Annotated in this window: 213 protein-coding genes, 11 tRNA genes and 1 pseudogene (1 of these 225 running past the window's edge); 123 read left to right on the top strand and 102 right to left on the bottom strand. The window is 32.6% G+C overall.

Going from position 1 to position 230,686, the window contains the following annotated elements:
* The first annotated feature begins 81 nt into the window (after positions 1-81).
* The 3 genes from IEW40_RS09035 (at position 82) to murI (ending at position 3,174) form a co-directional block, all read left to right on the top strand.
* A complete protein-coding gene (locus IEW40_RS09035) occupies positions 82-1,035 on the top strand; it encodes a PorP/SprF family type IX secretion system membrane protein (RefSeq protein ID WP_188617762.1) in 954 nt (317 codons plus the stop codon).
* A gap of 78 nt (positions 1,036-1,113) precedes the next feature.
* Positions 1,114-2,238, top strand: a complete 1,125-nt coding sequence (gene hemW, locus IEW40_RS09030) for a radical SAM family heme chaperone HemW (protein ID WP_188617761.1) — start codon at positions 1,114-1,116, stop codon at positions 2,236-2,238.
* Positions 2,239-2,352: 114 nt separating this feature from the next.
* Positions 2,353-3,174: a glutamate racemase gene (murI, locus tag IEW40_RS09025; RefSeq protein ID WP_188617760.1), complete on the top strand. Its 822-nt coding sequence runs from the start codon at positions 2,353-2,355 to the stop codon at positions 3,172-3,174.
* 30 nt (positions 3,175-3,204) lie between these two features.
* On the opposite strand, the gene rsmD is transcribed toward murI, so the two are convergent.
* A complete protein-coding gene (gene rsmD / locus IEW40_RS09020; RefSeq protein ID WP_262891250.1) occupies positions 3,205-3,801 on the bottom strand; it encodes a 16S rRNA (guanine(966)-N(2))-methyltransferase RsmD in 597 nt (198 codons plus the stop codon).
* A gap of 2 nt (positions 3,802-3,803) precedes the next feature.
* Positions 3,804-4,523 carry a DUF3822 family protein gene (locus IEW40_RS09015; protein ID WP_188617758.1) on the bottom strand — a complete coding sequence of 240 codons (720 nt, stop codon included), beginning with the start codon at positions 4,521-4,523 and terminating at the stop codon, positions 3,804-3,806.
* A gap of 64 nt (positions 4,524-4,587) precedes the next feature.
* Here IEW40_RS09015 and IEW40_RS09010 point away from each other — a divergent pair, with 64 nt between their 5' ends.
* A complete protein-coding gene (locus IEW40_RS09010) occupies positions 4,588-4,905 on the top strand; it encodes a DUF6370 family protein (protein WP_188617757.1) in 318 nt (105 codons plus the stop codon).
* Here the strand turns inward: IEW40_RS09010 and IEW40_RS09005 are convergent.
* The gene (locus IEW40_RS09005) at positions 4,892-5,386 is read right to left on the bottom strand and encodes a DUF8465 domain-containing protein (protein WP_188617756.1); all 495 of its coding nucleotides are present in this window, start codon (positions 5,384-5,386) and stop codon (positions 4,892-4,894) included. The two genes, IEW40_RS09010 and IEW40_RS09005, sit on opposite strands and share 14 nt — an antisense overlap.
* 143 nt (positions 5,387-5,529) lie before the next feature.
* On the bottom strand, positions 5,530-6,021 hold the full coding sequence (locus IEW40_RS09000; protein ID WP_188617755.1) for a metallophosphoesterase family protein: 492 nt from the start codon (positions 6,019-6,021) through the stop codon (positions 5,530-5,532).
* Positions 6,022-6,417: 396 nt separating this feature from the next.
* Here IEW40_RS09000 and truA point away from each other — a divergent pair, with 396 nt between their 5' ends.
* The 23 genes from truA to IEW40_RS08885 all read left to right on the top strand — a co-directional run bounded on the left by truA (position 6,418) and on the right by IEW40_RS08885 (position 27,344).
* The gene (gene truA, locus IEW40_RS08995) at positions 6,418-7,149 is read left to right on the top strand and encodes a tRNA pseudouridine(38-40) synthase TruA (protein ID WP_188617820.1); all 732 of its coding nucleotides are present in this window, start codon (positions 6,418-6,420) and stop codon (positions 7,147-7,149) included.
* A 15-nt stretch (positions 7,150-7,164) separates the two neighbouring features.
* Positions 7,165-7,515: a hypothetical protein gene (locus tag IEW40_RS08990; RefSeq protein WP_188617754.1), complete on the top strand. Its 351-nt coding sequence runs from the start codon at positions 7,165-7,167 to the stop codon at positions 7,513-7,515.
* Complete coding sequence (locus IEW40_RS08985) at positions 7,508-9,262, top strand: ABC transporter ATP-binding protein (protein ID WP_188617753.1); 1,755 nt, start codon at positions 7,508-7,510, stop codon at positions 9,260-9,262. Before IEW40_RS08990 ends, IEW40_RS08985 begins: the two co-directional genes overlap by 8 nt.
* 313 nt (positions 9,263-9,575) lie before the next feature.
* Positions 9,576-9,773, top strand: coding sequence for a 30S ribosomal protein S21 (gene rpsU, locus IEW40_RS08980; RefSeq protein WP_188617752.1), 198 nt, complete (start codon positions 9,576-9,578; stop codon positions 9,771-9,773).
* A 91-nt stretch (positions 9,774-9,864) separates the two neighbouring features.
* Complete coding sequence (locus IEW40_RS08975) at positions 9,865-10,746, top strand: phage lytic cycle repressor MrpR family protein (protein WP_188617751.1); 882 nt, start codon at positions 9,865-9,867, stop codon at positions 10,744-10,746.
* A gap of 43 nt (positions 10,747-10,789) precedes the next feature.
* On the top strand, positions 10,790-11,080 hold the full coding sequence (locus tag IEW40_RS08970; RefSeq protein WP_188617750.1) for an HPF/RaiA family ribosome-associated protein: 291 nt from the start codon (positions 10,790-10,792) through the stop codon (positions 11,078-11,080).
* A 104-nt stretch (positions 11,081-11,184) separates the two neighbouring features.
* Positions 11,185-11,258: transfer RNA gene (locus tag IEW40_RS08965), tRNA-Thr, on the top strand.
* A gap of 22 nt (positions 11,259-11,280) precedes the next feature.
* Positions 11,281-11,363, top strand: a tRNA-Tyr gene (locus IEW40_RS08960).
* A gap of 83 nt (positions 11,364-11,446) precedes the next feature.
* A tRNA-Gly gene (locus IEW40_RS08955) sits at positions 11,447-11,519 on the top strand.
* 49 nt (positions 11,520-11,568) lie between these two features.
* A tRNA-Thr gene (locus tag IEW40_RS08950) sits at positions 11,569-11,640 on the top strand.
* A 215-nt stretch (positions 11,641-11,855) separates the two neighbouring features.
* Positions 11,856-13,043 carry an elongation factor Tu gene (gene tuf, locus IEW40_RS08945; RefSeq protein ID WP_188617749.1) on the top strand — a complete coding sequence of 396 codons (1,188 nt, stop codon included), beginning with the start codon at positions 11,856-11,858 and terminating at the stop codon, positions 13,041-13,043.
* Between the two features lie 53 nt (positions 13,044-13,096).
* Positions 13,097-13,167, top strand: a tRNA-Trp gene (locus IEW40_RS08940).
* Between the two features lie 12 nt (positions 13,168-13,179).
* The gene (gene secE, locus IEW40_RS08935; RefSeq protein WP_188617748.1) at positions 13,180-13,386 is read left to right on the top strand and encodes a preprotein translocase subunit SecE; all 207 of its coding nucleotides are present in this window, start codon (positions 13,180-13,182) and stop codon (positions 13,384-13,386) included.
* A gap of 11 nt (positions 13,387-13,397) precedes the next feature.
* Positions 13,398-13,940 (top strand): transcription termination/antitermination protein NusG, encoded by a 543-nt coding sequence (nusG, locus tag IEW40_RS08930; protein WP_188617747.1) that lies wholly within the window; start codon positions 13,398-13,400, stop codon positions 13,938-13,940.
* Positions 13,941-14,293: 353 nt separating this feature from the next.
* Positions 14,294-14,713, top strand: a complete 420-nt coding sequence (locus IEW40_RS08925) for a hypothetical protein (protein ID WP_188617746.1) — start codon at positions 14,294-14,296, stop codon at positions 14,711-14,713.
* 211 nt (positions 14,714-14,924) lie between these two features.
* Entirely contained in the window at positions 14,925-15,368 is a 444-nt protein-coding gene (rplK, locus tag IEW40_RS08920; RefSeq protein ID WP_069799571.1) for a 50S ribosomal protein L11, read from the top strand.
* A gap of 11 nt (positions 15,369-15,379) precedes the next feature.
* Positions 15,380-16,072, top strand: coding sequence for a 50S ribosomal protein L1 (rplA, locus tag IEW40_RS08915; RefSeq protein ID WP_188617745.1), 693 nt, complete (start codon positions 15,380-15,382; stop codon positions 16,070-16,072).
* A gap of 13 nt (positions 16,073-16,085) precedes the next feature.
* A complete protein-coding gene (rplJ, locus tag IEW40_RS08910) occupies positions 16,086-16,694 on the top strand; it encodes a 50S ribosomal protein L10 (RefSeq protein WP_188617744.1) in 609 nt (202 codons plus the stop codon).
* 68 nt (positions 16,695-16,762) lie between these two features.
* Entirely contained in the window at positions 16,763-17,131 is a 369-nt protein-coding gene (gene rplL / locus IEW40_RS08905; protein ID WP_104794381.1) for a 50S ribosomal protein L7/L12, read from the top strand.
* Positions 17,132-17,438: 307 nt separating this feature from the next.
* The gene (gene rpoB / locus IEW40_RS08900) at positions 17,439-21,266 is read left to right on the top strand and encodes a DNA-directed RNA polymerase subunit beta (protein WP_188617743.1); all 3,828 of its coding nucleotides are present in this window, start codon (positions 17,439-17,441) and stop codon (positions 21,264-21,266) included.
* Positions 21,267-21,295: 29 nt separating this feature from the next.
* The gene (gene rpoC / locus IEW40_RS08895; RefSeq protein ID WP_188617819.1) at positions 21,296-25,564 is read left to right on the top strand and encodes a DNA-directed RNA polymerase subunit beta'; all 4,269 of its coding nucleotides are present in this window, start codon (positions 21,296-21,298) and stop codon (positions 25,562-25,564) included.
* 89 nt (positions 25,565-25,653) lie between these two features.
* Positions 25,654-25,956 (top strand): DUF3467 domain-containing protein, encoded by a 303-nt coding sequence (locus IEW40_RS08890; RefSeq protein ID WP_188617742.1) that lies wholly within the window; start codon positions 25,654-25,656, stop codon positions 25,954-25,956.
* A 113-nt stretch (positions 25,957-26,069) separates the two neighbouring features.
* Positions 26,070-27,344: an alkaline phosphatase family protein gene (locus IEW40_RS08885; RefSeq protein ID WP_188617741.1), complete on the top strand. Its 1,275-nt coding sequence runs from the start codon at positions 26,070-26,072 to the stop codon at positions 27,342-27,344.
* A gap of 4 nt (positions 27,345-27,348) precedes the next feature.
* Here IEW40_RS08885 and dinB read toward each other — a convergent pair whose 3' ends face one another.
* From dinB to lpxK, 3 genes are all read right to left on the bottom strand, one after another.
* On the bottom strand, positions 27,349-28,434 hold the full coding sequence (dinB, locus tag IEW40_RS08880; protein ID WP_188617740.1) for a DNA polymerase IV: 1,086 nt from the start codon (positions 28,432-28,434) through the stop codon (positions 27,349-27,351).
* 96 nt (positions 28,435-28,530) lie between these two features.
* Entirely contained in the window at positions 28,531-29,346 is an 816-nt protein-coding gene (locus IEW40_RS08875; protein ID WP_188617739.1) for a purine-nucleoside phosphorylase, read from the bottom strand.
* Positions 29,330-30,355, bottom strand: a complete 1,026-nt coding sequence (gene lpxK / locus IEW40_RS08870; RefSeq protein ID WP_188617738.1) for a tetraacyldisaccharide 4'-kinase — start codon at positions 30,353-30,355, stop codon at positions 29,330-29,332. The genes IEW40_RS08875 and lpxK overlap by 17 nt, the downstream gene beginning before the upstream one ends.
* Positions 30,356-30,490: 135 nt before the next feature.
* Between lpxK and IEW40_RS08865 the strand changes: the two genes are divergently transcribed.
* The 15 genes from IEW40_RS08865 (at position 30,491) to miaA (ending at position 45,084) form a co-directional block, all read left to right on the top strand.
* Positions 30,491-31,348: a YicC/YloC family endoribonuclease gene (locus IEW40_RS08865; protein ID WP_229663416.1), complete on the top strand. Its 858-nt coding sequence runs from the start codon at positions 30,491-30,493 to the stop codon at positions 31,346-31,348.
* A 95-nt stretch (positions 31,349-31,443) separates the two neighbouring features.
* Positions 31,444-32,010: a guanylate kinase gene (gene gmk / locus IEW40_RS08860; RefSeq protein ID WP_188617817.1), complete on the top strand. Its 567-nt coding sequence runs from the start codon at positions 31,444-31,446 to the stop codon at positions 32,008-32,010.
* Positions 32,011-32,063: 53 nt separating this feature from the next.
* On the top strand, positions 32,064-33,080 hold the full coding sequence (gene nadA / locus IEW40_RS08855; RefSeq protein WP_188617737.1) for a quinolinate synthase NadA: 1,017 nt from the start codon (positions 32,064-32,066) through the stop codon (positions 33,078-33,080).
* Between the two features lie 361 nt (positions 33,081-33,441).
* Positions 33,442-35,883, top strand: a complete 2,442-nt coding sequence (gene thrA, locus IEW40_RS08850; protein WP_188617736.1) for a bifunctional aspartate kinase/homoserine dehydrogenase I — start codon at positions 33,442-33,444, stop codon at positions 35,881-35,883.
* Between the two features lie 188 nt (positions 35,884-36,071).
* Positions 36,072-36,998 (top strand): homoserine kinase, encoded by a 927-nt coding sequence (locus tag IEW40_RS08845; RefSeq protein ID WP_188617735.1) that lies wholly within the window; start codon positions 36,072-36,074, stop codon positions 36,996-36,998.
* A gap of 85 nt (positions 36,999-37,083) precedes the next feature.
* Positions 37,084-38,382, top strand: a complete 1,299-nt coding sequence (gene thrC / locus IEW40_RS08840) for a threonine synthase (RefSeq protein ID WP_188617734.1) — start codon at positions 37,084-37,086, stop codon at positions 38,380-38,382.
* Positions 38,383-38,457: 75 nt separating this feature from the next.
* On the top strand, positions 38,458-38,817 hold the full coding sequence (gene folB, locus IEW40_RS08835) for a dihydroneopterin aldolase (protein ID WP_188617733.1): 360 nt from the start codon (positions 38,458-38,460) through the stop codon (positions 38,815-38,817).
* A gap of 62 nt (positions 38,818-38,879) precedes the next feature.
* Positions 38,880-38,950, top strand: a tRNA-Cys gene (locus IEW40_RS08830).
* Between the two features lie 52 nt (positions 38,951-39,002).
* Entirely contained in the window at positions 39,003-40,649 is a 1,647-nt protein-coding gene (locus tag IEW40_RS08825) for an LIC_10190 family membrane protein (RefSeq protein WP_188617732.1), read from the top strand.
* Positions 40,650-40,804: 155 nt separating this feature from the next.
* The gene (aroC, locus tag IEW40_RS08820) at positions 40,805-41,866 is read left to right on the top strand and encodes a chorismate synthase (RefSeq protein WP_188617731.1); all 1,062 of its coding nucleotides are present in this window, start codon (positions 40,805-40,807) and stop codon (positions 41,864-41,866) included.
* 4 nt (positions 41,867-41,870) lie between these two features.
* Positions 41,871-42,206 carry a hypothetical protein gene (locus tag IEW40_RS08815; RefSeq protein WP_188617730.1) on the top strand — a complete coding sequence of 112 codons (336 nt, stop codon included), beginning with the start codon at positions 41,871-41,873 and terminating at the stop codon, positions 42,204-42,206.
* A gap of 6 nt (positions 42,207-42,212) precedes the next feature.
* Complete coding sequence (locus tag IEW40_RS08810) at positions 42,213-42,773, top strand: thioredoxin family protein (RefSeq protein ID WP_188617729.1); 561 nt, start codon at positions 42,213-42,215, stop codon at positions 42,771-42,773.
* Positions 42,774-42,864: 91 nt separating this feature from the next.
* A complete protein-coding gene (locus IEW40_RS08805; protein ID WP_188617728.1) occupies positions 42,865-43,422 on the top strand; it encodes a TlpA family protein disulfide reductase in 558 nt (185 codons plus the stop codon).
* 94 nt (positions 43,423-43,516) lie between these two features.
* Positions 43,517-43,840, top strand: coding sequence for a YkvA family protein (locus IEW40_RS08800; RefSeq protein WP_188617727.1), 324 nt, complete (start codon positions 43,517-43,519; stop codon positions 43,838-43,840).
* Positions 43,841-44,187: 347 nt separating this feature from the next.
* The gene (miaA, locus tag IEW40_RS08795; RefSeq protein ID WP_188617726.1) at positions 44,188-45,084 is read left to right on the top strand and encodes a tRNA (adenosine(37)-N6)-dimethylallyltransferase MiaA; all 897 of its coding nucleotides are present in this window, start codon (positions 44,188-44,190) and stop codon (positions 45,082-45,084) included.
* An 85-nt stretch (positions 45,085-45,169) separates the two neighbouring features.
* Here the strand turns inward: miaA and IEW40_RS08790 are convergent, their stop codons facing one another.
* From IEW40_RS08790 to IEW40_RS08780, 3 genes are all read right to left on the bottom strand, one after another.
* Entirely contained in the window at positions 45,170-45,406 is a 237-nt protein-coding gene (locus IEW40_RS08790; RefSeq protein WP_188617725.1) for a hypothetical protein, read from the bottom strand.
* Between the two features lie 246 nt (positions 45,407-45,652).
* Complete coding sequence (locus tag IEW40_RS08785; protein WP_188617724.1) at positions 45,653-46,015, bottom strand: hypothetical protein; 363 nt, start codon at positions 46,013-46,015, stop codon at positions 45,653-45,655.
* 5 nt (positions 46,016-46,020) lie between these two features.
* A complete protein-coding gene (locus IEW40_RS08780) occupies positions 46,021-46,596 on the bottom strand; it encodes an RNA polymerase sigma factor (protein ID WP_188617723.1) in 576 nt (191 codons plus the stop codon).
* A 128-nt stretch (positions 46,597-46,724) separates the two neighbouring features.
* Between IEW40_RS08780 and IEW40_RS08775 the strand changes: the two genes are divergently transcribed.
* On the top strand, positions 46,725-47,285 hold the full coding sequence (locus tag IEW40_RS08775) for a thioredoxin family protein (RefSeq protein ID WP_188617722.1): 561 nt from the start codon (positions 46,725-46,727) through the stop codon (positions 47,283-47,285).
* Positions 47,286-47,340: 55 nt separating this feature from the next.
* Here IEW40_RS08775 and IEW40_RS08770 read toward each other — a convergent pair whose 3' ends face one another.
* Positions 47,341-47,976 carry an MBL fold metallo-hydrolase gene (locus IEW40_RS08770; protein WP_188617721.1) on the bottom strand — a complete coding sequence of 212 codons (636 nt, stop codon included), beginning with the start codon at positions 47,974-47,976 and terminating at the stop codon, positions 47,341-47,343.
* 109 nt (positions 47,977-48,085) lie between these two features.
* Here IEW40_RS08770 and IEW40_RS08765 point away from each other — a divergent pair, with 109 nt between their 5' ends.
* Positions 48,086-49,297 (top strand): type IX secretion system plug protein, encoded by a 1,212-nt coding sequence (locus IEW40_RS08765; protein ID WP_188617720.1) that lies wholly within the window; start codon positions 48,086-48,088, stop codon positions 49,295-49,297.
* A 46-nt stretch (positions 49,298-49,343) separates the two neighbouring features.
* Here the strand turns inward: IEW40_RS08765 and hemH are convergent, their stop codons facing one another.
* Positions 49,344-50,399 (bottom strand): ferrochelatase, encoded by a 1,056-nt coding sequence (gene hemH / locus IEW40_RS08760; RefSeq protein ID WP_229663415.1) that lies wholly within the window; start codon positions 50,397-50,399, stop codon positions 49,344-49,346.
* A 60-nt stretch (positions 50,400-50,459) separates the two neighbouring features.
* The gene (locus IEW40_RS08755; protein WP_188617718.1) at positions 50,460-51,338 is read right to left on the bottom strand and encodes a NifU family protein; all 879 of its coding nucleotides are present in this window, start codon (positions 51,336-51,338) and stop codon (positions 50,460-50,462) included.
* A 148-nt stretch (positions 51,339-51,486) separates the two neighbouring features.
* Between IEW40_RS08755 and IEW40_RS08750 the strand changes: the two genes are divergently transcribed.
* The 5 genes from IEW40_RS08750 (at position 51,487) to proC (ending at position 56,598) form a co-directional block, all read left to right on the top strand.
* Positions 51,487-52,008 (top strand): gamma carbonic anhydrase family protein, encoded by a 522-nt coding sequence (locus IEW40_RS08750; RefSeq protein ID WP_188617717.1) that lies wholly within the window; start codon positions 51,487-51,489, stop codon positions 52,006-52,008.
* Positions 52,001-52,543, top strand: coding sequence for a GNAT family N-acetyltransferase (locus tag IEW40_RS08745; RefSeq protein ID WP_188617716.1), 543 nt, complete (start codon positions 52,001-52,003; stop codon positions 52,541-52,543). The genes IEW40_RS08750 and IEW40_RS08745 overlap by 8 nt, the downstream gene beginning before the upstream one ends.
* Before the next feature lie 106 nt (positions 52,544-52,649).
* Complete coding sequence (locus IEW40_RS08740) at positions 52,650-53,501, top strand: hypothetical protein (protein ID WP_188617715.1); 852 nt, start codon at positions 52,650-52,652, stop codon at positions 53,499-53,501.
* Positions 53,502-53,600: 99 nt separating this feature from the next.
* Positions 53,601-55,733, top strand: a complete 2,133-nt coding sequence (locus IEW40_RS08735; RefSeq protein ID WP_188617714.1) for a helix-turn-helix domain-containing protein — start codon at positions 53,601-53,603, stop codon at positions 55,731-55,733.
* A gap of 61 nt (positions 55,734-55,794) precedes the next feature.
* On the top strand, positions 55,795-56,598 hold the full coding sequence (proC, locus tag IEW40_RS08730) for a pyrroline-5-carboxylate reductase (protein ID WP_188617713.1): 804 nt from the start codon (positions 55,795-55,797) through the stop codon (positions 56,596-56,598).
* 103 nt (positions 56,599-56,701) lie between these two features.
* Here the strand turns inward: proC and IEW40_RS08725 are convergent, their stop codons facing one another.
* The 5 genes from IEW40_RS08725 to IEW40_RS08705 form a co-directional block, all read right to left on the bottom strand.
* Positions 56,702-57,130: a VanZ family protein gene (locus IEW40_RS08725; RefSeq protein WP_188617712.1), complete on the bottom strand. Its 429-nt coding sequence runs from the start codon at positions 57,128-57,130 to the stop codon at positions 56,702-56,704.
* Between the two features lies 1 nt (position 57,131).
* The gene (locus IEW40_RS08720) at positions 57,132-59,024 is read right to left on the bottom strand and encodes an ABC-F family ATP-binding cassette domain-containing protein (RefSeq protein ID WP_188617711.1); all 1,893 of its coding nucleotides are present in this window, start codon (positions 59,022-59,024) and stop codon (positions 57,132-57,134) included.
* Between the two features lie 184 nt (positions 59,025-59,208).
* Positions 59,209-59,730, bottom strand: coding sequence for a hypothetical protein (locus IEW40_RS08715; RefSeq protein ID WP_188617710.1), 522 nt, complete (start codon positions 59,728-59,730; stop codon positions 59,209-59,211).
* Between the two features lie 37 nt (positions 59,731-59,767).
* A complete protein-coding gene (locus tag IEW40_RS08710) occupies positions 59,768-60,646 on the bottom strand; it encodes a polyphosphate kinase 2 family protein (RefSeq protein WP_188617709.1) in 879 nt (292 codons plus the stop codon).
* 78 nt (positions 60,647-60,724) lie between these two features.
* The gene (locus IEW40_RS08705; protein ID WP_188617708.1) at positions 60,725-61,093 is read right to left on the bottom strand and encodes a DUF1573 domain-containing protein; all 369 of its coding nucleotides are present in this window, start codon (positions 61,091-61,093) and stop codon (positions 60,725-60,727) included.
* Positions 61,094-61,278: 185 nt separating this feature from the next.
* On the opposite strand from IEW40_RS08705, the gene IEW40_RS08700 reads away from it, so the two are divergent.
* The 5 genes from IEW40_RS08700 to IEW40_RS08680 all read left to right on the top strand — a co-directional run bounded on the left by IEW40_RS08700 (position 61,279) and on the right by IEW40_RS08680 (position 67,336).
* Positions 61,279-63,894 (top strand): valine--tRNA ligase, encoded by a 2,616-nt coding sequence (locus IEW40_RS08700; RefSeq protein WP_188617707.1) that lies wholly within the window; start codon positions 61,279-61,281, stop codon positions 63,892-63,894.
* Positions 63,895-63,972: 78 nt separating this feature from the next.
* Positions 63,973-64,614 (top strand): DUF4241 domain-containing protein, encoded by a 642-nt coding sequence (locus IEW40_RS08695; RefSeq protein ID WP_188617706.1) that lies wholly within the window; start codon positions 63,973-63,975, stop codon positions 64,612-64,614.
* A gap of 42 nt (positions 64,615-64,656) precedes the next feature.
* Complete coding sequence (locus IEW40_RS08690; RefSeq protein WP_188617705.1) at positions 64,657-65,547, top strand: ribokinase; 891 nt, start codon at positions 64,657-64,659, stop codon at positions 65,545-65,547.
* A gap of 292 nt (positions 65,548-65,839) precedes the next feature.
* A complete protein-coding gene (locus tag IEW40_RS08685; RefSeq protein ID WP_188617704.1) occupies positions 65,840-66,679 on the top strand; it encodes an alpha/beta hydrolase family protein in 840 nt (279 codons plus the stop codon).
* Between the two features lie 9 nt (positions 66,680-66,688).
* Positions 66,689-67,336 (top strand): HD domain-containing protein, encoded by a 648-nt coding sequence (locus IEW40_RS08680; protein WP_188617703.1) that lies wholly within the window; start codon positions 66,689-66,691, stop codon positions 67,334-67,336.
* Here the strand turns inward: IEW40_RS08680 and IEW40_RS08675 are convergent.
* Positions 67,333-68,547, bottom strand: a complete 1,215-nt coding sequence (locus IEW40_RS08675) for a hypothetical protein (protein WP_188617702.1) — start codon at positions 68,545-68,547, stop codon at positions 67,333-67,335. The genes IEW40_RS08680 and IEW40_RS08675 overlap by 4 nt on opposite strands.
* Before the next feature lie 121 nt (positions 68,548-68,668).
* On the opposite strand from IEW40_RS08675, the gene IEW40_RS08670 reads away from it, so the two are divergent.
* The 4 genes from IEW40_RS08670 to IEW40_RS08655 all read left to right on the top strand — a co-directional run bounded on the left by IEW40_RS08670 (position 68,669) and on the right by IEW40_RS08655 (position 72,263).
* On the top strand, positions 68,669-69,268 hold the full coding sequence (locus IEW40_RS08670; RefSeq protein WP_188617701.1) for a hypothetical protein: 600 nt from the start codon (positions 68,669-68,671) through the stop codon (positions 69,266-69,268).
* Positions 69,269-69,673: 405 nt separating this feature from the next.
* The gene (locus IEW40_RS08665; RefSeq protein ID WP_188617700.1) at positions 69,674-71,065 is read left to right on the top strand and encodes an RtcB family protein; all 1,392 of its coding nucleotides are present in this window, start codon (positions 69,674-69,676) and stop codon (positions 71,063-71,065) included.
* A gap of 80 nt (positions 71,066-71,145) precedes the next feature.
* Entirely contained in the window at positions 71,146-71,742 is a 597-nt protein-coding gene (gene prfH, locus IEW40_RS08660) for a peptide chain release factor H (RefSeq protein WP_188617699.1), read from the top strand.
* Between the two features lie 5 nt (positions 71,743-71,747).
* The gene (locus IEW40_RS08655; RefSeq protein WP_188617698.1) at positions 71,748-72,263 is read left to right on the top strand and encodes a tetratricopeptide repeat protein; all 516 of its coding nucleotides are present in this window, start codon (positions 71,748-71,750) and stop codon (positions 72,261-72,263) included.
* Positions 72,264-72,284: 21 nt separating this feature from the next.
* Here IEW40_RS08655 and IEW40_RS08650 read toward each other — a convergent pair whose 3' ends face one another.
* Entirely contained in the window at positions 72,285-73,556 is a 1,272-nt protein-coding gene (locus tag IEW40_RS08650; protein ID WP_188617697.1) for a Y-family DNA polymerase, read from the bottom strand.
* 235 nt (positions 73,557-73,791) lie between these two features.
* On the opposite strand from IEW40_RS08650, the gene IEW40_RS08645 reads away from it, so the two are divergent.
* Together IEW40_RS08645 and IEW40_RS08640 are read left to right on the top strand one after the other, a co-directional pair.
* On the top strand, positions 73,792-74,895 hold the full coding sequence (locus IEW40_RS08645) for an Mrp/NBP35 family ATP-binding protein (protein ID WP_188617696.1): 1,104 nt from the start codon (positions 73,792-73,794) through the stop codon (positions 74,893-74,895).
* A gap of 81 nt (positions 74,896-74,976) precedes the next feature.
* A complete protein-coding gene (locus IEW40_RS08640; RefSeq protein ID WP_188617695.1) occupies positions 74,977-75,228 on the top strand; it encodes a NifU family protein in 252 nt (83 codons plus the stop codon).
* A gap of 63 nt (positions 75,229-75,291) precedes the next feature.
* Here IEW40_RS08640 and IEW40_RS08635 read toward each other — a convergent pair whose 3' ends face one another.
* From IEW40_RS08635 to IEW40_RS08625, 3 genes are read right to left on the bottom strand one after another with little or no spacing between them, the layout of a single operon-like run.
* Positions 75,292-76,023, bottom strand: coding sequence for a hypothetical protein (locus IEW40_RS08635; protein ID WP_188617694.1), 732 nt, complete (start codon positions 76,021-76,023; stop codon positions 75,292-75,294).
* A gap of 9 nt (positions 76,024-76,032) precedes the next feature.
* Positions 76,033-76,914 carry a Ppx/GppA phosphatase family protein gene (locus IEW40_RS08630; RefSeq protein WP_188617693.1) on the bottom strand — a complete coding sequence of 294 codons (882 nt, stop codon included), beginning with the start codon at positions 76,912-76,914 and terminating at the stop codon, positions 76,033-76,035.
* 3 nt (positions 76,915-76,917) lie between these two features.
* Positions 76,918-77,400, bottom strand: coding sequence for a SixA phosphatase family protein (locus IEW40_RS08625; RefSeq protein ID WP_188617692.1), 483 nt, complete (start codon positions 77,398-77,400; stop codon positions 76,918-76,920).
* A gap of 78 nt (positions 77,401-77,478) precedes the next feature.
* Here IEW40_RS08625 and ruvX point away from each other — a divergent pair, with 78 nt between their 5' ends.
* From ruvX to mazG, 4 genes are all read left to right on the top strand, one after another.
* Positions 77,479-77,895 (top strand): Holliday junction resolvase RuvX, encoded by a 417-nt coding sequence (ruvX, locus tag IEW40_RS08620; RefSeq protein ID WP_188617691.1) that lies wholly within the window; start codon positions 77,479-77,481, stop codon positions 77,893-77,895.
* Complete coding sequence (gene def / locus IEW40_RS08615; protein WP_188617690.1) at positions 77,892-78,464, top strand: peptide deformylase; 573 nt, start codon at positions 77,892-77,894, stop codon at positions 78,462-78,464. Before ruvX ends, def begins: the two co-directional genes overlap by 4 nt.
* A gap of 131 nt (positions 78,465-78,595) precedes the next feature.
* Positions 78,596-79,162, top strand: a complete 567-nt coding sequence (locus IEW40_RS08610) for a DUF5606 family protein (protein WP_188617689.1) — start codon at positions 78,596-78,598, stop codon at positions 79,160-79,162.
* A gap of 244 nt (positions 79,163-79,406) precedes the next feature.
* Positions 79,407-80,177 carry a nucleoside triphosphate pyrophosphohydrolase gene (mazG, locus tag IEW40_RS08605; protein WP_188617688.1) on the top strand — a complete coding sequence of 257 codons (771 nt, stop codon included), beginning with the start codon at positions 79,407-79,409 and terminating at the stop codon, positions 80,175-80,177.
* A 71-nt stretch (positions 80,178-80,248) separates the two neighbouring features.
* On the opposite strand, the gene IEW40_RS08600 is transcribed toward mazG, so the two are convergent.
* From IEW40_RS08600 to IEW40_RS08470, 27 genes are all read right to left on the bottom strand, one after another.
* Positions 80,249-82,108 carry a CocE/NonD family hydrolase gene (locus IEW40_RS08600; protein ID WP_188617687.1) on the bottom strand — a complete coding sequence of 620 codons (1,860 nt, stop codon included), beginning with the start codon at positions 82,106-82,108 and terminating at the stop codon, positions 80,249-80,251.
* Positions 82,109-82,194: 86 nt separating this feature from the next.
* Positions 82,195-82,590 carry a hypothetical protein gene (locus IEW40_RS08595; protein WP_188617686.1) on the bottom strand — a complete coding sequence of 132 codons (396 nt, stop codon included), beginning with the start codon at positions 82,588-82,590 and terminating at the stop codon, positions 82,195-82,197.
* A 119-nt stretch (positions 82,591-82,709) separates the two neighbouring features.
* Entirely contained in the window at positions 82,710-83,831 is a 1,122-nt protein-coding gene (locus tag IEW40_RS08590) for an ABC transporter permease (protein ID WP_188617685.1), read from the bottom strand.
* Between the two features lie 174 nt (positions 83,832-84,005).
* Positions 84,006-85,112, bottom strand: a complete 1,107-nt coding sequence (locus tag IEW40_RS08585) for an ABC transporter permease (RefSeq protein WP_188617684.1) — start codon at positions 85,110-85,112, stop codon at positions 84,006-84,008.
* Positions 85,113-85,199: 87 nt separating this feature from the next.
* Entirely contained in the window at positions 85,200-85,946 is a 747-nt protein-coding gene (locus IEW40_RS08580; protein ID WP_188617683.1) for an ABC transporter ATP-binding protein, read from the bottom strand.
* 9 nt (positions 85,947-85,955) lie between these two features.
* Positions 85,956-86,897 (bottom strand): ABC transporter ATP-binding protein, encoded by a 942-nt coding sequence (locus IEW40_RS08575; protein ID WP_188617682.1) that lies wholly within the window; start codon positions 86,895-86,897, stop codon positions 85,956-85,958.
* Positions 86,898-87,044: 147 nt separating this feature from the next.
* A complete protein-coding gene (locus IEW40_RS08570) occupies positions 87,045-88,013 on the bottom strand; it encodes an HlyD family secretion protein (RefSeq protein ID WP_188617681.1) in 969 nt (322 codons plus the stop codon).
* A 71-nt stretch (positions 88,014-88,084) separates the two neighbouring features.
* Entirely contained in the window at positions 88,085-89,335 is a 1,251-nt protein-coding gene (locus tag IEW40_RS08565) for a TolC family protein (RefSeq protein WP_188617680.1), read from the bottom strand.
* A 45-nt stretch (positions 89,336-89,380) separates the two neighbouring features.
* Complete coding sequence (locus IEW40_RS08560; RefSeq protein WP_229663414.1) at positions 89,381-89,989, bottom strand: TetR/AcrR family transcriptional regulator; 609 nt, start codon at positions 89,987-89,989, stop codon at positions 89,381-89,383.
* Positions 89,990-90,140: 151 nt separating this feature from the next.
* On the bottom strand, positions 90,141-91,238 hold the full coding sequence (locus tag IEW40_RS08555; RefSeq protein ID WP_229663413.1) for an MBL fold metallo-hydrolase: 1,098 nt from the start codon (positions 91,236-91,238) through the stop codon (positions 90,141-90,143).
* A 310-nt stretch (positions 91,239-91,548) separates the two neighbouring features.
* On the bottom strand, positions 91,549-92,928 hold the full coding sequence (locus IEW40_RS08550; protein WP_188617678.1) for an NADH-quinone oxidoreductase subunit N: 1,380 nt from the start codon (positions 92,926-92,928) through the stop codon (positions 91,549-91,551).
* Between the two features lie 15 nt (positions 92,929-92,943).
* Complete coding sequence (locus IEW40_RS08545; protein ID WP_188617677.1) at positions 92,944-94,428, bottom strand: complex I subunit 4 family protein; 1,485 nt, start codon at positions 94,426-94,428, stop codon at positions 92,944-92,946.
* Positions 94,429-94,431: 3 nt separating this feature from the next.
* The gene (nuoL, locus tag IEW40_RS08540) at positions 94,432-96,324 is read right to left on the bottom strand and encodes an NADH-quinone oxidoreductase subunit L (protein ID WP_188617676.1); all 1,893 of its coding nucleotides are present in this window, start codon (positions 96,322-96,324) and stop codon (positions 94,432-94,434) included.
* A 5-nt stretch (positions 96,325-96,329) separates the two neighbouring features.
* Entirely contained in the window at positions 96,330-96,656 is a 327-nt protein-coding gene (gene nuoK / locus IEW40_RS08535) for an NADH-quinone oxidoreductase subunit NuoK (RefSeq protein ID WP_188617675.1), read from the bottom strand.
* A 3-nt stretch (positions 96,657-96,659) separates the two neighbouring features.
* Positions 96,660-97,154 (bottom strand): NADH-quinone oxidoreductase subunit J family protein, encoded by a 495-nt coding sequence (locus IEW40_RS08530; protein ID WP_188617674.1) that lies wholly within the window; start codon positions 97,152-97,154, stop codon positions 96,660-96,662.
* Positions 97,155-97,709 carry a NuoI/complex I 23 kDa subunit family protein gene (locus IEW40_RS08525; RefSeq protein WP_188617673.1) on the bottom strand — a complete coding sequence of 185 codons (555 nt, stop codon included), beginning with the start codon at positions 97,707-97,709 and terminating at the stop codon, positions 97,155-97,157.
* Between the two features lie 72 nt (positions 97,710-97,781).
* A complete protein-coding gene (gene nuoH, locus IEW40_RS08520) occupies positions 97,782-98,831 on the bottom strand; it encodes an NADH-quinone oxidoreductase subunit NuoH (RefSeq protein ID WP_188617672.1) in 1,050 nt (349 codons plus the stop codon).
* A 73-nt stretch (positions 98,832-98,904) separates the two neighbouring features.
* Complete coding sequence (locus IEW40_RS08515; RefSeq protein WP_188617671.1) at positions 98,905-99,909, bottom strand: NADH-quinone oxidoreductase subunit G; 1,005 nt, start codon at positions 99,907-99,909, stop codon at positions 98,905-98,907.
* A gap of 43 nt (positions 99,910-99,952) precedes the next feature.
* On the bottom strand, positions 99,953-100,789 hold the full coding sequence (locus tag IEW40_RS08510) for a hypothetical protein (protein WP_188617670.1): 837 nt from the start codon (positions 100,787-100,789) through the stop codon (positions 99,953-99,955).
* 1 nt (position 100,790) lies between these two features.
* Positions 100,791-102,143, bottom strand: a complete 1,353-nt coding sequence (nuoF, locus tag IEW40_RS08505; protein ID WP_188617669.1) for an NADH-quinone oxidoreductase subunit NuoF — start codon at positions 102,141-102,143, stop codon at positions 100,791-100,793.
* 11 nt (positions 102,144-102,154) lie between these two features.
* Positions 102,155-102,661, bottom strand: coding sequence for an NADH-quinone oxidoreductase subunit NuoE family protein (locus IEW40_RS08500; protein ID WP_188617668.1), 507 nt, complete (start codon positions 102,659-102,661; stop codon positions 102,155-102,157).
* Positions 102,662-102,769: 108 nt separating this feature from the next.
* On the bottom strand, positions 102,770-103,993 hold the full coding sequence (locus IEW40_RS08495; protein ID WP_188617667.1) for an NADH-quinone oxidoreductase subunit D: 1,224 nt from the start codon (positions 103,991-103,993) through the stop codon (positions 102,770-102,772).
* 51 nt (positions 103,994-104,044) lie between these two features.
* Entirely contained in the window at positions 104,045-104,539 is a 495-nt protein-coding gene (locus tag IEW40_RS08490) for an NADH-quinone oxidoreductase subunit C (RefSeq protein ID WP_188617666.1), read from the bottom strand.
* A gap of 63 nt (positions 104,540-104,602) precedes the next feature.
* Positions 104,603-105,160, bottom strand: a complete 558-nt coding sequence (locus tag IEW40_RS08485) for an NADH-quinone oxidoreductase subunit B (protein ID WP_188617665.1) — start codon at positions 105,158-105,160, stop codon at positions 104,603-104,605.
* Between the two features lie 60 nt (positions 105,161-105,220).
* Positions 105,221-105,592, bottom strand: a complete 372-nt coding sequence (locus IEW40_RS08480) for an NADH-quinone oxidoreductase subunit A (RefSeq protein WP_188617664.1) — start codon at positions 105,590-105,592, stop codon at positions 105,221-105,223.
* A gap of 121 nt (positions 105,593-105,713) precedes the next feature.
* Positions 105,714-105,890, bottom strand: a complete 177-nt coding sequence (locus IEW40_RS08475; protein WP_188617663.1) for a hypothetical protein — start codon at positions 105,888-105,890, stop codon at positions 105,714-105,716.
* 27 nt (positions 105,891-105,917) lie between these two features.
* Positions 105,918-107,045 carry a GNAT family N-acetyltransferase gene (locus tag IEW40_RS08470; RefSeq protein WP_188617662.1) on the bottom strand — a complete coding sequence of 376 codons (1,128 nt, stop codon included), beginning with the start codon at positions 107,043-107,045 and terminating at the stop codon, positions 105,918-105,920.
* A gap of 108 nt (positions 107,046-107,153) precedes the next feature.
* Here IEW40_RS08470 and IEW40_RS08465 point away from each other — a divergent pair, with 108 nt between their 5' ends.
* Positions 107,154-107,861 (top strand): zinc metallopeptidase, encoded by a 708-nt coding sequence (locus IEW40_RS08465; protein ID WP_188617661.1) that lies wholly within the window; start codon positions 107,154-107,156, stop codon positions 107,859-107,861.
* 4 nt (positions 107,862-107,865) lie between these two features.
* Here the strand turns inward: IEW40_RS08465 and IEW40_RS08460 are convergent, their stop codons facing one another.
* The 8 genes from IEW40_RS08460 to rbfA form a co-directional block, all read right to left on the bottom strand.
* Entirely contained in the window at positions 107,866-108,474 is a 609-nt protein-coding gene (locus tag IEW40_RS08460; RefSeq protein WP_188617660.1) for an IMPACT family protein, read from the bottom strand.
* Positions 108,474-109,496, bottom strand: coding sequence for a bifunctional diaminohydroxyphosphoribosylaminopyrimidine deaminase/5-amino-6-(5-phosphoribosylamino)uracil reductase RibD (gene ribD, locus IEW40_RS08455; protein ID WP_188617659.1), 1,023 nt, complete (start codon positions 109,494-109,496; stop codon positions 108,474-108,476). The genes IEW40_RS08460 and ribD overlap by 1 nt, the downstream gene beginning before the upstream one ends.
* A gap of 42 nt (positions 109,497-109,538) precedes the next feature.
* Positions 109,539-110,141 (bottom strand): HI_0983 family protein, encoded by a 603-nt coding sequence (locus IEW40_RS08450; protein ID WP_188617658.1) that lies wholly within the window; start codon positions 110,139-110,141, stop codon positions 109,539-109,541.
* Between the two features lies 1 nt (position 110,142).
* On the bottom strand, positions 110,143-111,954 hold the full coding sequence (locus IEW40_RS08445; protein ID WP_188617657.1) for a DUF349 domain-containing protein: 1,812 nt from the start codon (positions 111,952-111,954) through the stop codon (positions 110,143-110,145).
* Positions 111,955-112,135: 181 nt separating this feature from the next.
* On the bottom strand, positions 112,136-112,864 hold the full coding sequence (locus IEW40_RS08440) for a shikimate dehydrogenase family protein (RefSeq protein ID WP_188617656.1): 729 nt from the start codon (positions 112,862-112,864) through the stop codon (positions 112,136-112,138).
* A 61-nt stretch (positions 112,865-112,925) separates the two neighbouring features.
* Positions 112,926-114,731, bottom strand: a complete 1,806-nt coding sequence (locus IEW40_RS08435) for an endonuclease (RefSeq protein WP_188617655.1) — start codon at positions 114,729-114,731, stop codon at positions 112,926-112,928.
* A gap of 53 nt (positions 114,732-114,784) precedes the next feature.
* Positions 114,785-115,996, bottom strand: a complete 1,212-nt coding sequence (locus tag IEW40_RS08430) for an ABC transporter permease (RefSeq protein WP_188617654.1) — start codon at positions 115,994-115,996, stop codon at positions 114,785-114,787.
* A 15-nt stretch (positions 115,997-116,011) separates the two neighbouring features.
* Positions 116,012-116,374, bottom strand: a complete 363-nt coding sequence (rbfA, locus tag IEW40_RS08425; RefSeq protein ID WP_188617653.1) for a 30S ribosome-binding factor RbfA — start codon at positions 116,372-116,374, stop codon at positions 116,012-116,014.
* Positions 116,375-116,439: 65 nt separating this feature from the next.
* Between rbfA and IEW40_RS08420 the strand changes: the two genes are divergently transcribed.
* The 8 genes from IEW40_RS08420 (at position 116,440) to IEW40_RS08385 (ending at position 124,180) form a co-directional block, all read left to right on the top strand.
* Complete coding sequence (locus IEW40_RS08420; protein WP_188617652.1) at positions 116,440-117,333, top strand: tetratricopeptide repeat protein; 894 nt, start codon at positions 116,440-116,442, stop codon at positions 117,331-117,333.
* Positions 117,330-117,728: a methylmalonyl-CoA epimerase gene (gene mce / locus IEW40_RS08415; RefSeq protein WP_188617651.1), complete on the top strand. Its 399-nt coding sequence runs from the start codon at positions 117,330-117,332 to the stop codon at positions 117,726-117,728. Before IEW40_RS08420 ends, mce begins: the two co-directional genes overlap by 4 nt.
* Positions 117,729-117,804: 76 nt before the next feature.
* Positions 117,805-117,878, top strand: a tRNA-Ile gene (locus IEW40_RS08410).
* 352 nt (positions 117,879-118,230) lie between these two features.
* Positions 118,231-119,385 carry a site-specific integrase gene (locus tag IEW40_RS08405; protein ID WP_188617650.1) on the top strand — a complete coding sequence of 385 codons (1,155 nt, stop codon included), beginning with the start codon at positions 118,231-118,233 and terminating at the stop codon, positions 119,383-119,385.
* Between the two features lie 233 nt (positions 119,386-119,618).
* The gene (locus tag IEW40_RS08400; protein ID WP_229663412.1) at positions 119,619-120,665 is read left to right on the top strand and encodes a TM2 domain-containing protein; all 1,047 of its coding nucleotides are present in this window, start codon (positions 119,619-119,621) and stop codon (positions 120,663-120,665) included.
* A gap of 644 nt (positions 120,666-121,309) precedes the next feature.
* Positions 121,310-122,572: a hypothetical protein gene (locus IEW40_RS08395; RefSeq protein WP_188617649.1), complete on the top strand. Its 1,263-nt coding sequence runs from the start codon at positions 121,310-121,312 to the stop codon at positions 122,570-122,572.
* 189 nt (positions 122,573-122,761) lie between these two features.
* Positions 122,762-123,028, top strand: coding sequence for a hypothetical protein (locus IEW40_RS08390; RefSeq protein WP_188617648.1), 267 nt, complete (start codon positions 122,762-122,764; stop codon positions 123,026-123,028).
* Positions 123,029-124,180, top strand: coding sequence for a hypothetical protein (locus IEW40_RS08385; protein WP_188617647.1), 1,152 nt, complete (start codon positions 123,029-123,031; stop codon positions 124,178-124,180).
* Positions 124,181-124,684: 504 nt separating this feature from the next.
* Here the strand turns inward: IEW40_RS08385 and IEW40_RS08380 are convergent.
* On the bottom strand, positions 124,685-125,434 hold the full coding sequence (locus IEW40_RS08380; RefSeq protein ID WP_188617646.1) for an NUDIX hydrolase: 750 nt from the start codon (positions 125,432-125,434) through the stop codon (positions 124,685-124,687).
* A 145-nt stretch (positions 125,435-125,579) separates the two neighbouring features.
* On the opposite strand from IEW40_RS08380, the gene IEW40_RS08375 reads away from it, so the two are divergent.
* Positions 125,580-126,752: an esterase gene (locus IEW40_RS08375; RefSeq protein ID WP_188617645.1), complete on the top strand. Its 1,173-nt coding sequence runs from the start codon at positions 125,580-125,582 to the stop codon at positions 126,750-126,752.
* 18 nt (positions 126,753-126,770) lie between these two features.
* On the top strand, positions 126,771-129,191 hold the full coding sequence (locus tag IEW40_RS08370) for a beta-glucosidase (RefSeq protein ID WP_188617644.1): 2,421 nt from the start codon (positions 126,771-126,773) through the stop codon (positions 129,189-129,191).
* A 64-nt stretch (positions 129,192-129,255) separates the two neighbouring features.
* On the opposite strand, the gene IEW40_RS08365 is transcribed toward IEW40_RS08370, so the two are convergent.
* Both IEW40_RS08365 and IEW40_RS08360 read right to left on the bottom strand, forming a co-directional pair.
* Positions 129,256-130,428 (bottom strand): thioredoxin family protein, encoded by a 1,173-nt coding sequence (locus IEW40_RS08365; RefSeq protein ID WP_188617643.1) that lies wholly within the window; start codon positions 130,426-130,428, stop codon positions 129,256-129,258.
* Between the two features lie 89 nt (positions 130,429-130,517).
* Positions 130,518-131,402, bottom strand: a complete 885-nt coding sequence (locus tag IEW40_RS08360; RefSeq protein WP_188617642.1) for a M23 family metallopeptidase — start codon at positions 131,400-131,402, stop codon at positions 130,518-130,520.
* Between the two features lie 303 nt (positions 131,403-131,705).
* Between IEW40_RS08360 and IEW40_RS08355 the strand changes: the two genes are divergently transcribed.
* The 3 genes from IEW40_RS08355 (at position 131,706) to IEW40_RS08345 (ending at position 133,928) form a co-directional block, all read left to right on the top strand.
* A complete protein-coding gene (locus tag IEW40_RS08355) occupies positions 131,706-132,716 on the top strand; it encodes an NAD(P)H-dependent glycerol-3-phosphate dehydrogenase (RefSeq protein WP_188617641.1) in 1,011 nt (336 codons plus the stop codon).
* Between the two features lie 152 nt (positions 132,717-132,868).
* On the top strand, positions 132,869-133,258 hold the full coding sequence (locus IEW40_RS08350) for a hypothetical protein (RefSeq protein ID WP_188617640.1): 390 nt from the start codon (positions 132,869-132,871) through the stop codon (positions 133,256-133,258).
* A 1-nt stretch (position 133,259) separates the two neighbouring features.
* A complete protein-coding gene (locus IEW40_RS08345) occupies positions 133,260-133,928 on the top strand; it encodes a DUF1684 domain-containing protein (protein WP_188617639.1) in 669 nt (222 codons plus the stop codon).
* Between the two features lie 84 nt (positions 133,929-134,012).
* On the opposite strand, the gene IEW40_RS08340 is transcribed toward IEW40_RS08345, so the two are convergent.
* The 7 genes from IEW40_RS08340 to IEW40_RS08310 all read right to left on the bottom strand — a co-directional run bounded on the left by IEW40_RS08340 (position 134,013) and on the right by IEW40_RS08310 (position 139,475).
* Entirely contained in the window at positions 134,013-135,086 is a 1,074-nt protein-coding gene (locus IEW40_RS08340) for a serine hydrolase domain-containing protein (protein WP_188617638.1), read from the bottom strand.
* A 271-nt stretch (positions 135,087-135,357) separates the two neighbouring features.
* Entirely contained in the window at positions 135,358-135,771 is a 414-nt protein-coding gene (locus IEW40_RS08335) for a hypothetical protein (protein ID WP_188617637.1), read from the bottom strand.
* A 100-nt stretch (positions 135,772-135,871) separates the two neighbouring features.
* The gene (locus IEW40_RS08330) at positions 135,872-136,261 is read right to left on the bottom strand and encodes a hypothetical protein (RefSeq protein WP_188617636.1); all 390 of its coding nucleotides are present in this window, start codon (positions 136,259-136,261) and stop codon (positions 135,872-135,874) included.
* Positions 136,262-136,390: 129 nt separating this feature from the next.
* Positions 136,391-136,948 carry a hypothetical protein gene (locus IEW40_RS08325; protein ID WP_188617635.1) on the bottom strand — a complete coding sequence of 186 codons (558 nt, stop codon included), beginning with the start codon at positions 136,946-136,948 and terminating at the stop codon, positions 136,391-136,393.
* Between the two features lie 21 nt (positions 136,949-136,969).
* Positions 136,970-137,119, bottom strand: a complete 150-nt coding sequence (locus IEW40_RS08320; RefSeq protein ID WP_188617634.1) for a hypothetical protein — start codon at positions 137,117-137,119, stop codon at positions 136,970-136,972.
* A 77-nt stretch (positions 137,120-137,196) separates the two neighbouring features.
* Positions 137,197-138,546 carry a tRNA (N(6)-L-threonylcarbamoyladenosine(37)-C(2))-methylthiotransferase MtaB gene (gene mtaB / locus IEW40_RS08315; protein ID WP_188617633.1) on the bottom strand — a complete coding sequence of 450 codons (1,350 nt, stop codon included), beginning with the start codon at positions 138,544-138,546 and terminating at the stop codon, positions 137,197-137,199.
* A 353-nt stretch (positions 138,547-138,899) separates the two neighbouring features.
* Positions 138,900-139,475: a cysteine dioxygenase gene (locus IEW40_RS08310; protein ID WP_188617632.1), complete on the bottom strand. Its 576-nt coding sequence runs from the start codon at positions 139,473-139,475 to the stop codon at positions 138,900-138,902.
* Positions 139,476-139,729: 254 nt separating this feature from the next.
* Between IEW40_RS08310 and glgP the strand changes: the two genes are divergently transcribed.
* Complete coding sequence (gene glgP, locus IEW40_RS08305) at positions 139,730-141,382, top strand: alpha-glucan family phosphorylase (RefSeq protein ID WP_188617631.1); 1,653 nt, start codon at positions 139,730-139,732, stop codon at positions 141,380-141,382.
* Positions 141,383-141,431: 49 nt separating this feature from the next.
* On the opposite strand, the gene IEW40_RS08300 is transcribed toward glgP, so the two are convergent.
* Positions 141,432-144,224: a GH92 family glycosyl hydrolase gene (locus tag IEW40_RS08300; RefSeq protein ID WP_188617630.1), complete on the bottom strand. Its 2,793-nt coding sequence runs from the start codon at positions 144,222-144,224 to the stop codon at positions 141,432-141,434.
* Between the two features lie 48 nt (positions 144,225-144,272).
* Here IEW40_RS08300 and IEW40_RS08295 point away from each other — a divergent pair, with 48 nt between their 5' ends.
* The 6 genes from IEW40_RS08295 to IEW40_RS08270 all read left to right on the top strand — a co-directional run bounded on the left by IEW40_RS08295 (position 144,273) and on the right by IEW40_RS08270 (position 151,445).
* Positions 144,273-145,856, top strand: a complete 1,584-nt coding sequence (locus IEW40_RS08295) for a beta-N-acetylhexosaminidase (RefSeq protein WP_308421296.1) — start codon at positions 144,273-144,275, stop codon at positions 145,854-145,856.
* Positions 145,856-146,842: an isoaspartyl peptidase/L-asparaginase family protein gene (locus IEW40_RS08290; RefSeq protein WP_188617629.1), complete on the top strand. Its 987-nt coding sequence runs from the start codon at positions 145,856-145,858 to the stop codon at positions 146,840-146,842. Before IEW40_RS08295 ends, IEW40_RS08290 begins: the two co-directional genes overlap by 1 nt.
* Before the next feature lie 220 nt (positions 146,843-147,062).
* On the top strand, positions 147,063-147,440 hold the full coding sequence (locus IEW40_RS08285) for a GxxExxY protein (RefSeq protein ID WP_188617628.1): 378 nt from the start codon (positions 147,063-147,065) through the stop codon (positions 147,438-147,440).
* A gap of 2 nt (positions 147,441-147,442) precedes the next feature.
* Positions 147,443-148,099, top strand: a complete 657-nt coding sequence (locus tag IEW40_RS08280; protein WP_308421295.1) for a copper homeostasis protein CutC — start codon at positions 147,443-147,445, stop codon at positions 148,097-148,099.
* A 141-nt stretch (positions 148,100-148,240) separates the two neighbouring features.
* Positions 148,241-149,281 (top strand): glucokinase, encoded by a 1,041-nt coding sequence (locus tag IEW40_RS08275; RefSeq protein WP_188617627.1) that lies wholly within the window; start codon positions 148,241-148,243, stop codon positions 149,279-149,281.
* Positions 149,282-149,315: 34 nt separating this feature from the next.
* Positions 149,316-151,445 carry a S9 family peptidase gene (locus IEW40_RS08270; RefSeq protein ID WP_188617626.1) on the top strand — a complete coding sequence of 710 codons (2,130 nt, stop codon included), beginning with the start codon at positions 149,316-149,318 and terminating at the stop codon, positions 151,443-151,445.
* A gap of 61 nt (positions 151,446-151,506) precedes the next feature.
* Here the strand turns inward: IEW40_RS08270 and IEW40_RS08265 are convergent, their stop codons facing one another.
* Both IEW40_RS08265 and IEW40_RS08260 read right to left on the bottom strand, forming a co-directional pair.
* On the bottom strand, positions 151,507-151,800 hold the full coding sequence (locus tag IEW40_RS08265) for a type II toxin-antitoxin system RelE/ParE family toxin (protein WP_188617625.1): 294 nt from the start codon (positions 151,798-151,800) through the stop codon (positions 151,507-151,509).
* Positions 151,790-152,056 (bottom strand): DUF2281 domain-containing protein, encoded by a 267-nt coding sequence (locus IEW40_RS08260; RefSeq protein ID WP_188617624.1) that lies wholly within the window; start codon positions 152,054-152,056, stop codon positions 151,790-151,792. The genes IEW40_RS08265 and IEW40_RS08260 overlap by 11 nt, the downstream gene beginning before the upstream one ends.
* 113 nt (positions 152,057-152,169) lie before the next feature.
* Between IEW40_RS08260 and IEW40_RS08255 the strand changes: the two genes are divergently transcribed.
* The 6 genes and pseudogenes from IEW40_RS08255 to recG all read left to right on the top strand — a co-directional run.
* Positions 152,170-153,873, top strand: a complete 1,704-nt coding sequence (locus IEW40_RS08255; protein ID WP_188617623.1) for a peptide MFS transporter — start codon at positions 152,170-152,172, stop codon at positions 153,871-153,873.
* A 122-nt stretch (positions 153,874-153,995) separates the two neighbouring features.
* The gene (locus IEW40_RS08250; protein WP_188617622.1) at positions 153,996-155,714 is read left to right on the top strand and encodes a peptide MFS transporter; all 1,719 of its coding nucleotides are present in this window, start codon (positions 153,996-153,998) and stop codon (positions 155,712-155,714) included.
* Positions 155,715-155,797: 83 nt separating this feature from the next.
* The gene (locus IEW40_RS08245) at positions 155,798-157,276 is read left to right on the top strand and encodes a peptide MFS transporter (protein WP_188617621.1); all 1,479 of its coding nucleotides are present in this window, start codon (positions 155,798-155,800) and stop codon (positions 157,274-157,276) included.
* A 90-nt stretch (positions 157,277-157,366) separates the two neighbouring features.
* On the top strand, positions 157,367-157,903 hold the full coding sequence (locus IEW40_RS08240; RefSeq protein ID WP_188617620.1) for a thioredoxin family protein: 537 nt from the start codon (positions 157,367-157,369) through the stop codon (positions 157,901-157,903).
* Between the two features lie 225 nt (positions 157,904-158,128).
* Positions 158,129-158,674 carry a hypothetical protein gene (locus IEW40_RS08235; protein ID WP_188617619.1) on the top strand — a complete coding sequence of 182 codons (546 nt, stop codon included), beginning with the start codon at positions 158,129-158,131 and terminating at the stop codon, positions 158,672-158,674.
* Between the two features lie 54 nt (positions 158,675-158,728).
* Positions 158,729-160,843: pseudogene (gene recG, locus IEW40_RS08230) on the top strand (ATP-dependent DNA helicase RecG); the annotation flags it as partial.
* A 67-nt stretch (positions 160,844-160,910) separates the two neighbouring features.
* Here the strand turns inward: recG and IEW40_RS08225 are convergent.
* The 8 genes from IEW40_RS08225 to dapA form a co-directional block, all read right to left on the bottom strand.
* Positions 160,911-161,639 (bottom strand): VIT1/CCC1 transporter family protein, encoded by a 729-nt coding sequence (locus tag IEW40_RS08225; protein ID WP_188617617.1) that lies wholly within the window; start codon positions 161,637-161,639, stop codon positions 160,911-160,913.
* Positions 161,640-161,657: 18 nt separating this feature from the next.
* On the bottom strand, positions 161,658-162,788 hold the full coding sequence (locus tag IEW40_RS08220; protein ID WP_188617616.1) for an efflux RND transporter periplasmic adaptor subunit: 1,131 nt from the start codon (positions 162,786-162,788) through the stop codon (positions 161,658-161,660).
* 55 nt (positions 162,789-162,843) lie between these two features.
* Positions 162,844-163,410, bottom strand: coding sequence for a cytochrome b/b6 domain-containing protein (locus IEW40_RS08215; RefSeq protein ID WP_188617615.1), 567 nt, complete (start codon positions 163,408-163,410; stop codon positions 162,844-162,846).
* Between the two features lie 10 nt (positions 163,411-163,420).
* On the bottom strand, positions 163,421-164,641 hold the full coding sequence (locus IEW40_RS08210; protein ID WP_188617614.1) for a TolC family protein: 1,221 nt from the start codon (positions 164,639-164,641) through the stop codon (positions 163,421-163,423).
* A 91-nt stretch (positions 164,642-164,732) separates the two neighbouring features.
* The gene (locus tag IEW40_RS08205) at positions 164,733-167,903 is read right to left on the bottom strand and encodes an efflux RND transporter permease subunit (RefSeq protein WP_188617613.1); all 3,171 of its coding nucleotides are present in this window, start codon (positions 167,901-167,903) and stop codon (positions 164,733-164,735) included.
* Positions 167,904-167,972: 69 nt separating this feature from the next.
* Positions 167,973-168,359 carry a hypothetical protein gene (locus IEW40_RS08200; RefSeq protein WP_188617612.1) on the bottom strand — a complete coding sequence of 129 codons (387 nt, stop codon included), beginning with the start codon at positions 168,357-168,359 and terminating at the stop codon, positions 167,973-167,975.
* Between the two features lie 62 nt (positions 168,360-168,421).
* A complete protein-coding gene (locus tag IEW40_RS08195; RefSeq protein WP_308421294.1) occupies positions 168,422-168,916 on the bottom strand; it encodes a GNAT family N-acetyltransferase in 495 nt (164 codons plus the stop codon).
* 58 nt (positions 168,917-168,974) lie between these two features.
* Positions 168,975-169,847, bottom strand: a complete 873-nt coding sequence (dapA, locus tag IEW40_RS08190; RefSeq protein WP_188617611.1) for a 4-hydroxy-tetrahydrodipicolinate synthase — start codon at positions 169,845-169,847, stop codon at positions 168,975-168,977.
* A gap of 167 nt (positions 169,848-170,014) precedes the next feature.
* Here dapA and IEW40_RS08185 point away from each other — a divergent pair, with 167 nt between their 5' ends.
* The 5 genes from IEW40_RS08185 to recO all read left to right on the top strand — a co-directional run bounded on the left by IEW40_RS08185 (position 170,015) and on the right by recO (position 175,826).
* Positions 170,015-171,019, top strand: a complete 1,005-nt coding sequence (locus tag IEW40_RS08185; RefSeq protein ID WP_229663410.1) for an adenosine deaminase — start codon at positions 170,015-170,017, stop codon at positions 171,017-171,019.
* Positions 171,020-171,088: 69 nt separating this feature from the next.
* Positions 171,089-171,847 carry a 5'-nucleotidase C-terminal domain-containing protein gene (locus IEW40_RS08180; RefSeq protein WP_188617610.1) on the top strand — a complete coding sequence of 253 codons (759 nt, stop codon included), beginning with the start codon at positions 171,089-171,091 and terminating at the stop codon, positions 171,845-171,847.
* A complete protein-coding gene (locus IEW40_RS08175) occupies positions 171,840-172,790 on the top strand; it encodes a bifunctional metallophosphatase/5'-nucleotidase (protein WP_188617609.1) in 951 nt (316 codons plus the stop codon). Before IEW40_RS08180 ends, IEW40_RS08175 begins: the two co-directional genes overlap by 8 nt.
* 93 nt (positions 172,791-172,883) lie before the next feature.
* On the top strand, positions 172,884-175,139 hold the full coding sequence (gene porZ / locus IEW40_RS08170) for a type IX secretion system anionic LPS delivery protein PorZ (protein ID WP_188617608.1): 2,256 nt from the start codon (positions 172,884-172,886) through the stop codon (positions 175,137-175,139).
* Positions 175,140-175,826: a DNA repair protein RecO gene (gene recO, locus IEW40_RS08165; RefSeq protein ID WP_188617607.1), complete on the top strand. Its 687-nt coding sequence runs from the start codon at positions 175,140-175,142 to the stop codon at positions 175,824-175,826.
* A gap of 12 nt (positions 175,827-175,838) precedes the next feature.
* On the opposite strand, the gene IEW40_RS08160 is transcribed toward recO, so the two are convergent.
* A complete protein-coding gene (locus tag IEW40_RS08160) occupies positions 175,839-176,567 on the bottom strand; it encodes a hypothetical protein (protein ID WP_188617606.1) in 729 nt (242 codons plus the stop codon).
* Between the two features lie 76 nt (positions 176,568-176,643).
* Here IEW40_RS08160 and IEW40_RS08155 point away from each other — a divergent pair, with 76 nt between their 5' ends.
* A complete protein-coding gene (locus tag IEW40_RS08155) occupies positions 176,644-177,078 on the top strand; it encodes an RNA-binding S4 domain-containing protein (protein WP_188617605.1) in 435 nt (144 codons plus the stop codon).
* Here IEW40_RS08155 and IEW40_RS08150 read toward each other — a convergent pair.
* Positions 177,050-177,571, bottom strand: a complete 522-nt coding sequence (locus tag IEW40_RS08150) for a shikimate kinase (protein WP_188617604.1) — start codon at positions 177,569-177,571, stop codon at positions 177,050-177,052. The two genes, IEW40_RS08155 and IEW40_RS08150, sit on opposite strands and share 29 nt — an antisense overlap.
* A gap of 88 nt (positions 177,572-177,659) precedes the next feature.
* Between IEW40_RS08150 and IEW40_RS08145 the strand changes: the two genes are divergently transcribed.
* From IEW40_RS08145 to IEW40_RS08135, 3 genes are all read left to right on the top strand, one after another.
* Positions 177,660-177,732: transfer RNA gene (locus IEW40_RS08145), tRNA-Lys, on the top strand.
* 33 nt (positions 177,733-177,765) lie between these two features.
* Positions 177,766-177,848: transfer RNA gene (locus IEW40_RS08140), tRNA-Leu, on the top strand.
* A gap of 39 nt (positions 177,849-177,887) precedes the next feature.
* Positions 177,888-177,960, top strand: a tRNA-Lys gene (locus tag IEW40_RS08135).
* 109 nt (positions 177,961-178,069) lie between these two features.
* Here the strand turns inward: IEW40_RS08135 and panC are convergent.
* The gene (gene panC / locus IEW40_RS08130; RefSeq protein ID WP_188617603.1) at positions 178,070-178,912 is read right to left on the bottom strand and encodes a pantoate--beta-alanine ligase; all 843 of its coding nucleotides are present in this window, start codon (positions 178,910-178,912) and stop codon (positions 178,070-178,072) included.
* A gap of 113 nt (positions 178,913-179,025) precedes the next feature.
* Here panC and IEW40_RS08125 point away from each other — a divergent pair, with 113 nt between their 5' ends.
* From IEW40_RS08125 to IEW40_RS08090, 8 genes are all read left to right on the top strand, one after another.
* The gene (locus IEW40_RS08125; protein WP_188617602.1) at positions 179,026-179,796 is read left to right on the top strand and encodes a glycogen/starch synthase; all 771 of its coding nucleotides are present in this window, start codon (positions 179,026-179,028) and stop codon (positions 179,794-179,796) included.
* 30 nt (positions 179,797-179,826) lie between these two features.
* A complete protein-coding gene (locus tag IEW40_RS08120) occupies positions 179,827-181,395 on the top strand; it encodes a DUF4270 domain-containing protein (RefSeq protein WP_188617601.1) in 1,569 nt (522 codons plus the stop codon).
* A gap of 10 nt (positions 181,396-181,405) precedes the next feature.
* A complete protein-coding gene (gene glmS / locus IEW40_RS08115) occupies positions 181,406-183,259 on the top strand; it encodes a glutamine--fructose-6-phosphate transaminase (isomerizing) (RefSeq protein WP_188617600.1) in 1,854 nt (617 codons plus the stop codon).
* A 107-nt stretch (positions 183,260-183,366) separates the two neighbouring features.
* A complete protein-coding gene (gene porK / locus IEW40_RS08110) occupies positions 183,367-184,770 on the top strand; it encodes a T9SS ring complex lipoprotein PorK/GldK (RefSeq protein WP_188617599.1) in 1,404 nt (467 codons plus the stop codon).
* Between the two features lie 48 nt (positions 184,771-184,818).
* The gene (gene porL, locus IEW40_RS08105; protein WP_188617598.1) at positions 184,819-185,493 is read left to right on the top strand and encodes a type IX secretion system motor protein PorL/GldL; all 675 of its coding nucleotides are present in this window, start codon (positions 184,819-184,821) and stop codon (positions 185,491-185,493) included.
* A gap of 53 nt (positions 185,494-185,546) precedes the next feature.
* Positions 185,547-187,109 (top strand): type IX secretion system motor protein PorM/GldM, encoded by a 1,563-nt coding sequence (gene porM, locus IEW40_RS08100; protein ID WP_188617597.1) that lies wholly within the window; start codon positions 185,547-185,549, stop codon positions 187,107-187,109.
* Between the two features lie 33 nt (positions 187,110-187,142).
* The gene (porN, locus tag IEW40_RS08095; protein ID WP_188617596.1) at positions 187,143-188,240 is read left to right on the top strand and encodes a type IX secretion system ring subunit PorN/GldN; all 1,098 of its coding nucleotides are present in this window, start codon (positions 187,143-187,145) and stop codon (positions 188,238-188,240) included.
* 69 nt (positions 188,241-188,309) lie between these two features.
* Positions 188,310-189,335 (top strand): NAD(P)/FAD-dependent oxidoreductase, encoded by a 1,026-nt coding sequence (locus IEW40_RS08090; protein WP_188617595.1) that lies wholly within the window; start codon positions 188,310-188,312, stop codon positions 189,333-189,335.
* Positions 189,336-189,372: 37 nt separating this feature from the next.
* On the opposite strand, the gene IEW40_RS08085 is transcribed toward IEW40_RS08090, so the two are convergent.
* Positions 189,373-189,459 (bottom strand) — tRNA-Ser (locus IEW40_RS08085).
* A 26-nt stretch (positions 189,460-189,485) separates the two neighbouring features.
* On the bottom strand, positions 189,486-190,508 hold the full coding sequence (locus IEW40_RS08080; RefSeq protein ID WP_188617594.1) for an asparaginase: 1,023 nt from the start codon (positions 190,506-190,508) through the stop codon (positions 189,486-189,488).
* Between the two features lie 86 nt (positions 190,509-190,594).
* Here IEW40_RS08080 and IEW40_RS08075 point away from each other — a divergent pair, with 86 nt between their 5' ends.
* Positions 190,595-191,260, top strand: coding sequence for a TrmH family RNA methyltransferase (locus IEW40_RS08075; RefSeq protein WP_188617593.1), 666 nt, complete (start codon positions 190,595-190,597; stop codon positions 191,258-191,260).
* A gap of 66 nt (positions 191,261-191,326) precedes the next feature.
* Here IEW40_RS08075 and IEW40_RS08070 read toward each other — a convergent pair whose 3' ends face one another.
* The 4 genes from IEW40_RS08070 to tsaD all read right to left on the bottom strand — a co-directional run bounded on the left by IEW40_RS08070 (position 191,327) and on the right by tsaD (position 194,619).
* Positions 191,327-192,019, bottom strand: coding sequence for an RsmE family RNA methyltransferase (locus tag IEW40_RS08070; RefSeq protein ID WP_188617592.1), 693 nt, complete (start codon positions 192,017-192,019; stop codon positions 191,327-191,329).
* A 50-nt stretch (positions 192,020-192,069) separates the two neighbouring features.
* Positions 192,070-192,444 carry a GxxExxY protein gene (locus tag IEW40_RS08065; protein WP_188617591.1) on the bottom strand — a complete coding sequence of 125 codons (375 nt, stop codon included), beginning with the start codon at positions 192,442-192,444 and terminating at the stop codon, positions 192,070-192,072.
* A gap of 105 nt (positions 192,445-192,549) precedes the next feature.
* Positions 192,550-193,431, bottom strand: a complete 882-nt coding sequence (locus IEW40_RS08060) for a DUF808 family protein (RefSeq protein ID WP_188617590.1) — start codon at positions 193,429-193,431, stop codon at positions 192,550-192,552.
* Positions 193,432-193,602: 171 nt separating this feature from the next.
* On the bottom strand, positions 193,603-194,619 hold the full coding sequence (tsaD, locus tag IEW40_RS08055; RefSeq protein WP_188617589.1) for a tRNA (adenosine(37)-N6)-threonylcarbamoyltransferase complex transferase subunit TsaD: 1,017 nt from the start codon (positions 194,617-194,619) through the stop codon (positions 193,603-193,605).
* Positions 194,620-194,624: 5 nt separating this feature from the next.
* On the opposite strand from tsaD, the gene IEW40_RS08050 reads away from it, so the two are divergent.
* The 4 genes from IEW40_RS08050 to IEW40_RS08035 all read left to right on the top strand — a co-directional run bounded on the left by IEW40_RS08050 (position 194,625) and on the right by IEW40_RS08035 (position 200,943).
* The gene (locus IEW40_RS08050; protein ID WP_188617588.1) at positions 194,625-199,400 is read left to right on the top strand and encodes a translocation/assembly module TamB domain-containing protein; all 4,776 of its coding nucleotides are present in this window, start codon (positions 194,625-194,627) and stop codon (positions 199,398-199,400) included.
* Between the two features lie 131 nt (positions 199,401-199,531).
* The gene (locus IEW40_RS08045; RefSeq protein WP_188617587.1) at positions 199,532-200,002 is read left to right on the top strand and encodes an Lrp/AsnC family transcriptional regulator; all 471 of its coding nucleotides are present in this window, start codon (positions 199,532-199,534) and stop codon (positions 200,000-200,002) included.
* Between the two features lie 70 nt (positions 200,003-200,072).
* On the top strand, positions 200,073-200,447 hold the full coding sequence (locus tag IEW40_RS08040; protein WP_188617586.1) for a hypothetical protein: 375 nt from the start codon (positions 200,073-200,075) through the stop codon (positions 200,445-200,447).
* Between the two features lie 61 nt (positions 200,448-200,508).
* Entirely contained in the window at positions 200,509-200,943 is a 435-nt protein-coding gene (locus tag IEW40_RS08035; protein WP_188617585.1) for an RrF2 family transcriptional regulator, read from the top strand.
* Here the strand turns inward: IEW40_RS08035 and IEW40_RS08030 are convergent, their stop codons facing one another.
* The 4 genes from IEW40_RS08030 to IEW40_RS08015 form a co-directional block, all read right to left on the bottom strand.
* Positions 200,944-201,702: an exodeoxyribonuclease III gene (locus tag IEW40_RS08030; protein ID WP_188617584.1), complete on the bottom strand. Its 759-nt coding sequence runs from the start codon at positions 201,700-201,702 to the stop codon at positions 200,944-200,946.
* Between the two features lie 149 nt (positions 201,703-201,851).
* Positions 201,852-202,844: a tRNA dihydrouridine synthase DusB gene (dusB, locus tag IEW40_RS08025; protein WP_188617583.1), complete on the bottom strand. Its 993-nt coding sequence runs from the start codon at positions 202,842-202,844 to the stop codon at positions 201,852-201,854.
* A gap of 218 nt (positions 202,845-203,062) precedes the next feature.
* Positions 203,063-203,419 (bottom strand): four helix bundle protein, encoded by a 357-nt coding sequence (locus IEW40_RS08020; RefSeq protein WP_188617582.1) that lies wholly within the window; start codon positions 203,417-203,419, stop codon positions 203,063-203,065.
* 134 nt (positions 203,420-203,553) lie between these two features.
* Positions 203,554-206,787, bottom strand: a complete 3,234-nt coding sequence (locus tag IEW40_RS08015; protein ID WP_188617581.1) for a DUF8818 domain-containing protein — start codon at positions 206,785-206,787, stop codon at positions 203,554-203,556.
* Positions 206,788-206,943: 156 nt separating this feature from the next.
* Between IEW40_RS08015 and IEW40_RS08010 the strand changes: the two genes are divergently transcribed.
* The gene (locus IEW40_RS08010) at positions 206,944-207,861 is read left to right on the top strand and encodes a T9SS type A sorting domain-containing protein (RefSeq protein WP_188617580.1); all 918 of its coding nucleotides are present in this window, start codon (positions 206,944-206,946) and stop codon (positions 207,859-207,861) included.
* Positions 207,862-207,945: 84 nt separating this feature from the next.
* On the opposite strand, the gene IEW40_RS08005 is transcribed toward IEW40_RS08010, so the two are convergent.
* Positions 207,946-210,744 carry a gluzincin family metallopeptidase gene (locus IEW40_RS08005; protein ID WP_188617579.1) on the bottom strand — a complete coding sequence of 933 codons (2,799 nt, stop codon included), beginning with the start codon at positions 210,742-210,744 and terminating at the stop codon, positions 207,946-207,948.
* Between the two features lie 157 nt (positions 210,745-210,901).
* On the opposite strand from IEW40_RS08005, the gene IEW40_RS08000 reads away from it, so the two are divergent.
* Complete coding sequence (locus IEW40_RS08000) at positions 210,902-211,750, top strand: DUF4846 domain-containing protein (protein WP_229663409.1); 849 nt, start codon at positions 210,902-210,904, stop codon at positions 211,748-211,750.
* Positions 211,751-211,766: 16 nt separating this feature from the next.
* Here the strand turns inward: IEW40_RS08000 and IEW40_RS07995 are convergent, their stop codons facing one another.
* From IEW40_RS07995 to pyrF, 3 genes are read right to left on the bottom strand one after another with little or no spacing between them, the layout of a single operon-like run.
* Entirely contained in the window at positions 211,767-212,678 is a 912-nt protein-coding gene (locus tag IEW40_RS07995; protein ID WP_188617577.1) for an AEC family transporter, read from the bottom strand.
* A gap of 9 nt (positions 212,679-212,687) precedes the next feature.
* Complete coding sequence (trhA, locus tag IEW40_RS07990) at positions 212,688-213,335, bottom strand: PAQR family membrane homeostasis protein TrhA (RefSeq protein WP_188617576.1); 648 nt, start codon at positions 213,333-213,335, stop codon at positions 212,688-212,690.
* Between the two features lie 2 nt (positions 213,336-213,337).
* Entirely contained in the window at positions 213,338-214,696 is a 1,359-nt protein-coding gene (pyrF, locus tag IEW40_RS07985; RefSeq protein ID WP_188617575.1) for an orotidine-5'-phosphate decarboxylase, read from the bottom strand.
* A gap of 227 nt (positions 214,697-214,923) precedes the next feature.
* On the opposite strand from pyrF, the gene IEW40_RS07980 reads away from it, so the two are divergent.
* A complete protein-coding gene (locus IEW40_RS07980; RefSeq protein WP_188617574.1) occupies positions 214,924-215,679 on the top strand; it encodes a superoxide dismutase in 756 nt (251 codons plus the stop codon).
* 258 nt (positions 215,680-215,937) lie between these two features.
* Here IEW40_RS07980 and IEW40_RS07975 read toward each other — a convergent pair whose 3' ends face one another.
* Entirely contained in the window at positions 215,938-216,222 is a 285-nt protein-coding gene (locus tag IEW40_RS07975; RefSeq protein WP_188617573.1) for a hypothetical protein, read from the bottom strand.
* Between the two features lie 169 nt (positions 216,223-216,391).
* Here IEW40_RS07975 and IEW40_RS07970 point away from each other — a divergent pair, with 169 nt between their 5' ends.
* On the top strand, positions 216,392-217,936 hold the full coding sequence (locus tag IEW40_RS07970) for a serine hydrolase (protein ID WP_188617572.1): 1,545 nt from the start codon (positions 216,392-216,394) through the stop codon (positions 217,934-217,936).
* An 84-nt stretch (positions 217,937-218,020) separates the two neighbouring features.
* Here IEW40_RS07970 and IEW40_RS07965 read toward each other — a convergent pair whose 3' ends face one another.
* From IEW40_RS07965 to ppk1, 3 genes are all read right to left on the bottom strand, one after another.
* Entirely contained in the window at positions 218,021-218,863 is an 843-nt protein-coding gene (locus IEW40_RS07965; RefSeq protein WP_188617571.1) for an archaemetzincin, read from the bottom strand.
* Between the two features lie 48 nt (positions 218,864-218,911).
* Positions 218,912-219,595, bottom strand: a complete 684-nt coding sequence (locus tag IEW40_RS07960; protein WP_188617570.1) for a phosphatase PAP2 family protein — start codon at positions 219,593-219,595, stop codon at positions 218,912-218,914.
* A gap of 115 nt (positions 219,596-219,710) precedes the next feature.
* Positions 219,711-221,780 carry a polyphosphate kinase 1 gene (gene ppk1 / locus IEW40_RS07955; protein ID WP_188617569.1) on the bottom strand — a complete coding sequence of 690 codons (2,070 nt, stop codon included), beginning with the start codon at positions 221,778-221,780 and terminating at the stop codon, positions 219,711-219,713.
* A 116-nt stretch (positions 221,781-221,896) separates the two neighbouring features.
* Here ppk1 and IEW40_RS07950 point away from each other — a divergent pair, with 116 nt between their 5' ends.
* The 3 genes from IEW40_RS07950 to IEW40_RS07940 all read left to right on the top strand — a co-directional run bounded on the left by IEW40_RS07950 (position 221,897) and on the right by IEW40_RS07940 (position 226,361).
* The gene (locus tag IEW40_RS07950) at positions 221,897-223,135 is read left to right on the top strand and encodes a M43 family zinc metalloprotease (RefSeq protein ID WP_188617568.1); all 1,239 of its coding nucleotides are present in this window, start codon (positions 221,897-221,899) and stop codon (positions 223,133-223,135) included.
* A gap of 176 nt (positions 223,136-223,311) precedes the next feature.
* Entirely contained in the window at positions 223,312-225,210 is a 1,899-nt protein-coding gene (gene dnaK / locus IEW40_RS07945; RefSeq protein WP_188617567.1) for a molecular chaperone DnaK, read from the top strand.
* 116 nt (positions 225,211-225,326) lie between these two features.
* The gene (locus IEW40_RS07940) at positions 225,327-226,361 is read left to right on the top strand and encodes a nucleoid-associated protein (protein WP_188617566.1); all 1,035 of its coding nucleotides are present in this window, start codon (positions 225,327-225,329) and stop codon (positions 226,359-226,361) included.
* Positions 226,362-226,414: 53 nt separating this feature from the next.
* Here the strand turns inward: IEW40_RS07940 and epsC are convergent, their stop codons facing one another.
* A complete protein-coding gene (gene epsC / locus IEW40_RS07935; protein WP_188617565.1) occupies positions 226,415-227,242 on the bottom strand; it encodes a serine O-acetyltransferase EpsC in 828 nt (275 codons plus the stop codon).
* A 223-nt stretch (positions 227,243-227,465) separates the two neighbouring features.
* Here epsC and IEW40_RS07930 point away from each other — a divergent pair, with 223 nt between their 5' ends.
* Together IEW40_RS07930 and pafA are read left to right on the top strand one after the other, a co-directional pair.
* Positions 227,466-228,392, top strand: coding sequence for a malate dehydrogenase (locus tag IEW40_RS07930; protein ID WP_188617564.1), 927 nt, complete (start codon positions 227,466-227,468; stop codon positions 228,390-228,392).
* Positions 228,393-228,533: 141 nt separating this feature from the next.
* Positions 228,534-230,204 carry an alkaline phosphatase PafA gene (gene pafA, locus IEW40_RS07925; RefSeq protein ID WP_188617563.1) on the top strand — a complete coding sequence of 557 codons (1,671 nt, stop codon included), beginning with the start codon at positions 228,534-228,536 and terminating at the stop codon, positions 230,202-230,204.
* Between the two features lie 37 nt (positions 230,205-230,241).
* On the opposite strand, the gene IEW40_RS07920 is transcribed toward pafA, so the two are convergent.
* A complete protein-coding gene (locus IEW40_RS07920; protein WP_188617562.1) occupies positions 230,242-230,571 on the bottom strand; it encodes a hypothetical protein in 330 nt (109 codons plus the stop codon).
* Positions 230,572-230,641: 70 nt separating this feature from the next.
* Here IEW40_RS07920 and IEW40_RS07915 point away from each other — a divergent pair, with 70 nt between their 5' ends.
* Positions 230,642-230,686, top strand: partial view of a C1orf53 family protein gene (locus IEW40_RS07915; RefSeq protein ID WP_188617561.1) — the beginning only. 153 nt of this gene lie beyond the right edge of the window; 45 of the gene's 198 nt are visible here — the first part of the coding sequence; it begins with the start codon at positions 230,642-230,644; its stop codon lies off the right edge, out of view.

The following is a 230,686-nucleotide window of genomic DNA, read 5'->3' as shown; positions in this document are numbered from 1 at the left end:
TTTAAACCTTCGATTTTAAGTAAAAGAAAATTCCTTATTACATACTTTTTACTTAAATTTGACGTTCAGAAATTCACAATTATGAAAAAAATAATATTATCACTAATTATTGCTGCATTTTCAGGACTTGCATCTGCGCAAGAAACTATTCCCATGTATCAGCAATATTTATTGGATAGTGAATTTTTATTTAACCCAGCTTTTTTGGGGAAAAATGATGATTTCGTTTTTAGAGCTACTTATCAAAAACAATTTTCAAAATTTGATGAATCGCCTAATGTACAATCTATTGGTATGCACGCCAATGTTTTTGATAGAGTAGGAGCTGGAGCATATTTCTTCAGAGATCAAAATGGTCCAATTTCGGCGAACGGAATTGCAGTAGGTGCTTCTTATTTTGTTCCGTTAAGTGATGACGATGAGAGAAAAGACCAATTTTCATTTGGTACTGCGGTTAATTTTTACAACGAAAGTTTCGATGTTTCTAAAGTAAACGCTACTGATCCAAATGATCCACTTTTATATGAAAATAACAACAGTATTTTTATAGCTTATGCCAATATTGGCCTACAGGCAACTTACAAAGGAGCTTTTGCAGGAATTGCTGTGGCAGATATTCCTTTGAGTAATAGTACACCAGTGGTTAACGGAATAGAACCATCGCCTACAAGATATTATTTCAATGGTGGTTATGATATTAATCTATCCGAAGGATTCGCCATTCAACCTTCATTTATGCTCAATCTAAATACCAATTCTTCTAGACTTTTTGATGTTAATTTATTGGCGAAATTGTATAACGAAACCAATTATTTTGCAGCTGGAGTAAGCTACAGAATGGCAAACAGTAATTTCGGAAGAGAACAATTGAGCATTTCTCCTATTTTAAAGTTTAAAACCAATTGGCTAAGTGTAGGAGCAACTTACAACTTAGGATTGTCTGACATTCAAGAATATGCAGGGAATTCTTTTATGATTAGCCTTGGTTTTGATATTCCTAATTTTATCAACTCTAGAGGTTTTAGATATCGTTAACCTATTTTAGAATGACGATTTTAGAACTACGATTTTTTATAGTAAATCGTAAATTAGACATTGTAAATCATCAAACAAATGCTCTATCTCCACATTCCTTTCTGTAAACAAAAATGCAGTTACTGCAACTTTCATTTTTCTACTTCGCTTAAGTTGAAAGACGAGATGATTTCTGCCATAAAAAAGGAAATTTTTCTACGAAAAGATGAATTAGAAAACAAAACTCTTTCATCGTTATATTTTGGTGGAGGAACTCCGTCAATTCTTTCTGTTGACGAAATTAAATCTTTAATTGATGAAGTTTTAAAGTATTTCGACTTTGAAAAAAATATAGAAATAACGCTCGAAGCCAATCCCGATGATTTAGACAAAAACTTCTTGAAAAATTTAGCCAAAACTGAAATCAACCGACTTTCCATTGGCACACAATCTTTTTTTGAAGAAGATTTAAAGTTGATGAACAGAGCTCACAATGCTTCTGAAGCCGAAAGTTCCATCAAAAGAGCGCAAGATTTTGGCTTTGAAAATTTAAGTATTGATTTAATTTATGGTTCGCCAACTTCTAATTTTGAAATTTGGAAACAAAATCTCCAAAAAACCATAGAATTGCAAGTTCCGCACGTTTCTTCTTATGCTTTAACCATCGAACCAAAAACTGCACTCAACGCTTGGATTAAGAAAAATAAAATCTCAAAACCAGAAGAATCTACACAGAATAAAGAATTTTATTATCTATCAGATTTCTTGAAAGACCACGGTTTTATACATTATGAAATATCCAATTTTGCAAAAAAAGATTTTGAATCAAAACATAATTCTGCTTACTGGAAATATAAGGAATATTTAGGAATCGGACCTTCTGCTCATTCTTACAATGGCAGAAATCAGCGCAGTTGGAACGTTGCCAACAATACAAAATACATCAAAAATTTAGCGGAAAACACTCTCCCAAATGAAACCGAAATCCTCACCGAAAAAGACCAATACAACGAAATGCTCATGATTGGTTTACGAACCATTTGGGGAGTTGATTTAGAAAAATTAAAAGATAAATTTTCTATGGAAATTCTAGAAATTTTCAAAAAATCTATCCAACCAAAATTAGAAGAAGGAATTTTAATCACTGAAGAAAATCACTTGAAAATACCTGAAAAACATTGGTTTTTGGCAGACGGAATCGCCTCTGATTTGTTTATTGTATAGAAAAAGATAGAAAATTAAAATTGGAAGTGATAAAATACATACTTAAAATAAACTTCCTGCATCCTGCTTCTGACTTCCAGCAAAAATTAGTATTTTTGTAAAAATTTCAAGCCTTTGAAACCAAAATTCACTCATCTTTCTGCCTCTCAACCTATTGGGATTTTTGATTCTGGGGTTGGCGGACTTACCGTTGCCAAAGAGATTAAAAGACTAATGCCTCACGAAGATTTCATCTATTTCGGAGATACAAAGAATCTTCCTTACGGCGAAAAATCTAGAGAAGCTATTATAGGTTATTCTCAAAATATCACCAATTTTTTGTTAGAAAATAATTGCAAAGCGGTGGTTATTGCGTGTAATTCTGCTACGGCAAATGCATTGCAAGAAGTGAAAGAATTGGTTGCAGGTAGAGTTCCTGTGATAGATGTAATAAATCCTGTGGCAGAAAAAGTGGCTTTCGAAATTCATCAAAATGTAGGAGTAATTGCAACTAAAGCGACTGTAAATTCTGGACTTTATAGAAAATCTATCAGAAAACTAAATAAATTTATCAACGTTTCAGAATTAGCGACTCCATTGTTAGTTCCTGCTATTGAGGAAGGTTTTATAAATCATCCGATTACCCACGCGATTATTTATAATTATTTGAGTGATAGAAAGTTGAAGGATATTGAAACCTTAATTTTAGGTTGTACCCATTATCCTTTGGTAATTGATGAAATCAAAAAATATTACGGAAGCAGAGTTCGTGTAATAGATTCTCCGAAAATTGTAGCAAGCTATTTAAGAGATATTTTGAGCAAAAATAATCTTCTCAATTCTCAAAACTCTGAAGGAAGTACTCAATTTTATCTTTCGGATATTACTAAAAATTTCGAAAAAATTTCGAAAAAATTCTTTGGAAAAACGATTAGCCTGGAGCATAAAGTATTGTAAAACTACAAATTGAATTTTTGAATTTCGATTTTATAACTCGGAACTCGCATCTGGCATCTCGGAACTAAAAAAAGAAAAACTAACATTTCCATATTTTCTAGTTTCTGTAAGATTGGGGTGTTCTAGTTTCATTTTAGATTGATGTTCCAAAACAAAAGTTCCGTTTTCTTTCAAAAAATCGTTATTTAAAACTAAAGAAATCAGTTCGTTGTATTTTTTTTCTTCCAATTCAAAAGGTGGGTCAGCAAAAACAATGTCGTATAATTTTTTGGTTCTGTTTTTCTTTAACCATTCAAAAACATCACCTCTTTGTACATTAATTTGAAGTGCCATTTCTAATTCTGATGCAGTAGAATTGATGAAAGCAGCGTGTTTTGGGTTCATTTCTACCGCAGTAATGTCTTGGCAATCACGTGAAGCCAATTCTAAAGTGATAGAACCAATTCCTGCAAAAAGATCCAAAACCGAACAAAATTCCACATCATAACGATTCGCCAAAATACTGAAAAGAGCTTCTTTAGCGAAATCTGTAGTCGGTCTTACATCGAAATTTTTAGGAGCCGAAATTCTTTTCGCTTTCCATTTGCCACTTATAATTCTGTACATAATTGATTTTTGATGATTGATAATTAATAAGAAAGAACAAAATTCTTTTTACTTGAATTTTCTGAAACAAGTTTCAGGTTCTTCACAAATTTCTTCAACTCCGAAATAAATGTCTCATTTTCAGAAGTTTCGCCGTAAATGTAAAAATAAGTTTCGGTAGTGCTAAAATTAATTTTACTCAAAGAAAACATAATAAAATACAAGAAATCTACCTCAGAATCTGCATCTAGATTGTTGTAAAGTGCTACTTTTCTGTTATCAAAAGCGAAAAATTCTACTTGATGATGATAAAGATTGATGTGTATTTCTTTGCTATTTCTTACCTGAATCGAATTTAGAAACTTCTCTCCCGAAAAATTAAATTTTGTTGGCAGTTTTTTTGATTTAATTTTTTGATAAAACTTTTTGGGAAAAGTATAGTAAAACTGCACGCCAAACTTTTTATTCACCGAAAGCATCAATTCTTCTTTTTCTTCATTTACTGGCGCATTATAAGAAATGAGTTTGTAGCCCAGTTCGTGTTCCGCAAAAGTATCTGGAGTCAGAGAAAAATGGTTAAGTGCCGAAATAACCGAAATTTCTTGATAGTCATTTTTTTGTAGAATTTCATCTAATTTTTCTTCTACCAAGTTGGGAGAAGTTTCTTCAGTTACAAAAAAAGACGCTTCCTGCAACACACTTTTTCCTTTAGAAATGTGCCATTGTAAACCATCTTTGGTGAAAAGTAGAGAAAGCTTTTGCATAAGTTTTTTCAATAATTGCAAAGATATTGATTTTTAAGCTATTTTTGACGGAAGTTTTTTATCTATGAAATATCTGTTTTTATTTGTAGCGATTTTAGGGTTTCAATTGGGTTTTTCTCAAGTGAAAAAGAAGCAAACTGTAGAGGTCGCTTGTGGCCAATGTCAGTTCAAAATGAAGCAAAAGAAAGGTTGTGATTTAGCGGTAAGAATTGATGGGAAAAGTTATTTTGTAGAAGGAACTAAAATTGATGACCATGGAGATGCACACGCAAACGACGGATTTTGTAATGCCATAAGAAAAGCTGAAGTGATAGGCGAGGTGAAAGGTGATAAATTTGTGGTGAGTTATTTTAAATTATTGCCAGAAACTACAAAAAAGTAACTTCTACATTCCCCGAACTGTGGTAGAAAAATTCGTGGTTTTCATATTCTATTCCTGCGAAACCTTGCAACACTTCGTGCACCATATTTTGTAAAACACCATCGCCAATTCCGTGAATGATGTTGAGCTTTTTCAAATGATTATTTCTGCAATATTCTAGTTTTTCGATGAGTTTTTCACGCTGAATCATCAGTCTTTCCCAAGGTTCATATTCTTGAGGGTTTTTTACCAAATTTTCGAAATGCAAATCAATAGATTGTGGTTGAGTTTGATTTTTTTTAGAAATTTTAGCCGAAGTTTCTTTTTTTGAAATTACCGAAATATCATCGTAAATATTATGATTTTGAGGGACAATTTTAGATTTTTCAATTTCGTAGTGAAAGCCATGTTCGTCTTCTAATTGCACCATATTTCCTTTGAAAGCTGAAATTTTCCCTTTCAAATCATCATCTATCACCGAAACCAAATCACCTATTTTCATTTTATTATTTTTTAACCACAAAAGAGGCAAAAGAAATAATTACATTTTAAAGAAATTCAAAAGAGCAAAAAGCATTTTTTTCTTCTTTTTTTACTTTTGAAAAACTTATTTTCAAAAAATCTTTTGTCTTTTTTGTGGTTTAATTATTTTAAACCTAATTCTATTACTTCTAAATTTTCAATTTTTTCACCATTGATTTCAAATCTCAACATGGTTCTCATTTTATGCCAACCGTGTTTTCCTGCAGAACCTGGATTGAGATGTAATATTTCTAACTCTTTATCATACATCACTTTCAAAATATGTGAATGCCCCGAAATAAAAAGTTGAGGTTTTTCTTCTTTTAATAATTGCTTCACTCTTGGCGCATATTTAGTAGGATATCCACCAATGTGAATCATTAAAACCTTTACTTTTTCACATTCAAAAATAGCAATTTCAGAAAATTCTGCTCTTATTTTAGCGTCATCTATATTCCCGAAAACGCCACGCAATTTCCCTGCTTTTTTCAGTTTATCGATTACTTCTAAATTTCCAAAATCTCCGGCATGCCAAATTTCATCAGCATTTTTGGCGTATTCTAGAATTCTATCATCAATATAAGAATGCGTGTCTGAAAGCAGTAAAATTTTCATTGGGCTAATTTCTTTATTTTTTATGAATTTTCCGAATTTTTATTTCCACATGAGTTCCGTAAGTAAGAAAGATTTGTAAAAGGAATTTTACGAGATTTTTGTGAGCTCCGTAAGAACGATAGATTCTTTGGCGCGAGCGAAGCGAGCGTCGATTGTTTTCAAAAATTTTCAAATGTGAAAAGAGAAATGTAACGTCTTTCTAGCCCCGATTGCAATGGAAATCCTGACATTGCAAGTGAAATTTGTAATGCTAAGCAATCTGTTTCAATGGACAATCTGTTTCAAATGTTTTACAAACCTTTTTGCAATGGCAGATTGCAATGGAAAGCGGGACTGGTGGTGAAAAGAAACAAAATCTTCTTGCTGCTAAAAATTTCATTAAATTTGCCGACAATTATGCGCTACTTTATAGAGTTTTCTTACAATGGTTCTACCTTTTTTGGCTATCAAATTCAGCCAAACCAGATTTCTGTGCAAGAAGAATTAGAAAAAGCGCTTTCTACTATCTTGAGAACTGAGACTAAAACGACTGGTGCTGGAAGAACAGACACAGGAGTTCACGCTAAGAAAATGTTTGCCCATTTTGATTTTGAAGGCGAAATTTCTGAAAAATTGGTGCATCAGCTCAATTCTTTTCTTCCAGCGAGTATAGCAGTGAAGCAGATTTTTAAGGTGAATGATGATTTTCATGCAAGATTTGATGCCACGCACAGAACTTATGAATATTACATTTCTCTAGAAAAAAATCCTTTTTCTGAAAAATTTGCTTGGCAACATTGGAGAAAATCTCTAGACATTGAAAAAATGAATGAAGCCTGCAAAATCCTTTTTGAATATGATGATTTTGAGAGTTTTGCTAAAGTAGGTGCTGATAATAAAACCAATATATGCAAAATCTATCACGCAAATTGGGTACAAAACGGAAATGAACTTAAATTTACCATTTCTGCCGATAGATTTCTTAGAAATATGGTGAGAGCAATTGTAGGAACCATGGTAGAAATAGGCAGTGGAAAACTAAATCCTGAAGATTTGCGAAAGGTAATTGAAGCTAAAAATAGAAATTCTGCTGGAACTTCGGCACCCGCTCATGCGCTGTTTTTGGTAGATGTAGGTTATAAATTTTAAAAAACTAATAATACGATGTTATCATTTTTACTTATTTACTTTGTTTACAAATATTTTAGAGACTTAGCTAGAAAATATAAAGTAAAGAAAGTGTGGAAATACTCCTTAACTGGAGTAGTGTCTTATTTTGGCTTTCAATTTCTATTTATTTTTGCATGGGCAATAATAGCTTTGGTTATAGACCCCAATTATGATTTTGAAAATGATAGATCAATGAATTCTGGCGTAGGTTTTTTGGCATTATTATTTAGTATGTTAATGCTTTATTTACTCCATAAATATTTAGAAAAAAGATTAAAACACCAACAGATAACTTCTTCGGTGAATGAAATAGATGAAATAGGATTGAATTTTAATAATGAATAAAAAACAAAATACAGGAAATATCATAAAGCGTCTGTTTTTCATTGGAATGAAATTCAAGACTAGGTTTATTTGGGCACTTATTGTGTCAGTCATTTTAGCTTCGGTGTCTGTTTACCGACCTATTTTCACGCAGCATATTGTAGATACAGATATCATTAAACTAAAACAAATGGATGTTTTGGTGAAAGATATTTATTTGCTTATTTTGTTGGTGGTTGCAGAGACTTTCTTCAATTTTTTATTGGTTTTTTTATCCAATTTTATTGCTCAAAACGTGATTAGAGACATCAGAGAAAGGCTTTATCATAAATTAATTTATTTTAAAACCTCATTTTTTGATAAAACTGCCATTGGAAATTTGGTGACCAGAGCGGTAGGAGATGTGGAAACCATTGCCACAGTTTACACCGACGGGTTTTTAATGGTTTTTGGTGATGTTCTGAAAGTGGTTTTCGTTTTGGTGGCTATGTTTCAGGTCAATGTACAATTGAGCTACATTGGTTTGGCTATACTACCGATAATGCTTGTGATTACTAGATTTTTTCAAAAAAAGTTAAAAAAAGCATTTGGTGATGAGAGAGCTTGGACTTCTACCCAAAATAGTTTCGTGCAAGAAAGATTGTCTGGAATGTCTTTAATTCAGGTATTTAATAGACAAGAAGCAGAATTCAAAAAATTTGATAGCATCAACATCAGTTTAAAAGCAGCTTTACTGAAAACTGTTTTTTACTTTTCACTCTTTTTTCCTGTGGTGGAGCTTATTTCTTCGGTTTTTATTGGGCTCATTCTTTTTATGGCGGGGTTTAATGCCTTGTACGGAAGCAATGCAACTCCGGGAGCTATTTTGGCGTTTATTCAGTTTATCAACATGCTTATTCGTCCGCTTCGTCAGATAGCTGATAGATTTAATAATATTCAGCGTGGTTTGGTAGGAGCAGAAAGAGTTTTGGGAATTATGGACGAAGATAATGCGATGCCGAATCTCGGAACCATTAAAAAAGACCACATCGAAGGAAAAATAGAATTTAAAGATGTTCATTTTTCATATGACGAAAAACAAGAAGTCTTAAAAGGGGTGAATTTCAAAGTCAATCCCGGCGAAACGGTAGCTATTGTTGGTGCAACTGGTGCTGGAAAATCTACCATTATTCAATTAATGACAAGGTTTTATGACATCAATTCTGGGAAAATTTTGCTAGATGATGTAGAACTTAGAGATTATGAACTATTTAATCTTAGAAGTAAAATTGGCGTAGTTTTACAAGATGTTTTCCTTTTCCATGGAAGTATATATGAGAATCTAACTCTTGGAGATGATATTCCTTTAGAAAAAATAAAAGAAATAGCAGGCGAAATAGAAGTAGATGATTTCATAGAAAGATTGCCTGGTGGTTATGATTTTGTAGTAAGTGAGCGTGGAAGCAGCATTTCTCTCGGTCAGCGTCAGTTGTTGTCGTTCCTTAGAGCTTATCTTTCTAATCCTAAAATTTTGATTTTAGACGAAGCAACTTCTTCCATAGACCCAGAAAGTGAAAAACTCATCCAAAAAGCTACCGAAAAAATCACCAAAAACAGAACTTCTATCATCATTGCGCACAGACTTTCTACCATCGTAAATGCAGATAAAATTTTGGTGATGGATAGCGGAAAAATTGTAGAAGAAGGCAAACACGCAGAACTTTTAGAAAAAGGCGGTTATTATTCTAATTTATATAAAGCACAGCTTAGCCACGAAATTATAGGGTAGAATAAGAAGCAACAAGCTTTTGCTTCTTTTCACCACCAGTCCCGCTTTTCATTGCAATCTGCCATTGCATTGATGCTTTCGGAGCTATTGAAAGAATCAGTTAATTGGAGAGAGTTGCTTCATTTTACCAATTTTGCAAGCAATGTCAGGATTTCCATTTCAAACCTAACGCAGTGGTTCGACGACCGAAGAGAGTCAATCGGGGCTATAAAGATGGTTCTGTTTATTTTTTGATTGATAGAAATTTTTTCGCAAATTTTTTGTCATGTAAAAAAAAATCCATACTTTTGCAATCCAAAATGAGATGTAATATATGTTAATAATTCCAGTAAAAGACGGAGAGTCTATCGACAGAGCACTTAAAAAGTACAAAAGAAAATTTGATAAAACAGGTGTTGTAAGAGCATTAAGATCTAGACAACAATTTATCAAGCCTTCAGTAACTCTTAGACAAGCTAAGTTAAAAGCAGCTCATAAGCAAAGAGAAGCGAGCAAGGAAGAACAAGCATAAGATTTTTCCTTATAAAATATTGTAATCACTTTTCAAATTCTTATATTTGAGAAGTGATTTTTTTGTTTTATACATGACCAAAATTAGCGTGATGATTGAAAAATTTTTAGACTATATTGCCGTAGAGAAGCGCTATTCAGAGCATACACTTACTAGTTATAAAAAAGACTTACAAGATTTTTTGTTGTTTGTTTCAAGTACAGAAAGTACAGTTGACCTTACTAAAGTAGATAAAAAGGTAATTCGTAATTTTTTAGTCCATCTCACAGAAAATCAATTCCAAAAACGAAGCATCAATAGAAAACTGTCTTCTCTCCGCAGTTTTTATCTTTTTTTGTTAAAAATAGGTGAGATAGAAGTGTCTCCTTTAGAATCTGTTTCGTCCCTCAAATTTTATGCAGAAAAGCAAATCCCAATATCTGAAGAAGAAATGAAGGAATTGTCAGGGATTTTAGATGGAGATGAAGAAAATTATTTAGAAAAAGCAATTGTAGAAACACTCTACCAAACCGGAATGAGGAAATCAGAACTTTGTAATTTGCTTTTTGATAATGTAGATTTTTCTTCTAACGAAATCAAAATCAAAGGAAAAGGAAATAAAGAAAGAATAGTCCCGATTTCGTCTATTTTGGCAGAAATTTTGTATAAGTTTATAGACATTAGAAAGCCGTTGCCAGAGAATGAGATTTATTTTTTCATTCGTGAAAATGGAAAAAAACTATCCGAAAAATTTGTGTACTCAGTTGTAAATCGCTACCTTAGTATGGTAACTTCTAAAAAGAAGAAGAGTCCACATATTTTAAGACATAGTTTTGCTACTCACGTTTTGAATAATGGGGCAGAGATTTCTAAAGTTAAAAAGTTACTCGGTCATTCTAGTTTAGCTTCTACACAAGTTTATACGAATGGCAATATTGAACAATTAAAAAAAGTGTTTAACCAGGCTCACCCAAGAGCTAATGGAGAAGATTAAATGTGAATTTGTCTTTTCTGTGTTTAAAAAAAATGTTTGCGTTATGAAAATTACAGTTCAATCTATGGGATTAACCCCTCATGCACCACTAGAAGAGTATTTAGAAAAAAAATTAATAAAATTAGACACTTTTTATGACAAGATACACGATTGTCAGGTCTTCCTAAAAGTAGAGAATACATCTTCAAAAGAAAATAAAACTGCCGAAATAAAATTAGCAGTTCCGGGAGATGATATTGTGGTAAAGAAGACTTCTGCTAGTTTTGAAGAAAGTCTAGACCTGTGTTATGATACTGCTAAGAAACTGTTAATCAAGAAAAAAGAATTGGCGTAAAAAAATATTTGATTTTTTTTTCAAAATAATTTGTAGATTTCAAAAAAACTGTCTTATATTTGCACTCGCAAAAAGGGAATAGCAGTTCTTTTGAAATCTATTTTGCCTCCATAGCTCAGTTGGCCAGAGCACGTGATTTGTAATCTCGGGGTCGTGGGTTCGAATCCCTCTGGAGGCTCATTAATTTATAAAAAACAAGCGGGGAGATTCCAGAGTGGCCAAATGGATCAGACTGTAACTCTGCTGTCTTACGACTTCGCAGGTTCGAATCCTGCTCTCCCCACTTTTTATAAATTAAAATTTGCAAGTTTTAAAAATTTTTATAAATTTGCACACCGTTTACCAACAAATTTGTAAACACAAATTGCGGAAGTAGCTCAGTTGGTAGAGCGTCAGCCTTCCAAGCTGAATGTCGCGGGTTCGACCCCCGTCTTCCGCTCAAATTAAAATCACATTCCAATTAGGCGGTATGTGATTTTTTTTTCCAAGCCGACTTAGCTCAGGGGTAGAGCGCTTCCTTGGTAAGGAAGAGGTCGTGAGTTCAAATCTCATAGTTGGCTCTAAAAAAGTCTCTCAAAATTTTCGAGAGACTTTTTTATTTAATGGAAATAAATTCATAAATTTGTACCCTCAAAAAAACGAATAATATCATAGTGTCAAATATATAGAAACTGAATATTGAAACTTTTTTTAATAAAAAGATTTTGGTATTCAAAAAATCACTATATTTGCGCACTGAAAATTTCAATAGTTAATAAATTTAAATATTAAAATCATGGCAAAGGAAACGTTTAATCGTAACAAACCACACTTAAACATTGGTACTATTGGTCACGTTGACCATGGTAAAACTACCCTTACAGCTGCTATTACTAAAGTATTAGCTGAGAAAGGATTAGCTGAAATGAAAGACTTCTCTTCTATTGACTCTGCTCCAGAAGAAAAAGAAAGAGGTATCACAATTAATACTGCTCACGTAGAGTACGAAACTGTAAACAGACACTATGCTCACGTTGACTGTCCTGGTCACGCCGACTATGTAAAAAACATGGTTACTGGTGCTGCTCAAATGGATGGAGCTATCTTAGTAGTTGCTGCTACTGATGGTCCTATGCCTCAAACTAGAGAGCACATCTTACTTTGCCGTCAGGTAAACGTACCTAGAATCGTTGTTTTCATGAACAAAGTGGATATGGTAGATGATGCTGAGTTATTAGAATTAGTAGAACTAGAAGTAAGAGATTTATTATCTTCTTATGAATATGATGGAGATAACTCTCCAGTTATTCAAGGTTCAGCTCTAGGTGCACTTAACGGTGAACCAAAATGGGTTGAAACTGTAGAAGCTCTTATGGATGCTGTAGATACTTGGATTGAATTACCAGTGAGAGATCAAGATAAACCATTCCTTATGCCAATCGAAGACGTATTCTCTATTACAGGTAGAGGTACTGTAGCAACTGGTAGAATCGAATCTGGTGTTATCAACACTGGTGATCCAGTAGATATCGTAGGTATGGGTGATGAGAAATTAACTTCTACTATCACTGGTGTAGAGATGTTCAGAAAAATCTTAGATAGAGGTGAAGCTGGTGATAACGTAGGTTTATTACTTAGAGGTATCGAGAAAACTGACATCAAGAGAGGTATGGTAATTGCTAAGAAAGATTCTGTGAAGCCACACAAAAAATTCAAAGCTGAGGTTTATGTACTTTCTAAAGAAGAAGGTGGTAGACACACTCCATTCCACAACAAATATCGTCCTCAGTTCTATGTAAGAACTACAGACGTTACAGGTGAAATCTTCTTACCAGAAGGTGTAGAGATGGTAATGCCTGGTGATAACTTAACTATCACTGTAGAATTGTTACAACCAATCGCTCTAAACGTAGGTCTTAGATTTGCAATCAGAGAAGGTGGTAGAACAGTAGGTGCTGGTCAGGTTACTGAAATCTTAGATTAATTATCTTAAATATTAAAAGCTTCCGTAAGGAAACTTACGGAGCTTTTTTAACTACGGGCATCGTCCAATGGTAGGATACCGGTCTCCAAAACCGTTGATCAGGGTTCGAATCCTTGTGCCCGTGCAAATAAAAATTATGAACTCACTAATCAATTTTATTAAAGATTCTTACTCAGAATTTAGATACAAAGTAGAATGGCCTAAATGGGCTGATCTGCAATCATCTACTATTGTGGTAGCTGTAGGGACTATTATTTTAGCGCTTTTTACTTTCGGTGTTGATTCATTATTTAGTACAGCTATTAAGAATGTTTTAGCATTATTTATCGGTTTTTTTAACTAAAATTTTTTTCCATGAGCGATTTAAAGTGGTATGTGTTGAAAGCTGTAAGTGGCCAGGAAAATAAAGTAAAGGCCTACATAGAAAGCGAAATCAAAAGATTAAACTATGATGCTTACGTAACTCAGGTGGTAATTCCTATGGAAAAAGTTATCCAAATGAGAAACGGTAAAAAAGTACCAAAAGAAAAGCCTTTTTATCCTGGTTATCTAATGGTAGAAGCTAATCTAATGGGCGAAGTACCTCACGTTATTAAAAATATTCCTGGTGTAATTTCATTTTTGAGTTTAACCAAAGGTGGTGAGCCTGTACCTATGCGTAAATCTGAAGTCAACAGAATGCTAGGTAAAATGGATGAACTTTCTGAATTTGCAGTAGAAACCAATATACCTTATGTAGTAGGAGAAAGTGTGAAAGTAATAGATGGTCCTTTCAACGGATTTAATGGAACAATCGAAAAAATTCATGAGGATAAAAAGAAAATCGAAGTTTCTGTTATGATTTTCGGAAGAAAAACACCTATGGAACTTTCTTACATGCAAGTAGAAAAATTGTAATCATTCAATTTTAAAATATAATATCAACCACTCAATTTTTGAGTGGTTTTTTATTTATAATACATAAATTTGAAAGGCAAAATGCGAATTACCTTACAAAACGGAAGGCCTACCTACGAAAGAAAATTATTATCAAAAGAATACGAAGAATTTCTAAAACACAATACTTTGCCCGAAGCTAATTTTAGGTTTCATTAAAAATTGGTATTTTTATGGAATAATTATCATGGATTGTAAATTCGTGACATCGAGAGCAAATTAATTAACAAATGAGCTTTTTTAAAAGATGACTCAAAGACCAAAAAGGTGGGTGAAGTAATTGTAGATGAAAAAACAAAAGATAAAATTTAACAATGATTATTTCAAAATTATATAATAAGAACCATTTATTCTTTATACTATTTATTTTTATTGGATTTATTTATTCATTATATAATTATTTTAATTATCAAAAAATCATTAATGAATATCTTCCTATTGAAAAAGTTGTTATTGGGCAGAGTTGCAGAGCTTACACCAAACTTGCTTCGGGTGTATATATAAAGAATGGAAATAAGGTATATAATGTAAAATTAGATTATGGCAATTGTATAAAATATCCACCCAATAGCAAGATTTATGTTATATATGACAAACAAAATGATTCTTATATTTATCCAGTTGAAGAATATAACACAGGTAGGATATACTTTTTAGGAATTATTCTATTAATCTCTATAATTCCTTGGACATATTTATTGGAATTTAAAAATTCTAACAAAGGAAAAAAGTAATTTGAAATATCTCGATGTTGTAGATTTGCAATCTTGACTAATAATATTTTTTAAAAATTCTTTCTAAAAATCAACGCACTAACTATTGCAGATTCAAAAAAAAATCTTAATTTTGCACCCTGAAAAGTGAGTTAGAAAAGTGAGATAATCTAACTTACTGATTTATAAATGCTTCCACATTCATAAATTAAAAATTTTTAAAAATTAAACAATGGCTAAAAAAGTCTTTAAAATGGTGAAACTCCAAGTGAAAGGTGGCGCTGCCAATCCTTCACCTCCAGTTGGTCCTGCATTAGGTTCTGCTGGGGTAAACATTATGGAGTTTTGTAAACAATTTAATGGAAGAACACAAGACAAGCCAGGGCAAGTTTTACCTGTTCTAATTACTGTTTACGAAGATAAGTCTTTCGAATTCGTAATTAAAACTCCACCAGCTGCAATCCAATTAATGGAAGCTGCTAAGGTAAAAGGAGGTTCTGGAGAACCAAACAGAGTAAAAGTAGGTTCTGTAACTTGGGAACAAGTGAAAAAAATCGCCGAAGATAAAATGGCTGATTTGAACTGTTTTACTATGGATTCTGCATTATCAATGGTTGCAGGTACTGCTCGTTCTATGGGATTGAGAGTAACTGGAACAAAACCGTCTAACGCTTAATACTTATTGAAATGGCAAAATTAACGAAAAAGCAAAAAGAAGTTGCAAGCAAAGTAGAGAAAAACAAGGTGTATAGCCTAGAAGAAGCTTCTGCATTAGTAAAAGAATTGAACTATGCTAAGTTTGATGCTTCTGTTGACCTCGCGGTTAGATTAGGGGTAGATCCTAGAAAAGCAAACCAAATGGTAAGAGGTGTAGTATCTCTTCCTCACGGTACAGGTAAAGATGTGAAAGTATTAGCATTAGTAACTCCAGATAAAGAAGCAGAAGCTAAAGAAGCAGGTGCAGATTATGTAGGATTAGATGAATACTTACAAAAAATAAAAGAAGGTTGGACAGATGTAGACGTAATCGTTACTATGCCTGCAGTTATGGGTAAACTAGGTCCATTAGGAAGAATCTTAGGTCCTAGAGGTCTTATGCCAAACCCAAAATCTGGTACTGTAACTATGGAAGTTGGTAAAGCTGTTGCAGAAGTAAAAGCTGGTAAAATTGATTTTAAAGTAGATAAATACGGTATTATCCACGCGGGTATTGGTAAAGTATCTTTCGATGCTGCTAAATTAAAAGAAAACGCTGCTGAATTAATTCACACGTTAATTAAATTAAAACCAACTGCGGCTAAAGGTACTTACGTAAAATCTATCTACCTTTCTTCTACAATGAGTCCGGGGATTGCAATTGATACTAAATCTGTTAACTAAAATCTGAAAGACAATGACAAAAGAAGAAAAAGTATTAGTAATACAAGAAGTTAAAGATATGTTACAAGACGCTAAAGTAGTGTATGTAGCAAATCTTGAAGGATTGAATGCTGCTCAAACTTCAGATTTTAGAAGACAAGCATTTAAAAATAACATCAAGCTTAAAGTAGTAAAAAATACTTTACTACAAAAAGCAATGGAGCAAATAGAAGGTGTAGATTATTCAGAAATGTTCCCTTCATTTAAAGGTAACACTGCTGTAATGATTGCAGAAACTGCTAATGCTCCTGCTAAATTGATCCAAGGTTTCAGAAAAAAAGATGCTATACCAGCTCTTAAATCTGCTTACTTACAAGAAACTTTCTATGTAGGTGATGAAAACCTAGATACATTAGCAAACATTAAGTCTAGAGAAGAAATGATTGGTGAAATCATCGGATTACTTCAATCTCCAATCCAAAGATTGATTTCTGCTTTAGAAAACAAAGAAGAAGCTAAAGGTGCAAAAACTGAGGAGGCTCCAGCTGTAGAAGCTGCTCCAGAAGTAGTAGCTGAAGCTCCTGCAACAGAAGAAACTCCAGAAGCTCCTGCGGCTGAAGGTGAAGCTCCTGCTGCGGAATAATTAAAATGTCTCAAATAGACACTCAAAAAAAATAACATAAATCGTTCAACAATTTAAACATTAATACAATGTCAGATTTAAAAAATTTAGCTGAAACGCTAGTAAACCTAACTGTAAAAGACGTAAACGAACTTGCTGCTATCCTTAAGGATGAGTACGGAATTGAGCCTGCTGCTGCTGCTGTAGTTGTAGCTGCTGGTGGAGCTGCTGATGCTGCTGAAGAAAAAACTGAATTCGACGTAATCCTTAAATCAGCTGGTGCTTCTAAATTAGCTATCGTTAAATTAGTAAAAGATTTAACAGGTGCAGGTCTTAAAGAAGCTAAAGATATGGTAGATGGTGCTCCAACTGCTATTAAAGAAGGTGCTTCTAAAGACGAAGCTGAAGCTCTTAAGAAACAATTAGAAGAAGCTGGTGCAGAAGTAGAATTAAAATAATCTATTTACACCAAATAAGACTTAGACCTTCCCAATTATGGGTAGGTCTATGTCTATTTTAAGAGTTAAATTTTTCATTAAACTTAACTTGTTGATTTTCAATATTTTGAAAATTTTTAAATTCAAGAAAAAAATATTTTGCACTACGCTGTGAAAAGATATACCAGTGTTGCAGTTAGAAATGTAGAAAGCTAGATGCAGGAAGCAGGATGTTAAACATCTGGCATCTAACATCAAACACTCTGCATTTTTGATATTTTTTAAAATAAAGTAAAATATTTTTTAACCCAACTTTTCTTACCATTTTATGAGTAAATCAAAAGCTATCTCAAGCACTCAGGAAAATCAAAGAATTAACTTTTCTTCTGCGAAAGGAAATGTTGTAACACCGGATTTCTTAGATATCCAGTTACAATCTTTCAAAGAATTTTTCCAGTTAGATACCCTTCCTGAGGACAGAGTGAATGAAGGTCTTTACAAGACTTTCCAAGAAAATTTTCCTATCACAGACTCTAGAAACCAGTTCGTTTTAGAATTTCTAGATTATTTGGTAGATTCACCTCGTTATTCTATTGATGAATGCGTGGAAAGAGGATTGACCTATTCAGTTCCTCTAAAAGCAAGACTTAAATTATACTGTACAGACCCAGAACACGAAGATTTCCAAACTGTAATTCAAGATGTATATTTAGGTCCAGTTCCTTACATGACACCTTCTGGTTCTTTCATCATCAATGGTGCCGAAAGAGTAGTGGTAACACAGTTACACAGATCTCCGGGGGTATTCTTCGGGCAGACTTATCATGCTAACGGAACTAAACTTTACTATTCAAGAATTATCCCTTTCAAAGGATCTTGGATGGAATTTACTACGGATATCAATAACGTAATGTATGCGTATATTGACCGTAAAAAGAAATTACCACTTACTACTCTTTTAAGAGCTATTGGTTATGAATCTGATAAAGAAATTCTTCAGATTTTTGACTTGGCAGAAGAAGTAAAAGTGTCTAAAGCAAATCTTAAAAAAGTTCAAGGTAGAACTTTAGCAGCTAGAGTATTGAATACTTGGTTCGAAGATTTCGTAGACGAAGATACTGGTGAGGTAGTTTCTATCGAAAGAAATGAAATTATCCTTGATAGAGAAACTATTTTAGAAAAAGAACATCTAGACCTTATTTTGGATGCTGGTGTTAAGTCTATCTTAATCCACAACGAAAATAGTGGTGAGTTCTCTATCATTCAAAATACTTTACAAAAAGACCCTACCAACTCAGAAAAAGAAGCGGTAGAGTACATTTATCGTCAGTTACGTAACGCAGATCCACCAGATGAAGAAACTGCAAGAGGAATTATCGAAAAATTATTCTTCTCTGAACAAAGATATTCTCTAGGTGAAGTAGGACGTTATAGATTGAACAAAAAATTAGGTCTTAATATTCCTACTACTACAGAAGTTCTTACCAAAGAAGATATTATCTCTATCGTAAGACACTTGATAGAATTGGCTAATTCTAAAACTGAAGTAGATGATATCGACCACTTATCAAACAGAAGAATAAAAACTGTTGGTGAGCAATTGGCAGGTCAATTTGGTGTAGGTCTTTCTAGAATTGCAAGAACAATTAAAGAAAGAATGAACGTAAGAGATAACGAAATCTTTACGCCATTAGACTTAGTAAATGCTAAAACATTAACTTCAGTAATCAATTCATTCTTTGGTACCAACCAGCTTTCTCAGTTTATGGACCAAACCAACCCATTGTCTGAAATCACTCACAAGAGAAGATTATCAGCATTAGGACCTGGTGGTTTATCAAGAGAAAGAGCAGGTTTTGAGGTTCGAGACGTTCACCATACTCACTATGGTAGAATTTGTCCGATCGAAACTCCTGAAGGACCAAACATCGGTTTGATTTCTTCATTAGGATGTTATGCAAAAATCAATACTTTAGGTTTCATAGAAACACCTTATAGAAAAGTAGAAAATGGTAAAGTAGATTTCTCTGCTGCTCCTATTTTCTTAAATGCAGAAGACGAAGAAGGTAAAGTGATTGCTCAGGCAAACGTAGATTTAGCAGAAGATGGTACATTTAATACAGAGAGAGTTATTGCTCGTCTAGATGGTGACTATCCTGTGGTAACTCCTACAGAAGTAGAATTATTAGATATTGCACCTAACCAGATTGCTGGTATTTCTGCATCTTTAATTCCTTTCTTAGAGCATGATGATGCGAACCGTGCTTTGATGGGATCTAACATGATGCGTCAGGCTGTTCCTTTATTAAAACCAGAAGCACCTGTAGTTGGTACTGGTTTAGAAAAACAAGTAGCTGCTGATTCTAGAATTCTAATCAATGCAGACGGAAATGGTGTTGTAGAATACGTAGATGCTGATAAAATTGTAATTAAATACGAAAGAAGCGAAGACGAAGATTTAGTACAATTCGAATCTGCTACTAAAACTTATAACCTTACTAAGTTTAGAAAAACAAACCAATCTACTACCATTACTCTTAGACCAAACGTGAGAGTAGGTGATACCGTAGTAAAAGGACAAGTGCTTTGTGATGGTTATGCTACCGAAAAAGGAGAATTAGCTCTTGGTAGAAACCTTACTGTAGCCTTCATGCCTTGGAAAGGGTATAACTTCGAGGATGCAATTGTAATCAACGAAAAAGTAGTAAGAGAAGACTGGTTTACTTCTATTCACGTAGATGAATATTCACTAGAAGTAAGAGATACCAAACTAGGTATGGAAGAACTGACAGCTGATATACCAAACGTTTCTGAAGAGGCTACTAAAGATCTTGACGAAAACGGTATGATTAGAATTGGTGCAGAAGTGAAACCTGGTGATATCCTTATTGGTAAAATCACTCCAAAAGGTGAATCTGACCCTACTCCAGAAGAAAAACTATTGAGAGCAATCTTCGGTGACAAAGCTGGTGATGTAAAAGATGCTTCTTTGAAAGCAGATTCTTCATTAAGAGGGGTAGTTATCGACAAAAAATTATTCTCAAGAAATATTAAAGATAAGAAGAAGAGAACAGAAGAAAAGTTAAAACTTGAAGAAATCGAAAATAGATACAAAGCTCAGTTCGATCAATTAAGAAATACTCTTCTAGAAAAACTCAATACTCTAGTTAATGGTAAAACTTCTCAAGGTGTTAATAACGACTTAGAAGAAGAAATCATTCCTAAAGGGGCTAAGTTTACGCTGAAACTTCTTCAATCTGTAGAAGATTATGTAAACGTAAGCGGTTCTGATTGGACAGTAGATGCAGACAAAAATGATTTAATTAAACAATTAATTCATAACTATAAAATTAAGTATAATGATATTCAAGGGGTTAAAAACCGTGAGAAATATGCTATTTCTATCGGAGATGAGCTACCTGCAGGTATCATAAAACTAGCAAAAGTTTACATCGCTAAAAAACGTAAATTAAATGTAGGTGATAAAATGGCAGGTCGTCACGGTAACAAAGGTATTGTGTCTAGAATCGTAAGAGAAGAAGATATGCCATTCTTAGAAGACGGAACTCCAGTAGATATCGTATTGAATCCACTAGGGGTACCTTCTCGTATGAACATCGGGCAGATTTACGAAACCGTTTTAGGATGGGCTGGTAAAAAATTAGGCTTAAAATTTGCTACCCCAATCTTTGATGGTGCAAGCTTAGACCAAATTACTGAATATACAGAAAAAGCTGGTTTACCAATCTACGGAAGTACTTATTTATATGATGGTGGTACCGGTGAGAGATTTACTCAGCCTGCTACAGTAGGGGTAATTTATATGTTGAAACTAGGTCACATGGTAGATGACAAGATGCACGCACGTTCTATTGGTCCTTATTCATTAATTACTCAGCAACCTCTAGGTGGTAAAGCACAATTCGGAGGTCAGAGATTCGGAGAGATGGAGGTTTGGGCACTAGAAGCATTCGGTGCATCTAACATCTTGAGAGAAATCTTAACTGTGAAATCAGACGACGTAATCGGTAGAGCGAAAACGTATGAAGCAATCGCAAAAGGGGAGGCTATGCCAGAACCTGGTATTCCAGAATCTTTCAACGTATTGTTACACGAATTACAAGGTCTAGGTCTTGATATAAGATTGGAAGAGTAATCCTCAATTTTTAATTTTTATTTGAACAAATTATGTCAAAAAATAAATCAAGTAGATTTAATAAAATCACCATCGGTTTAGCTTCGCCAGAAATTATTCTTCAAGAATCTAAAGGAGAAGTTTTAAAACCTGAAACGATTAATTATAGAACGCACAAACCTGAAAGAGACGGTTTGTTCTGCGAGAAAATCTTCGGACCTGTAAAGGATTACGAATGTGCTTGTGGAAAATATAAGAGAATTCGTTACAAAGGTATCGTTTGCGACCGTTGTGGTGTAGAAGTAACCGAGAAAAAAGTACGTAGAGAGAGAATTGGGCATATCAATTTGGTAGTTCCTGTTGCTCACATCTGGTATTTCCGTTCACTTCCAAACAAAATTGGTTACCTTTTAGGATTACCTTCTAAAAAATTAGATATGATTATTTACTACGAAAGATACGTAGTAATCCAACAAGGTATTGCCAAAAAAGCAGATGGTTCTGATTTCGAAGATAAAGAATTCCTTACAGAAGAAGAATACCTTGATATCTTAGAAACTCTTCCTATTGAAAATCAATATTTAGATGATTCAGACCCAAATAAGTTTGTTGCTAAAATGGGTGCTGAAGCGGTAGAAGAATTATTAAAAAGAATAGACTTAGATGCGCTTTCTTTTGATCTTCGTCACAAAGCTCACAACGAATCTTCTAAACAAAGAAGAACTGAAGCATTAAAAAGATTAAATGTAGTAGAAGCACTTAGAGGAGCTAATACTAGAATGATCAATAAGCCAGAATGGATGATTATGCGTGTGCTTCCTGTAATACCACCAGAACTAAGACCTTTAGTTCCATTGGATGGAGGACGTTTCGCAACATCAGATTTAAATGACCTTTACAGAAGAGTAATCATTAGAAATAACCGTCTAAAGAGACTTCTTGAGATTAAAGCTCCAGAAGTAATCCTTAGAAATGAGAAGCGTATGCTTCAGGAAGCGGTAGATTCTTTATTTGATAACACTAGAAAATCTTCAGCTGTAAAATCAGAATCTAACAGACCTTTGAAATCACTTTCAGATTCATTGAAAGGAAAACAAGGTCGTTTCCGTCAAAACTTATTAGGGAAAAGGGTAGATTACTCTGCACGTTCGGTAATTGTTGTAGGTCCAAATCTTCAACTTCACGAGTGTGGTATCCCGAAAGATATGGCAGCGGAACTTTACAAACCATTCATTATCAGAAAACTGATTGAAAGAGGTATTGTAAAAACAGTAAAATCTGCAAAAAGAATTATCGATAGAAAAGAACCTGTAGTTTATGATATTCTAGAAAACGTGATGAAAGGTCACCCTGTTCTTCTAAACAGAGCACCTACGCTTCACAGATTGGGTATCCAAGCGTTCCAGCCTAAAATGATTGAAGGTAAAGCAATCCAACTTCACCCATTGGTAACAACGGCTTTCAACGCCGACTTCGATGGTGACCAGATGGCGGTACACTTACCTCTAGGGCCAGAAGCTATTCTAGAAGCTCAATTGTTAATGCTAGGTTCTCAGAATATCTTGAACCCTGCTAATGGTTCTCCTATCACTGTACCTTCTCAGGACATGGTTTTGGGTCTTTATTTCATGACCAAAGAATTAAGTTCTACTGAAGATATGAAAGTGAAAGGTGAAGGTTTAGTATTCTACTCTCCAGAAGAAACAGAAATTGCGTATGCTGAAGGTAGAGTTTCTCTTAATGCTAAAGTTAGATGTAGATTACCATTCAAAACTGAAGAAGGAGAAATTGTAACTAAACTTCAAGAAACTACGGTAGGTAGAATTTTATTTAACCAAATTGTACCTAAACAAGTAGGATACATCAATGAATTATTGACTAAAAAATCATTAAGAAACGTTATTGGTAAAATCTTAGCAGATACAGATTTCCCAACTACGGTTAAGTTCCTTGATGATATGAAGAACCTAGGTTATATGAACGCTTTCAAAGGCGGTCTTTCATTCTCACTGGCTGATATTGTAGTACCAGCAGAAAAGAAAACCATGATTGCTCAAGCAATTGAAACGGTAGATGAGATTAAAGGAAACTATAACATGGGTCTTATCACAGATACAGAACGTTATAACCAAGTTATTGACGTTTGGACAAATACCAATGCTGGTCTTACAGAAATGATTATGAGCAGAATGAAATCTGACCAAGGTGGTTTCAACTCTGTATATATGATGCTAGATTCTGGGGCAAGGGGTTCTAAAGAACAGATTCGTCAGTTATCTGGTATGAGAGGTTTGATGGCAAAACCACAAAAAGCTGGTGCTGTAGGTGCTGAGATTATCGAAAACCCGATTATTGCAAACTTTAAAGAAGGTTTATCAATCTTGGAATACTTTATCTCTACCCACGGTGCTCGTAAAGGTCTTGCAGATACCGCTCTTAAAACTGCAGATGCTGGTTACCTTACAAGAAGATTGGTAGACGTAGCTCAAGACGTTATCATAACAGAAGATGATTGTGGTACATTGAGAGGTACAGAAGTTTCTGCATTGAAAAAGAATGACGAAATCGTAGAAAAACTTTCTGAAAGAATCTTAGGTAGAGTTTCTCTTCACAATGTTTACGATCCAGAATCAGATGAAATTTTAGTTAATGCAGATGAAATCATCAACGAAGAATTAGCTAAAAAAATAGAAGCAGCAGGTATAGAAACTGTTGAAGTACGTTCGCCACTTACTTGTGAAGCTAAAAAAGGTATCTGTGCTAAATGTTACGGTAGAAACCTAGCTACTGGAAAACCAATTCACATGGGTGAAGCAGTAGGTGTAATTGCTGCACAATCTATCGGTGAACCAGGTACTCAGTTAACCTTGAGAACCTTCCACCAAGGGGGTACAGCAGGTAACGTTTCAGAAAATCCTACTATCGTTGCTAAGAGAGATGGTATCGTAGAAATGGACGAATTGAGAACTATTACTTCTGAAGATGAAAACGGAAATGAAGCTGAAATTGTAATCTCTCGTTCTACCGAATTTAGATTAGTAGCAGATAATGCAGCTAGAACTCCATTGATGGTAGCTAACGTACCTTATGGTTCCGCACTTTCTGTAAAACCTGGTGATAAAGTGAAAAAAGGTGATCTTATCGCAAGATGGGATCCGTATAACGCGGTTATCATTGCTGAAACAGCTGGTAAAGTAGAATACGAAGACATCATCCAAGGTATTTCTTTCCAATTAGAAATTGACGAACAAACTGGTTTCGAAGAAAAAGTAATCTCTGAATCTAGAAATAAAAAAGCAATTCCTACATTGAAAGTAGTAGACTCTAAAGGAGTAGAGCAAAAAGCTTACAACTTACCAGTAGGTGCCCACTTAATGGTTAACGATGGTGAAAAAATTAAGGCAGGTAAAGTCTTAATCAAAATCCCAAGAAAATCTGCAAAAGCAGGGGATATCACCGGAGGTCTTCCGAGAGTTACCGAATTATTCGAAGCGAGAAATCCTTCTAACCCTGCAGTAGTTACAGAGATAGACGGTGTAGTTTCTTATGGTAAAATTAAGAGAGGTAACCGTGAGTTGGTAGTAGAATCTAAAACAGGTGAGGTGAAGAAATATTTAGTAAAACTTTCTAACCAAATCTTAGTTCAGGAAAATGACTTCGTGAGAGCTGGTTCACCACTTTCTGATGGTTCTGTAACTCCTGATGATATCCTAAAAATCAAAGGGCCTACTGCCGTACAAGAATACTTAGTAAACGAAATTCAAGAAGTTTACCGTTTACAAGGGGTAAAAATTGATGACAAACATTTTGAAATCATCGTAAGACAGATGATGACAAAAGTTGAAATTGTAGATGGTGGTGATACCCAATTCTTAGAAGGTGCTTTAGAACACAAATACGACTTCTTAGAAGAAAACAACAGAGTTTTCGGATTAAAAGTAGTAACTGAACCAGGTGATTCTAAAATCTTCAAAGCAGGTCAAATGATTACTGCTAGAGAATTGAGAGACGAAAACTCTAAACTGAAGAGAGAAGACCTTCAGTTAGTAGAAGTTCGTGAAGCCCTTACGGCTACTGCAACTCCTGTACTACAAGGTATTACAAGAGCAGCACTACAGACCAAGTCATTTATGTCTGCGGCATCTTTCCAAGAAACTACTAAAGTTCTAAACGAAGCAGCGGTGTCTGGTAAAGTTGATGAACTTAACGGTCTTAAAGAAAACGTAATTGTAGGTCACAGAATTCCTGCAGGTACAGGTCTTAAAGTTTACCAAAATGTAATTGTAGGTTCTAACAAAGAATTCGAAGAATTAAATTAAAAAATATAGGTTTAAAGAATGATTTTTGTTCTTTAAACCTTATTTTTGTAAAAGAATAAATTAATATTTAACAATTAAATCTTATAACAATGGATAATAACCAAAACCAAGATCAAAACATCAATATCCAATTAAACGAAATGGTAGCTGCTGGTGCATATTGCAACTTAGCATTAGTAAACCACTCTCCATCTGAATTCGTTTTAGATTTCATCCAATTAATGCCAGGTGTACAACAAGCTCACGTAAGAAGTAGAGTAATCCTAGCTCCACTTCACGCTAAGAGAGTTTTAGCTGCATTAGAGCAAAATATCCAAAACTATGAAGCTCAATTTGGAGAAATCAAAGAAGTTGAACCTTTCGTACTAGGAGGAGGAAACGCTCAAGCTTAATAATAATTATTACTATTAGCATATACAATCCCGGCATTTTTGTCGGGATTTTTTTATTAAGAAATACCTTCACTTTTGATGAAAAGTCTTTAATTTTGTAGTAAATATTCACAATGAGAAATCTTACCTACATACTATTTATTTTTGTCTTTTCTTTTTCTTTTTCTCAAAATAAATCTGCAGATACTGCACAAGTAGTAGTCCCAAATAGAACAAATTCTGCATTAGCCAAAGAAAAACCCTATTTAATTTTAATTTCTGCAGATGGTTTCAGGTATGATTACGCCAAAAAATACAACGCCGAAAATCTCTTAAATCTTTCTAAACAAGGTGTAAGTGCAAAGGCTATGTTGCCAACTTTTCCCAGTATAACTTTCCCAAACCATTGGTCTTTAATCACAGGTTTGTATCCTTCTCATCACGGGTTGGTAGATAATTTTTTCTATGATTATTCTAGAAAAGAATTTTATGCCATGAGCAAAAAAGAAAATGCAGAAGACGGTTCTTGGTACGGTGGTACTCCGCTTTGGAGTTTGGCTGAAAAGCAAGGTGTAGTTTCTGCATCTTTACATTGGGTTGGTTCTGCAAGTGAAGCAGGTGGTGCTAGACCAACGTATTATTACCATTACCACGAAAAATTCACTCCTGAAGAAAAAATTTCTAAAGTGATTAATTGGTTGAAATTACCAGAAGACGTTCGCCCGCACTTTATTTCACTATATTTTCCAGAGGTAGATGCTGCTGGTCATCATTATGGTCCAGAATCAGAAGAAGCTAAAAATTCTGTAAAATTGGTAGACTCAGCCGTTGGAAATTTAGTGAAAAAAGTAAACGAACTGGGTCTTAAAAATGTAAATTTTATTTTCGTTTCAGACCACGGAATGATAAAAGTTGATAAAGAAAATCCGCTCTATATACCAGAAATATTACTTGATAAAGAACGTTTTGATATTTTTAATTCTCAAACTTTATTGAGAGTAATAGTTAAAAATCCTAATGAAATAGAAACTATTTATCATCAATTAAAAGATGCTAAATCAGATGATTATAAAGTAATTTTAACCAAAAGATTTCCTAGGAAATTACATTATGGGACCAAAGATGACAAGTATAATAGGATTGGTCAGATTCTTTTAGTACCGAACGCTCCTAAGATATTTTTAGAAAAAGGAAAATCTACTTCTGTAGGAAAGCACGGCTATAATCCTAGAAAAACTCCTGAAATGAAGGCAGTTTTTTACGCTTGGGGTGATGTTTTTAAAAATAATCTTGAGATTAATGAATTCTCAAACGTAAATGTTTATCCATTGGTGGCAGAAATTCTAGGTCTCAAAATTACAGAACCAATAGACGGTAAAGTTTCTGTTTTACAAAAAACTTTGAAATAAGTATTCATTCAAACTCCTCAAAAGGAATTTTAAGTTGTACCGAAATTTGTTTTTTTTCTTCTGTGTTGAGGTTAGAAAGTGATAAACCAAGCAATCTGATGGCTTTGTTGTAGGGTCTCAGTTCCCAAAGTTTTTTAGAAGTCTCGTAGAAATCTTGTGCATTTTCAAAATAAATTTCTTGAGTTTTACTTCTTGTGAACTGAGAAAAATCTTTGTATTTGATTTTCAGTGTCAGGGTTTTCCCTTTGATTTCTTTTTTAGAAAGTCTGGCTTCTAGTTCTTCACTCAGCGATTTTAATTTTTGGTCAACTTGTTCATCTTCATTGATGTCATCCCAAAAAGTATGTTCTACCGCTACACTTTTTTGTATTCTGTTGGGTTTTACTTCACCGTTGTGTATTCCTCTTACTACATTGTAATAATAAGCGCCAGATTTTCCGAAAAGTCTCATCAGTTCTTCTAATGTCTTTGCCTTCAAATCTTTTCCTTTAAAGATTTGCAAACTGTACATTTTATTAGCAGTAACTTTTCCAATCCCGTAGAATTTTTCTATGGGAAGTTCTTCTAAAAATTCTAAAATTTGACTTGGATGAATGGTTTTTTGACCATTTGGTTTATTAATATCAGAAGCTACTTTTGCCAAAAATTTATTAACAGAAATTCCAGCTGAGGCGGTAAGTCCAGTTTCCTCAAAAATTCTTTTTCTAATTTCTCTGGCGATTAGATTGGCAGATTCTATTCCCTTTTTGTTTTCGGTTACATCTAGGTAAGCTTCATCTAGAGAAAGTGGTTCTACCAAATCTGTGTATTCGTGGAAAATAGCACGTATTTTTTGTGAAATTTCTTTGTATCTGGCAAATCTGTGTGGAACAAAGATTAAATGTGGGCATTTTTCTTTGGCAATTTTGCTGGGCATGGCAGAGCGTACCCCAAATTTTCTTGCTTCATAGCTAGCTGCCGAAACCACACCTCGGTGTCCGCCTCCTACTGCTATTGGTTTTCCTTTTAGTTCAGGATTGTCATGCTGCTCTACGGATGCATAAAATGCATCCATATCTACATGTATGATTTTCCTTTTTGGGATTTCCATACACAAAGATAATGATTTAGTAAATTTTTATTTAGAAATAAAAAAACGCTTCAAAAAACTTGAAACGTTCTATTTTTTACTTTAATCTTCCAACTTTTATGGGTAATTCTTCACCAATCCTTTTACTACTTTTATCACATTTGGCATGGCTTTGTTGGCTGCTTCTAGCACTTCTTCGTGCGAAACGGTGAAGGCAATTTCTGGTCCTCCAACATCAGTAATGATAGAAATTCCGAAGCAGTCCATTCCCATATGTTTTGCTACAATTACTTCTGGTACGGTACTCATTCCTACAGCATCGCCTCCTATTGCTCTTACCATTCCGTATTCAGCAGGTGTTTCAAAAGTAGGGCCTTGCAGTGCTAAATAAACACCTTTGTGAACAGAAATTCCTTCATTTTTTGCAACTTCTTCGGCTACAGCAATCATTTTTCTGTTGTATGGCTCGCTCATGTCTACAAATCGAGGGCCTAGTTCATCAATGTTTTTACCACGAAGCGGATGTTCAGGCATCATATTGATATGATCATCAATAATCATAATATCTGCCACTCTAAAATTAGGATTTACACCTCCAGATGCATTAGAAACAATTAAATTTTGAATTCCTAACAGCTTAAAAACCCTAAAAGGAAAAGTCACAGTTTCCATACTATGCCCTTCATAATAGTGAAATCTACCGCTCATCATCAGCACTTTTTTGCCTTCTAAGATTCCGTAGATTAATTTACCACCATGTCCAGCAACTGTAGTTTGTGGGAAGTTAGGAATTTCGTGATATTCTAAGGTATGTATAGCTTCTACTTCATTTTGTAATTTGCCAAGCCCTGAGCCAAGAACAATAGCGAAATCTGGAACATCATTTATGATATTCTTGATGAATTCTGCTGTTTGTTTAATTTTTTGTAACATAGTTTTCTATAATTTGGTTGAATTCATCCATGCGGTCTATTTCTACATTGATGGGCCAATAGTAGATTTTTTCTCTCATAAAATCAAAATATTTTAAGCGTACAAAATCTTTTTCAGTAGTCAAAATAATTTTGTATTCGCCTAATTTTTGATATTCTTTTTTGATGTTTTCTATGTCTGCTATGGTAAAAGAATGATGGTCACCATATTTCAGGTGCTTTATTTTTTGAGTATATTTTTGTAGTTCTTTTAAGACAAGACTAGGATTTGCAATTCCTGTAACCAAAAGGATGTCATAATAATTAAGGTTCTGAACCGGAATTTGTTGGCGTTTATTCACCACATTTTCATCATAATTAATGCTAGAAAAAAAAACTTTTTGGTAATGTTTTGGCTTTATTTTATTGATGAAAAATTGCTTTTTTTCCTCAGTCAGAATTTCGGGACATTTAGTCACTACTATTACATCTGCACGCTTTGCACCTCTTCTGCTTTCTCTTAAATTACCTGCTGGTAAAAGAAAATCTTTAAAATAAGGATCGTTATAATCAGTTAATAAAATATTGAAACCTGGTTTTATTCTTCTGTGCTGATAGCTGTCATCTAGCAAAAGAACATCCAAATCCATATCTTCAATAATTTTTTTTGCTCCGAAAACTCGGTCTTCGCAAACTCCAATTACAAATCTATTTCTGAAACGTTCAAACAACTGCATAGCTTCGTCACCTACCATTTTGTAAGTGCTGTCATAATTCACAATTCCGTAGCCTTTTGTTTTTCTTCCGTAGCCTCTAGATAAAACACCTGTTCTGAAATTTTTTGACAATAAATCTGCCAAATACATCACCATTGGCGATTTTCCACTTCCGCCAACAGATAAATTTCCGACGCCAATCATCGGAGTTTTAAATTTCGTAGAAGATAAAATTCCCCAATTGTACATTTTGTTTCTAACAGATGTCACAAAATGATAAATTAAGGAAAAAGGGTAGAGATACCATCTTTTCATAGATTGCAAAATTACAATTTTTTTTAAGGATTTTACAATGCTAAAGTCTCTAACTTTTCAACAATCGTCTTTGAGATTAGATTTTCTTTTGATAGCGCATCTTTTTCTTATATTTGTACGTAGATACATATACTTATGATTTTATCAATGACAGGCTTTGGGAGAGCCGAAGGGATTTTTGAAGGAAAAAAAATTACGATAGAACTAAAATCTCTCAACAGTAAATCTTTTGATTTAAACATCAGAATTCCGCTTAGATACAAAGAAAAAGAATTCGAAGTAAGAAAATATTTAAACGATACCATTTTCAGAGGAAAAGTAGATTGCTATATCAATTGCGAAAATATAGAAGACGTAAATGATGTGAAAATCAACCAAGACATTGTAAAAGCATATATCAATCAATTAAGAGAAATATCACCCAACGCCGAAGAATGGGAATACCTGAAAATGGCCATCAGAATGCCAGAAGCCATCAACGGAAAACCAGCAGAACTGAATGATGATGAATGGCAATTTCTGCTAAGTTTGGTAAAAGAAGCCGTAGCAAAATTTGTAGATTTCAGAAAAACCGAAGGCGCTAATCTACACGAAGAACTTTCTAAAAATCTTAAAAATATTGAAGAAAATCTAGCCAAAGTCATTCCTTATGAAGAAGAAAGAATGATTGCGGTGAAAGAGCGTTACCAAAATACTTTGAAGGAATTCGAAAATGTAGATGAAACCAGATTTTATCAAGAAATGGCTTACTACACCGAAAAATTAGATATTTCCGAAGAAAAAGTAAGGCTAGCGCAACACTTGAAATACTATAATGAAGTAATGAAAAATGAAGAGTTGAACGGTAAAAAACTAGGTTTTATTTCGCAAGAAATTGGCAGGGAAATCAATACTTTGGGTTCAAAAGCCAATCATCACGAAATCCAAAAATTGGTAGTGATGATGAAAGACGATTTAGAAAAAATAAAAGAACAAACGCTTAATGTATTATAATTGATGAATGATAAATGATAATTGATATAAAATTTACTTTCAAATTATATTGATTTTCAAAAATGGCATCATTCATCACTCATCACTTATCATTTATGAATAACAAAGTTATCATATTTTCAGCGCCTTCAGGAAGTGGAAAAACCACTTTAGTAAAACACTGTTTACAGATTTTTCCGCAATTGCAATTTTCTGTTTCAGCAACCACTAGAGCTTTGAGAGGCGAAGAAATTCACGGAAAAGATTATTTTTTCCTTTCGGTAGAAGAATTTAAAAAACTGATTTCAGAAGACGCTTTTGTAGAATTTGAGGAAGTTTATACTGATAAATTCTACGGAACTTTAAAATCAGAAGTAGAAAGAACTTGGAGCGAAGGAAAAGTCGTAATTTTTGATGTAGATGTAGTGGGTGGAGTAAATTTGAAGAAAAAATTTGGTGAAAAAGCATTGTCTATTTTCATTGCGCCACCTTCTATTGATGAATTGGAACGAAGATTGATATCTAGAGCTACAGATGATTTAGAAACCATCAAAACCAGAGTTGCCAAAGCCAAACACGAAATGTCTTACGCAGAAGAATTTGATGAAATTGTAATCAATGACGATTTAAAAACTTCCAAAAAAGAAATCGAACGTTTGGTAGAGAAATTTATTGAGAATTAATTCTTAATCAAACAACATCAAACAATTCAAACAACATCAAACAAAATAAACAAATGAAACATACATTAGACACTGCCATTTCAAATATGCCTGTAAAAGGATTTTTAGATTTAAAAGAATTCCAAATTCCTCAAGGTGAAGAATTGGTGAAAGCCATTTTAGAGCTTAAAAAAGAAAAAAATGCGGTGATTTTGGCGCATTATTATCAGCCAGGCGAAATTCAAGATATTGCAGATTATCTCGGAGATTCTCTTCAATTAGCTAGAGCGGCAAAAGATACCGATGCAGATATGATTGCGTTTTGCGGTGTTCATTTTATGGCAGAAGCGGCAAAAATTTTGAACCCAACTAAAAAAGTGGTTTTACCAGATTTATTGGCGGGTTGTAGTTTAGCAGATGGTTGTAGTGGTGAAGGTTTACGAGAGATGCGTGAAAAACATCCTAATGCTCTTATCGCAACTTACATCAATTGTAATGCAGAAACCAAGGCAGAATCAGACATCATCGTTACCAGTTCTAATGCAGAAACCATTATCAATGCATTGCCAAAAGATAAACCAATAATTTTCGCACCAGATAAAAATTTGGGAAAATATTTAGAGAAAAAAACGGGCAGAAATATGATTTTATGGAACGGAAGCTGCATCGTTCACGAAGCTTTTTCTATGGAAAGAATTGCCAAACAAATGGCAGAAAATCCTGATGCTAAACTCATCGCACATCCAGAATCTGAAACTGCGGTTTTAGATTTGGCGCATTTTATTGGCTCTACATCTGCTCTTTTAAATTATGTAGAAAATGATGATTGTCAGAAATTTATCGTAGCTACAGAAGAAGGAATTCTCCACGAAATGAAAAAACGTGCTCCAGAAAAAGAACTCATTCCGGCTTTGGTGTATGACGAAAGTTGCAATTGTTCAGAATGTTTCTTTATGAAAAGAAATACTTTAGAAAAGTTGTATTTGTGCATGAAATACGAACTTCCAGAAATCACAATGGAGGAAGAACTTCGTGTAAAAGCATTGAAACCAATTGAAGCAATGTTAGAATTGAGCAAAACAATCAAATAATTATAAAATTAAAATAATAGGGCGTTCAGAGATTTTCTGAACGTTTTTTTTGTTGAAAATTACATTTTTTCAATTGTTTACAATTAATTAACACGATTTTTCGTAAAAAAATTTTCGTTTTTAAAATAAATTCATACATTTGTCTTGTAAAAGATGAATTACTCACAAAACATACCTGTTTTTCTAACTTCTGAAATCAATTTTTCAGGAGCATCTTCTTGCATTATTTATACAATTACTACAACTACAATTATTACCCCGTAATTGGGGTTCATTATTACATATCAACATTCGCGATGTTGCTCTTGGGTTAAGAGCGAGAAAAATTCAGTTATTTAATATTTCCTTAAAAAAATAAATTATGAAAGTCCTAAAATTTGGAGGAACTTCTGTGGCAAAAGCCCAAAACATACTTTTAATAGAAAAAATAGTTAAAAAAGAATCGTCAGAAAATAGAGTAGTAGTGGTAGTTTCCGCATTGTCTAGCGTTACCGATGGTTTAATTTCTGCCGCAGAATCTGCTTCTGCCAAAAACGAGAATTATTCTGAAACTATTAAAGCTCTTGAAGAAAAACACTTAGAATTTGTAAAAAATTTATTGCCAATCACAGAACAAAGTTCTTGGTTGAGCTTCGTGAAAAAGAATTTCAATGATATCGAAGATATCTGCAACGGAATTTACGTTTTAGGCGAATTTACGCCAAGAATTAAAGATAAAATTACAGCTTACGGAGAATTTTTATCTTCAAATATTATCGCTGCTAAGTTGAAATCTAATGGTTTAGATTGCGTTTGGTTAGATTCTAGAAATTACATCAAAACCAATAGCAATTTTACAGATGCAAAGGTAAATTTTGAACTAACCAATGCAACACTTCAAACATATTTTAAGGAAAACAAACAACAAATTACGCTTGCTCCAGGCTTTATTGCTTCGGATGTTGATGGTAATGTCACCACTTTAGGACGTGGTGGTTCAGATTTCACGGCTTCTATTATTGCAGCATCGGTGAAAGCTCAAGAATTACAAATTTGGACTGATGTTTCAGGAATGATGACAGCAGATCCTAGGTTGGTTTCTAATGCCAAAATTATTCACAAAATTTCTTACCAAGAAGCGATGGAATTGTCGCATTTTGGTGCGAAAGTGATTTATCCGCCTACAATTCAGCCTGTTATGGATAAAAACATTGATTTGTGGATTAAAAATACTTTTGCAGCCGATGATTTTGGAACGCTAATTTCTCATACAAAAACTGAAAATGACAACAACGTAGCAGTTGGAATTTCAAATCTAAGCAAAGTGGCACTACTTACTTTAGAAGGTAGCGGAATGATTGGCATTCCTGGTGTTTCTGCGAAATTATTTCAATGTTTGAGCCAAGAAAAAATTAATGTTATTTTAATTACTCAGAGTTCTTCAGAACATTCTATCACGGTAGCAATCAACGAAAGTGATGTTGAAAAAGCAGAAAAAGCATTGAATTACGCTTTCGAAGATGATTTAAAATTACACAAAATTGATCCAGTTAAAGTGGAAAAATCTTTGGCAATCATCGCTTTGGTTGGAGAAAATATGAAGAGCAGAAGTGGTGTAAGTGCTAAACTTTTTGGCGGTTTAGGAAATAACGGTGTGAATGTAAGAGCGATTGCACAAGGTTCTTCAGAGAAAAATATCAGTGTGGTAATTTCTGATAAAGATGTAAAAAAAGCGGTAAATGTACTTCACGAAGAGTTTTTTGAATCTGAAATTAAGCAAGTTCATCTTTATATTTGTGGCGTCGGAAATGTAGGTTCTAAACTCATCCAACAAATTTATTCTCAAAATAAATATTTGAACGAAAATCTTATAATGAATCTTAGAGTTGCAGGTTTAACGAACAGTACCAAAATGGTTTTCAATGATCAAGGCATTCAAGAAGAGGAATTTAAAGACGCTTTACACAATGGCGAACCTTCTACTCCGCATAAATTTGCAGAAGAAATTATCAATAGAAATCTTAGAAATTCTGTATTTGTAGATGTTACTGCTAATGCAAAAGTGGTGGATATTTATGAAGATTTATTGAAAAAAAGTGTGAGTGTGGTGGCGTGTAACAAGATTGCAGCAGCTTCAGACTTTGAAAATTATAAAAAATTGAAAAATTTAGCCAAAAATCACAGCAGTAAATTTTTCTTTGAAACCAATGTTGGTGCAGGTTTGCCAATCATCGGGACGATTAATGATTTGATTAGAAGTGGTGATAAAATTACTTCGATTCAAGCGGTTTTAAGTGGAACTTTGAACTTTGTTTTCAATAATTATGACGGAAGCAAAACATTCTCTGAAGTGGTAAGACAGGCTCAGAAAGAAGGTTTTACAGAACCAGATCCTAGATTAGATTTGGCAGGAACAGACGTTGCCAGAAAAATTTTGATTTTAGCGAGAGAAGCTGGTTATCAATTACAATTTGATGAAATAGAAAATGAAGCATTTTTACCTGCAAAATGTATGGAAGGAAGCGTGGAAGATTTCTATCAGTCAATGACGGAATACGAAGAGCATTTCAGAAAATTATTAGAAGAAGCAAAAGCAGAAGGTAAAATTTTGAAATACGTTGCTGATTTCAAAGATGGAAAAGCGAAAGTGGGATTGCAAAAAATCTCGCCAGAAAGCGATTTGTATCACTTATACGGGAAAGATAATATTGTGATTTTTAAAACATTAAGATATTCTGAACAACCATTAGTGGTAAAAGGAGCAGGAGCAGGAGCGGAAGTTACTGCAAGTGGAGTTTTTGCAGATATTGTGCGTTCAGTTTAAATTGAAATACTCACAGATTGTGTCAATTTTTCAGATTAATTATTCTAAATCTGCAAAATCAGCTTTATCTGCGAGAAAATTACAACAAAAATTTTTAAGATTGAAAATTCATCTTGAGGTGAATCTTTGCGAGCTTAAAATTATTTTCAAAAAATAAAAAATCTTAGCGCAATTTGCGTTTAAAAGAAATGAAAAATATAAAATTACAAGTTCCGGGAACGGTTGCCAATCTGGTTTGCGGGTTTGATATTCTCGGAATGGCACTCAATGAACCGTTTGATGAAATGGAATTCAAATTGTTGGACGAAAGAAAAATCATCATTCACCACGAAGATGATTTCCATTTGCCAACCGAACCTGAAAAAAATGTAGCAGGAGTGGTTTTGCTCAAAATTTTAGAAAAATTAGAAAATCAAAACATCGGTTTTGAAGTCACCATCAACAAAAAAATAAAACCAGGAAGCGGTTTAGGTTCTAGTGCAGCAAGTGCAGCAGGAGCAGCTTTCGGTGCAAATGAATTGTTGGGAAATATTTTTTCTAAGGAAGAGTTGGTGCATTTTGCGATGTTTGGCGAAGAATTGGCTTCTGGTTCTAGACACGCAGACAACATTGCGCCTTGCCTTTTCGGTGGAATCACCTTGGTAAAGTCATCAGAACCTATGGATATCATTCCGCTTTCTTCGCCAGATTTGTATGTTTCGGCGGTGCATCCTCAAGTTGAGGTGAAAACGTCTGATGCAAGACAAATTCTCAAAAAAAATATCCAAATGAAAGATGCTGTGAAACAATGGGGAAATGTAGCAGGTTTGGTAGCAGGAATTTTAAAAAATGATAATCAATTAATTTCTAGGAGTTTAGAAGACGTTTTGGTAGAACCTATTCGCAGTATTTTGATTCCTAAATTTGATGAGGTAAAAAAGCAAAGTTTAGTACTTGGTGCATTAGGTGGAGGAATTTCGGGTTCTGGGCCTTCGATTTTTATGTTGAGCGAAACCAAAGAAATCGCAGATAAAGTAGCTGAAAATATGCAAAAAATCTACAACGAAATCGGTATTGAAAACTATGTTTACGTTTCTAAAATTAATGATCAAGGAATAAAATTGGTTGAAAGTTGATGATTTGTTTGATAGAAGTCGCGTAGCGACGAGCGATATTTTAAAATTAGAATTTATTCTAATAATAATGAAAAAAAAGATAATAATGAATTTTTACAATTTAAAACATAAAGAAGAGCAGCTTAATTTCAAAGAAGCTACGATAAAAGGACAAGGGAAAGAGAAAGGTTTGTTTTTTCCAGAAGATATTTCAAAATTTAGTAATGAATTTTTGCAAAATTTAACTCAACTTTCAGACGAGGAAATTGCGTATCAAGTAATGAAGGATTTCGCGGGAGACGAAATTCCAGAAGCTGAACTTAGAAAAATAGTTGCCGAAACCATCGCTTTTGAAATTCCTTTAAAAAAAGTGACAGAAAACATTTCGGTTTTAGAACTTTTTCACGGGCCGACTTTAGCTTTTAAAGATGTTGGTGCAAGATTTATGAGCCGTTGTTTGGGTTATTTTCTGAAAAATGAAACCAGAAAAGTAACGGTTTTGGTAGCCACTTCTGGTGATACTGGTGGTGCAGTTGCCAATGGTTTTTATGATGTGGAAGGAATAGAAGTCGTGATTTTATATCCAAAAAATAGAGTAAGTCCAGTTCAGGAAAAACAATTGACAGCACTTGGAAAAAATATTCACGCTTTAGAAGTGAATGGTAGTTTTGATGATTGTCAGGCTTTGGTAAAACAAGCGTTTTCTGATGAAAGTTTAAATGAAAAATTACTTTTGACTTCGGCAAATTCTATTAATGTTGCCCGTTGGTTGCCTCAACAAATTTATTACGTTTTAGCTTTGAAACAATGGTTGAAAGTGAATACTGAAAATCCTGTAATCTGTGTTCCGAGTGGTAATTTCGGGAATATTTGTGCAGGAATTTTGGCGCATCATCGTGGTTTACCTGTGGAACATTTTATTGCGGCGTGTAATGTAAATGATGTGGTTCCGGAATATCTCAGAACAGAAATTCTTCAACCCAAAGAAACCGTTGCTACCATTTCAAACGCGATGGATGTTGGTGATCCTAGTAATTTTGTAAGAATTTTAGAATTATTTGACAAAGAATTTAATCAAGTTAAAAGCAAACTTTCTGGTTACACGATTGATGATGAGGAAACGCTTAAAACCATCGAAAGAGTAGAAAAAGATTATGGTTACGTTCTAGATCCTCACGGTGCAGTAGCTTTTGTAGCTTTAGAAAAATATTTGGCAGAAAACGGAGGGAAAGGATTTTTCTTAGAAACGGCACATCCTGTAAAATTTCCAGATTCTGTAGAAAAGGCAACGGGAAAATCGGTAGAAATCCCGAAATCTTTAGAAGAATTAATGAAACAAGAGAAATTCACCACAGAAATTAATCCTCAATATGAAGAATTGAAAGGGTTTTTGTTGGGGAAATAAAGATTCTAACTCATCTTTTTCGTCTGTTTTTTTATTAATTTTGTAGAATTGATTTGTATTAGAAAATTTATTTAAATGTCCTCAAAAATCAAACTAGAAAACCTGAAAATTCACGCTTTTCATGGTGTTTTACCCGAAGAAAAAATTCTGGGAACGTATTATATTTTAAATCTTACCATTAAAGCAGACGTTTGGAAAGCTGCTGAAACAGATGATTTAAAAGACACCATCAATTACGCTGAAATTAATGATATCATTCAACAAGAAATGAAAATTCCTTCGGAATTGTTAGAACACGTTGCCGGTAGAATTATTGAAAAAGTAGCGATAAAGTTTCCTGAAATTACATCAATTAAACTGAAAATCACGAAAACAAAACCTCCAATGCAAGGAGAAATGGATGGTGTAAGTATTGTTTTGAAGAAGAAATTTTAAAAAATTAGTTTTAAATTTTTTAAAAATCTAAAAAATCCCTATATTTGCAATCCGAAACAAATGGTGCTTTGGCCGAGCGGCTAGGCAGTGGTCTGCAACACCATCTACAGCGGTTCGAATCCGCTAGGCACCTCATAAATCCTGAAATTTCATTATTTCAGGATTTTTTATTTATCTTTATCCTAATGTTATTTATTCTACTAGCTATTGTTATTATTTTTCCTGTATTAATAGGTTTTGGCGAAATTTTTCACAAATTTTTCGGCAAAATCTGGCAAGGAATTTCTGCAAAATTATTTTCTGGAATGTTTTTCTTGGCTATGATTTGGCAAATATTGGCGTTTTTTATTCCATTGAATATTTGGGTAGAAGCCGTGAGTTTAACTATTGGATTTCTGGCGTTTTTCTATTTTAAAACGTACAAAGATTTTCTAAAATTTTCTAAAACTGAAATTCTGAAACTATCTTTTTTGACTTTAATTATCATAATTTCAGGAAGTTACTATCCTTTTATTTTAGACCATTTTGGTTATTACGTTCCAAGTGTCAATTGGCTTTCAGAATTTGGGTTGAGCAAAGGATTGGCAAATCTCAATTTAATTTATGCTCAAATGTCGGTTTGGCATATTTTTCAAGCAGGTTTTTCGCATTTTTCTGATGCTTTTTTACGAATTAATGTGGTTTTTCTCATTGCATTTTTTATTTATATTTTTGAAAAAAAAGCGTGGAGCTTACTCTTTATTTCGCCCATTTTTTTACTTTTTATTCAATCTCCAAGTCCAGATTTGCCAGCTATTGCATTGTCTCTAATTGTTTTAAATGAAGTTATCAAAGGAAATACAAATCTCAAATTGCTTTTTGCCTTTTCGGTGTTTGTTTTCACGATAAAACCTACGATGATTTGGATGCCAATTTTTGTTTTTCTGTATTTTTTCAAAAAAGAAAATCTTAAATTTCTTTGGCTCGGTGTTTTAGTGGGGTTGATTTACATTTTTAAAAATATTTGGTTATTTGGTTATCCATTTTTTCCAGTTCAGGTTGGTGATTTTGGAGTTTCTTGGTTGCCCAATTCAGAAATTCTACAATATTCTTCGGAAGTTGCCATCACCAAAACCTATGATTTGCAATATTCTGTCTCAGAAATTCAAAAATTTAAAACTTGGGATTACATTTACAATTGGTTTACGTTGCATTCTTACAAAAAATACATCCATTTTGCATTTATTTTGTCTCTGATTTTTTTCGGAATTTTCGCTTTTAAAAAGAAAGATAAATTAACTACTATTTTATTCATTTCTATCGTGTTAAAAAGTATTTTAGTTCTCTTTTTTTCAGCACAATACAGGTTTTTTCTTGATGTCTTTTTTGTGATTTTTGTTTTGGTTTTTCATTCAAAAATTAAAGAAAAATTATCATTGTTGAGTTTCAGTTTAGGAGCTTTTCTTATTTTATTTTTGATGAGTTTTCCTAAAATTTTACAATCCCAAATTCCTACTTTTAAACTAGGTTATTTTATGGAAGGTTTTACTAAAAATCAGTTTTTTAAACCTGCTTATTTTGCTTTAAATTCTTACCAAACCTTCAAAATCGGGAATTTAGAATTCAATGTTCCGAATTATGATTTATGTTTTGATACACCTCAACCAGCGCTTTCTCCGGATTCCGTAAAAAAATATTTTGAAGTAGGTATTTTTCCTCAAAAAAAATCAGACAATCTAAAAGATGGCTTCATTTGGAAAAAACTTTCTGAGGAAGAAAAAGTAAAATTGAAAACCATTATAAATTCTCTATCACAAAGTTCTCAAAGAAAATCACAAAGTTCACAGAAATAAACAATATGTGACGTAAAACTTTATGAAGCGAAGCGTCTTTGTGTAAAATGTTTGTGAACTTTGTGTAATATTTTGTGCTCTTTGTGATATTTAAAATACAAGATTTAAAAGTTAAACCAATTTATAACTCGAACCTTTTCATTAACTTTGCTTTTATGAATAATTTAGGAAATTTTCTCACGCTTTCTACCTTTGGCGAAAGTCACGGAATTGCATATGGCGGAATTATTACCAATTTCCCCGCAGGAATTGAAATTAATTTTGAAGAAATTCAGCATCAGTTAGACCGCAGAAAACCAGGGCAATCTGCCATCGTAACTCAACGAAAAGAGAGTGATACGGTACAATTTCTTTCGGGAACTTTCGAAGGGAAATCTACAGGTACACCTATTGGTTTTGTGATTTACAATGAGAACCAAAAATCTAAAGATTACGACCATATAAAAAATAATTACAGACCTTCTCACGCAGATTTTACCTACGACCAAAAATTTGGAATCCGTGACCACAGAGGTGGCGGAAAATCATCAGCTCGCGAAACCATCAATTGGGTAGCAGCAGGAGCTTTGGCGAAACATATTTTGCCGAAAAATGTAGAAATTTCTGCGTATGTTTCTTCGGTAGGAGAAATTTTCTGCGAAAAACCTTACCAAGATTTAGATTTTTCTAAAATTGATGATAACGATGTGCGTTGTCCAGATGCAGAAACTGCCGAAAAAATGATTGCCAAAATCAAAGAAATCAAAAAAGAAGGAAACACCATTGGCGGCACTATCACTTGTGTCATCAAAAATTTACCAGTAGGAATTGGCGAACCTATTTTCTTAAAATTGCAAGCAGAATTAGGGAAAGCAATGATGAATATTAACGCTGCAAAAGGTTTTGAATATGGAAGCGGATTTTGTGGCGCAAAAATGACAGGCAAAGAGCATAACGATCTTTTCAACGAAGATTTCACTACGAAAACCAATCTTTCTGGCGGAATTCAAGGTGGGATTTCAAACGGAATGGATATTTATTTCAGAGTAGCTTTTAAACCGATTGCGACACTTTTAAGACCTCAAGAAAGTTTTGATAAAAACGGAAATCCAATTATTGTAGAAGGAAAGGGAAGACACGACCCTTGCGTTTTGCCAAGAGCTGTTCCTGTGGTGGAAAATTTGGCAGCTTTTGTTCTCGCGGACTTGTTTTTGATGAATCAAATTAGAAAAGTATAAAATTTTGAAAATTAAAGATAAAATAGTATTAATTTCTTTATTCTTATCATTATTGTATATAGGATTTGGAACCTATATAAGTAGTTTTGATAATTTAGATATTGAATTAAAAATTTCAACTTTAGTTTGTGGAGAAAGTGGAAATCCGAGATGTGAATTAACATTACTATTTTTTTCAATGCCATCTTATGGATTTAGTAGAATGATATCCATGTTTTTTGGAGGAGAAGAATTTATATTTTATATAGTTCAAACTATAATGATTTTTATCTATTCAGTTTTTTTGAATTCAATATTTACAATTTTACTTTTCTTGAAAGATTCTTTAATCAAAAATTAATAAACAATGCAAAACTACTTCCAAAACTCCATCACTTTTGATGAGTACATAAAAGAAACAGAACGCAGAATTGCAGTTCAAAATCCTGAAGACGACCATAATGAATATTATGAATTGGGGCTTCAGAGAATGAATCGAACGTTGAAAACCTTTAAAATAGACAAAGAACAACTCAATGTTTTAAAATCTAAAAATTTCAAAGGAAAAATTCTTATCATTTCAGAACCTTGGTGCGGAGATGCTAGCGCTACCGTACCTGCAGTGACCAAATTTTTTGAAGCAGCTGATATTGAAGTCAAGATTTTCCTTAAAGATTCTGATACTTCTTTAATTGAACAATTCTTAACCAACGGAACACAATCTATTCCTAAAATTTTAATTTTAAATGAGAATTTTGAAGTTAAAAATGTTTGGGGACCAAGACCACAATTCGGAAACGAACTCTTGAAGAAATTCAAAGAAAATCCTGAAACGTATCCTCGCGAAGAATTTTATAACGATTTACAAGTGTATTATGCCAAAAACCGTGGCAAAGACGCAATCACAGAATTGTTAGAACTATTATAATTATAAAGGTTTCCCTATTTCAGAGGGGTGGCTTCGCAAAGCGAAGTCGGGGTGTCAAAAAAAATATCAACAAATCTTGAAAAATAAATCAATGAATTTTCTTAAAAAAAACTGGCTTACTCTATTGTTAACAGCTTTTCTGTTGGCAATTTTATTAATTCCGAGTTTTAAAGAATTTGTTCAAAGACAAATCTTAATGAAACCCACATTAGAAAAAGTAGAAAACGAAGTCACTTTCACACCAGAAGAATTGAACCTTCAGTTAAAAGGCGTGAATGTTCCAGATGCTAATTTGGCAGATTTTAAAGATAAAGTAGTTTTTCTTAATTTTTGGGGAACTTGGTGTCCGCCTTGCAGAGCAGAATATCCTAGTATTCAGAAATTGTACGATGCAAAAAAAGACAAAGTTCAGTTTGTCCTTATTGCCATGAAAGACCAAGAGGCTGCAGTAAAGAAATTTTTGGCAGAAAATAAATATACTACACCAGTTTATTTAGCAATCAGCCCAATGGCCGAAAAAATGCTTCCAAAATCATTTCCTACCACTTATATTATCGATAAAAATGGCAGAATTCTTAAAAAAGAAGAATACGCTAGCGATTGGAACTCAGATTCTGTACATCAATTTTTGGATTCGTTTTCTAAATAATGACCACATTGTCATCTATTTAAGCTTAAATAATACTTTGGCAAACTATTTGATTATTAATCCATAACCAAACCACAAAATATTAAAATTTAAAATGAAAAAATTTTTATTGTTATTTCAAGCGTTCAGAAAAGATGGGTTAATTTCTAAATTTCCTTTAATTCTGAAAATGTTTAAAGCCTACAGAAAAGGCGAATTTCATATGGATTTGAAAAACGTAATCATACCATTTATTGCATTTATATACATTATTTCACCACTAGATATTTTGCCAGGTATTATTTTAGATGATTTAGCTGTTTTAGCTCTTGTAATGCCTATTCTTTTAAAAGAAGTAAATCGTTTTACAGAATGGGAAAATCAAAAAAAATCTTTCAACAAAGACAATAATATCGTAGATGCAGAAGTTATAGAATAGAATTTCATTTGTGTTTTTTATATAAATCGCTTCAATCATTTATTTGTTGAAGCGATTTTATTTTTTATTTGGCGCACCACATTTTAGCTTCTTTTCACTTTCAGTCCGCCTGCAGTTCCCGCTTCCCGAAAAAATGAATTTTTCGGGAGAGCTCCACTTCCGTCGGTGCGAATCTACGTTTCAGTTTTATTTAGAAATTTCCACTATTTTTGCGTTTAGAAAATTGTAGGATGTTAGATGCTAGATGCAGAAAGTTTCTATTTAGAATTCAAAAAAAATTAACTTTTAAAAATAAAAAGTATCAATTAATAACATCAAACATCTAACATCAAGCACCCAACAATAATTTGAAAACTCTCATTTCCATCATCGGTTCTACAGGAATTGGCAAAACAAAACTCGCCATCGAAATTGCAAAACATTTCGATACAGAAATTATTTCTAGTGATTCTAGACAATTTTTCAAAGAAATGAAGATAGGCACAGCTATGCCAACTCTCGAAGAATTAGCAGCCGTAAAACATCATTTTGTAGGCAATCTTTCCGTTACAGATTATTATTCCATTGGTCAGTACGAAACAGATGCTTTGCGAAAAATAGAAGAAATTTTTGCAGAAAAAAGCACCGTAGTTTTGGTTGGAGGCAGCATGATGTACGAAAAAGCAGTAGCAGAAGGACTCAATGATTTACCAACTGCTAATGCAGAAAATCAACAAAAATTAGAAAAAATCTGGAAAGAAGAAGGCTTAGAAAAATTACAAGAAATTCTCAAAAGTTTAGACGAAGAATATTACAACATCGTTCACAAAGAAAATCCTAGAAGATTACTAAGAGCAATAGACGTTATCTGGCAAACGGGCAAAAAATTCTCAGAATTAACTGCAATTCCAACCGAAAAACGCAATTTTAAATTACACAGAATAGGAATTAGAGCACCTAGAGAAATAATGTACGAGAGAATAAACCAGCGTGTAGATAAAATGCTAGAAAATGGATTGCTCGAAGAAGTGAAAACTCTAGTTCAGTACAAAGATTTAGTACCACTTCAGACCGTAGGTTACACCGAAATTTTTAAATATTTAGACGGAACTTGGGATTTTGATTTTGCTGTAGAAGAAATCAAAAAAAATTCTCGCAGATACGCCAAACGCCAAGAAACTTGGAACAGAAAAGTAGAAAACGTAACTTGGTTAGATTACAATTATTCTGAGGAAGATTTGGGAGTTATTCTTTCGCAAATTTAGCTTTAATCTGCAGCGAGAAAAGAATAAAAAAAAGCACCAAAATTTCGGTGCTTTCTTGTGATTAGTTGTTGAATGTTATATGATATTATGAATTGGATTCTGGTACGTGTTGTTTCCAATGTTTTCTGAAATTTCCGTTCTGGAAATCATCTTTGAATTTTGAGAATTCTTCATCGCTCATATTTCTTACTTTATCTAGAAAAGACAATCTTTTTTGTTTGAAGTTTTTGCATTTTCCATCTTTTTCACAATGTTCTTTTGCTAATTTTGCAATGCCTACTACGGCTAAAGCAGCAAGTGCTACTTTCCAAAAATTTTTCATAATTTTAAAATGTTATAAGTTGATGTTTCTTTTTATAGTAAGACGATTGAGAGGTGTTTTTACTTTAATTGTTTTGTGATTTTTTTCTCAAACCTCTTACGTTTAATAAGACGAATATTCAGTATTTTTACTTTAATAAATTCGTAAAAATTTTATTTTTTTTTGTAGAATTGAAAAATGAGCTCCGTAGGAGCGACAGAAAATAAAAAAACGGACAATCGTCCGTTTTCATTAACCTTATTTATTTTAACATCTTCCTCGGAATCTGTCTTTCCATTTTTGTTTGAAATTTTCTCTTTCTTCATCACTCATATTCATAAATTTATCTCTTAGTTCTTCTTTAATAGATTCGTGATGTTCGTTGTTTTGGCAACAATTTCTAAAATGTTCTTTCATCTTGTGGTGTTTTCCGCCGCCTTTGAAACCACCGAAAAGTAATTTACTCAAGATGAAAATTCCTACAGCTTGCCAATAGGTAATGGTTTTTACCCCAATTACTTCGGGCAAAATGCCGTTCCAAAGCAGCATTACTACATAAGGCAATAGAAATAGAGAAGCTATAAAAAGAAGCGCTATCAGAAATTTTCCTTTTTTATGTTGTGTGTTCATATTGATTAAAAATTTAATTCGTTATACAAATGTTGGAGTCTTTTTCTAAGGTGTTTTACCGCATAACCTTTTCTGCTGATAATAGTTTTTAGGTTTTCGCCTTTTTGATCTGCAATTTCCTGAAGCGTAAAATCCTCGATTTCATTTAGCAAGAAAACTTCTCTTTGATTTTCTGGTAGTTCGTCTAGCGCTTGCATCAGTTCATTCCAAAATTCTTCTTTAAAAAGTGCCAATTCTGGACTTGCATTTTCGTCTAAAAGAAGGATTTCTTTGAATGAAATTTCGTTTTCGTCATTTTCATACGTGTAATCTTCTAGATTGTCTGTTTTCTTTTTTCTGTAATTGTCTGTTACTCTGTTTTGTGCTACTCTGTAGAGCCAAGCGCTTACGTTTTCTAGTTCGTCTAGATTACTCAATCTGCTAAACTGATACCAAACATCCTGTAGAATGTCTTCAGCTTCTTCTGTGGTTTTTACTTTTCCACGCACAAAACCGAACAATTTTTTACCAAATTGTTGAACTGTTTCGGTGATAGAAAAGTGTCTTTCGTCACTCATAGAAGCTGTAGTTATCGTCTCCATATTTTGTAAGACGATTGAAGTTGGGTTTTACTTTAATAAAATTTTAAAAATTTTAAAGACAAATGTAGTTTTTAAATTTCGTACTTTTGCAGTAATCAATTATCAACTATTAATTATCAACTATAATTATGGCAAATACACCTTCTAATATGCTAGAACTAGGAACTAGAGCTCCTTATTTTGAACTTCCCAATCCATCAAACAGCAGCGAAATTCAATCTCTTGAAGAATTAAAAGGAGAAAAAGGAACTTTGGTGATTTTTATGTGCAACCACTGTCCTTTTGTATTGCACGTAATTGATAAGTTGACAGAACTTTACGAAGATTACAATAATCAAGGGATAGAATTTATCGCGATTAATTCTAATAATGTAGAAAAATATCCTGCAGATTCACCAGAAAAAATGATTGAATTTCAAATCGAAAGAAATTTTGAATTTCCTTATTTATATGATGAAAGTCAAGCGGTTGCCAAAGCTTATGATGCAGCTTGTACGCCAGATTTTTATTTCTTTGATGATAAATTAGACTTGGTTTACAGAGGTCAAATGGATGATTCTAGACCAGGAAATCAAAAAGAAATTACAGGAGAAGATTTAATTATTGCATTTGAAAATTTACTTTCAGGAAATCCGCAAGAAGACTTACAAAAACCAAGTATGGGATGTAACATCAAATGGAAAGAGTAATTTTTTTTCATTTTAAATACAAAAGAGCCAAAAAATGGCTCTTTTTTTATGTTTTTTAGAAAAATGGATTATGCTTTTTTTCGAAACCAATTTGGGTAGCATTTCCGTGTCCGCTATACACTTGGGTTTCTTCTGGCAAAGTAAAAAGTTGAGTTCTGATGCTTTCTAACAATTGCGTGTGATTTCCTCTGTACAAATCTGTTCTGCCAATGCTTCCTTGGAAGAGGGCATCGCCCGAAATCACAAAATTTTGTGATTTATTGTAAAAAGCGATACTTCCTGGTGAATGCCCAGGTACAAAAAGAACTTTCAATTCGTCTTCATCTAAAAACACCGAATCTCCTTCTTTTAAATATTCTATTTCTCCTTCAAATGGTTTAAAATCAAAACCATAATTTCTAGCAGACATTGGATTTCTATCAAGTATTTCTTTTTCTTCTTGGTGCATTTTAACCGCTACTTCATAAGTATCAAAAGCCCACTGTAAGCCTAAAACGTGGTCTATATGTGCGTGTGTAAGCAGAATGTTTTGAATTATTATTTTATTTTCTTTGATGAAATTTTCTAGAACTTCTGTTTCCGTTTCGTTCCAATTTCCGGGATCTATTAGGTAACCTTTCTTATTTTCATTAAAAATTAGATAGGTGTTTTCTGAAAAAGGATTGAAGGAAAAAACTTGAATATTGAGCATGTTTTAGAAATTTTGATGATGAGCTTTATTGAGATTTAATTTTCAAATTTAATCATTTTTACAATTTTAAATTTCAATATTTTGGCTTGATTTTCGTTATCTTCGTAAGATGAAATATATAAGATTGCTTTTTTTGTTGGTTCCGTTTCTGTTTTCTGCGCAGAAAATTAGAAGTGTACAGCTTTTTAATCCTCAAACTAATGATGAAACTCCTGTCATAAAATTTGGAGAGCAGTTGGTTCTTAATTTTGATGATTTAAGCAATGGAAGTACGGTTTACAGATATACCATAAAACATTACAATCGAAATTGGCAAGATGATGGTCTTTTTTTTACTGAATTTGCCAAAGGAAATCTCAATGGATTAATTCAAGATTTTCAATATTCATTCAATACCAAACAAAGATATACGCATTATACCCTTCAATTTCCAAATGAAAAAATGCAACCGAAAATTTCTGGAAATTATGAATTGATTGTGTATTTAGATTCTGCTTCTAAACCGCTATTTAAAAAAAAATTTTGTATCGTAGAAGATGGGGTAAATGTAGCCATCAATGTTTCTAGATTTGATGATGTTAAAAAGCCGAACCTTAACCAAAGGGTAGAAGTAGCCGCTACTTCTAATCAAGCTAATCTATCTTCTAATATCGGTTCTATAAGCCTTAATGTAATTCAGAATAATAATTTTAATATGGGTGTTTTTAATGTAAAACCCAATTCTATGATGGGAAATAAACTGCTTTTCCAACAGTTAGATTTAGTTTTTCCGGGGAATAATGAGTTTTATTATTTTGATAATAAAATCATCAATCAAGCTTTTGATATGGTAGCTGCGGTAGAAAATACAGACGATGGTAATCAGACTTATTTGCATCCGGTTTGGGCGTATCCGCTTAATTATCAATATCAACCAGACGTTAATGGGGCTTTTTATTTCAGAAGAAATGATATGGGGATAGAGCGTAATGCTGACACAGAAGCAGATTATTCTTGGGTTTATTTTACCTTAGACTCAGATAAAATAGATAAAGAATTATATGTCTTAGGAGCATTTAATGATTATACTCCTTCAGAAGAAAGTAGAATGAATTATGATGAACAATCTAAAAAATATGTAGCTAAAATCTACCTAAAACAAGGGTTTTACAATTATATTTTGGCTACTCAAGATTCATCAGGAAATCTCGATTTTGGAGAAATAAATGGTAGTTTCTGGCAAACCGAAAATTTATATCAAGCCTTTTTGTATTACACAGATTTTGGTAGAAATTATGATGGTTTGGTAGGTTACGGCGAGACAAGGAGAGTTGTGAGATAGAGTTAAAAAAAATAACCTTGTCTAGATTAGACAAGGTTATTTAATTTTAAGAAAATTCTTCTTCGCAAAGTTGTTTTACGACTTCTATCCATCGGTCTTCATCATTAAGACAAGGGATGTAATTAAATTTTTCTCCGCCAGCGTGTAAAAATTCCTCTTTTCCTTCTACCGAAATTTCTTCTAAAGTTTCTAGACAATCACTCACAAATGCTGGACAAACAATAGCTAAATTTTTCACACCATTTTTTGGTAGATTTTCTAGTGTTTCATCAGTATAAGGCTCTATCCATTTGTCTTTCCCTAATCTAGATTGGAAGGTAGATTTCACTTGACTATCTTCTAAACCTAATTGTTGTCTTACCAATTCTGTAGTTTTCAAACATTGATGTCTGTAACAATATTGATGTGAAGGATGATCTTCTTTGAAACAACAATCGCCAATTTTACAAGTTTTTGTAGGATCTGTTTTGTAGATATGTCTCTCAGGAACACCGTGATACGAAAACTGAAGCAAATCAAAATTTTCTGGCAATTTTTCTTTGATGCTTTCTGCCAAACAATTGATGTAAATATCTCTGTTGTAAAAAGGTTTTACATAATTAATTTTAACATTCGGAAAAAGTTTCGCCTGAACCTCCTTTGCTTTTTCTACAACCGTTTCCGTTGTACTCATTGCATATTGAGGATAAAGCGGGAAAAGTACAATTTCTTCCACTCCTTTTTCTACCAAATTTCTGATACCAGTTTCTATGCTTGGTTCAGCATATCTCATCCCGATTTCTACAGGAATATCTACCAACTTTTGTAATTTTTTTTGAATTTGTTTGGTGATGACAACGAGCGGAGAACCTTCTTCAGTCCAAACTGTTTTGTATGCCGCTGCAGATTTTTTTGGTCTGGTTTTTAAGATAATTCCACGAACTAATAACGCTCTAAAAAACCATCGATAATCTATCACACGTTCATCCATCAAGAATTCATCAAGATATTCTTTTACATCTTCTACTTTTGTAGATTTTGGCGAACCTAGATTTACGAGAAGGATTCCTTTTTTGGGGTTCTGAGTTTCGATTTTCGAGTTCTGAGTTATATTGTTTTCCAAAATTTCCAAAATTTCTAATTTTTCATAGCGAAACTCGTATCTCGAATCTCGCATCACATTTTATCCGTTTACAGCTTCTACTTTTTCTACCAAATCTGGCAAGAAATTTCTTAGAACCTGTTCTATTCCTCCTTTTAAAGTTGCGGTAGAACTTGGGCAACCGCTGCAAGCTCCTTGCAAGAGCATTTTTGCAGTTTTATTTTCGGCGTCATATTCTAAAAGCGAAATTTTTCCGCCATCATTTTCTACAGCTGGTGAGATGTATTCTGTTAAAATATCCGAAATTTTTTGTTCATCATCAGTATATTCTCTGTTGATGATTTGCTCTACAGGATTTTCGTGTTTTTGTGGAGCTTTATTGGTGATGGCATTTCCGGTTTGTAAAAATTCAGACACCACGTTTCTTACAGGCACCATCACTTCGTGCCATTGTACCGAATCATCTTTAGTTATAGCAACAAAATTTTCTGAAACAAAAACTTCTTTCACAAATTTGAATTCATCATAAAGCGCTTTTGCTAAAGGTACTTCATCTGCATCTTCTTTAGATTTAACTTCCACAAAACCATCTAATAAAAGTCTGTTTCCACCAAATTTCATCACCGCCGGATTCGGTGTCATTTCTGCGAAAATTTCGTATCTCTGTTGTGGCTTTTGTCTATAAATTCTAGGATTTGCCAAAAGTTCGTCTTCAATTACGTTTTTTAGACTAGTAGCTATGTGTTCCCATTCTACATGTTCTTCTTTGGCAACTGCCACAAAATTTGCAGATATGAAAATTTTAGCAACAAAAGGATAATTAAAAAGTTCCTGAGCCAAAGGAATTTCAGAAATATCCGAACTTCTATCTAGCTCTAGTGAACCTGGAATTAAGGTGTAATCTGCCACAAATTTAATAACATTTGGATTTGCGGTAGGTTCTATAATTATTTTATGCATTTTTTACTTAAATTTGAGAGTACAAAAATACAGAAAGGAAGTCAGAAGTCAGAAGTCGGAAGTTAGATTTTTTCAATAATAGATATTTTTAAAGTTAGAAGTCGGGAATTCAAAAATTGTAAATCCAAAATTGTAAATCGTAAATAAAATGGCATTGATAAGAGAACTTTTAGGAAAAACTCCAAAAATAGGAGAAAACACTTTTTTAGCAGAAACCGCCGTCATCATTGGTGATGTAGAAATGGGCAGAGATTGCAGCATTTGGTATAATGCGGTAATTAGAGGAGATGTACATTACATAAAACTAGGGAATAAAGTAAACGTTCAAGACAATGTAATGCTTCATTGTACTTACGAAAAATTTCCTTTGAAAATTGGGAATAATGTTTCTATTGGGCATAATGCTTGTGTACACGGTTGTACCATTCACGATAATGTTTTGATTGGGATGAGCGCTGTGGTGATGGATGATTGCGTGGTAGAAAGCAATTCTATTGTGGCAGCAGGAGCTGTAGTAACACAAGGAACGCACATAAAAGCAGGTGAACTTTGGGCAGGAGTTCCTGCTAAAAAAATAAAAGATGTATCTCAGCAATTATTGGAAGGTGAAATTAATAGAATTGCTAATAATTATGTGAAATATTCTTCTTGGTATAAGGACAATGAATAAATTCCCCATACTTTCCACAGCCAGACTTATCCTTTCTCAGCCTACAGTTGCAGATACAGAAGATGTTATTCTTCAGATGAATTCTACTTCAGAAATTTCTGAAAATACTTTAACATTGCCTTTCCCGTATCATAAGCAACACGCAGATTATTGGTTTCAGATGGCAGGATATAGCTTTAAGAAAAATGAAGCCTATATTTTCGGAATTCGGGAGAAAGAAAACCTCAAATTAATTGGTGCAGTTGGTCTTCATCTGGATGTTGCTAATAATAAAGCCGAAGTAGGTTATTGGCTTGGGAAATCTTTTTGGAACAGAGGCTACGTTTCCGAAGCATTACAAGAAGTTTTAAAATTCGGTTTCGAAGAATTAAAACTCAATAAAATTTATGCTTCGCATTTTCATCACAATCCCGCTTCTGGCAAAGTTTTAGAGAAAAATGGCTTTGTTTTCGAAGCTGAGCTAAAGCAAGAAATTCTTAAAAATGGAAAGTATTTAGACCTTATAAGGTACAGTGTATTTAATACAATTAGATAAAATGGATTGATTTTAGTATTTTTCTAAAATAAAAATATTTTTTTTTGATATTTAACTTTTTATTTTTTTATCCATCTTACCAAAAGAATACTAAAAAAACAAAACAATGAAACTTACAAAAATTTTAATCGCATTCAGTGTAGTTGCAGGACTTACTTATTCTTGTAACAGAGAAGAATCAAACAACTTAACATTAGATCAAGAAAATTTACAAACAGAAGCCAATGCAGATTTTGTGTCAGAATCAGATATCGATTTGGCTACAGATTTTGCTACTAATTTTGAAAACACTTCATCACTTAGAACCACCACTGGCGGTCAGCAAGGGGCGCATCCAGATTATCCTTGTGCTAAAGTTACTGTAGCTTCTACTAACGGAACTTTCCCCAAAACTATTACTGTAGATTTTGGTACGGGTTGTACCGATAAGAGAGGGGTTAACAGAAAAGGAATTATCACCATTTCTATTACTAATCCTATATTTTTACCAGGAGCATCAATCACAATTTCTCACCAAGATTTTTATGTAAATGGCAGAAAAGTAGAAGGTGATGCTAAGCTGACCAATCTTACCACAGATCTTAAAATTCCTACTTTTAGCAAAGAAGTTACCAATGGTAAAATTACTAATGAAGATGGTACATTCTTTACATTTTCTAGCAATAGAAAATACAGAATGGTAGAAGGAATAGCCACTCCGAAAAATATTGGAGATGACGCTTTTGAAACTTTTGAAGGTAATAGAAACGTTAATAGAAGTAATGGAACTTATTTTACGTCAACCATAAAAACACCTTTGTTTAAAAGAAATGCTTGCCATTTCATCTCAAAAGGAAGCGTTGTTTTGAAAGGTAGCAAAGTAGATGGGACACTAGATTTCGGAAACGGAGAATGTGATAATCTTGCCACTTTTACAGATGCAAATGGAAATGTAGCACAAATTACTTTAAAAAAATAAATTTTAACTAGTCTATATATAGTTTTTAGAGAATGTTTTTAGCATTCTCTTTTTTTATGAATATCTGTAACTAAAAAAATCACTATTTTTGAAAATAGAATGAATAATAACCTTTTTGATCTCGTAGAAAACACCAGCCGAAATATCTTTCTCACCGGAAAAGCAGGAACAGGTAAAACCACTTTCCTCAATAATTTCGTGAAGAAAACCCACAAAAAACACATTGTAGTAGCGCCTACTGGCATTGCTGCCATCAATGCGGGTGGTGTTACCATTCATTCTATGTTTGGGTTTCCGCTCAGAACTTTTATACCAACTTTAGACAGAATAGATGGAAATCTAGCGATGAATATCCCAGACTTAATACAGCATTTCCGTTACCGAAAAGATAAACTAAAACTACTTCGCGAGGTAGAAATTATCATCATAGACGAGGTTTCTATGCTACGAGCAGACGTCTTAGATATGATGGATTTTTCTCTGAGACACATCCGAAGAAATCCTAATAAATTTGGTGGTGTACAGATGCTTTTCATAGGAGATTTATATCAGCTTCCACCTGTGGTAAGAGATGAGAATGAATATATGATGAAAAAATATTATACGTCTCCTTTCTTTTTTGATGCTTTTGCCCTCAAAGAAACCAATCTTCTTACCATAGAATTAACCGAAGTTTTCCGTCAAAAAGACGAAGAATTTCTAGAAATTCTCAACGAAATTAGAGATGGTAATCTATCAAAAGAACATTACGATAAACTTCACGAGAGATATATTCCTGATTTTGAACCAAAAGAAGAAGCCTACGTTTATCTCTCTTCTCATAACAGAATTTCGGATGATATTAATGCCAAAAAACTCAATGAATTAGGTGGTAAATCATACTTTTACAAGGCAAATGTAGTTGGTGATTTCAGAGATAATCAGTTCCCGAATGAAGAAACTTTAGAACTGAAAATTGGGGCTCAGATTATGTTCATCAGAAATGATGCTACCCAAGAAAAAAAATATTTTAACGGAAAACTTGCTGAAGTAGTAGATTTAGATGATGACGAAATTTGGGTAAGAATTGATGGCGATGATGATGATTACAAACTGAAAAAAGAAGTTTGGGAACAGAAAAAATACACACTAGATACCGAAAAAAACATCAAAGAAGAAGTTTTAGGCAGCTTCGAACAATATCCTATTCGTTTGGCTTGGGCAGTTACGATTCATAAATCTCAAGGTTTAACATTCGATAGATTGATGATAGATGCTGGCAAATCTTTCGCTTCTGGTCAGGTGTACGTTGCGCTTTCGCGTTGCAGAACTTTAGAAGGAATTGTACTGAAATCTAAAATTTCTAGCGATGTAATTTTTAGCGACAAAAGAGTGGCTCAGTTTCAAGATTCTACCAATGCTAATGACCAAATTGAAGAGATTTTACATTCTGAAAAGTACGATTATAGCATCCGAAAAGTGCTGAGATATTTAGATACTTCTTGGATGAAACAATCTCTAGAAACTTGGAATAATGCTTCTAAAGAAAGCAAATTTGTAAATCAACAAAATGCCTATCAATTGTATTTCGCTCTGAAAACTTCGGTGGAAAATCTCAATGAAATTTACCTGAAATTTGAAAAAATCATTTGGCAAAAGAGTAAAAAATTTATTCAAAGTCAAGTAAATTGGCAAGAAATAGAATCTAAAGCAGAAGGCGCTGTTAATTTCTTTTTCGGGAAAGTAAAAGAAGAGGTTTTCAAACCATTTAAAGAATTTTACGCCGAAACCAAAGGTGTAAAAGGAATGAAACAATACAATGATGACACCAGAACTTTTTTAGATGATTTAGAAGAATATCTGAATGATTTAAAAAACGTACATTTGTTAGACAAACCACTTTTTGACCAGAAAAACGACGAAAAAATTTCGGTAAAAGTAGTTAAAATTCCTACCCAAAATATTACGTTTCAACTCTTCGAACAAGGCAAATCTATTGGTGAAATTGCCAAAGAAAGAGGAGTTTTGGTGCAAACTATTTTTGGGCATTTGGGGAAATTTGTAGAAAATGGACAATTAGAAATAGAAAGAATTATTGCCAAAGAATATATACAAGATTTTGAAATTTTCTACAAAACAAAATTTATAGAAAATCCAGAACAATATGAAAGCCTTAATGAATTGAAGCGAGAATTGCCTCATATGGAATTTCACGAATTAAGGGTCTTAAGAGATTATTTTAGTAGAAAATAAAAACTCAAACGGAATTATATCATTTCAAATAACATCAAACATAATCAAATAATATAAAAATATGAAAATTGCAATCATCGGAGCTGGGAATATGGGCGTGGCGTTCTCTCGTTCTTTTTTAAAATATGAATTGGTAAAACCACAAGATTTGCAACTCATCATCAGAAGTGAAGAAAAAATTGGAAAAATAAAAAAAGAGTTCCCAGAATTGAAAATTTCTTTTTTTGAAGATGCTAATATAGATGAAGCAGAGCTCATTATCATCTCTGTAAAACCTCAGGATTTTCCTTTTGTAGCACAAAATTTACCATTCAAATTCAAAGAAAATCAAATTATTCTTTCGATTATGGCTGGTATAAAAATAGAAAAAATTCAGGAATTACTCAACCATAAAAACGTGGTGAGAGCTATGCCTAATTCTCCTACACTCATCGGGATGGGAATTACAGGCTATACTGCAGCCGAAGGTGTCACTTTTAATCAAATTTTAAATATTGAAAGATTGCTAAATAGTTCTGGTAGAGCAGTTTATTTGGAAGACGAAAATCTCTTGGATGCGGTAACTGCATTGAGCGGAAGCGGACCTGCTTATTTTTATTACTTTGTAGATGCGATGATTAAGGCAGGAATGAAGATGGGAATTAACGAAAATTTATCAAAACTTTTTGTAAAACAAACGATGATTGGGGCGTATCATCTCATCAATAATTCTGATAAAAATCTAGACGAATTGGTTAAAGAAGTGGCTTCAAAAGGTGGAACTACGGAAGCAGCTCTGAAAATTTTTAATGAAAATTCATTAAAAGAAATTGTAGAAAACGGAATCTTTGCTGCCGAAAATCGTGCTAAAGAATTGAATGGGTAAAAAAAATAATATATTAAACCATAAAATATAAAAAAGCAAAGCTTTCAGCTTTTTTTATTTTTTAAACTAATTTCTCAAGCATTTCTTTCGTCTCTTTTGCGGTTTAATTAAGTATCGCGTGAAATTTAGGAAATTTTAATAAAAGTCTATAGCTCCAAAAACCAATGGCAACACCCATTGCATTCAGAATTACATCGTCTATTTCTGCATAACCTCTTTTGGTAATATATTGTAAAAACTCTAAAGTACTAATTCCTAAAATAAAAATAGGGAAAAGAAACTTTGCTTTTTTTAACTTTTCAAAAACAATTCCTAAAAAACCAAATGGAATAAAAACAATAATATTTCCTATCATATTGATGCTAAAATACTTAAAATCATCTACTTGGGTAAACATTTTGTAAATAGTAGTAAAAGGAACAAATTGTACCGTTTTTTCTACGTTTGGAGTTCTGCCAAACCCAAAAAACATCCAATATAAAAGCAAAGATGTATATAAAATAATGAAAATAGAGTAAAGTTTTTTACCCATTTTAGCTTATCATTTCTTGCAATTCTAACCAGCGCATTTCGTGTTCTTCCAATTTTTCAGAAATTTTTTCTAAATCGGCAGAAAGTGCTGCAATCTTCTCGTAATCAGCTTCATTATTGAGTTTTTCTAAAATTTCGGCACGCTTTTTTTCTAATTCTGGCATTTCTTTTTCTATGGTTTCCAGTTCGCGTTGTTCTTTGAAGCTTAATTTTTTCTTGGTTGAGTTTGAAGAAGTTTGATTCTGTTTGAAATCGCTTGAATTTGTTTGAGTAGTTTCTTTTTTGGGCTCAGAACTCGTACCTCGTACCTCAGAACTCGCTCGATATTCCGAAAAATTCCCTACAAAATCTTTAATTTTCCCATCTCCTTCGAAAGCTAAAACGTGGTCCACAATTCTATCCATAAAATAACGGTCGTGCGAAACAATAATTAAACTTCCTTGAAAATTCAATAAAAAGTTTTCTAAAACCGTTAAAGTTGGCAAATCCAAATCATTGGTAGGTTCATCAAAAATCAAAAAATTAGGGTTTTGATACAGAACATACATTAAGTGAAGTCTTCTTTTTTCTCCACCAGAAAGTTTAGAAATCGGCGAATATTGCGTTTGGTCATCAAATAAAAATAATCTCAAAAACTGCGACGCAGAAATAGTTCTACCATTAGCTAAAGGAAAATTTTCTGAAATTTCTCTAATGAAATCAATTACACGTTCGTCTTCTTTAAACTGCAAACCTTTTTGCGAAAAATACCCGAATTTAATGGTTTCACCAGTTTCTATTTCGCCAGAATCTTTCGGTTCTAAACCTTGAATAATATTGAGAAGAGTAGATTTTCCTGCTCCGTTTTTGCCTATAATTCCTACTTTTTCGCCTCTTTGGAAAGAATAAGAAAAATCTTTGAGCAAAACCAAATCTCCGAAACTTTTAGAAATATTTTTCAGTTCTAAGATTTTATTTCCCAATCGTTTCATCTCAAAATCAAGTTCCAAACTTTCTTTTTTGGTATTGGTCTTTGCTATTTTTTCAGTGTCATAAAAGGCGTCAATTCTCGATTTAGATTTGGTGGTTCTCGCTTTTGGTTGACGGCGCATCCATTCTAATTCTTTGCGATACAGATTGTTAGCTTTATCTATTGTTGCGTTCAGATTATCTTCACGTATCATTTTGTTTTCCAGATAAGTAGCGTAACTTCCTTGGTGAACATATAGGTTTTTGTCTTCCATTTCCCAGATAATATCGCACACTGAATCTAGAAAATATCGGTCGTGAGTTACCAAAAGCAACGTAATTTTTTCTTTACTCAAATAATTTTCGAGCCATTCTACCATTTCCACATCCAGGTGATTGGTAGGTTCGTCCATAATCAAAAGAGTATGAGTATGTTGCGCTCTAGTCTCCGTTAATAATTTAGCTAAGGCTACACGTTTGATTTGTCCACCTGAAAGTTTCCCCATTTTGGCAGATAAATCATTGATTTTGAGCTGAGAAAGAATTTGTTTCATTTCATTTTCTAAATCCCAAGCTTTCTGAATTTCCATTTCGGCGATGGCTTTTTCCATTTCTTCGGGGTTGTGAGAAACCAAAGCGTGATGGTATTTTTTAAGTGCTAAAATCGGTGGAGAATCTAGTGTCATCATAAATTCATCGATAGATAAATCAGAATTAAATTCTATTTCTTGGTCGAACAAAACCACCTGAATGTCTTTGTTAATCACCACATTTCCGGAATCTGCAATTTCTTTTCCTAATAAAATTTTGAGCAAAGTAGATTTTCCGCTTCCGTTTTTGGCAACGATGGCTATTTTGTCTCCTTCATTAACGTTGAAAGAAATGTTCTCAAAAAGTGTTTTAATGCCGTAAGATTTGGTAAGATTTTCTGCGGAAACGTAATTCATTTATTGGAAAATTGGAAGATGAAAATTCAAAATTTTTGCGAAATTAAGGAAATAAGAATTAATAAGATAAAACTTAATGTAAAATCTCTTCAACTTAATTTATTGAATAAATGAAATGTGTGAATTCTTAAGAGCTAAACTTTGAAAGTTATTCTTTAGGTTTATGATAAAAAGGAATTCAATTTTATTGTTTAAACCTTATTCCTTTGAAGTAAATCTCTTGAAAATTGATATTTACTTCTTTTTTAGAACCTACATACATTACAGCAATCATAGATTTGTTGGTCCAAGATTTTACGGTGTATTTGGTGCCATCTTCAGTTTCGGCATACTCTATAATACCTTTTACATCAGGTTGGTTTTCTAGAGTATGGCCTTTTCCAAAATCAGTTTTTTTGGTAAATTTGAAAACATTATCATTTAAATAATTGACATAATTTCCCATCAAGGCTTCAGGATTTTCATTACTTTTTACGGCTTCTTCGGCTAATTTCACCGCAATTAGACCATATTCTACATCACCAATCACAGAAGTTGTAATATAAATTTCACTTTTGTCTTCCGAAATAGATTTTTGCCATTTTGGCTCTTCAGGAAAATAAAATTGAGTTCCAGTTTCTGCAATTGGATATTTCGCAAATCTAGGGACTTGTGCAGAGATTATAATTCCGATGAACAGAATGATAAGAAAGGTTAATTTTTTCATGGGATAGTTTATTGTTTAAAAACAAAAAAATTAAAGTTTAATCTTCATTTTCTAATTGTTTTTTGGCTTCTGAAAGCGCTTCTTTTTCGTCTTCTGGCAATTCTGGATATTTTAAATTCATATCTTCTAGAGCATCTATAATAATTTGTAGAGCGGTCAATCTGGCAAACCATTTTTTGTCAGCAGGTACTACAAACCAAGGAGCATGTTCTTTGCTGGTTTCATTAATGGCTTCTTCATATGCTTTCATATAATCCTCAAAAAGTGCTCTTTCTTTTAAGTCAGCAGCAGAAAATTTCCAATTTTTTTCTTCCTCATTTATTCTGTCTAAGAAACGTTGTTTTTGTTCTTCGGGAGAGACATGTAAGAAAATTTTAATGATTTTAGTACCGTTTCTTGATAAATGTTTTTCAAAATCTTTGATGCTTTCGTATCTGTTTTCCCAAAATTTTTTGTCTATTTCATCTGTAGATTTCCATACTTTTTCACTCAAATTATATTCTGGATGTACTTTGCACACCAAAACACTTTCGTAATGACTTCTATTAAAAATACCTATTTTCCCTTTTTCTGGCAAGGCTGTGTAGTGTCTCCAGATAAAATCATAACTATATTCTTTAGAGCTTGGTGCTTTAAAACTGGTCACCTCGCAACCTTGTGGATTTACACCTCCGAAAACATGTTCTATTAAGCTATCTTTCCCGGCGGCATCCATCGCTTGTAAAACTACTAAAAGAGATTGGCTACCGTCTGCATAGAGTTTTTCTTGCAGTTCGTAGAGTTTCTTTTTTTCTTGCTGAAGCAGCTTTTCGCCTTCTTCTTTGCTCAATTCTCCTTTGTATGTGGTGCTGAAATCTTTGATTTTGAATTTAGAATTTTCTTTAACTTGAAAATCTTTGGTGAAATTTTTGTCCATTATTTATGTTTTAGAGTATAAAAATAAAAAAAACCGTCATAATGACGGTCAATTTATTCAGAGATATTTTCTATTAAATTACTGAGCTACTACAGTTCCTTGGATATATAATACAACTCTTCCGTTTGCAGGGTCATTTGAAAATACATCAATAGTCTTTTTAAAAGGAGCTACTGTAGCTGTATTATAATGAACTTTTATTTCACCTTTTTTTCCTGGTAAAATAGGTTCTTTAGTCCAATCAGATGCAGTACATCCACAACCAGGTTGTACGTTGCTGATAATTAATGGCTTATCACCTGTATTAGTGAATGTGAAAACTCTGTTGCCATCAGAATTAGCTTTCACGGTTCCGTAATCTAAAGTAGTTTTTTCGAAAGTAATAGTTTGTGCACTAGAAAATGCAAATGCACCAAATAATAATAGACCTCCAACTAGTTTTTTCATTTCGATATTGTTTTGAAAATTATACGTCAAAATTATAAATTTATTCTTAAAAAAAAATTAAAATCTATTTTTTCTTTAAGTCTTTTATCATTTGCAAAAATCGAACCAATAATCATTGAGGATTAGCATTTAAAAATTCACTATTTTATCGTATTTTTGCAAGCTATAAATAAAACATAGATTTTATGCAAATTTCAGAAAAATATAATCCTCAGGAGACAGAGCAGAAGTGGTATAATTACTGGCTAGAAAATCAATATTTTCATTCTACACCAGACAACAGACCGCCTTATACGATTGTAATTCCGCCACCAAACGTTACCGGAATTCTTCATATGGGGCATATGCTGAATAATACCATTCAAGATGTATTGGTCAGAAGAGCCAGGATGCAAGGTTTCAACGCACTTTGGGTTCCAGGAACAGACCACGCTTCTATTGCTACTGAAGCAAAAGTAGTTGCTAAGTTAAAATCTGAAGGAATTAATAAATCTGATATTACCAGAGACGAATTTCTTGTTCACGCTTGGGATTGGACTCATAAATACGGCGGAACCATCCTAGAACAATTGAAAAAATTAGGTTGTTCTTGTGATTGGGACAGAACTCGTTTCACAATGGAACCGAAATTGTCTCAGCAAGTTATCAAATCTTTTGTTGATTTGTACAATAAAGGTCTCATTTACAGAGGTTATAGAATGGTCAACTGGGATCCTGAAGCAAAAACCAATATATCTGATGAAGAAGTTATCTATAAAGAACTGAACGGGAAACTTTGGTATTTAAAATATAAAATAGAAGGTACAGAAGATTATATTACGGTGGCTACTACACGTCCTGAAACTATTTTCGGAGACGTAGCGGTTTGTGTAAATCCTAATGATGAAAAATATGCGCATCTGAAAGGTAAAAACGTAATTGTTCCGATTGTAAACAGAGTAATTCCGATTATTGAAGATGAATATGTGGACATAGAATTCGGAACTGGTGCTTTGAAAATTACTCCAGCTCACGATATTAATGACTATGAAATTGGCAAAAAACATCATTTACCGATGATTGATGCACTAGATGACGATGGTAAACTCAATGAACATGGTTTGCATTATAACGGAAAAGATAGATTTGAAGTTAGAAAACTCATTGCCAAAGAATTAGAAGAAAAAAATCTTTTGTTGAAAGCCGAAGATTACGTCAATAAAGTAGGAACTTCTGAAAGAACAGGTGCTGTTATCGAGCCAAAAGTTTCTGTTCAATGGTTCTTAAAAATGTCTGAAATCGCAAAACCTGCACTAGATGTAGTGATGAATGATGAGGTGAAATTTCACCCAGAAAAATTCAAAAATACATACAGACATTGGATGGAAAACATCCGAGATTGGAATATTTCTCGTCAATTGTGGTGGGGACAACAAATTCCTGCGTATTATTACGGAGATGGCGAAAATGATTTCGTAGTTGCCGAAAACATCGAAGATGCTCTTGTTTTAGCCAAAGAAAAATCTCAAATCTCAAATCTTCAAATCTCAAATCTCAGACAAGACGAAGACGCTCTCGATACTTGGTTTTCTTCTTGGTTGTGGCCAATGTCAGTTTTCGATGGTGGTTTAGATCCTGAAAATGAAGATATTAAATATTATTATCCAACTTCAGATTTGGTAACAGGCCCAGACATTATTTTCTTTTGGGTAGCCAGAATGATAATGGCAGGTTTAGAATTTCGTGGTGAAGTTCCGTTCAAAAACGTTTATTTTACAGGAATTGTACGTGATAAACAGCGTAGAAAAATGTCGAAATCGCTGGGAAATTCTCCAGACCCAATTGAATTGATAGAAAAATATGGAGCAGATGGTGTAAGAGTTGGTATTTTATTGAGTTCTGCAGCTGGAAATGATTTGCTTTTTGATGAAGATTTAATGTTGCAAGGAAGAAATTTCGCTACCAAGATTTGGAATGCTTTCCGATTAATTCAAGGTTGGAAAAAAGAAGAAAAACCAGCCAATGAAGCAGATTTACAAACGATAGAATGGTTCGGAAATCAAATGAATAAAACCATTGCCGAAATTGAAGATCAATTCTCGAAATTCAGAATTTCTGATGCATTGCATTTGATTTATAAATTGGTTTGGGATGATTTCTGTGCTTGGTATTTAGAAGCCATTAAACCAAATTTCGGAGAAGGAATTTCTCAGGAAGTATATGATAAAACCATCACTTATTTCGAGGAATTGATGAGATTGTTGCATCCATTTATGCCATTCTTAACCGAAGAATTGTATCAAGCGATTTCAGAAAGAAGTACAGAAGAAGCTTTAGTAATTGCTCAACAAAAGAAAGCAGAACCTTTCATCGAAGAAAATATCAAAGCATTTGAAACAGCCAAAGAATTAATTTCTGGCGTTAGAAATTACCGTCAATCCAAGGGAATTTCTCCAAGAGAAGCGGTTGAATTATTCACCAATGCCAATTCTTTCGAAAACGAAGCAGTCGTTAAAAAATTAGCAAACGTTCAAGATATTCATTTTGCAGGAAAAACAGACAAACCAAGTTTTACGTTTTTAGTTGGCGCAACAGAAGTTTCTATTCCGTTAAGTGAAAACCTTGATTTAGAAGAAGAAAAAAAGAAAACCGAAGAAGAATTAGCTTACCTGAAAGGTTTCTTAATTTCAGTGGATAAAAAATTGTCAAACGAAAAATTCGTTGCCAATGCAAAACCTGAAATTGTAGAAAATGAGCGCAAAAAACAAAAAGATGCGCAAGATAAAATTGCGATTTTAGAAGAAAAATTAAAATCATTGTAAATTTGCTAGAAGTCAGATGAAGGATTTTTTGCATTTCGCAAAACATCTATCTTCCATCATCAAACATCCAACAAAAAAATGACACACCTAGAAAACATACAAAAACTATTCTCGAAAAATTTTGTAGAAAACCCACTTCTAGAGACTTTTGAAGTAGGCAAACTACATTTGAGTAGTGGCCAATTGGTGGCAAGTGATCCATTGCTTACCCCAGATAAAGTGCCTTTTACAGTAAATTTTCCTACAGGTGATTTTACCACTTTTATTCACAAAGAAAGAGAAAGCAATTGTATTGCCTATGTAGAAGTAGTTTTCGGAAATAAAGAAATTGCGAATTGGGAAATGGCAGTTTGTGATGGACAAAACATCAAAGATTTAAAGGGCGAAGAAATTTTTGGGTATCCTGTAGAATCTGGCATGGGCTGTTTTATGGATTTAGAAACGCAGAATCTTTTAAATGCTTTAGAATTAGAACTTTTTGAGAAAAAAGGAAATGATTTTCTTGGGATTTATGAAGATTTTTTTCATCAACATTTTTACGACGAAAACGGTGCTATAGACCAATTCGCCTTCCTAAAACCTTATGAGAATAAACAAGGAACAATTTTTGCTTTCGAAACAGGATACGGTGAAGGTTTCTATGCGTGTTACATTGGTTTTGATGAACAAAAGAATCCCATGAAAATTATTGCAGAATTTATAGAAATTAAATCCGAATAAAATCTTACATTTCTAAACAAATAATTAATCACTTTTATTAAAATGAAATTCAATTCTGAACAACCAAAAATCTTAGTGGTAGGTAGTTCTTCCATAGATTTAGTGCTTAATACAGAGAAATATCCTCAGGCAAATGAAACGGTAATGGCAGTTAGGTCTGAAACATTTTTCGGAGGAAAAGGTGCTAATCAGGCAGTAGGTACAGCTAGGTTGGGTGCTAATACCATGTATATTGGTTGCGTAGGAATGGACCCTTATGGTCAACAAATTCTCAGAAATTTGGTTGATGAAAATGTAAATGTAGGTTTCGTGCACGAGGATATAGATACAGCCACAGGCACCGCTTATGTTACCGCTTCTAGTGGTAAGAACGCCATTGTGGTGGTTCCTTCGGCCAACCATCGTTTGCAACCAGAGCATCTAGAAAATCCAGATAAATTTTTCTCTACCGCAGATTTGGTTTTGGTACAGCTAGAAATACCAATGAATGTGGTAGAAACCGTTTATGAAAAATGTAAAAAATACGGAACTAAATTAGGAATTTATGCCGCTCCGGCTCATAAAATCGCTCAAGAAATTTTAGATTACGCTACCTTTATCGTTTTGAAAAGCAGTGATTTATCCGTAATTTTTGATGAAGACACCAAAGAAGAAGTTCTTAAAAAATATCCCAACAAAATTTTCTTAAGAGACGACACCAATTCTACCGTTTATTACAACGGTTCTGAGATGAGGTTCTATAGAAATGACCCCAAAGAAATGCCCAATAAAATGGGGATGGGAGACGCCTTCACTTCCGGTTTTGCCATTGCCTATTGCCACGGAAACACCATAGATGATTGCGTGAAATTCGGGAATGATGTATCACTGAAAGTTTCTAAAAAACGAGGCTCACAGACCGGTTTGCCTTATCTTAAAGATTTTGATTTTTAGAAAATTTAAGAGCAGAAATTGAGATTTTTTTTCTGAAAAGCAGTCCTGCTTTCGCCACTCGCTTTTTTATTTTTTGGCAACGCTAAAATCCTCCATCAAAAAAATAAAAAGAGCTCAAACAATGGCTCAATCAGGGCTAAGAAAACGTTTCAGTTTTTTCTTTCACTATTCTTTTTCAAACTTAAAAAAAGCATAAAACCATCTACTAATTAATATGCAAAGAATTTCAAATTTTTGAGATTCTTCTCTTTTTTTAGATATTTTTGAAAACTTCATTTTTTTAAAATAATCAATGGAAATCATACAGCTCAAAACCGCAGACCAATACGATATTACCATCACACTTTTTGAACCTAAAAATTCGGTGCAAAAACTTCTTTTGGTCAATTCTGCAACTGGAGTTAAGCAACAAACTTATTATGATTTTGCACAATATTTTGCAGATAATGGTTACACTGTAATTACCTATGATTATAGAGGAATTTCGCTTTCTAAACCCCAAAAAATGAAAGGTTTCGAAGCCAGCATGAGAATCTGGGGAAATACAGATTATAAAACGGTTACAGATTTTATTCAACAAAAATACGCTCATTATAGAAAATTTGTAGTCGGTCACAGTGTAGGAGCTCTAATTCTGGGGATGAATCCAGATTCTGAAATTTTCGAAAAATGCTGTTTCGTGGCTACCCAAAATACCTATTTTGGACATTTAAAAACAAAAGTAAAATTTCTAGGATTGTTGGGTTTTGGATTATACCAACCGATTATTACACAGCTCAAAGGTTATTTCGAAACACAATTGGTCAATCTAGGCGAGAGCCTTCCAAAAGGAGTTTCAGATGATTGGCGAACGCTAATTATTCATAAAAAATCCATCAATAAGCTCTTAGAAAAAACACCAGATTATTCTAAAAATCTTACTCAAGAAGTGCTCTACCTAAATATGGAAGATGATGAATGGATTACCGATAAAGGGATGAAATTACTGATGAACACAACTTATTCTAATATGAAAACCACCTACAGAACCATAGAAGTTTCTGAAAGCACAGGTGAACCTATTGGTCATATCAATTTTTTCAGAGCGAGGCATTTTCAACTTTGGAAAATAGTTCTCGATTGGTTTTTGTAAATTTGAACAATGAATCAAAACATAGAAAAAACCATCAATTTTGTAAAACAAAAATTAGAAGGTGCTGAGGCTGGCCACGATTGGTTTCACATAGAACGCGTGTGGAAACTCTCCAAAAAAATTGCAGAAAAAGAAGGCGGAAATCTAGAAGTAATAGAACTTTCGGCACTTCTTCACGATATCGCAGACCCGAAATTCCATAACGGAGACGAAACTTTGGCTACTAAAATTTCTTCAGAATTTCTGAAAAGTATAGATGTGGAAGAAAAAACCATCGAGCAAGTTCTGTACATCATTGAGAATATTTCATTCAAAAATAGAAGCGAGGCGCCAGAAATTCCTTCCATAGAATTGCAAATTGTACAAGATGCAGACAGGTTAGACGCTATTGGTGCCATAGGAATTGCCAGAACTTTTAACTTTGGTGGTTTTAAGAATAATTTGATGTATCATCCTGATATTCAACCTCAATTAAATATGTCTAAAGAAGAATACAAAAAATCAAACGGAACTACCATCAATCATTTTTACGAAAAACTTCTTCTTTTAAAAGATTTAATGAATACAGAAACCGCAAAAAAAATCGCATCAGAAAGACACGATTTTATGCTTAAATTTTTAGATGAATTCTATAAAGAATGGAAGGTGGAAATTTAAAAAATATTATAACCAATTGAAATACTGTTATAAGTGAAATAATTTCTAAAATATATAAAATCTGAAATCGATCTTTTCATAGAACTATTTAACTCTACAAAATATTTGTTATTATATGAATAACCTAATCCAAAAATAAAACTTGAAGACATTCTGTCTAAAGTAAAATAAGTGTCTGAGTAGTAGGTAGTAGAGGTGTATTTTAGACTTCCGTCTTGTGTTTTTAAAGTTAATATTGGGAATTTAACATTGGTAAATATTTTTGACTTATCATTTAAAAACATAGAGTATCTCACTCCTATTGGAAATTCCATATATCCATATTTTATTGATATATCTCTATCGTTGTCAATAGATTTAGAATTTGCATTCATTGAAGAATAAGTAGCTTCTAATAAAAGAGACCATTTGCCTTTATTAAAAGGTAAAATGTATTCCATTTCTGCTGAAAATTTTGGGTCTATTGAGCTTAGGTTGGCATCATATGACTGTGGAGAGCTAGGTGAATAAAATTTAAATTTTGAAAAATTAACACCAGGTTTTAAGGCAAGATGTATTTTAGTTTTGACTTTATTTAAAGATAGATTGCTTTGTTCAGAAGTAACTTGGTTGTATTTATTAAAAATTTTTATTAAGTCGGAATCTATATATTCAGTGCTTTTCACCATTTTAAGTGCAGCTTCATTATCTGAAAAAATATTATTTAATTGACTTTTATATTTGTCATTAATTGCAAGTAAAGAAGTATTTCCCTCTGGGTTATATATTTTATAGATTAATATTTTAATTTCTCCACTTTCGTCTGAATAAAAGAAATTTTGTATTTCATTGCTAAAATAGGAATACAGATTCTTTTTTCCGGTTGATAGTTGATATAAAAATATTTTAGCATCTCTGAAATCTGGTTCTGGTGAATATGATAAATTATCTAAGTTATTTTTATAAACATTTATTTTGCCAGTGTACCTAATCAATTTATTGTATCCAAATACCTGAAATTCTTTTACATCATCTACTGTAGCTGTTTTTTCTTCCGCATTTTCTTCCGTTTTATATTTAAAAGTAGTCGGGTTTTTTAGCCAATCAAAGTTTTTTATTAAAACTTCATGCCTTTTTTCTTGATTATCAATAAAGTAGCCTTTTTCAAATTTCAATTGAGACCAAAGAGCAACAGTACTAAAAATGGAAATAAAAAGAAATAATTTTTTCATGGTTTTTGATTTAAGGGCACAAATATATCACAAAGAGATATATTTTAAAAACAAAATTTTATATTTGTATTGATTTATGAGAAAAGTCTTGATAACAATAATTTATTTGCAACTTTCTTGAATGAATTCCATTAATCTTTTACTTTTATTTCTGTTAATTTTCGCTCTAGTTCTTAGTTTGTTCAAAACTGGGAAGAATGCCCGTATTGCTAGAGCTTTCAGAATATTGATTACATTTTTCGGAATTTTGTTTTTCGGATATTGGTTTTTTCAAAAAAGTTTAAATAATTTTTTAGAAAAATCTATGTCTGTACAAGTCATTAATCGATTAAATCAACCAATTGATTTTTACGCTATTAAAGTAATTAACAAAGATAAAAATCAGTTTCTTTCTAAACGTTTAGGGAAAATTAGGACCAACCATTATCAGATAGAATATTTTGATATGAGTAATTCTAATGAATATTGGGTTGTAGGTTACTTACCGAAAAATAAAATGGTCTATTTTACCCAACATAGTGTGCAAAACAAAGAAGCGGACCAAAAAATAGAGGTCAAAAATTACCTTAACCAAAGTGTGAAACTCTCAGAAAATGCCCAAGAAGTGGTAGAAAACCTTAAATTAGGAAACATTGGTCAAAGTGTAAAAGTGACGCTTACTTTACTTCTTTTGTTCCTTAATATTGTTTTATTGACTCGGAAAAAATCTTATTCTCATTGATTTTTAGGCTGTTTTTTTAATTTGTTTTAAAAATAAATTTGCACAATTCAGAAAAAACAATTTATATTTGCACCCGAAAATAAAGTTTAACAATTAAAAATCGAAGCAAAAATGTTCAAATTTCACAATTTATCTTCAGTAGTACTACCACTTTCTGTGGTACGCTTCGGTGTTTTCGTTTTCAGCTAGAATTATTATCAATTATGAAATATAGAAACCCGAAGTTGTAAAATTTCGGGTTTTATTTTATTCTAATTTCTGCAAAATTTTCCCGAAATGTTCGTGTAAGTATGTTTACCAGCAGCTCTTTGTTGGCATATTCTTGATGATTTTTTTGAAATCTCATCTTGAATTTTTGAGGTGAATGAAAATCATTCATCACTTATCATTTATCACTTATAAATTATGGGAAATTTAAAATTAAAAGGAAAAGATATCCTGAAATTAGGATATCCTAATAATAAATCAGTAACGGTAGCCTTGGAAGTAGCAAAGAAAAATTTTGCAGATAAAAATACCGCATACGTTAAAAATATTTTGAAGGAAATTTTACTTCAACCAGAAGAATTTAAGAGTAATCTAATGCTTGGTCAGATTGCAGAAGAACTTTTAATGAGCAAGAAAACTGAAAAAAGAATGCTTTTGAATAACAGAGTTCCGTATGAGATTTTCGGGGATGAAATTTCAGAAGATGCAATTAATCAGTTTTATACTTCGCTTAAACTTCCGGTTTCGGTAAAAGGTGCTTTGATGCCAGATGCACATTTCGGGTATGGTCTGCCCATTGGTGGAGTTTTAGCGACCAAAAATGCGGTAATTCCTTATGGAGTAGGCTTAGACATTGGTTGTAGAATGTGTTTAAGTATATTGGATACGCCAGTTTCTTATCTAGATGGTGCAAAAGACAAATACGAAAAAGCATTAGCCGAACATACCAAATTCGGGATGTACGAAGTGCATAAAACGCACATAGAAAATGAAATTTTTGATGATGAAACCTTCAATTTAATTCCGATTTTGAGAAGATTAAAGTCAAAAGCCATCAAACAAATGGGTACTTCAGGCGGAGGAAATCATTTTGTAGAATTCGGAGAAGTAGAAATTTTAGAAGATGATCATCAAATTGGCTTGCCAAAAGGAAAATATGTAGGTATTCTTTCGCACAGTGGTTCTAGAGGCTTCGGAGCAGAGATTGCGCAATATTATACGAGAGTTGCAGTAGAAAATTGTCCGCTCCCAAAAGAAGCACAACATTTGGCTTGGCTAGATTTGGATACGCATCTTGGACAAGAATATTGGGTTTCTATGAATTTGGCAGGAGATTACGCTTCCGCTTGTCATACCGATATTCACAGACGTTTGATAAAAGCGGTTGGTGGAAGGTTGAAAGCAAGAATAGAAAATCATCACAATTTTGCGTGGAAAGAAAATTTTGACGGAGAAGAATTGATTGTTCATAGAAAAGGGGCAACACCAGCTTCGGAAGGACAGTTGGGAATCATCCCAGGTTCTATGACCAGCAAAGGTTTCATTGTAAAAGGCAGAGGGAATTCAGCCTCACTTCATTCTGCTTCGCATGGTGCAGGGAGAAAACATTCCAGAAATTTTGCCAAAACAGCTTTCACACAAAAAGAAATGAAAGATGAGCTGAAAATGCACAAAGTAACCTTGATTGGAGGTAGTCTGGAAGAAGCACCTATGATGTACAAAAACATCAATCAGGTAATGAATGCGCAGCAAGATTTGGTAGATATTTTGGGAACTTTCCAGCCCAGAATCGTGAGAATGGACAAATAATGGTTGTCAGTTTTAGTTGATAGTTTTTGGTTAAAAATCATAAACTATCAACGAACAACCATCAACAAACAACAAATAAAATGAAACAAATAATACAAATCACCTCAGGAAAAGGTCCTGTAGAATGTGAGTTTTTTGTACAAGAAACCTTTAACCGAATGAAAAAAGGAATGGAATTTCTAAAATTGAACTACAAAGTTGTAGAAATGGTAGAAGGTGAAATTTCAGGTTTTCAGTCGATTACTTTTGAAGTTGATGCGGTTTCAGAATTTCTAAATTCTTGGAAAGGAAGCATTCAATTCATCGGGAAAAGTAAATTTAGACCACACCATCAGCGTAAAAACTGGTTCGTTGGTGTTTTTGAAATCGAAAATTTCTTTGAACTTCAACTTAACGAAAAAGATTTAGAATTTCAAACGATGAGGAGTTCTGGAAATGGCGGACAAAACGTAAACAAAGTAAACTCGGCAGTTCGTGTTACGCATTTACCAACTAAAATTCAAGTGGTGGCAATGGATTCTCGTTCGCAATTGGAAAACAAAAAAATCGCGGTCGAAAGATTAAAATTGAAAATTTTGGAAATGAATGCCAAAAAATCTTCAGTACAAAAACAAAATCAATGGATGAATCATCTCCAATTAGAGAGAGGAAATCCTAAGAAAATTTTTAAAATGTAAAAAAAATGACAACAAACAAATACTACTTTCAAGCCTTGGATAATTTCCCTTATAACCTAGAGGAAACAATGCAGGCACTGAATTATGCACTGTCTTATGGTGATCATAATGCAGAAAGTCTATGTCTTTTAGGACGGGTATATTCTGAAATGTTGCAAGATTATGAAACCGCTAAAACTTATTTTGAAGAAGCAATGCAAGTAAAGCTAGATTCTGTTTCTACGCCGCTTTTCTATATAGATTGTTTGCTTAATAATGAAGACTATGAAGAGGCAAAAAAATTAATAGAATATGCGAAAGGTATTAAAGGAATAGACCAATCTAGGATTCTCTATAGAAAAGCTATTTTCTTTGAAAAGCAAGAAAAATTTAAAAAAGCATTGAAAATTCTAGAAAAAGCCAAGAAAAATTCTGCAAATAAAAACTATCTGGATTTTATTACAGAAAGAATAAATTTCATAAAGGCAAAAATAGAAAAACCTAAAAAAGGGAAAGACCAAAAGAAAAGTTCCAACAAATAATTGTTGGAGCTTTTTGTTATTTTAATGAAACCTAAAACTAGCCTCAGGAAGCGTGTTGTTTTTCAAAAATTCTTCATATTCAGGGGAGAGAAGTTTTCTTTCGTAAGTTGGTTTTCCGTTTTGTGAAGCGAGGCGTATTTTGTCTTTTCCGTATTTTTTGTTCAATAAATCCATCGCTTTCATTATAGGTAAGTGTTTGGTTTCTAGATCTTTTTCAAAAACATTGATAAGTCTTTCGTTTTCAGGCACAAAATCCGAAACAATAACTCCAGCTTTTTTGTAGTGAAAACCTTCTTTGTAAATGGCTTCAAAAATAGAATTAGCAGCCTTTGCCAAAACAATGGAAGAATTACTAGGATTGGGTAAAACCATAGAAAAACCATTTCTATACTCGCCCAATTCTTTTCTAAATCTGTTGGTACGAACAAAAACGGTAATTACACGACAACAAGAATTTTGTTTTCGTAGTTTTTCGGCACAAGAAAATGCGAAAGTTTCTATGCGTTCTCTCAGTTTTTCTTTCTCAGAAATCATTTCCATAAAACTTCTGGTAGTAGCAATAGATTGTTTTTTAGCAGGTGTTTCTAAGCCTAGTTGTTGAATTCCTTTCAGTTCGTTAATCATTCTAGTGCCGTGAATTCCCATCATTTTTCTTACCCAGATTTCAGGTTTTTGTAATAAATCCCAAGCTTTATTTACCCCAGCATCACGCATTTTTACGCCCAATCTTCGCCCAATTCCCCAAACGTCTTCTATGTCTAGCCATTTCAGCGCTTTTTCTATTTTTTCTGATGAATCAAGGATAAAAACACCATCAAATCTTTCTGGAAATTTTTTGGCAATTCTGTTCGCAATTTTAGCCAAAGTTTTGGTAGGAGCAATGCCTATGCTTACAGGTATTTTGGCTTCTATTGCAATTTCTTTTTTTATTTTTTGAGAATATTCTTCTAAATTAAAATAAGTAAAACCACGGAAATCTAGAAACAATTCATCTATGCTATACACTTCAAAATTTGGAGCGTAAGAACTCGCAATTTTCATGACTTGTTGGCTTCGGAAATTGTACAATTCAAACTTGGCAGAAAAGGCTTTTACATGGTGTTTTTCAAATAAATCTCGGTACTTAAAAACTGGCGCTCCCATAGGAATCCCTAGTGCTTTTGCCTCGTTACTTCTAGAGACTACACAGCCATCATTATTAGACAAAACTACCACAGGTTTTCCCTCTAAACTGTTGTCTAGAGTGCGTTCGCAGCTAACGAAAAAATTATTGCAATCTAATAGAGCAAACATAATTTCTGTAATTTTTGAATAATAAAATGTGAAAAATCTGAGAGAATATGTTACAAAATTAGAAAGAATTATGATGCAAAAAACAGAAAGTTTTCCACAGGAAATTGGCTCGATTTTCTTTCTTGATTTGAAATGGCCTTGTATTAATTCTATCAATCATGGCAATACTTATTTTTATTCATTCCAAATCAATAAATTTCACTAAATTTGTGTTCTAAAAATTTGATTTATCAATATGTTGACGAAAGCAAGAGTTCAGGAGTTTCTGAAAGAAATAGAAGTAGATGATTTAGTAAAAAATCTTCAAATGGTAGGTGACGATGTGTATATCGATATGGTAGCACATTCGCCAGCAATGCACGAAAAAAAGAAGCTAGAAGTAGCTATGAAACAAGCCTTCGCTTCGGAGTTTGGAGAGCATATTAATTTAAAATTAAAAATTGCTTCACCAGAACCTACAGAAGTTCAACAAAATCAAATCAAAGGGAAACAGATTCCTGGAATTCAAAACATTATCGCTATTGCATCTGGTAAAGGTGGGGTAGGCAAATCTACGGTTACTGCTAACTTGGCGGTTACCTTGCAGAAAATGGGATTTTCGGTGGGCGTTTTAGACGCAGATATTTATGGACCTTCTGTACCTACAATGTTTGATACAGAATCAGAAAAACCAATTTCTGTGGAAGTAGATGGTAAAAATATGATGAAACCTATCGAAAATTATGGCGTAAAAATGCTTTCGATTGGTTATTTTTCAGGAGCAAATCAAGCGGTAGTTTGGCGCGGACCAATGGCTAGCAAAGCTTTGAACCAAATGATTAGAGATGCGGCTTGGGGGAATTTAGACTTTTTATTAATAGATTTACCTCCAGGAACTGGTGATATCCATTTATCTATCATTCAGGAAGTTCCGGTTACAGGTGCTGTAATTGTGAGCACACCACAACATGTAGCGCTAGCAGATGTAAAAAAAGGAATTGCAATGTTTACTATGGAAAGCATCAACATTCCGGTACTTGGTTTAATAGAAAATATGGCGTATTTTACACCCGAAGAATTGCCAGATAACAAATATTATATTTTTGGAAAACAAGGCGCTCAATATATGGCAGATGATTTAGGAATTCCTGTTTTGGGCGAAATTCCTTTAATTCAAAGTATAAGAGAAGCAGGAGATGTAGGAAGGCCAGCAGCATTGCAAGAAGGCTCTAAAATTGCCGAAATTTATAAAGAAACTGCCCAAAAAATGGTGGAAAGTTTAGTAGAAAGAAATAAAAATTTGCCACCAACTGAGGCTGTTAAAATCACCACAATGGCTGGTTGCTCGCCAAAGAAATAAATGATTAAAAAGCAATATTATAAATTAAATATTTCTAGATGTGCTGAAAGCAAATTGCAGAAAGTCAAAAGCAAATAAATTATGAATAGAGAAAAATTGACCCACGAAGAAGTAGTAACCAAAGTGATGGAAGCTTTGGATAGTATTCGTCCGTTTCTAAATAATGATGGAGGTGATATAGAATTGGTAGATGTGGTGGACAATAAAGTGATGGTAAAACTTCAAGGCAATTGCCAAGGTTGTCCTATGAGTTTTTCTACAATGAAATTGGGTGTAGAAAATACCATCAAACAATTTGCACCAAGTATAAAAGAAGTGGTAAGTGTAGAATAATTTCTTTGTTTTGTAAAATATAAAATATAGGTAAAAACGGGCTTTAGCTCGTTTTTTTAATACTTAATTATTTTGATTCCAATTGTTTTTAAAATTTTTGATCAAAGAATTTTTAAAGTTTTTGTCAAAAATAACAACAGGTGGTTTTTGGCTTTCCAAATCATATTCTAAGGTAATCACATCGTCTGTGTCGTCAAATTTTTTATTTTTATTTGAATCATTCTGAGCATTAAAAATAATTTTTCTTGTTTTTGATATAATCTTCCAATTGATTATATTTAAGTTTTTAGGCGAGATTTGCTTTAAATTTTTTCCTTCTTTGTCTGTTAAAAATAAATAAGTAGGATCTTCAAAATTCAATTTTTTATTTCCATCATAATCATCCGTAATAATATTATAGAAAATAAATTTTTTAGAAGAAGTATCCATTTGATTGACAGTTTTGTTTGAGGAATCATAGCTATAATCAGTTTCATAATTAGAAATTAGCATTTTTTGTTTGCTAAGTAAATGTTTTTCTCCTGTAGTAGTATTGTAGAAAATAATATTCCAAAAAGAACTTTCTTTCTCAAATTTAAAGGAACTTTCTAGACTACTTCTTTCAATAGTTTCACCAATTGAAAGAGGAAAAGCTAAAATTCCTGTACTATCTATTTCAATAGAATTATTTGTTAGAATATTTAAGTTTTCTAGTTTTGTTTTTGTTTCTTGATTTACAGGTTTTTCAAAAACTTGTTCTTTTTTTTCGCAAGAAAAAATGAATAAAAATGTGTAAAATAATAGAAAATATTTCATGTCTATTTGTTATTTCTTCAACTGATTATAAATACTGTGTATTAAACCATCGGCTACTGAGATTTTAGGAACAAAAATCTGTGAAATTTCTGCCCAACCCAATACTTTATTAAAAATTTCTAGCGCTGGAACGATTACATCTGCTCGGTCTTCTCTTAAATTATGTTTCAGCATGCGTTCTTCTACGGTGAGGTCTTTCAAATCTTTGTAGAATGTTTTTAGCATATTGGCAGACATTGGTTTTCCGTCTTTTGTCTTACTCATACTAAAAACTTTGTTAATGTTTCCTCCAGAACCTATCGCTACCATTGGTTTTTTGCTTACAATTTTGGTTTTAATTTCTGTTTTTAGTTCTTCCCAATTTTCTTTGGTTACCAAATTATTCAGCAGTCTGATGGTGCCAATATTGAAGGAATGTTCGTATTTCATTTTACCATTTTCGTAGTAAGTGAGTTCTGTAGAACCGCCGCCTACATCTATGTATAGATAGCCGTAGTTTTTGTCAAGTCCTTCTGCTACGTGATTTTCGTAGATTAGCGTAGCTTCTTCGTCACCAGAAATAATTTCTATCTCAATGCCAGCTTCTTTTTTCACTAAATCTATAATTTCTTTACCATTTTTGGCATCACGCATTGCACTAGTAGCACAAGCTCGGTAATGTTCTACTCCATAAATTTCCATCAATTGTGCAAAAACCTTCATCGTATTGATGACCATTTTTTTTCTTTCTGCACCTATTTCTCCTATAGAAAAAACATCAAAACCTAGTCTAAAAGGAATTCTCAAAAGATTGAGTTTTACAAACTCGGGTTTTCCTTTTTTGGGCTCTCTTACTTCATTAATGAGCAATCTAGCTGCATTACTTCCTATATCTATGGCGGCAATCTTCATGTTTTAAATTTCTTTTGGTGTATAAAAAAATAAAAATTCTTTTTCGGCTTTTAGAAAATCTTGCCAAGTTTTGGTATTTATTTTAAAGCCTACTACAGCGCAGGTTGGCATATGCATAATATTTTCGTTGGTCAGAGAATTGGCAAAATAGGTAATTCCATTATTGTGAGAAAATAAAGCTACATTTTCTATTTCATCACTTAAATTTTCTATTACTTCTAAAAAATCTACAGTCGAAGCATTATACAGTTTTTCGACTTTTCTAATATTATCATTTTCAAAAATTTCTGCAAAATATCTACAGGTGGTTATTGCTCTTTTGGCAGGGCTACTTACAAAAGTATCAATTTCTACATTTTTAGATTTCAAAAATTCAGCCATTTTCGGGGCATCTTGGTGCCCTCTTTCACTAAGAGGTCTATCAAAATCTGCGGTATTTACCGGCCAATCACTCTTGGCATGTCTTACCAAAAACAGCGTTTTCATCTGTATTAATTTAAGACTTTAAAATTAAGAAAAATTTGAATTTCTACAACCTGAAAAAAATTAGTAAATTTGCGCTTTATGAGTCAAATAATTGCCATAGATTACGGTAAAGCAAGATGCGGAATTGCTGCTACAGATGATTTGCAGATAATTGCCAGCGCTTTAACTACTGTAGAAACAAAAAATCTTACTGATTTTCTTCAAAAATATTTTGCAGAAAATAAAGTGGAAGCTATGGTAATTGGACTGCCTACAGACCTTAGAGGGAATATGTCTGGCATAGAAATAGATATATTAGAATTTATAGAAAAGGCAAAAAATCTTTTCCCAGAAGTAAAAATCCATCGATTAGATGAGCGTTTTACTTCTAAAATGGCTTCTTTTTTTATCTCGCAAAGTGGTAAAAATAAAAAGCAAAGACAAGAAAAAGCATTGATAGATAAAATTAGTGCGACCATTATTTTACAAAACTTTTTAGAACAAAAACAAAGATGATTTTACCAATCAGAGCATACGGAGACCCAGTTTTAAGAAAAAAAGCACAAGATATTTCACCTGAATATCCTGAGCTTAAAGAATTGATTGCTAGTATGTTCGAAACAATGAACGGTGCGCACGGGATAGGTTTAGCAGCGCCACAAATCGGTTTAGATATTAGACTTTTTATCGTAGATGTTTCTCCATTAGCAGATGATGAAGATTATGTAGATATTGCAGAGGAACTTAAAAGCTTCAAAAAAACTTTCATTAATGCTAAAATTTTAGAAGAAAGCGGAAACGAATGGAAATTTAATGAAGGTTGTCTTTCGATACCAGACGTGAGAGAAGATGTAAGCCGAAAAGAAACCATTTTGATAGAATATTATGACGAAAATTTCGTGAAACATACCGAAACTTTTTCCGATATTCGTGCTCGCGTAATTCAACACGAGTATGACCATATAGAAGGCATTTTATTTACCGATAAACTAAGCCCTCTAAAAAAGAAAATCATCAAAGGAAAACTCAATAAAATTACAGCAGGAGACGTAGCCATTAATTATAAAATGAGATTTCCAAAATAGTATTTTTAGTTTGAAATCGTTTGAAAAGTTTGAAGTTGTTAGAATTTAAAGCAGCTGTATCAAACCAAATCAGACCAAATCAGACCAAATCAAACCACATCAAACAATTAAAAATTAACAAAACATAGATTATGCAGTTAGAAAAAATAATTTCGATTTCAGGTAAACCAGGGCTTTTTACTTTGGTAACTCAGTTAAAATCAGGATTTATTGTAGAAGATATTTCTACAGGGAAAAAAGCGAGTATTTCTAATTCTTCTCAGGTAAGTTTATTAGACAATATTGCAATTTATACTTTTGACAAAGAAGTTCCACTTTTTGAAGTGATGAAAAATATCGCTGAAAAATATGAATACGGTCAAGCTATTGCTCACAAATCTTCAGAAAATGAATTGAGAGCATTTATGGCAAACGTTTTACCAGATTATGACATAGATAGAGTTTATGCTTCTGATATCAAAAAATTGGTACAATGGTATAACTTACTTCAAAAAGGAGGATTTATTACTAAAGAAGCCTTTGTAAAGGAAGAAGAACCTACCGTTACTGATGCTGAAGTTATTGAAGAACCAAAAGCAGAGAAAAAACCAGCTGCCAAAAAAGCAGCTCCTAAAGCAGAAAAACCAGCAGCTCCAAAAGCTAAAGCGTCTTCTTCGGCTAAATCTACCGTAAAATCTACGCAAAGAAAACAAGGATAATATCGCTTTTTGCTTTTTAGCAATTGGCAATTGGCATAACTTTGTCAGAGTTTAAAACCTTTGACAAAGTTTTTTTATTATAAATTTTAAACGCAAGGGCGCAATAGAATTTAAATTAAATAATATTCTTAAGACGCAAAGTTTTTTAACTACTTTAAAAAATGAAAATCTTTGATTTTATTTCGCCATAGAAGAAAATTAATTTTTTACCAATTGCGCCTTGTGTTATTTTAATTCCTTGATTATGAATACTAAAGAACAAAAACTAGAAGCTTTTTCTAAATTGCTCGACATTATGGACGACTTGCGAGAAAAATGTCCTTGGGATAAAAAGCAAGATTTGCAATCTTTGAGGCATCTCACTTTAGAAGAAGTTTATGAACTTTCTGATGCGATTTTGGTGGAAGATTTAACGGAAATCAGAAAAGAATTAGGAGATGTTTTGTTGCATTTGGTTTTTTATGCTAAAATAGGTTCAGAGAAAAATGCTTTTGATATTGCTGATGTTATCAATTCTTTGAACGAAAAATTGATTTTCCGTCATCCTCATATTTATGGAAACGTAGAGGTGAAAGATGAAGAAGAAGTAAAGCAAAATTGGGAAAAATTGAAATTGAAAGAAGGAAACAAATCAGTTTTGGCAGGGGTTTCCAAAGGAACACCAAGTATTGTAAAAGCCTTTAGGATTCAGGAAAAAGTAAAAGGAATAGGTTTTGATTTTGCCAATGCTGAAGATGCTTGGAAGAAAGTAGAAGAAGAACTCAATGAATTTCACACCGAAGAAAATTTTGAGAAAAAGGAACAAGAATTAGGTGACGTTTTGTTTTCGGTGATAAATTATGCCAGAATTTTGGGAATGAATCCCGATTCTGCACTTGAAAAAACGAATTATAAATTTATTTCTCGTTTCCAAAAAATGGAGAAGTTGGCTCTAGAAAGAAACCTTAATCTTTCTGAAATGTCTTTAGAAGAAATGGATTTGCTTTGGGAGGAAGCGAAATTAATGAACAAATAAAACGAAAATATTTTAATTAGAGAATATAAAAATGCGCCCGATCAAGGCGCATTTTTTATGGTAAATGATGTTTACTTCAAGACTTCCACTTCAATTACAGAATTATTGAATATTTTTTGAAAAGCTTTGGTGTAATCTGATTTTTCTGTTTTATAAGGATTTTCTACAAATTTTTGAGGATTTACAGCAAACAGCGGATAAGCCGTACTCTGCACTTGAATCTGGATTTTATGTCCTTTTTTAAACGTATGCAATACGTCTTGAAGATTAAAGACCACTTCTGTTTCTTGGTTTGGAACTAGCGTTTCTGGTTTTTCAAAAGAATTTCTAAATCTTGCAGGCATTATTTCACTTCTTACCATTTGGTGATAGTTTCCGTAGATTACACCTGGTTTTTCTTTGATGCCTTTTTCATCAGCAGGATAAATATCGATTAATTTCACAAAAAAATCTGCATCAGAACCAGTTGAAGCTATTTTTAATTTCACTTTAATTTCTCCCGCCAAAGTAATATCATCGGTCAAAATTTCTGTGGTAAAGGAAGCTACATCTGGTCTATTTTCGCTGAATCTTTGGTCTTCGCTCATATAATTTCTTGGCGTAAAACCATTGAAATCTTTCAAATTTGTACTGCTAGGAACTGGTTTATTAGGGTCTGAAAAATATTCTGTAAAAGAAGCCGAAGAAGGTGTTTCGGTAGTAAATTTACCATTTTCTCTTAAATAAAACTGAGTTTTCTGAGCTGCTTTTGGCGGCCATTCTGCAAATTGTTTCCACTCTTTTTTACCAGTATCGAACATATACGCTTCTGGTAGATTAATTGCAGATTTTTCATTTTTTAAATAATGGTTAAAGAAAGTTGTTTCTATATTTTTTTGATAAAAAGTAGCAATGCTGTCTCCAAAATATACTTCGTTATGAAAATGTTTTCCCATTTCGTGAGACCAACCACCGTGTGAAAAAGGCCCCATTACAATGGTGTTTTTAGCTTTCGGACTGGTTTTTTCTATGGTTTTGTAAATATGAAGCGGCCCTCTTAAATCCTCTGCATCAAACCAACCGCCAACTGTCATCACTGCGTGTTTTATGTTTTTAAGATGAGGTAAAAGGTCTCTTTTTTTCCAAAAATCATCGTAATTAGGATGGTCAACTATTTCATTAATAAAGAAGTTTTCTCTTCCATAATATTTCTCAATTCCTTCTTTCAGAGTTCCCATTTCATTGTAAAAAAGTGAACCATCTTCTGAAGTTGAGGCTAATTTTTTCATTGCAGGAATGTACCACGCTGCATTTTCTGCCTTATTTTTTTGTACTCCAAACACTGGGAAAGTTCTGAAATATCCCATCATAAAAGCTCCGTTGTGGTGAAAGTCATCATACCAAACATCAGAAATGGGAGCTTGTGGAGAAGAAGCTTTCAAAGCAGGATGATCTGCCAAAGTACCAACAGCAGCATAAAATCCTGGATAAGAAGTTCCGTATTGACCAACGTTTCCGTTGTTATTTTGCACATTTTTTACTAGCCAATCTATCGTGTCATAAGTATCTGTACTTTCGTCAATGTCTTTTTTTGTTTTATGGTTAACTTGTGGTGTCATATTCGTAAAAGTACCTTCGCTCATATACCTTCCACGTACATCTTGATACACGAAAATGTATTTTTCATTTTGTAGAAATTTGTTTGGCCCAAGACTTTTTTTGAACTGATCTTCACCATAAGGAGCTACAGAATAGCAAGTTCTTTGCATTAGAATTGGATACTTGTTTTTTGCCGAAATATCCTTAGGAATGTAGATGGAAGTAAATAATTTTACGCCATCTCTCATGGTAATGTACACTTCTTTTTTAGTGAAATTATCTTTCACAAAGTTATCTTGTGCAGATAGATAAAAAATACAAAAAAACGCAAAAAGCGTTAACATTTTCTTCATAATCAAATTTATTTTTAACAAAAATAACAATTAATATGATTGATGAAGAGGGGTTTTGTGAAAAGTTTTATTTTTTGAGTGAGAATTTATTTTATTTCAAAAATTTCTTCAAATTTCTTTTTTACAATTATTTTTCCGATTTTATCAAGTAAGAAGTGAACAAGAAAGATAAAAATAAAAAAAGGAACAATAATTATATTTATTTTTTCGTCTTGTGGAAAATCAAATATTTTAAAAATTTGTAATAAATTGATTAAAACTAAAGAACTAACTGAAAATATAAGCATTACTTTATTGCTTAAAATATTTTTGATAGTATAATCGATTTCAGTAAAATTTGATTTTTTTTGATAAATTCCGGAAATTTCAATAGACCTAAGATGTCTTGTAGACGAATTAAGATGAATAGAGAATCTTTTTTCATTAAATTTCCCACTAAATTCTTTTCCATTATATCGTTTTGGTGAGAAAAACCAAATCAATTTATCAGAAGTTACATTTTCTTCTAATTTTTTATAAAAATCTTGAACTTTACTTTCTGCAAGCATATTAACATTTTGTTACACAAATTTAATAATTTTCAATTCTCAACAATCAACAATCAAGACGTTTTCCTATAATTCCAAATTGCCCAAGAATTAAAAACAATCGCCATTGCTAAAATCGATAAAAACTGTGGCAAAAGGTTCATAAAACCTGCGTTTTTCAGTACAATTAACCTTATCACTTCTATCAATTGTCTTAAAGGATTGAGATTCGTCATTTTCTGCGCCCAAATTGGCATACTTTCTATTGGCGTAAAAAGTCCGCTCATTAAATTGAAAATCATCAAAAAGAAAAATACGGTAAACATCGCTTGTTGTTGCGTTTCGCTGTACGTAGAAATCAGCAAACCGAAACCTAAAATTGCAAACAAATAAATGGCTACAAAAAAGTAGAGTAGAAGTAGGTTTCCGTTGATTTCAATGCTGTAAACAAACCTAGAAACGAGCAATCCTAATGTAAAAGCAACCATCGCCAAAATCCAAAAAGGAATAAGTTTTCCGAGAATAAAATTGTGTTTTTTTATTGGCGAAACATTGATTTGTTCCATTGTTCCTACTTCTTTTTCGGAAACGATGTTGAGAGCGGTGAGCATTCCTGCAATTAAAGTAACTAAAAACGCTAAAATCCCAGGAACTAAAGCCAATCTGTAATTATAATGTCTGTTAAACCAAAGCATAGAACTCACTTCTAAACCCGAATTTTTTTGAAATTCTACCAATTCAGGTGATAATTTGGTTTGAATATTTTTGTTGTAATCTTGTAAAATCTGCGAAAGGTAAACGCCTGAAAGTCCGGCTTTTGTACCATTTATGGCATTGATGGCGACTAAAACTTTGTTTTGAGATTCTCGAACAATATTTTTTTCAAATTTCGGTGGAATTTCCAAAATCAAATCGGCGTTTTCTTTTTCTAAAATTTCGTAGGCTTCGTTATAATTTTCACCATAATATTGAATTCGGAAATAATTACTACTCGTAACATCTTGAATCAATCTCCTAGAAAACGAAGAATGATCGTGATCTACCACCGCTAAATTGATGTTTTTAATTTCATAACTCGCCGCTAAAGGAAGCACAATCAATTGTACAACTGGCATCACGAAAATCACCGCCAATATTGATTTATTCCGAAAAATTTGTCGGAATTCTTTTTTCAATAAAAAAATCAACTGCCTCATATTTTTATTTTTTTAAAACCACAAAAGACACAAAAGCTTTTTATTGTTTTATTATAGATGGAACTTTTTTCGTTTGTAAAGCAAACAAAAATTAAAAATCTTTGATTTTTACCTTTTATTACCTTTTGAAAAACTTTTTGCACATTAATTCTTTTGTGACTTTTGTGGTTAAAATTATTCCAAACGTATTTTAAATTTCTTCACCGCAATCGCAAAAAGCACCATCATCATTCCGAAAAGCACTAAAAACGGTTTCCAAATGATAGAAATTCCCGTTCCTTTAATCATAATATTTTTAATCATTATATAGTACCATTTTGCTGGAATTATATTAGAAACCACTTGCAACGGAATCGGCATATTTTCTATCGGGAACATAAATCCGCTCAACATTAAGGTTGGTAACATTGTGGCAATCAAAGAAATAAGCATTGCTTGTTGTTGCGTTTTCACAAAAATAGAAATCAAAATCCCTATCAATAAATTCGTTAAAATAAAAATCGTACTTACCAATAATAACAAAATCAAACTTCCTTTTATTGGTAAATCCAATAAAAAATAACTCAAAATCAAAATCACCAAAACGATTAACATCGATAAAATAAAGTAAGGAACCGCTTTTGCGATGATTACAAACGAAGGTTTCATCGGCGAAACAAGCAGAATTTCCATTGTTCCTGTTTCTTTTTCTTTAACGATAGCAATCGCCGTCATCATTACACAAACAATCAATAAAATCAACGCCATTACTCCAGGAACGAAATTCGGTGCACCTTTCAATTGAGGGTTGTAAAGCATTCTAATTTCGGGAGTTACGTTGTACGTTTGTGTGGAATTTTTCGCTTGACTTTTATAAAAATCGAGAATAATATTCTGTAAATAATTAGAAATTTGATTGCCGAGATTGATGTCGGTTCCATCAATAATCATTTGAAGATTTGCTTTTTTTTGCAAACTCAAATTCTCTGAAAAATCACTCGGAATTACCAATATCATTTTCACTTTTCCATCTTTGAAAGCGTTTTGAAACTGACTAGAACTCGTAAGATTTCTATCGATATCAAAATATTTATTGGTATTAATTTTAGAAACTAAAGCCGAAGAAACTGCGCTTTTGTCTTGATCAAAAACTGCAATTCCTGTATTTTTAATTTCTGTTGAAAGTGCAAAACCAAACAGAATCACTTGCACAATCGGCAATCCGAAAAGCATCAAGAGTACACGTTTGTCTCGCAAAACGTGATAAAATTCTTTTCTGATGAAAGTAAGCAGTTGCTTCATAATGTATTATTTTAATTTCTCGCTGATTTTGCTGATTGAGCAGATTTGAATTTTTAATCAGCCAAATCAGCTCTATCTGCGAGAGTATCAATCAGCGCTTCGTTTTGCTCCTCTTGCTAATTGGTAAAAAACTTCGTCCATACTTTTTGCTTCAAACTGTTTTTTCAGATTGGTTGGCGTATCCAAAGCCTCAATTTTTCCATCAACCATTATCGAAACTCGGTTACAATATTCCGCTTCGTCCATATAATGCGTAGTTACAAAAATCGTAATCCCGTTTTCCGAAGCCTCGTAAATCAAATCCCAAAATTGTCTTCGAGTTACTGGATCAACACCACCAGTTGGTTCGTCAAGAAAAACAATTTCAGGCTCGTGAAAAATCGCCACAGAAAACGCCAGTTTCTGTTTCCAACCGAGTGGAAGTTCAGAAACCAATTTGTTTTTCTCCTTTTCCAAGCCTAATTTTGTTACCAATTCTGCACTTTTTTCCTTGATTTGTTTGTTCGACAAACCATAAATTCCACCAAAAAATTCCAAATTTTCAAGAATCGTTAAATTTTCATACAAAGAAAATTTCTGACTCATATAACCGATATTTTTCTTGATGTCTTCAGTGTTTTTATAGACATCAAAACCCGCAACCGTCGCATTTCCAGAACTCGGAATCGAAAGTCCACAAAACATTCTCATTGCAGTTGTTTTTCCGGCACCATTTGCACCGAGAAACCCGAAAATTTCTCCTTTTGAAACCTCAAAAGAAATATGATCAACAGCCGTGAAATCCCCAAAAACTTTGGTAATTTGTTCAGCTTTTATGGCGATGTTATTATTCATTTTCAATTCTCAATTTTCAATTTTCAATTCTACATTATTAGATAGCAAGAGAATAAAACTATCTTCAATAGTCGCTTCTATGTTGTTGATTTCTATTTCTTTAAAACTTTTTTCTCTCAAAAATTTCTCTAAAGATTCTTTGCTAAATTCCTTTTCTTTATCTACCACAACGTGAGCAAATTCGCCAAAAGCATAAGAATTTTCTGTGGTTTTATAGTCTTTCAAAATTTTCAAAAGAGCAGGAATATTCTCTGTTTTTACTTCAAATAAATCTTTAGGAAAGTCTTTACAAATTTGTTTTGGTGTGTCAATTTTTAGAATTTTTCCGTTTTGCATCAATGCAATTCTGTCGCACAAACTCGCTTCATCCATATATGGTGTGGCAACTACAATCGTGATGCCTTGTTCTTTCAAACGTTTCAGCATTTCCCAAAATTCTTTCCTTGAAACAGGATCAACTCCAGTTGTGGGTTCGTCTAAAAATAAAACTTTCGGTTTGTGAATTAAAGCGCAAGAAAGTGCCAATTTTTGTTTCATTCCGCCAGAAAGTTTGCCTGCTCTTCTCGTTTTGAAAGGTTCTATTTGCCTGTAAATATCTTTGATTAAATCATAATTTTCTGCAATTGTAGTATTAAAAACACTCGCGAAAAATTCTAAATTTTCTTCCACCGTCAAATCTTGATACAAAGAAAATTTTCCTGGCATATAACCGAGAATTTGTCGGATTTTTTTGTAATCTTTTATCACATCAAGTCCATCAATTTTTGCATTTCCAGAATCGGGGAGAAGAACAGTGGTGAGCATTCTAAAAATAGAAGTTTTACCACTTCCATCAGGGCCAATCAACCCGAAAATTTCTCCTTTTTCAACGGAAAAAGAAATGTTATCAACTGCTAGAATTTTTTGATTTTTCTCGCCGTAAGATTTTGATATATTTTTAGCTTCTATCATTTGTTTTTAACGCAAAGAGCGCAAAGATTTTTTTCACAATTTTGAAAATATTTTTAAGTTCGCCAAGAATCTGACAAAGGCGGATTTGCAAAATCCACAAAGTTTTTTAATTCACTATTCACTGCGAAGCAAATTCACTATTCACAATTAAAGTTTCACTTCTCCGTACATTCCGATTTTCAAGAAACCATCATTTTTCACACGAATTTTTGAGGCGTAAACCAAGTTGGCTCTTTCGTCTTTGGTTTGAATGGTTTTTGGTGTGAATTCAGATTTTTGAGAAATCCATTCTATTTTTCCGTTCAGTTCTTTAGTTTCGCCATTTCCTGCGTCAACTAAAATTTTTACGGTTTGTTCGACTTTTATTTTCGCCAATTGATCGCCAGTAAAATAAGCTCTCAAAAGCATTTCATCGAGGTTTGCCATTTTGAAAATTGGTTTTCCAACGGTTGCAAATTCGCCTTTGTACATGTATTTTGTAAGCACAGTTCCGTTGATTGGGCTCGAAATAATGTTGTGTTTCAGTTGATCATCAATTTGTAATACTTTCTTTTGATTCGGATTTTTTTCGCTTAAAATCGCTCTGTTTTGTATTGAAACTTGCTCTTTGGTTGAAGAAATTTGTTGATTCAACGTTTGTAATTGAGCATTAGCAACCGAAATTTGTTTCTGGACAACAGCAACTTGCGAATTAGCATCATCGAGTTGTTTTTTAGTAGCGGCATCAGCTTTCACCAAATTTGAAATTCTGTTTCGTTCTATAACTGCAGTAGAAAGTTGTTCTTGCAAAACCGAAATATTTGCTTTTTGAGCATTCATTTGTGATTGCAAAACCTGAATTTGTGGGTTTGCAGAATTGGTTTTTTCATCAATTGCATTAATGGAAGCCAAAACTTGTTCTTTCTGTAATTCTACACCTGTTCCGTCAATCATCCCGATTTGTTGGTTTTCGGTAAGTTGTTGTCCTTCATTAAGTTTTAGTTCCAAAATTTTACCGGTTGCTTCTGCGGTTACCATTATTTCATCGGCTTCAAAAGTTCCTGAAGCATCGTAATCTACAGTTTTCTTGCAAGAAATTATAGCTAAAAGTAGGAGAGGAAGAATATATTTTTTCATAATTTTAGTTGTTGGTTGATAGTTGTCAGTTGATAGTTTAAAATTCATTTTCAATTTTACACTTTTAATTTTCAATTATTAAGATTTGCTTTCAAATTATATTGAGTCAATAAATATTGAATTTCGTGGGAAACTTTGGTTAAAACGGCTTGTTCTTCTGCATTTACTTCTCGTAAATAATCGTTGGTGGTAATTACCCCGTTTTCTAATTGAGCCAAACTTGCCTTTTTAATGCTTTTTCTCAAAGTGATGAGTTCATTGTCTTTTTCTATGAGATTTTGAATTTTATCTAAATCATTTTTTTGTTGAATTTCTGTGAAGTTTTGATTGAAAAGAAAGTTTTCTCTTTGAATTTCAACGTCTTGAGATTGATTATCTAACAACTGTAAATCATTTTTCTTTGTGTAAAATCCTGTAATCGGAATATTGAGACGAATTCCAGCAATGTAGAATGTATCAAATTCATTTTTGAGCATATTAAAACCTGGTTTTCCATAACCACCTTGAAAAAATGCACCTAATTTTGGGGTGTTTTTCGTGTTGATGAGTTTTTTTTGTGTTTCAATTAAAGATTTTTGAGCATCAAAAAGTTTCAGTTCAGAACGATTGTTGGTTTCTGTAACTAATACTTTTTCAGGAGTTTGCAATGGTGTGTTTTCATCTAAATTTCTTTTGATGAAATAAGAAAGCATTTGAGAAAAACTTTGTTTTACAGATTTTAGTTCAATTTCTCTTTGCTCGAGTTTTACTAATTCAGCTTTTAAAACATCGAGGTTGCTTCTAAAAATTACGCCGTTTTTGAGTTGGGCTTCTGCTTTTTTGATACCTTCTTTAATATCAGATTTCGTCAATTGAAGTTGAGCTAATTGCTTGTCTGTCTGCAAAATCCCGAAATAAATTTGGTTAATTCTTTCCTTCAGTTTATCCAATTCTACTTCCGTTTGTACGGTTTGAACTTGTGACTGAATTTTAGCCATTTCCTTTTGATTTTTGATATTTCCGCCATCGTAAATGGTTTGTGAAACGTCTGCGAAAACTCTGTATTGATCTTTGCTTAAAGGATCTACCGATACATTTGGTAATTTCACAGGGAATTGAGTAACATCGTTTTGGTACGTTGCTTGTCCGATAATTTGAATTTGCGGAAGCCAACCTTTCAGTGCGTTTTCTGTAGTGTATTGCTCTGATTTTTTGATGAGTTCTTGCTTTTTGATGAGCGGATAATTTTCTCGCGCCAATTGATAACATTGTTCTAAAGTCAATGTTTCTTGAGCGTTGAGAATTCCTATAAAAAATAGGAAAATGTATTTTATATTTTTCATTATAGGGTGTTTGTTGTCAATTGCCATGTAATTAATTCTCAATTTTCAACTCTCAATTTTCAGTTCTAAAAGTGTTTTGATCCAGATTGGAATGAGTTTTCTTCTTTCGTTGATAAATTGCTGAAAATCATCTTCCTGAATCAATTCAAATGAGCGGAGAACAGGTTTTGCGACAAACGGAAAAACCGTCATTCCTAAAAAAGTGATTAAAAAATGCAAAGGATTGAAATGGGGTTGCTTTTCTTTGATCTGTCTCATAATTGCTGAATTCTGAAACACTCTTTTGATGGGAATTACTGAAGTTAGTTCTGAATTTTTCTTTTGAATTTCACTGATTACAAACAAGGGAAGATTGGGATTTTTGGATAAAATATCGATGTATTTATCTGTTGCCAAATCTATTTTTTCTTCTAGAGTTGTTTTTTCGTTGGTGATGATTGGTAATATTTGTCCGAAAAGTAAAAGGATTTTTACTTTCATTACTTGTTCGAACAATTTTTCTTTGCTTCTGTAATAATAATTGAGCAAAGCCAAATTAATCCCAGCTTCTTCTGCAATGTCACGTGTTCTAGTTCCTGCAAATCCTTTTTCTGTAAAGACTTTGGATGCAGCTTCTAAAATTTTTTCTTCCGTAGAAATTTCTTTTTCAGTCATTTGAATGAATTTGATGGCACAAAATTAAATTAATTTTTTGATTTAAACAAAATATTTAATCATTTGATTAAAAATAAATTTTTATCGCGAGCGAAGCAAGCGTAGATTGTTTTTAAAGAAAAACGCAACTCATTGCTGAATTGCGTTGCTTTTATTTATATTCTTCCCACCATTTTGGGTAAATTTTGTTATCATCTTGCCAAAAAACCTTTTCGCCGATTTTTGGAGTGATTACTCGTAATTTCTCTTTGTTGAGTTCGTGGAGTTTTTCCATCGGTTCGTACCAAGAATGGAGCGCCAACTTAAATTTGGAGTTATGTACGGCAATCATTCTCTGTGCATTGAGGTCTTTCATCGCTTGCAATTGCTCACCAGGAAGCATATGAATGTATTTCCAAGCGGGATTGTATTGTCCGGTTTCTAGGATTGCCAAGTCGAGTTTTCCGTATTTTTCGCCAATTTTTTTGAAATGATTATCGTAACCAGAATCTCCGCCGATGTAAATTTTAGAATTGGGTGTTTCCAAAATAAAACTTGCCCAAATTGCCTGATCTCTTTTAAATCCTCGTCCCGAAAAATGTCTGGCAGGTTCTGCATTGATTTTGAAACCATTTCCTAAATTCTGACTCTCAAACCAATCTAATTCTATAATTTTCGAAGGTTCAAAATCCCAATATTCTAAATGCGCACCAGTTCCTAAACCTGTAATTACTTGCTTTACTTTCGGACGAAGTTTGGTAACGGTTTCGTAATCTAAATGATCCCAATGGTCGTGGGTAATCACCAAATAATCTAATTCTGGAACATCTTCGGTGGTGTAAATATCTGTTCCGTCAAAGGCTTTGTTGGTGAATTTTAGTGGAGAAACGCTTCCGCTGAAAACAGGGTCAACTAGGATTTTTTTTCCATCGATTTGAAGAAAGTATGAGGAATGTCCCATCCAAACGTAGAAATTTTCGGTTGGGTTAAGGTTTTTTAAATCGGTTTTGGTGAAATTAAATTTCTTTTTGGGAGTAGCGTTTTCTACTTTCGAGAAAAAGAAATTGTAGAGAACTTTTGGCATTGAGGTATCTTCTGCCAATTGTGGAGTAGGATTGAGGTTTTGGAATTTTCCGTCTTTGTAATGTGGTGATTTTAATATTCTTTCTAGTCTTTTTCCCGAAGGCATTTTTCCGAATTGTTTGCCTTGCATAAAAAAGTAAGTACCTATTGCAATTCCTGCAATAAGGATAACGAGTGTCAATATCATTTTCTTTAATAATTTCATTATTCGTTTAGACGAATGAATGGCGAAATTACTTTAAAATTTTAAATTTTTTTGGCGCGAGCGAAGCGAGCGTCAAAGTTTCCGAATTGCGCATACGTGAAAAGAAAAACTGCCCGTGAAAATTAGCCACGATGGTAATGGAAATCCTTTTTTTGTTGGCTGAGCTTGCCGAAGCTCACAAAAAAAGATTGTAATGGACAGCGTGACTGAGAATGGAAGAATTTCTACCTTTCTGCTACAAAAAAACGCAGCCATCTCTGAACTGCGTCTTTTCATATTTCGATTTTAGATTTTATAATCCAAATTGCATTTTAAAAAGGTCTGGATAAATACCTAATGCTAATATCGCAACTATAATGAAAATCGCTACGATGTTGTAGGTAATGCTCATTTTTTCTGAAGTTTTGAATGAACTTTCCTTGTGGAAAAACATTGAAATAATCAGTCTAAGATAATAAGCGATACTAAGCGCAGAACCAATGACTGCGATAAGAACTAAAAATGCAGCTCCATTCATCGCTTGTGAGAAGATACTAAACTTAGCTACAAAACCTGCAGTTAAAGGAATACCAGCCATTGATAATAATGAAACTGCCGTAGCAACTGCTGCTATAGGTTCGGTTTTTGCTAATCCTTTGAATGCCTCGAAAGAGGTTTCTCTTTTTATTTTTTCTACCCAAATTAAAGTCAAAAATACTCCAATAGTAGACAATGAATAAGCAAATAAATAGAATGCTAAATTATAAAGAGAAAGGCTGTTTGCCCCGAAAAATATTAGTGCTAAATATCCTGCGTGTGATACAGAAGAATAGGCTAACATTCTTTTTGCATTGGATTGTGCTAATCCCATTGCATTGGATAATAGTAAAGTGATGATTACTAAAACACCAATAATGTTAATCCACTCTTTTATACTACCAACAAATGCCAAATTCATTAATTTGAAGAAAGCAAAAAATCCTGCAATTTTAACTACAGATGCCATATATGCAGTGATGATAGAAGGCGAACCTTGATATACATCTGGGCTCCACATATGGAAAGGTGCTAAAGAAACTTTGAATGCCATAGCAGATAGCATTAGCATAATTCCTAATACAAACATTGTATTTTTAGAATTTTCGATACTGTATGCACTTATTGTTGCGATGTCAAAAGTTCCTGCGCTACCGTAAACGAGAGCTGTACCAAAAAGTAAGAAACCAGTGGCAAATGCTCCCATTAAGAAATATTTGATAGCGGCTTCGCTAGAGCGTAAATCAGTTTTGTTGCTTCCCGCCATTACGTATAATGGGATGGAAAGTACTTCGATACCTAAGAACAAGGTAACCAAATTAGGAAAACTGAAAAGTATAACTGCACCTGATAATGAAAATAACATCAGAGCATATAATTCTGATTGATGACTTCTGTGATTGTTAAACGCAAAACCTCCTAAAAAGAAAACCAAAAGCGTTACAACTATAGAAATTTTAGTAAAAAGTGCCGAATTATCATCAAAATCAAACATAGATTTGTATTGATTAAAGAATGAACATTCAGGTAAAAAGCTGACATATAATGCCACTAATAAACCTAAAATACCAATATATCTAGCAAATTTTCCTTGATTATAAACTCCGGAGAATAATGCTAAAACCGCAGTAATGAATAAAATTATTAAAACACTCATTTCTTAAATATCATTTTAACCCTTAATAGAAGAGTAGATAAACTTCAACGAACTATTCACCATTTCTATGATGCTGCTTGGGAAAATACCTAGCAGAATTACAAATACCGCTAAACTAGCCAAAACGGTAAATTCTACACTTGATATATCTTTTAAAGTTCCCAAAATTCTTTCATCACCTGTCCCGAACATTGCTTTTCCGTACATTCTTAATAGATAAACTGCACATAAAATTACCGTAAGACCAGCACAAAGAACTACTACTTTGTCATAATCAAAAATAGATTTCAACAAGATAAATTCTCCTACAAAACCATTGGTTAATGGAACTGCCATAGAACCAAGAAGGATAATCATAAATAAAGTAGCAAATTTTGGAGCTACTTTAGCATAACCTCCCATTTCTCTGATATCTCTTGTCTTGAATCTTTTTATTAATATATCAGCACAATAGAACAAACCTACCACATTGATACCGTGTGCAAAGGTTTGCACCAAAGCACCTTGCGCTCCATCTATACTGAAACCTCCTTTTGCAGTAATAATGGCAGATGCGAAAATACCTGCTACCATTAATCCTACGTGTGATAAAGATGAGTAAGCTATGATTTTCTTAATATCATTATGTACAATTGCAATTAATGCTCCGTAAACTACACCAATTACTGCCAAGATCATCACTACTTGCCCAGAAGTTCCTAGTAGTGCATCTGGAGCTATTGGTAATAAATATCTTAAAACACCGTAAATTGCCATTTTTAGCATAATACCAGAAAGTAACATTGTACCTTGAGTTGGCGAAAACGTGTAAGTATCTGGCTGCCAATTATGGAATGGGAATACTGGTAATTTAACCGCAAATGCTAAGAAAATTAACCAAAATACCACCAATTGCTGTGTAGAGTTTAGACTTGCATTGTATAAATCTGTTAATTCAAAAGATGCTGCATGGTTGTAAACATAGATTAAACCAATGAACATAAATAATGAACCTACAAAAGTGTAAACAAAGAATTTTGTAGTGACTTTAATTCTCTTGTCTTCTTCGCCCCAAAGTCCTGCAATAAACCAAATCGGGATAAGGGTTACTTCCCAGAAAACATAAAACAACAAACCATCTAGCGCAGTGAAAACACCTACCAGACCAAACTGCATCAATAAGATTAATGCATAAAAATTATTGTTATATCCTTTGTTTTCATTAAAAGAAGAAAGAATAATTAATGGAACTAAAATATTGGTTAATAATAATAAAAGCATACTCATACCATCTACACCAAAATGAATGGTGCTTTTGATAAAAGTAGACCAAGGCTGAGTAATCTCAAACTGAAGAGAAGAATCTACCGTTGGTACATTATTAAATTGTGATAGCATATAGAATGTTACAAACATTTGCACGAAAGCAATTCCTACTGCTAAATATTTGCTATTAGAGTTTCTAAAGGCAAAAACTAATCCTGAACCTATTAAAGGTAAAAGTAACAGTGCTTCTAACATTTGCTATTGTAATATAAAGTTAACAATTAATATTAATCCTATTGCCAAAGACATAATAAGGACATAATTTTCTACATTTCCGTTTTGGAATTTTTTGAAGGCTCTTCCAGAATCTACCGCTCCGAATCCTATATAATCAAAGAATTTATTTAGAATTTTATCAAACATTCTGGTTCCGTGACCTAGTCCTTCTACAGGTTTTACCACGGTAGCATTATAAAATTCATCTACAAATAATTTTTTAGCAGATAATCTTTCTAATCCTTTGTATTCTTCTTCTGGTAAAGCCATTTTCTTTTTGATGATGTAGATATTTCTTAATACAAAGAAAATTACGATAACCATTAAAATGGTAAATGCCAATAGAATCATTTCTGTTCCAAATTCTACTTCAGGGTGTGCTATTCCAGGAACATAGATTGGGTGTAACCAATGTGCTAATTTTTGAGTATTTCCTTCTCCTAAGAAGTGAGGAAGATTAAGGAAACCACCAACTGCCGAAAGAATTGCTAAAACTACTAAAGGAAGTGTCATAGAAATTGGGCTTTCGTGTAAGTGATGTTTTTGTTCTTCTGTTCCTCTAAATTTTCCGAAGAATGTTAAGAATAACAATCTAAACATATACACACCAGTTAGTGCAGCACTGAACAATGTTAAGCCCCAAATAATTGGTGATTTTGCCCAAAGTGCAGTTAAGATTTCGTCTTTAGAAATCATACCAGATAATGGAGGAATACCAGCAATTGCCAAAGTTCCGATTAAGAATGTCCAATAGGTTACTGGGATTTTAGATTTTAAACCTCCCATAAATCTCATATCTTGTTCTCCGCTCATTGCATGGATTACAGAACCAGCTCCTAAGAACAATAATGCTTTGAAGAAAGCGTGTGTCATTAAATGGAACATTGCTGTGGTGTAAGCTTCAGCTCCTAATGCGATGAACATTAAGCCTAACTGCGAAACAGTAGAGTAGGCAAGAACTTTTTTAATATCGTTTTGTCTTAGACCAATAAATGCGGCAACTAATGAAGTTGCTAGACCAATGTATAGAATAAAATCTAAAGTACTTGGTGCTAAATGATACAAGAAATTAGAACGTACTACTAAATAAATACCAGCAGTAACCATTGTAGCAGCGTGAATTAAAGCCGAAACTGGAGTAGGACCAGCCATTGCATCTGGTAACCAAGTAAATAAAGGAATTTGTGCAGATTTTCCCATTGCTCCAATGAAAAGACTTAAAGTAATGAACATAATCACCACACCGTCAAATTCAAATTTTGAAGCATTTTGAGCTACAGAAAGATAATCTAGTGCATTGGTTTGTGTAGCGATTAAGAAAATCCCAATCAATAAACCAAGGTCACCAATTCTGTTCATAATGAAAGCCTTTCTAGCAGCTTTGCCATATTCTTTGTTTTCGTACCAGAAACCAATTAATAAATAAGAACAAAGACCTACACCTTCCCAACCTATAAATAGAATTAAATAATTACTTCCCATTACTAGTAATAACATAGAGAAGATAAATAAATTCAAATAAGTGAAAAATTTATAGAAACCTTTGTCGTGGCTCATATAACCGATAGAGTAGAGGTGAATAAGAGAACCAATTCCGGTGATAATCATCATCATCATTAATGATAGTTGGTCTATCTGAAACCCAAAATTTACCTGAACACCACCTACTGTAAACCACTCGAAAGCTTTTACAATAATTGGCGAACTATGGTCTGTGAAACCTAAAAATATTTTTACATTAATAAGAAAAGAAGCAAATACAACCAAAGTTGCCAATGCACCAACTACCATTTTCGGTAGATATTTCCCTAATAATCCGTTGATTACAAATCCAAATAAAGGAAGTAATATAATTGCATAAACTAAATTTTCCATCTGCATTATCCTTTTAATTTGTTAAAAATACTTACATCTACGTTTTTGGTATTTCTGTACATCATTGTAATGATAGCAAGTCCTACTGCTACTTCTGCAGCAGCTACTACCATAATGAAGAATACCAAAATTTGTCCGTGACCATCACCTTTGTAAGCTGAAAATGCAGCTAAAAGTAGATTTACAGAATTAAGCATTAATTCTACACATCCTAAAATGATAATAGCATTTTTGCGGACTAAAACTCCTAAAACTCCTAGACAGAACAAAAAACTACTGAGGATAATGTACCAGTCTAGAGGAATGTTTTGTATAAATGAATTGACTTCCATATTCTATAAATCTTTTTTACCAATCAATACAGAACCTACAATACCTGCTAAAATCAGAATTGAAGCGAGTTCAAATGGCAATACGTATTCGTTAAACAATAATTTTCCTAGATTTTTTGTAAGACCAATTTGGCTATCTACATCTGTTGTTGCATTGGTCATAGCTACCCCTTTATAAGCACCAATCATACCTACGAAAATGATTCCAGCAGAAATAATTCCTGTAAATTTTAGTAGATTGTGCTTTTTGCTTTCGTCTTTAGCATTAAGGTTAAGCATCATTAATACATAAAGGAATAACACCATAATTGCTCCGGCATATACAATAATTTGTACAATTCCTAAAAACTGAGCATTGAGTAAAACATACAATGCAGCAATACTAAAGAAAGTAACAATTAAAGATAAAATTGCATATAAAGGATTTTTTGCAAATACAAAATAAACAGCACTTGCAACCGCTACCAAAGCGATGAAAAAGAATAAGAACTGTTCCATTTATTTAAGAGCTTTTTTTTGTGATTCTGTTTGTCTATCAGAGACATCTATTCTGTTTTCCATACTTTCAACCAAAAGATCTTTGCCATAAATAAAAGAACCTCTGTTTTGTTCTGGTTTTACAATTTTATCGGTGAGATAAATGGCAGATTTCGGACAAGCTTCTTCGCACAGTCCACAGAAAATACATCTTAGCATATTGATTTCATATACTTCAGCATATTTTTCTTCACGATAAAGATGTTTTTGTTCTTTGGTACGTTCTGCCGCTGTCATGGTAATTGCTTCTGCAGGACAAGCAACAGCACACAAACCACAAGCTGTACATCTTTCTCTACCTTCATCATCACGTTTCAAAACATGTTGACCACGATAAATTTTTGCAAATTCTCTTTTTTCTTCAGGATAACTCACCGTTGGTAATTTACCAGTAAGCGTCATAATGGCGTGTTTACCAGTAATTCCCATCCCTTTGATGATGGCAGGAAGATAAATTTTCTCTGCAAAAGTCATCTTTTTGTTAGAGGCTACCTTTGATCTATTGGTTAATTTCATATTCTTAGATTTCAGATTTTAGATATTAGATTGGTAAAATCAAACATCAATTATCATTTATCACTTATAATTTTATATCCATTGATAGTGTTGATTCAACAAAATCACTACACCTGTTATTAACAAGTTCACTAATGCTAGAGGAATTAAAGATTTCCAACCCAAGTGCATTAATTGATCATATCTAAATCTTGGCAAAGTCCATCTAATCCACATAAAAGTAAGGATTACACAGAAAGTCTTACCAAGAAAAACCATAATACTTGCAATTCCCATTGCATTTTCTCCCCAGTTTTCACCAATCCAGGCCAATCCAGGGAAATTATAACTTCCCAAAAACAGCGTAGTGATTAAAGCTGAAGAAATAAACATATTTACATATTCTCCGAAAAGGAATAGACCTAGTTTCATTGCAGAATATTCTGTGTGGAAACCTCCTACCAATTCGGTTTCACATTCTGGTAAATCAAATGGCGATCTATTAGTCTCTGCTAATGCAGCTACAAAGAAAATAATAAAAGCCACAGGTTGAAAGAAAACATTCCATTTCATACCGAACCAACCAGATTGTTGAGCCGCAATTTCTTTTAAATCCAAAGAACCATTCATCATTATGATTGCTAATAATGCCAATCCCATTGCTAATTCGTAAGAAATCATTTGTGAAGAAGCTCTAATTGCACCAATTAATGCAAATTTATTGTTAGAAGCCCAACCTCCAAGCATAATTCCGTAAACTCCGATGGATACCATTCCCATTAAATAAAGAACACCTACATCTATATTGGCCACTTGTAAATCATAAGATGTACCACCAAAATTAAGTGATGTACCCCAAGGAATTACCGCTCCTGTAATCAGTGAAATAAACATGACTAAACCTGGTCCGAAGAAAAATAAGAATTTTTCAGCCTTTTCTGGGATAAAATCTTCTTTAAAGAAAAATTTACCACCATCTGCTAATGGTTGTAGCAATCCAAATTTCCAACTTCTGTTTGGCCCAATTCTGTCTTGCATAATAGCAGCTACTTTTCTTTCTGCCCAAGTAGAATAAGCTGCAACAGCCATAGAAAGAACGAAAAGTGATACTACAAGTATTGTTTTAAAAATTAATAAATCCATTTTTTTTGAGATTTTAGATTTTAGATTTTAGATTTTAGATTTTGAGAATCTTTAATCATTATCTTTCTCCTAATTATTCTAAATTATCTTTATTGCTGATTTCTTTAGCGGTTTCATTTTCTAATTTCTGAACTTCCATTTCATCAGATTTCATGTAATGATTCAATGAAATTACAGAATGTCTACTGATGTGTCTTGGTCCTTCAATATTCCAGAATTTAGCATCCTTTTTCTCGAATCTACATTCATTACAAATAAAATCTTCTACTTCTCCGTACTGGTCTTTTCTAGCAGTAACTCTCACAATTTCATCACCTTTCATCCAAAGAACTGCTTTTCCACTACATTTTTCGCATTTACAAGTAGCATCTACTGGTTTTGTAAACCAAACTCTGCTTGCAAATCTTGCCGTTCTATCTGTAAGAGCACCAACCGGACAAACATCTATCACATTTCCGATGAAATCATTATCCAAAGCTTTGTTGAGATAGGTAGAAATTTCGGCGTGATCTCCACGGAAAAGAATTCCATGTTCACGTTGGTTGGTCAATTGTCCAGCTACTAAAACGCATCTTGCACACAAGATACATCTGTTCATGTTCAGTTTAATATTAGGTCCTAAATCATCAGCATCATAAGTATTTCTCTCGAACTCTGTTCTTGTATTTTCCACACCATGTTCGTAACCTAAATCCTGAAGATGACATTCACCAGCTTGGTCGCAAATTGGGCAATCTAGAGGGTGATTTAACAATAGAAATTCAGTAACGGCTTTTCTTGCTTCTTGTGTTTTTTCAGAAGTAAGATTTTTCACTTCCATTCCGTCCATTACATTAGTTCTGCAACTTGCTACTAATTTTGGCATTGGTCTAGGATCTGCATCAGAACCTTTAGAGACTTCTACCAAGCAAGTTCTACATCTACCACCACTATTTTCTAATTTACTGTAATAACACATTGCAGGTGGAACAGATTTTCCGCCGATTTGTCTTGCAGCGTTCAAAATAGAAGTTCCAGGAGCTACTTCTGTAGTCTGTCCGTCAATGGTTATTTTAAATTTTTTAATTTCTTCGCTCATTTTATTTGTTTATGAGTTGAATTTTAATTCTTAATGAAAAGTCCTATATATTTTTAAGTCTAAAAACGTAACCTATACCAAAGTTAACTTGTCCAAAAAAGAAATCATGAGATGCTTTGTCAGGCTTATTATGAAGGGTAGTTTTTACATCAGGCATATTAATATAACCTGCTTTTCCTTCTACTCTTGCCATCCATCTTTTCCAGAAAATAAAATTGATATTGGTTCTTAAATCAGTACCAAAACCTGCCACATGAAATCGATCACTTCGATCAAATCCAAATAATTTTACATTACTTTTTGGAAGCATCATTCCAATACCACCACCATAAGACCAAAGAATATCTATATTTTCTTTATTTGACAAACTTTTATATTTTTCTAAACCTATGTTTACATAATTCAAGCCGTCAGTATGTTCGAAGGTTAAGAATTTTTCATCTGTAAGATTGATTTCGCCGTTTTGAATCATTGAAGAATAAACAGGGTCCGAAATATTTCCAGTAATTTTTGCAGTTTGGTCTTGGTCCATAACATATTTCATATGGTCAGTAGCCAATACTACAGCTAAATTTTCTTTAACAAAATATCCTAATCTTAACACAAATTGAGGTTTAGACCACGCACCTGGATCAATATAATCCCAGCTTAATTCAGAAGGTCTGTCGTGAGCTATTACATCATGTAGTGTAAAATCATAACCATTTCCTTTAAAATGAATATCAGATTTGGTGAAGCCAGCTCTATTCCAACCCCAGAAGAAAAACATTGTTCCTTTTTCTCCGAATTCCTTTTTTGAAGGTTTAACGACATCATTATCTTGTCCGAAAACAAAATTTCCAACAAAAAGTAATAAAATTATTTTAAAAAATTTCTTCATTTTATTGCTTTTCAACTACTGGAAGAGGATCTGCATAATGTGCAATTCCGTAATTTTTGGTTAAACAATCTGGGTTATTGATGTGCCATTCAAACTCATCTCTGAAATGGCGAATAGCTGCTGCAACTGGCCATGCTGCTGCATCACCTAGTGGACAAATGGTATTTCCTTCAATTTTTCTTTGAATATCCCAAAGTAAATCGATGTCTTCCATTTTTCCTTCTCCGTTTTCTATTTTTTTAAGGATTTTATACATCCAACCTGTTCCTTCTCTACAAGGGGTACATTGTCCGCAACTCTCATGATTGTAGAAGTGTGCTAAAGTCATGGTGTGTTTTACCACACATTGGTCCTCGTCTAGAACAATAAAACCACCAGAACCCATCATAGTTCCTGTAGCGAAACCGCCATCAGAAAGAGATTCGTAGTTCATGTATCTAGGTTCACCAGTAGCAGTTTTTAATAACAAATTGGCCGGAAGAATTGGCACAGAACTACCACCAGGAATACAAGCTTTCAGTTTTTTACCATTAGGAATTCCACCACAATATTCATCAGAGAAGATAAATTCTTCTACAGTACATGTCATGTCTATTTCGTAAACTCCTGGTTTATTAATGTTTCCACAAGCGGAAATTAATTTAGTTCCTGTAGAACGACCAACGCCAATTTTAGCATATTCAGCTCCTGTAATATCAATAATTGGAACTACAGCAGCAATGGTTTCTACGTTATTTACAACAGTTGGACATTGGTAAAGTCCTTTTACAGCAGGGAAAGGAGGTTTCAAACGAGGATTTCCACGTTTTCCTTCGAGAGATTCTAGAAGTGCAGTTTCTTCACCACAGATGTAAGCACCAGCTCCTCTTTGAACATAAATTTCTAAATCGAAACCTGTACCAAGTATGTTTTTACCAAGAAAACCAGCTTTTTTAGCTTCCTCAATAGCTTGTTCTAAAATATCAGGAATCCAAGCGTATTCTCCTCTGATGTAGATGTATGAAACATTAGAACCAAGAGCAAAAGAAGAGATAAGCATTCCTTCAATCAAAAGATGAGGAATAAACTCCATCAAATATCTATCTTTGAAAGTTCCAGGTTCAGATTCGTCTGCGTTTACTACCAAATATCTTGGCACCCCTTCTGGTTTTGCAAGGAAGCTCCATTTCATTCCGGTAGGGAAACCAGCACCACCTCTACCACGTAGACCTGAAGTTTTTACTTCTTCCACTATTTGGTCTGGAGTCATTTTTAGTGCTTTTTCAGCAGCTTCATAACCACCGTTTTTTCTGTAGGTATCAAAATATCTGATACCTTCTATGTGAGCGTTTTTAAGTAAAAGTTTTTTACTCATTTTCAATATTTTTAATCAAGAGCAATTTGTCCTTGTCTGCAAAGTTCAAGGATTTCATCTACTTTTTCTATGGTTAAATTTTCTTTGTAAAATTTGCCTAATTGCATCATGGGTGCATAACCGCAAGCGCCAAGACATTCTGCTGGTTTCAAGGTAAACAAACCATCGGCAGTAGTTTCTCCAGCTTTGATACCTAGCTTTTCTTTGATGTGATTTACAATAGTATCACTTCCTCTTACCATGCAAGGTCCTGTAACACAAACTTCTAAAACATACTTGCCAACAGGTTGCATATTAAACATGGTGTAGAAAGTAGCCACTTCGTACACTTCAATAGGAGTGATATCTAATATTTGTGCAACATAATCCATCACAGGAACATCTAACCAGCCACCAAATTCTTTTTGCGCCAAATGAAGCACAGGAATTAAAGCAGATTTTTGTCTTCCTTCTGGATATCTTGCAATAATTTGTTTTACTTTTTCTAAAGTTTCGGGTTTAAAAGCAATTTCGCTCATAATTATTTATTTGAAATTTGAGGTTTGAAATTTGAAATTTTCAAAAATCTCAACTCTAATTTTTAATATTTTTTAATCAATTATCAATGATGAATTATCACTTATTTATTATCCGTCTAATTCACCAGCAATTACGTTCATAGAACTCATGGTAACAATGGCATCCGAAATTACTGCTCCTTTTATCATTTCAGGGAATGCTTGATAATAAATGAAACAAGGTCTTCTGAAATGCAATCTGTAAGGAGTTCTACCACCATCACTTACCAAGTAATAACCTAACTCACCATTACCACCTTCTACAGAATGATATACCTCACCAGCAGGAATTTCGGTTTCTCCCATTACGATTTTGAAATGGTAGATTAATGCTTCCATTTTCGTGTAAACATCTGCCTTTTCTGGTAAGAAAATTTCTGGTACATCGGCATGGAAATCACCTTCAGGTAAATTATTATAGGCTTGTTGAATAATTTTAAAACTTTCCCAAATTTCTTGTTGACGAACCATAAATCTATCATAAGTATCACCAGCAGTTCCTATAGGAATTTGGAAATCAAAATCTTCATAAGAAGAATAAGGAGAAGCTACTCTCACGTCATAATCTACACCAGCAGCTCTTAAATTTGGTCCTACAAAACTGTAGTTCAAAGCACGTTCTGCGCTTATTGCTCCAGCTCCAATGGTTCTATCCATAAAGATTCTGTTTCTCTCAACTAAATTTGAGAATTCTTGAAATCTTGCAGGAAAAGTTTTGATAAAATCTTTTAATAGCTCATGGAATTTAGGAGTGAAATCTCTGTCGAAACCACCAATTCTTCCCATATTTGTAGTCATTCTTGCACCACAAACTTGTTCGTAGATATCGTAGATTTTTTCTCTGTCTTGAAAAACGTAAGTAAATCCTGTTAAGGCACCAGTATCTACTGCAATTACAGAATTACAAACCAAATGGTCTGCGATACGAGCCAATTCCATCATGATGACACGCATGTAATCTGCTCTTTTTGGCATTTTTACACCGAGTAATTTCTCTACTGTCATGTGCCAACCAATATTATTAATAGGTGCAGAACAGTAATTAAGACGGTCTGTAAGGGTAGTAATTTGGGTGTAATTTCTACGTTCAGCAATTTTTTCAAAAGCTCTGTGAATGTAACCTACGGTTTGTTCAGAATGTAGAATTCTCTCGCCATCCATTGTCAACACATTTTGGAAAATACCATGAGTTGCAGGGTGAGTTGGCCCAAGATTTAAGGTATATAATTGTCCATCAATTTGCTCTTGAGAGTCATATTGATTGAGAATATTTGATAATTGGTTGTCTTTCATAATAGAATTTGGCTTTTAGCTATTTGCCATTGGCAATTAGCAAGTTGCAATTTATCTTCCAAACATTGAGTCGTCTTTATCAGTTCTTGTTCCATCTTCTAGAGCATATTCTTTCAAGAGAGGATTGTAACCGAGATCCTCAGTATTCATAATTACTCTTAAATCTGGATGTCCTTTGAATTTAATACCATAGAAATCAAAAGTTTCTCTTTCCATCCAATTGGCTCCAGAAAACAAATCGGTAATGGTGTCTACTTCTGCACTTTCTCTAGGGAAGAAAGTTTTCAGCCTAATTCTGAAATTCTCTTGTAAGTTATGAAGATGATAGATTACACCTAATTCTTTTTCTTTATTGTCAGGGAAATGAATTCCACAGATGTCTGTAAGAAACATGAAATTAAGTGAAGATTCTTTCATGTGATGAATCATCTTTTTAATTTCTTCTTTTTTGACTTCTAAAGTAAGAAAACCATAAGGCTCTGATGAAGAAATTACAGCATCAGGAAATTCTCTATTGATGGCTTCTAAAACAAATTCGCTTGTCATAATATTTGTTCAAAGTTTCAAGTTTAAATTTTCGAATTAAAAATTCAAACTTTAATTTTTAATTTACTTAATGCCGTAGCTTTCTAATAAAGCTTTGTATTCTGGCAAGTCTCTTCTTCTCAAACTTTCGCTTTGTGCTAAAGCTTGTACTTGCATGTAACCTTCCAAAATTTGTTCTGGTCTTGGCGGACATCCTGGTACATAAACGTCTACTGGGATAATTTTATCAATTCCTTGTAAAACAGAATAGGTATCAAAAATACCACCACTACTTGCACAAGCTCCTACTGCTACTACCCATCTTGGTTCAGCCATTTGTGTATAAACTTGTTTAAGGACAGGAGCTAATTTTTTAGAAATGGTTCCACAAACCAATAAAATATCTGCTTGTCTTGGTGAGAAACTCATTCTTTCTGCCCCAAATCTCGATAAATCATAATTAGGAGCCATAGTTGCCATGAATTCAATTCCACAACAAGAAGTTGCAAAAGGTAATGGCCATAGTGAAAATGAACGAGCCAAACCAATGATATCACTTAATTTTCCTGCGAAAAAACCTTCTCCTTCAATTCCTGGAGGTGCAGGTGCATTAGTATTGATTACAGGTTTATTGTCTGACATTTTTAATTTTTTTAAAATTTAAGAATTTGAATATAAAAAAAGCACTTTCGAAGGATAAATTTACTTATTCCAATCTAAAGCACCTCTTTTTAGTACATAGAAAAAACCTATGAAAAATATAGCAATAAATGTAGCTACCGCTAAGAAACCTTCTAACCCAAGGTCTTTAAAATTTACTGCATAAGGATAAAAAAATACAATTTCAATATCAAATAATACAAACAATATGGCAGTAAGAAAATATTTTACAGAATAAGGACTTCTTGCGTTTCCTTCTACTTCTATACCACATTCAAAAGTGTCGTCTTTTACTGCTCCAGAAGTATGTCTTTTAGGACCTAATGTATGTGAAGCTACTAGTGTAAATGCCACAAAACCAAGACCTACGGCAGCCTGAATGAGTACAGGAATATAATTTTCAGGTAAATTCATCTCTATCAAGTATTTCAACACGCAAATTTATGAATTATAAATAGAAAATTGAAATATTAATGATGACTTTTGTTTTATTAATCTTAAGAATGATTAATTTAGAATAGTTATAAATAATGGTCTATTTTTTCATTTTTCTTAATACTACAATTGCCATATAAGCGATATAGCCAAATAAAAAACTGGCAAACAAAATATTAATGATAGCATTTGTTTTTTCGTCTTCTACTCTGAAGAATTGATTGTAAAGAATATACAAAATGATTATCCCTGCGTAGTTGTAAAGCTGTCTTTTCATGATTTTTTAATTCAAAAATGGTGTATATCAATCTATGTCTAGAGAATAAGTTCTTCTGCGTTTATGGTTTACAGGGTTGTAATCTTGCCATAGCAATTGTATGTTTTTATTTTCTTCTAGCTCTGGATTGGTTTCCAAAAATTTAACTCCTTTTTTCTTAAAAGTTTTCCAAATTTCTTTGAAAATAATGGCAGTAACACCTCTTTTCTGATACTCTGGATGTACGCCTATGAGATAAAAATTAGCTCTGTCATTTTTTCGTCCTGCATTCATAAAATGCCACCATCCAAAAGGCAATAGCTTACCTTTAGACTTCTGCAATGCTTTAGAGTAAGATGGCATAGTAATGGCAAATGCCACCAAATTGTACTCTTTGTCTACAATGCAAATAATATAATCTTTGTTAATGAAACCAAAATATTTTTCTTTATAGTGTTGTATTTGCTCATCAGAAATTGGGGTGTAGGTTGAGAGATTTTTGTAAGTTTCGTCTAATAACTTAAACATTGGCTCAACCAACGGTAAAATTTCTTCTTTAGAATTGAATTTTAAAGTCTTAAGTTGATATTTTTCAGCAATAAGTTTGCTGAATTTTTCCACTTTTTCAGGTAAAAATTCCGGAAAATTAATTTCAAATTCTACCCATTCTTTTTCTTTTTTAAGTCCTAATTTTTCTAAATGTTCAGGGTAATAACTAAAATTATAAATACCAATCATGGTTGCCAACTTATCAAACCCAAAAGTTAGCATTCCAGCCTTGTCAAGGTTTGTAAATCCCATGGGGCCTTCTATTTTTTTGATGTTTTTTTCTTGAGCATATTTTATGGCCTGATTTATTAGCGCTTCAGACACGTCTTTGTCATCTATAAAATCTAACCAGCCAAAACGTACTTTTTCTATCCCGAGTTCTTTGGCTTCTTTGTGATTAATCATTACGGCAATTCTGCCAGCCAATTTATTATTTTTGTATGCAAGGAATTGTTTTGCCTCAGAATAGGCAAGAGCTGGATTTTCTTTAGGGTTCCAAATATTTTTTTCATCATTGATAAGAGATGGAACAAAATTTTGATTATTTTTGTATAGTTCCATTGGAAACTTGATGAAGTCTAAAAGTTGTTTTTCGCTTGTTACTGGTATGATTTGTATTTGTGACATGCTTTTTGAGATTTAATAACAAATATAGAAGAAAAGAAGACAATGCCCAACTTTGGCATAGTTTTTACTCAAAGATAAATTATAATTTCTAAAAAAACAATTAAAAATATGTCAGGTTATTTACTTTTCGGTGCTATTATGCTAGCGAGTTGGCTTGTTTCAGCAAGACTAAAATCAAAATTTGCTTACTATTCTAAAGTTCACCTTAGAAACGGAATGAGTGGCAAAGAAGTTGCAGAAAAGATGCTTCATGATAATGGAATTTTTGATGTGCAGGTAACTTCAGTTCCTGGGCAGTTAACAGACCATTACAATCCAGCTAACAAAACCGTAAACCTTTCTGAAGCCGTTTATATGCAGAGAAATGCAGCTTCTGCAGCGGTAGCAGCTCATGAATGTGGACACGCTGTGCAGCATGCTGTAGGTTATTCTATGCTTCAACTACGTTCTAAGTTAGTGCCAATGGTACAGATTAGTTCTACACTTTCTCAGTTTGTACTTTTTGCAGGTATTGCTGTAATGATTGCTTCTAGAAGTGTACAAAATCCTAGTGGAAATACTACCGTTCTTGCAATTGGTGTATTGCTTTTTGCAGTAACCACGCTTTTTGCATTTGTTACCCTACCTGTAGAGTATGATGCCAGCAATAGAGCCATGAAATGGTTAAAAGATAGTGGTACAGTAACCGCTGAGGAATATGTAGGAGTTCAAGATAGTTTAAAATGGGCTGCCAGAACTTATGTGGTTGCTGCTTTAGGTTCATTAGCACAACTTTTATATTGGGCTAATATTTTATTTGGAAACAGAAGGAATTAAGATTTTAAATTTCTATAAATTTAAATTTTACATCATACATCTCGGACAATTGTTCCGAGATTTTTTCTTTTTCTGAAAGTTTGAGTTGAGCAGTGATTTTACAGTTTTCTTGTGCATCAAAATTGAGAACTTTGGCATCATACTTATTTAAAAGAGAGAAAATAACATTTTGTTGAGAAAATTTGAATTCAATTTCTAGCTCAGTTTCTAATTCTTTGGTGATGATTTCAGCGTGTTCTAGCGTGTGTTTGGTGCTTTCTTTATAGGCTTTTACCAAGCCAGAAACACCTAATTTGGTTCCACCGTAATATCTTATAATGACAACTAAAATATTGGTGAGATTATGGGCTAACAATTGATTGTAAATTGGTAATCCTGCGCTTCCGGAAGGTTCTCCGTCATCATTGGCTCTGTAATTTTCTCCGTTTAGACCAATTCTGAAAGCATAACAATGATGTGTAGCTTTTGGATGTTTTTCTCTAAGATTATCTAGCGCGGTTTTCAGTTCTTTTTCGTTATTTATAGGAAATGCAAAACCAATAAACTTGCTGCCTTTTTCTTTGAGCAAGATGTCTTTAACTTCAGATTTTATAGTAGTGAAATTGTATTGCATTAGTGATTTCTAAAAAACGAAACTTTATTATCTCTAAATTCTATTTCTTCCACCAAATTTCCTTCAAATTTCGGAGCTTTTGTGCCGTTTTCTAAAGTAAGATTTTCATTTTTGATGATGATGGTTTCGTCCCAAAGATTGGTGTTAATAAAAGTTTGTAGCGTTCTGCTGCCACCTTCTATTAAAACCGATTGTATTTGGTTTTCGTAGAGTTTTTGTAGTAAATCTTCTAAAAAATTTTCTTTAGAAATTTTAATGAATTTTATATTTTCTTCTTCTGCATCTTTTTCTTGGTTGAAAACCAAAGTAGGCGCTTCATTGTTATAAATTTTAAAATCTCTAGGAACTTTTAATTCAAAATCGATTAAAATTCTCACAGGATTTCTGCCTTCAATTAGTCGGGTGGTTAAACTCGGGTTGTCATTAAGTGCAGTTTGTGTTCCTACCAAAATGGCGTGTTCTTCACTTCTTATTTGGTGTACAAATTGCGAAGCAAGTTCATTAGAAATTTTCGTAGGTTTGAAATCTTTATCAATAAAACCGTCATTGCTTTCTGCCCATTTTAGAATAAGGTAAGGGCGTTTTTTCTCATGAAAGGTGAAAAATCTTTTGTTGAGTTCACGGCAATCATCTTCTAAAATTCCTGAAATGGTTTCTATACCTGCATCTTGTAAAATTTGCTTTCCTTTTCCATTTACTTTATCGTGAGAGTCCATGCTTCCGATAACCACTTTTCTAAAGCCAATTTCTTTTAATTTCAAAGAACAAGGTGGCGTTTTCCCGAAATGAGCACATGGTTCTAGCGAAACATAAATGGTAGATTCTGGTAAAAGTTCGGGGTTTTCAACAGAATTGATGGCGTTGATTTCTGCATGAGGTTCACCTGCTTTTTGATGGTAACCTTCGCCTATTATTTTTCCGTTGTGTACAATTACAGCACCAACCAAAGGATTGGGATATGTTTTTCCTGTGGCTTTTTTGGCAAGTTCTATACAGCGTTTGATGTAAAATTCGTGATTCATGATAGAAAAAACAAATTCCGATTTTTGGTCGGAATTCTAATTTTATTTTTTAAGTGTTACATTAGGAATAGTCATCGTGATGATGTTTTCCATCAGCTTATTTCTAGATTTTCCTACACTTTTTATAAAATATTTGGTGTCTCCAATATTGTTTTGTTTGTAGGTGATAATCATAAAAGCACTTTCTTCGCCTAACAAAACATTTCGAAATCTATAGATATTGTAGTCTGCCATTTCCTGCTCTGGTTCTGGTTCGTCTTTTTCTTTTTTCTTAGCAATATTGCTGGTGAAAAAGTCTACAATAAATTCAGTTCCATTAGGGTTCTCGGTAACGTTATAAGAGCAATGTTTATCAGTTTCTTGTCTGGTATCTAATTCTCCAGTTTTTTGATAGGTAGCTTCTTTGGCGTCTATATTTTTATTAAAAAAATAAATAGAAATGGTGTAAGGAGCGTCTTCTAATCTGCTGTCTTCTGGGATGTAATCTTGAATATAGAGTGTCTTAGATTTTTGAGAAGACTCTGCTAAAACCAATTTAGTTTCTCCAAAGTTAACTTCGGGAATGCCGATGTAATCCACTATTTCTTGTGAAAAAAGCGGACAAGAAAAAATTAGAAACACAAAAAAAGAAAACAATTTTGGCATTTTATTCTCCTGAAATGATATGATGAAGTGTGCTTTTCAAACTTTCTAATTGGGCTTTTTTCTCATCGATTTTCTCGAAAGTATCTTTCAAAAGAGGATTGTCTCTAGAAACTTTTCCGAAGAAGCCTAAGTTGTTTTCTAGTTTTACAATTTCTGCTTCTAAATCTGCTATTTGATTTTTCACTTTTCTTGCTCTGTCTGTAATTTGAGATTCAGAAAGTCCTTCTTCTTTCAGGTCAAATTCATTAATTCTGTTGAGTTTTAATTTTTCTCTTAGCGTTTTATTAAATTCAGTATTAATGGACATTTTATCTCTTGGTACTTTTCCTATATTGTTCCAAGATGTTTTAATATTTTCAATTTTTTCTACACTACCTTCATCATTTCCAATTTCTTTCAACTCGTCTAGTAAGGCACGTTTTTGTTTGTAATTTTCTTTCCAATCATCGGTTTGAGCGTTGTTTTTTGCTCTGAAATTATTGAAAAAAGTATTACAAGCTTCACGGAAATCATCCCAAACTTTATTGGTTTGACTTCTAGGAACGTGGCCTATTTTTTTCCAATCTTCTTGAAGTTTTTTGAATAATGGAACAGCAATATCCCAATCTTCAGAATTCATATTGTCTTGAGCTGTTTTTATCAGCTTTAATTTTTCTTCTAGATTGGTGTGTTGAGAGTTTTTAAGACTTTTATAGAAGTCATTTTTAGAGGAATTAAATGCTCTAAGAGCTATTTTGAAATCATTCCAATTTTGATTTGAAAGTTTTCTAGGAACGCTACCTAATTTTAAGAAATCAGAACGCAGTTCTTCTACTTTTTTGATGGCTTGTTGCCAGTAATTATGATTAGGTTCTTTAGAAGAGGCCGTAAGTTTTTTAATGCTTTCTATGATTTCGTTTTTCTTTTCTAGATTGGCAAGTTGCTCTCCTTCAATTTGGGTAAGAAGTTCAGATTTTCTTTCGTGAATTTTGTTAGAAATTTCTTTGAATTCGTCCCAAGTTTTATCACGAAACTCTTCTGCCACTGGCTCTGCTTCTTCTTTCCAAAGTTTGTGTAGAAATTGCAATTCGTTCAGTGCTTTTTGGATTACAGGTTCGTGTTGTAATTCTTTAGCTCTGGCTATGATTTGGTTTCTTTTTTCTAGATTGTGTGCATATTCTTGTTCTCTGTATTCCTTATTCAAGTCTAGCATTTGGTAAAACTGATTAAGGTGGAAGAAGTAATTATTGTTTAAGTTTTTGAACTCAGTTTTAGGTACTTGTCCAGCGCTGCTCCATTCTTCTTTTATTTCTCTTATTGCACGGAAAAGATTGGTGTTGGCTGATGAGTTGCTGTAAAGATTTTTTAATTTTTCAATGATTTGCTGTCTTTTTTCTAAATTATCCTTTTGTTCAGCCTCTTGCTTTTTATGAAAATGGTCGTATTTTTCTTTAAAAATGTTGCTAAGAGCAGAGATTTTAGACTGTAGAGGATGCTCAAATTTAAAATCTGCTATAGCTTTTCCTTCAGACTCGTGTTGGTGTTTTTGGTCTTCGATTTCTACATTTACTCGCTGAAGCAATGTTTCTTTAATGGCATTAAATTTTCTATGATTAGCACCTGCGTCTTCAGCATTTATTAATGCTTCAAGTTTGTTCATCAGTTCGCCAGAAGTTAGTTTTTCATGCTCATGTTGTTCTACTTCATCATGTATTTCTTCATCATGGTTTTCTGATGCTGGGCTGCTTTCAGGGTTAATGGATTCATTTACAATGTTTTCTGTGTTGTTTACATTGTTTTCTTGTGGTTCAGAATGCAAGTTTTCTGTAGTCATAGCAAATCGTTTTTTAAAATTTAATGCTCTTCAAAAACCAAATTTCATAGAGGTTTTAGCACATTTCGCCACTAAATTAAGTGTTTTTTGTGAAATATACAATTTCTTATTTCAAGATTTAGTTTCCATGATTTAAAATTGTTTATTTAAAATTTATAATTCTAAATTTCAGGACTCAATTTTAGGAGTTCCATATTTCCCAAGCTTTCTCGGCTTGTTGTTCTAGCATATAAAGGCCATTGGCTGTTTTAGCTCCTTTTTTTGCGCAGTTTTTGATGAATTTAGAATATTCTGGATTGTAGATTAAGTCGATGATGAGATGATTTTCAGTGATGCCTTCAAAAGGAAATTTCAGACAATCTTCCACATTTGGGAAAGTGCCGACAGGAGTACATTGAATGATGATGAGATGGTCTTTCACTTGCTCAATATTTAAATTCTCATAATTGATTTTTGTAGTTCTAGAAACGGTAATATACGGAATGTTGTTTTTCTTTAAAATAAATTGTACCGCTTTTGCTGCGCCGCCATTTCCTAATATGATGGCCGTTTTTTGGTGTTCTTTTTTATGAAGCAATAATGTTTTCTCAAAACCGAAGGCATCTGTGTTGTAGCCTTTTGTTTTTCCGTTTTTTATAGATATACAGTTGATAGCGCCTATTTCTTTAGCTTCGTCACTTAATTCATCTAAAAATGGAATTATTTTTTCTTTATAAGGTATGGTAACATTTAATCCAATTAAACCATCGGTTTTTAATAATTTCTGGATGTTGTCCAGATTTTCTGAATCGAAAATTTCATAAGAATAATTATTTAATAGTAGTTTTTGAAATTTCTGCTCGAAATATTTTTTAGAAAAGGAATAGGAGATGTTTCTTCCTATAAGTCCAAATTTTACAGCTGTTTCCATACATCAAAGATAATAAAAAAGGCTGGAAAACTTCCAGCCTAATTTTGCAATTATTTTGAGGTTATTCTACAATAAATTTCTGAGCAGCATTATCTGCTTTTAGAATATAAACACCTTTTTTTAGATTTTTAAGTTGTAAAGAATTTCCTTTAGAGAATGGGTTTTCTGCAACTTGTACTAAAGCACCATTAATGTTATAAATTTCTAATCTTTTTATTTTTTGGATGTTTTTTCCATTTACAAAAATAGTATTGTTTTTTACTGGATTCGGGTAAATGTTCCATCTTACTTTTTCTACTTCACTAGTAGCTAGAGGTGTGTAGCAAATCCAAGAAAGGTCATCAAAAGCAACACGTCCTCTTGTGCCTGTTCCTATTGCACTATTGTCTGTAATGTTTATAGTGATATTACCTGCAATATTGATATTTGGAATCGTTGTAGTAGTAACTGTACTGCTGTATGGTATTTGGCCAACCATATCGCCATTTATGTATAAATTGAAAGTTCCTGGATTACCTGTAAATTTCATTTGCGTTTTTACTGTCAAACTAGAGATGCCTCCTGAAATAGTAGATGAACTTAAAGCTCCATTTTCTACAGTGATGGCTTTGTTATTAATTGTTTGGTCAGTACGAGCTGCACTAGCATTCCAAGTAATTCCGTTGCTTGTCCAACTTCTTGCAAGATAATTTTGGTCACCACCAGAAGTGCCAGTAGGTATGTTTTCAAAATTTTCTGTACCACAACTTATAGGAGTGCCTCCAGAACCAGCAAGCGTTGTTCCAGACGCTGTGTTGCTAACTGAAGATAAATTACCAGCAGCATCTCTGGCAATAATGTAGAAATTATATGTAGTAGAAGGCGCAAGACTATTTATAGTGGCATTAGTTCCTGTTACAGCAATTTGAAAAACGCCATCTAGATAAATTTCATAAGCAGAAACACCTACATTGTCTGTAGATGCATTCCAACTTAGTGATATAGAACTTGCAGTAGTGTTAGTAACGGTTAAATTAGTAGGTGTGGTAGGGGCTTCTGTGTCTGTTATAGGAGTAGAGCCTCCCCAAACTGCTGCCACAAATTCTGGGTGGTCTATATAAGGGTTTCTGTTTCCTTGGTATGTATAGGCTGCATTGTTTCTGTCAATTTCTCTTTGAGAAACTGGGTCTGCGTTATTCCAAGCTAATAATACTTGTAGTTCCCAATTCTGTAATCCAGGAAATGCAGAGCCTCCTAGCATATTACCAGTGCTAAATCCAGATAATTTTGTTTCATATCTTGTAATAAAATAAAAAACCATACGAGCAATATCACCTTTGAACGCATCTATTGGTTCGAAAACAGTTCCTGTATAACCTGAAGTAGTATTGGGTCCTAGTTTTGAACCATTTGTAGAGGTGAATGTAGGTGATGTAACTACACCAAAAGGGTAGTTGCTTCTCATACCATTTACTTTACCATCAGTTGGAGGTATAAAATGGATGTCAGATACCATTGGTGAGTTAGAATTAAAAAAACTTTGGGGTACAATATGTTCTCTATTGTAACAATCTCCTTCACTACTATAATTTCCACATTTTTTTACACCATGTTGAAAGTTGTAAGTGTCAGAACTTGATGGTTTTTCTGTATACATGTCTAGCACTGAGCCGTCATTTTCGTAGTATCTATCTGTATCAGTGTTTGGGTATCCATTGTATAAATTGTCATAAGATTTTGCACTATGCCCATTAGTGATAATAGATGCTAATTTTGTTTTCAGAACAGCACCCGTTAAAGTAGATGTTCCGTCATAGTAACCAGTAGGAATTTGAGCAAGTATATATGAATTTAACATAACTAGCCCAAATAGTAGTAATTTTTTCATTCTCTTAGTCTTAAAAATAGGGATGCGAAGTTATGTAAAAAATCCTATTAAAATTATTTTTCTAAGAATAAATTTTTGTTAACTCTTGAAAAAAGCCAAGAAACACTTATGCCGAAGAATAAAGTGATGAATGCTACTATAAAATAATTAAATGGAAGAATTCTCACAGGAAATGGTAAATCTACAGTGGCTTTGAAGATGCCAGTTTGTATTTGTAAAAAACAAATGAGAGAACCCAAAATTAGCCCTGCGCATACTCCAAATATCACAATAAGGAGCCCGGTGTTAAAGTAAATTTTCCTTAAACCATTAATGGTAAATCCTAAAGAAATAAGAGATTTGGCTTGTTGTTTTTTATCTAATTGAAGTATTGTAACTGCTCCCGCCAAGTTAAATGTGGTAATAAAAATAACCAATGCAAATATCAAATAGATCATCATTTTTTCCATATTAATCATTTTCCAAAAAGCAGCATTTTCTTCTGCTTTTGTTTTAATGATAATAGAAGAGTCTAGTTTTTTTGTTAGATTTTCTTTTACAGCAACGGCGTTTTCTGGATTTTTTAGCTTTATTACAATTTGATAGGCTGTGTTTTTAGGCAAGCTTAGAAGGCTTGCAGCCAATTCTAGTGGAGCTATAATGTAATTGTTCAATTGGTCATTACCTGGGAAAATTCCAGAAACAAATATTTCTTTTTTGTTGAAAATATCTTCCTCTTTATTGATAATTCCTTTACCAGCTTTTGGCATAAACAGCGTGGCTACATTGCTTTCATCAGAAAGTGGCAAAGAAAGCCTGTTTCTTAGTTCACCTTCCATTACTACTTCATTCAGGTATTTAAAAGTAGGATAACTTCCATAGTAAATATTTTTATCAATAGGGTTTACTTTGGTATATGCAGAATCTACTCCTCGCAGATAAGCTATTTCACCTACATTTTTATAGTCTATATATACTTTTTCCTCAATCATTTTAGAGAAATGACTGATTTCTTTTTCGCTTTTTAAGGCATTAATAGTGTTATTTAGATTCGGGATATTTTTACCTTTTACACTAGATAAAGTAAGGTCTGCATGGAGATTAGAAATAAATTCTTTGTTCAGATCTTCTAAACCAGAAAATACAGAAATAATGATAAACATAGCTGCCACAGCTACCATCATTGCAAAAGCTGCCAAGCCAGTAATAAAACTCACTGCCTGACTGCCTTTTTTGGCAATTAAGTATCTTCTTGCAATGTAAAAAGGAGTATTTCCAGACGCCATATTTCTAGAATTTTATTAGAGAACAGGGTTGTCACCCAGACCTTTCAGCTCTTTTTCTATTCTCTCCACATCATCTAAAGTGGTATCCAGATAAAAATTAATTTCAGGGATAATGCGTACCTGCTTCCCCATTTTTTGCCCTATATAGTTTCTATAGTAAGATTTGTTTTCTTCTATTTCCTTCATTATAGGTTTTCTAAATTCTTGCGGAAAAATACTCAAATAAATTTTAGCAATACTCAAATCTGCAGTCACCTTTACATCAGAAACCGTAATCAAAAAGCCTTGTTTGCTCTCAGATGCTTGTTTTCTAAAGATTTCCGCAAAATCTTCTTGTATAATTTGTGCTACTTTTCTTTGTCTGTTACTTTCATTCATGTTGCAAATTTAGTATTTTTGTTTGAGATTTAGTGTTCTCAATAATTTACATTAAATTTAATACCATGAAAAAATCATTTATTCTCTTTTTCTTATTTTGTTTTTTCTCTATTGTTTTGGGACAAAGTAACTATCAAAAATTTCTAGAATTTTATCAAAAGAATGATACTGTTGCGATTGAAAAACTTTTGAAAGATTGGGAAAATAATAATCCAGATGCAGAATATTATGTGTCTTGTGTTAATTATTTTTTCAACAAAAGTAAAAAGGAAGTAATAAGTCTTGATGCAAAGATGCCTGAAAAAGAAGGCTTTGAGATAAAAGATGACAAAGGAAATTCAGTGGCATATCTTACATCAAAAAATTTATATGATGAAAAAATGCTTCAAAAGACTTTTAAATGTTTTGACGAAGGTATTTCAAGATTTCCAGATAGGTTAGATATTCGATTTGGTAAGGTTTATTCATTAGGTCAAATAGAAGATTATGAGAATTTTACTAAAGAGATTATAAATACCATTCAATACTCAGCTAAAAATAATAACAATTGGTTTTGGTCAGAGAATTCAAAATATGAAGAGGGTAAGAATGGTTTTTTAAGTTCTATCCAAGATTATAACAATCAAATATATCAAACCAATGATGATTCTCTACTAAAATATATGAAACAAATTAATGAAGAAGTTTTGAAATACTATCCTAATCGAGTTGAGAATCTTTCTAATTTGTCAATAGTATCTCTAATTTCTAAAAATTATGACGAAGCTTTAGCCTATCTATTAAAAGCAGAAGAAGTTTCACCACATGATTTTATTGTTTTGAATAATATTGCATATGCATATAAGCTGAAAAATGATAATACAAATGCCTTGAAGTATTATAATTTAGTGAAAAAATATGGAGATGAAAAAGCAAAAAATCAAGCAGAACAAGAACTGAAAAAATTGAATCAACAATGAAAATAGAACACCTTGGCATTGCCATCAAGAATTTAGAAAATTCAGACCATTTATTTGCAAAATTATTAGGAACTTCACCCTATAAACAAGAAGCGGTAGAAAGAGAAGGTGTCAAAACTTCCTTCTTTATGGTTGGCGAGAGCAAAATAGAGCTTTTAGAAGCCACCAATCCAGAAAGCCCTATTGCAAAATTTATAGAAAAAAGGGGAGAAGGCATTCATCATATTGCCTTTGCTGTAGAAGATATAAAAAAAGAGGTAGAAAGATTAAAAGCCGAAGGTTTCCTTTTTATTTCGGAAGAACCAAAAGATGGAGCAGATAATAAGTTGGTGGTTTTCTTGCATCCTAAATCTACCAATGGAGTTTTAGTAGAACTTTGTCAAGAAAAACCATAAATTTATTTTGTAATTTCTGAAAAAATCTTAAATTTGCACACTCATAAAAACAAAGGAATTTATTCCAAATGTTTTTGGCCTTGTAACTCAGTTGGTTAGAGTAGCTGACTCATAATCAGCAAGTCCTTGGTTCGAGCCCAAGCTGGGCCACGTTTTTTAAGAATAAAAAATTTTCTTAAAAATTGAAACTCCCTGAAATAGGGAGTTTTTTTATTTTGTTTCTCAAAGTTTGAAGACTTTTAGAGTCATTTCTTTCCTGAAAAATTATCCCTATTCTTATCCCCCAATATTTTTAATGATATTTTTTATTAAATATAAATTTCTGTAAAATTATTTTGAGGGTTAAATTACACCCCTGTTAAAAAAAAGAATTTAAATTATTTTGTATTTAAAATGCTGATTTTCAATTACTTATTTTTTTTATTGTAAAAAAAGTTCTAAATTCGCTCTTTTTTTCTTGAAATATGAGAGCTATTAATGTTTACTATAAAAAAGAAAAGAAATGAGTAATTATTCTATTAAAATCGTTAGAAGAACTGATAAAGTTCTTAAAAATGGAGATTCGCCTTTGGTTTTGAGAGTTACAATTAATTCTAAAGCTAAAAGATATGGATTAAACGTAAAAGTAAATCCGAAAGATTGGGACGCTAAAAATGAAAAAATTATTTGTAATTCAAACCCATCATTAACTAAAGCGTTGAATAATAAAATTAATAAACAAAAAATCGACTTGTTTTCATTTTGTTATAAAAAAGAAACTTCTGGTGTTGAAATTTCTTTTTCAGTAATTGATAGTTATTTTGAAGGGATAAATTATGAAAACTTTTATGACTTGTTTGATTATATTTTATCTGAAAAAAAGTTAAGTGAGAATACAAAATATCGTTACGATTTACTAAGGGAATATTTAAAAGAATTTAAAAGCAATATTGCCACATCTGATGTTAATTATACTTTTATAAAAAGTTTTGATACCTTTCTAAATAAAAAGAATGCTGGTGCTTATAATTATCATAAATGTTTAAAATCTATTCTTGCAGAAGCTGTTAAACATGATTTTATTTATAAATCACCCTATTTAAAATTTACTTTTAAAAGTCCAGAAAGTAAAGAGGTTTTTTTAGAACCAAAAGAAGTTGTAAAAATTAAGAAATTGAAGTTTACGGAAAATGAAAAAAAATATAACACGATAAGAGATATTTTTCTTGTTTATTGTTATACAGGATTACGATATTCTGATGTTAATAATTTAAAATTAGAAAATATTGATTTTGGAAAAAATATATTAGAAATTAAGATGATTAAAACAAAAGAAAATTTAAAAATCCCTTTAAGTATAGAGGCAAGAAGTTTACTTTGTCGATATTCTATCGGGAAGAAAAAATCTGAATATATTTTTCCTAAAATTACTAATCAGAATCTTAATAGAGAGCTAAAGAAAATAGCAATATTAGCAAAAATTGATAAAAATGTTACTTGCCACGTTGGAAGACATACTTTTGCGTCTAATTTAAGTAATATGCGTAAAATATCGCTTCCGATTATAAGTAAACTATTAGGGCATAAAAATATTGCTAATACCTCTATTTATACAAATTCTAATCTAAATGTAATGAAAGAAAGTCTGAAGGATTTTAGATATGAAATAAAATATTAAATTTGTAAATAAAATATAATTTTAACGATAAAAGCGTAAGCTGTTTATTCTCGAAAACCGAAAACTGCCAATTTTCTAAACACACCGAGATAGATAGTGAAACGCCCCGTTTGGCGTGGGCTTTCCTATTGGGTGTGTTGGGCATGGCAGTGCCTCGGATTCTAATACGGTTTAGTTCCACGCTTTTTGTATGATTTAAATTCTTCATTGGAGCTGTGTAGATTATTTGAGTTATGGCAAATTTTTCTCTCCTTGTTCAGAAAAAATATAATAGCCTTGCTTCTGAACAAAAGCAAATTTTTATTGATGAATATAATCGAAAGAAAAAAACTAAATGGGTAGCTTTTATTCTTTGGTTTTTCTTCGGATGGCATTATGCTTATTTGAAAAAATGGGGTTGGCTTATCCTTTTTATATTTACAGCAGGTGGTTTTTTTATATGGTGGATAATTGATTTGTTTAGGGTTTCCAAAATGGTTAATGAGTATAATAATAATCTTGCTTTAGAAATTTTAAGAGATATTACTCTAATGTTTGGTGATAAAAAGGATGTAAGTTCAACTCAAGAAACGAAAAATTTAAAAAATGATGTAAATGCCCATTATTTGACTTCTAGAAATGAATCGGAAGAAAGTTATCTTTGGTTTGTTTTACCCGTTTTGATTGTTGTTTTCTTTGGTGTATCAGCTTATACGAAGCCTGATAGATTGAAGATGGAGAATACTATTATTAGTAAAATGGTCGAATATGATAATTCGTTATTTGAAGAAAAAAGAGAAGAATACACTAAGATTTTTATTACTAACTATCTAAAAAGTGAAGGGTATAATAATATTGTTTTGTATGAAAGTAATTGGTTGGTATTAAGAAAATTAGAAATTATAGATTCTGATACAAGTGAAAAATTAATAAATGCTTATGGTTTTCTGGGAATGACTTTTGTAAATTTAAATTATAAGAATAATAGAGAGGTTTATTTTGATGATTTGGAAAAACAAGATATAGAGATAAGTAGTGGAAACTTAATTGAGGAAGTAAAAGATACTAGAGGTATAGAAGAAATAAAAAAGGATTTTACTTGGCTTTACAGTAAAAATGAATTTATAAATAATATAGAATCTAAGAATTATCGTGTTTTAGAACTACAAAAGGGAGATGTTGTTAATGTTTTAGAGTACGGAATGAGTAATAATGAAATGATAAAAGTTAAAGTTGAAAAAAATGGAATGGTTTATGAGGGGTATATTATTCCTTCAGCAATCAATAAAAATAATTATTGATACATTTATTAGGAATATGTAACTGTAAATTTTAAAAAGTGAATATCATTATATTCACTTTTTTTATATTATAAAAGTAAAGAATGAAAGTTTAACTCATTGATAATATAGCGTATGGTAAAAACTCAATCTTTTTTGATAGAAATATTCTATATTTAAATTTTATGACTTAATGACAATATTGCAGTGACATTCTGGCATTAAATTATTAAATAAAATCTATTTTGATTATATTTTTAGATTGGCAGATTATTTGCCAAAAAAAATAAAGTCCTGCTTTGAACGGATAGGACTTTACATACTTCCATTAGAAGAGAGGAAGTGTATTTTTGAGAGTGCAAAAGTAATACTTTTTTTTCTAAAATCCAAAAAAAATCTCTTCTCGGATAAATCTCCTGTTCCGTAACTAGGAGTGTAATTTAATAATAATTCGAGATGGCAAAAAAAACAACTTCTCCTAGAGTTGCTTCTAAAGCTTCTAAAGTCTTGAGTAATCCAAAATCTACGAAGATTGAAAGGTCTGTCGCGGCAAGTGCATTATCTCAAGTCGAAAAGAAGAAAACTAAAAAGTAGCAAATGAAAGGTTTAAAGCGTCCTTTCAAAACGCTTTTTTTAATAATGTTTAACAAAAAAAACGAATAACTATGATTTTAGAAAAAGAAAGAGGGTTCTTTGATAATGTTTATACAGCGGAAAGTTTTGCAAATTTAAAGCAACTTATGGGACTTTGGATGAAAGATAATCTAAAGGAAAAATTATTAGAACTTTATAATTTAAAAGGTGATGAGTCGGATGTCATTAAAATTGGAAACTCTAAAGCTTTGATAGATGCTTTAAATAGATTGGACAATCAATGTGAAAAAATTGATATTCCAACGGAAGTTAAAAATGTTTATTTAGAAAAAATGCTTGAAGAGGAAAAAGCAATTTTTGAAATTTTAAATATAACCAATAAGTTTATTCTAGAAAAAAATAATTCATCAACTTTACTTAAAACTGAAACTGTTTATTCTGCAAAGAATGATTTATTGGATATTTTTTCCTTTAGTAAATTTGCCAATTACTGTAATGAAAATAAATATGAAGGGTTAATTGATAATATAAAAAATTATCTAAAAGAAAAGAATCTAAATAATACTAACCCATTAAAACTTAGAATAGTTTATAAAAATGAAGATAAAAAGTTTTATCTAAGAGCTCATACTTCAACTATTGGATATCAAGATTTTGGTATTAATTTTTCTGTTTTTGTAGCTTTCATGGCAATAAATGAGTATGTTACGAAAACAAAAGATGAGTTTTTTGTTGAAAAATTCGTTATTGATGATTCGAAACTGTATGTTTCATTTGGAAAAAAAAACACAACTAAACTTAATGAAAATCTCTCATTGAGGTTTGCATTGACTTTAGAAAATGATGAAATTAAACGAAATGCTGTATCTTTTAATGGAATTTTTACTTTGGTTTATAAAAAAGGAGATGAGGAAAGTGAGATTATAATTAGACCTAAAGGTATGAAGTCTAATGAAGAGTCTTTCCCTACTGATTTACTAACTTATAGACATCAAGGAAAGGTAGAAACTGTTATTGAAAAAGTTAAAAATCTTCCTATATTAATAGAAAAGTATATTTCTCAAATTGAAAAAGAAGCTGAAGATATTTCGAATAAGAAAAATCCTGATAGTATTAGGGAATTAATTGTGAAGAAAATTAGAGATGGAAGAAAAGCTGAGTTTAAGCAATATAAGGCAATAGTTCAAGAAGAATTAAATAGAATTAGAGTCGATAATATGTTTAAACTTTTTGAACTATTAGGAAGTATTGAAAAACTTTTTGAAGAAGAAGATGTTATAAGTATTGATTATTGGCGTTCTAAACTTTATGAGGCATTGATTGAAAAAAAATAAATTATTTAGAAATTATCTGATTAAGGTATAAATTACAAAGCGGTTTTTTTAACCGCTTTTTTTATTGAAAATAATAACTTTGAATATCAGCGTGTTATAAATTTGAGGTTTATTTTATTTAAATAAATCTTGAAATCAGCACTTTACCTCTGTTTATTAGTTTGTAAGCGATTAATAAACAAAAAAAATATGAGAAGAGATTTTGAATTAACGAAATTTGTAATTAAGGAAAACAGTAAATTAAGAAAAAGAATTGAAAAATTAGAAGAGATTATTTCAGAAATGGGTAATTTTAAAAAAGTTTTAACTCCAAAAGAAATTGAAATTGAATATGGTATAAGTTCAAAGACTTTGGGAAGGTATAGGATTGAAGGATTGGAGTATATGCAACCTAAAACGAATGGAAAAATACTCATCAAAAGAAATGATTTAGAAAAATTTTTAAAAAGAAACTAAATGACAGATTTGCTAAAATTTTATATTGAAGATATAATTCTAAAAGAAGAAGTGTTGAAGAGTAAATTTTTAAAAAAAAGAAACTCTAGACAAGGGAACGAAATTTATCTTTTTGATTATTATAACTCTCCATTTTCTAAAGTTGGAATAAATAATGGTGCTAAAAGTATTCATTCTGATGAAGGAGAATCATTTGAAGAAAATAATAAACATAAGAATGTTTATATTTTATATAGTAGAAATCCTACAACAAAGAAAGGAAAGATTTATTTTAAGCAGAATATTAGAAAAAATTGGATTAACTATTCTAATTTAAATTTAAATACTAGCTTAAGTCCATTGTACGACCTTAATTATTTTGATTATGTTAATATTCTTAATTTATATGCTAGTATTTTAGAAATTCCTAAAAATAAATTTTTGGATGCTAAAATTACTCAGGTTGAGTTAGGGGTTAATCTTTCTTTTGGAACTGGTTTTAAAAAAAATGAAAGAATTGGTTTAGAGCATATGTTATCTTGTTTTGGAAAATATAAAAATGTTCCCGATAAACATATCTATGGTAATTATGGTGTTTGTTTTAAGGCTCAACATTTTGAAATAAGTATCTACGATAAACTGAAAAGAATAATTTCTACTAAGGAAATTTTTAAAAAGTCTTTAGAAAAGAGAAAGAAGATAAATAGGGCTAAATTAAGTAATGTTCGATTTTTACTAAGATATGAACTTAGAATTTTGAGTGAAGCACACTTTAATCAAGGTGATTTTGAAGGAAAAATAGATACTTTGAGAAATCTAAGAGATAATTGGGATATTGTTTTAAAATTATTATACAAAACCACGGATAATATTGAATTTTACGATTTTCTATCCCCAGAAATAGAAAAGGATTTAATGAAAATAGGACTGAAAAGTAAAGCTTTGTCAGAATTTTATAATTTTCTTATTTATAGAGGCTTTGATAGTATAGGATATGATGATTTTAAGAATTTTATTCTCCCTTTAGTAAATAAAAAAGTAAGAAGTGATTTTGAAGAAAAGGTATTAGAAAACTATGCGAAATTTAGGCATAAATCTAAATATAGATTTTCTTATCAGAAAAGGTTTCTTAGAGCATTAGAAAATAGATTGGACTTGCTTCGTTCTATTTAATATATGAGTAATATATACCCTAAAAATAAATATAAGTAATGTATAAGTATTAATATATTAGTATATCTATATATGAAAAGAAGAAAACAACTAAGTTTGTTTCTTAATACAAGTAAAGCATATATAACTACTGGCAAAGTTTTTACTTGTTTTTTCCTTTTAAATCTTTGTTTAATCTGACTTTAATTAGCAAGTAGGGATTATCTATTCCGAAATGTTTTTCGGCGATTTTTAGCTTATTAAAATTATTGATAGATATTTTGATGTGATTGAGCTAAATATTAGTTTTTTGATTTAAGAAGTCTCTAGTATGGAATAAATAATTTTGAAATATTAATATTAAAAAAACATGAAATTATCCCTTTTTTTATCCCTATTATAATTTGATTTGTTGTAAACTCCTTTTAATATTGGGTTTAAGATAAAAAGTTCGAGCCCAAGCTGGGCCACAAAATCCTCAGAATTTCTGAGGGTTTTGTTTTTTTTATCAATTGAATTATCTTTTTACCAGTTGGTAATGCCATTTTCTAGAATTTTGAAATAATTTTCTAGATCGAATGTATATAAATCCGGAGCTTTATGTGCGCCTCCTTTTCTTTGTTCGTCTAGTTTTTTTAGAATTCCTATGTTTTTAATTTTTCTGTAAAAATTTCCTCGGTTTAAAGTTCTTCCAAGAATGGCTTCGTACAATTTTTGAAGCTCTGGAAGTGTAAATTTTTCTGGCAACAAATTCAATCCAATTGGTTTATAAGAGATTTGTTCTCTTAATGTATTTAACGCTTTTTCTATGATTTTTTTGTGATCCATCGTGATATTCTGATTTTCTAATTCATCTAAATAAATCCAATCACAAGATTCACTTAATTCATCACCAATTGGTGAAACGTCTTTATGATTTACCAAAGCATAATAGCCTACAGAGATAAATCTTTTTTTGTGCCACAAATCATCTGGAAAATCTTTGAAGGTTTCTTCGCTTCTATTTAATTCACTGAAAACCGCAAATTCTTGAAGAAAAATTTTATCCAATTGAGTTCTTTCTCGCAAAATTCTAATGGCGGCAGATTCTAAATTTTCTTCCTTTTTCATATAACCTCCAGGTAAAAACCATTGTTGGTTGAACTTCATTTTCAGAAGTAAAACTTTCAGTTGATCTCCGTTAAAGCCAAAAATTACCGTATCCACAGAAATATGCGGAACATACATTTCATAAGCTTTCTTAGAATTATTGATGATGATTTCTTTAAAATCCATAGTTCGTTTCTCTTTACAAATGTAATATTAAATCATAAAATAAATCAAATTAAAATTTTTCAATTTTTTCTTTGAAGGTTCAGAAAATCAATGTAATATTGTAATGCTTCTAATTGAAGCAATGGAAATATAAAACTTTAGTCCAATGAAAATATTAAAAACCATTACAGTGGCTCTAATTCTGAGTTTTTCTGTAGTTAATGCACAAGAGAGTTTAGATTTTTCTGGTAAAAAAGAACTCGTTTCGCCAGAAGTTAAAGGCAGTAGCATCACTTTTCGGTTAAAAGCTCCCGAAGCAAAATCTGTAAAATTGATGGGAAATTGGCTTCCGCCAAAAGGTTGGGAACCTACTACTTTGGATTTACAAAAAAAGGAAGGCGGAGTTTGGGAAATTACTCAAGATAATCTTCAGCCAGATTTATACACGTATTCATTTATTGTAGATGGTGTAAAAGTAGATGACCCTAATAATGTGTATTTGGTGAGAGACATAGCCAATGTGATGAATATGGTTTACATAGACGGACCAAAATCTGAAAATTACAAAGTTCAAAATGTACCACACGGAACAGTTTCTAAAAGATGGTATCCTTCAAAAGGATTGAAAACTGATAGAAGAATTACCATATATACACCAGTTGGTTACGAAAATTCTAAAGAAAAATTGCCTGTTTTATATCTTTTACATGGAGTTGGCGGAGACGAAGACGCTTGGATGACACTTGGTAGAGCTTCTCAAATTTTAGATAATCTCATTGCTCAAGGAAAAGCGAAACCTATGATTGTGGTAATGACTAACGGACACACTAGCAATGCAGCAGCTCCTGGAGAAAGTGACAAAGGTTTTTATAAGCCAGTAATGATGACTCCAGATGTTTTCAATGCAGATATGGAAACTTATTTTAAAGAAATTATAGATTTTACAGAAAGTAATTACAGAGTGAAAACGGATGTCAACAGCAGAGCTATTGCTGGTTTATCGATGGGCGGTTTTCATTCGCTTTATATTTCTGCTAATTATCCTAAAACTTTCGGTTATGTAGGTTTGTTTTCTCCAGCAGTGATGCCTCCTCAAAATGCTACTTCTGAGATTTATAAAAATTTAGACGAAAAGCTAAAAGCACAATTGAATAATCAATTCAAACTTTATTGGATAGGAATTGGTAAAGATGATTTCTTGTACAAAAACGTTGCAGATTTTAGACAAAAATTAGACGGAATGAACTTCAAATACCAATATGTAGAATCTGCAGGTGGACATACTTGGAGCAATTGGAGAACTTACCTTAATGATTTTCTGCCATTATTATTCAAATAAAAATTTAATCAAATTCTTATGAAAAATTCTAAAATATTTGCGCTGTTATTGGCTTCATTGTTAAGTTCGTCTATCAACGCTCAAAATACCATCACCAATAATGGGAAACCCTTTACTGATACAAATAAAAACGGAAAATTAGATATTTGGGAAGACACCAGATTGTCTGTTGACAAAAGAATTGATGCCATTATCAAACAAATGACTAATGAAGAAAAAGCATCGCTTCTCATCGGAATCGGAATGCCTGGTTTTACAGAAAATTTTCAAACGGTAGGAAATTCTGTAAAAAATAAAGTTCCCGGTGCAGCTGGAGGAACGTTTGCTCTAGAAAGATTTGGGATTCCTTCTGTAATTGTTGCAGACGGACCAGCTGGACTTAGAATTAATGCAACCAGAGAAAACGATTCTAAAACCTATTACGCAACCGCATTTCCTGTAGGAACTTCTCTTGCTTCTACTTGGAATACAGATTTGATAAAACAAGTGGGAAAAGCAATGGGAAATGAAGTAAAAGAATATGGTGTAGATGTACTTTTGGCTCCTGCTCTCAACATTCATAGAAATCCATTGTGTGGAAGAAATTTTGAATATTATTCAGAAGATCCTTTAATTTCTGGAAAAATTGCTGCTGCTTATGTGAACGGAATTCAAGAAAATGGCGTAGGAACTTCTATCAAACATTTCGCGGCTAACAATCAAGAAACCAATAGATTAACCATTGATGAACAAATTTCTGAACGAGCTATGAGAGAAATTTATCTCAAAAATTTTGAAATTGCGGTGAAAGAATCTCAACCTTGGACGGTGATGTCTTCTTACAATAAAATCAATGGCGTATATACTTCGGCGAGTAAAGATTTATTGACGACAATTTTACGTGATGAATGGGGCTACAAAGGTTTGGTAATGACAGATTGGTTCGGTGGTTTTGAAGGATTTGAAGCAATTATGAAAAAACAAAGCAGCGATGTAGTAGCACAGATGAACGCAGGAAATGATTTGTTGATGCCTGGACTTTCCATTCAGAAAAAAGAATTAGTAGATGCTTTAAATTCAGGGAAATTATCTCAAGAAGTAGCCAATAAAAATGTGAAAAGAATTCTTGAACTAGCGTTTAAATCACCAGTTTTTACAGATTATAAATATTCAAATCAACCAAATTTAACTCAAAATTCTCAAGTTGCCAGAAATGCTGCTTCAGAAGGAATGGTTTTGTTAAAAAATGAAAAAAATGCATTGCCTTTTTCTTCAAAAAATGAGTTGGTTTCAGTTTTTGGAGTTACTTCTTACGATTTTATTACAGGTGGAACTGGTAGCGGAAGTGTAAACAATAAACACACGGTTTCACTTCTAGAAGGTTTGAATAATGCAGGTTTTAAAATAGACCAAGAATTGGCTAATTTATACGTTCCTTTTGCCGAAAAAGAAGCTTTAGCCGAAAAAGAAAGACGTAAATCTCAAGGAATTTTGGCTTTGCCACAACGTTTGCCAGAAATGGAAATGATGGAGGGTTTTATCAATAAACAAGCAGAAAATTCTGCGATTGCGTTTTTAACTTTAGGCAGAAATTCTGGTGAAGGTGGAGATAGAGTCGTAGAGAATGATTTCAATCTCGGGAAAGATGAAATTGCTTTAATTGATAAAGTTTCTAAAGCTTTTCACGAAAAAGGCAAAAAAGTAGTAGTCATTCTAAATATTGGTGGTGTAATAGAAACTGCTTCTTGGAAGGACAAAGTAGATGCTATTCTTTTGGCGTGGCAACCCGGACAAGAAGGTGGAAATTCCGTTGCAGATGTTTTGGCAGGAAAAGTAAATCCTTCTGGAAAATTAACGATGACTTTCCCAATGAAATATGAAGATACTCCTTCCGCTAAAAATTGGCTCGGAACTCCTGCTGAAAATCCAAAAGAGGTGACTTATGAAGAAGGAATTTATGTAGGCTATCGTTATTTCAATACATTTAAAGTTAAATCTTCTTATGAATTTGGTTTTGGGAAATCTTACACAGATTTTTCATATTCTGATTTGAAATTGAGCAGTGCAACTTTTAAAAATAATTTGAAAGTAACCGTTAAAATCACCAATACTGGAAAAGTTTCAGGAAAAGAAATTGTAGAATTGTACCTTTCTGCACCTCAAAAATTGGTAGATAAACCGAATGCAGAATTGAAAGCTTTTGCCAAAACAAAAGAATTAAAACCTGGAGAAAGTCAAATTATTACAATGGAATTAAAGCCAGATGATTTGGCTTCATTCGTTACCGCGCAATCTTCTTGGATTGCCGAAGCTGGTACGTATAAAATTGCTATTGGTGCATCATCTTTAGATGAAAAGCAAAATGCAGAATTTCAATTGAATCAAGATATCATTGTAAAAAAAGTAGAACCTGTTTTTAAAGCAAAAAAAAAGTTTTCAGATTTAAAATCTAAAAAATGATTTTAAGTCTTTGTGTTTTGTGTTTAAAAAGGCTGTCTCAGATTATTGAGGCAGCCTTTTTGTTTTATTTTAAGCTATCCAGAAGTTTTTGAGTTTCAGAAGCATCTTCGCCATTTTTTTTGGCAATTTCAATTGCTTTTTCCGCCCATGCTTTCGCATTGGTTTTGTCTCCTAATTTATTATAAAGATTGGCTAGAGTGTCTGTATTGGCAGAATTTTCAGATTTTTTTACAGATTCTAATGCCCATTGTAAAGCAGTTTCTAGAGAAGATTTATTACTTACATTTTCAAAGAAATTCCAAGCTGCTGAGTTTAATTCATTAGAATCAAAACTAGTATAATCTTGATAAGTTTGAAGCATTAATTTTTCGTAAGTAGCCATGTCTTTTTCTTTTAAAGCTTTGCCTGCTTTAACTTTGTTTAGGTAATTGATAGCCTCATTTTTGGTGAGCAAATCTTTAGTGCCTTCTACAAATTTGTTTTCGTCAAAAGTTTTAGAATCTTCATTGTAAACCTTTTTCATTACAGTGTTTATTTTCAGGCTTTTATCGGTTTGTTCGTAGCTTTTTTCTGGCATGAATTTTAGAATGTCTGCTTTCTTATCTTTAAATATTTTGTAGGCAGCTCCTTCGGTGTTTTTGAGTAGCATAAAAAGCATTTGCATATCATTTGCATCTAAGGGTTGGGCAGATTTTGCACTCATATATCTTTCAAAAACTTTACCAGCATAATCGGTATCTGTAAATGCAGTAAGCATTATAAGGTTTTTTAAGAATTCAGGGTCTTTTTCGCCTTGTTCAAATTTCTGTTTTAGGGCATCTACTCTTTTAGCAGGGTCACTGGCGTCTTTTGCAAATTGTATAAACTCTTTTTCAGGTACGTATCCTACAGTTCTATGTACCAATTTACCATCACCATCTATGAAAAGATAGGTTGGGAAGACTTTCACGTCATACTTTTTAGCAATATCAATGCCTTCGCCTTTCTCCATGTCTATTTTAGCATTTACAAAATTAGCATTATAATGTTCGCCAACAGATTTTAGCGTAAAGACATTTTTTGCCATTAATTTGCAAGGGCCACACCATGTGGTATAAGCATCTAGAAAGATGAGTTTATTCTCTTTTTTGGCCTTTGCTAAAATGGTTTTGAAATCACTATCCTCGAATTTTATTCCGTCTTGTGCAAAGATGACCAAATTCAATAAGATAAGAAATGCAGATAAGATTTTTTTCATTGGATTTAAATTTATAGATAAGTAATGGTTTGTATCTAATTTGTTACAAAACTAAAAAAGCAACCTTTATTTTGGTTGCTTTGTATATTTTATAGATTCAAAAATAATTTAGGATTGATAGGGGTGTTGTTTTTTCTAACTTCATAATGAAGATGTGGCCCTGTAGAACGACCTGTGTTGCCTACTTTCGCAATTACATCACCAATTTTTACTTGTTGGTTGGCATCTACCAAAATTTTAGAAAGATGACCATATAAGGTTGCTAATCCATTTCCGTGTTCTATAATCACACAGTTTCCGTAACCACTTTTTTGTCCGGCAAAGATTACTTTTCCTTGAGCTGCACAATATACATCTGTGCCCATAGGAGCAGCAATATCTACGCCTTTATGAAATTGAATTTGGTCTTTTTCAGCGGGAGTTTGAGTTCCTTCTAATTTTGCAGAATTTGCAGTGTTATTAATGATATTTCCTGCACTGTCTTTTTCTACTGAAGAAAAACCAATAGGCTTGGCAGAGGCTAATAAAATTCTTTTAGAAGGAATAGGATTTGTTCTTTTTCCAAAATTAGAAGAAATACGTCCGTTGGTAGGAATTCCTAGTGGAACTTGTTGTAATTTTTTTTCTAATTCTACTAGATAGTCAGAGTATCTGGAACTTTGATTAGAAAGGTAAACATAGCTAGATAGACTATCTTTGGCTAAAGCTTCTAAGTGTAAACTAGGGATATTTTTAGCTCTGAAAAAACCATTGAGGTTTCTTACTGTTTGGTCTATTTGGGCTAAATCATTTTTAAGATTAAAAAGATCTAAGCTGTCTTTTTGGGTGTTAATTTTCACTAGATTTACTTCATAGGTCTTATCATCTTTAGACGAGTATAGTTTAGCAATCGCAAAACTTTGTGCTAGAATGATAAAAAGAAGTGCACCAATAAAAAAATGAGTGTTTTTCTTTTTCTCAAAAAATTGCTTCATTTCTTTGATATTTTCAGTTTTCTATTTTTAGACGGCCAAATTTAAATAAAATATTTGAATGTCTTAGTTTTTGGTTTCTCCAAAACGATGAAATATGATAAAAATTATGCCATACTTGTGTTAAAAATATTATAAAAATGTTAAAAAATATGGATTATGATTGTAGATTTAAAACTCTGAAAATTACCTGCTAATAAGAGTTTTTATGGTTTTTTTGGAGTATATTTTTTCTTAAATTGATTTATTTATACATTGATATGTTCAATATTTGTATCTTTGTTTTTTGCAGTAAAAATTATAAAAATGTCAAAAACTAAAGGCAAATCTTTGCCAACTGTAGGAGTAGTAGGTAGCGGAAGTTTCGGGACGGCTATTGTAAAAATGCTCTTAGAAAATTCAAAAAAAGTGCACTGGTGTGTGAGAAATGAGTTTGTAAAAGGAGCTTTAGAATTGCGTGGTCATAATCCTAATTATCTTACTTCTGTAACTTTTGATGTTAAAAAACTGGCACTTACTACAGATATTAATCAATTGGTTTCCGCATGTGATGTAGTGGTTTTGGCTACACCATCTATTTATCTTTCTGATGCTATAGAGAAAATGACGGTAGACTATTCTAATAAAGTTTTTGTTTCAGCAATTAAGGGGATTGTTCCTAAACATAACGATGTGGTGGCACATTATCTGAGAGATGTTTTTAAAATAGGATTTAGAAGTCAGGCAGTCATTGCAGGGCCTTGTCACGCAGAAGAAGTGGCCATGGAACGCCTCTCTTATCTTACCATAGCCGCTGCCGAAAAAGAACATGTAGATGCTCTTAGAGTTTTGTTTTCTTCAGATTATATCAAAGTAAATTGTTCTAATGATATTTTAGGGAATGAATACAGTGCTATTCTTAAAAATATATATGCCATAGGTGCTGGTATTGCTAGTGGATTGGGATATGGAGACAATTTTCAGGCAGTTTTTGTGAGCAATGCCATCAGAGAAATGGAACTTTTTCTAGATGCCGTTTACCCTGAAACTAGAGACGTGAACGAAAGTTCTTATCTAGGAGACTTGTTGGTTACTGCCTATTCACTTTTTTCTAGAAATAGATATTTAGGAAACCTCATTGGCAAAGGGTATACCGTAAAATCTGCATTGCAATCTATGAATATGGTGGCAGAAGGCTACTACGCAACCCGTGGAATTTATGAAATTGCTTATGAGAATAAACTGAAAACCCCAATCATTAATGCTATTTTCAGTGTTTTGTATGAAGGCAAAGACGCCGAAAAGCAGTTTGAAAAGTTGACCGCTAAACTTAATTAAATGTAAATTAAAAATATAGATTGCGTACAAGATTTTTGTACGCAATTTTTGTTTCAAAATGAATATTGAATTAAAATGTTTTTTTTTGAAAGCATATTCTATTTTTTTTTTAACTTCAAACCTTTAAAAAATAAATCGGGAACTGAAAATCTATGTCAACCGTTACCAAACCCAAAATAGCCCCAGAAATTCTATCTCAAATTCAAGAAAAATTCGAGGAAGAAAGACAAGTGATAGTGCACTGCTGTTTTCAAAATAATTATATGGTGGGCAATTTGGTCAGAATTTGGCCTTCCACTTTTTTGGTAGACAAATTCACAGGGTATAGCAGTAAACTTATTTTTTGGGAAAATATAGCCGTTTTTCCTTATTGGACAGATATCCCGCCAGTGAAAGAATATTGCTTCACTCTTATTTTTTCTGCTTTACCCAAAGAATGTAAGGTCTTTGATTTTGTAGAAGAAGTAATCCAAGGAAAAGGTTTCTTGGTTACAGATATCATCCGAAACGAAACCGATGTTTATACCATAAAATTGACTTGAAATGATAAAGATAATCTTCATATTTTTCTTTTTTTCAGCATTTTCTTTTGCTCAAGATTTAAAAACTAAACCAGAAAAAAAACAATTTCCTGCTGAAGTGAAATCTCAAAATCTAAATGAAGTTTTAGAAATTAAGAAGTTCCAAAAAGAACTCAACGAAGAATATAAAAACGAAAAAGAATCTCCATTGAGAGGGGAAAACTTCAAAAAATTCAAAGCACACCCATTCTTTGCCATCAATTTAGATTTTTATGTAAAAGCCAAATTGGTGAAAACTGAAAATGCTGCGCCTTTTGAGCTCCCCACTTCTTCTGGTAAAACCAAGAAATATCAAGAATTTGGAAAAGTTTATTTCAAAATAAATGGCGCAGAACAAGTTCTCACTGTTTATCAAAGTTTAGATTTAGTCAAAAATCCAGCATACAAAAATTACCTTTTTTTGCCTTTCAAAGATGCTACTAGCGGAAAAGAGACCTACGGTGGTGGAAGATATTTAGACTTAAGAATTCCAGAAAAAGATGAAGTTATTATAGATTTTAACAAAGCTTACCATCCGTATTGCGCCTACAATGCTACAGATTACAATTGCCCAATTGTTCCCCAAGAAAATTGGTTGAAAATCCCAATAGAAGCAGGAGTGAAATACGAAGATATTTGGTTTGAGCATTGATAAAAGTAAAAAATACGAATTACAAGGTACAAAGTAGAAGGTACAAAGTGCAAATTATAACTCTAACTTTTAACTTCTATCACCCTACTTAACCAACGCATTAATTTTATCCCAAAGTGCTGCATCAAAACCTGACAATGCAAAATTAGGATTTTGTGGGTCTGAAGCATCTCCCATTCTTACTATCACCATATTTTTACTAGGGATTATATAAATTCTCTGGTCTTCTGCTCCCATTGCAGCATACATATCACTTGGTGCATTAGGAACCAGAGCGCCTTGGTAAACGGTTTGTCCTCCAGGAACCATATATTTAGATTTTCCGTTGAGCCACCAAAGATAACCATAAGAAGGATTAATGTTTTGAGAAGTATTAATCGCTTCGTTGACATAATTTTCATTGATGATTTGTTCGTTTTTCCATTTTCCTTTGTTCAGAAAAAGCAAGCCGAATCTCGCCATACTTCTGGTATTGCTGTGATAAATGGTAAAAATAGTTCCGAAATTCCAGAAACCATCCATCCCGATTTTATTTTTTAGTTTGGTGTTAAAATACGTTTCAAAATCTTGATTGCTAGCTTTACTCACTACTTGGGTCAAGAGCTGAAAAACATTGCTATAAGACCATCTGCTTCCTGCATCTGCTAAATAGGTGAGATTGGGTTTTATCACGAGGTTGCTCTCATCATTAAGACCAGAAGTCATCGTGAGTAAATGTCTTGGTGTGATGAGGTTTTCTTTTTCTAAGGGTTCGCTAGACCAGCTGTTTCCTAAATATTGAGAAACTTTTGTGTTGATATTGAGCAAACCTTCTTGCCCAGCAATTCCTGTGGTCGTAGAAACCAGTGTTTTTCCTGCGCTGTTCCATTGCCAAGTTGTTGTAGCATTGTGTCCGTTGAAATATTCTTCCATCACAATTCTACCGTTTACGAGAATCATAAAAGATTTAGAGTGTTTTTCTGCCAAGAAATCTTTAAGAGGTTGCACTGCACTTTGGTTCCAGCCGAGACTGGCAATAGATTTGGTTTCCCAATTGTTGTCTGTATTATTGGGGAAATACATTATTTCTGTGTGAGTTGGTGTAGGTTCATCATCACTACTGCTGCAACCAAAAAACGGGAGTAACACTAAAAGAGGTAGAAATTTTAAAATTTTCATAAGCGGGTTTTAGCTGTTTGATGGGATTTTTTAGGGAAGGTTAAATTTTAGAAACACAAATTTTCACATCTAGTTTGTCATTCCGCAGGAAACCTAACGAAGTGGTTCGACGAAGTCAATCTCTACACAAGAAAGAGATTATTTTTTGAATTAATATTCCGAAGTCGGAGACTTAAGAGAACGAAAAAGATTTTATTTTTAAATTAATACTATGAATTCGGAGGTTTTGGAGAGTGGGGATTATGTTATTTTACTATAATGTTTTCCCAATTTATTTTTTTAATATTTTTTTTTGATTATCCAGCATTTCTTGGGTCACCTTGACAAAAGTCCTTACGTTGCCTTCTAAATTTTTTAAATTATTATTCTCTTGTTCAATTTCTTCATATGAAATGTCAATATTTTGAGATAATCTTATATAATAATTTCCTGAACTGTTTTTTATTTTAAGTAATCTATATAATAAAATTTCATCAAAATAGCCACCTTTTTTAATTATAATTTCTGAAAGAGCTCTTGAACAAGGTACTATAGTTGTAATTCCATATTCTGAATTAATTATTAATGAGATAGATCCAGAATCTTCATTTTGAATTGCAATATCAAATTTCCCATAATTATTGAAGAAATCTTTTAGAGTCCCCAAGTCAATAAAATTATCTTGTGTTTTGAGTTCTAATCCCATTTCATTTTTATTATTGTTTTATATTGATAGTTATTAATTTCCCACTAAATTAAAAAATAAACTCCACACTACATTACGGAAAAACATAAAATGCTAAAAATCATAAATTTTCTTTTAACTTTTCTGTTCTATAATGTTTTATGGTTAAAAAGACCACAATTAAAAAAGGAATTGTAGAAAATAGAATTTTAAAATTAAAAGACATTACGCCAATTATAAACATAAATCCTAATAATAAACCTAAACAGAGAATTCCTGCATAAGTTAATAATTGAGATGGTGTTTTTTGAAATAGGGTAATAAAGATTAAAATCTGTCCTATTAATGGTAATAAAACAAAAGGATGCGCTACAGAATCAGGGGCTTTGAAAAGTTTTTCTAAAATTTCATACTCTCCCTGAAAAAGAAACATACTGTTTGTTTTTCCCCATTCTAAATATCCCAATAATGATGTGATAATAAGTAAGGAATTTAAAATTTTACTTTTCATAACTAGAAAGTTTGACTATTAAAATTAGTCAAAAAACAAAGATGATAAGTAAATTTTATGTTAAATTTTAAATCTTCGCCAAAAACGCCTCAAAAATAGGAGAGATAAATTTTAGAAATTATTAAAAAATCAATCGGTAATATCTGGAATTGTTTGATAAGTTCTTTCAAACATTTCTAAAATTCTTTTTTCCTTTTCATCAATGTCTTTTTCGGCATTATTAATCAATAAATAAGAACTGATGGTAGGATATTCTAAATGAGTAAAAGTAGAAGTTCCTATTCTGTCTTGTATAAAACGAGAGTAAATTCTAAATCTTTGGTTTTCTTCTAAATGCTCAGTTAATTTTTTAGGATTGCTGAAATCAATACTTCGTGCAGAAGATAGCGCAAAGCTACAATTGGGATGTTTTTCTAGTAAAATTGGGATTAAAGATGTGCAAGTTTCTAAAATATTAATTACCGATGAATAAGTATTTTTATTGATGATTTTATTGTATTTGTATTGGCTTCTTCTATCTTTTTTGGAATAGAATTTTACAGCAAAAACATTTTCGGTATGATATTCTGCTCTTATGATATAATGCAGATGAGTTTCTGCTAATGTAAATTTGTATATATACGTAAAAAGATGGTCTGAACCATCTTTACATATATCTTTTTGAATAAATTTAAGCGGATATAACATTGCTATACAATGATAGAATGTTTAAGAAATAACAACTCTTTTATTAGAAGAATTGCTAGAAACGGCAACTTTGTTTCCCTTTAAATTTTTAGCAGAAATTCTAACTGGAGCTACCGTTTTTAAAGGTTTCCAATTGAGTTTTTCTCCTTTTGATTGAACTTTTGTTATCATAATGAAATGGTTATTTGATACAAATTTAAAATAAAAAATGAAAAAATTATGCTTTTTTTGATTTTTTTGAAATTTCTTTACACTTTCGCCAAAAACTCCTCAAAAATAGGAGAGATAGAAACGGTTCCGTCTGGTTGAATTTTATCTAATTTTACCATCTCTATTTGGTTGATAGAACTCGCGTCAAAAGGTTTCTGTACACGAACATAATTTTCGGTAAAGCCAAACATTTTTCCATCTTTTTCTTCGTGTTCCCAAAGTACTGGTAAGGTTTTTCCTAGTTGTGTTTGGTAAAATGCCATTTTCTTTTTCTCGGAGAGAATTCTTAGCATTTTATTACGTTTTTTACGGTCAGCAATCGGTACTACACCTTCCATTTCTACGGCTTCGGTATTTTCTCTTTCAGAATACGTGAAAACGTGTAAATAACTGATTGGTAATTCGTTAATAAAATTGTAGGTTTCTAAAAATTTCTCTTCGGTTTCTCCGGGAAATCCTACGATTACATCTACACCAATGGCAGCATCGGGCATTACTTCTCTAATTTTAGAAACTCTGTCGCTGTATAGTTTGGTGAGGTATCTTCGCTTCATTTTTTTGAGCAAATCATCGCTTCCACTTTGCAACGGAATATGAAAATGCGGCACAAAACTCTTGCTTTCTGCTACCAAATCTATGGTTTCGTCTTTCAGTAAATTTGGTTCTATGGAAGAAATTCTAATTCTTTCAATTCCCTCTACGTTATTCAGCTCTTTCACTAAATCTAGGAAAGTATGTTCGTGTTTTTTATTGCCAAATTCGCCTTTTCCGTAATCGCCAATGTTTACTCCTGTCAAAACTATTTCTTTGATGTCTTTTTCGGCAATTTCTTTGGCGTTTTTTAGTACGTTTTCTACAGTGTCACTTCTAGAAATTCCTCTAGCCAAAGGAATGGTGCAATAGGTGCATTTATAATCACAACCGTCTTGCACTTTTAAGAAAGCTCTGGTTCTGTCGCCAATAGAATAACTTCCGATAAAGAAATCAGCTTCTTCTATTTCGCAAGAGTGAACTTCGGCGTGATGTTCCGTTTTTTCTAAATCTTCGAGATAACTCAGAATGTTGAATTTTTCTTTAGCTCCTAAAACCAAATCTACGCCTTCAATGGCAGAAATTTCTTCGGGTTTTAATTGGGCATAACAACCGACAATCACCACCAAACCATCTGGATTGGCTTTCATGGCGCGTTTTACGTGAAGTTTACATTCTTTGTCTGCGTTTTCGGTAACAGAACAAGTGTTGATAACGTAAACATTAGCAGCATCGTCAAAACTTACTTTTTGGTAACCAGCACCAGTTAATTGTCTGGCAATAGTAGAGGTTTCCGCAAAGTTAAGTTTGCAGCCAAGCGTGTGAAAAGCAACGGTTTTAGAAGTGAAATTTTCCATAATTATGAGAGTGCAAATTTACGGAAAATTTTTATTTACTTAAATGAAGCTCGAATACTTATGTTTTTAGTGGTTTTTCAGAAAGGATTTTGGAATTGTTAAATATCATTTTCTTGATTTTAAAATTCTACCTAAGTTAGGGTTTCATTCGAGTCAAGTTCGAATGTTGTTCGAAAGACCTTCGGAAAAAGTACCCTTTTTCCGAACATGATTCGAAGGTGATTCGAAGAAGACTCGAACAAAGGTGCTATTTTTGAATGATTCTTAGCGTGATTTCATAAAAAATCCACAAACTAAATAATCTGTGGATTTTTGGAAATGTTTAAATTTGGTTTATATGGGAATGTGTCTTTTTAAAGATTGATGACTTCTGAAAAAGCTTCTTCTGGAAGACTCCAACTGCATGAAGGTGCTTTGTCGTTTAAGATAGCCCATTTTTTGTTTTCTACATCGAAAATTCTTACTCCGCTGAGGTTGAGTTCAGAAGTTTTGTAAATGTGTAAACTTACAGAAAGTGAATTTTTATTGTTCACAATACTATGGATACCGCCTTTTTCTTCCTCGAAAATTAGACCTTCTATGGCTACGCCTGCACCTTCGTATTCAATAAAATCTTTGGTTTCTTTATAATAAACTTCAGTTAATTCACCTTTTAGGACTTTTATTTTACCTTCGTAATTCTTGTGGTCGTGTACCGCAGTTTGATTATTGATACCCCAAAGCATTAAAATCGCTACACAATTTTCATTGTTAAAAACAGGAAGTCTTTGGTAGGTTTTTTCAGGGATATCTTTTTGGTCTATTTTGAAAATTTCATTGTAGTCATGGTAGCTGAAGGAAAATAAATTTTCAGCAACTTCATCAAAACTTGAATTGCTATTTTTAAGATATTCTATGCTATTGGTTAAATTCATTGTTAATGTATCCATTTATTTTGAAAATTTTTGGTAAAATTATAAAAATATAAGATTATAAAAATACATTTCGGTGTGATATATGTCATAGCAAATATGAAGAATTTACATTTGTTTTTAAGAATTTTTATATTTTTATGGGAAAATTTAACAAAAAACTGATGGAGCAAAATATGATTTTTACCACTTTTTCTTATTTGTAACATAGAAAACATTGTGTTTTGTAAAAATGTAATACCTTTGCACCTGATTTTAAAGAAACGAGAAAAATGGATTTTAAAAACTACGAGATGCCTTTTAGCATCAACAAAGACTACAGTAAAAAAGTGGCCTATTTTTCAATGGAGTTTGCAATCGACCAGGCATTGAAAATATATAGTGGTGGACTTGGATTTTTGGCAGGTTCTCACATGAGAAGTGCGTATAATCTAAAGCAAGATTTAGTAGGGATAGGGATTTTGTGGAAATTTGGGTATTATGACCAAGCAAGAAACCACGATCAAACGCTTAACCCAACATGGACTAAGAAAATGTATAGTTTCTTAGAAGATACGGGCATTAAATTTCAGATTGATATTCACGATGCACCAGTTTGGGTAAAAGTTTGGTATCTTAATCCTGAAACTTTCAAAACTGCACCTATTTTCTTACTCTCTACAGATGTGCCAGAAAATGACCATATTTCTAAGACCATTTGTCATAGATTGTATGATGCTAATGAATCTACTAAAATTGCACAGTATATTTTATTAGGAAAAGGTGGTGCTAAACTTCTAGATGAGTTAAATCTAGAAAGAGATGTTTATCACCTAAATGAAGCGCATGGTCTACCGGCTGCTTTTTACCTATTGAGAAAATACGGTGGAGATTTACAAAAAGTAAAAGAAAAATTAGTCTTCACTACGCATACGCCTGAAGAAGCTGGTAATGAAAAACATAATGCTTATCTATGTCACCAAATGTCTTATTTCTCTGGATATAGCTTAAACGAAGTAAAAGCTATAGAAGGTGAAGATAATGACATGTTTAATCACTCTCTTTGTGCATTGAGAATGGCAAAAATTGCGAATGGTGTATCTCAGTTACACGGAGTAGTGTCTAACGAAATGTGGGGTAAATATCCTAATATCTGCGAAATTAAAGCCATTACCAACGCGCAAGATTATAAGTATTGGGCAGATAAGCCGCTTTATAACGCTAGAGACGAAAGAGAAAATGAAGAGTTTGACTTCAGAAAAAAATATCTTAAAAAGAGAACTTTCAGAATTGTAGCTGACCAATGCGGTAAATTATTCGACCCTAAAGTGTTTACAATGGTTTGGGCAAGAAGATTTGCAGGCTATAAAAGAGCAGATTTATTGCTTCAAGATAAAGAAAGATTCAGAAAATTATTAGAAAATCAAAAATATCCAGTACAAATTATTTTTGCGGGTAAACCTTACCCAATGGATTATGCAGCTATTTCTACCTTCAATAATTTGGTGGAAGAAAGCAAAAATCATAAAAATATGGCTGTACTTACAGGGTATGAATTGTCTCTAAGTAAATCATTAAAACAAGGTTCTGATGTATGGTTGAACAATCCTAGAGTTCCTAGAGAAGCTTCTGGTACTTCTGGTATGACAGCTTCTATGAATGCTTCTGTAAACCTTTCTACTGATGATGGTTGGATTCCAGAATTTGCAAAAAATGGCGTAAACTCTTTTGTAGTTCCTAAAGCTGATTATGCTAATATGAGCGTTTATGATGTAGATAATTATGATATGAACAAATTGTATGACATTCTAGAAAACGAAATATTACCAATGTATTATGATAGACCAGATGAATGGAGACAGGTAGTAAAAAATGCGATGGATGATGTGAAAGTTCAGTTCAATTCTGATAGAATGGCTGATGAATATTATAAAATTATGTACTAATTATTGAAATATAAGAAAAGGCGCTTCTAAGTTTTTTAGAGGCGCTTTTTTATTGGATTTCTATTTCTGAAATAAAAATATAAGCCTCGCCCTGATAAGGATAACCTTGGTGCCATTCTGGTAATTTACCAAAATTTTTTGCTACAACTTTTACATATCTGGCTTTTTGCGGAGCAATATTTAGAGCTAATTTCTGAGTCTGTACGTTTTCATCTTCAGGTTTTATTTCGTTTATCACTTCGCCTACTTTTTTGAAATTTTTATTGTCCATAGAAGTGTAAAAAGTGACTTTTGTAGGCATTAAAATCCAAGATCGGGTATCTTGTAAAAAATCAGCAGCCAAAGTTTTTATTTCTTTTTCAGATTGTAAATCTACTATTGCCTCGAAATCATTTTTTTGATAACCGTGCCAATCGCCTTTTTTCCAATTGGCGTCTCCTAGAATACCATCTACAAGACCTTCTTTGCCACCTGCAAAATATAAATCACTAGGTTGGGTTTTGATATCTATGCTGTAATGGTTTGGTTTTTTATAGGCTATCGCTTTAGAAATTGAACTTTTTTTTTGCTCATTATCTTCTACATATGCTCTAATTTCTGAGGTTGTTGTGATGATGAATGGTTCTTTGTACTTTTTAAAATCACTTCCGTTTACAGAATAAAATATTTTACCATCATGTAAAGATTTAATGCTTATTTCTTCTTTTTCTATAAAACTTCTGTTCTTAAATTTAATAATAGGAGAGAGTGCGTTTTTTTTAGTTTTTACAATGGGTTTTTGTTCAGGATTAGCCATTGAATAAATCCAATTATCTACATCTTTTTTGTGTTTAAAAATCAAAGTTTTTCCGTCTTCTAAATTGATTTTAACTTCACTGAAGATGGGTTCTGTGCTTTGCCATTCTCCACTTCCTGGGGTTACGCAGTAAAGTCCCATAGAACTCAAAACATACCAAGAACTCATTTGTCCGCAGTCTTCATTGCCAATTAAACCATCTGGTGAATTTTTGTAGAAATTTTCTAGTATATATTGTACTTTTTCTTTGGTTTTTTCGGGTTTCCCGATGTAATTATAGAGGTAAGCAACGTGATGGGAAGGTTCGTTTCCGTGAGCGTATTGTCCTATCAATCCACTTACATCTATTTGCTCTCTGCCTGTAGTTTTAGAGTTTTCAGAGAACATTTGGTCTAGTTTTTTCTCAAAAGCATCATTACCGCCATAGAATTCTATCATTTCTGGAATATCTTGTGGTACAAAGAAGGTATAATGCCAGCCGTTTCCTTCGGTGTAATTGTTGTTAATTTCCTTAGGGTCAAATGGTTCTAGCCAGTTTCCGTTTTTCTTAGGTCTTATAAATTTAGTTTCTGGGTCAAATAGATTTTTCCAACCTTGCGAACGTTTCATAAAATATTCATAATCTTCATTTTTGTTAAGAATTTTCGCCATTTGGGCAATGCACCAATCGTCATAAGAATATTCTAATGTTTTAGAGACGTTTTCGTGCTCATCTTCTACGCTTAAGAAGCCATTTTCGCGGTAAGTTTTCATTCCGAAATCATCAAATAAATTGGCAGAGTTTTTAGAGGCTTCAAAAGCTTTTTCATAATCAAAACCTTTAATTCCTTTTGCCATAGCATCTGCAATTACAGAGACGCTGTGGTAGCCAATCATACAAAATGTTTCGTTGCTTGCCAATTCCCAAATGGGTAATCTTTTTCCTTGTTCGTACTGAAGAATAAAGGTGTTTATAAAATCTGCGGTACGTTTTTTATCTATCAAAGTCATCAGAGGATGATAAGCTCTGAAAGTATCCCAAAGTGAAAATACCGTATAATAATTATGGTTGGCAGTATGAATTTGATTGTCTCTACCTCTGTATTTTCCATCGACATCATTAGCGATGTTTGGTTGAATAAATGCATGGTAAAGTGCAGTGTAGAAAATGGTGAGTTGGTCTTTGTGGTTAGTGGTCACTTCTATTTTAGAGAGTTCTTTGTCCCAAGATTTTGCAGCATTGGCTTTTATGTTTTCAAAATCCCATGAAGTTCCTTCTGCCGCCATATTTTTTTTGGTTCCTTCATAACCAGTAAGAGAAAGAGCCACTTTTACTCCTATTTTTTCACCTTTTGTTACATTACCACTGAATGCAATTTTAAGTTTTTTTCCAGAAATGGTATTTCCAGATTTTTTCCCTTCAAGTTTACTGATTTCTAATGGTTTAGAAAATTCTATTCTGGCAAAAATATGTTGGTTTTCTGCCCAATTTTTACTTCTACGGAAAACTTCAATGGTTTTGTTGTCTATGATTTTTACTTCTCCTTCTAGCAATCGGTCTCTATGGTTAAGGTCTAGAATAATATTGGCTGCGCCGTCATTATTAAAAGTGTATTCGTGATAACCAACTCTGGTTGTAGTGGTTAGTCTGGCTTTTATGTTAAATTTATCTAGCAAAACTTCATAATATCCTGCAGTGGCTTTTTCGTTGGTATGAGAAAATTTAGAAGAATAATCTTTGTCTCTTAAGCTAGGTTTTCCCATGGTTGGCATCAGCATAATATCACCATAATCTGTACAACCAGTTCCATTGAGGTGAGTGTGAGAAAAACCATAAATCACAGAATCTGAGTAGTGATAACCACTGCAACCATCCCAACTGTGGTCTATTCTAGTGTCTGGCGAAAGTTGAACCATCCCGAAAGGTACTGTAGCACCAGGGAAGGTATGCCCATGACCACCAGTTCCAATGAATGGATTTACATATTGAGAATAATTTTTCTGTGAATAAACGATGGAAAAGCTAATCAAAAATAAAAACAAAGAAATTTTATATAGTTTAGACATAAAATGGTATTTTTAATTCTTTAAAATTAAAAAATTATTTTGCATAGTATGAGAAAGATGTTAATATATTTTACAATATTCACCTTTTGCTTGTTTTTTGATAACATTTCAGCGCAAAATTTACCCTTGATTCCTTATCCGCAGAAAGTGGAAATTAACCCTGGGAGTTTTCGTTTGAATAAAAATATAGAGATTAGTACACATAAGAATTCTTTTGAAGCTGTATTTCTTAAAAAGTATTTAGAAAAAGAAATTGAAGCAAATGTAATTATTGACAACAAGTATTTCGAAGGAACAGTAATTTCTTTGTTGATAGACAAAAAATTAAAAAGTGAAGAGTACAGATTAAATATTCGTGGTGCTGAAGTTGCAATTTTTGCTAAAGATAATAGAGGTATTTTTAATGGAATTCAAACTTTAATTCAATTATTATCGTCAAATTCTCCCATTCCTAATTTAGAAATCACAGATGCTCCAAAATTCCAATGGCGAGGAATGCATTTAGATGTTTCTAGACATTTTTTCCCTAAAGAATTCATCAAAAAATACATAGATTATCTTGCAATGTATAAAATGAATACTTTTCACTGGCATCTTACAGACGACCAAGGCTGGAGGATTGAAATTAAAAAATATCCTAAATTAACAGAAGTTGGCGATTGGCGAGCCCGTTCTATGATTGGTAGATATGATGACAACAAATATGAAGAAAAAAAATATGGCGGGTTTTATACCCAAGAAGACATTAAAGAAATTGTAAAATATGCTTCGGAGCGCCATATTACCATTGTTCCAGAGATTGAAATGCCAGGTCACGCTTCGGCTGCCATTGCTGCGTATCCAGAATTAGGTTGTACAGGTCAACAAATAAAAGTGGCAGAAAAATGGGGCGTTTTTGATGATGTTTTTTGTCCTAAAGAAGAAACTTTTACTTTTTTAGAGAATGTTCTTACAGAAGTAATGCAGCTTTTCCCGTCAAAAATTATCCATATTGGTGGTGATGAAGCTCCTAAAACACAATGGAAAACCAACGAAATTGCTCAGGCTCTTATCAAAAAAGAAGGCTTGAAAGACGAACACGAGTTGCAAAGCTATTTTATCCAAAGAATTGAAAAATTTCTAAATAAACATGGGAGAGAAATCATAGGTTGGGACGAAATTCTAGAAGGAGGCCTAGCACCAAACGCCAGAGTAATGTCTTGGCGCGGAGAAGATGGCGGAATTGCCGCTGCCAATCTCTCTCACGAAGTGGTGATGACGCCCGGCGGTTATTGTTATTTCGACCATTATCAAGGGAATCCCGAATCAGAACCTATCGCTTTTGGAGGTTACACCTCTACAGAAAAAGTATATTCTTACCACGTAATTCCAGAAAAATTAGCCGATGATAAAAAGAAATTCGTCTTAGGAAGCCAAGGCAATGTGTGGACGGAATATATAACCACTCCAGAACAAGTAGAATATATGGTATTCCCTAGAATTACAGCGCTTTCCGAAGTTTTATGGGGAACCAATACAGACTTTTCTAATTTTAAGATAAGAGTTCAAAATCAGTACCCAATTTGGGAAAAACTAAAAATCAATTTTAATAAAGAATCGATTAATCAACCTTTAAATTTACCTAAAAAATAATGTCAAACAGACGTAATTTTATAAAAAAAGCAGGAATTTTATCTGCCTTTCTTGCACTTAATCCTTGGAAAGCGGAAGAATTAATCTCAGAAAAATCCAAGAAAATTAAAAAACCTGTGGTGCTCTCTACTTGGAGATTTGGGTTGCAAGCCAATGAAGAAGCTTGGAAGGTCTTGTCTAAAGGAGGAAGAGCATTAGATGCGGTAGAAAAAGGCGTAAGATTTGTAGAAGACGACCCTAATGAAAGAAGTGTAGGCTACGGAGGAAGACCAGATAGAGACGGGAAAGTGACTTTAGATGCCTGCATTATGGATGAAAAAGCCAATGTGGGTTCGGTGGCGTGTCTGGAAAATATTAAAAATCCTATTTCTGTAGCCAGAGCCGTGATGGAAAAAACACCACACGTGATGTTAGTAGGAAACGGAGCGCTACAATTTGCAATTTCTCAAGGTTTCAAAAAAGAAAATATTTTAACCCCAGAATCCGAAAAAGAATGGAAAGAATGGCTAAAAACTTCTGAGTATAAGCCAGTTGTTAATATAGAAAATCACGATACGATTGGGATGATTGCGATAGATGAAAAAGGTAATCTTTCTGGCGCTTGTACCACTTCTGGAATGGCTTTTAAAATGCATGGCAGAGTTGGTGATTCGCCCATTATCGGGGCTGGACTTTTTGTAGATAATGAAGTGGGGGCAGCTACAGCTACTGGTCACGGAGAAGAAGTGATTAGAACTTGCGGTTCTTATTTGGTGGTAGAACTTATGAGGCAAGGTAAGACTCCGCAACAAGCTTGCGAAGAGGCTGTAAAAAGAATTTACAAAAATTTTGTCAATCAAAATCGTAATGTAAAAGATACCCAAATAGGATTTATTGCCCTGAATAAATACGGAGAAACGGGTGCTTTTTGTCTGCAAAAAGGCTTTAATTATGCAGTACATACCCAAGATGGTAATATTTTAATAGATGCTAAAAATTTAATTTAAATAAAAAAACGCAAAGAATTTTTTATAAATAAATAACTTTTTAAGCTTGCAAAGTTTTATTCGCAGGCGAATTGAAAAGCTTGCAAAATAATCATTATTGTGATTGTTTTTAGATATAAAATAAGAGCTTAATAAAATCAACCTGTTGATTAAGTCTTTGCTCTCTTAACTTCTTATAATGAAATTTTTTAATCTTTGCGTTTAAAAACAAATAATAACTATGACTGAGAATGAGATTTCATACAAAATAATAGGTGCTGCAATTGAAGTACATAAAAATTTAGGGGTCGGACTTTTAGAAAATGCTTATGAAACGGCACTTGTTTATGAATTACAAAAATTAGGTTTAAAAGTAAAACAGCAATATTCTCTACCCTTAAATTATAAAGAAATAGGTATAGATAATGCCTATCGAATTGATATTTTAGTCGAAAATAAAGTAATAATTGAAGTGAAATCAGTTTTGGAACTTCATCCTATTCATTTTGCTCAAACTAAAACGTATTTGAAATTTACGAATTTAAAGTTAGGATTATTGATTAATTTCAAAACACAGTTGTTAAAAGACGGAATTCATAGAATTGTAAATAAACTATAAAAATGCTAGAAATTGCTTGTTTTAACAATAAGTCTGCACTTCTTGCTGCCAAAGCTGGAGCAGATAGAATAGAGTTTTGTGCAGGATTTGAATTAGGCGGAACTACACCATCTCTTCACGATTTTATGGAACTGAAAAAAGAAATTACAATTCCTATTTTTGTGATGATTAGAACCAGGGGTGGTGATTTTTGTTATTCTGATGAAGAATTTCAAGAGATGAAAAGACAGCTCCTAGAATTTAAAAAAAAAGGAGCAGATGGTTTCGTTTTTGGAATTTTAGACGAAAATTTAGAAGTTAATTTTATTCAAAATAAAGAATTAGTAGAATTGGCAGACGGCATTCCTTGTACATTTCACAGAGCTTTTGACCGAGTGAAAGATTATCATAAATCTTTAGAAGAAATTATCAATTGTGGTTTTAAAACCATTCTTACTTCTGGTACCAAATCTAATGTTCTGGAGGGAAAAGAAATTTTAAAAACTTTGACAGAATTGTCTAATAAAAGAATTGATATTCTCTGTGGTGGCGGACTGCGTTCTACCAATATTTCAGAAATAAAAAATTTCACAAGAGCTAAAAATTTTCATTCTTCTGGGATTGTACATGGAGTTTTGCCAGACGCTGAAGAAATCAAAAAAATGAAATTACAAATTTAATCATGTTTTTTGACTTTAGTTTTTTGAAAAAATAGTATTTTTAACGATGTTTTTAGAATAAAAATAATACTGTAACACGCAGTAGTTTTATTTCTACTAATGCCACTAAAATAAGAACTTATTACCCCAAAATATTAAATCATGAAATTTCCTTTGTATTTACCACAGATTAATCATCCAGAGAATAATGGTCTATCAGTTTTTGCAGCAGATGTAGGCGGTACTAAAACCAATATCGCAAAATTTGTTTCAGAAAACGGAAAAATGGTACTAGAATTAGAAGATACTTATGTGACCAACAATTACCTTTCTCTTTCAGAAATTTTCTTAGATTTTATTAAAAAAAATAATTTAGAAAAACCAGACCGCATTTCTATAGGTGCTGCTGGTCCTGTGGTAGATGGGATTTGCCATACTACTAATATTATCTATAAAATAGATATAAGAGAGCTAAGAAGAGACCTTGGAGTGGATAAAGTATATTTGATTAATGATTTAGAAGCCACTTCTTTTGGTTTGGCAGAAGTAGATGATGAATTTATGAAAACCATCAGACAAGGTAATCCTTCTATTGGTGGGCATATTGCAGTTTTAGCGCCGGGAACAGGCTTAGGTGAAGCTTGCCTTTTTTGGGATGGAAAATACCTTAGACCAATGCCTTCAGAAGGTGGGCATAGTGAGTTTGCGCCAAGAACAGAAGTAGAATTTGAGTTGATGAAATTTCTACAAAAAACCTATGGCGAAATTATCATATGGGAACGCTTAGTTTCTGGACCTGCTATTTTTAAAATCTATCAATTCTTACGAGACGTAAAAGGTCACGAAGAGCCAGGTTGGTTGACACAGAAATTTGAAGAAGAAGCAGATAAGTCTGCAGTGGTAAGTCATACGGCAATTAGAGAGCTCAATCCTACTTGTGTTTTAGCAATGGAAATGTTTGTTGATTTTATGGCTCGTAGAGCCAATAATATGGTGCTCAATTACAAAGCAACTGGTGGGTTGGTTTTAGGAGGAGGAATTCCGCCAAGAATTTATAACTTCATCAATAAAGATAAATTTGAAGCGAGTTTCTTAAAATGTAATGAAATGGAACCTTTGCTTTCTGAAATTCCTATTTATCTTAATCTAAATAGCAAAACAGGTTTATACGGAGCTGCCTATTATGGTGCTTTTTCGGAATAGAATGAAAAAATTAAAGATAATATAATTTGATAAAATGAAAAAATTACTCATTAGCGCGTGTTTTTTGGTAATGGCAAATATTGCTTTTGCACAAGAAATTACGCTAGACAAAATTTACTCGGGTTACTATCGCGGAAAAGGAATTTCTGGAATTTCTTCGCTTAAAGATGGCGAAAATTATGCCGTGATAGAACGTGAAGGAATCGTGAAATATTCTTACAAAACCACACAGAAAGTGGGAACTTTGGTAGAAGGCGGTTTTGAAAGTTATACTTTTTCTGATGACGAGTCTAAAATTCTTCTCCAAAAAGAATCAGAACCTATTTACAGACATTCTTTTTTAGGAAAATTTGATGTTAAAGATTTGAAATCTGGCAAAGTCATCAGTTTAAATAATGGGAATTTTGTGCAAGAACCAAAATTTTCTCCAGATGCTGCTAAAGTGGCATTCGTGGTAGATAATAACTTGTATTATCAAGACTTAGCTTCGGGTAAAATCACTCAAATTACTACAGATGGTAAGAAAAATTCTATCATTAATGGTATTGGAGATTGGGTGTATGAAGAAGAATTCGGGCATGCAGATTTTTACCAATGGAGCAAAGGTAGTGATGCCTTAATCTTTGTAAAATCAGACGAAAGTAAAGTTCCTGAAATCAATATTCCGATTTATGGTAAAAATTTATATCCGAAATTAATGACCTATAAATATCCAAAAGCGGGTGAAGTAAATTCTACCGTTTCGGCACATTTGTATCAATTAAGTTCTGGTAAAACTTTAGATTTAAACTTATCTAATTTTGAAAACTATTATATTCCCCAAGTTTATAGCACTGCAAAAAATGATGAGGTAGCAATCGCAACTTCTAATAGACATCAGAATAAAGTTGATATTTTAAAAGTAAATACTTCTACTGGTGCGGTTTCTAAATTAATTTCAGAAACAGATAATGCTTGGATTGAAACAGACGGAATGACATTAGAGTTTTTAGATGATAATTCTTTTCTTTGGGCTTCAGAGAGAAGTGGTTTCCGTCATTTATATTGGTTTGATGCCAAAGGAAATCTTAAAAAACCTGTAACCAAAGGTAATTGGGAAATTACAGATTATTACGGATTTAATCCTAAAACCAAAGAAGTTTTCATTCAAACTACAGAAAAAGGAAGCTTGAACAAAGTGGTTTCTAAAGTGAATATTGATAATGGTAAAATGATGTTGCTTTCTCAAGCTGAAGGCAATAATAGAGCAGATTTTTCTAAAAATTATCAGTATTTCATTGAGACCAGTTCTACCGCCAATAAACCTTATGTTTACACCTTGAAAGATGGCAACGGAAAATCTCTGAAAGAACTTCAAAACAATGACGCTTTATTGTCAAAATTAAATGCAGATAATATTGCAACTCGTGAGTTTATTACCATTCCAAATGAAGCAGGTGATCAAATGAACGCTTATATCATTAAGCCTAAAAACTTTGACCCGAATAAAAAATATCCGTTATTTATGTATCAATATTCTGGGCCAGGTTCTCAATCTGTATCAAATTCTTGGGACGGAGGAAACGGACTTTGGTTCAATCATTTGGTGCAAAAAGGATACATTGTAGCTTGTGTTGACGGACGTGGAACGGGTTATAGAGGAACAAAATTCAAAAAAGTTACCTACAAAAATCTAGGAAAATACGAAATTGAAGACCAGATTGCTGCTGCAAAATGGTTCGGAAATCAATCTTATATTGACAAGTCTAGAATCGGAATTTTTGGTTGGAGTTTTGGTGGTTATATGACGAGTTTGGCAATGACTAAAGGTGCAGATGTTTTCAAAGCAGGAATTGCCGTAGCGCCAGTTACCAATTGGAGATATTATGATTCTATATACACCGAAAGATTCTTGCAAACACCACAAGAAAATCCTGATGGTTATGACCAAAACTCGCCAACTACTTTTGCTAAATTGTTAAAAGGTAAATTCTTATTAATTCACGGAACAGCCGATGATAACGTACATTTTCAAAATTCTATGGAATTTTCGGAAGCGTTAATTCAAAACAAAAAACAGTTTGAATTTATGGCGTATCCAGACAAAAATCACGGAATTTACGGTGGGCAAACGCGTCCGCAATTGTACCAAAAAATGACGGATTTTATTTTGGAGAATTTGTAGAAAGTTAGACATTTGAAGATAAATTAAAACCGCAGAAGAAAAAAAATTCTTTTGCGGTTTTTTATGGACGTTTATCAATGTCTTGGTTTCCTTGGAAAACAGCATTTATACTAATAAGTTTTTTACTTTCATCAACTTGAAAGAAAATAATGTATGGAAATTTTTTAAGAGGTAAGCCTCTGAAGTTTTTATAATAGATTTGGAAGAAAGGATTTTGCTTGATTTTTTGTAAAGTTAGCTCATAATCTTTTACAAAATTTTGGGCAACTTTTAAAGAAGCCTCTTTTTTATAATAAGAAACAGCTTCTTTAATATTAGCTTTCGCAATTGGCGAAATCCTAATTTTATAATCCATATTCTTTCTTTAATTCAACTAGAAATTCATCATGGTCTTGAAATTCAGAATCATCTAAATTTTCTTGATTGTCTAAATTTTTTTTCTGATTTTCAGTGAGTTTGAATGTTTCTTCTTGCATTCTTTCGGACGAATTATTTTTTTCTTTATTCAAATATTTTTCTTTTAAGAAATCAATATAATCATTTACGTTGCCCAAAAGTTCTTTAGGTAAAGTCTTTAGATTATTTTCAAGGTCTTTTATCGTGATTTCCATTTTTTAAAATTAACTTTCATCAAAGTTAGAAAAAATTTTAGATTTAATTTAAAAAACCTATTTTTGAAAAAACAATCAGTTTTATATCAATCATTATTTATCAATCATCTTTTATGAAACAACATCCAAAAGGTTTACCGTTTTTATTTTTCACAGAAATGTGGGAAAGATTTGGCTATTATTTGATTTTAGGAATTTTCGTGCTTTATGCCATAGAACCAGAAGGAATTGGCGGTGGTTTGGGGTTGCCAGACAAAGTAGCAGATGATATTTTCGGGACTTATATTGCGCTTACTTATCTTACCCCGTTTTTGGGTGGATTTTTGGCAGATAGAGTTTTGGGATATGTAAAATCAATTTATTTGGGGGGATTTTTAATGGGAATTGGATATATCGGATTAGGAATTTTTAAGGATTTGCCACTTTTTTATACTTCTTTAGGATTAATTATTGTTGGAAACGGTTTTTTTAAACCTACAATTTCTACGCTTTTAGGAAACCTCTATTCCGAACCAGAATACAAAGACAAAAAAGACACGGGTTACAATATTTTCTATATGGGAATTAATATCGGAGCTTTTGTATGTAACATTATAGCAGCATTTATGCGTAATAAATTTGGTTGGGGAGAAGCCTTCATCACCGCAGGAATAGGAATGTTTTTAGGGTTAATTATTTTTTCTTTCGGTTTAAAACACGTGAAAAAAGCCTCTGAAATGAAACCAGCCGAAAAAGGAGATACCAAAATTTCTGATGTTTTGGTTAAAGTTTTCTTACCTGCCATTATTGCAGGAGCTATTGGTTGGGTAGTACCGACTTTAGTTTTAGGAAAAACGATTTTTGGTAGTACCAATACAGATGCCTTTATTTTTGCGTGTATTCCTGTGATTTATTTTTATGCTTCACTCTACTTCAAAGCCAATTCTGAGGAGAAAAGACCAATCGGTGCTTTGCTTTCTATCTTTTTGGTGAGTATGTTTTTTTGGGCGATTTTTAAGCAAAATGGTACTGCATTAACACGTTGGGCAAATTATTATACAGATAGAGAAATTTCTGCTCCTCTAGTTAATCCATTAAAGTCAATTTATATGATTGATGGTGATAAAGATGAAAATGGTAAAAAAGGAAAAACTGGTTTAAGCTTTGTAAATAAAGAAGTTCCTATTTATGATAATGAATTTAGAACAGAAAAAGGAGAAGACGGAAAAACATTAAAAACTACTGGGAAAGATATTTATTTCAGAAATATTGCGCCAGAGAAAAAGGCAGAATTAGAAAAAAATCCCGACCAAAAAGTCTATCTCTACAATACAGAATTATTTCAGTCGATTAATCCGTTTTGGGTAATTGCTTTAACGCCTGTGGTAGTTGCATTTTGGGCTTTTCTGAGGAAACGAAAAAAAGAACCAACTACACCTACTAAAATTATGATTGGTTTATTTATCACTGCATTGTCTTGTTTGGTGATGGTTTTTGCGGTTTTTGCAGGTGGAAATGGAGCTGTTAAAGTTTCGCCACTTTGGTTAGTGGCAAGTTACGGCGTGATAACCATTGGCGAATTATGTCTTTCACCTATGGGATTGTCCATCGTTTCTAAGCTGTCGCCTACCAGAATTACCGCTTTAATGATGGGTGGTTTTTTCTTGGCAAATTCTGTGGGGAATAAACTTTCTGGGATTTTGGCAAGTACTTGGTACAGTTATGAGAACAAAGAATATTATTTCTTGGTGAATTTTGGGTTGCTAATTTTTGCAACTATTTTAGGCTTAAGTATGCTGAAAAGATTAAATGCAGTAATGAAAGAAAAAGGAGTTTAAGTTCTATAAATAATGATAAATCGCAGTGTTTTACTGCGATTTTTTTGTGATATAAAAATGCGGTAGTTTTTCAAAAAAAACTATATTTGTGAATCTTAATAAAAATTTAACAATTAAAAAATATGGATACAGTTCAAGCTCAATCTAGACATCCGAAAGGTCTTTGGGTTTTATTTGGTACAGAAATGTGGGAGCGTTTCAATTTCTACGGAATGCGTGCTCTATTAACTCTATTTATGGTAAATTCTCTATTAATAAAAGAAGCTGATGCAGCAATTATTTATGGGGGATTTTTAGCTTTATGTTATTTAACACCACTTTTAGGAGGTTTTATATCAGACAAATATATAGGTAATAGAAATGCAATTTTGGTTGGTGGTTCTTTGATGGCAATAGGGCAGTTTCTACTTTTTATTAGCGCTTCTACTTTTTCTGCAAATTTAGGTAGTGCTAAATTAATTATGTGGTTGGCATTATTTATTATCATTTTTGGGAATGGGTTTTTTAAACCTAATATTTCATCTATGGTAGGAAGCCTTTATCCGAAAGAAGAAAAATCAAAATTAGATTCAGCTTTTACCATATTTTATATGGGTATCAATATGGGGGCATTTCTTGGACAATTTATTTGTCCATATTTAGGAGATGTAAAAGATGCTGCAACTGGTGCTAGAGATATTTTTGCTTTTAAATGGGGATTCTTAGCAGCTTCAATTGCTATGATAATTGGAACAGTTACATTCTTCATTTTAAAAAATAAATATGTAGTAACACCAGAAGGTAGACCCATTGGTGGATTACCAAAAAATAATACAAGTGCTGATTTTGAAGACGGTGAAACACAAACCGCAAACTTTTCTGGAAAATCTATTGGAATAGCTGGATTTTTGTTTGTTACACTATTTTTTGTATTTAGATATGTGTTGGTAGGAGAGTTTGGTTTTACTTCAGTTGAAATGGGTAAACTGATTAAAGGAATCATATATCCATTTATCTATTCTGCAGGTATTTCATTAGCATTTTTGATTATGAGTTCGGCTGAAAATAAAGTAGAGAGACAAAGAATCTGGGTAATTTATATCGTTTCTTTCTTCATTATTTTCTTTTGGGCTGCTTTTGAGCAAGCTGGCTCTTCATTAACATTTATAGCTGACAATCAGACGGATAGGAATATTCTAGGTTGGAATATGCCTCCTTCGATGGTTCAAATTTTTAATGGTATTTTTGTGGTCGCACTAGCTTTGCCATTTAGTTTATTATGGGACAAACTTAGAGCAAAAGGTAAAGAACCAGTATCGCCTATGAAACAAGCAATAGGGCTTGGGTTAATTGCTTTAAGTTATTTTATTATTGCTCATAATGTAAAAGATTTAGGAAATACAGGATTATTAGCTATTAAGTGGTTAATGTTATTATACCTTATTCAAACAATGGGAGAGCTTTGTCTGTCACCGATAGGGCTTTCATTGGTAGGTAAACTTGCTCCAAAGAGATTTGCTTCTTTATTATATGGCGTTTTCTTTATTTCAAATGCTGCAGGTTATGCATTGGCAGGTTCTCTAGGTGCAATTATTCCAGCAACTGGAGATAAGTTTGAAAAAGCTGAGAAGCTAGGGATTAATCTTCAAGATGTTTTAGATAAAAAAGTAACTTTAACTACTGAGCAAGTAGCATTATTTGAAAAAGAACAAATACCAATAGAAAATACTAATTTTGCGGGTTTTGAAATTCATAATTTATATGAGTTCTTTATGGTTTTCGTAATTCTTTGTGGTATTGCAGCAATTATTTTGGCTATATTATCACCAAGATTAAAGAAAATGATGAACGGAATTAGTTAAAATTGTTTATCAATTAAAATATATCCTACAAAACCATCGATACATCGGTGGTTTTTTTTATTTTCGTTAAATAAAATTTTACAATGGAATTAACTCTAGAACAAATTCAAAATTTTAAAGGAAAATATCCTAAACAACTTTGGTCACTCTTTACGGTAGAAATGTGGGAAAGGTTTTGTTTCTACGGAATGAGAGGTGTACTTACTTATTTTATGGTAGATCAATTGCTTTTGAAAGATGATGTAGCTAATCTACAATATGGTGCAATACAGGCATTTGTCTATGCTTTTACATTTATTGGTGGCATTTTTGCCGATAAAATTTTAGGATTTAAAAAATCTTTATTTTTTGGCGGTATGGTTATGATTTTTGGGAATTTATTAATAGCCATCGCTCCAAAAGAGATGTTTTATTATGGGATTGCTTTCTCTATCATTGGAACAGGATTCTTTAAACCTAATGTTTCTTCTATGGTTGGCGAACTTTACCAAGAAGATGATCCCAGAAGAGATGCAGGCTACGGAATGTTCTATGCAGGAATTAATATTGGTGGATTTTTAGGCGGAATTTTGTGTATTTATTTGGGGAAATATTACTCTTGGCAACTTTGTTTTTTAGCATCTGCAATTGTTATGGTTTTAGGATTGTTGACTTTTCTTTTTACTAAAAATAAACTTGGGCCTATAGGAAATTCACCGCTTAGTCACCTTCCTAAAACAAAAAGATTAACCAAAGAAATTTTGGTTTATGCTCTTTCTTTACTTAGTATTCCATTAATTTTTATAATGGTAAAAAATACAGATTACACAGATTATTTTATGTACACTATTGGTATTATTGCCATTGCTTATTTCTTGTTTGAAGTCTTTAAAATAGGCGAATTAAGTGCGCAGAAAAAAATAATTGCAGCCTTTGTATTCATCTTTTTTTATTTTCTTTTTAATGCAATTTACGAGCAGAGTGGTGGTTCTTTGTCGCTTTTTGCAAAATACAATCTTAATGATAAATTATTGGGGCTAACTATAGATCCTAATGCTGTAAATAATAGTTCTAATACCCTTTTTGTAATTATTCTAAGTCCACTCATTGGTTTACTTTGGGTATGGTTAGCAAATAAGAAAATAGAGCCGAACACTTTAATTAAATTTGGGATTGGTTTTTTATTCTTGTCGGCGTCATTTTATATTTTTTATTATACTAAATTTTTTGCAGATTCTTTAGGGAAAACATCTCTCGGAATTTTTACACTAGCTTATTTAGTGACTACCATAGGAGAATTATGTTTAGGCCCAATAGGAATGTCTATCATTACCAAATTATCTCCCAAAAGACTGTTTGGAATGATGATGGGATTGTGGTTTTTAGCAAGTGCATTTGGTCAATTAGCAGCAGGTAAATTAGGTGCAGAAATTTCTCAATCTAATACTGGAAGTAGTTTGTTATCGAAATTACAATCATATACTGATGGATATTATCAATTGGCTATCTACGCCCTAATCGCAGGTTTGGTATTAATTTTGATATCACCTTTAGTGAAAAAATTGATGCAAGAAGTACATTAATTGCATAACTTTACAAAATGGAATCCTCATTTTAAGATAAATTAATGAAATTTTGATGTTTTGAAGGTTTCATAAAAAACACACTTGCCTATGAAATCATTATTATCATTTATTTTAATTTGCTTTTTTTCCATATTCAATGCGCAAATCAATTGGATGTCTATGGAACAAGCCATAGCTGCTCAAAAAACAAGTCCTAAGAAAATCATAGTAGATTTCTATACAGATTGGAATACAGCTTGCAAAGAAATGGACAAAGAAACTTTTTTGCATCCTGAAATTTTAAAATATTTGAATGACAAGTTTTATATGGTGAAATTTAATGCTGAAGGAAGCGAAACAGTCAATATGTATGATAGGGTTTTTAAAAATCCTGAATTTCAAGTGAAATCAAAAGGTAAAAATGGGATGCATCAGTTTGCTAAGTTTATGAATATCAATGCATATCCTACTCTTATTTTTTTAGACGAAAATCTGCAACCTATTACCAATTTAATGGGAAAATTTACTCCCAAGGAATTAGAACCCTATCTCAGTATGATTGCCAACAATCAATACAAAAACATCAAAACCAGAGACCAATGGGAAAATTATCAAAAGAAATTCAAATCAAAGATTAAAGAGTGATTCGAGTTACGAGATACGAGTTGTGAGTTTTAAGAAGTCTTTTCTAGAAATGAAATATCAAAGCAATACGTTGAATTTATCAACTTTTTTATCAATAGGAACAGACTTTAGTTCGTTTTAGAAATAAAAAAAATCAATTTGGCTTTAGCCGAAACTTATTATTAAAAAGACTTTCATACTTTGGAAGTCTTTGTTATTTTTATAGAAAAATAATTATCATTTAAAATGTACATAAAAAAACTATTAACTATAATTCTAGTTGCTCTAATTGCAAGTGCAATTGCTGGGATTTATGGGGTGATAAATGATCAAATTACTTTTACAATTTCTTCGGAATATTATACAAAATATAGATTTTTACAGTATAATCTTGTTCAAGTTGAGGGTGATAGTAGAATTATACACCCAAGAGTTTTGGTAGTGTTGATAGCTTTTCTTTCAACTTGGTGGCTTCCGCTAATTTCGGGATTAATTATTCTTATTTTTAATTTAATTCAAGATACTTGGAAAACTTTATTAAAAACTTCTGTTTTAGCAATATTGATTTCAATTTTAATTACTATTTTTTCTGAGGTAATAGGTTTTATTTTAGGTTTTTTAATTTTAAGTAAATTTCCGAAATATTATTTTGCAGATTGGTGTTTTATTCCAGATAAGCTAAATGATTATGAAAATTATATTACTGCAGGAACAATGGATGTTTTCAATTTTTTTGGTGGAATTTTAGGTTTAATAGTAGGAATTTTTTACTCATACAAAAAGAGAGGTTAATTATTTTTATAAAATTTCCTTAATTTCACATTCTAAAACTCGAAGCACAAACCTCGTAACTCGAACCTCGAAACATTGAATCTCGACACTTCCATAGAATTTTTAAAAGGAATTGGTACAGAACGTGCCAAACTAATTGCTAATGTTTTGGATGTTAGAACGGTAGAAGACTTTTTGCATTTTTTTCCGTTGAGGTATTTAGATAAATCTAAAGTCTATAAAGTTGCTGATATTAAGGAAGATAATATAGAAATTCAACTGAAAGGCAGAATCACCGAATTGCAAGAAGTAACCTATGCCAAAGGCAAAAAACGACTTTCAGGGAAATTTACAGACGGAAGTGGGACACTAGATTTAGTCTGGTTTCAATACACGAAATGGATGTTAGAACAAATGCCCATCAATCGAGAAGTTTTTATTTTTGGGCGAGTTCAAGAGTTTAATCACAGTTTTTCGATGGCTCATCCTGAGATTGAATTAGAAGATAAAAAATCTGTTGATGAGAGACTTCGCCCTATTTATCCAAGTTCAGAAAAATTGACAAAACGAGGATTAAATCAAAAATTTTTTCAGAATACTTTGGCGAATGTTGTTTCTCAGATTCCTAATTTAATTCAAGAAAATTTACCGTTTTCTCTGATGAAATCTTTGAAACTGATGAGCAGACAAGAGGCGTATCTCAATATTCATTTTCCTTTAAATTTAGACTATGCAAAGCATGCAGACAGAAGGTTGAAATTTGAAGAAGCTTTCTTTTTTCAATTGGGTTATGCTCTCAAAAAAAATTACAATAAAAGTTTTGCCATAGGAAATCCTTTCCCAAAAGTGGGTGATAATTTCAATGATTTTTACGAAAATTTCCTTCCTTTTGAATTGACTGATGCTCAGAAAAGAGTGTTGAAGGAAATTAGAAATGATTTGAAAAAGCCCATCCAAATGAACAGATTATTGCAAGGTGATGTAGGTTCGGGAAAAACAATGGTGGCGCTTTTGGCAATGCTTTTAGCAATGGATAATGGTTTCCAAAGTTGTATGATGGCACCTACGGAAATTCTTGCCACGCAACATTTTAATTCTATTTCAGATTTATTGAAAGAAACCAACGTAAAAGTAAAATTATTGACAGGTTCTACCAAAACCTCTGAAAGAAAAATGATTCACGAAGAATTGTTAAGCGGCGAACTTTCTATTTTGGTAGGAACACATGCTGTTTTGGAAGATATTGTTCAGTTTAAAAATTTAGGATTGGCAATAATAGATGAGCAGCACAGATTCGGGGTGGCGCAACGTGCAAAACTTTGGGCTAAAAATAAAATTCCACCACATATTTTGGTAATGACGGCTACACCTATTCCTAGAACTCTGGCAATGAGCTATTATTCTGATTTAGATGTTTCGGTGATTGATGAAATGCCTGTTGGTAGAAAACCGATTATTACCGCACACCGCAGAGAAAAAGATAGATTAACGGTTTATAATTTTGCTAAAGAAGAGATTGCCAAAGGAAGACAAGTCTATTTTGTATATCCTTTAATCGAAGAATCTGAAACGCTAGATTACAAAAATTTGATGGAAGGTTTCGAGCATATTTCAGAGATTTTTCCTGTTCCAGATTATCAAATTTCTATGCTTCATGGTAAAATGAAACCAGATGATAAAGATGCTGCGATGCAATATTTCGCCAGCGGAAAAGCTGATATTATGGTGGCAACTACTGTAATAGAAGTAGGTGTAAACGTGCCGAATGCTTCTGTAATGATTATAGAAAGTGCCGAAAGATTTGGGCTTTCTCAGCTGCATCAGTTGCGCGGTAGAGTAGGTCGTGGTGCAGAGCAGAGCTATTGTATTCTGATGACTTCAGACAAACTTTCTGCCGAGTCTAGAAAACGCATCAAAACAATGGTAGAAACCAATGATGGTTTTAAAATTTCTGAAGTAGATATGCAATTGCGCGGTCCTGGTGATATTCTCGGAACTCAACAAAGCGGAATGATTGATTTTAAACGATTGGATATGATTAACGATGGTAATATCATAAAAGCTGCAAAATCTACTGTAGAACATTTGATAAAAGTAGATTCTGCACTGCAAAATCCAGAGCATCTAAATCTTAAAAATTATTATATCAAACAATACAAAGGCAAAAACAAATGGGGCAAAATTAGTTAACAAAAGTTGCTGTTAAAGCAACTTCTGTTATTCTAAATTTAAAGGTTTTATTAAAATTTAAAAATTTTTAAGCCACTTTCACTCCGAATATATAACCTACAACAGCCGATAAGATCATTGCGATACTTCCCCAAATTACAATTCTAATAATGGCGTTAAAAATACTAGAACCACCAATTTTTGCCGAAATAGTACCTAAAATTCCTAAAAATACAATGGTGAAACCATACAGCCAATATTCCATTCCTGAAACTGGAGTGAAAAAGGTTACCAATAATGGTAAAATTCCACCTACTGTAAAAGCCGCTCCCGAAGCTAATGCCGCTTGTAAAGGATTGGCTTGGCTAATTTCGTTAATACCCAATTCATCTCTTATGTGTGCTGCCAATGCATCTTTTTCGGTTAATTCTTGTGCTACCAATAATGCGGTTTCTTTTTTCAGTCCGCGTTTTTCATAGATTTGAGCTAAAATTTCTAGTTCTTCATCAGGCATTTCTTTAAGTTCAATGCGTTCTCTTTCAATATCCGCTTTTTCAATATCTGTTTGCGAACTTACAGAAACATATTCGCCAGCTGCCATAGAAAGTGCACCCGCAACTAAACCCGCAACGGCGGCTAAAAGTATGGGTTCTCTAGTGGAACTGGCTGCAGCTACCCCCACAGCTAAACTAGAAATAGAAATAATACCATCATTGGCACCTAAAACTGCTGCACGAAGCCAATTGCTACGATGTATGTAATGATTGTCTAAATAATTGTCTATCGTAAGTTTCTTTTTTTCTTCATATTTTTTCATAATGCTTTAGTTATTAAATTACTCCTCTACATTTTTAAGTCCCATCAAAAGATGATAGGCGCCCTTGGTTACAAATTTTTTGTCATTCAAATTGGGGTTGAGGTTAAAAACTTCAGTTCTGTTATTTTCTGAATTTCCAATTTTTACTTCCACCATTTTGTAAGTTTTTGGTTTCACTTCTTGGAAGATGTATTGTTTGTTTTCCCAAGTTACAATCGCATCATCTGGAACGGTATTTCCTACTTCACTGTTGGTTTCTACTTCGGCATTCATATACGTTCCAGGAATTAAATTTTTGTCATAATCAATAAAATGACAATGGATAACTACGCTTTTGTCTGGTTGAAAATCTTTTCCGATGAGAATGATATTAGCAGCATATTTTTTATCAGGATTTTGATTGGTATATGCCAAAACTCTTTGCCCGACAGCTATTTTATTTAAATCTTTTTCAAAAACACTTAGTGCCAAATGTACATCATCTGTATTTACAATTTCAAAGAGTCTATCCGTTGGCGATACATATTGCCCAATTTTTACATTTACACTAGAAATATACCCCGAAACTGGTGAAGAAACAGAGATACTTCTTCGGATGTTTCCAGCATTTAAGTTTTCAGGATTAATGCCTATTACTCGAAGCTTTTCTGCCATTCCTCGCATTAAAATATTTTGATTTTGGGCTTCGGTTTGTGCTTTTTGCATTACTTTGTCAGAAGAAGCTTTGCTCTTGTTGAGGTCGCTTTGTCTGGCGTAATCTTTTTGGGAATAATTTAGATTAGATTTCGCCAAAAGATAATCTTGTTGCAACTGCACTATTTGTGGGTCTTCTAAAATTGCTAAAGTTTCTCCTTTGTTTACGTGCATTCCAGGCATAAAACGGGTGTATTTTACGTAACCACCACTTGGTGCAGAAACGCTTGCCAAATTTTGTGGCGGAACATCTACCATTCCGTTAAGTGTAATTTTTGCAGAAATTTCTTCTTTTCCTAAAGTTCCCGTTTCAATTCCTGCATTTTTGATTTGAAAATCATTTAAAGTAATTTGGTTTTCAGCAGCCATTACTTCAAATTCATCTTTTGTACTTTCTTCTTTTCCACAAGAAAAAAGTAAAACAGTTAGGGTAATTATAGATATTTTTTTGTTCATCTTAATCATTAATTGATTTTTTAATTAAAAAATTAAAAAAAATGATAGCAAAGCATTATTCTCCGCCAATCATTTTTGATACAATTCCTTTTTTGTTGGTGAGTTCAGCTAAAGTAATTCCTGCAAAATGAAGGATAATAAAAGTTGGCATCCAATAAATAGCCCATTTATGTATTTCTTCTGCTTTTTCTAAAATTTCATCACCTGCTAGCTCAAATTTTAACATCATACCGGTAGTAATTTCTACCAAAAGCAAAAGGTAGAACACTAAATAAACAACACCTTGTAATTTTTCTTTTCCTGAGGTGTTACTAGAAAATGGATTAGGGAATTTTATTCCTTTTGCAAGCATATATATAATCCTTAATAAGTATGCAAAAACTAGAATATATGCAAAATTGACATGCCACTCAAACATTGGGTTGATGATAGTTTTTGCAATTGCACGTAAACTTTCATCTTGCAGATGAATGCCTTTAGGCGTTAGTTCGTTTGTGATGGCGGCTGAAATGGTTTTTCTTCCCATCCAATACATTCTCAAAAAGCCAGTTGCTAATAATACAAACATTGAAGTGGCGATAATCCAATGTATAATTCTGTGTGTTGGTGTAAATTTTTTCATTTTGTTTAATTTAATTGTTATTTTGAAGTAAGTTGAGTTCAATAATTTTATCATTCATTTCTTTCAGTCGGTCTACATATTTATTTTGAATTTCTAGTGCTTGTGTTACTAAAAGCGTCCATTCTAGATAATTGATTTCTCCATTGAAATACTGATTATTAGAAGTTTTTAAAATACTTTCACTATTATTAAGTCCAGTTTTTTGATAATAAGAAACTTCGTCATTCAATTTTTTATATTGCCCGAAAATCTGTGAAAATTGATTTTTTTGGTTAATTAATCCTAATTCATAATTGTTTTCAGCGATTTGTTGGTTCACCTTTTGTGCTTCAATCACTGATTTTTGTGCCGAATTAAAAATAGGAAGTCCGACTCCTATCATTCCTGAATGAAATCTTGCCGATCGTTCATAGAATTTATTATCGGCCCCATTTCCATACATGCTCATATTGTTGTAACCAATGCTAAAACTTGGATTCAGTTTAGCTTTTTCGGTCTGTAATTTAGCATTTTGGATGTTTTTTTCTTGTTCTAATTGCTTTAAAATCAAAGGGTTTCCAGAGTAGTCGTCATTTAGGCTTTCTAAATTTATAATTCCGTATTTAGCGTTTTGGTTTTGGTAAAGATTTCCGTCATTAATTAAAAAACTTAATTTTTGAATGGCAATTTCTCTGTCTTTTTCCAGAGCTTTCAATTGCATTTCAGCCTGACTTCTCAAGTTTTCTGCAGTTGCTTTTTCTAAAAGATTGCTTTCTCCTTTTTTTAGACGTAAATCTGCTCTTTGGAAGTATTGAGTGAAAATACTATCCGCTTTTTTTAGCAATTTTTTCTTTTCATTGAAATAATTTAATTCATTGTAAATGAGAGATAGTTCACGTTTCAATTGCCATTTTTGAAGGTCGAGATTGATCAATGAATTTTTCCATTCCTCTAATAAAAGTGTCTTATGAGCATTGTAAAATTTGGGCAATCTGATGGTTTGACTCACCGAAAAACGATTGTCAACATAAAAGGAATTCATTTGACCGATTTCCGCAGAAATATTGATAGGATCTATCACAACGGCAGAATTTTTCATTTTTTCCTGATAATTGATTTTTAAAACGCCACTTTTTAGATTCAAATTGTTTTTGAATGCTTTGTCAATCGCAGTTTCTAAGGAAATGGAAGTCTGGGAAAACCCAAATCCAAATAATAGAAATGATATTATTTTTAAAAATTTGTTTTTCATTTTATTTATTTTTTTAGCACAGAGTTCACAGAGAAATAATCGGAGTTCATAGTGTTTTCTGTCAAATTTCTTTGTGTCACTTTAGTTAGATTTACAGTTGATATCCATCTTCCTCATCACTCAATTCCTGTAATTTTCTGGTTTTTTCTGGAAAATGTTTTTCAAACCAAATGTACATTACAGGCAAAAGATAAAGCGTGAGATAAGTTGCTAGCAATAAACCTCCGATAACTACAGTTGCCAAAGGTCGTTGAACTTCTGCGCCTTCTCCGTTACTTAAAGCCATTGGTAAAAAACCTAACGAAGCCACGAAAGCTGTCATCAAAACAGGGCGCAATCTGGTTTTTCCTCCGATGATTACGGCGGTTTTTAAATCTTTTTGTAACGTTTTTTGTCTATTAAATTCAGAAATTAAAACAATTCCGTTTAACACTGCAACTCCGAAAAGTGCAATGAAACCAACTCCCGCTGAAATACTAAAATTCATATCTCGTAACCAAAGTGATAAAATTCCGCCAATAGCCGAAAGAGGAATTGCCGAGAAAATTAACAATCCATATTTAATTGAATTGAATGCGAAATACAGCATTAATAAAATTAATAATAGACTCACAGGAACTGCAATAGCGAGACGAGATTTGGCTTGCTGAAGATTTTCAAAGGTTCCACCATATTTTATGGAATAACCAGCAGGAAGTTTCAACTGTTTTTCTACATTTTTCTGCAAATCTTCCACGGTAGATTGTATGTCTCTGTTCCTTACATTGAAACCTACGATAATTCTACGTTGTGCATTTTCTCGCTGAATTTGGTTTACGCTTTCTTTCAGTTCCACATTTGCTACAGAACTTAGCGGAATTTCAATGCCTGAAGGTGTAGAAATCAGCAAATTGTTAACATCTTCCACATTTTTTCTTTGGTTTCCATCGAGACGAACTACCAAATCAAATTTCTTTTCGCCTTCGAAAACCGAACCTGTAGATTGCCCTGCAAACGCTGTGTTTACGATGTTGTTGACATCCGTTACATTCAAACCAAACTGTGACATTGCTTCACGTTTATAGGAAATCACAATTTGTGGCATTCCAGAAACGGGTTCTACATAAATGTTTTGTGCTCCTTCAATTTTTTTAGAAATTTCGCCCAATTTTTCTGCATAAACTTTCAGAGTATCTAGGTTTTCACCGAAAATTTTACAAACTACATCTTGTCTTGCACCCGTCATCAATTCATTGAAACGCATTGCAACAGGATATTGAAAAGAGTAGGTAACTCCAATCATATTCTTTTTAAGTTCGGCATACATTTTTTCGGCCAAATCATCATAGTTGTCTGCAGAAGTCCATTCAGCTCTAGGTTTCAGGATAATCATCATATCACTTGCATCAATTGGCATAGGATCGGTTGGGATTTCGCTGCTTCCTGTTTTCCCTACAATTTTTTCAATTTCTGGGAATTTTTTCATTAAAATTCTTGAAGATTTTTCTACGGCATCGGTAGAAGTTTTGAGGTTACTTCCTGGTAAAACTCTGGTGTCTACTGCAAAATCGCCTTCGGGAAGACTTGGGATAAATTCTCCGCCCAATCTGGTCATCACAAAAACCGCCACGAAGAAGACAGCCACAATTCCGAAGAAAACGATATTAGGAATTCTTAAAACTTGGGCCAAAGAATAGTCGTAAAGCGATTCTATTTTCGCCATCATCTTGTCTGAAAACGTTTTTTTGTTCTCTATTTTTTTAGATAAAAATAACGAACTCATCATCGGAATGTAGGTTAAAGACAAGATAAATGCGCCCAACAAAGCGAAAATAACGGTTTGCGCCATCGGAATAAACATTTTTCCTTCGATGCCTTCTAATGTAAGAATTGGTAAATAAACGATGAGAATGATGATTTGCCCAAAAACCGCCGAATTCATCATTTTGCTAGAAGAAGTATAGACTTCGTCGTCCATTAATTTTTGTGAAATGGTTTTTCCTTGGTAGATTTTCAGGTGCTGCAATCGGTGCAAAACGGCCTCTACGATAATCACAGCCCCGTCTACAATTAACCCGAAATCTAGCGCTCCAAGACTCATTAAATTTCCCGAAACGCCGAAAATATTCATCATAATTATGGCGAAAAGCATTGCCAAAGGAATTACGGAAGCCACCAAAAATCCAGCGCGTAAATTTCCGAGGAATACAACCAATACAAAAACGACAATTAAAGCGCCTTCCAAGAGGTTTTTTTCTACCGTTCCTATCGCATTATTTACCATTTTGGTTCGGTCAAGAAACGCATCTATTTTTACACCTTCTGGAAGTGTTTTTTGTATCTCTTCGATTCTTTTTTTTACTTTTTCGATGACTTCATTAGAATTTGCTCCTTTCATCATCATCACTACTGCACCTGCAACTTCGCCTTTTCCGTTGTAAGTCATTGCACCGTATCTTATGGCCTTTCCGTATTGTACTTTAGATAAATTTTTGATAAGAATAGGCGTTCCGTCTTGTAAATTTTTTACTACAGTGTTTTCAATATCAGAAATTTTTCCCATCAAACCTTCGGTTCTGATGAAGAGAACGCTTGGTCCTTTTTCTATGTAAGCTCCACCAGTATTTTGATTGTTTTTTTGAAGCGCATCGAAAACTTCGGTCATCGTTACACCCATTGATTTCAACTGAGCAGGATTTACTGCTACTTCATATTGTTTTAAATTACCACCAAAACTAGCAACATCTGCTACTCCTTCGGTCCCGAGTAATTGTCTTCGAACTATCCAATCTTGAATGGTGCGTAGTTGCATTGCATTATAACGATGTTCATAACCTACTTTTGGGCGAATTACATATTGGTAAATTTCGCCTAAACCTGTGGAAATAGGTGCCATTTGTGGAACGCCCAAGTTGGTAGGAATGTCTTTGGAAACTTGCTGAAGTCTTTCAGAAACTTGTTGACGAGCCCAATGTAAATCTACATTATCTTTGAAAACAATGGTGATTACAGATAAACCAAACCTTGAAAAGCTTCGCATCTGTTTTATTCCGGCAATGTTATTATTGGCTTGTTCTAGCGGGAATGTTATGAAACGTTCTACGTCTGGAGCTCCCAAACTTGGGGAAACTGTGATGATTTGTACCTGATTGTCCGTAATATCAGGTACGGCATCTATTGGGAGTTTTCTTACTTCAAATATTCCATAAATGATTAAGCCAAGTGTAAACAAAATGATTATCAATTTGTTTTTTATAGAAAATTCTATGATTTTATTAAGCATTTTTGTATTTAATTTAATAAGTTAAAACTTCTCAAAACTTAAAAGTAATGAGTATTAACAACAAAAAAATTAAATATATTTTGGAGGAGGGTAGAAAGAGAACGTTTTTCCTTCAGAGAAATTCAGAAAATAGTAGAAATTTTTATTTTTTATTTCAAAAATTTTAACTTCTGAAAAATAGAAATCAAATATTTTGGGTAAATCTTGAATGGTGAAATTATAACAAGAAAAATCATGAGTTTTAAAAGGGAGTTTCATGTCTTTTGTATAATCTGCATCTTTTTGACTTCCATTTAAATAATGTAGCGTGATAAAACCTAGGAGTGTAATTTGGTTGTTTTCGGCTTTGTGTTCCTTGTAGTGTTCTATAAAAGCGGGTAATTTTTTAAGTTCTCTTATCTCTGTAAAAGAAAAGATATAACTAAAGAGAAGTAATATGGCGATTGTTTTTTTCAAAAAAATGTTTTTGCTTTTTACAAAAGTAATGAAAATATATCAAAATTAATGATAAGTAAAATTTATATGCAAAATTCCATCAGATAATCATCCATGACATATCCATTTCCGATTTCGAAAACACCTTCTTCATAAACTGTAAAGCCTTGCGAAATATAGAAATGATAAGAAGAATTTTTTTTATTGACTGCAAGGATTATTCTATTGTCACCAGTGTTTTTGACTTGTTCTTTCAGGAAGTTTAGGGCGAGTTTTCCTAATCCTTTTCCTTTGGCTTCTACTAAGAGATAAATTCTGTGGAGCTTGGTGGTTTTTTCTTGATAATGATTTTCAAAACCCATGATTCCAAGAATATTTTCTTCATCACCAAGTAAATAATAATGATAATTAGGATTCTGGAAATGTTTTTTGAGTTCAGTTTCAGAATACATTTGCTCTAGCATATATTCTATTTGTTCGGTAGAGATAATTCCTGGGTAATGTTTTCGCCAAGATTTTTCTGCAATTTCCTTGATCAGCGGAATGTTTTCTATGGTTGCGTTGTTAATTTTCATCATAAAAAAAGAACTTACGCAAAGGTAAGTTCTATAAATTTATTTTAAAATGTTTTTAGAATTAAATTTTTGCCATTTCTGATTTAATTTTTGCTTGCAAACCTTCAGAAGCAGCTACTAGAGGTAGTCTCAAATAATTTTTGATGATTCCTTTTTCTGCTAAGATGGTTTTAATTCCGCAAGGGTTTCCTTCTGCAAAAATAAGTCTTGTAATTTCTACCAATTTATTATGAATTTGGTAAGCTTCTTTTACTTTTCCTTCGAAGGCTAATTGTACCATGGTAGAAAATTCTTTCGGATAACCTTGCCCAATTACAGAAATTACACCATCTCCACCAGCCAAAGTTACTGGCAGGGTATATTCATCATCACCTGAAACTAGAGAAAAACTTTCAGGTTTTGTTCTCAAGATATCAAAATATTGATTGATGTTTGGGCAAGCTTCTTTTATCATAAAAAGATTAGGGAATTCTTTAGCCAAACGTACGGTGGTAGCAGCTTCTACATTTTGTCCGGTTCTGCCTGGTACATTGTAAATAATAATTTGTTTACCAGTTTCTGCTAAAGCTTTGTAATGTTGATAAAGCCCTTCTTGGTTGGGTTTGTTATAATATGGCGACACAGAAAGCACTGCATCAAAATCAGATAAATCGGTTTCCTCGATTTGTTTTTTTACTTCTAGCGTGTTGTTACCACCTATTCCTAGCACTAATGGAAGACGTTTACTATTAATCTTTATAACGTGTTTTATAACTTCTTTTTTTTCTTCCTTAGATAGGGTGGCAGCTTCTGCTGTGGTTCCTAAAACTACTAAATAATTGGTTCCGTTTTCAATGTTGTACTCAATCAGTCTTGTGAGAGAGTCGAAATCTACAGAGAGATCTTCATTAAATGGCGTGACAAGTGCTACGCCAACTCCTTTTAAATTGCTCATTTGTTATAAAGTTATAAAAATTAATGTCGTCAAAGATATTAAATTTTATATAAAAAATTATCTATAAATTTAAGGATTGTGCAATTTTATTTATGCAATTTATCAGTTAATCAACAGGTTGTTAAACTTGAAATTCTTACATTTGTTTTCCTTTTTAAAAGAAAAATATGATGAATATTACAGAATATATTAAAAAAATTCCGAAAGCGGAATTACACCTCCACATCGAAGGAAGTTTTGAACCAGAATTAATGTTCGAAATTGCCCAAAGAAATCAAGTGAAAATACCTTATCAATCGGTAGAAGAAGTAAAAAAAGCCTATCAGTTTTCCTGCCTTCAAGATTTTCTAGATATTTATTATGCAGGAGCTAGCGTTTTGTTGTACGAAAAAGATTTTTACGATCTTACGATGGCCTATTTTGCACATTGTGCCGAAGAAAATGTAGTACATACAGAGATTATGTTTGATCCGCAAACGCACACCAAAAGAGGAGTTTCTTTCGAAACGGTGATTAAGGGAATCCAAAAAGCCAGAGAAGATGCTAAAGAAAAATACGGAATTTCTTCACTTCTGATTATGAGTTATCTTCGTCATTTGTCCGAAGAAGATGCTTTCGAAACTTTGGAACAATCACTTCCTTATAAACATTTGATAAAGGCGGTAGGATTAGATTCTTCGGAAAAAGGCAATCCGCCGAGTAAATTTGAAAAAGTTTTTGAAGCTTCCATTAAAGAAGGTTACGTTCCTGTAGCTCACGCTGGCGAAGAAGGTCCTGCAGAATACATTTGGGAAGCATTAGATTTGTTGAAAATAGCAAGAATAGACCACGGTAATAATTGCTTAACAGATAAGGTTTTGGTAAAAAGATTGGTAGATGAGAAAATTGCACTTACGGTTTGTCCGCTTTCTAATCTTGAATTGAAAGTTGTAGATGATTTAAAAGACCATCCTTTAAAAAAAATGTTGAATTTAGGGTTGAAAGCTACGATAAATTCAGACGATCCTGCGTATTTCGGAGGTTATATGAATGCTAATTTCTTGCAAACTGCTGAGGCATTAGACTTAACAAAAGAAGATATAAAGACTTTAGTAAAGAATAGCTTTGAATATTCTTTGTTGTCTGATGACGAAAAACAAAAATATTTAATACAAGTGGAGAATTTTGGGTAAAAGTTTAAGTTGATTTTAAAACAATTTGACCTTTAAAAAATTATATTTGCAAAAGATTATATTCTAGTTATGAAAAATAAATTTTGGTTGTTGGCAATTGCTACTTTGTCTCTTTCGGCGTGTAAAAGTACGTTGCAAGTTGCGCAAGTGCAGCCTCATAAAAATACCAGTATTACCAGTGAAATTAAGGATAATGCAGATTATGTAAATTTTATAAAACCTTATAAAGATAGACTGGAAAATGAAATGAATACCAAAGTTTCTCATACTTCGGTAGAACTTAATAAAAAAGGAAACAATAGCAATCTAGGAAATCTTTTGGCAGATTTCACCTATGAAGGAGCTAAAGATTGGGCTTCTAAAAATAATATACCCAATGTTGATGCTGCGGTAATTAATATTGGCGGAATTAGAGCCGTAATTGGAGCTGGAGATATTTTGGTGAAAAATGTTTTTGAAGTAATGCCTTTCGAGAACGAAATTGTTTTGGTAAAAATGAAAGGTTCGGATTTAGAAGGTATGTTTGATTATTATGCTCAAAACGAAAAAAATAATCCAGTTTCTCATCTTTACATAGAAACCCAAGGTAAATCTTTGAAAAACGCACTTATTAATGGAGAAAAAGTTGATGTAAATAAAACTTATTATATTGCTACTTCAGATTATTTGGCTTTAGGCGGCGATAATATGAAGTTTTTCTCTAAAGGTGAAGTTATTAATACAGGTTTGAAAATGAGAGATGTTTTTATGGAATATTTTAAGAAAACCCCAGAAATAAAAGCTTCTACAGAAACTCGTTTAAATTTTATAGGCAAAACAAATGAATAGAAAGAATTTTTTAAAAACAATAAGTGGCGGAACTTTGGCGCTTACTTTAGCTCCCAATTTGGTTTTTGCCGAAAGTAGTAGAATTTTAAACCAAAATTCTGAATATAAATTAACCATTTTACATACCAACGATCAGCATAGCAGGATAGAACCTTTTGATGCTTCGGATGGTAGAAATGCCAATAAAGGTGGTTTTGCAAGAAGAGCAACACTTATTCAGCAGATTAGAAACCAAGAAAAAAATGTTCTTTTGCTAGATTCTGGTGATATTTTCCAAGGGACACCATATTTTAATTTTTATGGAGGCGAATTAGAATTTAAACTGATGTCTATGATGGGTTATGATGCTTCTACCATGGGAAATCACGATTTTGATAATGGTTTAGAAGGTTTTTTGAAGGTTTTACCCAATGCTAAATTTCCTTTTATTACTTCTAATTATGATTTTAGCAACACCATTTTAGATGGTAAAACTGAGAAATACAGAATTTTCAATAAAGAAGGAATTAAAGTAGGAATTTTTGCTGTAGGAATAGAGCTAGACGGTTTGGTAGGCAAAAAACAATACAAAGAAACCAAATATCTAGATCCTATAGAAATTGCACAACAATATGCAGATTTTTTAAGAAAAGATAAAAAATGTGATTTGGTGATTTGTTTATCGCACATTGGTTATGATTATAGAGACGAACCGAATAAAATTTCAGATAAAATTTTGGCTGCAAAAACTGATAATATTGATTTAATTTTGGGAGGTCACACTCATACTTTTTTGCCAGAACCACAGAATTTTACGAATAAAAGTGGTAAAAAAGTTTTGGTAAACCAAGTTGGTTTTGCAGGGTTACTTTTAGGTCAAATAGATTTTTATTTTGATAAAAATAAATCGGTGAAAAATATTTCTTGGAACAATCAAGTTATAGATGATAGAATCTTAGTTTAAAAGTTATGAAATCGCGATTTCTGTTTTGCTGAAAACATTATATAAATAGATAGCGATTGAATATAATTTTTTAAAAACAGTAAATCTTTTTATATGAAAAAACTTTTTTCGGTAGTATTATTTTGGGTTACAGTTTGTTCATTTGCACAAACGCAAAGTAGTAGCAAGTGGAGTGATTTGTTCTCTTATAACAATGTATTGGCATTTAAAGAAAGCAACGGAAAAATAATAGCAGCTACAGAAAATGGAGTTTTCTATTATGATACCGTTTCTGGGGAAATCACAAAATTATCAAAAGCAAACGGACTTCACGAAGTGAAAATTTCTGCATTTGACTATAATCCTGATACCAAGATTGCTCTAATTGGATATAAATCTGGGAACTTAGATGTAGTAACTGAAGATGGGGTAACCTATGTAGTAGATATTCCACTTTCGCAGAGTTATACAGGTAGTAAAGTGATTAATCATATCTCTATAAATGGAGATAAAGCAGTGATTTCTGTAGGATATGGTGTTTCAATTTTTGATTTGAACAAGAAAGAATTTGGGGATACATGTTTTTTTCTTACTGGAACTAGTTATGTAAGTGCTTTAGAATCTGTAATTAAAGATGATGTTGTATATTCTGTTACGAGTTCGGGTATTAAAAGTCATCCTCTAAATGTAACATTTTCTGTTTTCAGTTCTTGGAATACTACTGCTGGAAACTATAATCAAATAGATTCAAATTCTATTTTTGTACTTGCTAATACAACTAAAGTATTTTATGGCGCAAACATTAATTCTTTAACCACTATTGCAGATACTTTTGTAAAAGTAAAAGACATAAAGGTGCAATCTCAAAACATTGTAGTGACAGACCAAACCAAAGTGTATGTTTATAATTTGTCTGGTAGTTTACAAAAAACTTTTGATGCGGGTGAAGAACTAAATACAGCCTATATAGTAAGTAATAAACTATATTCTGGCTCTAAATTTTCTGGGGTCTTTGATGAATCTAAAAATTCCTATAAACCAGATGGACCTTATTCTAATGTTTCCAAAAAAGTGTCACTTTTTAATGATAATATTTGGATATCATCTGGTGGAGTTAGTGAGTTTAATCTTCCTGTTTATTCAGGATATGGTTATTATCATTATGATGGGACAAAATGGAATTACCCTGATTATTTTAGAAATTCTACTTTTATTTGGAATGTAATAGATGTAATGCCCAATCCAGCAAATAAAGACGAAGTCTTTTTTACTAATTACTCTACAAGAAAAGGAGAGCAAGGTATTTATAAAATGAACAAAAACTCTTTTGTGAAAGCGTATGCCAAAAACGATGTGAATGCTTTTTATAGAAGACCTGTAAGTTTACATTTTGATGAAAATAATCAATTATTTTGTAATGTAGCCTTTGCAGACGCTAATCCTAGTAATCCAACTTCTTTGTCTATAGGTTATTATTATTATAATGCAAGTGCAGATGATTTTGGGCTAATTAGTGTTTTTAATAGTGCCAGAGTAAATACATTAACATCGAAGGGTGGTATTCTATGGATTCCTTCTCCTAATGTACAAGGTGGAGCGCTTGTAGGGTATAAATATAATAATACACCAGGACAGACCGGCGATGACACTTCTTTAGCCCTTAAAACAAGTAATGAGTTACCATCTGATGGTGTAATTTGTGCAACTATGGATTTGAATGATGATCTTTGGATTGGTACCTATCTAGGCTTAAGAATCTTGCCAAATGCTTCTGGCTCTATCGGAAATAAAGATGTAAAGGTAGAACCTGTTATTATTTCACAAAATGGGATTAATGAAGAACTTTTTAAAGATTCAAAAATATTAGAAATAGAAGTAGACTCAGGTAATCAAAAATGGGTTTCAGTAGAGGGTGGAGGTGTTTTTTATCTTAGTTCTAATGGTGAGACTACAATTAATCATTTTACTGAAAATAACTCTCCTTTGCCAAATGACAATATAACAGGAATTAAGGTTGATTCTAAAACAGGAAAAGTATATTTTGCTACCAATGAAGGGGTGGTGGTCTATCAAGGAGATGTAGTAAATGTGACTTCTAATTTTGGTGATGTGAAAGTTTATCCTAATCCTGTTATTACTGCACAATATAGAGGAAATGTAAAAATTATAGGTCTTGCCGAAAAAACAAATATCAGAATTACAGATGCTGCTGGTAATGTAGTGCATAGTGCAGTTGCTAGAGGTGGATATTATGAATGGAATTTGAATAATCAACGAGGAATAAGAGTAGCTTCAGGTATCTATTATGTTTTGATGACTAACGAAGATGCCACCGATAAAGCTACTGCAAAAATAGCAGTAGTCAACTAAATGAATAAATTCTCGGGTTTTCTTTTATCATACTTTAAATACGGGGAAAATGATGCGGTTCTGCATTGTTTTACTCTAGAAAACGGATTTCAATCTTTTTTTTTGAAAGGAGTTTATTCTGCTAAAAATAAGAAAAAAGCTTATTTAGCTCCTTTAAATGAATTATTAATTACAGTAGTTGATAAAAAAAAAATATCAGATTTACATTTGGTGAGTAAAATAGAATGTTTAGATGATATTTTACCAGAATACAATGTTAAAGTATCTTCATTAGCATTTTTTGTGTCAGATTTTTTACATCAAGTTCTTAGAAATGAACAGGCTAATACTCTGTTGTATCAAGAAATAAAAGAGATGAAGTTGCTTATTTCTGATGGAGACACTTCTGCACATTATACCTTTCTTATTAGGCTTCTCAAGATATTTGGAATATCTCCATTATTACAAGACGGTAATTTTTTAAATATTGAAAAAGCAGAGTTTCAAAAGTTTTCTGAAGAAAATGGGCCGAATGATGAAGTTTCTTTAATTTGGAGAATGGTTTTAGAAGAAAAATTCACTCCACAAAAGATAAAAAAAGAATCTAGAAAAATACTTCTAGATTCTATTATATTCTATTATAAAATACATTTCCCTGATTTTCATACACCAAAATCTTTGGCAATACTAACTCAAGTTTTTGAGTAGTTTCTACTAAAATTAGTCTTGTGCTGGTGTTCTGGTGTCTGTCTTGTAAACTTGAAATGTAAATACAAAACTTCTATTTCTAAATGCGTATGATGAGTATGCAAAATGATCATCTCTAGCAAAAGCAGCTCTAGAAGGAACAATGATTACTCCTTGCATGTTATAGTTGTCACTGTCTGCAACTTCAGTACTTTTAAAATATTTTAAACCTTCTTGCAAACCTTCAATTTCAAAATAACTTCTTGTTTTATCTTTATAAGTATCACTAGTTAAAACAGAATTTTTTACATAATAATAAGCTGGGTCTACTTCAGGTGTTCCTGTAGCATCTACTGTGTTTCTAAAAGAATATTGAGAATCAAATTTTATCTTTCCATCAGTCGCTTTTACTGCTACGTATGTATTGCTTCTTTGCATTATTCTTAAGACATCATTAGAAGCTATTGTTTTACCATTGGTAGGAATGTATCTGCTAATATATACTACACCAGAAGGTAGCGTTACAGGGTTGTAGTCAGCAAGTGGTTTTTCATTATCATCTGTGGTAATGGTACTGCTAAAAGCTATTATGTTTCCTCTTGCGTCAAAGTAATTGTCTTTTAAGAATTGTTTTATTGCCTCGTCATCATAAGAATTTTGTGTTTCTATGCTTACTTCTTCAGTTGTACTTTCGTTATCATCTTTTCTACAAGAAGTAATGGCTAATGAAGCTATTGCTAGAAACAAAAATATTTTTTTCATAATCTTTATTATCCTTTAGATTAGTTTGTTTAATATTGCTTTAATATTTCAATAACTGCAAAAGTATAAATAAATTATGAGAATTGATAAATTTTTATGGAGTATTAGATTTTATAAGACAAGAAATATAGCCGCAGAAGAGATTAAAAAAAATAGAGTTTCTATAGGCGAAAACCCTGTAAAATCTTCTAAAGAAGTAAAAGAAGGTGATGTAATTAAAATTAGAAGAAACCAGATAGACTATAAAATAAAAGTTTTACAAATTCCCAAAAGTAGAATAGGTGCTAAACTGGTACCTCTGCATATTACAGATTTAACAGACAAAGAACAATACGAAATTCTAAAAATTAGAAGAATGTCTCAGGATTATTACAGACAAAAAGGAGAAGGAAGACCTACTAAAAAAGACCGAAGAGATATGGATGATTTCGTAGATGCAGATACTTCTTCCTCTATGTCAGAAGAGGATTGGGATTTGTTTTTTACGGATGACATAGAGCAATCTGAATAATTTCTTCGGCAATTTCTTCTGCGTTTTTTTTGTCAGTATCTACAATGTAGAGAGCTTTAGCATAAAAAGGATTTCTTTCAAAAAGATGTTTTGCGATAAACTCGGGGAGATCTTCATCAGCAATTTTTGCAATGAGAGGCCTCTTTTCTTTGTTTTTTTTCAACCTTTCAGATAAGGTAGATACACTAGTTCTTAGATAAATACTTATGCTTTTCTCATTGATACGCTCCATATTATCATAATATACGGGAGTGCCACCACCTACGCTAAGAATTATAGACTCATTAGAAGAAAGAATTTCGTCTAAAGTTTCTTTTTCTGACTTTCTGAAGAATATTTCGCCATGATTTTTGAAAATTTCTGCAATACTTAGTTCATATTTTTTAGAAATCTCTTTATCGAGGTCAAAAAGTTTAAAATTTAATTTATTGCTCAATATGTTGGAAATGTGCGATTTGCCTGTGCCCATGTAGCCTACTAAAGTAATTTTCATAATTTTATTTTATACAAATTTCGTAAAAAGTTTTGAGATTTTAAAAAAAGCCTTATCTTTGCACCACTTTTAGCGGAAACGCTATCAAGACCTGGTAGCTCAGCTGGTAGAGCAATACACTTTTAATGTATGGGTCCTGGGTTCGAATCCCAGCCAGGTCACAAGTAAATTCCGTAGCACTACGGATTTTTTTTGCCTACGTGGTGAAATTGGTAGACACGCCATCTTGAGGGGGTGGTTTCCTATGGATGTGCTGGTTCGAGTCCAGTCGTAGGCACGAAAGCAAAAATAAAATCTAAGAAATTATAAATTTCTAGACCTGGTAGCTCAGCTGGTAGAGCAATACACTTTTAATGTATGGGTCCTGGGTTCGAATCCCAGCCAGGTCACAAATTTACGAAAGTAAATTTTTTCATATTAATATTTTGTGATTTGGTGTTTAAAAGCCTTCAAGTGTTCCTTGAAGGCTTTTTATTTTTTTTGAGAAAATTTTAATCCTTAGTTTAAGTGCATATTATCTATTAACCTTACTTCGCCTGCGTATGCTACAATAAAAGCTCTGTAGCTTTTATCCTTATGAAAGAAGTCGGTCTCTTTTAGGGTTTTTTCGTCAGCAATGATAAAATATTCTAACTCAAAATTAGACTCTTTAAATATTTTTTCTACACGTTCTTTAATTTCTTTTACCGATAAAACCTTGAACCATTCTTTAACTTTTAATAAAGTTTCGTAGATAATGGTGGCTTCTTTTCTTTGTTTTTCGGTTAATCTTAGGTTTCTAGAGCTCATCGCCAATCCGCTGTTCTCTCTCAGGGTTGGTACACCATGAATTTTTACAGGCAACTTTGTTTTTTCGACCATTTTTTTGATTATGGCGAGCTGTTGGTAATCTTTTTCTCCGAAATACGCATTGTGAGGCTGTACTTGTCTCAGTAGTTCTTCTACTACAGTACCTACACCATCGAAATGCCCAGGTCTGTATTTGCCTTCCATTTCATTATCCAATCCATCAAAATCATAATGCTTGCTTTTTAAGCCTTCGGGATATATGTCAAAAGCTTTTGGTACATATACTGCATCTACACCTGTTTTTTCAAGCAGTTTAAGATCGTCTTCTAGAGTTTGAGGGTAATTTTCAAAATCCTCAGGATTGTTAAATTGTGTAGGATTAATGAATATGGAAGAAATTACTTCGTCATTTTCTTTTTTTGCCTGTTCGTACAATGAAATATGGCCAAGGTGTAATGCACCCATAGTAGGAGCAAAGCCAATTTTTTTGCCCATTTCTCTGTGTCTCTCAATGTAATCTACTAATGTTTTTTTGTTTCTTAGAATTTTCATAGGAGTAGTATTTTCTGTAAAATTATAAAAATTTGTTAATTAAAAAGAATTCGTATAATTTTTTGTATTTTTGCATAATTAACCGTCTTTGTATTATAGAAGAAAATTATATTATGCCGAATCAAAAGATTTTATACGTCACCACAGAGATGTTCCCTTATCAGGAAGATAGTAATATGGCGATGATGGTGAACAAAATGGCACTTAAAATGCACCAAGAAGGCAATGACGTAAGAGTTTTTATGCCTAGATTTGGAGTAATTAGTGAAAGAAAGTTTCAGTTGCATGAAGTTATTAGGCTTTCTGGAATGAATATCATTATCAATGATCTAGACCAGCCTCTTATCATAAAAGTGGCCTCTTTGCCAGGAGAAAGACTTCAAGTTTATTTTATAGACAATGAAGAGTACTTTAAAAGAAAATTATATTATTTTGATGAAGAAGGAAATCCTTTTTCTGATAATGATGAGCGCGCTATTTTCTTTGCAAGAGGAGTAATAGAAACCATCAAAAAATTAAATTGGGTACCAGATGTTATTCACATTAATGGATGGATGTCTTCATTTATTCCGATTTATTTGAAAAGTTTTTACAAGACTGATTCTTATTTCAATGATACTAAAATTGTACTTTCTGTGTACAATGAGAAAGATGCTCAATTTGATCATACTATAATTGAAAAATTAGAGTTTGATAATATTAAAGAATTAAAAGCATTAGAGAATCCTACCTTCCTTAATTTCGTAACAGAAAGTATGGATTTGGTAGATGTAGTGATAAAAGGTGATGAGTTTTTAGAAAGTCAATTAGAAAAAGCTTTCGAAAATTCTACTTCTAAAAAATTTGACTACGTAAGTGGCGAATCCATCAACGAAGTATATTAATCGAATTTAAAAAAAAATTAAAATTTATAAATGATAAAAGATTTTAAGAATATCATTAAGGTATTTTTTGCGCTTTCAATAGGTACAGTCTTATTAATTAGTTGTGACCCAGAAGCAGATGAATTGGGAACCCAGTTCTTTCAAAATGGAACGGCTGTAGGTACAGAAGCTAGCTATGATGTGGTTGCATACAATTTATTTCATAATGATTCTATTCAGACCAGCAATAGTCGTATTGCAAGTGCTACTTTAGGTGCTTTTAATGAGCCTAATTTTGGAATGCAGAAATCTTCATATGTTACACAAGTTAGATTGACCAATTATAATCCTGATTTTGGTGCAAATCCAAAAGTAGATTCTGTGGTTCTTGTGATGAAGCCTGTCTATCAAACGGCTGCAGACTCTATTAAAACAACAACTGATGAGAATTATGTTTATCCAGATGGTAGTGTTCCTGCTAAAAAAGTAGTTACCAACTATCCAGTGAAAAAATATGGTAAAGCAAAACTAAACGGTCAAACATCTTTCACCATAAGAGTAGATGAAGTAAATGAGTTTTTAAATTCTACTGATACTAAGTTTTATTCTGATAAGCAAGTGGCTTTGGGAGCTTCTTTAGGGACCAAAAGTTTTAATGGAAACCTTACCGCAATAAAAATTACTAAAGATTCTGACAATTCTGAACTTTTTAGTAGAGAAGTAGGATTGAGAATCCCATTAGATGCTGATTTTTTTCAACAAAAAATTATTGATAAAAAAGGTTCTTTTGAACTTTCAGATGCAGCAAGTTTTATTAGACATTTTAAAGGTTTAAGAATTTCTGTAGATGAGAATGATGGATATATGATGAGTTTTGACCCAAATGGCTTAAGCGCAATTATATACTATAAATATGATAAGACTGAGAATAATACAACTACCAGAACTAATTCTACCTACTCTTTAGACTTAGCTTCTACCAACGTACATTTCAACCAGATACAATACGCTAGGTCATCTGATTTCAGTTCTGCAATATCCAATATTAATACAATTAAAGGCGATAAAAAGCTATATTTACAAGGAATGGGAGGTCCTGGTACTGAAATTAAAATTCCAGCTTCTACAATAGCTAATCTTAAAGATTTATACAACAATAAAAAGGTAGGTATTATGTCTGTAAAAGTTAAATTATATACAGATTCATCAGTTTGGACTAGCAGTTACGAAAAGCCTACCTCTTTTGTGGCTTCATTGAAAGGAGCTGATGATTTTTTAGCAGATTTAACAGCTTTTAAATATAGTACAGCATATACCATGGTAAAGCCAGTTGATTTGGATAAAAATCCAGCTTACTATGAAATTGATATTACTCAAACCGTTACCAATGTAATAAAAAATGAATCTGATGATTATCTAGAAAAAAATCCCTTGGTGTTAGAAGTGGGAAGTTTTAGAACAACCAGTTCAACCACAGGTTCATCAGGTTTATTAGGGTTTGATTATACGACAAGAGCTTATACCCCTAATAGAATAGTTTTAGTAGGTTCTGATATAGCCTTAACTGATCCACAGTATAATAATAGGGCGCAACTAAAAGTAATTTATTCAAACAAATAATTCAAAAACTATGTGTGGAATTGTAGGATATACAGGATTTCAAGATGCTTATGACATTGTAATTAATGGCCTTAGAAGATTAGAATACCGTGGTTATGATAGTGCTGGTATCGTTTTAGAAGATACTACTAATAATAATTTCAATTTTAAAAAAACCAAAGGTAAGGTTTCAGACCTAGTTCAAATCTCTGAAGATTTAAAAGGTAAATTTCATGTAGGTATGGGGCATACAAGATGGGCTACTCATGGTGTTCCTAGTGATAGAAACTCTCACCCACACATATCTAATGATGGTAAAATAGCAATTGTTCATAATGGTATTATTGAAAATTATGACACCATTAAAACGATGTTACTAAGTAAAGGTTTCACTTTTTCATCAGAAACAGATACCGAAGTCTTGGTGAATCTTATACAATACGTAGCTGACACTCAGAATCTTGATTTTACTTCTGCAGTAAGAGTAGCATTGAATGAAGTGTACGGAGCTTATGCCATTACTGTGATGCACAAAGATTATCCTGGTGTTTTGGTGGTTGGTAGATTAGGCTCACCACTTGCTATTGGCCTTGGAAATAATGAATATTTTATAGCTTCAGATGCTTCTCCTTTTGTAGAATTTACCAAGGAAGCAGTTTATCTAGAAGATGGTCATATGGCCACTTTGTCATTAGAAAATGGAGTAGATATAAGAAGCATCAAAGAAAATGAAAAAATAGTACCAGCCATTCAAGAGCTTAAATTAAGTCTTGAGCAAATAGAAAAAGGAGGGTATGAACATTTTATGCTTAAGGAAATCTTCGAGCAACCAAAATCTATTCAAGATACTTTAAGAGGTAGGCTTCTTGTAAATGAAGGCATTATAAAAATGGCCGGAATTTGGGACCACCTCGAGAGAATAAACAAAGCAGAAAGAATAATCATTATAGCTTGTGGTACTTCTTGGCATGCTGGTTTAATAGGGGAGTATCTAATAGAAGAATTTGCTAGAATACCAGTAGAAGTAGAATATGCTTCAGAATTTAGATACAGAAATCCTATAATTACCAATAAAGATGTTGTAATTGCTATTTCGCAATCTGGAGAGACAGCAGACACAATGGCTGCTATTAAATTAGCTAAAGAAAAAGGGGCGTTTATCTACGGAATTTGTAATGTTGTAGATTCTTCTATTTCTAGATATTCTGATGCAGGTTCTTACACTCACGCTGGCCCTGAGATAGGAGTGGCTTCTACCAAAGCATTTACGGCACAATTAACTATACTTTCTTTAATTGCACTTAAATTAGGCAAACATAACGGAAACCTTAGTAATGCTGAGTTCATGAATTTAATTACTGAACTTGATAATATTCCAAAAAAAGTAGAAGATGTTCTCAATTCTACTCATGAATACGTTAAAAAAATCTCTAAAGATTTTGTTAGTGCAACCAATTTCTTATATCTTGGTAGAGGATTTAATTTCCCTGCAGCTTTAGAAGGAGCTCTTAAATTAAAAGAAATTTCTTATATCCATGCAGAAGGCTATCCTGCCGCAGAAATGAAGCATGGACCTATCGCTTTAATTGATGAGAATATGCCTATAGTAATTATTGCACCTAAAAAAGGACATTATGACAAAATTGTAAGTAATGTTCAAGAAATAAAAGCTAGAAAAGGGAAGGTAATAGCTGTTGTAAATTACGGTGATGAGCAAGTTTCGTCTATGGCAGACTATGTCATCGAAATTCCTGAAACTTCAGAGTGTTTTTCTCCAATTGTAGCATCTATACCACTTCAGCTAATGGCTTATTACATAGCTGTTTATAGAGGAGCTAATGTAGACCAGCCTAGAAATTTGGCAAAATCTGTTACAGTTGAATAAAAAATTAATTTTTTGTAAAATAATTAATAAAAACTAGCGTTTCTAATAAATCTTAAAGATTTGTTAAAAAAAAATATATATATTTACCGCTAAATTTGAATTTGATAATGAAAAGAATGTTTCTAGTGATGCTTGCAGCATCTTTTGTAGTCTCTTGTTCAAGGGGGAAAACAAGTTCAGGGAAGCCAGATTCTAGAGGGGAGTTGGTGCCTAAAGAAAGCAAAAGCTCATTTGTAGCGCAAAGACCATATGGTATGGTTGCTATCCCTGGTGGGTCTTTTGTAATGGGACTTGCTGACGTAGATTTTTCTGGAACCCCTGAAAAAGCTCCGCTTAAAACAGTTACCGTTTCTTCTTTCTTTATGGATGAAACAGAAGTAACAAACTCCGAATATAGACTTTTCGTAAATTATGTAAGAGACTCTATTGCAAGAACTCTATTAGCCGAAGCTGCTGGCGATGCAGCCAGTGAAGAAGGAATAGGTAGATATGCATATCTTGCTAAAAAGGCTGGAGAAAATACTACTGCTTACCAAAAATTCTTAGAATCACAAGGAGATAGAGGTGGGTACACAGATGCCAAAAAACTAGATTGGAAAACTCCATTATATTGGAAAACCTCACAATATCCAGATGAAAAATACGCAGAGGTTTTAGAATCTATGTACATTGCTCCAGATAGAAGAATCAACAATGAAAGACTTCTTGATAATGGAAAACTCATGTACTCTTATCAATGGGAAGATATTGCTTCAGCAGTAAAAGATAAAAATAGAGGGGTGCAATATCTTAAAAAAGAAAGTATTGCAGTATATCCTGATACTACGGTTTGGGTTAAAGACTTTAACTATGCCTATAATGAACCACTTTTTGATAGATATTTTTGGCACAAAGCTTATAAAGATTATCCTGTAGTTGGTGTTACTTGGGATCAAGCAAGAGCTTTTTGTGATTATAAAACAAAAGCCAAAAGAGACTATGTAAAATCTGGTAAAAAGAGAGGAGAAAGTCCAATGAAATTTAGACTTCCAACAGAAGCAGAATGGGAATATGCTGCTAGAGGTGGTATGGAAAATGCTACTTATCCATGGGGCGGACCATATCTTACAGATGATAGAGGCTGTTATCTGGCTAATTTCAAACCTAAAAGAGGTAACTATATAGAAGATGAGAAAAAAGGCACTTATCCATATACTGCTCCAGTAAAAACCTTCCACAAAAATGGTTTCGGGTTGTATAACATGGCTGGTAATGTTTCTGAATGGACAGAATCTCCATACAGTAATTCAACCTATCAATTCTCATCTACTCTCAATCCTTATTTGTCTAATCAAGCATATAGAGAGCCTAGAAAAACAGTTAGAGGTGGCTCTTGGAAAGATGTAGGTTATGTACTAATGACAGGTTACAGAGATTGGGAAAGAAAAGATTCTGCTAGAAGCTACATTGGTTTTAGAACCATTCAAGATGTACCTGCAGGTTCTGCTAGACTAAGAAGGTCTAGTAAATAAAAAAACTAAGTAAAAATATAAGACTATAATTAAAAAAAATTCAAAGACATGTTTAAGACTAAAGACGCTAAATTAAATTTTGTTTATTCAATTGGTGCTGCAATCGTAATTTTAGGAGCATTATTCAAATTAAATCACTGGCATATCGGGCCATTAACAGGTACAGTAGTGCTTGCAATTGGTTTGATTACCGAAGCTATAATTTTCGTGATTTTTGCATTTGATGTTCCGAAAGAAGAGTCTAATTACGCTTGGGAAAATGTATATCCAGAATTATTAGATGCTAATGCAGAGGCTAAGCCAAGAAAAATAGCAAGTGTACAAACTTCAGAATTAGATGTTACGCTTTCAGAAAAATTAGATAAAATGCTAGAAGATGCTAAGCTAGATGTTTCTTTATTTGAAAGATTAAAATCAGGGATTGACAAGTTTTCTGCATCTGTAGAGCAAATTAATAGTACTGTAGATGTATCTGCTGCTACTACTAAATATAATGATCAACTGACTTTGGCTGCTAGTCATTTAGAAAGTATGAATGCTTTATACTCTCTTCAGCTAGAGCATGGCAGGCAACAATCTGAATTTAGTAAAAAATATGTAGAAGATATCCAGAAATCTGCAGAACAATCTGAAAAATTCAACGAAGAATTAGCAGGTCTTACTTCTAACTTAAATAACTTAAATAGAGTTTATGGCGGAATGCTTTCTGCAATGAAAGCTTAATTTTCTTTAATATTTTAATTAATTAAAAACTTTATTCAACAAAAAGAATTAAAATGGCAAAAGGAAAATTATCACCCCGTCAGAAAATGATTAACTTGATGTATCTTGTATTCATTGCTATGCTTGCAATGCAGATAGACCAAGAAATCATTAGATCATATCAAGATACCAATCAATCTTTAACAGATTCGAGAACTTTAGCTCAAGATAAAAATAAGATTTTTTTACAAACTTTAACTGAAAAGGCTAATAATTCTCCTGAAACTTTTGGTATTGCAAAGACACAATATTCAGGAATGGAATCAAAGGCTAATGATTTAGTAGATTTTATTGAAGATATTAAAAATGACCTAAAGAAAAATGCAGGTTATATAGATGGTACGGAAGATGTAGAAGAGAATTTTTCATCTTTAAATAATACTGAAGCGGGTACTAATAAATTTTTTAATGGTGGTGATGCAGAATTACCTTCACCAACTTCAAAGGAATTACTATCAAAAATGTCTAGTTTAAAAGACTACATTGTACAGAATTTTTCTTCAAGTGAAGATTTAAAATCAGTAGTTGATAGAGCTAAAAAGAATTTATCAGCAGACGGTTCTAAATACAAAAAACAAGGTAAAACATGGCTTCAATATAAATTTTATAACCAACCATTAATAGCTGCATTATCTAATTTGGAAGTAATACAATCAGAAGTAAGAAATCTACAATCAGATGCTCTTTCTTTAATGTTAAAAGAAAAAGTAGATGCTGATATCCAATTTAATGCTTATGAAGCAATAGTTGCTGGTCCTACTGCTATTCAACAAGGGGAATCTGCTACTGCAAAAGTACTTATTGGTACTTATGCAAGTACTTTACCAGGTCTTAGAATTGATAATGCTCAAGTGGTAAATGGTCAAGGTGTTTTAAATCTTGGTGGTGATTTAGGAGAGCATACAATTGGAGGTAATATTTCATTCCTTGGTGATAAAGGTAAGACAGTTACTATGCCATATAAATTTACATATAATGTAGTTTCTGGTAAAGAAGCTCTTAAAGCTCAAGAAGGAGCATTGCTATCTGCTGATAAAATGAATGTACTTTATAGAGGTGTAGCTAACCCAATTACGGGTTCTATTTTAGGAGCAGATACTTCAGGCCTTACTCTTTCTGCACCAGGTGCATCAGTTTCAGGTGGTAGAGGTAAATGGACTGTTACTCCAGGTAGTGGTAATACCGTTGCACTTACTATTTCTGGAAAAGATCCTAAAGGAAAAGTAATTTCTCAGAAATTTGACTTTAGAATTAAAAATGTACCACCTCCACAAGGACAAATCAGAAATGAAAACGTGTTAAATATGCCAGCAAGTTCAATCCCTAACCAAACAATTTCTGCGGCAATTCCTGAATTTGATTTCCCTGTTACGTTTACTGTAACTAGTTTCAAATTCAAAGTTCCTGGTAGAGCAGCAATGTTAGTTAATGGTAACTCTATGAGTTCTGTTGCAAGTATGGTAAAAGGATTACGTTCTGGTGACATTGTTTATGTGGCAGATATTCAAGCGACAGCATCAGGATTAGGTGGACAGACCCTGAAAAAAATTAGTCCAATTGTAATAAATGTACAATAATTTAGTTATAATACTATAATATCATCATTTCAAATGAAAAAGATTGTAATATTTCTATTAGCATTGAGTTTTCTTTCGGTAGATGCACAGGCAAAGAAAAAGACTACCAAAAGAAAGTCAACTAAAGCTAAAACTACAAAAAAAGCAAAAGCAGCACCAGCTGAGCCTGCAGCTGTGGTAGAACCAACACCTGTGGTTACTACACCTGTTGCTACAGAAAGTTTAGAAGAAAATGATGAGCCTATTAACTCACTTAATATTCTAAATGCTAAATCGCCATCTACTTATAGAAAGTATAGAGATATGCTGAAGATAAAAGTAGGAGATTCTTTAGTGTCTGTTAAAAATAAACCTATTGATTATGGGTTTATTGATGACAAAGACGTGCTTAGAAGTATGGTAGTCTGGGAAATCATTGATATGAATGAAAAAATCAATCAACCTTTTTATCATAATGCAGATGGTCTAGTAACTTCTAATAAGTCTCTTTATCAAATACTGTTAGAGAATATCAATAATGGTAAAATCAAAGAGGTTTATGACGATGAAATGTTTACTACTAAGCTATCGCCAGAACAAATTCAGCAGAGATTAAAAGTAACTGTTGAAACACCTTGGTTAATTGATAAGAAAAACTCTGGTGAAAAAATAACTCCAGAAGATATTAAGGCTGGTACAGATATTATAGAAACTACCACAGAAAAAGTAAAACTTCTTAAAATTAAAGGAATGTGGTACGTAGATAGAAGAGATGGTCAAATGAAGTACAGACTTCTAGGTATCGCTGCTATGGGGCCAGATCCTCTTATGATGGCTGAAAGAACCGCAGATGGACAAATGCTAGGAAATAAAGATGAGTTAATCGATCTTTTCTGGGTATTTTATCCAGATGCTAGAGAAGTTTTGGCAAACCAAATTGTTTTCAACGGTAAAAACCTTTCGTCTGATATCACTTATGATGATGTTTTAAATGCAAGAAGATTCTCTTCTATCATTTATAAATCAGATAACGGTCTAGGTACTGGTAAAATAAGTGATTATATTCCTCACGATGCAGAAGAACAATTAGAAGAAAGTGAGAGAATAAAAGCTCAAATTCTAGAAATGGAAAACGATATGTGGAATTATTAATAAAACCTTATATCTTATATAAACAAAAACCTAAGTATATTTGTACTTAGGTTTTTTTATTTAAATTTTATGAAAAACGTAGATTATATAATTGTTGGAGATGGCTATGCTGCTCTATTTTTTGCACATCAACTCATCAAGAACAAAAAGAGTTTTTATCTCTTTTCTGAGGGCAAAAGAAGTGCATCTTTTGTTTCCGCGGGCATTATAAATCCTGCAGTTCTCAAGCGTTTTACTACGTTTTGGTTGGCTCAAGAGCAAATAAACGCACTCAAGATAACACTCTCAGAAATAGAAGTTTATACCCATAAGAATTATTTGATAGAAAAACCAATTCTAAGGGTTTTTCATGATGAAAAAGAAAAAGAACTTTGGCTCAAAAAATCTAATGAAATTTCTTTTTTATCTAAGGATTTTTTAAGAGTTAATTCAGTTAAAAATCCTTTTGAATGTGGGTTAGTCAATCAATCTGCTAGGTTAAATGTTAGAGATTTTTTTACTGATTTGATTAATTATTTAGAGCAAAATGACCATTTGATTAAGGAAAAGTTTAATTATAATATGATCAATACCGAAAAATCTATCTATAAAGATATTCAGTTTAAAAGTATCATTTTTGCCGAAGGAATGGGCGTTAAAGACAATCCTTTTTTCTCTGATATTCCTGTAAATCCTAATAAAGGTCATCATTTAGAGGTAAGACTTTCTGAAAAGATAGAAGAGGATTTCACCATCAAAAAGAAACATTTTATTTTTCCTCTTATCGATAATACATATTATTACGGTGGAACTTATGATAGAGACCAGATACATCACAAAATAGATGATTCTGCTGTTGAAAAACTCACCAATGCTTTGTCAGAATTTTATCCTAATGATTTTGATGTGATTAATGTTAAGTTCGGTTTTAGACCTACTGTTAAAGACAGAAGGCCAATTATTGGAAATCATTCAAGATATAAAAATTTCTATGTTTTTAATGGGCTAGGTGCAAGAGGAATACTCAATGGAAATTATTTCGCCATTAATCTTTATCAACATTTAGAAACCGGAGAAGAAATACATCCAGAAGTAAATTTAAAGAGATTTCAATAAAAAATCCATCAAAATTTTGATGGAATTAAATTTTTTGCAGAAAGGAAGGGATTCGAACCCTCGATACAGTTACCCGTATACTACCTTTCCAGGGTAGCTCCTTCAACCACTCGGACACCTTTCTATTTCAGGTGGCAAAGGTAGAATTATTTATTCAAATTCGGAAATCTCACCACGAAGATTTTTAGAAAAATTTTCTCCGAAACTTCCTTTGTATCTAGTGTTGTCTATCAAATGCATTGCTTTTGCTAATGCACTTTCTGCGGTAATATCTTCGCCACTTATCGCTCCCACTTTTTTGAAAATATTACTATTATTGTACTTACCAAGGCTAATGCCTCCTGAAATACACTGCGAAATCACCACGATTTCAGTTCCGTTGTCTTTAATTTTCTGTAAAATTTCTTCCGTTTTTTGACTGCTAAAAATAGTTCCAGAACCAAAAACTTGTAGAATTAATACTTTAATTTTAGGGATTTCGGGTAAGTTTTCTAAATTAATTCCTGGGAAAATTCTCCAAAGAAAGACACGGTCACTTAAATGTAAATCTGCGAAAAAATCATCATTTGTATTGGTTTTAAATAATCTAGATTCTTCTACTTTCAAATGAACTCCAGATTCCCCTAGAATAGGATAATTTGGGCTGATAAATGCATCAAAATTTTCGGCTGAATATTTCAAACAACGGTTTCCTCTAAGTAATTTATATTCAAAATACAGCGCAACTTCTTGCACCACCGCTTCATCGTTTTCATATAAACTTGCGTAATATAGACTGGTTAATAAATTCTCTTTAGCATCTGTTCTCAAATCTCCAATTGGTAACTGTGAACCTGTCAAAATAACTGGTTTTTTTAGATTATTGAGCATAAAACTAAGTGCAGAAGCCGTGTAAGCCATAGTATCTGTGCCATGAAGAATGAGAAAACCATCAAAAATCTCATAATTTTTTTCAATCAATTTTGCAATTTGTTTCCACTCTTCTGGTCCTACATCCGAAGAATCTAGCGGTTCTGAAAACTGGTGTACAGAGATTTCGCACTCCAAAAGATTCATTTCTGGGATTTTATTAAAAATGTGATTGAAATCGAAAGCTCTTAAACTTCCGGTTTCATAATCTTTTTCCATGCCAATGGTTCCGCCAGTGTAGATGATGAGGACTTTTCTTTTCATTTACAATTTACTTTTATTTAGATTTTTTCAGTGTTTAAAGTTAAAAATTTAAAGTTAATTTCTAAAATATTTCGCAATTTTGTACCATGATTCCTAATGATAGACTTCAAGAAACTTTTGATTACCTGAAACAATTTCTCACCGATGAAAGGTTGAGCAAAATCGAGCATTTTTCTAAAGAAAGCAGTGATTTTGTGCTACCTGTGATGGAAGATGTTTATCAGTTTAGAAATGCTGCGGCGATTGTGAGAAGTGTGGAAGCTTGCGGTTTTCATCACGTGGTTGCGCTAGAAGAAGAGAACGTTTTCAATCCCAATTTAAAAGTAACGAAAGGTGCTGAAACTTGGGTGCAAGTAGAAAAAATGCCAAATAATCTAGATTCTTTGAAGGAAATAAAATCTAGAGGTTACAGAATTTTGGCGGTTTCTCCAGAAAAAAATGCCACGATGTTGCCCGATTACGAAGTTAAAGAACCAATTGCTTTGGTTTTCGGGACAGAATTAGAAGGCGTTTCTGATGAAATTCTAGATTTTGCAGATGAAACTTTGGCAATCCCGATGTATGGTTTTACAAAGAGTTTTAATGTGTCAGTTGCCGCTGCGATTTGTATGTACGAACTGAAGCAAAAGCTAATGAAATCTGGAATTGATTACCAACTTTCAGAAGAAAAATTACTGGAAATGAAAATCAGATGGACGGTGAATTCTATCAGAAGCGGAGAGGAACTTTTGGAGAGGTTTTTGAGAAAGTAAATTAGTTGATTATAATTTATTTTTTTATGTGAAAATCAACCAAATTTATATATTCAGCGAGAGATTTTAAAAGGTTTTAAAATAATTCCAAGCTGCTACAAAAACCCCAGCTGTTTCGGTTCTTAATCTTTGGCTGCCCAATGAAACGGCTTTTATTCCTTTTTCTGCCAACATTTTTATTTCTTTTTCAGAAAAATCTCCTTCAGGACCAATTAAAAATGTAGGATTTGCTAATTCTGGAATTTCATTAAGGCTAATCCGCTCAAATGACGAATCGCAATGTGCTACAAAAGTGCTTTCTGGATTAATGTTTTTTATAAAATCTGATAATTTCGTAACATCATTAATTTTAGGAAAAAAGAATCTTAAACTTTGTTTAGAAGCTGCAATTGCTTGTTTTCTTAACTTATCAGTATTTAGATTTTTTCGTTCTGTTTTTTCAGTTTGTAAAATGGTAATTTCTGAAATACCCATTTCTGTAGCTTTTTCTACAAAAAATTCTATTCTGTCTATGTTTTTTGTAGGGGCAATCGCAATATGCAGTTGTCTTGTGAGATTTGGGAAATATTCTTGAATTTCAGTAACGTTAATATTTACTTTCTTGCCTTCAAAAACTAAATTTCCTTTGGCGAGATTTCCTTTTCCATCGGTTACGAAAATTTCTTCACCTTCACGCATACGGAGAACTTTCACGATGTGTAGTTGCTCTTCATCGTTTATTTTTACAATTGGAAAAATTTCGCCAAAGAATAGTTTCATATTTTTATAGAACACGGAAAAACGCTGATTAGGCAGGTTTTCGCTGATTTTTATTTATTTGTAAATATTTTTCTTTTGAAATCAGGTTTTTTACCAAAGTTTAATAGTAAGCCAATTTCAATTTCTGTAGCTTTTAGATAATTAATCAATTGAAATTCATGTTCTTCACATAAAGATTCAGATGCTTTTAGTTCAACAATTATACATTCATTAACTACTAAATCTGCAAAATAGTTTCCTACTTCTGTCTTATTGTAATAAACTTTTATAGGTTTTTGCTTTTCAACAAATAATCCTTCGTTTTTTAATTCAATATACATTGCGTTCTCATAAACTTTTTCAAGAAAACCATAACCTAATTTATTATAAACTTTATAAAAAGATTTAATAATTATTTCTGTTATTTCTGAATGTTTAAAATCCATAAATTATTTTTTTTGTACAAAAAAACGCTGATTAAATATTTTTTGCTGATTTTTTTTGATTTGTTTTCTGTGAAAATCTGTATAATCTGTGTCATCAGTGTTCTATCATTTTTTGAACAATGAAATAATTTTTTTGATTATCGTCATTACAATTACAGCCAACAATCCACCAACAATTCCCGCTGCGAATTCATTAACCATAGCAGGAGTTGGTAGATTTTCAGTTAGATGATGTACATATTCTATATTGTGTAAGAAAATTCCCCCAGCTACCAAAATTAGAGCTATAGTTCCTACAAAGCCTAAAATTTTAATAACCCATGGCAATAAATTGATAAGCATTTGACCAATAGAGAATAAAAATCCGCCTTCTTTTTTAGATTTTTTTTGAAGTTTGTAACCAGCGTCATCCATTCTTACAATTAATGCTACAATACCGTAAACACCTACAGTTGCAATAATGGAAACTAAAGTCACAGTTATAATTTGTTGCATCAAAGGTTTATCCAAGGCAGAACTCAATGCAATAATCACAATTTCTAATGACAGAATGAAATCTGTAGTAATGGCAGATTTTACTTTGGCTTTTTCTACAACTATAGGATCATCCATTACATCTAAGGCTTCTTCGTGGTCAGTATGGTGTTCGTTTTTGTGAAATAAATATTCTATTATTTTTTCTACACCTTCATAAGCTAGATATAAACCGCCAATTACCAAGATTACTTTTATAGCAACTGGAAATAACCAATTGAGCAAGAAAATAATAGGTAAGATAATGAGTTTGTTAAGGAAAGAACCTTTGGTAATTGCCCAAAGTACTGGTAATTCTCTGGAAGAAAGAAAGCCAGTTGCTTTTTCTGCATTTACTGCCAAATCATCTCCTAAAATTCCTGCGGTTTTTTTGGTAGCGAGTTTTGTAGTCATTGCTACATCGTCCATCAAAGCAGCTATATCATCTAATATTGCAAAAAATCCTGATGCCATATATTTTGTTTAAGGTTATAAATTTATTCTTTATTTTTTAGTTTGTAGAAATACTTTTTATGTATTCATTTTTTTAAGTTTTGAATGTATAAATATATTGGTTAAAGGTTTTATTTTCATACATTATCCATACATTATCTATACTTCAGCTATACATGAGCCATACATGAACTACATATCATACCTAGCTGTTGCGCTGGTTCTTAAATCGGTGAATTCTCCGCGTTCAAATTTCAGTTTGGCTACCATTGCAATCATTGCTGCATTATCTGTGGTGTATTCAAATTTTGGGATGTAAACGTTCCAGCCAAGTTTTTCTACATTTTTTTGCATCGCATTCCTCAAACCAGAATTGGCAGAAACTCCTCCAGCAATGGCTACTTCTTTCACATCATAATCTTTAGCTGCTTTTTCTAGTTTTTTCATCAAAACATCTACAATAGTTTTTTGAACAGAAGCACAAAGGTTTTCTACATTTTCTTTAATGAAATTTGGGTTTTCTTTCAATTGTTTTTGAAGAAAATACAAAACAGAAGTTTTAATTCCACTGAAAGAATAATCGTAATTTTCTAATTTAGGTTTGCCGAAAGTGAATGCGTTTTCGTCTCCTAATTTGGCTAATTTATCAATAATGGGACCCGCTGGATAATCTAAATCCATGATTTTCCCGATTTTATCAAAAGCTTCACCAGCAGCATCATCAATGGTTTTTCCGATGATTTCCATATCGAAATAGTCTTTTACCAAAACAATCATGGTATGTCCGCCAGAAACGGTAAGACACAAAAACGGAAATTTCGGTGGCATTGGATTTGCATCTTCTATAAAATGGCAAAGAATGTGCGCCTGAAGATGATTTACCTCTATTAGAGGTACGTCTAAACTCATTGCCAGAGATTTTGCGAATGAAGTTCCCACCAAAAGTGAACCTAATAAGCCTGGTCCTCTGGTAAAACCTATGGCAGAAATATCTTTTTGTTGTATATTTGCTTTAGTGAAGGATTTTTCAACTACGGGAATAATGTTTTGTTGATGAGCTCTAGAGGCAAGTTCGGGAACTACGCCACCATATTCTTGGTGTATGGTTTGATTGGCTGCAATATTAGACAAGATAGCATTACCTCTGATAATAGCTGCAGAAGTATCATCACAAGAAGATTCTATTCCTAAAATAATTGGTTCGTTCATAAGTAATGGCAAATTTAGAAAATAATAACTCCGAAAACAAAAAACCGCTTTCAGAAAAAGTGGAAGGAAAAGTTCAAGAGGCTTTAGAGAATATTAAAAATACCATAGAGCATCCTCTAGAAACGGCAAAACAAGCTGCTAAAGATGTAAAAAAGCTCTCTTGGTGGGCAAAACTTTTTCTTTGGTCGGCAGGTATTTTTGTATTTCTATTTTTTGCGATTTTAATTGTAATTAATCTTCCATCTACTAAAAATTATATTGCAGACAAGGTTTTAGGGACTTTAAACAGAGATTTTGGGATTAATATTTCTAAAGAAAATGCAGAAATCAATATTTTTGGTGATGTCATTATTCGTGGGTTAAAAATCAAAGATTTTAAGAATAATGATATGATTTTAGCCAAAGAACTAAGAGCAGATTCTGATTGGTTTTCAATTGTACAATCTATGGTGATTGATAAGAAAAATCAATTAGATTTTAGCACATTATCCTTAAAAAATGCAGACGTAAAGATTGTAACTTACAAAGGAGATTCTATAGATAATTTCAATAGGTTTATTGCTAAATTTGATGATGGTAGCCCTAGAAATCCTAATAAGCCGCCATTTAAACTCAATTCTAGAGTAGAAATTAGAGATTCTAAAATTTCTATCATTAATCAAAATCATGAGGGGGACGAAGGAAAATGGTTACAAGCAGAAAATGTTAATTTGATTGTTCCTGAGCTTAATGTGGTAGGAGCAAAAGTAAAAGCCAAGATTAATAATTTTACCTTTCGCACCAATAGATGGGGCAAGTCTCATTTTGTGGATACTTTTTCTGGAGATTTAGATTTAGATGGAGAACATTTAACTCTTAAGGATTTAACTTTTTTTACAGACCATTCTCTTCTTCAGGGAGATCTTACTTTTAACCTTGACAAAAAAACACATTGGCAAGATTTTAACAACAAAGTGGTTTGGGATATGAACCTAAAACGCGGGAGTTCTATTGCTGGTTATGACATATCTTATTTTGCAACCAAATGGGACAATTATTCTGCCATAGATCTTTCTGGTAAAATGTATGGTTCTCTGAATGATTTTAGAGTTGAAGATTTTGTTTTAAAAGGTAAAGATGTAAATATCAATACTCCAAATACCAAGTTTAAAGATTTACTAAAAGGGAATTTTAATATCGTAACCAATAAGATTTCTGCAGATATTACTTATCCTGCACTTAGAGCAATGGTTCCAAAATTTGTTTCTACAAAAATGAAGAATTTTGCTGACCCTTTTGGCAGAATAAGATATGTAGGTGCAGTGGATGTTACCCCAAAAAGAGTAATAGCAAAAGGGAATGCCATCACCAGTATTGGTAGAGCAAATGCAGATATTGTTTTGTCTGACATTGATAAAAACGAACCGAGATATAAAGGTGTTTTAGATATTAAAGATTTTAATGCCGCAGCCATTACCAAAAATAATGCAGTAGGATTGATTACAGGCAAATTTAATGTAGATGGTAGAGGGTTTGATGTAAACACGTTGACATTAAAGACAAAATCTAATATTTCTTCCATCGTCATTACAGGAAAAACCATTAATAATCTTTTTTTAGATGGTACACTCTCTAGAAAAAAATATGATGGTGTAGTTACCATAAATGATGAGGAAGCCAAAGGTAAAATTGTAGGAAAAATAGATTTTTCTACCTCTAGATTATTGGCAGATATAAATGGTGATATAGATTATTTGAACTTGAGTTATTTCGGCGTTCCGGGTAATGGTAAATCAATTTTTAGTGGAAGCGTAAATGGTAAAATTGCTTTCAGTAACGTAAATGACATGAACCTAGATGCACAACTAAATAACGTAACTTTTACCGCAAATAATCAAAAAATAGAATTTCCTAATGGTCAAGTAAAAGCTTTTTTTGAAGATGGTAACAGAATAGTATCGGTAGATATGCCCAATGTAGTAAAAGGTGATATTTCTGGTAAGTATAACTTAGGAGACTTAGGGAAAATGTTCCAAAATGGCTTTGATAAAGTATTGGTAGGAAATCCTGAGAAAAGATATTTTAAAGGGCAGAACTTTACCTATAACTTTGAGGTAAGTCAGCAGTTGGTTAATTATTTTGAACCCAATTTAAAGATTAGCGATGGAGCTAAAATAGATGGTAGTTTTGATGGCAATACGAATAATATCTTGTTAAATGCCAGTATTCCAGCTTTGAAATATTTGATGACCAAAAAAGAGGAAATTTCTGAAGCAGACCAGCTTTTGTCTAAGGCAAATCCTGAATATATAGTGTCCGAAAATAAGCCCAAAAAAGATTCTGCAATGATTAACAATATTTTTGTAAGAATCAATACGGCTAATCCTTCAGAACAAATTTCGGTGAATATAGAAAGAGCGGAATATGCCCAAAATGTCTTAAAAGATGTGACATTAATGGGGACTAATGAAGATGATAAAATTCTGCATTTAGTGGCTAATTTTAAACATGGCACACTGGAAGACGAAGAAAAAGACGATTTAGTAGCTTATGCGGTACACCTCAATCAGAGTAAAGACGAAGCAGGGGATTACGTAATAAGATTTGAACCAACTGATCTTAAGATTGACAATTTTGTTTGGAGTGTAGATACATCGCCAGAGCTAGACCATTCTATCACTTATCGAAAAAGCACCAGCGATTTTGTGATTAAAAACTTAAGGTTATTTTCTGAGGAAAGTGAAATTTTTGTCAATGGAACTTTCAAAAATGCAAAAGATTTTAATGCAGATGTAGATGTTAAAAATCTAGAAATTGACAAAATATTAGACTTGTTGCCAGGAAAAAATACGCTAGACTTAAAAGGTATTGCAAATGGGAATGTAAAAATAAAAATGGATAAAACCAATTTGGAACCTTTAATGGATTTATCGGTGAAGGATATCATTCTCAATGGTAAAAATATGGGTGAAATGACCATTTCTGCTAAAAATAGTGATGTTCCCAATGTGTATGATGTCAACGCCAAAATCGCATCATCTGATTTACTAGGAAAAAATCATCTAGAACTTGCGGGTACTGTAAATAACAATACACCATCACCAATTCTTGATTTGACAGCAGATTTAAATGAATTTGACCTTTCATTTGTACAAGCTTTTGTTAATGGTATTTTCTCTAATTTCAGAGGCAAGGCTTCTGGTTTGGTTGCTATAAGTGGCCCTTTGAATGATATCAATTATGGTGGTGATGTTGCCATGAAAGATTTTGGGCTAAAAATCAATTTCAATGGAGTAGATTATTCTTTCCAAGATACTACCCTTACTCTTAATAATGGAATGATTCTTTTAAATGAGCCCATAAAGTTAAATGATGGAAGAGGTAATTCTAAAGGCACACTCTCTTTATTGCAAGTAGATTTAAGCAATCTTACCAATATAAAAGCGCAGGTTTTTGTGCGTTCCGAAGATTTGATGCTTCTCAACACAGAGCAAAAAGATTTTGACTTGTTTTGGGGTAAAATTTATGGTAAAGGTGATTTATTTGTGAGTTTTAATGATGGAGGGCTGAAGATAGAAGCCGGTAAGGACAATGAAAATGACCCTACTCAAGAAATAGAAACCTTCAAAGTGTTAGATAACAGTGTGTTCACTCTTAATAGTAATAGTGCTACTTCTGTAGATGAATTTAAATTGCTAAGGTTTTTAAAAGCCGATAAAGAAGGTGTAGTTTCTGTAGAAAAAAATGCTAAAAAAGGAGTAAATTTAGATTTAAACCTATTAATAAGTGTTAATAAAGGTTCTACTGTAAATGTATTGGTGGGAGATGAGGTAGGAGATATCACCGTAAGAGGTTCATCAGAAAAATTAAAATTCAAAATGACGCCTAACGGAAAAATTATTCTCCTAGGAAGTTATTTGGTAGATAATGGTAACTACGAACAAAAACTATTTCTAAAAAAATCTTTTCAAATTGATAAAAATAGTAGTATAGCGTGGGATGGAGATCCCTTTGCCCCAGATTTGAAAATTACCGCAAGTTATGTGAGGTCTGTAACCAATGCTTCAGAATATCTTAGCACGGGTAAGTTACCTCCTGTCAATGTAAGGCTTCAGACAAAAATTACCAATACGCTTAAAAATCCTAAAATAGAATTTGATGTTTCAGCACCAGATGCTTCTACCCAGATTAGAGAAGCATTGGCTGTTAAAATGTCTAATAATGATGAGCGCACCCTACAGTTTGGGTCTATTCTCGTGCTTAATAATTTTAATACTTCTGCATCAGGAGGCTTTGGAGATGTTAGTATTCAAGATACAGGGATTAGCACCGGAGCCAATATTTTGCTCAAACAGTTAGGGAATATTGTAAATAATATCAGTCAGCAATTTCAAGTCGATATCAGTTATATAAAAGGAACTGATGGCACAGAATCTAGTGATAGAGCAAATACGAATGTTAATATTACGGTGTCACCAAGAATCACCCTAAAAACAGGTTTTGGAGTTCCTATTTCTAAAACGGCTAATAGTAGCAATTACCTTACAGGAGAGGGTATAGTAGAGTATGATGTGTCTAAAAACAATGATGGAACTCTAGTGCTAAGAGCTTATTCTAAACCATCTAATATTGGTCTAACAGGTGTAAACGGAAATGCCAATCAATCATTCGGGGCAGGTGTGGTTTACAGTAAAAGCTTCAATTCGCTTTTTAGAAAAAATAAAAAAAATAATGATTCTTTGAAAGTGAAATCTAACATAAAAATAGATTCTATAAGAAAGGATTCTACTAAACAAAAATAATTTTAGCTTTTTTGTGATAAATATCAATGTTTTTTTGTAAAAAATATATTTCTTAATGTCAATTATATTTTATAAATTTGCAAAAGAAATATAGTAATTTTTATAAATTTAATAATCTTAAAAGCACAGCTATGAATTATCAGCTTGATGAAATAGACAAAAAAATCTTAGATTTTTTAGTAGAAAATACAAGAATGCCTTTTACTGAAATTGCAAAGCAGATGGATGTTTCTGCAGGTACTATCCACGTAAGAGTGAAGAAAATGGAAGACGCAGGGATTATTCTCGGGTCTTCACTTAACATTGATTATGGTAAATTAGATTATCATTTCACTGCTTTCATTGGTATTTTATTAACTAAATCAAACAGAACTCAAGAGGTTTTGAAAGAATTAGCAACAATTCCTAATGTAGTAGAAGCGAGTGTTATTTCAGGAAAATACAATATCTTTTGTAAAGTAAGAGCTAAAAATACAGAAGATGCAAAAAGAATTATTTATCAAATAGATGATATACAAGATGTTATGAGAACTGAAAGTATGATTTCTATGGAAGAATATTTAAGTGATAGAAACAGATTAATTAATGCGATTTCTATCTAAAAAAAATATATTTTTGTAAAAGATAAGCTTTTGAGTTTTCAAAAGCTTTTTTTTATATAAAATTATAAATATGGAAGATAATTTTTATGATAAGAGTCCAGATAAAACAACTGGATTTTATACTGCAATCGTTTTATTACTCATTTTTTCTCTGCTGAGTATTGGGATAGATTTTACAGAGTTTTTTAACCATAAAGATATTAATATTCCCTTGTGGTTTTTTTATATTATTTTTACTGTAGATGCATGTTTATTGATTTCTTTAATAGCTATTAATTTCTATAAAAAATGGGGCGTTTTTTTATATCCTGTGGCTCTTATTGTACATTATTTTTTACATGAGTACTATCTATCTACCATGTTGTATTCAGATTTATTCAATCTTTTTTGCTTTGTAGGTCTTGGTTTACTCACCGTTATTCCTAAATGGAAATTTTATAAATAACATTTTCAGATAAAAATATCCGAATAATATTCTTACCTTTGTAAGTGTAAATACGATTAATATGTTTTCAAAAGCTTGTGAGTACGCAATCAAATCTGTAATTTATATTGCACAAGAAGCCTTAGCGGGAAAAAAAACCAATGTAAAACAAATTTCTGAAGCTACAGATGCTCCAGAAGCATTTGTTGCAAAAATACTTCAACCACTTTCTAAAAAAGGAATTTTAATTTCTAATAAAGGGAAACAAGGCGGCTTTACAGTAGATTTAGATAAAATAGAGCATATCAAGATTATCGAAATTGTCTTAGCAACTGATGGTGAAGAAATTTTTACGAGATGTGCCTTTGGACTAGAGAAATGTTCTTCAGAAAAGCCATGTCCTTTTCATTTTAAATATAAACCCATTAGAGAAGGTCTTAAGTCTTCATTAGCTGAAATTTCAATTTATGATATGGCTCTTAAAACCGAGCAAGGCGAAGCGTTTTTGAAATTGTAATTAGATTTCTATCAAAACAGGGCAGTGGTCAGAATGCATCGCTTCTTTCAAGATTAAAGCTCTTTCTAATTGATTTTCAAGTGATTTTGTAATGAAATGGTAATCTAATCTCCAACCTAAATTTTTAGCTCTCGAATTTTGTCGGTAACTCCACCAAGAGAATTCTTGTTTTTCAGGATGTAAATAACGGAAACTATCAATCAGATTACATTCTTTGATAAATCTGGTCATCCATTCTCTTTCTACGGGCAAAAATCCTGAAACATTTTTCAAACCTTTCGGATTGTGAATGTCTATTTCTTCGTGACAAATATTGAAATCACCACAAATCACCAAATTCGGGATTTGTTTTTGCAAATTTTTAATGTATTCTAGAAAATCTTCGGCAAATTGAAGTTTAAAATCCAATCGCTCAATATTAGAAGCACTCGGAACATACACAGAAAGCACCGAAAAATCATCAAAATCTGCTCTTATAATTCTACCTTCGTTATCATACTGTTCTATTCCGCAACCGTATTCTACGTGTTTTGGTTCTATTTTGCTTGCAATTCCCACTCCAGAATAACCTTTTCTTACCGCAGAATGCCAATAACTTTTGTAGCCTGCTTTTTCCAAACTTTCAATGTCTATTTGGTCGTTTCCTGCTTTAGATTCTTGGATACAAATAATATCAGGATTTGCCACTTGCAACCAACCGATAAAATCTTTGGTAAAAGCTGCGCGAATTCCGTTGACGTTGTAAGAGATTATTTTCATATTTTTAATTAAACCACAAAAGGCACAAAAGAAATAATGATGTTTTTAAAGAATTTCAAAAGAACAAAAAGCAATTGTTTCTCTTTTTTACTTTTGAAAAACTTATTTTCAATGTATTCTTTTGTCTCTTTTGTGGTTTTTAAAATTTATTAAATTTCAATTTTATTTTGATAAAACGCTTCCGTTTCTACTAACAATTGATAAAATTCTTCCAAACTTAAAACCTGTAAAAATTTGGTTTTAAACTCTTTAAAATGTGAAATTCCACGGAAATAATTGCTGTAATGTTGTCGCATTTCTATCAAGCCTAATCTTTCGCCTTTCCATTCTGCGCTCCATTCTGCGTGTTGTTTTACAGCGAGAAGTCGGTCTGAAATTGTAGGTTCTGGTAATTTTTCTCCTGTTCCAAAGAAATGTTTAATTTCATTAAAAATCCAAGGATAACCAATCGCAGCTCTGCCAATCATCATTCCGTCGCAAGCGTATTTTTGTCTGTATTCTAGCGCTTTTTCAGGAGAGTCAATGTCTCCATTTCCAAAAATTGGAATTTCAATATTAGGATTTTGTTTGATTTTAGAAATGTATTCCCAATCTGCTTCACCTTTGTACATTTGGCTTCTGGTTCTTGCGTGAATTGTCAATGCTTTAATTCCTGCATCTTGTAATCTCAACGCAACTTCTTCTATATTAATAGTTTCCACATCCCAGCCTAATCTCGTTTTCACCGTAACGGGAAGTTGAGTAGAATTGACCACCGCTTTCGTGAGACGAACCATTAAATCTACATCTTTCAAAACGCCAGCTCCGGCTCCTTTGGAAACCACTTTTTTCACGGGACAACCGAAATTAATATCCACAATATCAGGATTTACGGTTTCTACAATTTTGGCAGAAAGTGACATCGCTTCTTCATCGCCACCAAAAATCTGAATTCCAACAGGTCTTTCGTAATCAAAAATATCGAGTTTTTTCCTAGATTTCATCGCATCACGAATCAAGCCTTCAGATGAAATAAATTCTGAATACATTAAGTCTGCGCCGTGTAATTTGCACAACCTACGGAAAGGAGGATCGCTCACATCTTCCATTGGTGCCAATAAAAGCGGAAAATCAGGAAGTTCTATGTTGCCTATTTTTACCATTTTGCAAAGGTAGTTTTTTTTGTAAAATCGTAAAGTTGTAAAACTGTAAAATCGTGAAACTGTTAAGTTGTTAAACTGTGAAATTGTAAAATCGTGAAATTGTTATTAGTCAAATAAAAAAATCCGATAATTTTTTTACAATATGCAACTTTATGAGCTGATTTTTGCTTTTCAACAAATAAACGATTTAACAGTTTTAAGATTTAATAAATTCACAGTTATTCTAAAGACTTATAAAATGAGTTTAATTGATTGGTAATTAATTCAGTTTTTTCTCTTAATTCAATATATTTTTCTTCTGAAATAAAATCTAAATCCCAAGAAAGAATTAGAAAATTAATGACTTCAATACTAGTGCTATATGCAATATTAATAAATTTAGATTTATCTTTATTGGTATTTCTTGAAACTCCTTCTGCAATATTAGCAGTGATACTTGTAGAAGCTCGTCTAATTTGATTTGTAATTCCAAATCTTTCTTCGTCAGGAAAATTTCTAGATATTTTATAAATTTCTTTTACTAATTTTCTTGCATTTTGCCATACTTCTAATTTCTCAAAATAAAATGTGTACATAGTTATAGTTTTTATAATTATTATTTGATTTTTCAGAACTTCATAACCCAAGATTAAACAGTTTCACGATTTTACAGTATAGCAGTTTCACATTTTTACGATTTTACAATTTCACAACTTTACGATTTCACAAATCAAAAACTCGCTCTCACTTGCACACTTCCAATGTGAATTGTTCTTTCACCAGAATTTCTACCTTCATAATTTACATTGAGTTGAAGGAAGGAATTAAGAGCTTGTTGCAAAATCACACTCCAAACTTGGTTTTTGCCAGGTTTTAAACCATCGAGCATTTGGTTTCCTACAATGCTGAAAGCATTTCCCGTGAAATCATTATTGATGAAACTAAAATTTCCACGAATAGAAGTTTTTTTCTTTTCCCATTGCAAAGTTCCAGTTGCATCGAAGGTTTTCAGAAATTCATCGCCGTCTTTTCTGTCTTTAATTTTGTAGGCGGTAGAAATTTCGGTTTGTATGCTTTCTGAAAGTTTGTAAACCAATTTCGGTTTGGTTTCGTAGATGTTTAAAGTGTAATCTCGTGTTTTGAATAATTGCGATGAAGATTGATAATTCTGCAACTGATTTTCCCAATCTGCACGCAAGTTTTTATTAAACCAATATCCAAAATTTACGAGGTGAGTTTGTGTGTTTTTCTTTTCTATGCTAAAATTGGCATTTACCAAATTTTGATTGTCTATGAAACGATAATTTCCATTCCAACCAGACTTTTCGGTTGGGTTGAAAAGTACAGAAAATAGTAAATTCTGATTTTTCAGAATCTGATTATCTTCGGTTTTAAAAGGATTAAATTCCAAAACTCGGTCTTCTTTGAAAAAAGAGTTTTGAGCATTAAGTGAAATATTAAAATTCCAACGTTTCAAAAACTTATTTTCTGAGCTAAAAACAACAGAAGGATTTACAAAAATCGAAAGTTGCAACTTATTTTTGTTGGAAGGAATGTATTTCACGGTGTTTGTGTAAACTCTGATGTACTGCGCTAAATCTGAATATTCTGCAATTTCAAACTCATCTAATTGTTGTATTCCATCACCGTTATAATCCGTCCATTTGTAAATTCCTTGTCCGTCTGTTACTTTCAGATATTGAAATTCTCGCTGCGCTTCTTGTCCGTTTCCGAGTTCATAAAACGCTTGCAAACGCATTCCATTTTTGAATAATTGTTGATTATACTGAATGTTTCCAATCACAAAATCTGAATTAAATTGCGTTTTCAATTCATTTTCATAGAAAAATTTTCGGTAATGAACGAGCGTTGAAAGTTGAGTTTTTTCAGTTTTAATTAATTGACTTTCGAGCATCAAACCGAGAATGTTATTCATTTTTTTCAAAGAATTATCTCTCACAGAATCATTGGTTCTGAAATATGACTTTGCCAATAATTTGGTTCTTGTACTATCACCGATTTTCTTTTGAACAAAAATTTCTTTCCAAGAAAAACTCGTAACGTAAAGTGTTTTAGTTTGGTTAAAATTCTTCACGTTATGCTCGAAACTTCCACCAAAACTCCAACTTCCTTTTTTGCCTAAAATTTCAGATGAAATGTTTCCTCTTGCAAATTGGGTGTTTTGAAAATCTGAACTAGTATTTAAATAAGATAAATTTCCTCTGGTTTCTGTTTTTTTCTTTAGAAATTTAAAATCTAAATCGTTTTTAAAACCGTTGTAATTTTGTTTTTCGTTGAGGTAATTCAGTTTGTAATTAATGAAATTGGTGTTTTTCCATTGATTTAAAAAACTGAAAATCAATCTGTTTTGAGTAATTTGGTTAAATTCTTGAGTCAAATTAAAATCTCTCGAAAATTCCACATCATTTATTCTATCTAGAATATGAAACTGCGAAGAAATTCTCTGAAATTCTGCGCCCAAAGTTCCGTTCCAATTGTTTTTGGTAAAGATTTTATTCCCGAAAATTCTTCCTGCAAAACCTGTATTTTGGTCGTTGTTTTTTGAGGAAAATAAATTGACATCATAATTGCTCAAAGAGAAATCTCCGCCAATCTTTCCTTTGTTAAAAGTATATTCTGCACTTGTAGAAAAAACCTGCGTTTTCTGTGGAGAAGGCAACTTTCGGAGCGCAGAATAATCGCCGTTTCCAGCGCCAACAAATTCAAAAATTCTTCCGTTGTTGGTAGATTGTTTCAGTTTATAATCACCTTTTCCTGCGCCGAAATACGTGAAAGAAACATTGTATAAAGTTTCGGTTTTTTCAGTAGAAAATTCGTAATAATTTCCTTGAGTATTTTGCACTAATTTGTAGAGAATTTTGTTCACATCATATTCCGTAATTACAGCAGAAGGAGCGTTCATTAATTCTTGATTGTTTCCTGCATTGGCGAGAATTTGCTCATCTTCTTTTGATAAATTAAGCGAAAGTGGAGCGTTTTTATTGTCATTTTCCAAGAAAGCATCGAAGGAAATTTTCAGTTTTTCTGTTTGATGTTTTACTGAAGAAGTGACAATGAAACGGTTGTAATTTCGGTTGGTATAATTGTAAGAAATGGTGATGAAATTCTGTTTAAAAATTGGACGGAAACTCGTAAAAGTAATTTCGCCAGTGTTGTAATTGATGGTGTAATCTTGGTTTTCACCACGTTTCATCAAAATTCCATCAATAAAAACCTGTTCTGAACCAGAAAGAATGGTGATGAAATTCTCGCCACTTTTTCCTGTTAAACGATAGGGTCCTTGATTTCCTTCTACTCCTTGAAATCGGATTCTATGAAATTCACTTCTGGCAACACCCTCCGAAAAATCTAGAAAAGTTTTGTTGTCTTTCCCAAAATTTGTCTGAAAACCAATTCCCATACTTCTTCGTTGATACCTTCCGAAATAGGTCTGGTCGTCTTGCAAATCGAGATGACCAGCTTTTATAATGCTTTTGTCTTTGATGTTGAGTTGGAGGTAAATTTTATCAAATTCTTGCAAAGTTTGGGTGTAACCATCAGCTTGAATCGGGAGATTGTGGTCTGAAATACTGGCGAGAATAGAAACATCTTTGCTAAGTTTTCCTGCAATTTGCATATCCATAGAAGATTGCACCGATTGTCCTTGGTTATTGCCAAAAGTAATTCCTCTGATGATAGAACCTTTTGCGTTTAGGTCTCCTAAAATCTGCGATCGAGAATTTTTCTTCACTAAAATACCCTCATCATAGAAAATTTTTTTCTCTTTGATGGTAAAATTGGCGGTGTCTTTTTTGAAAAATTCAGAGTTTAATTTTTTAATGAAAACAGAGTCTGTTTTTAAGGTGTCTTTTTTTGTGAAGTTAGGGTTTTTCCATGTGAAAATTTGTGCTTTTCCTTGAAAAACACAGAAAAATAGTGTAAAAAAGATTAATAAATTTCTCACCCCATAGCGTAGAGATACCAACTGTAAAAGTAACTAAAAAAAATGATGATTATTGTGGATAAAAAATTAAGAAAAAATTAATAAATAAAGGTGCTTTTTGGTTAAAAACTTTGTATTTTTGGTGGTATTAATAAAATAATTTAAAATTAAAGACTTATGAAAAAAATTTTTACTATTTTAAGTGTTATTTATGCATCTGGATTTTTTGCTCAAGCAAGCCTTCCATATAATGAATCATTTACTTATGCAAATGGTAATCTAGTTAACAATGGAGGATGGAGCTATCTAGGAACTCCTAATACTAGTGCACCAGATGAAATACAAGTAGTTTCTAATGCTATCACATTCGATGGTATTGGTAATGATCTTCAACAGACATTTGCAACACCGGTTAATTCTGGAAGTTTGTCTTATTCTTTTGATTTAAAAGTTACAGATGTAACGGCAGCAACAGATGCTAATGGAGGTTATTTTGCTGGTTTTGTTCAATCAGCAAGTACATATGGAGGAACTATATGGACAAAAAAGGTTACAGACACTACCTATAAATTGGGTGTTGAAGTAAGAACTTCAACAGGAACAGCTACATCTTGGTCAACTGCAGATTATAATGTTAACACTACCTATAATGTGGTTGTTAAGTATACTTTTAACTCAGGTACTACTTCAGATGATACAGTTTCTTTATGGGTAGATCAGGCTTCAATTGTAACCGATACCCATACTGGAACAGATTTAACACAAGCTAGTTCTTTCTTTTTTAGACAAGATAGTGTTACTGAGACACCATTTATTAATATTGATAATTTAAAAATTAGCACTGGTTCTCTTTTATCTGTTTCTGATATTAATGCATCAAAAATTAAATTAGTTAAAAATACTAGTGTAAATTCTGATATTAATTTTTCTGAGAAAGCAAATGTGAAAATTTATAACATGAATGGACAAGTTGTAAAATCTATATCAGTAGATAAAAACGCTATCCTTAATGTTTCGTCATTACCAAAAGGAACCTATATAGTGACTGGCGATGTTAATGGAGAAACTGTTTCACAAAAAATTATCAAACAATAATTGAAAAATTATTTTTAATAAAGCAAAAGGTTGTTCGTAAGAGCAACCTTTTTTATTTTCAATTACAATAAAATAGAATAAATATTAAAACCAACCCCTTCTGAAATATCCTACCACTGCACCAAGGTTGAAATTTAATGTATATCTTATTCTACTGGCATAATCCTTAAAACCAGGTTCAAAGCCTAAAGAGGATTGTATAGGGAAATAGATTTCAAGAAAATCTGGTATTACTTTCAGTTTTACACCACTATCCCAAATGAATTTTGGGTCTCGGGATTTGTTTTTGTAAAATCCTGCATCTGCATATACATTAAACATTTTCCATAGATGCATATCTGCGTTACTGGCAACCATCCATTGATTTACGGAACCATTAATAAATGATTTAAATCCACCTTCGGCTAATACAAACTGCTGTGATAGAAACCCTGTAGAAGCACTTTGACCTAATAAATTGTATGAAAAAGAATAGTTAGACACCCTGGAAATTCCAAGATTGAAGGTGTTGTTACGGGTGTTATTGGTAATAAATAGTCCTCCGAAGAATCTAAGACTCAATTTTTTATTTTTAGCAAATTCCCATCGGTAAAAACTTTCTGCTGTTAGTTTTTGGTAGTCTTCCATGGTCTGTAGATTTCCAAAAAGATACTTTTCAACAATCACATTGTTTTCAGAATATACAAAACCGAAATTCCAAATATTATATTTAGAATAATCATTTTTGATTTGCATTATTTGACTTAAATCTCGATCAAAATGATTGTAGGAAATCAATATATTTCTGCCAATTTGACTTCTTGGATTTTTATTGAGTGCCATTGAAATTCCTGCCCCAAATCTTCTGTAAGTTAAATCAAAATCATAATGAAAGATAGCAGATGAAGCTGAAAAGGTAAGACTTCTAAAGAAACTTTCTGCAGGTTGAAATCTATAAGAAGCCATGGCGCTACCAACTAATTTTTGCGTACCGGTACTATAAAATGGGGTTAAAGCATATTGGAAAGGTGTTTCTATTATTGATTTGTTATGAAATTTCATTCCAAATAGAAATTTATCATAATTATTCCAATTGAATTTTGGCGTATAGAAAATTTCATTGTATTCTGGGTTAGGTTTGTCTGTAAAAATTTTGAATTTTATTTTTTTTGAGTTGCTAAAAATACCTTTTGTATAGAGGTAATTGTCTCTGAAATTATTTTCAGGGAAGGCATAATTGCTATTAATTGTAATTTTATTTACATCGGTGTCTGGTATTACATAGGTGCTTTCTCCTTTTTTATCATTGGTATCATACCAATATATTTTTTCATCACCAGTAGAATCTTGTACTTTTAATTTGAAAGGTATATTTTCTGTAGTGTTTTTACTCACCTTTATATGAAGTTGATTATCAATTCTTTCGAAAGATTTTACTTTAAAATTGACCCTCATCTTTTTTTGAATGTAATTGCCAATAAAAGTTGAAGAGTACCCAGAATGCATTGCCAATTGGTTTAAAAAATCTTCTTTGTCTAATTGTTGATTTTTGTTTTTTTCGATGTAATCTTTAATAAAACTTTCGAAATTATCTTTGCCCATTTTCTCTGAGATGAAATTGAGAAGTGTACCTGTTTCAAATTTACTGATGGCAATTTCATTAAAATTACTCAGTAGCTCAAGATTCTCGTCTATTTTTTGATCTAGATTTTGCATCATAATATATTGATAGCCAAGTCCGTATCTTTCGTTTAGGTTCAGTTTAGAAACAAATGAATACTTTAAGGGTTTAATTCCAAGAATTTTATAATCTACAAGATTACCTAAGAGTTTATAATTTTTATAGAATTTATCCAAATATTGCATTTCCCAATAGGTTTTCAGGCCATTGCTTACCCAGTGATTTTCTTTTTTGTTTGAGCTAAATAGTTGGTCTGCAATTTCTTGAGAAATGATGCTGAAATAATCCATATCTATTTTTTCGGCATCTGAAAATAATTGAAGCTTAAACTTCCAGAATTTTATATCATCATTCCCGAAAAAGTCATTTTTCTTTTTAGATACTTGACTGATGAATATTTTCTCGGGTAAAAAACCAATTTTGTCTTTCAAAAATTTTAATTGGAGCGGAAGATAAAACTCAAGATTTCTTTTTTCCTCTTCTGAGACCGTATAGCCAAAATCTATGATATGCTTTTTACCATTTATTTCTGTTTGAAATTGATAATTTTTTATGGTTGAGATATAGATTTCTACATCATCATTGATTGCTCCTTCAAAAATTTTTTCATCTGTTTCAGGCAAATTGCTTTGTATGTATGATGCAGAAGAAGAAAAATCTATTTTGTAATATGTATTGGTGTTGAAGTTTTCTTCGATGTCTAGATAATGCTTATCCACAGAGTTTTCTTTATCAAAACTATCAGTAACTAAGAAAAAATTTTTGAGCAAATAATCAGGATTTCCGCTTCCGTAACCAGTGAATTTTGCACTAGGAATTTTCATAGAATATTCTAGAAAAAGAGTAGTAGCTTCTTTGGTTTTTAGAATGTTTTCTAAAGGAATATAGATGTTTTCATTTTGTAAATTTTGTGTAACAGGTTTATTATTTACAACCAGATAGAGTAGTTGTCCTTCTTCATCTTTTTTTGCATAATAAAGGTCTGTTTTTCGGTCTTCTAATTTTCTTTTTAGAAGTTTAGTATTTCTGTTCTGATAAGCTGCTACTAAATTGAGAAGTTTTATCTGGGAAAGGTATTTTTGAGAGGTATTATGATATACTATTTTTTGTTTTACATGAAGTATTCTGGCTGACAAATCTGCTTGTATATAAATAGAATCTTTTTGTCCGAAGGCAAAAAGATTAACCACTATGCACAATAAAATTATTACTTTTTTCGTCATACTTTTAATACATCCAAATATAATGAGAAAGAATTAGATTTTTTTACAATTCATTATAAAATACATCAGTTTTTACAGTTTTTTAAAGCCTATTTTCAAGATGAGACATAAACTTTACTATTTAAAATGTTTATCTATGTTAAAACGAGTTTTTGTTATGATTATTTTTTGGTCTTTTATAGGTTGTAATAATAGTCAAGAAAAAGGTAAAGTTCTATTGGATGATGAAGAAATATCCACTTCTAAATCTCTAATTTCAAAAGAAAATAATACAGTGAAAACAAGGTTTTTGCCACCAGAAAATTTCGAATGGTCTACAGAAAAACCGAATTCTTTTGGTGCTTTTTTATTAGATTTTCCATTGAAAAAATATGGTTCTGAGATTTTAAAATATAATGGAACTCCCATAGCAACTCAATCTCTTCACGAGGCGGTTTATGATATAGATACTGGCGAAAAAGATTTGCAACAATGTGCAGATTCCGTTATCAGGTTGTATGCAGAATTTCTTTGGAAACAGAACAGAAAAAACGAAATTGCTTTTCATTTTACCAACGGAGATTTAGTAAAATGGTCAGATTACAGAGATGGTTTCAGAGCTTATGTTAATGGTAATTCTGTAGATTATAGAAAAACAGCAGTTTATGATGATTCTTACCAGAATTTTAGAAATTATCTGGATTTAATTTACAATTATGCAGGTACCATTTCTTTGACTAGAGAAACAAAACCTGTGAATTCTACTGAGAATTTGAAAACTGGAGATATCCTTATCATCCCAGGAAGTCCTGGGCATGTGGTTTTTATAGCAGGAACTTGTGAAAACAAAAAAGGCAAAAAACTATTCCTTTTGAGCGAAGGCTTCACGCCCTCGCAAAGTATTCATTTGCTTAAAAATCCTTTTGATGAAGAAATTTCGCCGTGGTATGATTTGGATGTCAATTCAGAGAAAATAAATACCGCAAGGTTTACTTTTACGCCTGTCAATTTTAGAAGTTTAGATTAATTTTTTAATCAAAAATTCACAAAACTTGCAAAATAAAATACCAAGCAGCCAAGGTAATAAAAGAAACAGGAATTCCTATGGCCACCATTAGATTACAAAGTTTGGGTTCTAGATTGTGAGATGCTGCTATTATGGCTGCCGTAATCATAGGTGCCATTGCCGCCTCTAAGATAGAAATCTCAATCATTTCACCACTTTGGTGGAAAATAAATTTATAAATAATTAAAATGATCAAAGGGTAAATTATCAGTTTAAACAGCAATCCCCAAAAAAGATAAAAGTTTTCTTTTGGTTCTAGTTTTTTCCACTGCATTTGACTTCCTACAGAAATTAATGCCAATGGAACCGTGGTAGAAGCCAGTTTAAAGAACACTTCGTCTATGTCTTTTGGAATTTCTATAGAGAAAAAATTGACAACTAATGCTGCTAAAAATGCGATGAAAGGAGGCATTTTTAATATTTTTTTGAAGTGAATAATTATAGAATCTCCACTTCCCGAAAAATAATTAGAAACTAAAATTCCTATAGTAAAAAGCACGACCATATTGGGTTGGTCGACTAGCATTACGGTTTTTATACCTTCTTCGCCATAAAGCGCCTGGATGACAGGAATGCCAACAAACGAAGTGTTTCCGAAACCTGCACACATGATTAATGCTCCTATTACAGAATGTTTCCAACTGAAAATTTTTCCTAAAACTAAAAAAAATAAAATGGCTGCTAATATTCCAATCCAAGGAACTGCTATAGGAAATAGAACTTTACTGCTGATTTGGACTTTAGAAATATAATAAAAAGACAGCGCCGAAAGAGAAATATTAATCACAAATGCGTTCAAAGAAGTGTGAAAATTCTCTGGAACAGCTTTAGCTTTTCTTAAAAGTATTCCTAAAAAAATACAAACGAATAGTAAGATTAAATTGCTCAAATCAGAATTTTAAATATAAAGATAAACTGATAAAAAGTGACAAAAACTGCCACCCAAAACAAAAATATGAAAGATGGCATGATTGAATTTTATCTTCTTTATGCTGTATAAAACTGCACCTATGGTGTAAAAAACTCCGCCTAAAATCAAGTAAAAAACTCCGTCAGAATGTAGATTTGCCGTTAATTCTTTGAAATAAAAAATAATAAGCCAGCCCATTAAGACGTACATTGCAGTAGAAAGCACCTTGAATCTTCCCGTAAAAAACAATTTTAGAATAATTCCTGTAAAAGCCAAAATCCAAACGATGGAAAATATAAACCAACCTGTCTCCCCATTTAAACTTACCAAAGTAAACGGCGTGTAACTGCCTGCAATTAAGACATAAATAGCAGCGTGGTCAAAAATTTTTAATTTGAATCTTTTGCTTGGGTCTTTTGCAGAATGGTATAGTGTAGAAGCTAAATAAAGCAAAATGAGACTTATCCCAAAAATAGGAAAGCTAATCATCATCCAAATATTTTCTTTTTCCACTGCTTTTGTCATCAACAAAACCAATGCAATCACACTTAGAAATATGCCAAAAGCGTGAGACCAAACATTGAGTTTTTCTTCTAGATTAGAATATTGTTGGGTGATGATTTTTTGTTGTTTCATTTTTATAATGATTTAAGGTAAGCGTTCCAAGATTCTAATTTATAGAGTTTTGCAGATTTTTCGGCATCATCAGACTTGTAAATTCCACGTCCTACGATTACAAAATCTGTGTGTAAATTTTTGAAAACGTGTTCTGGCGTATTGTATTGTTGACCTTTAGCATCGCCTTTGTCTGCTAAATTCACCCCTGGTGTAAAAAGCAAAACATTTTCAGGAACTTTGTTTTGAGCCACACAACCTACAATATTAGGATGAGTTTCTACAATTTTTAAGGCTTCTGTTCGGTAATTATTATCAGTTAAGGCACCTTTAGAAGACATAGAAAGTATAGCGATTACACCAGAATTCATAAAACAGTCTAGACTTTGGTAACCAGCAATTACATGAGAAGTCACCAAATCTGCCCAATGCGAAATTTTGTAAGTTCCGCCTCTGTATTGCAACTCTTGTGTGTTGCCAATATCCCCAAATTTACGGTCTTCCATCAAAAGGAAATTGTATTTTGTAGCCAAATCTTTTAAGGGAAGTATGGTTTTGTCACTATCAAAATCAGAGATTATATCGATGTGGGTTTTCAAAGCTACAATATGAGGTCCTACTTTTTCTGCCAATTCTAGCAATTCTTTGGTTGTGGTTACATCAGCTGAAGCAATCAGATTTGATTGTTTTTCTACGGCTATTTCTAGTAATTTTTTACCAACAGAATGGTCACATTTGCTTAGTTTTTGTTCGTAGGAAAGTCTTTTTTCCTCTTTGAATTCTATTTTGTTTCCGGCTATAAATTCGTTAATTCTTTCTACTTCTTCATCAGTAAGATGGTCTACTTCTTTTAGGATTTCTACCACTTCAGAAATACTGAAAAGAGTGTGTACATTATATCCTTTGTCTTGTAAAAGTTGTTTTCCGCCTTGTTCACGGTCTAGAACTACCACAATATCAGACACTTTCAATCCTTCGTTTTCTACTTCGGCGATGGTTTCTATTAAAGATTTCCCAGAGGTGATGACATCTTCTACGAGAAGGCAGTTTTGTCCGGTTTTATAGATTCCTTCAATCAGTTTCTTAGTGCCATATTCTTTAGCTTCTTTTCTTTTAATAATCAGTGGGATGTAGCTTTCTAAAGACATGGCCGTTGCCATTGGTAATGCAGCATAAGGAACACCACAGATTACATCAAAATTATCTAATGGAAGCATCTCTAGAAGATAATTGGCAAGATGTTTTAAGATTTTTGGTTCGGAAGCAAGTGGTCTTAAATCGACATAAAAAGGACTTTCGATGCCAGATTTTAAGGTAAATCTACCGAATTTTATAATCCCGAGTTTATAACATTCTAAAAAGAATTCTTTTTTACTTTCCATTTTACTTTTACTTTTTACAAAGGTAATATTTTTATAAGTACGAAGAGTAAAGTTAAAAGTACAAAGTATAGTTGTAGCTTGGGAAAATTGTAGAATGGGAGAGCGCTTAACTTTAAAATAAACACATCAAACCAAATCATAGATTTTGTTAATGAAAAATTGACCTATTTTCGGGACTTTTTTGCTATTTTTGGAAAATTCAAATTTTGAAATAAAAGAATATTTATATGAAAAAATTAGTTCAATTATCACTTTTAGCTATTGCTTTTTCGGTGGTTACTTCTTGTGTAGCGGTTGTTGGTAATACTGCGCCTGCGGTAAAAGTAGAATCTACAGATTTTGGAAAACCTTCAGATGTTACTGCAAATGATGGAGTTTTCAAGATAAAAACTTTGAAACATCAATACGATGCTTTTTCTAAATATATAGATGCAAAGACCATGTACGTGCATTTTTCTAAGCATTATGTAGGTTATCTTAACAATTTAAACAAAGCGGTAGAAGGAAAACCACAAGCGAATATGTCGATAGAGCAGGTGCTGAAAACGCTTGATACCAGCAATGCAATGTTAAGAAATAATGCAGGAGGATATTACAATCACAATTTGTATTTTGAGGTGATGACGCCAAATGCTAGTGGAAAACCAAGCGGGAAATTAGCAGATGCCATCAATAGAGATTTCGGAAGTTTTGAAAATTTCAAAAAGCAGTTTTCTGATGCAGGAGCTAAACAGTTTGGTTCTGGTTGGGCTTGGTTGGTTGCTGATGCTTCAGGTAAATTAAAAGTAGGAAGCACCGCAAATCAAGACAATCCACTGATGCCGGGAATGTCTATCTCAGGAAATCCTATTTTGGCGATGGATGTTTGGGAGCACGCTTATTATTTGAAATATCAAAACAAAAGAGTAGATTATATAGACGCTTTTTTCAATGTAATAGACTGGGATGTAGTTTCTGATTACTACGAAAAAGCAATGAAATAGAATTAAAATAGCTTACTTTTCTCGCTGATTTGGTTGATTTACAGGTTTTTGTCTGATTAATTAACTAAATCTGCGAGATTTTTTTTGGAATTACTTTTCGGTTTCTTCTATGATTTCGGTTTTTAAAGATTTTTCTTTGAAATATTCAATATAATTTGAAATTTTTCTTGAAAATAAATTTAAACAAGTAAATTAATAAATAATGATTCTTAAAACGAATATAAAAAAGTTAGAATTAACTTTTTTTGGATTAATATATTACAAGATTTTATTAAGATAAAATAGAATTAAAGCTGCCAATCCCGTGAGAAAGATGAAAATTAATACCTGAGCAATGAATAAAATGGTAACATCAGTTTGATTGAGGCGTAAATTCATTCTTCTGTATGTAATCATTTCATCATAGGTATCTAATTGATTATCAAAGAAAGATTTGTATTTATTCGTGAGATAAATTTTAGAAAATTTTTGCTTCAAAATTACTGAAAACTTGATAACAAATAGTATCAAAAAAAAGGCTACAGCCCCTAAAAGAACAATCATGGTTTTAATTTTAAATTTTTGCTAATATTTAAACAATTTTTATGCCAAAAGCTAGCAAAATAGGCGTTTTTTAATTTCATCATTTCAAATTTCAGGAACTTAAAAACTAACAAACAATGGTATGGGAAAATTTAAAAAAAACTATCTTTACAAAAATTAAAAAGTCATTATGAAAAAATCCTTCTCTTTATTTTTTATACTTTGTTCTCTGTTCTTTTTCAGTCAGATTTCAGAGCAGAAACTAGACGAACTTATCCAAAAAACCATCACCACTTTTGACGTTCCAGGAATGTCAGTTGGTGTGATAAAAGACGGAAAAGTGATTTATTCTAAAGGTTTTGGGGTGCGTTCGCTTAAGAATAATTTACCAATGACGCCAGAAACTTTGGTAGGAATTGCTTCTAATTCTAAAGGTTTTACATGCACTGCTTTAGCGATTTTAGCTGATGAAGGAAAATTGAATTGGGACGATAAAGTGACTAAATTTTTACCCGATTTTAAGATGTATGACGATTATGTAACGAGAGAAATCACCATCAAAGATTTGGTAACACACAGAGCAGGACTTGGATTGGGACAAGGAGATTTAATGTTTTTTCCAGAAGGTGGAACTATTTCTACGGAACAACTCATTCATAATGTTCGCTACTTAAAACCTATGCATTCTTTCAGAAATACAATGGATTATAACAATATTATGTTTATTGTTGCAGGTGAAATTATTCACAAAATTTCTGGAAAAACTTGGGCAGAATTTGTCGAAGAAAGAATTATGAAACCCGTAGGAATGACCGCAAGTTTCGGAAGTTATAACCGTGCAAAATCTGTAGAAAATAAAATTGATGCTCATGCTCCAGTTAACGGAAAAGCTGTTGCAGTTCCTCACGATTGGAACGAAACCGCCAATGCAGCCGGTGGAATTTTGAGCAATATTACCGATATGACGACTTGGGCAAATTTCTTGATGAATGGTTTTGTTACCAAAGACGGAAAACGTTTGGTTTCAGAGAAAAATGCAAATATTTTATGGCAAATTCAGCAACCCATTCCTGTTGCTGCAAAGAACGCTTATGATACCAAATTTAATGGTTACGGTCTCGGTTGGTTTATTTCTGATGTGAAAGGTCACCGCCAGATTCAGCATACCGGTGGTTTAATTGGTACGGTTACGCAATTTACCTTAATTCCAGATTTGAATTTAGGAATTGTAGTGCTCACGAATCAACAACAAGGTCTTGCTTTTAATACCATTACCAATACTTTGAAAGATATTTCCTTAGGAATTGAGGGAAGAGATTGGCTAAAAACTTACGCCGAAAGATATACTAAAGGAAATGAGCAATACGATAAAGAAAAAGCAGATGCTTATGCTAAAGTTGCAGCTTATCAAAAAGATAGAAGTGCGAAACTAGCTCCCGAACAATTTGTAGGAACGTATAGAGATGTTTGGTTTGGTGATGTAGTGATTTCTAAAGAAAAGAAAGGTTTTAGAATTTTGTGTAAATCTTCCGAAAGGTTAAAAGGTGAAATTTTGCCTTATTCTAGAGATACTTTCGTGATAAAATGGGACGATAGAAGTTATGATGCAGACGCATTTTTCACCCTTAGTTTTGACGAAAACGGAAAAGTAGTTTCAGCCAAAATGAAGCCGATTTCAGATGTTACCGATTTTTCTTTTGATTTTGGAGATTTGGATTTGAAGAAAGTAGAGTAGATTTCTAAACCACAAAAGGCACAAAAGATTTTCTTTGTGTTTAAGAAAGACAAAAAAGCAAAAAGATTTTTACTTTTTGCTTTTTTATTTTAATATTTCCAAATCTTTTTGAGTTAATTTGGCTTCAAAAAGGAAGTTGTTGTTTTTAAAATATTGATTAAGCTCAGAAAGTCTTTTTTGATTATCGTATTTTAAACTCGAATTAAGCTTCTTTTGACAAAGAGAACAAAGTCTTGCGTAATGCTTGTCGGTTTCTGGTAAGCTATTTGTGCCATTCATTACGCAAACGGCATTTAAACAATGATTCAAGCCAAACATATGACCTATTTCGTGCGAACTTATTTTGTTTAATCTAAGTAGAGATTTATTAAAGTTTGAATCATTTAAATTGCCATCGTGAAATCTGTACATAGAAGTTACACCAATTCCTTTTTGATAAGAAGCCAAACCAAATACATAATTCCATTCTGGTTTAGGATATAAATCTTTTTGAGTAATAGCCATTAAAACTACAGCGTCTTTTGGTTTATTTGTAAGGAGAAGATGATCTAGAATGTATCCGGCTAATAATTGTTCGTGATTGTCAATAATTCTTCTTGCTTTTTTTGGAATTAAATTATCTGAAATAGGCTTTAAAATCTTTATTTTTAATTGGAAATATTTCTCTAAATAGATGCTGTTTTGCTTTATTTCTTTTGATTCTAAGCTGTCAAAGTCACCTATTGGCAGCAGATAAATTGTATTTTGATTATTTGATGGTATAATTTTTTTAGTTTTTTGGAAACTTTCATAAGTCTGAAATTTTTCTTTTCTGGTTTCTCGCCATTCTCCAGCTTTTGGTTCAGATAATTTTGTGTCATTAACTGAAATGATATGGTAATAATCGGTATTTTTTTCTTTGCAATGAAGAAAGAAAATTAAACTCAAAAACAATATATTTCTTAATACTTTCAAGATCAAAATTTTATTAAATAATTACAAATGTTCTTTATACAAAATGGTAAATTGGTCTTTTTTAGATTTTTTATTCCATTGATATTGATGCGTCCAATAGGCGATTTTAGTAGAAAGAATTCCTAATCCAGCCCCGAAAATGACATCACTCCAATAATGTTTGTTGTGGGCAATTCTTAGAGCGCCAACTCCACTTGCAACAGAATAGGCAGCGTAAGGAACCCAAGGATAATTTTCGCCATATTCTATAGAAAGTAGTGTAGCTCCTGCAAAAGCGTTGGCAGCGTGACCGCTTGGGAAGCCATATTCATTGCTTCCGTCTGGTCGAGGTTCTTTGATGATTTTTTTCAATAAGTAAACACTTCCAAAAGTGATGATTTCTGATTTTGCTAGAATGGCGGTTCTGTTCCAGAAATCGGTTTTAGGTTTCATTCCTGCTAATTCAAAAGCGTAAACAGAAAGGTGAGGCGAAAACTGTGCATAATCCTCAAAATAACCACCAAATGCTAGAAAATTTTTGTTTTCAAGAACGGGAGCATCTCTTTTTTCTGTGAAAAGAACGGCTGTTCCGGTTGCCATTAAAGAAAGAGGAATAATGATTCTTTTTGTTTCAAATTTTGGTTTTTCTACAAATTTTAAGCTATCTTTTTTTTGAGAAAAGAAGAACTGTGAGAGTACAATAAAACTTAAAATTATGTTTTTCATTCAATTTATTTTAGACTGCTAATATATCTACCCCGTCAAAATTTTCATATGAAAATTTTGCCACCTCTTCAGAGAAGGGAAATTTTATAGAAACAAAACTTCTTCATAGAAGAGTTTAACTTTCTGCAGCTTTCTTTTTTAAGAAATTATAGGTTTCTATCTGACTTCGGAAAGGTTTTTTGTCATTTCTTACATATTTATTGCTCAGATTTTCGTCTAAGATTCTGGCTTTTACATTTCCTTTCAGTTGAATTTCCAACAAATCTTTCAATTCTTTTTTTAAGGATTTATGGGTAATTTTGGCAGCTGCTTCTATTCTGTAATCTAGGTTTCTGGTCATCCAATCGGCTGAGGAAATGTAGATGTCTTCGCTGCCTTTGTTGTAAAAATACATTACTCTGGCGTGTTCTAGGTATTCGTCTACAATGCTGATGGCGTGAATTTTTTTCTTAAAATTTTTCTGTTCTACGGCACAGTAAATTCCACGAACAATCATTTTTATGGTAACGCCAGCTTCGGCAGCATCATAGAGTTTTTTGATTAGACCTTTGTCTGAGAGCGAGTTTACTTTGATGATGATTTCAGATTTTCTTCCAGCTTTTGCTTCTTCTATTTCTTTATCGATGTGTGCTTCTATTTTTTCTCTCATAAATTGCGGACAAACCAAAAGATTTTTACACGATTTCAACTCAACGACAGGGTCTAGTTTTGGTTTTCTAAAAAGGTTGAACACTTTATTAATGTCTGCCATTATTGCTCTGTTCGAGGTCATTAGCAGATGGTCGACATAGATTTTTGCTGTTTTTTCGTTGAGGTTTCCTGTGCTTACAAATCCGTACTGAATGGTCTTGTTGTTCACTCTTTTTTTGATGACGCAGAGTTTGGCGTGTACTTTTTTATTGGGTAAGCCTACCAAAACCTTCACGCCTTCTAATTCTAGGCGTTCTTTCCATTCTAGATTGGCTTCTTCATCAAATCTGGCTCTCAGTTCTAGCATTACGGTGACCTCTTTTCCGTTTCTTACGGCATTGATAAGTGCGTTTACGATTTTAGAATTGCTTGCCAATCGGTATGCTGTAAGTTGTATCGATTTTACATCAGGGTCCATTGCTGCTTCACGCAGAAGGTCGATTACGTGATTAAACGTATGATATGGAAAAGTGAGCAAGACATCTTTTTGAGTAATCACATCGGTAATTCTTTCTTGATTGTCGAACTCAGGATGTGGAAAAGAAGTTCTTTCTATCGGTTTTTTATATTCTTTAAAAACATCTGGAAAATCCATAAAATGTCTGAAATTATGAATTTTTTGTCCTGGAATAATGCTATCTTTTTTGCTTAAATTTAATTTTTTGATGAGAAATTCGACCAAGGATTTGTCCATATCTTTATCAAAAACAAATCTTGTAGGTTTGCCTTTTCGTCTAGATTTAATGCCTTTTTCTATTTTTTCTGCGTAGGAAGTTCTGATGTCATTATCAAGGTCGAATTCTGCATCTTTGGTCACTTTGAAGGCGTTGGCTTTGAATTCGTCATACCCAAAATACGAGAAAATGTGAGGGAGATTAAACGCAATTACGTCTTCTAGAAGCATGATGTCTGTTTCATCATTATCTTCTGTTGGCAGAATCACGAATCTACCGTTTGACCTAGCCGGAACTTCTATTATGGCAAATTTGGTGTTGTATTGCCAATCTTTTCTGCGCATGGCAATGCCAAGGTAGAGGCTTTTTTCTCTAAGGTAAGGAAGCGGGACATGGTCGTGAAGCAGGATAGGAATCACGTTTGATTCTACTTCTTCGTCAAAATATTTTCTCACAAAGTCTTTTTGTTTTTCGGTGAGTTTTTTTGGAGTTTTGATGAAGATTTTCTGTTCTGCCATTTCTTCCTGAATTTTTTTCCAGGTTTTATCGAAATCTTCTTGTTGAGCAATTACAATTTTATTGATTTTGTCAAGGATTTTCTGAGGTCTTTCAAAGAAAGTATCGACTGCCAATTTTTCTTTGAGTTCTAGGGCGCGTTTAAGTCCGGCAACGCGCACTCGGAAAAATTCGTCTAGATTATTAGAAAAAATCCCTAAAAATCTGATTCTAAGATGCAGAGGAACGGTCTCGTCCATTGCTTCTTGTAAAACTCTGGCATTAAAGCCGAGCCAAGTAATATCTCTAGGATTAAATTGTGGCATAGAATATAGAAGTTTACTTCAAATTTAATAAAAAACATAAAATTTTACTGAATGTTTTTTTTAAAATGAACGAATTTTAATATTTCTAATTAAATTTGTAACAAAAGAGTTTTGATATGAAGAATGTAATTTTATTATTTAATATTTTTTTATTTAGTCTAGTTTCTGGACAAAGAATGTGTGGAACTTCTCAAAAGATGGAAGAATTTTATCAAAAAAATCCAGAAGTCAGAAGCTATGCAAAAGAGTTAAGGGCGTTTTTAGTGAATCCTAATAATCTTAAAAAAACTAATAGGTCTAGTAATATAGTTACCATTCCTGTAGTAGTACATGTATTGTATAAAAATTCAACTCAAAATATCTCAGATGCACAGATTCAATCACAGATATCAGTATTAAATCAGGATTTTAGAAAATTAAATTCAGATTTTTCAAGTGTAGTACCTGCAGCATTTCAACCATTTGGTGCAGATTTGGAAATAGCTTTTTGTATGGCTACAAAAGATCCAAACGGAGTTGCTACTAATGGAATTGTAAGAAAATCTGTGCCTACTACTTTCGATTTTGAAAATGAATATTATGAATCAACAGGAGATTTGGCTTGGGATCCTAATAAATATTTGAATATTTGGATAGGAGCTTTTGATAATCCTGATTTGTTGGGATTTGCTTACTTGCCAGAAGGAGCTGCTGGTCAACCTTTTGACGGGTTAGCTATTGGTTATCAGTATTTTGGTACAATTGGTACGGTGAATTCGCCATATAATGGAGGTAGAACTGCGACACATGAAATAGGTCATTATTTGGGGTTATTGCATCCGTGGGGAGATGATGGTAGCGCTTGTGGTACACCTGCAAATGATGATGGAGTAGCCGATACACCAGCAACAAACAGGTGGTATTTTGATTGTCCTACATATCCAGATAACATTTATACATGCACTTCTACTCCTGACGGTGCCATGTTTATGAATTTTATGGATTATGTAAATGATAGTTGTATGGCTTTTTTTACCAATGGCCAAAAAACAATTACAAGGAATGTTTTAAGTGGACCTAGAGCTTCACTCCTTAATTCTAACGGGTGTCAAACTTTGAGCTTAACAGAGATTGAAAAAATAGAGGCAATCAAACTTTTTCCAAATCCTAGTACACAATTTATTTCTGTTTCATCTCCTATGATTGCAGTAGATGAGGTAGAGGTTTTTGATTCTTCTGGAAAGTTGGTTCTTGCGAAATCTAATTTAAAAATTCAAGAAAAAATAGATATCAAAAGATTGTCTTTAGGAATTTATTACATTAGAATTTATAGTAAAGGAAATTTATTGAAATCTGATAAATTCATCAAACAATAATTAAGACAAAAATTATATCGTTAAGGCTCCATAATGGAGCTTTTTTTGTGCAGAATGACAAATGAAAAAAATGACAAGAAATGAATAATGTCAATTTGTCACAATTTTTGACTTGGTACAGAATTAGTGAATTTCAAGAAAAATAAATTAATTAAAAGAAAAAAAATAAAAATATTATGAGTAAAATTATTGGAATTGACTTAGGTACTACCAACTCTTGCGTTGCGGTAATGGAAGGAAAAGATCCTGTAGTAATTGCAAATGCAGAGGGTAAAAGAACCACTCCGTCTATTGTAGCATTTACAGAAGATGGCGAAAGAAAAGTAGGTGACCCTGCCAAAAGACAAGCGGTAACTAATCCTACAAAAACTGTTTATTCAATCAAGAGATTCATCGGTACGCAGTTTTCTAAAGATAAAGAAGAGATTTCTAGAGTTCCATATGCTGTAGTAGCGGGACCTAATGATACTGTAAAAGTAAAAATAGATGACAGAGAATATACCGCACAAGAAATTTCGGCTATGATTCTTCAAAAAATGAAGAAAACGGCAGAAGATTTCTTAGGGCAAGAAGTAACAAGAGCGGTAATTACTGTTCCTGCCTACTTTAACGATGCACAAAGACAAGCTACTAAAGAAGCTGGTGAAATTGCAGGACTTAAAGTAGAAAGGATCATCAACGAACCAACGGCTGCAGCATTAGCTTATGGACTTGACAAAGTAGGTAAAAAAGACCTTAATGTGGTAGTTTTCGACTGTGGTGGTGGTACTCACGACGTTTCTGTACTAGAAATGTACGAAGTAGATGGTAACGCTTCTTTCGAAGTAAAAGCTACCGATGGTGATACTCACCTTGGTGGTGATGACTTTGATAACGTAATCATCGATTGGATGGCAGATGAATTCAAATCTGAAGAAGGTGTAGATCTTAAAGCGGATGCTATTGCACTTCAAAGATTAAAAGAAGCTGCAGAAAAAGCAAAAGTAGAATTGTCTTCTTCTACTCAAACTGAAATCAACTTACCTTATATTACTGCAACTGCAACGGGACCAAAACACTTGGTGAAAACTTTAACAAGAGCTAAGTTCGAGCAATTGGCACATAGATTAATTGAAAGAACTATTGAGCCTTGTAAAACAGCTCTAGCCAATGCTGGAATGAGTACTTCTGATATAGATGAAATCATCTTAGTAGGTGGTTCTACCAGAATTCCTGCAATTCAAGAAGCAGTAGAAAAATTCTTCGGAAAAGCACCTTCTAAAGGGGTAAATCCTGATGAAGTAGTAGCAATTGGTGCTGCAATTCAAGGTGGAGTTTTAACAGGTGATGTGAAAGATGTATTGTTATTAGATGTAACTCCGCTTTCTTTAGGTATTGAAACTATGGGTTCTGTTTTTACTAAATTAATTGAAGCTAACACTACGATTCCTACCAAAAAATCTGAGGTTTTCTCAACTGCAAGTGATAATCAACCAGCAGTAAGCATTAGAGTAGGACAAGGTGAAAGACCAATGTTTAATGATAATAAAGAAATTGGTAGATTTGATTTAACAGATATTCCACCTGCACCAAGAGGAGTTCCTCAGATTGAAGTAACTTTCGATATTGATGCTAATGGTATTCTACACGTTTCTGCGAAAGACAAAGGAACTGGTAAAGAACAGTCTATCAAAATTCAAGCAAGTTCTGGACTTTCTGATGCTGAAATCGAAAGAATGAAAAAAGAAGCAGAAGAAAATGCAGCAGCCGATGCTAAGAGAAAAGAAGATGTAGAAACCATCAATAAAGCTGATGGAATGATTTTCCAAACTGAAAAGCAATTGAAAGAATTTGGAGAAAAATTATCTGCAGATAAAAAAGCCGCAATAGAAGCAGCACACGCAGAACTAAAAACTGCTTACGAAACCAAAGATGCAGATGCTATTAAGCCTAAGTTAGAAGCATTAGACGCAGCTTGGATGGCCGCTTCAGAAGAATTGTACAAAGCCACTCAAGAAGCACAACCGCAACCAGAAACTGCGGGAGCAAATGCAGGTGATAATGTACAAGATGCTGATTTCGAAGAAGTGAAGTAATATCAAATTACATAAAATAATTAAATCCCGACTGAAAAGTTGGGATTTTTTTGTTTCTATATATAATGTAAAATCTTGTGACTATACATTTTCCAAATTTTCCCTATTTTCGCAAAATGATTTTCACAGAAGAAACCACACTAGAACATCTTTGCATCAATTACGTTGGAAACCAAACGCATCAGGAAGCTTTGGTGACTTCGGATACTGAAATTTTCTTGGAAGAAGAAATGAAACAGATGCTGAAAGATTATTTCCTTAAAAATTTTAAACCCGAAATATTTTTCGAGTTTTTCCATAGTTCTAATATCGAGAATAATGAGGTTTATACCTATGTTTCAGAGATTTTTGAACAACCAGAATTGTTAGAAAACCAATCTAAAAAATTGGCAAAATTGCTTTACGAACATTCTACCAACCCAAGAACTAAAGGTGGAGAATTCTATGTTTGCTATTTCAAAGATTTGATGGTAAAAGGTGAAAGATATGATGCGGTAGGACTTTTTAAATCTGAAAACAAAGATACTTTTCTGAAAGTTTCGCCTAAAAATGAAAATTTTGAGCTCGAAACTTTACAAGGAATTAATCTGAACAAAGTAGATAAAGGTTGTATTATTTACAATACTACAAAAGAACAAGGTTACCTTATTTCTATTATAGACGGTACTTCTAGGGCGGAAACCAGTTATTGGATGGACGATTTTTTGCAGGTTCGTCAGCGACAAGACGAATATTTCGAGACGCAAGAAACTTTGACACTTTATAAAGAATACATCACCAAGCAACTTCCACAGGAATTTGAAATTTCTAGAGCTGACCAAGTGGATTTGCTGAATAAATCGCTTACTTTTTTTAAGGAGAAAGAAGAATTTAAGATGGAAGAATTTGCTGGAGAAGTTTTGGCAGATGATGAGGTGATACAGAGTTTTAATGCCTTTAAAACACAATATGAAGACGAAAGAGATTATGTACTTTCTGATGATTTTGCCATCAATGATGCGGCGGTAAAGAAAAATGCACGTTTGTTGAAAAGCATAATCAAGTTGGATAAAAATTTCCACATTTACGTACATGGTGACCGAAAAAAAATTCAACAGGGGCAAGATGAGAACGGAAAATATTATATTCTTTACTTTGAAGAGGAGAATTAGAAACTAAAACGCTCAGAAAATTTTTTCTGAGCGTTTTTTATGATTTGAGAATTTTAAATAAAATAATTAATCGGTTCTTCGGTAGGATATTTCTGTTTGATGGTGACCTGACCTTTGTGAAAAACTACAGAATTGGCGGGTAGACTTTCGGTAATCCAAACGTTACCTCCTATAATGCAGCCTTCGCCTATGGTGGTTTCTCCACCTAGAACAGTGGCATTGGCATAGATGACTACGTGGTCTTCTATGGTAGGATGTCTTTTGGTGTTGGCAATTTCTTTAGAAACAGAGAGTGCGCCTAAAGTTACGCCTTGGTATAATTTTACAAAATTTCCTATGTTAGAAGTTTCACCAATTACGATACCAGTGCCGTGGTCTATAAAAAATGGTGAGCCAATGGTAGCACCAGGGTGAATGTCTATACCCGTTTTGCTGTGTGCTAGTTCAGTCCATATTCTAGGGATTACCGGAATGTTTTTTACATACAATTCATGAGCAAAGCGGTAGATGGCAGTGGCGTAAAATCCGGGGTATGAGAAAGTGATTTCTTCTAAAGAAGCAGCTGCAGGGTCGTTTTGAAGTAGAAATTCAGCATCTTTTTCGAGGGTCACGTAAACTTCTGGGAATTTTTCGAAAAAATATTCAGCGGTTTGGTTGGCTTCTTCGGGAGTGTCAAAAACGGATTGTAGAATTTCTGTAAAATCTTTTTTGAAACCTATCAATCTATTGTTCATTTCGTTTTCTGAGTTGCATCTTTGTAATTCAAGAAAAAAAACAAACCTAAAAAAGTCATCGATAAACTTTTCTATTCTACTTTTGTTGAGGTCATATTTTCTATTGGCATAACCTTCGTGCAGGTGTTTCAAAAAAATGCTTTTCATATATTGTAAAAATAAAGCACAAATTTAACAATTGCATTCTATTCAATCATTGATTTAAGTTAATTTTTAAATCTATTATCATTATTTATAAAATATTGTTAATGCCGATATATTTCATATAAATAAAATTGTTCAATTTTCAAACATTCATTAAATTTGAGGTGCAAAAAAATGAACCCGTTAGGTTCTAGAATTTTATTTAAAATTAAAAAAAAATTAAAGTATGAAAGTAACCGTAGTAGGCGCAGGCGCAGTAGGTGCTAGTTGCGCAGAGTATATCGCAATGAAAAACTTCTGTTCAGAAGTAGTTTTGGTTGACATTAAAGAGGGTTTCGCAGAAGGAAAAGCAATGGATTTGATGCAGACTGCATCTCTTAATGGATTTGATACTAAAATTACTGGTACAACAGGGGATTATAGCAAAACTGCAGGTTCTGATGTAGCTGTTATTACTTCTGGTATTCCTAGAAAACCTGGGATGACTAGAGAAGAGTTGATTGGTATTAATGCTGGTATTGTAAAAGATGTTACAGAAAATTTAGTAAAACATTCTCCTAATGTAATCATTATCGTAGTTTCTAACCCTATGGATACTATGGCTTACTTAGTACATAAGACTTCTGGTTTACCTAAAAACAAAATTATTGGTATGGGAGGGGCTTTGGATTCAGCAAGATTTAAATACAGATTGGCTGAGGCGCTAGGAGCTCCTATTTCTGATGTAGATGGTATGGTAATCGCTGCACATAGTGATACAGGTATGTTGCCATTATTGTCAAAAGCTACTAGAAATGGTGTGCCAGTGACAGCTTTCTTATCAGAAGAACAACAAGCTTATGTGGTAGAAGAAACTAAAGTAGGTGGAGCTACTTTGACTAAATTACTAGGAACTTCTGCTTGGTATGCACCGGGTGCTGCCGTTTCTGTAATGGTTCAGGCGATTGCTTGTGATCAAAAGAAAATGATCCCTTGTTCTCTTATGTTAGATGGTGAATACGGACAGTCTGATATCTGCTTAGGTGTACCTGCTATTATTGGTAAAAATGGAGTAGAGAGCATTGTAGAAATTGAACTTTCTGATGCTGAGAAAGAAAAATTTGCAACTGCAGCAGCAGCGGTAAGAGAAGTAAACGGAGATTTGAAATTCTAATCATTTTTTGGAATTTACGATATGAAACGCATCATTTTATGGTGCGTTTTTTTGTTTTATTTAACATTATTTAAAACTATTTTTAGTGTAGCTCCAGATCAAAAACTTTAAATTTGCGAAATCCAATAAAATTAAAATCCTATGATTAAAAAAATTACATTAATAGCAATCACTGTTTTTTCTGTTGTCTGCTTTAATGCACAAAAATCTGAATCACAGAAGCATGTAAAACCGAGTACAGAGAGTGTACAGAAGCCTAAATTGGTAGTAGGTTTGGTGATAGACCAAATGCGATGGGATTATCTATACAGATATCAATCAAAATATACTGATGGAGGTTTTAAAAGATTGTTAAATACTGGCTATTCGTTTAATAATGTTATGATTCCTTATATTCCTACGGTTACGGCATTGGGGCATACCAGTGTTTATACAGGCTCTGTGCCCTCTATTCACGGGATTGCGGGAAATGATTGGACAGATAAAACTACAGGGAAAAACGTATACTGTACTACGGATACCTCTGTGCAAGCAGTAGGAACTAGTAACGCTAAAATAGGTCAGCATTCGCCAAAAAATCTTTGGAGTACCACCATTACAGACCAATTAGGCATTGCTACCAATTTCCGCTCAAAAGTGGTGGGCGTTTCCCTGAAAGACAGGGCATCTATTTTGCCAGCGGGCCACAATCCTACAGGCGCTTTTTGGTTTGATGATTCTTCTGGAGATTTTATCACCAGTTCTTATTATATGAATGATTTACCCGTTTGGGTTAAGGATTTTAATGCTAAAAATTTACCTAAAAGTTTGGTAGCCAATGGCTGGAATACGCTTTTACCGATAGAGCAATACACCGAAAGCACTTCGGATAATAATAAATGGGAAGGTCTTTTGGGTAGTGCCAAAACACCAACTTTCCCTTACAGCAATTTGGCTGCAGATTATGAAGTTAAAAAAGATAACATCAGGTCAACCCCTTTTGGGAATACTTTAACTTTAAAATTTGCTGAAGCAGCCATAGATGGTTATCAAATGGGAAGAAATGCAGATACTGATTTTTTGGCCATTAATATTGCTTCTACCGATTATGCAGGGCATAAATTTGGGCCCAATTCTATCGAAGTAGAAGATGTTTACCTAAGATTAGACAGAGATTTAGCCGCGTTTTTCAAAATGCTAGATGCGAAAGTGGGTAAAGGTAAATACTTAGTTTTCTTGACTGCAGACCACGGAGCAGCCCATGCTGAAGGCTATATGGAAGCCAACAAAATGGCAACTGGATTTTTTGGGGAGGAGTTTGAAAAGACTTTGAATACCATGTTAAAAGAAAAGTTTGGGGAAGATAAAATGATTTGGGGTATAGATAACTATCAGGTTTATCTTAATCAAAATTTAATCAAAGAGAAAAACCTAGATGCTGATGAAATAAAAGGTGAAGTTATTAAAATTTTAAAAGCAGACCCTACTGTTTTGTATGTTGTAGATTTAGATGAAGTAGCAGAAGCAAGCATTCCAGAGCCTATTAAAACTAGAATAATCAATGGTTATAACTGGCAAAGAAGTGGAGATATACAAGTGATTTCTCATGATGGGATGTTGCCTCCTTATTCTAAAACGGGTACTACCCATAGCGTATGGAATTCTTATGACGCTCATATTCCATTGATTTTTATGGGAACGGGTATCAAAAACGGACAAAGCAATAAGCCTCATTTTATGACTGATATTGCACCTACTTTAGCTCAGATTCTTAAAATTGAAAATCCAAGTGGTTGTATAGGAAACCCAATACCAGAAGTAACAGAAAAATAATTTTGATATAGTTAAAACGTGCAATTTTGCACGTTTTTTACATTTTGTATTTCCAAAAACTCCACAATTTTCGGTGTTCTAGGTAGTTTAGGTCTTGTTCTTGCGCGTAAGCTTCTCGCTCGAAACAGATATTATGGTAGGCTAAATTTTTATCTTTAAGTTTAAAGTACCAATAGTAATATTCTACCACATACCAGATGTAAAAAAAGATAATGAGAAGTTCTATTTGTTGATGGATATGTATTTTTTCGTGGTTCATTAGAATTTTGTTGTTTTTCAAGTTCTTATCACGAAGAAATATAAACGGAAAAAGCGTAATCCCGTTAATTTTGGTTTTTTTAAGAAGCTTTAGTGTAAGCACAATCATAAAACAAATATAGAATTTATGCGTTATAACTTAAAGTTAAAGGTTAAAATTTTATTTGTAAATTTATGGAATGAAATTTGATAGAGATATAAAAGAAAACATAGATTATTATTAC

Source organism: Cloacibacterium rupense (assembly GCF_014645495.1).
In the GTDB taxonomy this organism is placed as follows: domain Bacteria; phylum Bacteroidota; class Bacteroidia; order Flavobacteriales; family Weeksellaceae; genus Cloacibacterium; species Cloacibacterium rupense.
Note: the sequence above shows the minus strand (reverse complement) of the source record. Positions and strands in the feature narration are given on the sequence as shown.

Excerpts from the sequence above, each read along its gene's own strand:
- IEW40_RS08695 (WP_188617706.1), top strand. The coding sequence starts at position 63,973 with ATGACACACCTAGAAAACATACAAAAACTATTCTCGAAAAATTTTGTA.
- IEW40_RS08470 (WP_188617662.1), bottom strand. The coding sequence starts at position 107,045 with ATGTCACAAATACAAATCATACCAGTAACAAGCGAAAAACAACTTTTA.
- IEW40_RS08650 (WP_188617697.1), bottom strand. The coding sequence starts at position 73,556 with ATGTTTGCTCTATTAGATTGCAATAATTTTTTCGTTAGCTGCGAACGC.
- IEW40_RS08225 (WP_188617617.1), bottom strand. The coding sequence starts at position 161,639 with ATGAAAAAATATGAAGAAAAAAAGAAACTTACGATAGACAATTATTTA.
- IEW40_RS08385 (WP_188617647.1), top strand. The coding sequence starts at position 123,029 with ATGACAGATTTGCTAAAATTTTATATTGAAGATATAATTCTAAAAGAA.
- IEW40_RS08655 (WP_188617698.1), top strand. The coding sequence starts at position 71,748 with ATGACAACAAACAAATACTACTTTCAAGCCTTGGATAATTTCCCTTAT.
- IEW40_RS08350 (WP_188617640.1), top strand. The coding sequence starts at position 132,869 with ATGTCAACCGTTACCAAACCCAAAATAGCCCCAGAAATTCTATCTCAA.
- IEW40_RS07930 (WP_188617564.1), top strand. The coding sequence starts at position 227,466 with ATGAAAGTAACCGTAGTAGGCGCAGGCGCAGTAGGTGCTAGTTGCGCA.
- IEW40_RS08340 (WP_188617638.1), bottom strand. The coding sequence starts at position 135,086 with ATGAAAATTTTAAAATTTCTACCTCTTTTAGTGTTACTCCCGTTTTTT.
- IEW40_RS08405 (WP_188617650.1), top strand. The coding sequence starts at position 118,231 with ATGAGTAATTATTCTATTAAAATCGTTAGAAGAACTGATAAAGTTCTT.
- aroC (WP_188617731.1), top strand. The coding sequence starts at position 40,805 with ATGAATAATTTAGGAAATTTTCTCACGCTTTCTACCTTTGGCGAAAGT.
- IEW40_RS08020 (WP_188617582.1), bottom strand. The coding sequence starts at position 203,419 with ATGTACACATTTTATTTTGAGAAATTAGAAGTATGGCAAAATGCAAGA.
- rpsU (WP_188617752.1), top strand. The coding sequence starts at position 9,576 with ATGTTAATAATTCCAGTAAAAGACGGAGAGTCTATCGACAGAGCACTT.
- IEW40_RS08040 (WP_188617586.1), top strand. The coding sequence starts at position 200,073 with ATGGAAGATAATTTTTATGATAAGAGTCCAGATAAAACAACTGGATTT.
- IEW40_RS08365 (WP_188617643.1), bottom strand. The coding sequence starts at position 130,428 with ATGAAAAAAATCTTATCTGCATTTCTTATCTTATTGAATTTGGTCATC.
- IEW40_RS08180 (WP_188617610.1), top strand. The coding sequence starts at position 171,089 with ATGAAAAATAAATTTTGGTTGTTGGCAATTGCTACTTTGTCTCTTTCG.
- tsaD (WP_188617589.1), bottom strand. The coding sequence starts at position 194,619 with ATGAACGAACCAATTATTTTAGGAATAGAATCTTCTTGTGATGATACT.
- IEW40_RS08865 (WP_229663416.1), top strand. The coding sequence starts at position 30,491 with ATGATTTTATCAATGACAGGCTTTGGGAGAGCCGAAGGGATTTTTGAA.
- IEW40_RS08450 (WP_188617658.1), bottom strand. The coding sequence starts at position 110,141 with ATGCCAAAATTGTTTTCTTTTTTTGTGTTTCTAATTTTTTCTTGTCCG.
- IEW40_RS07920 (WP_188617562.1), bottom strand. The coding sequence starts at position 230,571 with ATGATTGTGCTTACACTAAAGCTTCTTAAAAAAACCAAAATTAACGGG.
- IEW40_RS08150 (WP_188617604.1), bottom strand. The coding sequence starts at position 177,571 with ATGAAAATTACTTTAGTAGGCTACATGGGCACAGGCAAATCGCACATT.
- IEW40_RS08665 (WP_188617700.1), top strand. The coding sequence starts at position 69,674 with ATGGGAAATTTAAAATTAAAAGGAAAAGATATCCTGAAATTAGGATAT.
- IEW40_RS08710 (WP_188617709.1), bottom strand. The coding sequence starts at position 60,646 with ATGGACAAAAATTTCACCAAAGATTTTCAAGTTAAAGAAAATTCTAAA.
- IEW40_RS09005 (WP_188617756.1), bottom strand. The coding sequence starts at position 5,386 with ATGAAAATAGGTGATTTGGTTTCGGTGATAGATGATGATTTGAAAGGG.
- IEW40_RS08440 (WP_188617656.1), bottom strand. The coding sequence starts at position 112,864 with ATGGAAACAGCTGTAAAATTTGGACTTATAGGAAGAAACATCTCCTAT.
- nuoH (WP_188617672.1), bottom strand. The coding sequence starts at position 98,831 with ATGGATTTATTAATTTTTAAAACAATACTTGTAGTATCACTTTTCGTT.
- IEW40_RS08735 (WP_188617714.1), top strand. The coding sequence starts at position 53,601 with ATGAATAATAACCTTTTTGATCTCGTAGAAAACACCAGCCGAAATATC.
- lpxK (WP_188617738.1), bottom strand. The coding sequence starts at position 30,355 with ATGAAAAGATGGTATCTCTACCCTTTTTCCTTAATTTATCATTTTGTG.
- IEW40_RS08720 (WP_188617711.1), bottom strand. The coding sequence starts at position 59,024 with ATGAATTACGTTTCCGCAGAAAATCTTACCAAATCTTACGGCATTAAA.
- def (WP_188617690.1), top strand. The coding sequence starts at position 77,892 with ATGATTTTACCAATCAGAGCATACGGAGACCCAGTTTTAAGAAAAAAA.
- IEW40_RS08700 (WP_188617707.1), top strand. The coding sequence starts at position 61,279 with ATGCAAATTTCAGAAAAATATAATCCTCAGGAGACAGAGCAGAAGTGG.
- IEW40_RS07950 (WP_188617568.1), top strand. The coding sequence starts at position 221,897 with ATGAAGAATGTAATTTTATTATTTAATATTTTTTTATTTAGTCTAGTT.
- IEW40_RS08645 (WP_188617696.1), top strand. The coding sequence starts at position 73,792 with ATGTTGACGAAAGCAAGAGTTCAGGAGTTTCTGAAAGAAATAGAAGTA.
- IEW40_RS08370 (WP_188617644.1), top strand. The coding sequence starts at position 126,771 with ATGAAAAATTCTAAAATATTTGCGCTGTTATTGGCTTCATTGTTAAGT.
- IEW40_RS08985 (WP_188617753.1), top strand. The coding sequence starts at position 7,508 with ATGAATAAAAAACAAAATACAGGAAATATCATAAAGCGTCTGTTTTTC.
- IEW40_RS08775 (WP_188617722.1), top strand. The coding sequence starts at position 46,725 with ATGGCAAATACACCTTCTAATATGCTAGAACTAGGAACTAGAGCTCCT.
- IEW40_RS09015 (WP_188617758.1), bottom strand. The coding sequence starts at position 4,523 with ATGCAAAAGCTTTCTCTACTTTTCACCAAAGATGGTTTACAATGGCAC.
- tuf (WP_188617749.1), top strand. The coding sequence starts at position 11,856 with ATGGCAAAGGAAACGTTTAATCGTAACAAACCACACTTAAACATTGGT.
- IEW40_RS08065 (WP_188617591.1), bottom strand. The coding sequence starts at position 192,444 with ATGGATTTTAAACATTCAGAAATAACAGAAATAATTATTAAATCTTTT.
- IEW40_RS08045 (WP_188617587.1), top strand. The coding sequence starts at position 199,532 with ATGAATTATCAGCTTGATGAAATAGACAAAAAAATCTTAGATTTTTTA.
- IEW40_RS08195 (WP_308421294.1), bottom strand. The coding sequence starts at position 168,916 with ATGATGAAAATTAACAACGCAACCATAGAAAACATTCCGCTGATCAAG.
- IEW40_RS08005 (WP_188617579.1), bottom strand. The coding sequence starts at position 210,744 with ATGACGAAAAAAGTAATAATTTTATTGTGCATAGTGGTTAATCTTTTT.
- IEW40_RS08485 (WP_188617665.1), bottom strand. The coding sequence starts at position 105,160 with ATGTCAGACAATAAACCTGTAATCAATACTAATGCACCTGCACCTCCA.
- IEW40_RS08290 (WP_188617629.1), top strand. The coding sequence starts at position 145,856 with ATGTCAAACAGACGTAATTTTATAAAAAAAGCAGGAATTTTATCTGCC.
- IEW40_RS08755 (WP_188617718.1), bottom strand. The coding sequence starts at position 51,338 with ATGCATAAAATAATTATAGAACCTACCGCAAATCCAAATGTTATTAAA.
- IEW40_RS08600 (WP_188617687.1), bottom strand. The coding sequence starts at position 82,108 with ATGAAGAAAATGTTAACGCTTTTTGCGTTTTTTTGTATTTTTTATCTA.
- glmS (WP_188617600.1), top strand. The coding sequence starts at position 181,406 with ATGTGTGGAATTGTAGGATATACAGGATTTCAAGATGCTTATGACATT.
- pafA (WP_188617563.1), top strand. The coding sequence starts at position 228,534 with ATGATTAAAAAAATTACATTAATAGCAATCACTGTTTTTTCTGTTGTC.
- IEW40_RS08490 (WP_188617666.1), bottom strand. The coding sequence starts at position 104,539 with ATGACAAGCGAATTTGTTTTAGAAGCCATCAATAGAGAATTTCCTGAT.
- IEW40_RS08280 (WP_308421295.1), top strand. The coding sequence starts at position 147,443 with ATGCTAGAAATTGCTTGTTTTAACAATAAGTCTGCACTTCTTGCTGCC.
- epsC (WP_188617565.1), bottom strand. The coding sequence starts at position 227,242 with ATGAAAAGCATTTTTTTGAAACACCTGCACGAAGGTTATGCCAATAGA.
- truA (WP_188617820.1), top strand. The coding sequence starts at position 6,418 with ATGCGCTACTTTATAGAGTTTTCTTACAATGGTTCTACCTTTTTTGGC.
- nuoK (WP_188617675.1), bottom strand. The coding sequence starts at position 96,656 with ATGGAAGTCAATTCATTTATACAAAACATTCCTCTAGACTGGTACATT.
- IEW40_RS08240 (WP_188617620.1), top strand. The coding sequence starts at position 157,367 with ATGAAATCATTATTATCATTTATTTTAATTTGCTTTTTTTCCATATTC.
- IEW40_RS08325 (WP_188617635.1), bottom strand. The coding sequence starts at position 136,948 with ATGTTATATCCGCTTAAATTTATTCAAAAAGATATATGTAAAGATGGT.
- IEW40_RS08635 (WP_188617694.1), bottom strand. The coding sequence starts at position 76,023 with ATGAAATATTTTCTATTATTTTACACATTTTTATTCATTTTTTCTTGC.
- glgP (WP_188617631.1), top strand. The coding sequence starts at position 139,730 with ATGGATTTTAAAAACTACGAGATGCCTTTTAGCATCAACAAAGACTAC.
- dinB (WP_188617740.1), bottom strand. The coding sequence starts at position 28,434 with ATGGAAATCCCAAAAAGGAAAATCATACATGTAGATATGGATGCATTT.
- IEW40_RS08790 (WP_188617725.1), bottom strand. The coding sequence starts at position 45,406 with ATGAAAAATTTTTGGAAAGTAGCACTTGCTGCTTTAGCCGTAGTAGGC.
- IEW40_RS08330 (WP_188617636.1), bottom strand. The coding sequence starts at position 136,261 with ATGAAAAGTAAAATTTTAAATTCCTTACTTATTATCACATCATTATTG.
- IEW40_RS08625 (WP_188617692.1), bottom strand. The coding sequence starts at position 77,400 with ATGAAAACGCTGTTTTTGGTAAGACATGCCAAGAGTGATTGGCCGGTA.
- IEW40_RS08685 (WP_188617704.1), top strand. The coding sequence starts at position 65,840 with ATGGAAATCATACAGCTCAAAACCGCAGACCAATACGATATTACCATC.
- IEW40_RS09035 (WP_188617762.1), top strand. The coding sequence starts at position 82 with ATGAAAAAAATAATATTATCACTAATTATTGCTGCATTTTCAGGACTT.
- IEW40_RS08250 (WP_188617622.1), top strand. The coding sequence starts at position 153,996 with ATGGATACAGTTCAAGCTCAATCTAGACATCCGAAAGGTCTTTGGGTT.
- secE (WP_188617748.1), top strand. The coding sequence starts at position 13,180 with ATGAACTCACTAATCAATTTTATTAAAGATTCTTACTCAGAATTTAGA.
- IEW40_RS08680 (WP_188617703.1), top strand. The coding sequence starts at position 66,689 with ATGAATCAAAACATAGAAAAAACCATCAATTTTGTAAAACAAAAATTA.
- IEW40_RS07980 (WP_188617574.1), top strand. The coding sequence starts at position 214,924 with ATGAAAAAATTAGTTCAATTATCACTTTTAGCTATTGCTTTTTCGGTG.
- IEW40_RS08785 (WP_188617724.1), bottom strand. The coding sequence starts at position 46,015 with ATGAACACACAACATAAAAAAGGAAAATTTCTGATAGCGCTTCTTTTT.
- IEW40_RS08460 (WP_188617660.1), bottom strand. The coding sequence starts at position 108,474 with ATGCAATACAATTTCACTACTATAAAATCTGAAGTTAAAGACATCTTG.
- IEW40_RS08285 (WP_188617628.1), top strand. The coding sequence starts at position 147,063 with ATGACTGAGAATGAGATTTCATACAAAATAATAGGTGCTGCAATTGAA.
- IEW40_RS08525 (WP_188617673.1), bottom strand. The coding sequence starts at position 97,709 with ATGAAATTAACCAATAGATCAAAGGTAGCCTCTAACAAAAAGATGACT.
- porK (WP_188617599.1), top strand. The coding sequence starts at position 183,367 with ATGAAAAGAATGTTTCTAGTGATGCTTGCAGCATCTTTTGTAGTCTCT.
- thrC (WP_188617734.1), top strand. The coding sequence starts at position 37,084 with ATGAATTTTTACAATTTAAAACATAAAGAAGAGCAGCTTAATTTCAAA.
- IEW40_RS08750 (WP_188617717.1), top strand. The coding sequence starts at position 51,487 with ATGGCATTGATAAGAGAACTTTTAGGAAAAACTCCAAAAATAGGAGAA.
- IEW40_RS08495 (WP_188617667.1), bottom strand. The coding sequence starts at position 103,993 with ATGAAAGACAACCAATTATCAAATATTCTCAATCAATATGACTCTCAA.
- IEW40_RS08000 (WP_229663409.1), top strand. The coding sequence starts at position 210,902 with ATGATTATTTTTTGGTCTTTTATAGGTTGTAATAATAGTCAAGAAAAA.
- nuoL (WP_188617676.1), bottom strand. The coding sequence starts at position 96,324 with ATGGAAAATTTAGTTTATGCAATTATATTACTTCCTTTATTTGGATTT.
- IEW40_RS08215 (WP_188617615.1), bottom strand. The coding sequence starts at position 163,410 with ATGAAAAAATTTACACCAACACACAGAATTATACATTGGATTATCGCC.
- IEW40_RS08545 (WP_188617677.1), bottom strand. The coding sequence starts at position 94,428 with ATGTTAGAAGCACTGTTACTTTTACCTTTAATAGGTTCAGGATTAGTT.
- panC (WP_188617603.1), bottom strand. The coding sequence starts at position 178,912 with ATGAAAATTCTAAGAAACAAAAAAACATTAGTAGATTACATTGAGAGA.
- porN (WP_188617596.1), top strand. The coding sequence starts at position 187,143 with ATGAAAAAGATTGTAATATTTCTATTAGCATTGAGTTTTCTTTCGGTA.
- IEW40_RS08360 (WP_188617642.1), bottom strand. The coding sequence starts at position 131,402 with ATGAAGCAATTTTTTGAGAAAAAGAAAAACACTCATTTTTTTATTGGT.
- IEW40_RS08530 (WP_188617674.1), bottom strand. The coding sequence starts at position 97,154 with ATGGAACAGTTCTTATTCTTTTTCATCGCTTTGGTAGCGGTTGCAAGT.
- IEW40_RS09000 (WP_188617755.1), bottom strand. The coding sequence starts at position 6,021 with ATGAAAATTTTACTGCTTTCAGACACGCATTCTTATATTGATGATAGA.
- IEW40_RS08120 (WP_188617601.1), top strand. The coding sequence starts at position 179,827 with ATGATAAAAGATTTTAAGAATATCATTAAGGTATTTTTTGCGCTTTCA.
- IEW40_RS08420 (WP_188617652.1), top strand. The coding sequence starts at position 116,440 with ATGAAAAAATCATTTATTCTCTTTTTCTTATTTTGTTTTTTCTCTATT.
- dapA (WP_188617611.1), bottom strand. The coding sequence starts at position 169,847 with ATGAGCAATTTAAAAGGAGTTGGCGTAGCACTTGTCACGCCATTTAAT.
- IEW40_RS07975 (WP_188617573.1), bottom strand. The coding sequence starts at position 216,222 with ATGATTGTTCTTTTAGGGGCTGTAGCCTTTTTTTTGATACTATTTGTT.
- IEW40_RS08885 (WP_188617741.1), top strand. The coding sequence starts at position 26,070 with ATGAGAAATCTTACCTACATACTATTTATTTTTGTCTTTTCTTTTTCT.
- IEW40_RS08990 (WP_188617754.1), top strand. The coding sequence starts at position 7,165 with ATGTTATCATTTTTACTTATTTACTTTGTTTACAAATATTTTAGAGAC.
- IEW40_RS08780 (WP_188617723.1), bottom strand. The coding sequence starts at position 46,596 with ATGGAGACGATAACTACAGCTTCTATGAGTGACGAAAGACACTTTTCT.
- IEW40_RS08565 (WP_188617680.1), bottom strand. The coding sequence starts at position 89,335 with ATGAAAAATATAAAATACATTTTCCTATTTTTTATAGGAATTCTCAAC.
- IEW40_RS08585 (WP_188617684.1), bottom strand. The coding sequence starts at position 85,112 with ATGAAGCAACTGCTTACTTTCATCAGAAAAGAATTTTATCACGTTTTG.
- IEW40_RS08375 (WP_188617645.1), top strand. The coding sequence starts at position 125,580 with ATGAAAATATTAAAAACCATTACAGTGGCTCTAATTCTGAGTTTTTCT.
- IEW40_RS07970 (WP_188617572.1), top strand. The coding sequence starts at position 216,392 with ATGAAAAAATCCTTCTCTTTATTTTTTATACTTTGTTCTCTGTTCTTT.
- folB (WP_188617733.1), top strand. The coding sequence starts at position 38,458 with ATGTCCTCAAAAATCAAACTAGAAAACCTGAAAATTCACGCTTTTCAT.
- recO (WP_188617607.1), top strand. The coding sequence starts at position 175,140 with ATGAATAAATTCTCGGGTTTTCTTTTATCATACTTTAAATACGGGGAA.
- IEW40_RS08705 (WP_188617708.1), bottom strand. The coding sequence starts at position 61,093 with ATGAAAAAACTAGTTGGAGGTCTATTATTATTTGGTGCATTTGCATTT.
- IEW40_RS08070 (WP_188617592.1), bottom strand. The coding sequence starts at position 192,019 with ATGAAACTATTCTTTGGCGAAATTTTTCCAATTGTAAAAATAAACGAT.
- IEW40_RS08555 (WP_229663413.1), bottom strand. The coding sequence starts at position 91,238 with ATGATATTGACACTCGTTATCCTTATTGCAGGAATTGCAATAGGTACT.
- IEW40_RS08300 (WP_188617630.1), bottom strand. The coding sequence starts at position 144,224 with ATGTCTAAACTATATAAAATTTCTTTGTTTTTATTTTTGATTAGCTTT.
- nusG (WP_188617747.1), top strand. The coding sequence starts at position 13,398 with ATGAGCGATTTAAAGTGGTATGTGTTGAAAGCTGTAAGTGGCCAGGAA.
- IEW40_RS08400 (WP_229663412.1), top strand. The coding sequence starts at position 119,619 with ATGGCAAATTTTTCTCTCCTTGTTCAGAAAAAATATAATAGCCTTGCT.
- IEW40_RS08390 (WP_188617648.1), top strand. The coding sequence starts at position 122,762 with ATGAGAAGAGATTTTGAATTAACGAAATTTGTAATTAAGGAAAACAGT.
- IEW40_RS08725 (WP_188617712.1), bottom strand. The coding sequence starts at position 57,130 with ATGGGTAAAAAACTTTACTCTATTTTCATTATTTTATATACATCTTTG.
- pyrF (WP_188617575.1), bottom strand. The coding sequence starts at position 214,696 with ATGGAAAGTAAAAAAGAATTCTTTTTAGAATGTTATAAACTCGGGATT.
- IEW40_RS07960 (WP_188617570.1), bottom strand. The coding sequence starts at position 219,595 with ATGAAAAACATAATTTTAAGTTTTATTGTACTCTCACAGTTCTTCTTT.
- IEW40_RS08275 (WP_188617627.1), top strand. The coding sequence starts at position 148,241 with ATGAAATTTCCTTTGTATTTACCACAGATTAATCATCCAGAGAATAAT.
- mazG (WP_188617688.1), top strand. The coding sequence starts at position 79,407 with ATGAATACTAAAGAACAAAAACTAGAAGCTTTTTCTAAATTGCTCGAC.
- IEW40_RS08560 (WP_229663414.1), bottom strand. The coding sequence starts at position 89,989 with ATGACTGAAAAAGAAATTTCTACGGAAGAAAAAATTTTAGAAGCTGCA.
- mtaB (WP_188617633.1), bottom strand. The coding sequence starts at position 138,546 with ATGGAAAATTTCACTTCTAAAACCGTTGCTTTTCACACGCTTGGCTGC.
- prfH (WP_188617699.1), top strand. The coding sequence starts at position 71,146 with ATGAAACAAATAATACAAATCACCTCAGGAAAAGGTCCTGTAGAATGT.
- rplL (WP_104794381.1), top strand. The coding sequence starts at position 16,763 with ATGTCAGATTTAAAAAATTTAGCTGAAACGCTAGTAAACCTAACTGTA.
- hemW (WP_188617761.1), top strand. The coding sequence starts at position 1,114 with ATGCTCTATCTCCACATTCCTTTCTGTAAACAAAAATGCAGTTACTGC.
- IEW40_RS08125 (WP_188617602.1), top strand. The coding sequence starts at position 179,026 with ATGCCGAATCAAAAGATTTTATACGTCACCACAGAGATGTTCCCTTAT.
- IEW40_RS08845 (WP_188617735.1), top strand. The coding sequence starts at position 36,072 with ATGAAAAATATAAAATTACAAGTTCCGGGAACGGTTGCCAATCTGGTT.
- IEW40_RS08475 (WP_188617663.1), bottom strand. The coding sequence starts at position 105,890 with ATGAAAAGACAGCTTTACAACTACGCAGGGATAATCATTTTGTATATT.
- IEW40_RS08075 (WP_188617593.1), top strand. The coding sequence starts at position 190,595 with ATGATTCCTAATGATAGACTTCAAGAAACTTTTGATTACCTGAAACAA.
- IEW40_RS08925 (WP_188617746.1), top strand. The coding sequence starts at position 14,294 with ATGATTATTTCAAAATTATATAATAAGAACCATTTATTCTTTATACTA.
- IEW40_RS08675 (WP_188617702.1), bottom strand. The coding sequence starts at position 68,547 with ATGAAAAAATTATTTCTTTTTATTTCCATTTTTAGTACTGTTGCTCTT.
- IEW40_RS08430 (WP_188617654.1), bottom strand. The coding sequence starts at position 115,996 with ATGGCGTCTGGAAATACTCCTTTTTACATTGCAAGAAGATACTTAATT.
- IEW40_RS08500 (WP_188617668.1), bottom strand. The coding sequence starts at position 102,661 with ATGAGCGAAATTGCTTTTAAACCCGAAACTTTAGAAAAAGTAAAACAA.
- porM (WP_188617597.1), top strand. The coding sequence starts at position 185,547 with ATGGCAAAAGGAAAATTATCACCCCGTCAGAAAATGATTAACTTGATG.
- IEW40_RS08205 (WP_188617613.1), bottom strand. The coding sequence starts at position 167,903 with ATGCTTAATAAAATCATAGAATTTTCTATAAAAAACAAATTGATAATC.
- IEW40_RS08210 (WP_188617614.1), bottom strand. The coding sequence starts at position 164,641 with ATGAAAAACAAATTTTTAAAAATAATATCATTTCTATTATTTGGATTT.
- IEW40_RS08765 (WP_188617720.1), top strand. The coding sequence starts at position 48,086 with ATGAAATATATAAGATTGCTTTTTTTGTTGGTTCCGTTTCTGTTTTCT.
- IEW40_RS08235 (WP_188617619.1), top strand. The coding sequence starts at position 158,129 with ATGTACATAAAAAAACTATTAACTATAATTCTAGTTGCTCTAATTGCA.
- rpoB (WP_188617743.1), top strand. The coding sequence starts at position 17,439 with ATGAGTAAATCAAAAGCTATCTCAAGCACTCAGGAAAATCAAAGAATT.
- IEW40_RS08800 (WP_188617727.1), top strand. The coding sequence starts at position 43,517 with ATGAAAAAATTTTTATTGTTATTTCAAGCGTTCAGAAAAGATGGGTTA.
- IEW40_RS08345 (WP_188617639.1), top strand. The coding sequence starts at position 133,260 with ATGATAAAGATAATCTTCATATTTTTCTTTTTTTCAGCATTTTCTTTT.
- IEW40_RS08060 (WP_188617590.1), bottom strand. The coding sequence starts at position 193,431 with ATGGCATCAGGATTTTTTGCAATATTAGATGATATAGCTGCTTTGATG.
- IEW40_RS08510 (WP_188617670.1), bottom strand. The coding sequence starts at position 100,789 with ATGAAGAAATTTTTTAAAATAATTTTATTACTTTTTGTTGGAAATTTT.
- ribD (WP_188617659.1), bottom strand. The coding sequence starts at position 109,496 with ATGAATCACGAATTTTACATCAAACGCTGTATAGAACTTGCCAAAAAA.
- IEW40_RS08245 (WP_188617621.1), top strand. The coding sequence starts at position 155,798 with ATGGAATTAACTCTAGAACAAATTCAAAATTTTAAAGGAAAATATCCT.
- nadA (WP_188617737.1), top strand. The coding sequence starts at position 32,064 with ATGAAACATACATTAGACACTGCCATTTCAAATATGCCTGTAAAAGGA.
- IEW40_RS08030 (WP_188617584.1), bottom strand. The coding sequence starts at position 201,702 with ATGAAAATAATCTCTTACAACGTCAACGGAATTCGCGCAGCTTTTACC.
- IEW40_RS08770 (WP_188617721.1), bottom strand. The coding sequence starts at position 47,976 with ATGCTCAATATTCAAGTTTTTTCCTTCAATCCTTTTTCAGAAAACACC.
- IEW40_RS08255 (WP_188617623.1), top strand. The coding sequence starts at position 152,170 with ATGAAACAACATCCAAAAGGTTTACCGTTTTTATTTTTCACAGAAATG.
- IEW40_RS08220 (WP_188617616.1), bottom strand. The coding sequence starts at position 162,788 with ATGAACAAAAAAATATCTATAATTACCCTAACTGTTTTACTTTTTTCT.
- mce (WP_188617651.1), top strand. The coding sequence starts at position 117,330 with ATGAAAATAGAACACCTTGGCATTGCCATCAAGAATTTAGAAAATTCA.
- IEW40_RS09010 (WP_188617757.1), top strand. The coding sequence starts at position 4,588 with ATGAAATATCTGTTTTTATTTGTAGCGATTTTAGGGTTTCAATTGGGT.
- IEW40_RS08380 (WP_188617646.1), bottom strand. The coding sequence starts at position 125,434 with ATGGATTTTAAAGAAATCATCATCAATAATTCTAAGAAAGCTTATGAA.
- IEW40_RS08670 (WP_188617701.1), top strand. The coding sequence starts at position 68,669 with ATGAATTCCATTAATCTTTTACTTTTATTTCTGTTAATTTTCGCTCTA.
- IEW40_RS08320 (WP_188617634.1), bottom strand. The coding sequence starts at position 137,119 with ATGATAACAAAAGTTCAATCAAAAGGAGAAAAACTCAATTGGAAACCT.
- IEW40_RS08875 (WP_188617739.1), bottom strand. The coding sequence starts at position 29,346 with ATGTTACAAAAAATTAAACAAACAGCAGAATTCATCAAGAATATCATA.
- IEW40_RS08010 (WP_188617580.1), top strand. The coding sequence starts at position 206,944 with ATGAAAAAAATTTTTACTATTTTAAGTGTTATTTATGCATCTGGATTT.
- gmk (WP_188617817.1), top strand. The coding sequence starts at position 31,444 with ATGAATAACAAAGTTATCATATTTTCAGCGCCTTCAGGAAGTGGAAAA.
- IEW40_RS08570 (WP_188617681.1), bottom strand. The coding sequence starts at position 88,013 with ATGAAAAAATATATTCTTCCTCTCCTACTTTTAGCTATAATTTCTTGC.
- ppk1 (WP_188617569.1), bottom strand. The coding sequence starts at position 221,780 with ATGCCACAATTTAATCCTAGAGATATTACTTGGCTCGGCTTTAATGCC.
- IEW40_RS08160 (WP_188617606.1), bottom strand. The coding sequence starts at position 176,567 with ATGAAAAAAATATTTTTGTTTCTAGCAATAGCTTCATTAGCCATTACT.
- IEW40_RS08175 (WP_188617609.1), top strand. The coding sequence starts at position 171,840 with ATGAATAGAAAGAATTTTTTAAAAACAATAAGTGGCGGAACTTTGGCG.
- trhA (WP_188617576.1), bottom strand. The coding sequence starts at position 213,335 with ATGAAACAACAAAAAATCATCACCCAACAATATTCTAATCTAGAAGAA.
- proC (WP_188617713.1), top strand. The coding sequence starts at position 55,795 with ATGAAAATTGCAATCATCGGAGCTGGGAATATGGGCGTGGCGTTCTCT.
- rplJ (WP_188617744.1), top strand. The coding sequence starts at position 16,086 with ATGACAAAAGAAGAAAAAGTATTAGTAATACAAGAAGTTAAAGATATG.
- IEW40_RS08515 (WP_188617671.1), bottom strand. The coding sequence starts at position 99,909 with ATGAGCGAAGAAATTAAAAAATTTAAAATAACCATTGACGGACAGACT.
- dnaK (WP_188617567.1), top strand. The coding sequence starts at position 223,312 with ATGAGTAAAATTATTGGAATTGACTTAGGTACTACCAACTCTTGCGTT.
- porZ (WP_188617608.1), top strand. The coding sequence starts at position 172,884 with ATGAAAAAACTTTTTTCGGTAGTATTATTTTGGGTTACAGTTTGTTCA.
- IEW40_RS08825 (WP_188617732.1), top strand. The coding sequence starts at position 39,003 with ATGTTATTTATTCTACTAGCTATTGTTATTATTTTTCCTGTATTAATA.
- IEW40_RS08610 (WP_188617689.1), top strand. The coding sequence starts at position 78,596 with ATGCAGTTAGAAAAAATAATTTCGATTTCAGGTAAACCAGGGCTTTTT.
- IEW40_RS08640 (WP_188617695.1), top strand. The coding sequence starts at position 74,977 with ATGAATAGAGAAAAATTGACCCACGAAGAAGTAGTAACCAAAGTGATG.
- dusB (WP_188617583.1), bottom strand. The coding sequence starts at position 202,844 with ATGGTAAAAATAGGCAACATAGAACTTCCTGATTTTCCGCTTTTATTG.
- ruvX (WP_188617691.1), top strand. The coding sequence starts at position 77,479 with ATGAGTCAAATAATTGCCATAGATTACGGTAAAGCAAGATGCGGAATT.
- IEW40_RS08580 (WP_188617683.1), bottom strand. The coding sequence starts at position 85,946 with ATGAATAATAACATCGCCATAAAAGCTGAACAAATTACCAAAGTTTTT.
- IEW40_RS08550 (WP_188617678.1), bottom strand. The coding sequence starts at position 92,928 with ATGAGTGTTTTAATAATTTTATTCATTACTGCGGTTTTAGCATTATTC.
- IEW40_RS08745 (WP_188617716.1), top strand. The coding sequence starts at position 52,001 with ATGAATAAATTCCCCATACTTTCCACAGCCAGACTTATCCTTTCTCAG.
- IEW40_RS08970 (WP_188617750.1), top strand. The coding sequence starts at position 10,790 with ATGAAAATTACAGTTCAATCTATGGGATTAACCCCTCATGCACCACTA.
- IEW40_RS08335 (WP_188617637.1), bottom strand. The coding sequence starts at position 135,771 with ATGGGATTAGAACTCAAAACACAAGATAATTTTATTGACTTGGGGACT.
- IEW40_RS08090 (WP_188617595.1), top strand. The coding sequence starts at position 188,310 with ATGAAAAACGTAGATTATATAATTGTTGGAGATGGCTATGCTGCTCTA.
- IEW40_RS08690 (WP_188617705.1), top strand. The coding sequence starts at position 64,657 with ATGAAATTCAATTCTGAACAACCAAAAATCTTAGTGGTAGGTAGTTCT.
- IEW40_RS08590 (WP_188617685.1), bottom strand. The coding sequence starts at position 83,831 with ATGAGGCAGTTGATTTTTTTATTGAAAAAAGAATTCCGACAAATTTTT.
- IEW40_RS08445 (WP_188617657.1), bottom strand. The coding sequence starts at position 111,954 with ATGACTACAGAAAACTTGCATTCTGAACCACAAGAAAACAATGTAAAC.
- IEW40_RS07940 (WP_188617566.1), top strand. The coding sequence starts at position 225,327 with ATGATTTTCACAGAAGAAACCACACTAGAACATCTTTGCATCAATTAC.
- IEW40_RS08435 (WP_188617655.1), bottom strand. The coding sequence starts at position 114,731 with ATGAAAAAATTACTACTATTTGGGCTAGTTATGTTAAATTCATATATA.
- IEW40_RS08265 (WP_188617625.1), bottom strand. The coding sequence starts at position 151,800 with ATGGATTATAAAATTAGGATTTCGCCAATTGCGAAAGCTAATATTAAA.
- IEW40_RS08185 (WP_229663410.1), top strand. The coding sequence starts at position 170,015 with ATGATGAATATTACAGAATATATTAAAAAAATTCCGAAAGCGGAATTA.
- porL (WP_188617598.1), top strand. The coding sequence starts at position 184,819 with ATGTTTAAGACTAAAGACGCTAAATTAAATTTTGTTTATTCAATTGGT.
- IEW40_RS08080 (WP_188617594.1), bottom strand. The coding sequence starts at position 190,508 with ATGAAAAGAAAAGTCCTCATCATCTACACTGGCGGAACCATTGGCATG.
- IEW40_RS08805 (WP_188617728.1), top strand. The coding sequence starts at position 42,865 with ATGAATTTTCTTAAAAAAAACTGGCTTACTCTATTGTTAACAGCTTTT.
- IEW40_RS08465 (WP_188617661.1), top strand. The coding sequence starts at position 107,154 with ATGTCAGGTTATTTACTTTTCGGTGCTATTATGCTAGCGAGTTGGCTT.
- IEW40_RS08975 (WP_188617751.1), top strand. The coding sequence starts at position 9,865 with ATGATTGAAAAATTTTTAGACTATATTGCCGTAGAGAAGCGCTATTCA.
- IEW40_RS08295 (WP_308421296.1), top strand. The coding sequence starts at position 144,273 with ATGAGAAAGATGTTAATATATTTTACAATATTCACCTTTTGCTTGTTT.
- thrA (WP_188617736.1), top strand. The coding sequence starts at position 33,442 with ATGAAAGTCCTAAAATTTGGAGGAACTTCTGTGGCAAAAGCCCAAAAC.
- IEW40_RS08270 (WP_188617626.1), top strand. The coding sequence starts at position 149,316 with ATGAAAAAATTACTCATTAGCGCGTGTTTTTTGGTAATGGCAAATATT.
- IEW40_RS08355 (WP_188617641.1), top strand. The coding sequence starts at position 131,706 with ATGTCAAAAACTAAAGGCAAATCTTTGCCAACTGTAGGAGTAGTAGGT.
- rplA (WP_188617745.1), top strand. The coding sequence starts at position 15,380 with ATGGCAAAATTAACGAAAAAGCAAAAAGAAGTTGCAAGCAAAGTAGAG.
- IEW40_RS08260 (WP_188617624.1), bottom strand. The coding sequence starts at position 152,056 with ATGGAAATCACGATAAAAGACCTTGAAAATAATCTAAAGACTTTACCT.
- IEW40_RS08740 (WP_188617715.1), top strand. The coding sequence starts at position 52,650 with ATGAAACTTACAAAAATTTTAATCGCATTCAGTGTAGTTGCAGGACTT.
- IEW40_RS08050 (WP_188617588.1), top strand. The coding sequence starts at position 194,625 with ATGGCAAATTTAGAAAATAATAACTCCGAAAACAAAAAACCGCTTTCA.
- IEW40_RS08480 (WP_188617664.1), bottom strand. The coding sequence starts at position 105,592 with ATGAATTTACCTGAAAATTATATTCCTGTACTCATTCAGGCTGCCGTA.
- IEW40_RS08630 (WP_188617693.1), bottom strand. The coding sequence starts at position 76,914 with ATGAAGATTGCCGCCATAGATATAGGAAGTAATGCAGCTAGATTGCTC.
- IEW40_RS08310 (WP_188617632.1), bottom strand. The coding sequence starts at position 139,475 with ATGGATACATTAACAATGAATTTAACCAATAGCATAGAATATCTTAAA.
- IEW40_RS08575 (WP_188617682.1), bottom strand. The coding sequence starts at position 86,897 with ATGATAGAAGCTAAAAATATATCAAAATCTTACGGCGAGAAAAATCAA.
- IEW40_RS08890 (WP_188617742.1), top strand. The coding sequence starts at position 25,654 with ATGGATAATAACCAAAACCAAGATCAAAACATCAATATCCAATTAAAC.
- IEW40_RS08715 (WP_188617710.1), bottom strand. The coding sequence starts at position 59,730 with ATGAAAAAATTAACCTTTCTTATCATTCTGTTCATCGGAATTATAATC.
- rbfA (WP_188617653.1), bottom strand. The coding sequence starts at position 116,374 with ATGAATGAAAGTAACAGACAAAGAAAAGTAGCACAAATTATACAAGAA.
- IEW40_RS08395 (WP_188617649.1), top strand. The coding sequence starts at position 121,310 with ATGATTTTAGAAAAAGAAAGAGGGTTCTTTGATAATGTTTATACAGCG.
- IEW40_RS08035 (WP_188617585.1), top strand. The coding sequence starts at position 200,509 with ATGTTTTCAAAAGCTTGTGAGTACGCAATCAAATCTGTAATTTATATT.
- IEW40_RS08155 (WP_188617605.1), top strand. The coding sequence starts at position 176,644 with ATGAGAATTGATAAATTTTTATGGAGTATTAGATTTTATAAGACAAGA.
- rplK (WP_069799571.1), top strand. The coding sequence starts at position 14,925 with ATGGCTAAAAAAGTCTTTAAAATGGTGAAACTCCAAGTGAAAGGTGGC.
- nuoF (WP_188617669.1), bottom strand. The coding sequence starts at position 102,143 with ATGAGTAAAAAACTTTTACTTAAAAACGCTCACATAGAAGGTATCAGA.
- IEW40_RS08810 (WP_188617729.1), top strand. The coding sequence starts at position 42,213 with ATGCAAAACTACTTCCAAAACTCCATCACTTTTGATGAGTACATAAAA.